Origin of the sequence: Nonomuraea sp. NPDC049625, from assembly GCF_040675285.1 — a bacterium.
Classification (GTDB): Bacteria; Actinomycetota; Actinomycetes; order Streptosporangiales; family Streptosporangiaceae; genus Nonomuraea; species Nonomuraea angiospora_A.
In genome coordinates, this window is sequence record NZ_JBFAOQ010000005.1 from 284,250 (window position 1) to 511,981 (window position 227,732).

Annotated in this window: 201 protein-coding genes (1 of these 201 only partly in view); 108 read left to right on the forward strand and 93 right to left on the reverse strand. The window is 71.5% G+C overall.

Features of this window, described 5'->3' with window-relative positions; translation table 11 throughout:
* Positions 1-1,192, forward strand: the 3' portion of a protein-coding gene (locus tag AB0J87_RS23885) for an FdhF/YdeP family oxidoreductase (RefSeq protein ID WP_363968389.1). 1,022 nt of this gene lie to the left of the window's left edge; only the last 1,192 of its 2,214 coding nucleotides appear in the window; the start codon falls outside the window, past its left edge; the stop codon is at positions 1,190-1,192.
* Here AB0J87_RS23885 and AB0J87_RS23890 read toward each other — a convergent pair.
* Positions 1,164-1,937: an IclR family transcriptional regulator gene (locus AB0J87_RS23890; protein ID WP_363968391.1), complete on the reverse strand. Its 774-nt coding sequence runs from the start codon at positions 1,935-1,937 to the stop codon at positions 1,164-1,166. The genes AB0J87_RS23885 and AB0J87_RS23890 overlap by 29 nt on opposite strands.
* A 127-nt stretch (positions 1,938-2,064) precedes the next feature.
* On the opposite strand from AB0J87_RS23890, the gene betA reads away from it, so the two are divergent.
* Positions 2,065-3,702: a choline dehydrogenase gene (gene betA / locus AB0J87_RS23895; protein ID WP_363968393.1), complete on the forward strand. Its 1,638-nt coding sequence runs from the start codon at positions 2,065-2,067 to the stop codon at positions 3,700-3,702.
* Positions 3,703-3,747: 45 nt separating this feature from the next.
* Here the strand turns inward: betA and purU are convergent, their stop codons facing one another.
* A complete protein-coding gene (purU, locus tag AB0J87_RS23900; protein WP_363968395.1) occupies positions 3,748-4,611 on the reverse strand; it encodes a formyltetrahydrofolate deformylase in 864 nt (287 codons plus the stop codon).
* A gap of 221 nt (positions 4,612-4,832) precedes the next feature.
* Here purU and AB0J87_RS23905 point away from each other — a divergent pair, with 221 nt between their 5' ends.
* The 11 genes from AB0J87_RS23905 to AB0J87_RS23955 all read left to right on the forward strand — a co-directional run bounded on the left by AB0J87_RS23905 (position 4,833) and on the right by AB0J87_RS23955 (position 20,304).
* Complete coding sequence (locus AB0J87_RS23905) at positions 4,833-6,293, forward strand: aldehyde dehydrogenase family protein (protein ID WP_363968397.1); 1,461 nt, start codon at positions 4,833-4,835, stop codon at positions 6,291-6,293.
* A 24-nt stretch (positions 6,294-6,317) separates the two neighbouring features.
* On the forward strand, positions 6,318-7,376 hold the full coding sequence (locus AB0J87_RS23910) for a glycine betaine/L-proline ABC transporter ATP-binding protein (RefSeq protein WP_363968399.1): 1,059 nt from the start codon (positions 6,318-6,320) through the stop codon (positions 7,374-7,376).
* Positions 7,376-9,373, forward strand: coding sequence for an ABC transporter permease subunit (locus AB0J87_RS23915; RefSeq protein WP_350734508.1), 1,998 nt, complete (start codon positions 7,376-7,378; stop codon positions 9,371-9,373). The genes AB0J87_RS23910 and AB0J87_RS23915 overlap by 1 nt, the downstream gene beginning before the upstream one ends.
* 30 nt (positions 9,374-9,403) lie before the next feature.
* Positions 9,404-10,375 carry an ABC transporter substrate-binding protein gene (locus AB0J87_RS23920; protein ID WP_350734560.1) on the forward strand — a complete coding sequence of 324 codons (972 nt, stop codon included), beginning with the start codon at positions 9,404-9,406 and terminating at the stop codon, positions 10,373-10,375.
* A gap of 139 nt (positions 10,376-10,514) precedes the next feature.
* On the forward strand, positions 10,515-12,917 hold the full coding sequence (locus AB0J87_RS23925; RefSeq protein WP_363968401.1) for an FAD-dependent oxidoreductase: 2,403 nt from the start codon (positions 10,515-10,517) through the stop codon (positions 12,915-12,917).
* Between the two features lie 14 nt (positions 12,918-12,931).
* Positions 12,932-14,188 carry a serine hydroxymethyltransferase gene (glyA, locus tag AB0J87_RS23930; protein ID WP_363968403.1) on the forward strand — a complete coding sequence of 419 codons (1,257 nt, stop codon included), beginning with the start codon at positions 12,932-12,934 and terminating at the stop codon, positions 14,186-14,188.
* A complete protein-coding gene (locus AB0J87_RS23935; RefSeq protein ID WP_355198633.1) occupies positions 14,185-15,396 on the forward strand; it encodes a sarcosine oxidase subunit beta family protein in 1,212 nt (403 codons plus the stop codon). Before glyA ends, AB0J87_RS23935 begins: the two co-directional genes overlap by 4 nt.
* Positions 15,397-15,406: 10 nt before the next feature.
* Positions 15,407-15,655 (forward strand): sarcosine oxidase subunit delta, encoded by a 249-nt coding sequence (locus tag AB0J87_RS23940; protein WP_319708365.1) that lies wholly within the window; start codon positions 15,407-15,409, stop codon positions 15,653-15,655.
* Positions 15,652-18,399, forward strand: coding sequence for a 2Fe-2S iron-sulfur cluster-binding protein (locus tag AB0J87_RS23945; protein WP_363968405.1), 2,748 nt, complete (start codon positions 15,652-15,654; stop codon positions 18,397-18,399). Before AB0J87_RS23940 ends, AB0J87_RS23945 begins: the two co-directional genes overlap by 4 nt.
* Entirely contained in the window at positions 18,392-18,931 is a 540-nt protein-coding gene (locus tag AB0J87_RS23950; RefSeq protein ID WP_363968407.1) for a sarcosine oxidase subunit gamma family protein, read from the forward strand. The genes AB0J87_RS23945 and AB0J87_RS23950 overlap by 8 nt, the downstream gene beginning before the upstream one ends.
* Complete coding sequence (locus AB0J87_RS23955) at positions 18,928-20,304, forward strand: L-serine ammonia-lyase (protein WP_363968409.1); 1,377 nt, start codon at positions 18,928-18,930, stop codon at positions 20,302-20,304. Before AB0J87_RS23950 ends, AB0J87_RS23955 begins: the two co-directional genes overlap by 4 nt.
* Here AB0J87_RS23955 and AB0J87_RS23960 read toward each other — a convergent pair.
* Positions 20,291-21,121 carry a helix-turn-helix transcriptional regulator gene (locus AB0J87_RS23960; RefSeq protein WP_363968411.1) on the reverse strand — a complete coding sequence of 277 codons (831 nt, stop codon included), beginning with the start codon at positions 21,119-21,121 and terminating at the stop codon, positions 20,291-20,293. The genes AB0J87_RS23955 and AB0J87_RS23960 overlap by 14 nt on opposite strands.
* Before the next feature lie 149 nt (positions 21,122-21,270).
* Here AB0J87_RS23960 and AB0J87_RS23965 point away from each other — a divergent pair, with 149 nt between their 5' ends.
* From AB0J87_RS23965 to AB0J87_RS23995, 7 genes are all read left to right on the forward strand, one after another.
* Entirely contained in the window at positions 21,271-22,062 is a 792-nt protein-coding gene (locus AB0J87_RS23965; RefSeq protein WP_363968412.1) for an aminotransferase class IV family protein, read from the forward strand.
* A 101-nt stretch (positions 22,063-22,163) separates the two neighbouring features.
* Positions 22,164-23,063: an ABC transporter ATP-binding protein gene (locus tag AB0J87_RS23970; protein WP_363968413.1), complete on the forward strand. Its 900-nt coding sequence runs from the start codon at positions 22,164-22,166 to the stop codon at positions 23,061-23,063.
* Positions 23,060-23,782, forward strand: coding sequence for an ABC transporter permease (locus tag AB0J87_RS23975; RefSeq protein WP_363968415.1), 723 nt, complete (start codon positions 23,060-23,062; stop codon positions 23,780-23,782). Before AB0J87_RS23970 ends, AB0J87_RS23975 begins: the two co-directional genes overlap by 4 nt.
* An 8-nt stretch (positions 23,783-23,790) precedes the next feature.
* Positions 23,791-24,981: a sensor histidine kinase gene (locus AB0J87_RS23980; protein WP_363968417.1), complete on the forward strand. Its 1,191-nt coding sequence runs from the start codon at positions 23,791-23,793 to the stop codon at positions 24,979-24,981.
* Entirely contained in the window at positions 24,978-25,571 is a 594-nt protein-coding gene (locus AB0J87_RS23985) for a response regulator transcription factor (RefSeq protein WP_363968419.1), read from the forward strand. Before AB0J87_RS23980 ends, AB0J87_RS23985 begins: the two co-directional genes overlap by 4 nt.
* A 320-nt stretch (positions 25,572-25,891) precedes the next feature.
* A complete protein-coding gene (locus tag AB0J87_RS23990; protein WP_363968421.1) occupies positions 25,892-26,674 on the forward strand; it encodes a hypothetical protein in 783 nt (260 codons plus the stop codon).
* Positions 26,675-26,919: 245 nt separating this feature from the next.
* A complete protein-coding gene (locus tag AB0J87_RS23995; RefSeq protein WP_363968423.1) occupies positions 26,920-28,407 on the forward strand; it encodes a UDP-N-acetylmuramoyl-L-alanyl-D-glutamate--2,6-diaminopimelate ligase in 1,488 nt (495 codons plus the stop codon).
* Between the two features lie 99 nt (positions 28,408-28,506).
* On the opposite strand, the gene AB0J87_RS24000 is transcribed toward AB0J87_RS23995, so the two are convergent.
* The gene (locus AB0J87_RS24000) at positions 28,507-29,439 is read right to left on the reverse strand and encodes a LysR family transcriptional regulator (RefSeq protein WP_363968425.1); all 933 of its coding nucleotides are present in this window, start codon (positions 29,437-29,439) and stop codon (positions 28,507-28,509) included.
* Positions 29,440-29,528: 89 nt separating this feature from the next.
* The gene (locus tag AB0J87_RS24005; protein WP_363968427.1) at positions 29,529-30,212 is read right to left on the reverse strand and encodes an SDR family NAD(P)-dependent oxidoreductase; all 684 of its coding nucleotides are present in this window, start codon (positions 30,210-30,212) and stop codon (positions 29,529-29,531) included.
* A 227-nt stretch (positions 30,213-30,439) separates the two neighbouring features.
* Here AB0J87_RS24005 and AB0J87_RS24010 point away from each other — a divergent pair, with 227 nt between their 5' ends.
* Together AB0J87_RS24010 and AB0J87_RS24015 are read left to right on the forward strand one after the other, a co-directional pair.
* Positions 30,440-31,453: an alcohol dehydrogenase catalytic domain-containing protein gene (locus tag AB0J87_RS24010; protein ID WP_363968429.1), complete on the forward strand. Its 1,014-nt coding sequence runs from the start codon at positions 30,440-30,442 to the stop codon at positions 31,451-31,453.
* A 277-nt stretch (positions 31,454-31,730) separates the two neighbouring features.
* A complete protein-coding gene (locus AB0J87_RS24015; protein WP_363968431.1) occupies positions 31,731-34,901 on the forward strand; it encodes a CARDB domain-containing protein in 3,171 nt (1,056 codons plus the stop codon).
* Positions 34,902-34,942: 41 nt separating this feature from the next.
* Here the strand turns inward: AB0J87_RS24015 and AB0J87_RS24020 are convergent, their stop codons facing one another.
* Positions 34,943-36,226 carry an MFS transporter gene (locus tag AB0J87_RS24020; protein ID WP_363968433.1) on the reverse strand — a complete coding sequence of 428 codons (1,284 nt, stop codon included), beginning with the start codon at positions 36,224-36,226 and terminating at the stop codon, positions 34,943-34,945.
* A 169-nt stretch (positions 36,227-36,395) separates the two neighbouring features.
* On the opposite strand from AB0J87_RS24020, the gene AB0J87_RS24025 reads away from it, so the two are divergent.
* Together AB0J87_RS24025 and AB0J87_RS24030 are read left to right on the forward strand one after the other, a co-directional pair.
* Positions 36,396-37,301, forward strand: a complete 906-nt coding sequence (locus AB0J87_RS24025) for a LysR family transcriptional regulator (protein WP_363968435.1) — start codon at positions 36,396-36,398, stop codon at positions 37,299-37,301.
* A gap of 165 nt (positions 37,302-37,466) precedes the next feature.
* Positions 37,467-37,652, forward strand: coding sequence for a hypothetical protein (locus AB0J87_RS24030; protein ID WP_363968437.1), 186 nt, complete (start codon positions 37,467-37,469; stop codon positions 37,650-37,652).
* 12 nt (positions 37,653-37,664) lie between these two features.
* Here the strand turns inward: AB0J87_RS24030 and AB0J87_RS24035 are convergent, their stop codons facing one another.
* On the reverse strand, positions 37,665-38,762 hold the full coding sequence (locus tag AB0J87_RS24035) for a LacI family DNA-binding transcriptional regulator (protein WP_363968439.1): 1,098 nt from the start codon (positions 38,760-38,762) through the stop codon (positions 37,665-37,667).
* A gap of 199 nt (positions 38,763-38,961) precedes the next feature.
* Here AB0J87_RS24035 and AB0J87_RS24040 point away from each other — a divergent pair, with 199 nt between their 5' ends.
* From AB0J87_RS24040 to AB0J87_RS24070, 7 genes are read left to right on the forward strand one after another with little or no spacing between them, the layout of a single operon-like run.
* Positions 38,962-42,024 (forward strand): glycoside hydrolase family 38 C-terminal domain-containing protein, encoded by a 3,063-nt coding sequence (locus tag AB0J87_RS24040; protein WP_363968441.1) that lies wholly within the window; start codon positions 38,962-38,964, stop codon positions 42,022-42,024.
* Complete coding sequence (locus AB0J87_RS24045) at positions 42,021-43,301, forward strand: extracellular solute-binding protein (RefSeq protein ID WP_363968443.1); 1,281 nt, start codon at positions 42,021-42,023, stop codon at positions 43,299-43,301. Before AB0J87_RS24040 ends, AB0J87_RS24045 begins: the two co-directional genes overlap by 4 nt.
* Positions 43,298-44,215: a sugar ABC transporter permease gene (locus AB0J87_RS24050; protein WP_363968445.1), complete on the forward strand. Its 918-nt coding sequence runs from the start codon at positions 43,298-43,300 to the stop codon at positions 44,213-44,215. Before AB0J87_RS24045 ends, AB0J87_RS24050 begins: the two co-directional genes overlap by 4 nt.
* A complete protein-coding gene (locus tag AB0J87_RS24055; protein WP_355198690.1) occupies positions 44,215-45,060 on the forward strand; it encodes a carbohydrate ABC transporter permease in 846 nt (281 codons plus the stop codon). The genes AB0J87_RS24050 and AB0J87_RS24055 overlap by 1 nt, the downstream gene beginning before the upstream one ends.
* Before the next feature lies 1 nt (position 45,061).
* Positions 45,062-46,363, forward strand: coding sequence for a glycosyl hydrolase (locus AB0J87_RS24060; protein WP_363968447.1), 1,302 nt, complete (start codon positions 45,062-45,064; stop codon positions 46,361-46,363).
* Positions 46,350-48,674: a glycoside hydrolase family 3 N-terminal domain-containing protein gene (locus AB0J87_RS24065; RefSeq protein WP_363968449.1), complete on the forward strand. Its 2,325-nt coding sequence runs from the start codon at positions 46,350-46,352 to the stop codon at positions 48,672-48,674. Before AB0J87_RS24060 ends, AB0J87_RS24065 begins: the two co-directional genes overlap by 14 nt.
* Positions 48,674-51,343, forward strand: coding sequence for a hypothetical protein (locus AB0J87_RS24070; RefSeq protein ID WP_363968451.1), 2,670 nt, complete (start codon positions 48,674-48,676; stop codon positions 51,341-51,343). Before AB0J87_RS24065 ends, AB0J87_RS24070 begins: the two co-directional genes overlap by 1 nt.
* 33 nt (positions 51,344-51,376) lie before the next feature.
* Here the strand turns inward: AB0J87_RS24070 and AB0J87_RS24075 are convergent, their stop codons facing one another.
* Positions 51,377-51,592 (reverse strand): hypothetical protein, encoded by a 216-nt coding sequence (locus AB0J87_RS24075; RefSeq protein ID WP_363968453.1) that lies wholly within the window; start codon positions 51,590-51,592, stop codon positions 51,377-51,379.
* 455 nt (positions 51,593-52,047) lie between these two features.
* Between AB0J87_RS24075 and AB0J87_RS24080 the strand changes: the two genes are divergently transcribed.
* The 4 genes from AB0J87_RS24080 (at position 52,048) to AB0J87_RS24095 (ending at position 56,086) form a co-directional block, all read left to right on the forward strand.
* Entirely contained in the window at positions 52,048-53,295 is a 1,248-nt protein-coding gene (locus AB0J87_RS24080) for an MFS transporter (protein ID WP_363968455.1), read from the forward strand.
* A 33-nt stretch (positions 53,296-53,328) separates the two neighbouring features.
* On the forward strand, positions 53,329-54,291 hold the full coding sequence (locus AB0J87_RS24085; protein ID WP_363968457.1) for a hypothetical protein: 963 nt from the start codon (positions 53,329-53,331) through the stop codon (positions 54,289-54,291).
* 141 nt (positions 54,292-54,432) lie between these two features.
* A complete protein-coding gene (locus AB0J87_RS24090; RefSeq protein ID WP_363968459.1) occupies positions 54,433-55,188 on the forward strand; it encodes a maleylpyruvate isomerase family mycothiol-dependent enzyme in 756 nt (251 codons plus the stop codon).
* A 10-nt stretch (positions 55,189-55,198) separates the two neighbouring features.
* A complete protein-coding gene (locus AB0J87_RS24095; RefSeq protein WP_363968461.1) occupies positions 55,199-56,086 on the forward strand; it encodes a phosphotransferase in 888 nt (295 codons plus the stop codon).
* A gap of 2 nt (positions 56,087-56,088) precedes the next feature.
* Here the strand turns inward: AB0J87_RS24095 and AB0J87_RS24100 are convergent, their stop codons facing one another.
* From AB0J87_RS24100 to AB0J87_RS24115, 4 genes are read right to left on the reverse strand one after another with little or no spacing between them, the layout of a single operon-like run.
* Positions 56,089-58,110 carry a sugar-binding domain-containing protein gene (locus AB0J87_RS24100; protein ID WP_363968463.1) on the reverse strand — a complete coding sequence of 674 codons (2,022 nt, stop codon included), beginning with the start codon at positions 58,108-58,110 and terminating at the stop codon, positions 56,089-56,091.
* 26 nt (positions 58,111-58,136) lie between these two features.
* The gene (locus AB0J87_RS24105; protein ID WP_355198709.1) at positions 58,137-58,979 is read right to left on the reverse strand and encodes a carbohydrate ABC transporter permease; all 843 of its coding nucleotides are present in this window, start codon (positions 58,977-58,979) and stop codon (positions 58,137-58,139) included.
* On the reverse strand, positions 58,976-59,842 hold the full coding sequence (locus AB0J87_RS24110; protein ID WP_355198711.1) for a sugar ABC transporter permease: 867 nt from the start codon (positions 59,840-59,842) through the stop codon (positions 58,976-58,978). The genes AB0J87_RS24105 and AB0J87_RS24110 overlap by 4 nt, the downstream gene beginning before the upstream one ends.
* Complete coding sequence (locus AB0J87_RS24115; protein WP_363968466.1) at positions 59,839-61,194, reverse strand: extracellular solute-binding protein; 1,356 nt, start codon at positions 61,192-61,194, stop codon at positions 59,839-59,841. The genes AB0J87_RS24110 and AB0J87_RS24115 overlap by 4 nt, the downstream gene beginning before the upstream one ends.
* Before the next feature lie 168 nt (positions 61,195-61,362).
* Here AB0J87_RS24115 and AB0J87_RS24120 point away from each other — a divergent pair, with 168 nt between their 5' ends.
* Positions 61,363-62,373, forward strand: coding sequence for a LacI family DNA-binding transcriptional regulator (locus AB0J87_RS24120; protein ID WP_363968468.1), 1,011 nt, complete (start codon positions 61,363-61,365; stop codon positions 62,371-62,373).
* Positions 62,374-62,385: 12 nt separating this feature from the next.
* On the opposite strand, the gene AB0J87_RS24125 is transcribed toward AB0J87_RS24120, so the two are convergent.
* The 6 genes from AB0J87_RS24125 to AB0J87_RS24150 all read right to left on the reverse strand — a co-directional run bounded on the left by AB0J87_RS24125 (position 62,386) and on the right by AB0J87_RS24150 (position 68,678).
* Positions 62,386-63,192 carry an ATP-binding cassette domain-containing protein gene (locus AB0J87_RS24125; RefSeq protein ID WP_355198717.1) on the reverse strand — a complete coding sequence of 269 codons (807 nt, stop codon included), beginning with the start codon at positions 63,190-63,192 and terminating at the stop codon, positions 62,386-62,388.
* Complete coding sequence (locus AB0J87_RS24130; protein ID WP_363968470.1) at positions 63,189-64,199, reverse strand: ABC transporter ATP-binding protein; 1,011 nt, start codon at positions 64,197-64,199, stop codon at positions 63,189-63,191. The genes AB0J87_RS24125 and AB0J87_RS24130 overlap by 4 nt, the downstream gene beginning before the upstream one ends.
* Positions 64,196-65,737 carry an ABC transporter substrate-binding protein gene (locus tag AB0J87_RS24135; protein ID WP_363968472.1) on the reverse strand — a complete coding sequence of 514 codons (1,542 nt, stop codon included), beginning with the start codon at positions 65,735-65,737 and terminating at the stop codon, positions 64,196-64,198. The genes AB0J87_RS24130 and AB0J87_RS24135 overlap by 4 nt, the downstream gene beginning before the upstream one ends.
* 88 nt (positions 65,738-65,825) lie before the next feature.
* Positions 65,826-66,683, reverse strand: a complete 858-nt coding sequence (locus tag AB0J87_RS24140) for an ABC transporter permease (RefSeq protein WP_363968474.1) — start codon at positions 66,681-66,683, stop codon at positions 65,826-65,828.
* On the reverse strand, positions 66,680-67,609 hold the full coding sequence (locus AB0J87_RS24145; RefSeq protein WP_363968476.1) for an ABC transporter permease: 930 nt from the start codon (positions 67,607-67,609) through the stop codon (positions 66,680-66,682). The genes AB0J87_RS24140 and AB0J87_RS24145 overlap by 4 nt, the downstream gene beginning before the upstream one ends.
* Before the next feature lie 19 nt (positions 67,610-67,628).
* Positions 67,629-68,678, reverse strand: a complete 1,050-nt coding sequence (locus AB0J87_RS24150) for a LacI family DNA-binding transcriptional regulator (RefSeq protein ID WP_363968478.1) — start codon at positions 68,676-68,678, stop codon at positions 67,629-67,631.
* 184 nt (positions 68,679-68,862) lie between these two features.
* Between AB0J87_RS24150 and AB0J87_RS24155 the strand changes: the two genes are divergently transcribed.
* The 6 genes from AB0J87_RS24155 to AB0J87_RS24180 all read left to right on the forward strand — a co-directional run bounded on the left by AB0J87_RS24155 (position 68,863) and on the right by AB0J87_RS24180 (position 80,327).
* A complete protein-coding gene (locus tag AB0J87_RS24155) occupies positions 68,863-69,798 on the forward strand; it encodes a dihydrodipicolinate synthase family protein (RefSeq protein ID WP_363968480.1) in 936 nt (311 codons plus the stop codon).
* A 38-nt stretch (positions 69,799-69,836) separates the two neighbouring features.
* On the forward strand, positions 69,837-71,921 hold the full coding sequence (locus AB0J87_RS24160; protein WP_363968482.1) for an exo-alpha-sialidase: 2,085 nt from the start codon (positions 69,837-69,839) through the stop codon (positions 71,919-71,921).
* Entirely contained in the window at positions 71,918-73,792 is a 1,875-nt protein-coding gene (locus AB0J87_RS24165; RefSeq protein ID WP_363968484.1) for a beta-L-arabinofuranosidase domain-containing protein, read from the forward strand. The genes AB0J87_RS24160 and AB0J87_RS24165 overlap by 4 nt, the downstream gene beginning before the upstream one ends.
* An 8-nt stretch (positions 73,793-73,800) precedes the next feature.
* Positions 73,801-75,639, forward strand: coding sequence for a trehalase family glycosidase (locus AB0J87_RS24170; RefSeq protein ID WP_363968486.1), 1,839 nt, complete (start codon positions 73,801-73,803; stop codon positions 75,637-75,639).
* Positions 75,636-77,240 carry an FAD-dependent oxidoreductase gene (locus tag AB0J87_RS24175; RefSeq protein ID WP_363968488.1) on the forward strand — a complete coding sequence of 535 codons (1,605 nt, stop codon included), beginning with the start codon at positions 75,636-75,638 and terminating at the stop codon, positions 77,238-77,240. Before AB0J87_RS24170 ends, AB0J87_RS24175 begins: the two co-directional genes overlap by 4 nt.
* A 69-nt stretch (positions 77,241-77,309) precedes the next feature.
* Complete coding sequence (locus AB0J87_RS24180) at positions 77,310-80,327, forward strand: GH92 family glycosyl hydrolase (protein ID WP_363968490.1); 3,018 nt, start codon at positions 77,310-77,312, stop codon at positions 80,325-80,327.
* A gap of 21 nt (positions 80,328-80,348) precedes the next feature.
* Here AB0J87_RS24180 and AB0J87_RS24185 read toward each other — a convergent pair whose 3' ends face one another.
* Entirely contained in the window at positions 80,349-81,296 is a 948-nt protein-coding gene (locus AB0J87_RS24185) for a LysR family transcriptional regulator (RefSeq protein WP_363968492.1), read from the reverse strand.
* 121 nt (positions 81,297-81,417) lie between these two features.
* Between AB0J87_RS24185 and dnaE the strand changes: the two genes are divergently transcribed.
* On the forward strand, positions 81,418-84,945 hold the full coding sequence (dnaE, locus tag AB0J87_RS24190; RefSeq protein WP_363968494.1) for a DNA polymerase III subunit alpha: 3,528 nt from the start codon (positions 81,418-81,420) through the stop codon (positions 84,943-84,945).
* Positions 84,942-85,262, forward strand: a complete 321-nt coding sequence (locus AB0J87_RS24195; protein WP_363968496.1) for a DUF6300 family protein — start codon at positions 84,942-84,944, stop codon at positions 85,260-85,262. Before dnaE ends, AB0J87_RS24195 begins: the two co-directional genes overlap by 4 nt.
* A gap of 71 nt (positions 85,263-85,333) precedes the next feature.
* Here AB0J87_RS24195 and AB0J87_RS24200 read toward each other — a convergent pair whose 3' ends face one another.
* The 4 genes from AB0J87_RS24200 to AB0J87_RS24215 are packed head-to-tail and all read right to left on the reverse strand — an operon-like array spanning position 85,334 to position 87,722.
* A complete protein-coding gene (locus AB0J87_RS24200) occupies positions 85,334-85,729 on the reverse strand; it encodes a tautomerase family protein (RefSeq protein ID WP_363968498.1) in 396 nt (131 codons plus the stop codon).
* Between the two features lie 12 nt (positions 85,730-85,741).
* A complete protein-coding gene (locus AB0J87_RS24205; protein ID WP_363968500.1) occupies positions 85,742-86,077 on the reverse strand; it encodes a cupin domain-containing protein in 336 nt (111 codons plus the stop codon).
* Positions 86,078-86,129: 52 nt separating this feature from the next.
* Positions 86,130-86,687, reverse strand: a complete 558-nt coding sequence (locus tag AB0J87_RS24210) for a TetR/AcrR family transcriptional regulator (RefSeq protein WP_363969034.1) — start codon at positions 86,685-86,687, stop codon at positions 86,130-86,132.
* Positions 86,688-86,729: 42 nt separating this feature from the next.
* The gene (locus AB0J87_RS24215; protein ID WP_363968502.1) at positions 86,730-87,722 is read right to left on the reverse strand and encodes a zinc-dependent alcohol dehydrogenase family protein; all 993 of its coding nucleotides are present in this window, start codon (positions 87,720-87,722) and stop codon (positions 86,730-86,732) included.
* 92 nt (positions 87,723-87,814) lie between these two features.
* Between AB0J87_RS24215 and AB0J87_RS24220 the strand changes: the two genes are divergently transcribed.
* On the forward strand, positions 87,815-88,147 hold the full coding sequence (locus AB0J87_RS24220) for a helix-turn-helix transcriptional regulator (RefSeq protein ID WP_363968504.1): 333 nt from the start codon (positions 87,815-87,817) through the stop codon (positions 88,145-88,147).
* Positions 88,148-88,155: 8 nt separating this feature from the next.
* Here the strand turns inward: AB0J87_RS24220 and AB0J87_RS24225 are convergent, their stop codons facing one another.
* Both AB0J87_RS24225 and AB0J87_RS24230 read right to left on the reverse strand, forming a co-directional pair.
* Complete coding sequence (locus tag AB0J87_RS24225; protein ID WP_363968506.1) at positions 88,156-89,070, reverse strand: hypothetical protein; 915 nt, start codon at positions 89,068-89,070, stop codon at positions 88,156-88,158.
* A 2-nt stretch (positions 89,071-89,072) separates the two neighbouring features.
* On the reverse strand, positions 89,073-91,631 hold the full coding sequence (locus tag AB0J87_RS24230; protein WP_363968507.1) for a DUF6493 family protein: 2,559 nt from the start codon (positions 91,629-91,631) through the stop codon (positions 89,073-89,075).
* Positions 91,632-91,820: 189 nt separating this feature from the next.
* Here AB0J87_RS24230 and AB0J87_RS24235 point away from each other — a divergent pair, with 189 nt between their 5' ends.
* A complete protein-coding gene (locus tag AB0J87_RS24235) occupies positions 91,821-92,507 on the forward strand; it encodes a TetR family transcriptional regulator (protein WP_363969036.1) in 687 nt (228 codons plus the stop codon).
* A complete protein-coding gene (locus AB0J87_RS24240) occupies positions 92,504-93,700 on the forward strand; it encodes a cytochrome P450 (protein ID WP_363968508.1) in 1,197 nt (398 codons plus the stop codon). Before AB0J87_RS24235 ends, AB0J87_RS24240 begins: the two co-directional genes overlap by 4 nt.
* A gap of 15 nt (positions 93,701-93,715) precedes the next feature.
* Here the strand turns inward: AB0J87_RS24240 and AB0J87_RS24245 are convergent, their stop codons facing one another.
* Complete coding sequence (locus AB0J87_RS24245; RefSeq protein WP_363968510.1) at positions 93,716-94,657, reverse strand: ThuA domain-containing protein; 942 nt, start codon at positions 94,655-94,657, stop codon at positions 93,716-93,718.
* Between the two features lie 177 nt (positions 94,658-94,834).
* Here AB0J87_RS24245 and AB0J87_RS24250 point away from each other — a divergent pair, with 177 nt between their 5' ends.
* Positions 94,835-96,955, forward strand: a complete 2,121-nt coding sequence (locus AB0J87_RS24250) for a PQQ-binding-like beta-propeller repeat protein (protein ID WP_363968512.1) — start codon at positions 94,835-94,837, stop codon at positions 96,953-96,955.
* 6 nt (positions 96,956-96,961) lie between these two features.
* Here AB0J87_RS24250 and AB0J87_RS24255 read toward each other — a convergent pair whose 3' ends face one another.
* On the reverse strand, positions 96,962-97,735 hold the full coding sequence (locus AB0J87_RS24255) for an IclR family transcriptional regulator (protein WP_363968514.1): 774 nt from the start codon (positions 97,733-97,735) through the stop codon (positions 96,962-96,964).
* A gap of 198 nt (positions 97,736-97,933) precedes the next feature.
* On the opposite strand from AB0J87_RS24255, the gene AB0J87_RS24260 reads away from it, so the two are divergent.
* From AB0J87_RS24260 to AB0J87_RS24285, 6 genes are all read left to right on the forward strand, one after another.
* Complete coding sequence (locus AB0J87_RS24260) at positions 97,934-99,382, forward strand: aldehyde dehydrogenase family protein (protein ID WP_363968516.1); 1,449 nt, start codon at positions 97,934-97,936, stop codon at positions 99,380-99,382.
* Complete coding sequence (locus tag AB0J87_RS24265) at positions 99,379-101,094, forward strand: thiamine pyrophosphate-binding protein (protein ID WP_363968518.1); 1,716 nt, start codon at positions 99,379-99,381, stop codon at positions 101,092-101,094. The genes AB0J87_RS24260 and AB0J87_RS24265 overlap by 4 nt, the downstream gene beginning before the upstream one ends.
* Before the next feature lie 99 nt (positions 101,095-101,193).
* Positions 101,194-102,327, forward strand: a complete 1,134-nt coding sequence (locus AB0J87_RS24270; RefSeq protein WP_363968520.1) for an ABC transporter substrate-binding protein — start codon at positions 101,194-101,196, stop codon at positions 102,325-102,327.
* Position 102,328: 1 nt separating this feature from the next.
* Complete coding sequence (locus AB0J87_RS24275; RefSeq protein ID WP_350734399.1) at positions 102,329-103,198, forward strand: branched-chain amino acid ABC transporter permease; 870 nt, start codon at positions 102,329-102,331, stop codon at positions 103,196-103,198.
* Positions 103,195-104,973, forward strand: coding sequence for a branched-chain amino acid ABC transporter ATP-binding protein/permease (locus AB0J87_RS24280; protein WP_363968522.1), 1,779 nt, complete (start codon positions 103,195-103,197; stop codon positions 104,971-104,973). Before AB0J87_RS24275 ends, AB0J87_RS24280 begins: the two co-directional genes overlap by 4 nt.
* On the forward strand, positions 104,970-105,671 hold the full coding sequence (locus AB0J87_RS24285) for an ABC transporter ATP-binding protein (protein WP_363968524.1): 702 nt from the start codon (positions 104,970-104,972) through the stop codon (positions 105,669-105,671). The genes AB0J87_RS24280 and AB0J87_RS24285 overlap by 4 nt, the downstream gene beginning before the upstream one ends.
* A 33-nt stretch (positions 105,672-105,704) precedes the next feature.
* On the opposite strand, the gene AB0J87_RS24290 is transcribed toward AB0J87_RS24285, so the two are convergent.
* From AB0J87_RS24290 to AB0J87_RS24300, 3 genes are all read right to left on the reverse strand, one after another.
* Positions 105,705-106,481: an N-acyl homoserine lactonase family protein gene (locus AB0J87_RS24290; protein WP_363968526.1), complete on the reverse strand. Its 777-nt coding sequence runs from the start codon at positions 106,479-106,481 to the stop codon at positions 105,705-105,707.
* Positions 106,478-107,722 (reverse strand): MFS transporter, encoded by a 1,245-nt coding sequence (locus AB0J87_RS24295; protein WP_363968528.1) that lies wholly within the window; start codon positions 107,720-107,722, stop codon positions 106,478-106,480. Before AB0J87_RS24295 ends, AB0J87_RS24290 begins: the two co-directional genes overlap by 4 nt.
* Positions 107,723-107,951: 229 nt before the next feature.
* The gene (locus AB0J87_RS24300; protein ID WP_363968530.1) at positions 107,952-108,599 is read right to left on the reverse strand and encodes a TetR/AcrR family transcriptional regulator; all 648 of its coding nucleotides are present in this window, start codon (positions 108,597-108,599) and stop codon (positions 107,952-107,954) included.
* Between the two features lie 153 nt (positions 108,600-108,752).
* On the opposite strand from AB0J87_RS24300, the gene AB0J87_RS24305 reads away from it, so the two are divergent.
* Entirely contained in the window at positions 108,753-109,859 is a 1,107-nt protein-coding gene (locus tag AB0J87_RS24305) for an RNA-guided endonuclease TnpB family protein (RefSeq protein WP_363968531.1), read from the forward strand.
* Positions 109,860-109,983: 124 nt separating this feature from the next.
* Here AB0J87_RS24305 and AB0J87_RS24310 read toward each other — a convergent pair whose 3' ends face one another.
* The 3 genes from AB0J87_RS24310 to AB0J87_RS24320 form a co-directional block, all read right to left on the reverse strand.
* Positions 109,984-111,723, reverse strand: a complete 1,740-nt coding sequence (locus tag AB0J87_RS24310) for a TIM barrel protein (RefSeq protein ID WP_363968533.1) — start codon at positions 111,721-111,723, stop codon at positions 109,984-109,986.
* Positions 111,724-111,732: 9 nt separating this feature from the next.
* Positions 111,733-112,578: a shikimate dehydrogenase gene (locus AB0J87_RS24315; RefSeq protein ID WP_350734385.1), complete on the reverse strand. Its 846-nt coding sequence runs from the start codon at positions 112,576-112,578 to the stop codon at positions 111,733-111,735.
* Between the two features lie 108 nt (positions 112,579-112,686).
* On the reverse strand, positions 112,687-113,268 hold the full coding sequence (locus tag AB0J87_RS24320; protein WP_350734384.1) for a TetR family transcriptional regulator: 582 nt from the start codon (positions 113,266-113,268) through the stop codon (positions 112,687-112,689).
* A gap of 146 nt (positions 113,269-113,414) precedes the next feature.
* Here AB0J87_RS24320 and AB0J87_RS24325 point away from each other — a divergent pair, with 146 nt between their 5' ends.
* Both AB0J87_RS24325 and AB0J87_RS24330 read left to right on the forward strand, forming a co-directional pair.
* Complete coding sequence (locus tag AB0J87_RS24325) at positions 113,415-114,947, forward strand: MDR family MFS transporter (RefSeq protein WP_363969037.1); 1,533 nt, start codon at positions 113,415-113,417, stop codon at positions 114,945-114,947.
* 109 nt (positions 114,948-115,056) lie between these two features.
* Positions 115,057-115,968 (forward strand): hypothetical protein, encoded by a 912-nt coding sequence (locus AB0J87_RS24330; RefSeq protein ID WP_363968536.1) that lies wholly within the window; start codon positions 115,057-115,059, stop codon positions 115,966-115,968.
* Positions 115,969-115,976: 8 nt separating this feature from the next.
* Here the strand turns inward: AB0J87_RS24330 and AB0J87_RS24335 are convergent, their stop codons facing one another.
* From AB0J87_RS24335 to kstD, 3 genes are all read right to left on the reverse strand, one after another.
* Complete coding sequence (locus AB0J87_RS24335) at positions 115,977-117,815, reverse strand: serine hydrolase domain-containing protein (RefSeq protein ID WP_363968538.1); 1,839 nt, start codon at positions 117,813-117,815, stop codon at positions 115,977-115,979.
* Between the two features lie 71 nt (positions 117,816-117,886).
* Entirely contained in the window at positions 117,887-118,747 is an 861-nt protein-coding gene (locus AB0J87_RS24340; protein WP_350734380.1) for an LLM class flavin-dependent oxidoreductase, read from the reverse strand.
* 41 nt (positions 118,748-118,788) lie between these two features.
* Positions 118,789-120,546, reverse strand: coding sequence for a 3-oxosteroid 1-dehydrogenase (gene kstD, locus AB0J87_RS24345; protein ID WP_363968540.1), 1,758 nt, complete (start codon positions 120,544-120,546; stop codon positions 118,789-118,791).
* 105 nt (positions 120,547-120,651) lie between these two features.
* On the opposite strand from kstD, the gene AB0J87_RS24350 reads away from it, so the two are divergent.
* Positions 120,652-121,902, forward strand: a complete 1,251-nt coding sequence (locus AB0J87_RS24350) for an alpha/beta hydrolase-fold protein (RefSeq protein ID WP_363968542.1) — start codon at positions 120,652-120,654, stop codon at positions 121,900-121,902.
* On the opposite strand, the gene AB0J87_RS24355 is transcribed toward AB0J87_RS24350, so the two are convergent.
* The 4 genes from AB0J87_RS24355 to AB0J87_RS24370 all read right to left on the reverse strand — a co-directional run bounded on the left by AB0J87_RS24355 (position 121,866) and on the right by AB0J87_RS24370 (position 126,177).
* A complete protein-coding gene (locus AB0J87_RS24355; RefSeq protein WP_363968544.1) occupies positions 121,866-123,287 on the reverse strand; it encodes a serine/threonine-protein kinase in 1,422 nt (473 codons plus the stop codon). The two genes, AB0J87_RS24350 and AB0J87_RS24355, sit on opposite strands and share 37 nt — an antisense overlap.
* A 51-nt stretch (positions 123,288-123,338) precedes the next feature.
* Positions 123,339-123,947, reverse strand: a complete 609-nt coding sequence (locus tag AB0J87_RS24360; protein ID WP_363968546.1) for a helix-turn-helix domain-containing protein — start codon at positions 123,945-123,947, stop codon at positions 123,339-123,341.
* Between the two features lie 22 nt (positions 123,948-123,969).
* The gene (locus tag AB0J87_RS24365) at positions 123,970-125,166 is read right to left on the reverse strand and encodes a cytochrome P450 (protein WP_363968547.1); all 1,197 of its coding nucleotides are present in this window, start codon (positions 125,164-125,166) and stop codon (positions 123,970-123,972) included.
* Between the two features lie 138 nt (positions 125,167-125,304).
* Positions 125,305-126,177 carry an alpha/beta hydrolase gene (locus tag AB0J87_RS24370; protein ID WP_363968549.1) on the reverse strand — a complete coding sequence of 291 codons (873 nt, stop codon included), beginning with the start codon at positions 126,175-126,177 and terminating at the stop codon, positions 125,305-125,307.
* 348 nt (positions 126,178-126,525) lie between these two features.
* On the opposite strand from AB0J87_RS24370, the gene AB0J87_RS24375 reads away from it, so the two are divergent.
* The gene (locus AB0J87_RS24375; protein ID WP_363969038.1) at positions 126,526-128,655 is read left to right on the forward strand and encodes a BTAD domain-containing putative transcriptional regulator; all 2,130 of its coding nucleotides are present in this window, start codon (positions 126,526-126,528) and stop codon (positions 128,653-128,655) included.
* 15 nt (positions 128,656-128,670) lie between these two features.
* Here the strand turns inward: AB0J87_RS24375 and AB0J87_RS24380 are convergent, their stop codons facing one another.
* On the reverse strand, positions 128,671-129,324 hold the full coding sequence (locus tag AB0J87_RS24380; protein ID WP_363968551.1) for a class I SAM-dependent methyltransferase: 654 nt from the start codon (positions 129,322-129,324) through the stop codon (positions 128,671-128,673).
* An 843-nt stretch (positions 129,325-130,167) separates the two neighbouring features.
* Here AB0J87_RS24380 and AB0J87_RS24385 point away from each other — a divergent pair.
* Positions 130,168-131,148: a helix-turn-helix domain-containing protein gene (locus AB0J87_RS24385; protein ID WP_363968553.1), complete on the forward strand. Its 981-nt coding sequence runs from the start codon at positions 130,168-130,170 to the stop codon at positions 131,146-131,148.
* A 129-nt stretch (positions 131,149-131,277) separates the two neighbouring features.
* Here AB0J87_RS24385 and AB0J87_RS24390 read toward each other — a convergent pair whose 3' ends face one another.
* Entirely contained in the window at positions 131,278-134,514 is a 3,237-nt protein-coding gene (locus AB0J87_RS24390) for an efflux RND transporter permease subunit (RefSeq protein ID WP_363968555.1), read from the reverse strand.
* Between the two features lie 159 nt (positions 134,515-134,673).
* Between AB0J87_RS24390 and AB0J87_RS24395 the strand changes: the two genes are divergently transcribed.
* A complete protein-coding gene (locus AB0J87_RS24395; RefSeq protein WP_363968557.1) occupies positions 134,674-135,069 on the forward strand; it encodes a MarR family transcriptional regulator in 396 nt (131 codons plus the stop codon).
* Between the two features lie 22 nt (positions 135,070-135,091).
* On the opposite strand, the gene AB0J87_RS24400 is transcribed toward AB0J87_RS24395, so the two are convergent.
* The 3 genes from AB0J87_RS24400 to AB0J87_RS24410 all read right to left on the reverse strand — a co-directional run bounded on the left by AB0J87_RS24400 (position 135,092) and on the right by AB0J87_RS24410 (position 139,148).
* The gene (locus tag AB0J87_RS24400; protein WP_363968559.1) at positions 135,092-137,377 is read right to left on the reverse strand and encodes a UvrD-helicase domain-containing protein; all 2,286 of its coding nucleotides are present in this window, start codon (positions 137,375-137,377) and stop codon (positions 135,092-135,094) included.
* 99 nt (positions 137,378-137,476) lie between these two features.
* Complete coding sequence (locus AB0J87_RS24405; protein WP_363968561.1) at positions 137,477-138,787, reverse strand: lanthionine synthetase LanC family protein; 1,311 nt, start codon at positions 138,785-138,787, stop codon at positions 137,477-137,479.
* Positions 138,788-138,824: 37 nt separating this feature from the next.
* Positions 138,825-139,148: an arginine deiminase family protein gene (locus AB0J87_RS24410; RefSeq protein WP_363968563.1), complete on the reverse strand. Its 324-nt coding sequence runs from the start codon at positions 139,146-139,148 to the stop codon at positions 138,825-138,827.
* 64 nt (positions 139,149-139,212) lie between these two features.
* On the opposite strand from AB0J87_RS24410, the gene AB0J87_RS24415 reads away from it, so the two are divergent.
* On the forward strand, positions 139,213-139,809 hold the full coding sequence (locus AB0J87_RS24415) for an NAD(P)H-binding protein (protein ID WP_363968565.1): 597 nt from the start codon (positions 139,213-139,215) through the stop codon (positions 139,807-139,809).
* Between the two features lie 15 nt (positions 139,810-139,824).
* Positions 139,825-140,760 (forward strand): hypothetical protein, encoded by a 936-nt coding sequence (locus AB0J87_RS24420; protein ID WP_363968567.1) that lies wholly within the window; start codon positions 139,825-139,827, stop codon positions 140,758-140,760.
* A 21-nt stretch (positions 140,761-140,781) separates the two neighbouring features.
* Here the strand turns inward: AB0J87_RS24420 and AB0J87_RS24425 are convergent, their stop codons facing one another.
* On the reverse strand, positions 140,782-141,411 hold the full coding sequence (locus tag AB0J87_RS24425; protein ID WP_363968569.1) for a TetR family transcriptional regulator: 630 nt from the start codon (positions 141,409-141,411) through the stop codon (positions 140,782-140,784).
* Between the two features lie 111 nt (positions 141,412-141,522).
* Here AB0J87_RS24425 and AB0J87_RS24430 point away from each other — a divergent pair, with 111 nt between their 5' ends.
* A complete protein-coding gene (locus tag AB0J87_RS24430; RefSeq protein WP_363969041.1) occupies positions 141,523-142,935 on the forward strand; it encodes an MDR family MFS transporter in 1,413 nt (470 codons plus the stop codon).
* Positions 142,936-142,940: 5 nt separating this feature from the next.
* Here the strand turns inward: AB0J87_RS24430 and AB0J87_RS24435 are convergent, their stop codons facing one another.
* The gene (locus AB0J87_RS24435; protein ID WP_363968571.1) at positions 142,941-143,849 is read right to left on the reverse strand and encodes a LysR substrate-binding domain-containing protein; all 909 of its coding nucleotides are present in this window, start codon (positions 143,847-143,849) and stop codon (positions 142,941-142,943) included.
* A 74-nt stretch (positions 143,850-143,923) separates the two neighbouring features.
* Between AB0J87_RS24435 and AB0J87_RS24440 the strand changes: the two genes are divergently transcribed.
* On the forward strand, positions 143,924-144,787 hold the full coding sequence (locus AB0J87_RS24440) for an aldo/keto reductase (RefSeq protein ID WP_363968573.1): 864 nt from the start codon (positions 143,924-143,926) through the stop codon (positions 144,785-144,787).
* A 67-nt stretch (positions 144,788-144,854) separates the two neighbouring features.
* Here the strand turns inward: AB0J87_RS24440 and AB0J87_RS24445 are convergent, their stop codons facing one another.
* Positions 144,855-145,292, reverse strand: a complete 438-nt coding sequence (locus tag AB0J87_RS24445; RefSeq protein ID WP_363968575.1) for an ester cyclase — start codon at positions 145,290-145,292, stop codon at positions 144,855-144,857.
* 272 nt (positions 145,293-145,564) lie between these two features.
* On the opposite strand from AB0J87_RS24445, the gene AB0J87_RS24450 reads away from it, so the two are divergent.
* A complete protein-coding gene (locus AB0J87_RS24450; RefSeq protein WP_363968577.1) occupies positions 145,565-145,693 on the forward strand; it encodes a hypothetical protein in 129 nt (42 codons plus the stop codon).
* A gap of 280 nt (positions 145,694-145,973) precedes the next feature.
* Complete coding sequence (locus AB0J87_RS24455) at positions 145,974-146,840, forward strand: PhzF family phenazine biosynthesis protein (RefSeq protein ID WP_363968581.1); 867 nt, start codon at positions 145,974-145,976, stop codon at positions 146,838-146,840.
* 110 nt (positions 146,841-146,950) lie between these two features.
* Here the strand turns inward: AB0J87_RS24455 and AB0J87_RS24460 are convergent, their stop codons facing one another.
* Positions 146,951-147,799 (reverse strand): oxidoreductase, encoded by an 849-nt coding sequence (locus AB0J87_RS24460; protein WP_363968583.1) that lies wholly within the window; start codon positions 147,797-147,799, stop codon positions 146,951-146,953.
* 115 nt (positions 147,800-147,914) lie between these two features.
* Here AB0J87_RS24460 and AB0J87_RS24465 point away from each other — a divergent pair, with 115 nt between their 5' ends.
* The gene (locus AB0J87_RS24465; RefSeq protein WP_363968585.1) at positions 147,915-148,460 is read left to right on the forward strand and encodes a MarR family winged helix-turn-helix transcriptional regulator; all 546 of its coding nucleotides are present in this window, start codon (positions 147,915-147,917) and stop codon (positions 148,458-148,460) included.
* A gap of 349 nt (positions 148,461-148,809) precedes the next feature.
* On the opposite strand, the gene AB0J87_RS24470 is transcribed toward AB0J87_RS24465, so the two are convergent.
* Together AB0J87_RS24470 and AB0J87_RS24475 are read right to left on the reverse strand one after the other, a co-directional pair.
* Positions 148,810-149,562, reverse strand: coding sequence for a hypothetical protein (locus tag AB0J87_RS24470; RefSeq protein WP_363968587.1), 753 nt, complete (start codon positions 149,560-149,562; stop codon positions 148,810-148,812).
* 54 nt (positions 149,563-149,616) lie between these two features.
* Positions 149,617-149,862: a hypothetical protein gene (locus AB0J87_RS24475; RefSeq protein ID WP_363968589.1), complete on the reverse strand. Its 246-nt coding sequence runs from the start codon at positions 149,860-149,862 to the stop codon at positions 149,617-149,619.
* Between the two features lie 148 nt (positions 149,863-150,010).
* Here AB0J87_RS24475 and AB0J87_RS24480 point away from each other — a divergent pair, with 148 nt between their 5' ends.
* A complete protein-coding gene (locus AB0J87_RS24480) occupies positions 150,011-150,754 on the forward strand; it encodes a hypothetical protein (protein WP_363968591.1) in 744 nt (247 codons plus the stop codon).
* Between the two features lie 866 nt (positions 150,755-151,620).
* Entirely contained in the window at positions 151,621-151,998 is a 378-nt protein-coding gene (locus AB0J87_RS24485; protein ID WP_363968593.1) for a cellulose binding domain-containing protein, read from the forward strand.
* Between the two features lie 162 nt (positions 151,999-152,160).
* Here AB0J87_RS24485 and AB0J87_RS24490 read toward each other — a convergent pair whose 3' ends face one another.
* The gene (locus AB0J87_RS24490; protein ID WP_363968595.1) at positions 152,161-152,298 is read right to left on the reverse strand and encodes a hypothetical protein; all 138 of its coding nucleotides are present in this window, start codon (positions 152,296-152,298) and stop codon (positions 152,161-152,163) included.
* Positions 152,299-152,533: 235 nt separating this feature from the next.
* On the opposite strand from AB0J87_RS24490, the gene pafA reads away from it, so the two are divergent.
* A complete protein-coding gene (pafA, locus tag AB0J87_RS24495; RefSeq protein ID WP_363968597.1) occupies positions 152,534-153,892 on the forward strand; it encodes a Pup--protein ligase in 1,359 nt (452 codons plus the stop codon).
* A 188-nt stretch (positions 153,893-154,080) separates the two neighbouring features.
* On the forward strand, positions 154,081-154,428 hold the full coding sequence (locus tag AB0J87_RS24500; RefSeq protein WP_363968599.1) for a hypothetical protein: 348 nt from the start codon (positions 154,081-154,083) through the stop codon (positions 154,426-154,428).
* A 174-nt stretch (positions 154,429-154,602) separates the two neighbouring features.
* Here the strand turns inward: AB0J87_RS24500 and AB0J87_RS24505 are convergent, their stop codons facing one another.
* Entirely contained in the window at positions 154,603-154,812 is a 210-nt protein-coding gene (locus AB0J87_RS24505) for a TOBE domain-containing protein (RefSeq protein WP_350734333.1), read from the reverse strand.
* 137 nt (positions 154,813-154,949) lie between these two features.
* A complete protein-coding gene (locus AB0J87_RS24510) occupies positions 154,950-155,894 on the reverse strand; it encodes an acyltransferase domain-containing protein (RefSeq protein WP_363968601.1) in 945 nt (314 codons plus the stop codon).
* 107 nt (positions 155,895-156,001) lie between these two features.
* On the opposite strand from AB0J87_RS24510, the gene AB0J87_RS24515 reads away from it, so the two are divergent.
* The 3 genes from AB0J87_RS24515 to AB0J87_RS24525 all read left to right on the forward strand — a co-directional run bounded on the left by AB0J87_RS24515 (position 156,002) and on the right by AB0J87_RS24525 (position 158,223).
* Positions 156,002-156,355 (forward strand): hypothetical protein, encoded by a 354-nt coding sequence (locus tag AB0J87_RS24515; RefSeq protein WP_363968603.1) that lies wholly within the window; start codon positions 156,002-156,004, stop codon positions 156,353-156,355.
* A 249-nt stretch (positions 156,356-156,604) separates the two neighbouring features.
* A complete protein-coding gene (locus AB0J87_RS24520) occupies positions 156,605-157,045 on the forward strand; it encodes a hypothetical protein (protein ID WP_363968605.1) in 441 nt (146 codons plus the stop codon).
* 68 nt (positions 157,046-157,113) lie between these two features.
* On the forward strand, positions 157,114-158,223 hold the full coding sequence (locus AB0J87_RS24525; protein ID WP_363968607.1) for an acyltransferase: 1,110 nt from the start codon (positions 157,114-157,116) through the stop codon (positions 158,221-158,223).
* A 17-nt stretch (positions 158,224-158,240) separates the two neighbouring features.
* Here the strand turns inward: AB0J87_RS24525 and AB0J87_RS24530 are convergent, their stop codons facing one another.
* Positions 158,241-158,747 (reverse strand): amino acid permease, encoded by a 507-nt coding sequence (locus AB0J87_RS24530; RefSeq protein ID WP_363968609.1) that lies wholly within the window; start codon positions 158,745-158,747, stop codon positions 158,241-158,243.
* Between the two features lie 134 nt (positions 158,748-158,881).
* Here AB0J87_RS24530 and AB0J87_RS24535 point away from each other — a divergent pair, with 134 nt between their 5' ends.
* Positions 158,882-159,643 carry an SDR family oxidoreductase gene (locus AB0J87_RS24535; RefSeq protein WP_363968611.1) on the forward strand — a complete coding sequence of 254 codons (762 nt, stop codon included), beginning with the start codon at positions 158,882-158,884 and terminating at the stop codon, positions 159,641-159,643.
* A 139-nt stretch (positions 159,644-159,782) separates the two neighbouring features.
* Here AB0J87_RS24535 and AB0J87_RS24540 read toward each other — a convergent pair whose 3' ends face one another.
* Both AB0J87_RS24540 and AB0J87_RS24545 read right to left on the reverse strand, forming a co-directional pair.
* Positions 159,783-160,253: a pyridoxamine 5'-phosphate oxidase family protein gene (locus AB0J87_RS24540; RefSeq protein WP_363968613.1), complete on the reverse strand. Its 471-nt coding sequence runs from the start codon at positions 160,251-160,253 to the stop codon at positions 159,783-159,785.
* Positions 160,254-160,320: 67 nt separating this feature from the next.
* Positions 160,321-160,890 carry a CGNR zinc finger domain-containing protein gene (locus AB0J87_RS24545; RefSeq protein ID WP_363968615.1) on the reverse strand — a complete coding sequence of 190 codons (570 nt, stop codon included), beginning with the start codon at positions 160,888-160,890 and terminating at the stop codon, positions 160,321-160,323.
* Positions 160,891-160,923: 33 nt separating this feature from the next.
* Here AB0J87_RS24545 and AB0J87_RS24550 point away from each other — a divergent pair, with 33 nt between their 5' ends.
* Positions 160,924-161,802 carry a hypothetical protein gene (locus AB0J87_RS24550; RefSeq protein ID WP_363968617.1) on the forward strand — a complete coding sequence of 293 codons (879 nt, stop codon included), beginning with the start codon at positions 160,924-160,926 and terminating at the stop codon, positions 161,800-161,802.
* On the opposite strand, the gene AB0J87_RS24555 is transcribed toward AB0J87_RS24550, so the two are convergent.
* Complete coding sequence (locus AB0J87_RS24555) at positions 161,799-162,140, reverse strand: VOC family protein (RefSeq protein ID WP_363968619.1); 342 nt, start codon at positions 162,138-162,140, stop codon at positions 161,799-161,801. The genes AB0J87_RS24550 and AB0J87_RS24555 overlap by 4 nt on opposite strands.
* Positions 162,141-162,238: 98 nt before the next feature.
* Here AB0J87_RS24555 and AB0J87_RS24560 point away from each other — a divergent pair, with 98 nt between their 5' ends.
* Both AB0J87_RS24560 and AB0J87_RS24565 read left to right on the forward strand, forming a co-directional pair.
* Positions 162,239-162,541, forward strand: a complete 303-nt coding sequence (locus tag AB0J87_RS24560) for a metalloregulator ArsR/SmtB family transcription factor (protein WP_355199317.1) — start codon at positions 162,239-162,241, stop codon at positions 162,539-162,541.
* Entirely contained in the window at positions 162,538-162,960 is a 423-nt protein-coding gene (locus AB0J87_RS24565; RefSeq protein ID WP_363968621.1) for an SRPBCC domain-containing protein, read from the forward strand. The genes AB0J87_RS24560 and AB0J87_RS24565 overlap by 4 nt, the downstream gene beginning before the upstream one ends.
* Here the strand turns inward: AB0J87_RS24565 and AB0J87_RS24570 are convergent.
* The 5 genes from AB0J87_RS24570 to AB0J87_RS24590 are packed head-to-tail and all read right to left on the reverse strand — an operon-like array spanning position 162,957 to position 165,954.
* Positions 162,957-163,169: a hypothetical protein gene (locus AB0J87_RS24570; RefSeq protein ID WP_185074419.1), complete on the reverse strand. Its 213-nt coding sequence runs from the start codon at positions 163,167-163,169 to the stop codon at positions 162,957-162,959. The two genes, AB0J87_RS24565 and AB0J87_RS24570, sit on opposite strands and share 4 nt — an antisense overlap.
* A gap of 3 nt (positions 163,170-163,172) precedes the next feature.
* Positions 163,173-163,907, reverse strand: a complete 735-nt coding sequence (locus AB0J87_RS24575) for an alpha/beta hydrolase (RefSeq protein ID WP_363968623.1) — start codon at positions 163,905-163,907, stop codon at positions 163,173-163,175.
* Positions 163,904-164,521 (reverse strand): LysE family translocator, encoded by a 618-nt coding sequence (locus AB0J87_RS24580; protein ID WP_363968625.1) that lies wholly within the window; start codon positions 164,519-164,521, stop codon positions 163,904-163,906. Before AB0J87_RS24580 ends, AB0J87_RS24575 begins: the two co-directional genes overlap by 4 nt.
* Before the next feature lie 49 nt (positions 164,522-164,570).
* Positions 164,571-165,542 carry a YafY family protein gene (locus AB0J87_RS24585; RefSeq protein ID WP_363968627.1) on the reverse strand — a complete coding sequence of 324 codons (972 nt, stop codon included), beginning with the start codon at positions 165,540-165,542 and terminating at the stop codon, positions 164,571-164,573.
* Positions 165,543-165,582: 40 nt separating this feature from the next.
* Positions 165,583-165,954, reverse strand: a complete 372-nt coding sequence (locus AB0J87_RS24590) for a helix-turn-helix domain-containing protein (RefSeq protein WP_363968629.1) — start codon at positions 165,952-165,954, stop codon at positions 165,583-165,585.
* 78 nt (positions 165,955-166,032) lie between these two features.
* On the opposite strand from AB0J87_RS24590, the gene AB0J87_RS24595 reads away from it, so the two are divergent.
* Entirely contained in the window at positions 166,033-166,869 is an 837-nt protein-coding gene (locus AB0J87_RS24595; RefSeq protein WP_363968631.1) for an SDR family oxidoreductase, read from the forward strand.
* A 15-nt stretch (positions 166,870-166,884) separates the two neighbouring features.
* Here AB0J87_RS24595 and AB0J87_RS24600 read toward each other — a convergent pair whose 3' ends face one another.
* The 4 genes from AB0J87_RS24600 to AB0J87_RS24615 all read right to left on the reverse strand — a co-directional run bounded on the left by AB0J87_RS24600 (position 166,885) and on the right by AB0J87_RS24615 (position 170,613).
* Complete coding sequence (locus AB0J87_RS24600; RefSeq protein WP_363968633.1) at positions 166,885-167,649, reverse strand: TSUP family transporter; 765 nt, start codon at positions 167,647-167,649, stop codon at positions 166,885-166,887.
* Positions 167,650-167,727: 78 nt separating this feature from the next.
* Positions 167,728-168,675: a VWA domain-containing protein gene (locus tag AB0J87_RS24605; protein WP_350734295.1), complete on the reverse strand. Its 948-nt coding sequence runs from the start codon at positions 168,673-168,675 to the stop codon at positions 167,728-167,730.
* A complete protein-coding gene (locus AB0J87_RS24610) occupies positions 168,672-169,604 on the reverse strand; it encodes a DUF58 domain-containing protein (protein ID WP_350734294.1) in 933 nt (310 codons plus the stop codon). Before AB0J87_RS24610 ends, AB0J87_RS24605 begins: the two co-directional genes overlap by 4 nt.
* Before the next feature lie 7 nt (positions 169,605-169,611).
* Entirely contained in the window at positions 169,612-170,613 is a 1,002-nt protein-coding gene (locus tag AB0J87_RS24615; RefSeq protein ID WP_355198869.1) for an AAA family ATPase, read from the reverse strand.
* A gap of 55 nt (positions 170,614-170,668) precedes the next feature.
* On the opposite strand from AB0J87_RS24615, the gene AB0J87_RS24620 reads away from it, so the two are divergent.
* Both AB0J87_RS24620 and AB0J87_RS24625 read left to right on the forward strand, forming a co-directional pair.
* The gene (locus AB0J87_RS24620) at positions 170,669-171,445 is read left to right on the forward strand and encodes a hypothetical protein (protein WP_363968636.1); all 777 of its coding nucleotides are present in this window, start codon (positions 170,669-170,671) and stop codon (positions 171,443-171,445) included.
* A 39-nt stretch (positions 171,446-171,484) separates the two neighbouring features.
* A complete protein-coding gene (locus tag AB0J87_RS24625; RefSeq protein ID WP_363968638.1) occupies positions 171,485-172,348 on the forward strand; it encodes a DUF2268 domain-containing putative Zn-dependent protease in 864 nt (287 codons plus the stop codon).
* Positions 172,349-172,401: 53 nt separating this feature from the next.
* Here the strand turns inward: AB0J87_RS24625 and AB0J87_RS24630 are convergent, their stop codons facing one another.
* A complete protein-coding gene (locus AB0J87_RS24630) occupies positions 172,402-173,046 on the reverse strand; it encodes a response regulator transcription factor (RefSeq protein WP_363968640.1) in 645 nt (214 codons plus the stop codon).
* Complete coding sequence (locus tag AB0J87_RS24635; protein WP_363968642.1) at positions 173,043-174,263, reverse strand: histidine kinase; 1,221 nt, start codon at positions 174,261-174,263, stop codon at positions 173,043-173,045. The genes AB0J87_RS24630 and AB0J87_RS24635 overlap by 4 nt, the downstream gene beginning before the upstream one ends.
* A gap of 145 nt (positions 174,264-174,408) precedes the next feature.
* On the opposite strand from AB0J87_RS24635, the gene AB0J87_RS24640 reads away from it, so the two are divergent.
* The gene (locus tag AB0J87_RS24640) at positions 174,409-174,972 is read left to right on the forward strand and encodes an ATP-dependent Clp protease proteolytic subunit (RefSeq protein WP_192783338.1); all 564 of its coding nucleotides are present in this window, start codon (positions 174,409-174,411) and stop codon (positions 174,970-174,972) included.
* 1 nt (position 174,973) lies between these two features.
* The gene (locus tag AB0J87_RS24645) at positions 174,974-175,591 is read left to right on the forward strand and encodes an ATP-dependent Clp protease proteolytic subunit (protein WP_363968644.1); all 618 of its coding nucleotides are present in this window, start codon (positions 174,974-174,976) and stop codon (positions 175,589-175,591) included.
* A 199-nt stretch (positions 175,592-175,790) separates the two neighbouring features.
* On the opposite strand, the gene AB0J87_RS24650 is transcribed toward AB0J87_RS24645, so the two are convergent.
* Genes AB0J87_RS24650 through AB0J87_RS24660 form a run of 3 tightly spaced genes read right to left on the reverse strand, consistent with a single transcriptional unit; the run spans position 175,791 to position 178,661 of the window.
* Positions 175,791-176,171: a DUF2255 family protein gene (locus AB0J87_RS24650; RefSeq protein ID WP_363968646.1), complete on the reverse strand. Its 381-nt coding sequence runs from the start codon at positions 176,169-176,171 to the stop codon at positions 175,791-175,793.
* A gap of 31 nt (positions 176,172-176,202) precedes the next feature.
* Positions 176,203-177,192: an aldo/keto reductase gene (locus AB0J87_RS24655; RefSeq protein ID WP_363968648.1), complete on the reverse strand. Its 990-nt coding sequence runs from the start codon at positions 177,190-177,192 to the stop codon at positions 176,203-176,205.
* 23 nt (positions 177,193-177,215) lie between these two features.
* The gene (locus AB0J87_RS24660; RefSeq protein WP_363968650.1) at positions 177,216-178,661 is read right to left on the reverse strand and encodes an MFS transporter; all 1,446 of its coding nucleotides are present in this window, start codon (positions 178,659-178,661) and stop codon (positions 177,216-177,218) included.
* Positions 178,662-178,900: 239 nt separating this feature from the next.
* On the opposite strand from AB0J87_RS24660, the gene AB0J87_RS24665 reads away from it, so the two are divergent.
* The 6 genes from AB0J87_RS24665 to AB0J87_RS24690 all read left to right on the forward strand — a co-directional run bounded on the left by AB0J87_RS24665 (position 178,901) and on the right by AB0J87_RS24690 (position 183,777).
* On the forward strand, positions 178,901-179,083 hold the full coding sequence (locus tag AB0J87_RS24665; RefSeq protein WP_363968652.1) for a hypothetical protein: 183 nt from the start codon (positions 178,901-178,903) through the stop codon (positions 179,081-179,083).
* An 81-nt stretch (positions 179,084-179,164) separates the two neighbouring features.
* The gene (locus AB0J87_RS24670) at positions 179,165-180,061 is read left to right on the forward strand and encodes a helix-turn-helix transcriptional regulator (RefSeq protein ID WP_363968654.1); all 897 of its coding nucleotides are present in this window, start codon (positions 179,165-179,167) and stop codon (positions 180,059-180,061) included.
* 188 nt (positions 180,062-180,249) lie between these two features.
* Positions 180,250-180,840, forward strand: coding sequence for a methyltransferase (locus tag AB0J87_RS24675; RefSeq protein ID WP_363968656.1), 591 nt, complete (start codon positions 180,250-180,252; stop codon positions 180,838-180,840).
* Positions 180,837-181,376, forward strand: a complete 540-nt coding sequence (locus AB0J87_RS24680) for a TrmH family RNA methyltransferase (RefSeq protein ID WP_350734572.1) — start codon at positions 180,837-180,839, stop codon at positions 181,374-181,376. The genes AB0J87_RS24675 and AB0J87_RS24680 overlap by 4 nt, the downstream gene beginning before the upstream one ends.
* A 35-nt stretch (positions 181,377-181,411) precedes the next feature.
* Positions 181,412-182,212: a glycerophosphodiester phosphodiesterase family protein gene (locus AB0J87_RS24685; protein WP_363968658.1), complete on the forward strand. Its 801-nt coding sequence runs from the start codon at positions 181,412-181,414 to the stop codon at positions 182,210-182,212.
* Between the two features lie 131 nt (positions 182,213-182,343).
* Positions 182,344-183,777, forward strand: coding sequence for an MFS transporter (locus AB0J87_RS24690; protein WP_363968660.1), 1,434 nt, complete (start codon positions 182,344-182,346; stop codon positions 183,775-183,777).
* A gap of 2,544 nt (positions 183,778-186,321) precedes the next feature.
* On the opposite strand, the gene AB0J87_RS24695 is transcribed toward AB0J87_RS24690, so the two are convergent.
* Positions 186,322-186,801, reverse strand: a complete 480-nt coding sequence (locus AB0J87_RS24695) for a helix-turn-helix domain-containing protein (RefSeq protein ID WP_363968662.1) — start codon at positions 186,799-186,801, stop codon at positions 186,322-186,324.
* A 33-nt stretch (positions 186,802-186,834) separates the two neighbouring features.
* Here AB0J87_RS24695 and AB0J87_RS24700 point away from each other — a divergent pair, with 33 nt between their 5' ends.
* The 3 genes from AB0J87_RS24700 to AB0J87_RS24710 all read left to right on the forward strand — a co-directional run bounded on the left by AB0J87_RS24700 (position 186,835) and on the right by AB0J87_RS24710 (position 188,716).
* Positions 186,835-187,344 carry a nuclear transport factor 2 family protein gene (locus tag AB0J87_RS24700; protein ID WP_363968664.1) on the forward strand — a complete coding sequence of 170 codons (510 nt, stop codon included), beginning with the start codon at positions 186,835-186,837 and terminating at the stop codon, positions 187,342-187,344.
* Positions 187,345-187,628: 284 nt separating this feature from the next.
* Complete coding sequence (locus AB0J87_RS24705) at positions 187,629-188,246, forward strand: hypothetical protein (RefSeq protein WP_363968666.1); 618 nt, start codon at positions 187,629-187,631, stop codon at positions 188,244-188,246.
* Between the two features lie 125 nt (positions 188,247-188,371).
* Complete coding sequence (locus tag AB0J87_RS24710) at positions 188,372-188,716, forward strand: RNA polymerase-binding protein RbpA (protein ID WP_185074387.1); 345 nt, start codon at positions 188,372-188,374, stop codon at positions 188,714-188,716.
* A gap of 589 nt (positions 188,717-189,305) precedes the next feature.
* Here the strand turns inward: AB0J87_RS24710 and AB0J87_RS24715 are convergent.
* The 8 genes from AB0J87_RS24715 to AB0J87_RS24750 form a co-directional block, all read right to left on the reverse strand.
* Positions 189,306-189,440, reverse strand: coding sequence for a hypothetical protein (locus AB0J87_RS24715; RefSeq protein WP_363968668.1), 135 nt, complete (start codon positions 189,438-189,440; stop codon positions 189,306-189,308).
* Positions 189,441-189,606: 166 nt separating this feature from the next.
* A complete protein-coding gene (locus AB0J87_RS24720; RefSeq protein WP_363968670.1) occupies positions 189,607-190,083 on the reverse strand; it encodes an FxsA family protein in 477 nt (158 codons plus the stop codon).
* Positions 190,084-190,154: 71 nt separating this feature from the next.
* A complete protein-coding gene (locus tag AB0J87_RS24725; RefSeq protein WP_350734585.1) occupies positions 190,155-190,892 on the reverse strand; it encodes an ATP-binding cassette domain-containing protein in 738 nt (245 codons plus the stop codon).
* A complete protein-coding gene (locus AB0J87_RS24730) occupies positions 190,892-191,833 on the reverse strand; it encodes an ABC transporter ATP-binding protein (protein WP_363968672.1) in 942 nt (313 codons plus the stop codon). The genes AB0J87_RS24725 and AB0J87_RS24730 overlap by 1 nt, the downstream gene beginning before the upstream one ends.
* Complete coding sequence (locus AB0J87_RS24735) at positions 191,833-192,675, reverse strand: ABC transporter permease (protein ID WP_363968674.1); 843 nt, start codon at positions 192,673-192,675, stop codon at positions 191,833-191,835. Before AB0J87_RS24735 ends, AB0J87_RS24730 begins: the two co-directional genes overlap by 1 nt.
* Positions 192,672-193,586, reverse strand: a complete 915-nt coding sequence (locus tag AB0J87_RS24740) for an ABC transporter permease (RefSeq protein ID WP_350734590.1) — start codon at positions 193,584-193,586, stop codon at positions 192,672-192,674. Before AB0J87_RS24740 ends, AB0J87_RS24735 begins: the two co-directional genes overlap by 4 nt.
* A 4-nt stretch (positions 193,587-193,590) precedes the next feature.
* Entirely contained in the window at positions 193,591-195,198 is a 1,608-nt protein-coding gene (locus tag AB0J87_RS24745) for an ABC transporter substrate-binding protein (RefSeq protein ID WP_363968676.1), read from the reverse strand.
* Positions 195,195-196,328, reverse strand: a complete 1,134-nt coding sequence (locus AB0J87_RS24750) for a C45 family peptidase (RefSeq protein WP_363968678.1) — start codon at positions 196,326-196,328, stop codon at positions 195,195-195,197. Before AB0J87_RS24750 ends, AB0J87_RS24745 begins: the two co-directional genes overlap by 4 nt.
* A 154-nt stretch (positions 196,329-196,482) precedes the next feature.
* Here AB0J87_RS24750 and AB0J87_RS24755 point away from each other — a divergent pair, with 154 nt between their 5' ends.
* Entirely contained in the window at positions 196,483-197,325 is an 843-nt protein-coding gene (locus tag AB0J87_RS24755) for a MurR/RpiR family transcriptional regulator (RefSeq protein WP_350734596.1), read from the forward strand.
* A gap of 9 nt (positions 197,326-197,334) precedes the next feature.
* Here the strand turns inward: AB0J87_RS24755 and AB0J87_RS24760 are convergent, their stop codons facing one another.
* The 3 genes from AB0J87_RS24760 to AB0J87_RS24770 form a co-directional block, all read right to left on the reverse strand.
* A complete protein-coding gene (locus tag AB0J87_RS24760) occupies positions 197,335-198,081 on the reverse strand; it encodes a polyprenol monophosphomannose synthase (RefSeq protein WP_363968680.1) in 747 nt (248 codons plus the stop codon).
* A complete protein-coding gene (gene lnt / locus AB0J87_RS24765) occupies positions 198,081-199,685 on the reverse strand; it encodes an apolipoprotein N-acyltransferase (protein WP_363968682.1) in 1,605 nt (534 codons plus the stop codon). The genes AB0J87_RS24760 and lnt overlap by 1 nt, the downstream gene beginning before the upstream one ends.
* 902 nt (positions 199,686-200,587) lie before the next feature.
* Positions 200,588-202,867, reverse strand: a complete 2,280-nt coding sequence (locus tag AB0J87_RS24770) for an ATP-binding domain-containing protein (protein ID WP_363968684.1) — start codon at positions 202,865-202,867, stop codon at positions 200,588-200,590.
* 327 nt (positions 202,868-203,194) lie between these two features.
* On the opposite strand from AB0J87_RS24770, the gene AB0J87_RS24775 reads away from it, so the two are divergent.
* The 6 genes from AB0J87_RS24775 to AB0J87_RS24800 are packed head-to-tail and all read left to right on the forward strand — an operon-like array spanning position 203,195 to position 209,835.
* On the forward strand, positions 203,195-204,391 hold the full coding sequence (locus tag AB0J87_RS24775; RefSeq protein ID WP_363968686.1) for an ROK family transcriptional regulator: 1,197 nt from the start codon (positions 203,195-203,197) through the stop codon (positions 204,389-204,391).
* A gap of 25 nt (positions 204,392-204,416) precedes the next feature.
* Complete coding sequence (locus tag AB0J87_RS24780) at positions 204,417-205,763, forward strand: ABC transporter substrate-binding protein (protein ID WP_350734605.1); 1,347 nt, start codon at positions 204,417-204,419, stop codon at positions 205,761-205,763.
* Between the two features lies 1 nt (position 205,764).
* The gene (locus tag AB0J87_RS24785; protein WP_350734607.1) at positions 205,765-206,694 is read left to right on the forward strand and encodes a sugar ABC transporter permease; all 930 of its coding nucleotides are present in this window, start codon (positions 205,765-205,767) and stop codon (positions 206,692-206,694) included.
* Positions 206,691-207,593 (forward strand): carbohydrate ABC transporter permease, encoded by a 903-nt coding sequence (locus AB0J87_RS24790; protein WP_355198914.1) that lies wholly within the window; start codon positions 206,691-206,693, stop codon positions 207,591-207,593. Before AB0J87_RS24785 ends, AB0J87_RS24790 begins: the two co-directional genes overlap by 4 nt.
* A complete protein-coding gene (locus AB0J87_RS24795; RefSeq protein ID WP_363968688.1) occupies positions 207,590-208,849 on the forward strand; it encodes a 6-phospho-beta-glucosidase in 1,260 nt (419 codons plus the stop codon). The genes AB0J87_RS24790 and AB0J87_RS24795 overlap by 4 nt, the downstream gene beginning before the upstream one ends.
* On the forward strand, positions 208,849-209,835 hold the full coding sequence (locus AB0J87_RS24800) for a BadF/BadG/BcrA/BcrD ATPase family protein (RefSeq protein ID WP_363968689.1): 987 nt from the start codon (positions 208,849-208,851) through the stop codon (positions 209,833-209,835). The genes AB0J87_RS24795 and AB0J87_RS24800 overlap by 1 nt, the downstream gene beginning before the upstream one ends.
* 48 nt (positions 209,836-209,883) lie before the next feature.
* Here the strand turns inward: AB0J87_RS24800 and AB0J87_RS24805 are convergent, their stop codons facing one another.
* The 4 genes from AB0J87_RS24805 to AB0J87_RS24820 form a co-directional block, all read right to left on the reverse strand.
* A complete protein-coding gene (locus tag AB0J87_RS24805) occupies positions 209,884-210,354 on the reverse strand; it encodes an Lrp/AsnC family transcriptional regulator (RefSeq protein ID WP_350734614.1) in 471 nt (156 codons plus the stop codon).
* A 24-nt stretch (positions 210,355-210,378) separates the two neighbouring features.
* Positions 210,379-210,972: an ATP/GTP-binding protein gene (locus AB0J87_RS24810; protein ID WP_350734616.1), complete on the reverse strand. Its 594-nt coding sequence runs from the start codon at positions 210,970-210,972 to the stop codon at positions 210,379-210,381.
* A gap of 273 nt (positions 210,973-211,245) precedes the next feature.
* Entirely contained in the window at positions 211,246-212,097 is an 852-nt protein-coding gene (locus tag AB0J87_RS24815; RefSeq protein WP_363968691.1) for a terpene synthase family protein, read from the reverse strand.
* 110 nt (positions 212,098-212,207) lie between these two features.
* On the reverse strand, positions 212,208-214,829 hold the full coding sequence (locus tag AB0J87_RS24820) for a CHAT domain-containing protein (protein ID WP_363968693.1): 2,622 nt from the start codon (positions 214,827-214,829) through the stop codon (positions 212,208-212,210).
* Between the two features lie 81 nt (positions 214,830-214,910).
* Here AB0J87_RS24820 and AB0J87_RS24825 point away from each other — a divergent pair, with 81 nt between their 5' ends.
* The 3 genes from AB0J87_RS24825 (at position 214,911) to AB0J87_RS24835 (ending at position 217,385) form a co-directional block, all read left to right on the forward strand.
* Positions 214,911-216,248: a S8/S53 family peptidase gene (locus tag AB0J87_RS24825; protein WP_363968695.1), complete on the forward strand. Its 1,338-nt coding sequence runs from the start codon at positions 214,911-214,913 to the stop codon at positions 216,246-216,248.
* Between the two features lie 73 nt (positions 216,249-216,321).
* Complete coding sequence (locus tag AB0J87_RS24830; RefSeq protein ID WP_363968697.1) at positions 216,322-216,903, forward strand: sigma-70 family RNA polymerase sigma factor; 582 nt, start codon at positions 216,322-216,324, stop codon at positions 216,901-216,903.
* A 5-nt stretch (positions 216,904-216,908) separates the two neighbouring features.
* Positions 216,909-217,385 (forward strand): hypothetical protein, encoded by a 477-nt coding sequence (locus AB0J87_RS24835; protein ID WP_363968699.1) that lies wholly within the window; start codon positions 216,909-216,911, stop codon positions 217,383-217,385.
* On the opposite strand, the gene AB0J87_RS24840 is transcribed toward AB0J87_RS24835, so the two are convergent.
* From AB0J87_RS24840 to AB0J87_RS24850, 3 genes are read right to left on the reverse strand one after another with little or no spacing between them, the layout of a single operon-like run.
* Positions 217,378-217,776, reverse strand: coding sequence for an ATP-binding protein (locus AB0J87_RS24840; protein ID WP_363968701.1), 399 nt, complete (start codon positions 217,774-217,776; stop codon positions 217,378-217,380). The genes AB0J87_RS24835 and AB0J87_RS24840 overlap by 8 nt on opposite strands.
* 59 nt (positions 217,777-217,835) lie before the next feature.
* The gene (locus AB0J87_RS24845; protein WP_363968703.1) at positions 217,836-218,597 is read right to left on the reverse strand and encodes a protein phosphatase 2C domain-containing protein; all 762 of its coding nucleotides are present in this window, start codon (positions 218,595-218,597) and stop codon (positions 217,836-217,838) included.
* 6 nt (positions 218,598-218,603) lie between these two features.
* On the reverse strand, positions 218,604-219,713 hold the full coding sequence (locus AB0J87_RS24850) for a Xaa-Pro peptidase family protein (RefSeq protein ID WP_363968705.1): 1,110 nt from the start codon (positions 219,711-219,713) through the stop codon (positions 218,604-218,606).
* Positions 219,714-219,846: 133 nt separating this feature from the next.
* Here AB0J87_RS24850 and AB0J87_RS24855 point away from each other — a divergent pair, with 133 nt between their 5' ends.
* Together AB0J87_RS24855 and AB0J87_RS24860 are read left to right on the forward strand one after the other, a co-directional pair.
* Entirely contained in the window at positions 219,847-221,118 is a 1,272-nt protein-coding gene (locus AB0J87_RS24855; RefSeq protein WP_363968707.1) for a SpoIIE family protein phosphatase, read from the forward strand.
* Positions 221,118-222,011 carry a 5'-3' exonuclease gene (locus AB0J87_RS24860; protein ID WP_363969043.1) on the forward strand — a complete coding sequence of 298 codons (894 nt, stop codon included), beginning with the start codon at positions 221,118-221,120 and terminating at the stop codon, positions 222,009-222,011. Before AB0J87_RS24855 ends, AB0J87_RS24860 begins: the two co-directional genes overlap by 1 nt.
* Here AB0J87_RS24860 and menD read toward each other — a convergent pair.
* Positions 222,008-223,669 carry a 2-succinyl-5-enolpyruvyl-6-hydroxy-3-cyclohexene-1-carboxylic-acid synthase gene (gene menD / locus AB0J87_RS24865; protein WP_363968709.1) on the reverse strand — a complete coding sequence of 554 codons (1,662 nt, stop codon included), beginning with the start codon at positions 223,667-223,669 and terminating at the stop codon, positions 222,008-222,010. The two genes, AB0J87_RS24860 and menD, sit on opposite strands and share 4 nt — an antisense overlap.
* On the reverse strand, positions 223,666-224,592 hold the full coding sequence (locus AB0J87_RS24870) for an o-succinylbenzoate synthase (RefSeq protein WP_363968710.1): 927 nt from the start codon (positions 224,590-224,592) through the stop codon (positions 223,666-223,668). The genes menD and AB0J87_RS24870 overlap by 4 nt, the downstream gene beginning before the upstream one ends.
* Positions 224,593-224,640: 48 nt before the next feature.
* Here AB0J87_RS24870 and AB0J87_RS24875 point away from each other — a divergent pair, with 48 nt between their 5' ends.
* The 3 genes from AB0J87_RS24875 to AB0J87_RS24885 all read left to right on the forward strand — a co-directional run bounded on the left by AB0J87_RS24875 (position 224,641) and on the right by AB0J87_RS24885 (position 227,686).
* Positions 224,641-225,786 carry an AMP-binding protein gene (locus AB0J87_RS24875; RefSeq protein WP_363968712.1) on the forward strand — a complete coding sequence of 382 codons (1,146 nt, stop codon included), beginning with the start codon at positions 224,641-224,643 and terminating at the stop codon, positions 225,784-225,786.
* Between the two features lie 44 nt (positions 225,787-225,830).
* Entirely contained in the window at positions 225,831-226,145 is a 315-nt protein-coding gene (locus AB0J87_RS24880; RefSeq protein WP_363968714.1) for a hypothetical protein, read from the forward strand.
* 167 nt (positions 226,146-226,312) lie between these two features.
* Positions 226,313-227,686 carry an RNA polymerase sigma factor gene (locus tag AB0J87_RS24885; RefSeq protein WP_363968716.1) on the forward strand — a complete coding sequence of 458 codons (1,374 nt, stop codon included), beginning with the start codon at positions 226,313-226,315 and terminating at the stop codon, positions 227,684-227,686.
* Positions 227,687-227,732 lie beyond the last annotated feature (46 nt).

Below are 227,732 nucleotides of genomic sequence, written 5' to 3' on the forward strand. Positions count from 1 at the left end.
GGAGACGGCCCATGACGTCAGGAACGCCGGGTCCGTCGTCGTCTGCTGGGCCATGGGGCTCACCCAGCACCGCAACTCGGTGGCCACCATCCGCGAGGTGGTCAACTTCCAGCTGCTGCGCGGCAACGTGGGCCTGTGCCCGGTGCGCGGCCACTCCAACGTGCAGGGCGACCGGACCATGGGCATCTACGAGAAGCCCTCGAAGGACTTCCTGGACGCGCTGGCCGGGGAGTTCGGCTTCGAGCCGCCCCGGCACCACGGGCTGGACACGGTCGAGGCCATCCGGGCCATGCGCGACGGCGAGGCGAAGGTCTTCGTCGGCATGGGCGGCAACTTCGTGCGCGCCACTCCCGACAGCCGCGTCACCGAGGCGGCGCTGCGCCGTACCAGTCTGACGGTGCAGGTCTCCACGAAGCTCAACCGCTCGCACGCGGTGTGCGGCGAGCGGGCGCTCATCCTGCCCACGCTGGGCCGCACCGAGCGCGACCCGGCCGGGTTCGTCACCGTCGAGGACTCGATGGGGCTGGTGCACGCCTCGCGTGGCCGGCTCGCGCCCGCCTCCCCGGACCTGCTGTCGGAGGTGGCGATCGTGGCCCGGCTGGGCCGCGAGCTCTTCGGCGAGGAGCCGTGGGCGGGCTTCGAGCGGGACTACGCCACGATCCGCGACCGCATCGCGCGGGTGATCCCCGGCTTCGAGGACTTCAACGACCGCGCGGAGGCCGGCTTCGCGCTGCCCAACGCGCCCAGGGACGAGCGCCGCTTCCCCACCGCCACCGGCAGGGCGGGCTTCACCGTCAACCGGCTGGAGGTCCTGCGGGTGCCGCCGGGGCGGCTGCTGCTGCAGACCGTACGCAGCCACGACCAGTACAACACCACCGTCTACGGCCTCGACGACCGCTACCGCGGCGTCAAGAACGGCCGCAGGGTGGTCTTCGTCCACCCCGGCGACCTCGCGGAGCGCGACCTGGCCGACGGCGACGTGGTCGACCTGGTCAGCGAGTGGCCCGACGGCGAGCGCACCGCCGAGGGCTTCAGAGTCATCGCCTACCCGACCGCCCGCGGCTGCTGCGCCGCCTACTTCCCGGAGACCAATGTGCTGGTGCCGCTCGACTCGGTGGCCGAGACCTCCAACACCCCGACCTCCAAGAGCATCGTGGTCCGGCTCAGCCGGCGTACCCGAGGCGGCGGCTGATCTCGTCGGCCCCGCCGATCAGGACGGGAGCGAGCTCGTGCATGCGCTCGGCGGTGAAGCGGTAGGCGGGGCCGGAGGCGCTCACCGCGGCGACGACGTCGCCGTGGTAGGAGCGGATGGGCGCCGCCATGGCGTTCAGCCCCTCCTCCAGCTCCTCCAGGCAGTAGCCGTAGCCGGCCTGCTTGATCTCGGTCAGCTGCTCCCTGAGCCGGTCGAGGTCGGTGACGGTGCGGGGGGTGAAGGACTCCAGGGCCCCGTCGGACAGCACCCGCTCGCGCTGGCGCTCGTCCAGGTGGGCCATCAGCACCTTTCCGCTGGAGGTGGCGTGCAACGGCGTGATCTGGCCGACCCAGTTGTAGGCGGTGACCGCCGAGGCGCCGCGCACCTGGTCGAGGTTGACCGCGTAGCTGGAGCGGAGCACGGCGATGTTGACCGTCTCGCCGATCTCCTCCGCCAGGCGCTGGCAGACCGGGCGCCCCCGCTGGGTGACGTCGAGCTGGGTGTTGACGCCGCCGGCCAGGCGGATGATGCCGAAGCCGAGCCGGTATTTGCCGCGTTCCTCGGCCTGCTCGACCAGGCCGCGCGCCTCGAGCGCGCCGAGCAGCCGGAACGCGGTCGACTTGTGCACGTCGATCTCCGCGGCGACCTCGCTGACCCCTGCCTCGCCCCGCCGGGAGAGGATCTCCAGCACGCTGATGGCCCGATCGACCGACTGCACGCCCCCGCTGCCCGAATCGTTGCCCATAGCGAAACTCTAAGTGCTAGAGGGAACTCCGTCTAACGTACGACCAAAAGATCTCCTGTTGCGAGTAGTGAAACGCAATGCGTATAGCGCTACGATTTGGCGAAACGCGCGAGCGAGACGAGGCACCATGACGTCACATCAATACGACTTCGTCATCGTCGGAGGCGGCTCGGCCGGCAGCGCGCTGGCGAACCGGCTCTCCGCGGACCCTGCCACGCGGGTGCTCGTCCTGGAGGCGGGCCGATCGGATTACCCGTGGGACGTGTTCATCCACATGCCCGCGGCCCTGCCCTTCCCCATCGGCAACCGCTTCTACGACTGGCGCTACGAGTCGGAGCCCGAGCCCCACATGCACGGCCGGCGGATCTATCACGCTCGCGGCAAGGTGCTCGGCGGCTCCAGCAGCATCAACGGCATGATCTTCCAGCGCGGCAACCCGCTGGACTACGAGCGGTGGGGCGCCGATCCCGGGATGAAGAGCTGGGACTACGCCCACTGCCTGCCGTACTTCAAGCGGATGGAGAACTGCCTGGCCGACCCCGACACGCCGTGGCGCGGCCACGGCGGGCCGCTGGTGCTGGAGCGCGGGGCGGCGAGCACGCCGCTGTACGACGCGTTCTTCGAGGCGGTGCAGCAGGCCGGCTATCCCCTGACCGACGACGTGAACGGCTACCGGCAGGAGGGCTTCGCCCGCTTCGACCGCAACATCCGGCGCGGCCGCCGCCTGAGCGCCGCCAGGGCGTACCTGCACCCGGTCATGAAGCGGCCCAACCTGACCGTCAAGACGCGCGTGCTGGTGACGAAGGTCGTCTTCGACGGGAACAGGGCCGTCGGCGTCGAGTTCGACGGCGGCCGCGTCCGCGCGGGCGAGGTCATCCTGTGCGGCGGCGCGATCAACTCGCCGCAGCTGCTGCAGCTGTCCGGGATCGGCAACGCCGACGAGCTGCGCGACCTCGGCATCGACGTCGTGCACGACCTGCCGGGCGTGGGCGAGAACCTGCAGGACCACCTGGAGGTCTACATCCAGCACGGCTGCCGCGAGCCGGTCTCGATGCAGCCGAACCTGCAGAAGTGGCGCCATCCCTGGATCGGCGCGCAGTGGCTGTTCCTGCGCGGCGGGCCGGGGGCGACCAACCACTTCGAGGCGGGCGGCTTCGTCCGCGGCAACGACGAGGTCGACTACCCCAACCTGATGTTCCACTTCCTGCCGCTGGCCGTGCGCTACGACGGCTCGGCGCCGGCGGGCGGCCACGGCTACCAGGTGCACGTCGGGCCCATGTACTCCGACGCCCGCGGCTCGGTGAAGATCAAGAGCACGGATCCGCGGCAGCATCCCGCGCTGCGCTTCAACTACCTGTCCACCGAGCAGGATCGGCGCGAGTGGGTGGAGGCCGTCCGGGTCGCCCGCAAGATCCTCGGGGCGCCGGCGCTGGCCGGGCTCAGCACGGGCGAGGTGTCGCCCGGCCCGTCCGTGGAGACCGACGAGGAGATCCTGGACTGGGTGGCCAAGGACGGTGAGACCGCCCTGCATCCCTCGTGCACGGCCAGGATGGGCGTGGACGCGATGTCGGTGCTCGACCCGGACACGATGCGGGTGCACGGCGTCGACGGGCTGCGCGTGGTGGACGCCTCGGCCATGCCGTACGTGACGAACGGCAACATCTACGCGCCGGTCATGATGCTGGCGGAGAAGGCGGCCGACCTCATCCTGGGCAACACGCCGCTGCCGCCGCAGACGACCGGGTTCTACCGTCACCGGGCATGACACGAGGGCGGTGGGGCACTCCCCCACCGCCCTCGTGCGTGAACGTCAGCGGAAGACGACGGTGCGATTGCCGTTGAGCAGGACGCGCTGCTCGCTGTGCCACTTCACGGCCCTGGCCAGCACCTGCGCCTCCACGTCCCGGCCGGCAGCGACCAGGTCCTCGGGGTCGAGCTCGTGGTCCACCCTGGCCACGTCCTGCTCGATGATGGGCCCCTCGTCCAGGTCGGCCGTGACGTAGTGCGCGGTCGCCCCGATGAGCTTCACGCCGCGCTCGTGCGCCTGGTGGTACGGCTTGGCGCCCTTGAAGCCCGGCAGGAAGGAGTGGTGGATGTTGATGGCCCGCCCCTCCAGCCGCTTGCACAGGTCGTCGGAGAGGATCTGCATGTAGCGCGCCAGGACCACCAGCTCCGCGTCGCACTCCTCGACCAGCTCCAGGATCCGCGCCTCGGCCTCGTCCTTGGTGGCGGCCGTGACGGGCACGTGGTGGTACGGCACGCCGTACGAGGCGGCGAGCGGCTCCAGGTCGGGGTGGTTGGAGACGATCGCGGGGATGTCGATGTTGAGCGCGCCCACCTGGCGGCGATAGAGCAGGTCGTTCACGCAGTGGCCGAACTTCGAGGCCATGACCAGCGTGCGGGTGGGCGTGGCCGCGTCCTTCAGCTGCCAGTTCATCTGGAAGGACTCGGCGACGTAGGTGAACCCCTCGCGCAACCGCTCGATCTCGTCATGCGCGGCGAAGTGCACGCGCATGAAGAAGCCGCCACCCTTGCGGTCGTTGAACTGCTTGCTCTGCAGCATGTTCCCGCCGTGCTGGACGAGGAAGCTGCTGACCGCGTACACGATGCCCGGCTTGTCGGAGCAGGACACCGTGAGGATGAACTCGCGGCCAGGGTCGGGACGTGGAGACATCACACCCTCCCGGTGTTGCGTATGACGCAAAGAAGAGATTTATACGCAACAGACTGAGGGCAGGGGCCAACCACGTCAAGGGGCAAGAAGGTCAAACCTCAGCACAACGTATTTATTTGGCCAGTGATTCCGGCAAACCCTTGACGAACACTCCGAGACGAGTCAATCCTGTTCCTCATTAAGCAGCGCCTTGCGCGATACGCAACTATCGAGGTGTGCCGATGACCGAGCTCTACATCGCGGGCGAGTGGACCAGGCCACTCGCCGGTGGTCAGCGGCGCATCCACTCGCCCGCCGACGGCAGCCTCGTGGCCACCGTGGCCGAGGGCACCGCCGCGGACACCGAGGCGGCGATCGCCGCGGCCAGGCGCGCCTTCGACAGCGGCCCCTGGCCCGCGACGCCGGCCCGCGAGCGCGGCGCGCTGCTGTACAAGGTAGCCGACCTGCTGGAACGCGACCGCCAGACCTTCGCCCGCGCCGAGTCGGGAGACACCGGCAAGCGCCTGGTGGAGAGCGAGTACGACATCGACGACTGCGTGGCCAGCCTGCGCTACTTCGCCGGCGTCGCGGGCACCGACGCGGGCCGGGTCGTCGACACCGGCCGCGACGACGCGATCAGCCGCATCGTGCACGAGCCGATCGGCGTCTGCGGCCTCATCACGCCGTGGAACTACCCCCTGCTCCAGACCACGTGGAAGGTCGCCCCGGCGCTCGCCGCGGGCAACACGTTCGTGCTCAAGCCGAGCGAGCTGACCCCCAGCACGGCCATCCTGCTGATGCGCGCGCTGGCCGAGGCCGGGCTGCCGGACGGGGTGGCCAACCTCGTGCTCGGCACCGGCCCGGAGGTCGGCGCGCCACTGGCCGAGCACCCGGACGTGGACATGGTCTCCTTCACCGGCGGCCTCGCCACCGGGCGGCGCGTCATGGCAGCCGCCGCGGCCACCGTGAAGCGGGTGGCGCTGGAGCTGGGCGGCAAGAACCCCAACATCGTCTTCGCCGACGCCGACTTCGACACGGCCGTCGACTTCGCGCTCACCGCGGTGTTCCTGCACTCCGGCCAGGTCTGCTCGGCCGGCGCGCGCCTGCTGGTGGAGGACTCCCTGCACGACGCGTTCGTGGACGAGGTCGTACGGCGGGCCGAGCTGATCCGCCTGGGCGGCCCCTTCGACCCGCACGCCGACACCGGCCCGCTCATCTCCGCCGCGCACCTGGCCAAGGTCGAGGAGTACGTGACGGCGGGCCTGGCCGAGGGGGCCGTGCTGCGCTGCGGCGGCCGCCGCCTCGACGGGCCCGGACACTTCTACCGGCCCACCGTCCTGGACGAGTGCAAGCAGGACATGCGCGTCGTGCGCGAGGAGTCCTTCGGCCCCGTCCTGACCGTCGAGCGCTTCACGACCGAGGACGAGGCGGTCCGCCTCGCCAACGACACCGAGTACGGCCTGGCCGGCGCGGTCTGGACCCAGGACGCCGGCAGGGCGCAGCGGGTCGCGGGCCGGCTGCGGCACGGCACGGTGTGGATCAACGACTATCACCCCTACGTGCCGCAGGCCGAGTGGGGTGGCTTCAAGCAGTCCGGCAACGGCCGCGAGCTGGGCCCGACCGGCCTGGACGAGTACCGCGAGATCAAGCACGTCTGGCAGAACATCCGACCGCGCCCACAGCGGTGGTTCCCAGAGAACTGACGCTCCGACGACGAAGAGGTGGTCATGACCGTCCCGTCACTGACCGAAAACACACCGCTCAACACCGAGGCACCCCCCATTCTCGACGTCCGAGGCCTGTGGAAGGTGTTCGGCCCCAAGGCCGGCCGCGTGGTCGGCAGCACCCTGAGCCGCACGGAGCTCAAGGAGCAGACCGGCTGCGTCGCCGCGGTCCGCGACGTCTCCTTCTCGGTCCGGCGGGGCGAGGTGTTCGTCGTCATGGGCCTGTCGGGCTCGGGCAAGTCCACCCTGGTGCGCTGCCTGACCCGGCTGATCGAGCCCACGGCGGGCGAGATCGTGCTGGACGGCGAGGACATCCGCACCGCCGACGCCCGCAAGCTGCGCGAGCTGCGCAGGCACCGGATGGCGATGGTCTTCCAGCACTTCGGGCTGCTGCCGCACCGGTGCGTGCTGGAGAACGTGGCCTTCGGGCTGGAGATCCGGGGCACCCCCAAGAAGGAGCGCTACGAGCGGGCCCGCGAGGTGCTCGGGCTGGTCGGGCTGACCGGCTTCGAGAACTCCTACCCCGACCAGCTCTCCGGCGGCATGCAGCAGCGCGTCGGCCTGGCCCGCGCGCTCGCGGCCGACCCCGAGGTGCTGCTGTTCGACGAGCCGTTCTCCGCGCTGGACCCGCTGATCAGGCGCGAGATGCAGAACGAGGTCATCCGCCTGCACCACGAGGTGGGCAAGACGATGATCTTCATCACCCACGACCTGAGCGAGGCGCTCAAGCTCGGCGACCGGATCCTCATCATGCGCGACGGCGAGCTGGTCCAGGTCGGCACGCCCGACGAGGTGGTGGGCGCGCCCGCCGACGAGTACGTGGCCAACTTCGTCAGCGACGTCCCGCGCTCGCACGTGCTGACCCTGTCGTGGATCATGCGCCCGCCGCTGGAGGGCGAGCCGCTCGACGGCCCGGAGCTCGGCCCCGACGTGGTCATCCGCGACGCCGTGCACACCGTGCTGTCGGCCGACCGCCCGGTGCGCGTGGCCGGGGACGACGGCCTGCTCGGCGTGGTCACCAGCGCGGAGATCCTCGAAGTGATCGCCGGAGGGCAGCACTGATGGCGGCCGTCACGGCGGTCGCCGCCAGGCTGCACAAGCTGCCCGACCGCAGGCTGCTGCTGGCCCTGGTCGTCGCGGCCTGGGTGGTGGGCTGGGCGGTGCTCGGCGGGCGCGACACCCAGCAGCTGGGCGGCGCCGAGCTGACCCCGCTGCACCGCGACCTCAGCCAGGCCATGGACGTCATCGACGACAGCCGCAACAGCAACCCGTTCTTCCTCTACTTCATCAACTACATCCGGCTCTTCCTGGACGACGCGGTGACCTTCGTCCAGGCGCTGATCAGCCAGCCGTCCTTCGGCCGCCCCCTGCCCGTGCTGGGCTGGCTCGGCGTGGTGGCGATCGCCACGGCCGTCGCCCTGCTGTACGGCAACAGGAAGGTGGCCGCTCTGACGGCCGCGGGCTTCCTGTCCTTCGGCCTGCTCGGCCTGTGGCAGGAGAGCATGGACACGCTCGCCCTCACGCTGACGGCGGTCGCGCTGTCGCTGGCCGTGGGCATCCCGCTCGGGATCTGGGCGGGGCTGAGCGACCGGTTCCTGCGGCTGGTCACGCCGGTGCTCGACTTCATGCAGACGATGCCGACGTTCGTCTACCTGGCGCCGCTGACGCTGTTCTTCCTCATCGGCCCGGCCAGCGCGACCGTGGCCACGATGATCTACGCGGTCCCGCCGGCCATCCGCATCACCGCGCACGGCATCCGGCAGGTCTCGCCGGAGACGATGGAGGCGGGCACGTCGCTCGGCGCCACGCCCCTGCAGGCGCTCAGGCACGTGCGGCTGCCGATGGCCAGGCAGACGATCATCGTGGGGGTCAACCAGACCATCATGGCCGCGCTGTCCATGGCCACCATCGCGGCCCTGATCGACGCGCCCGGCCTGGGCAAGACCGTGCTCAAGGCGCTGCAGACGCTGGACGTCGGGACCGCCTTCAACGCGGGCCTGGCGATCGTGATCATGGCCGTGGTGCTCGACCGGGTGACCTCGGCCGCCAGCCGGCGGGTGGAGGAGCAGCGCCGCGCGGGCCGGCTGCGTTCCGCGCGCCGGCGCCGCATCGAGGTGGCGGGCGTGCTCGGGATCGCGGCCGTGCTGGCGTACCAGTCCTACACCTACCTCTGGGCCGCGGACTTCCCCATCGAGGCCAACATCGGCTCGTACGTGCGCAACGCCGCGGACACCGCCAGCGCCTGGGTGCAGGACAGCCTGGTGACCTACACCAACGCGCTGAAGAACGCGCTCACCAACGGGCTGCTCAACCCGTTCGAGGCTCTGCTGACCGGCTCGCCCTGGTGGCTGGTCTGCCTGGTGGCGGTCGCCGTGGCCCTGCTGGTGGGCAGCGCGCGGGCCGCGCTGGTCACCGCCATCGGGCTGCTGATGGTGCTGGCGCTCGGGCTCTGGCAGGACAGCATGGTGACGCTGGCCTCCACGCTGGTCGCGACCATCCTGGTGATGGCGCTCGGGGTGGTCGCCGGCGTGTGGATGGGCCGCAGCGACCGGGCCGACACCCTGTTGCGTCCCGTGCTCGACGCGGGGCAGACCATGCCCGCCTTCGTCTACCTGGTGCCCATCCTCGGCCTGTTCGGCCCGACGCGGTTCACCGCGATCATCGCGGCCGTGGTCTTCGCCGCGCCGGTGGCGATCAAGCTGGTGGCCGAGGGAATCAGGCGGGTCTCCCCCACCACGGTGGAGGCGGCGACCTCGGCGGGGGCGGGCACCTGGCAGCTGATCTCCAAGGTGCAGCTGCCGATGGCGCGCAGCGGCGTGACGCTGGCCGCGAGCCAGGGACTCATCTACGTGCTCTCGATGGTCGTCGTGGGCGGCCTGGTGGGCGCCGGGGCGCTCGGCTACGACGTGGTGGCCGGCTTCTCCCAGCACGAACTCCGCGGGAAGGGGCTGGCCGCCGGGATCGCGATCGTCGTGCTCGGCATCGTGCTCGACCGCGTCATGCGCGCCGCCACGCAACGGGCCGACGCCGCCGCCCACGGAGGGCTTGCGAACAAATAAGGAACAGGAACACAGGAGGACCAAGTGGCGATGTCGAGAAGCGGCAGGATCAGGGCGCTCGCGCTCGTGACCGGCGGCGGCCTCCTGCTCAGCGCGTGCAGCGGAGCGAAGGTCGGCGAAACCCAGCAGGCCGCCGCGGGAGGCGGCAAGACGTGTGGCACCTTCAACCTCGCGGTCAACCCATGGGTGGGCTACGAGGCCAACGCCGCGGTGATCGCGCTCGTCGCGGAGAAGAACCTCGGCTGCAAGGTGGTGAAGAAGGACCTGAAGGAGGAGGTGTCCTGGCAGGGCTTCGCCACCGGTGAGGTCGACGCGGTCGTGGAGAACTGGGCCCACGACGACCTGAAGAAGAAGTACATCGACGAGCAGAAGGTCGCCGTCTCGGCGGGGCCGACCGGCAACAAGGGCGTCATCGGCTGGTTCGTGCCGCCGTGGATGGCCAAGAAATATCCCGACATCACCGACTCGAAGAACCTCAACAAGTACGCCTCGCTGTTCAAGACCTCCGAGTCCGGGGGCAAGGGCCAGCTGCTCGACGGCGACCCGTCCTTCGTCACCAACGACGCGGCGCTGGTCAAGAACCTCGACCTGGACTACAAGGTCGTCTACGCGGGCAGCGAGACCGCGCTCATCCAGGCCTTCCGGCAGGCGGAGAAGCAGCAGACGCCGCTCATCGGCTACTTCTACGACCCGCAGTGGTTCCTGTCCGAGGTGAAGCTGGTCAAGGTCGACCTGCCCGCGTACACCAAGGGGTGTGACGCCGACGCGGCCAAGGTGGCCTGCGACTACCCGCCGTACGAGCTGGACAAGATCGTGAGCAAGAAGTTCGCGGACTCGGGCAGCCCCGCCTACACCCTGGTCAAGAACTTCACCTGGACCAACGACGACCAGAACCTCGTGGCCAAGTACATCGCCGAGGACAAGATGACGCCCGAGGAGGCGGCCGCCAAGTGGGTCGCCGCCAACCCCGACAAGGTCAAGGCCTGGCTCCCCGCGACCTGACCGCTCCTCCGCCGTGCGCCCACCGGCCGAAAGGCTGTACTGAATAAGACAGAACACCCCTTGACACCCGGAATGCGGCGAGCGACGCTTGTTGCGGAAAGCGCGTTTGGTTGCATATACCGCAACAACGGAGGTGGCTATGACGGGCCCGAGCGTGGTCATCATCGGCGCGGGCGTGGTCGGCGCGGCCTTGGCCGACGAGCTGTCCGCCCGAGGCTGGACCGACGTCACCGTCGTCGACCAGGGGGACGTGCCCGCCACCGGCGGCTCCTCCTCGCACGCCCCCGGCCTGGTCTTCCAGGTCAACGGGTCGAAGACGATGACCGAGATGGCCCGCTACACCGCGGAGAAGTTCGTCGAGCTCGACAGCTTCCTGCAGGTCGGCGGGCTCGAGGTGGCCACCAGCCCGCAGCGGCTGGTCGAACTGCACCGCAGGCACGGCTGGGCGGTCGCGTGGGGGCTCGAGGCCCACCTGCTCACGCCGCAGGAGTGCGCCGCCAAGCACTCGCTGCTGGACGAGGCCAAGGTGCTCGGCGGGCTCTACGTCCCGACGGACGGGCTGGCCAAGGCGGTCAAGGCGGTGGACGCCCAGCTGGCCAGGGCCCGGGAGCGCGGCGTGCGGGTGCTGCCCAGGCACGAGGTGCTCGACATCAGGACCCAGGACGGCAAGGTGTGCGCTGTGGTGACCGACCACGGCGACCTGCCCGCCCAGGTGGTCGTCTGCTGCGCCGGGATCTGGGGCCCGAAGGTGGCCCGCATGGCCGGCATGGAGCTGCCGCTCACCCCGCTGGCCCACCAGCTCGCCTGGACCGGGCAGGTGCCGGGGCTGGCCGGCCAGACCGAGGAGGCCACCCGGCCGATCCTCCGCCACCAGGACGCCGACCTGTACTACCGCGAGCGCTTCGACACGCTCGGCGTCGGCTACTACGGCCACCGGCCGATGCCGATCACCGCCGACGAGATCCTCGCGGTGGACGAGGCGGAGGTGATGCCGTCGGTGCTCACCTTCACTCCCGACGACTTCGCCAAGGCCTGGGAGGAGACCCAGGCGCTGCTGCCCGACACGCAGAAGGCGGAGGTCGAGTCCGGCATCAACGGGCTGTTCTCCTTCACCACCGACCACCTGCCGCTGATGGGGCAGTCCCAGGACGTCGAGGGCTTCTGGGTGGCCGAGGCGGTCTGGGTCACCCACTCCGCGGGCGTCGGCCGGGCGATGGCCGAGTGGCTGGTCGACGGCCACTGCTCCTCGTTCGACCTGCACGAGTGCGACGTCAACCGGTTCGAGCCGCACCAGCTGGCGCCCGACTACGTGCGCGATCGCGGCTGCCAGAACTACGTCGAGGTCTACGACATCATCCACCCGCTGCAGCCGATGGAGCACCCGCGCCCGCTGCGGCTGAGCCCCTTCCACCCGCGCCAGCAGGACCTGGGCGCCGTCTTCCTGGAGGCCTCGGGCTGGGAGCGCCCGCAGTGGTACGGCGCCAACGCGCCGCTGCTCGACGGGCGCGACCTCCCCACGCCCGGCCCGTGGGCCGCGCAGTACTGGTCGCCGATCGTCGGCGCCGAGGCGCAGGCCACCCGCGAGGCGGTCGCGCTGTACGACATGAGCGCGCTCAAGCGGCTGGAGGTGAGCGGTCCCGGCGCGCTGGCGTTCCTGCAGCGGATCACCACCGGCGACGTCTACAAGTCGGTCGACTCGGTGACGTACTGCCTGCTGCTCGACACCGACGGCGGCATCCGCAGCGACGTCACCGTGGCCCGGCTCGGCCCCGACCGCTTCCAGATGGGCGCCAACGGCAACCTGGACCTGGACTGGCTGGAGCGGCGCCGCCCGGCCGACGTGTTCATCCGCGACGTCACCGCCGGCACCTGCTGCCTGGGCGTGTGGGGCCCGAGGGCCCGCGACCTGGTCCAGCCGCTGACCGGCATCGACCTGACCGCGCTGAAGTACTTCCGCGGCGCCCGCGGCTTCATCGGCAACGTGCCCGTCACCATGCTGCGCCTGTCCTACGTCGGCGAGCTCGGCTGGGAGATCTACACCACCGCCGACATGGGGCTCAAGCTCTGGGACACGCTCTGGTCCGCGGGGCAGGAGCACGGCGTGCTGGCCGGCGGCCGCGGCGCCTTCACCAGCCTGCGCCTGGAGAAGGGCTACCGCTCCTTCGGCACCGACATGACCTTCGAGCACGACCCGTACGAGGCCGGCCTCGGCTTCGCCGTCAAGCTGGACAAGGGCGACTTCGTCGGCCGCCGGGCGCTGCTGGAGCGCAAGGAGTCGGTCCGCAGGAAGCTCACCTGCCTGCTGACCGACGAGGTGGTCATGGGCAAGGAGCCGGTCTACGACGGCGACCGGGCCGTCGGCTACGTCACCAGCGCCGCCTACGGCTACACCGTCGGCCGCGGCATCGCCTACGCCTGGCTGCCCGCCTCGCTCGCGAGCCCCGGCCAGGCCCTGCACATCGGCTACTTCGACCAGCGCGTCCCGGCCGTCGTGGCCGAGGAGCCGCTCTTCGACCCGGCGATGACCCGGCTGCGCGGTTAGGGAAAGGACCTCATATGATCGACACCCCGCTGGACGTGGTGGACCCCGAGGTCCACGCCCTGATCGGCGCCGAGCTCGCCAGGCAGCGCTCGACGCTGGAGATGATCGCCTCGGAGAACTTCGCGCCCGCCGCCGTGATGGCGGCCCAGGGCTCGGTGCTCACCAACAAGTACGCCGAGGGCTACCCCGGCAGGCGCTACTACGGCGGCTGCGAGCACGTGGACGTGATCGAGCAGCTCGCCATCGACCGGATCAAGGCGCTGTTCGGCGCCGAGGCGGCCAACGTGCAGCCGCACTCGGGAGCCCAGGCCAACGCCGCGGCGATGGCGGCGCTGCTGGAGCCCGGCGACACCATCCTCGGCCTCGACCTGGCCCACGGCGGCCACCTGACGCACGGGATGCGCATCAACTTCTCCGGCCGCCTGTACCACGTGGTCGCCTACCACGTGCGCGAGAGCGACCACCTGGTGGACATGGACGAGGTCGAGCGCCTGGCCCGTGAGCACCGTCCCCGGCTCATCATCGCCGGCTGGTCGGCCTATCCGCGGCAGCTGGACTTCGCGGCCTTCCGCCGGATCGCCGACGAGGTGGGCGCGTACCTGATGGTGGACATGGCGCACTTCGCCGGGCTGGTGGCCGCCGGGCTGCACCCCTCCCCCGTGCCGCACGCGCACATCACGACCACGACCACGCACAAGACGCTCGGCGGCCCGCGCGGCGGGGTGATCCTGTCCACGGAGGAGCTCGCCAAGAAGATCAACTCCTCGGTCTTCCCCGGCCAGCAGGGCGGCCCGCTGGAGCACGTGATCGCGGCCAAGGCGGTCTCCTTCAAGATCGCCGCTGGGGAGGCGTTCAGGGAGCGGCAGCGCCGCACGCTGGAGGGCGCCCGCATCCTGGCCGACCGGCTGCTGGCGCCCGACGCGGCGGCCGCGGGCGTGAAGGTGCTGACCGGCGGCACCGACGTGCACCTGGTCCTGGTCGACCTGCGCGAGTCCGAGCTGGACGGCAAGCAGGCCGAGGACCGGCTGCACGCGGCCGGGATCACGGTCAACCGCAACGCCGTGCCGTTCGACCCGCGACCGCCCATGGTCACCTCGGGCCTGCGGATCGGCACCCCGGCGCTGGCCACGCGCGGCTTCGAGGCGGCCGACTTCGCGGAGGTCTCCGACGTCATCGCCACCGCGCTGACGCCGGAGGCCGACCTGTCGTACCTGCGCGACCGGGTCGAGGTCCTGGCCGGCAAGCACCCGCTGTACGGAGAGGCGCGATGAACCTGCCCGAGCACCCCGAGTGGCTGTGGGGCGCCGCCGAGCCCAGGCGCTCCTACGACGTCGTCATCGTCGGAGCCGGCGGGCACGGCCTGGCCACCGCCTACTACCTGGCCAAGAACCACGGCATCACCGACATCGCGGTCCTGGAGCGGGGGTGGCTGGCCGGCGGGAACATGGCGCGCAACACCACGATCATCCGCTCCAACTACCTGTGGGACGAGAGCGCGGGCATCTACGAGCACGCGCTCAAGCTGTGGGAGGGCCTGGAGGAGGAGCTCGGCTACGACCTGCTGTTCAGCCAGCGCGGCGTGCTCAACCTCGCGCACAGCCTGCAGGACGTGCGCGACAGCGTGCGCCGCGTCGAGGCCAACCGGCTCAACGGCGTCGACGCCGAATGGCTGGACCCCGAGCAGGTCCGCGAGGTGTGCCCGATCGTGGACATCTCGCCCGGCGTGCGCTACCCGGTGCTCGGCGGCACTTTCCAGCCCCGCGCCGGCATCGCCAAGCACGACCACGTGGCCTGGGGGTACGCCCGCGCCGCGGCGGCCCTCGGCGTGGACTTCATCGAGCACTGCGAGGTCACCGGGCTGCAGGTGAGCGACGGCCGGGTCACCGGCGTGGAGACCACCCGGGGCCCGATCTCGGCCGGCCGGGTCGCGCTGTGCGCGGCGGGCCACACCTCGGTCGTGGCCAAGACCGCGGGGATCGACCTGCCGCTGCAGAGCCACCCGCTCCAGGCGCTGGTGTCCGAGCTGCTCGAACCCGTGCACCCGACGGTCGTCATGTCCAACGCCGTGCACGTCTACGTCAGCCAGGCCCACAAGGGCGAGCTGGTCATGGGCGCCGGCATCGACGCGGCCAACTCCTACCGGCAGCGCGGCGCCTTCCACATCATCGAGCGGCAGATGGCCGCCGCGCTGGAGCTGTTCCCGATCTTCGCCCGCGCGCACGTGCTGCGTACCTGGGGCGGCGTGGTGGACGTCTCGCCCGACGCCTCGCCGATCGTCGGCCTGACCCCGGTCCGGAACCTCTACCTCAACTGCGGCTGGGGCACCGGCGGCTTCAAGGCGACGCCCGGCGTGGGCTGGTGCTTCGCGCACACCGTGGCCAACGACGAGCCGCACCCGCTCAACGCCCCCTTCTCCCTTGACCGATTCACCACCGGGGCGCTCGTGGACGAGCACGGCGCCGCCGCGGTCGCGCACTGAGGAACGGCCGATGCTGCAGATCCCATGCCCCTGGTGCGGCCCTCGCGACGAGGCCGAGTTCCACTACGGCGGGCAGGCCCACGTCGCCTACCCCGCCGACCCGGCCGCGCTGTCGGACGAGGAGTGGGCGCGCTACCTGTTCTTCCGCGACAACCCCAAGGGCCCCTTCGCCGAGCGGTGGAGCCATGCGGCCGGCTGCCGCCGCTGGTTCAACCTGGTCCGCGACACCGCCACCAACGAGATCCTGGAGGCCCGATGAGGCTGTCCACCGGCGGGCTGATCGACCGCGGCGGCACGTTGCGCTTCCGCTTCGACGGCCGCGAGCTGACCGGCCATCCCGGCGACACCCTGGCCTCCGCGCTGCTGGCCAACGGCGTGCGCCAGGCCGCGACCAGCGTCAAGCTGGGCCGCCCGCGCGGCATCTTCGCCGCGGGCAGCGAGGAGCCCAACGCGGTCGTCCAGATCGAGCGGCCCTTCCCCGAGCCGATGCGGCCGGCCACCACGATCGAGCTGTACGACGGGCTCGTGGCGAGCAGCCTGCCCGGCCGGGGCCGCCTGGCGGCCGAGCCCGACCCGGCCCGTTACGACGCCGTGCACGCCCACTGCGACGTGCTGGTGGTCGGCGCCGGCCCGGCGGGGCTGGCCGCCGCCCGGGCCGCCGCCGTGGACGGCGCCCGGGTGATCCTGGCCGACGAGCAGCCCCGTCCGGGCGGCAGCCTGCTGGGCACCACCGAGCGGTTGCCCACCGGAGAGGGCTCGGTCGGCCACGAGTGGGCGGCGGCGGTGACGGCCGGCCTGGAGCGCCTGCCGGACGTCACGGTGCTGCGCCGCACCACGGTCTTCGGCTACTACGACGACAACTACCTCATGGCCGTCGAGCGCCGCACGGAGCACCTCGGCGCGGCCGCCCCCGCCCACGTGGCCAGGGAGCGGATCTGGCGCATCCGGGCGGGCCGGGTGGTGCTGGCCACCGGCGCGCACGAGCGGCCCATCGCCTTCGCGGGCAACGACCTGCCCGGCGTGATGCTGGCCGGGGCCGCGCGCACGTACGCCGTCAGGTACGGCGCGCTGCCCGGGCGCCGGGCCGTGGTCTTCACCACGAACGACAGCGCCTACGAGGCCGCCTTCGACCTGGCGGACGCCGGCCTGGAGGTGGCCGCGATCGTGGACGTGCGCCCCTCCCCCGGGCCGCTGCCCGAGGCCCGGCGGCGCGGCATCGAGGTGCTGGCCGGGCAGGCGGTCGAGGCCGCCAGGGGCGCGGGCGAGGTCTCCTCCGTCCTGGCCGGCGGGACCGAGATCGAGGCCGACCTGGTGCTGGTGTCCGGCGGGTGGAACCCGGTGGTGCACCTGTTCAGCCAGGCGGGCGGGACGCTGCGCTACGACGAGGACCTGGCCGCGCTGGTGCCCGGCGTCTCGCGGCAGAAGGTCCGCGTGGCGGGGGCCGCCAGGGGCGTTTTCACGCTGGAGGGCTGCCTTGCCGACGGTGCCGGGGACGGCGGGCCAGTGCCCGTGGGGCCCGGGGGGACGCCGTACTGGCTGGTGCCGGCGGACGACCTCGGCGGGCACTTCGTGGACCTGCAGCGGGATGTCACCGCGGCCGACGTGCTGCGCGCCACCGGCGCGGGGCTGCGCTCGGTCGAGCACGTCAAGCGCTACACCACCGCCGGGACCGCGCACGACCAGGGCAAGACGTCGGGGCTGCTGACCTCGGCCGTGGTGGCCCACGCGCTGGGCGTGCCGGTGGGCGAGGTCGGGATCACCTCCTACCGGGCGCCGTACACGCCGGTGAGCTTCGCGGCCCTGGCCGGGCGCGACCGCGGGGCGCTGCACGACCCCGTCAGGGTGACGGCGCTGCACGAGTGGCACGCCGAGCACGGGGCGCTGTTCGAGAACGTCGGGCAGTGGCAGCGGCCCTGGTACTACCCGCGCGCGGGCGAAACCATGGAGGCGGCCGTGCTGCGCGAGTGCCGGGCCGCGCGCGGGAGCGTGGCGGCGATGGACGCCTCCACGCTCGGCAAGATCGACGTGATCGGCCCGGACGCGGGAGAGTTCCTCGACAGGCTCTACACCAACCTGATGAGCTCGCTGGCCGTCGGCTCGATCCGGTACGGCGTGATGTGCCGGGCCGACGGCATGGTCTTCGACGACGGCACCGTCATCCGCCTGGCCGCCGACCACTTCCTGGTCACCACCACGACCGGCAACGCCGCCGCGGTGCTGGACTGGATGGAGGAGTGGCTGCAGACCGAGTGGCCGTCGTTGCGGGTGCACCTCACCTCGGTGACCGAGCAGTGGGCGACGGTCGCGCTGGTCGGGCCGCACTCGCGCGAGGTGCTCGCGGCGCTGGCGCCCGAGCTGGCGGTCTCGGCGGCCGACTTCCCGTTCATGACCTGGCGCGAGGCCGAGGTGGCCGGGATCCCCGCCCGGGTGTGCCGCATCAGCTTCTCCGGCGAGCTGGCCTACGAGATCAACGTGACCTCCTGGGACGGGCTCCGCCTGTGGACCGCGATCATGTCCGATGGCCGCGTGACCCCGTACGGCACGGAGACCATGCACGTGCTGCGGGCCGAGAAGGGCTACCCGATCGTCGGCCAGGACACCGACGGCACCGTCACGCCGCAGGATCTGGGCATGTCGTGGGTGGTGTCGAAGAAGAAGCCCGACTTCGTGGGCAAACGCTCCCACGCCAGGGCCGACAGCTCGCGTCCCGACCGCAAGCAGCTCGTCGGGCTGCTGCCGGACGACCACGGCTTCCTGCTGCCGGAGGGCGCCCACCTGGTGGCCTCCGCCGAGCTGCCCGAGCCGCCGGTGCCCATGCTGGGCCACGTCACCTCCAGCTACCGCAGCGCGGCGCTCGGCCGTACGTTCGCGCTGGCCCTGCTCAAGGGCGGGCAGTCGCGCCACGGCGAGCGGCTCTACGCGCCCGTGGGCGACGCCATGGTGCCGGTGACCGTCACGTCTCACGTCCTGTACGACCCCGAAGGAGCGCGTCGCGATGGTTGAGCGCAGGAGTCCGGCCGGGGCGTTCGCCGGCCGTTTCGAGGCTGCCTCGCGCGGCGGGGCGCTGACGCTGCGGGAGATCCCCTTCCTCACCCACGTCAACGTGCGGGTGGCCCCCGGGACCGACCTCGGCGTCCTGCTGCCGGTCGAGCCGAACACCGCGGTGACCTCCGGCGAGATCACCGCGGCCTGGCTGGGGCCGGACGAGTGGCTGGTGATCGCGCCGCCCGGATACCGGCCCGAGCTGCTGCGCAAGGAGCTCGGCGAGCGGCACGGCTCGATCGTGGACGTCTCGGCGCAGCGCACCACGCTGTTCGTCGGCGGGCCCAGGGCCCGCGACCTGCTCGCCCACGGCTGCGCGCTCGACCTGCATCCGCGCGCGTTCGGGCCGGGGCGGTGCGCGCAGACCATGCTGGCGCGGGCGCAGGTCGTGCTCGTGCCCCGGGAGGACGGGTTCCTGGTGCTGGTGCGCTCGTCCTTCGCCGCCTACCTGGCGGAGTGGCTGCTGGACGCGGCGGCGGAGTACGTGACGTGAGCATCGGGGTCTTCGACCTGTTCAAGATCGGCATCGGGCCGTCCAGTTCGCACACGGGCGGGCCGATGGCGGCCGCGCACAGGTTCGTCCGGGGGCTGCGCCAGGACGGGCTGCTGGAGTCCGTCGCCCGGGTCCAGGTGATCCTGTACGGCTCGCTCGGGCTGACCGGCAAGGGCCACGGCAGCGACAAGGCCGTGCTGCTCGGCCTGTCCGGCGAGAAGCCGGAGCTGGTCGACGTGGACTCCGTCGACGCCCGGCTGCTCGCCATGCGGGAGTCGGGCACCGTGCCGCTCGCCGGCACGCACCCGGTGCCGTTCGTGGTCGGCGAGGACCTGGTCTTCGAACGCAGGATCTCGCTGCCCGGGCACCCCAACGGGATGCGCTTCACCGCCTTCGGCGCCGACGGCGGGGTCCTGCGGGAGAAGGTGTACTTCTCGGTCGGCGGCGGCTTCGTCGTCGACGAGACGGCCGCCGGGGCGGACCGCATCAAGGCGGACGACACGGTCCTGCCGTACCCGTTCACGACCGCGGAGGAGCTGCTCAAGCACTGCGCCAACACCGGGCTGTCGATCTCCGGGCTGATGCTGGAGAACGAGAAGGCCTTCGGCCGCACCGAGGCGGAGATCCGCGCGGGCATCCTGGAGCTGTGGCGGGTGATGACCGAGTGCGTCCGACGCGGGATCGCCTCCGAGGGCGTGCTGCCCGGCGGGCTCCGTGTGCGCCGCCGCGCCCATGGGCTGCACCGGCGCCTGCTGGCGGAGGCGCCGGAGAAGGACCCGCTGCACGCGATGGACTGGGTGTCGCTGTTCGCGCTGGCGGTCAACGAGGAGAACGCCGCCGGGGGCCGCATCGTCACCGCGCCCACCAACGGCGCCGCGGGCATCATCCCGGCGGTGCTCACCTACTACACGCGGTTCGTGCCCGGCGCCGGCGACGACGGGGTGGTGCGCTTCCTGCTGACGGCGGCGGCGATCGGCGTGCTGTTCAAGGAGAACGCCTCGATCTCCGGAGCGGAGGTGGGCTGCCAGGGCGAGGTGGGTTCGGCCTGCTCGATGGCCTCGGCCGGGCTGACCGAGGTGCTGGGCGGCACGCCGGAGCAGGTGGAGAACTCCGCCGAGATCGGCATCGAGCACAATCTGGGCCTGACCTGCGACCCGATCGGCGGCCTGGTCCAGATCCCGTGCATCGAACGCAACGCGGTGGCCTCCATCAAGGCCATCGCCGCCGCCCGCATCGCCCTGCGCGGCGACGGCCGCCACTTCGTCTCGCTGGACAAGGCCATCAAGACCATGCGTGACACCGGCCGCGACATGCTCGACAAGTACAAGGAGACCTCGCGCGGCGGCCTGGCCGTCAACGTCATCGAGTGCTGACGGAACCGGCCAGCAGCCGCAGGTTCTCCGCCTGGGCGGAGCCGGGCGGGGCGTGGTAGACGGTCAGGGACTGCTCGGGGTCGTCGGGCAGCCGCAGCGACTCGAAGGAGAGCGTGAGCTCGCCCAGCAGCGGATGGCGCAGGCGCCGGGTGCCGTGGTTGCTCTCCTTCACGTCGTGCCCGGCCCACAGCCGGCGGAACGTCTCGCTCTTCACCGACAGCTCGCCCACGAGCGTCAGCAGCCGCGGATCGTCGGGGTAGCAGCCGGCGTACAGGCGCAGAGCGCCGACCACGTCGGCGGCCTTCGCCTCCCAGTCCGCGAACAGCCGCCGATGGCCGGGGTCCAGGAACACCAGCCGGGCCCAGTTGCGCTCCTGGGGCGGCAGCCGGTCCCAGTCGCCGAACAGGGCCGCCGCCATCGGGTTCCAGCCCAGGATGTCCGAACGCGGCCCGGTCACGTACGCCGGGACCCCCTCCAGGGAGGCCAGCATCTGCCCAAGCGCGGTGCGCACCTGCTGCAACGGCGGCGGCCCGTACTTCCTGCGGTCCCGGCACTTGACCAGGCGGGTGAGGTGCTCGTGCTCGGTGTCGCTCAGCCGCAGCGCGCGCGTGATCGCCCCGATCACCTCGCCCGACACGTTGTTGCCCTTGCCCTGCTCCAGCCGCGTGAGGTAGGCGACGGACACGCCGGCAAGCTGGGCCAGCTCCTCGCGGCGCAGCCCCGGCACGCGCCGGTGCCGGCTGAAGACCGGCAGCCCGACGTCCTCCGGCCGCAGCCGCGCCCGCCGGCTGCGCAGGAATTCGCCGATCTCGCTCATAACCCCCGATAGTACGCACACGACGACGAACGAGGCTGACCCTGCCAGTAGTAGGAACAGCGGTCGTACGCGGAGCAGGGCTCTGGGCGATCCGCCCGGGCTGCGGCAGGCTCGATTCCCCTGATCACCACCTAAAGGGGGATATTTCAATGTTTGTCGCTCAGCGCAACGGCCGTCCTGCGACCGCCGAGGAGTTGGCGCCGCTCGCCTTCGCGGGCTACGCGCATTTCACCGCCATGCAGGTGCGCGGAGGCCGGGTCCGCGGCCTCGACCTTCACCTGGAACGGCTGCGGCACGCCTCGGTGGAGTTGTTCGGCCGGGCGGTGCCCGACGATCGGGTGCGCTCCTACCTGCGGGCGGTGCTGCGGGCCGGCCCGGCCGACGTCTCGCTGACGGCCACGGTGCATTCACCGGCGGGCGAGTTCACCGTGGCCGAGGGGGAGCCCGAGGTGCTGGTCCGTACGGGGCCGGCCGCCTCCGGTCCGGCGGGCCCGCTGGCGCTGGCGGCGGTCGAGCACGAACGCTTCCTGCCCGCCGTCAAGCACGTCGGCGAGGTGGCCAAGACGTACGTCCTCCGCCAGGCCGCCGGCCAGGGCTTCGACGACGCCGCCTTCGTCGACCGCCGCGGCCGGCTCAGCGAGGGCTCGATCTGGAACCTGGCCTTCTGGGACGGCACCGCCGTGGTGTGGCCCGTGGCCGAGATGCTGACCGGGACCACGATGGCCGTCGTCCGCCGGCGACTCGATCGCCTCGGCGTGCCCCAGCGCGCCCAGGAGATCACCCTCGCCGACCTGCCCGCCCTGGCCGGGGCCGTGGTCATGAACTCGTGGACGCCGGGCGTGCCCGTCCACCGGATCGGCTCCGCGCCCCTGCCGGAGGCCGAGCCCTTCGTACGGTTGCTGCACCGCGCCTATCAGGCCGAACCGCCGGCCGCCCCCTGACGGCCTTCAGGACGGAAGACAGGACACCTGACATACGTCACATGCGGTCGGCTGACGCACGGCACTACAGCCGCTTCCCCTCCCCCGCTCATGCTGAACGCATGGGAATCGCGCTCGAACTCAAGGCTGTGAGCAGGCGTTACGGCACCACCGTCGCGCTCGACGGTGTGGATCTGGACGTGGAACAAGGGCAGACGGTCGCGGTGCTGGGACCCAACGGGGCGGGCAAAACGACCATGCTGTCCATCGCGCTGGGTCTCCTCTCCCCTGACGAGGGGTCGGCCAGAGTGTTCGGCCGCCCGCCCACCGAGGCGCTCCAGCGAGGCGACGTCGGGGCGTTGCTACAGGATGCCGGGCTGCTGGACGACGTGCGGGTGGCGGAGCTGGTGGCCGCGGTGGCCGGGATGTACCCGCACCCGATGCCGGTCGAGCGGGTGATGCACGCTGCGGGCGTACAGGAGCTCGCCGGCCGGCGGGTCGGACGGCTGTCCGGTGGACAGCGGCAACGGGTACGGTTCGCTCTGGCGCTGGCCGGGGATCCGAAGTTGCTCGTCCTCGACGAACCCACCGTGGGCCTGGACGTGGAGAGCCGCCGCGCTCTCTGGCAGGAGGTACGCGCCCGGACAGCGGAGGGCCGCACGGTGGTGTTCGCCACCCATTACCTCACCGAGGCCAACGACTACGCCGACCGGATCGTGCTGCTGGCAGACGGCAAGATCGTGGCGGACGGGCCGGTCGAAGCCATCAAATCCCTGGTCGGCGGTACGGAGATCCGCTTCAGTACCGCCGGCGCCGAGGTGAGTCGGTTCGAAGGGCTGCCCGGCGTTCGCCAGGTGCGCGTCGAGGGACGCACGGTCGCCCTGCGTACAGGCGACTCCGACGCCACCTTGCGCGCCCTGCTCGCGACGTCCGACGAGTTCGACGACGTCAGGGACGTACGCACGGCGAGCACTGATCTGGAGAGCGCCTTCGTGAGCCTGACGGGAGGGCAGGAGCGATGAGGTCGTACCTGAGCCTGGAACTGCGGCGCGGTTTCCGGAACCCCGCCGGGCTGGTGCTGCTGACCGGCTTCCCGGTGGCTCTCTACCTGCTGTGGACCAAGGTGCTGAACGTGGTGCCGCAGGAGCAGCAGGGTGACTTCGCCGCCGCCACCATGGTGTCGATGGCCACGTACGGTTCGATGGGCGGCGCGCTGTTCATCGGCGGGGCCATCGCGCTGGAGCGAGGCAAGGGCTGGGCGCGGCAGCTCGCGGTCACGCCGCTGCCGGCGCACGGCTATGTGGTGGCCAAGCTGGTCAGCGGGGCGACCGGAGTGCTGCCGAGCATCGTCGTCGTGCTGGCCGCGGGCGCGCTGTTCGCCGGGGTACGGCTGCCGTTGTGGACCTGGCCGGCCCTGGTGGTGTTGATCTGGCTGGGTGTCATGCCCTTCGCCGCCCTGGGCATCGCCTTCGGCTACACGCTCAAGGGACAGGCCGCGAACCTGGCCATGATGGCGGTCTACTTCGGCCTGTCCGTCCTGGGCGGGCTGTGGCTGCCCATACAGCTGATGCCTGAGGGCATGCGGGTGCTGGCCGAATACAGCCCGGCCTATCAGGCGGGTTCGCTCGGCTGGCGGGCGCTGGAGGGCGAGTGGCCCACCGGGACAGCGGTCGGCGTGCTGGCCGCCTGGACCCTGCTGTTCGCCGCGCTGGCCGTCTGGCGTTACCGTCGGGCTCTGTGATGGTGGGCATGGCGCCGAGGGAATTCGACCGGGGCCGCCGGGCGGTCCGGGCCGGGGCCCTGGCGTGGCTGCTGGTGCTGGGCTGGCCGCTCTGGTCGCTGCTGGAGTCGGAGCCGAGGGCCGGGCGGGTGGTGTGGGCGTTCGGGGCGGTGGCGGTGTTCGCGGCCTGCTGGGTGACCGTCATGTGGCGGATGTTCAGCGGCAGGAGGTCGCTGCTGCCTGCCGTGGCCGGGCTGATCGTCGCGACGCTGGCCCTGCTACCGGTGCTCGGACCGCCCTGGGCGTACGTCTCGTTCGTGTTCGTCGTCAGCGCGCTGGCCACCTCGCTGGAGGGAGTCGCGTTCGCCGTCGCGACGGCGGTGACCGCGGGCGTGGAGGTGGTCGCGCTGATGGTGCAGGGGGTTTCGTTCGGAGGGATCTGGTGGGTGCCGGTCGCCGTCGCGGCGCAGGCGGCCGCGGTGGACAGCATCAAGCGGATGGGGGTGCTGCTCGCACGACTGGATGCGGCCCACGCCCAGGTGGCGCAACTGGCGGTGGAGAACGAGCGGCTGCGCTTCGCCAGGGACCTGCACGACATCCTGGGGCACACGCTGACCTCGATCATCATCAGGAGCCAGCTCGCCGCCCGGCTGACCCGTACCGATCCTGATCGAGCGGCACGCGAGATGACCGACATGGAACAGGTCGCCCGCCAGGCACTGGACGAGGTGCGGCTCGCGGTCGCCGGCTATCGCGCGCCGGCGCTGTCGGAGGAACTGGACAAGGCGGCGCGCGAGCTGCGGCTGGCCGGGATCGAGCTCAAGGTCTCCCCCGCCGACGGGCCCATTCCCGCCGCTACCGAAACCCTGCTCGCGTGGGCCGTACGGGAGGCCGCGACCAACGTGCTGCGCCACAGCCGGGCCCGGCATTGCTGGATCGGCCTGCGGGTGGACGCGGGAACGGCCAGCGTCGAGGTCTACGACGACGGACCACCGGTCGGCGGCGTCCGCGCAGGCATCGCAACCGGCGAGCAGGCGATCGACACAGTGGTCACCGGCCCGGGCGCGGACCGGGCGGAGCCCTGCGGGCGGCGCGCGGGCAGCGGGCTCACCGGGCTGGCCGAGCGGGTCGCGGAGGCCGGCGGACTGTTGGAGGTCGGCAGGCCGGCGAGCGGCGGCTACCGTCTCTACGCCCGAGTCCCGCTGGCTGACGCCTCATGATCCGGGTGCTGATCGCGGATGACCAGGATCTGGTCCGGGGAGGCCTGGCCGCGCTGCTCGCGCTGGAGGACGATATCGAGGTGGTCGCCGAGGTCGGGCGCGGCGACGAGGTCGTCGCCGCGGTGGACGAGCACGACCCTGACGTCATCCTGCTCGACATCGAGATGCCGGGCATGTCGGGTCTGGAGGTCGCCGCACGCCTGCGGGACCGAAAGGTGATCATCGTGACCACCTTCGGCAGGCCCGGCTACCTGAACAGGGCACTGGACGCCGGCGTGGCCGGATTCGTGGTCAAGGACGCTCCGGTCACGGAGCTGACGGCGGCAGTGCGGCGGGTGCTGGCAGGTGAACGCGTGATCGACCCCAAACTGGCCGTCACGGCCCTGACCGTCGGCCCGAGCCCGCTGACCCAGCGGGAGGCCGAAGTCCTGCGCGCCGCCTCCGACGGCTCCACCGTGGCCGACATCGCCCGCCGGCTGTTCCTCACCGACGGCACCGTGCGCAACTACCTGTCCTCGGCCATCGGCAAGACCGGAGCCCGCAACCGCGCCGAGGCCGTCCACGTGGCCGAGTCTCGCGGGTGGCTGTGACCGGCGAGTTCGCCGGTGTCCAGGAGGCGCATGTCGCTACCGGTATGCGCCTGCCACGGCGTCCGACCCGCAGGGAAGACCGACCCAGCCGGTGGCTGCCTTCCGCATGAAGAGAGGAGCCGCCTGACGGGCCGCAAGTGAACCGATGGTCCGCGAGCCACGTCTCAAGCGTTGTGAAGCCCGTCCATTGGGTCGGCATCGCTGTTGCCGCTGCCGTGATGTGCGCGGTGATCGCCTCGGTCCCAGGCGTGGTGGGCGGGGCACCACCGGTGCCGAGTTCCTGCCCTGAGCGATGGGGTGGAAGCGATGCCGGTGGCTGGGTGCCGGCTGCCGCCGATGTTGAAGGTGCCGCCGAATCGTTGGTGCCCGGGAAGCCAGTCACTGCGCTGATCTGCGCGTATCCGGGAATCAACGCGCGCGTGGGCGGTGAACGGCTGGCCGGGTCACGGACGTTGACCGATCAGGCCACGTCGATGGCCCACGACCTGGCCTTCCTTCCGGTGGGTACCGACGACGTTGAGCGCTTTTGCACGATGGTCGGCGGGGCGATGACGAACTACCTCATCCGGTTCGGCTATTCCGACGGCCAGGCCCTGTGGGTGGGCAGCGCCGAGGAGGTCAACTCCTGCGTGACGACCACCAACGGCACGGCCGCCAGCCGTTCATACGTCGGGCGGAGTATCACCCGCGCCTATCGTGCGGGAGTCTGGCGCCTCGAGCAGCCGAACGATCCCTGCCAGACGTCGGTCGGGCGGCGAGGACAAGGCGAACAGATGGTGCCCGATGGGCCTATCAAGGTCGTTGTATGCAGGGTTGATCGGAACGAGCGACTGCCTGCCCGGGTGGAGCACGGCAGGGAGCAGGCCCGCGACCTGGCCGGGAAGCTCAACGCGGTGAACACCGAGCCGGGCGGGAACACCTGCCATGAGATCGACACCGGTGACAGGAGCCGGTTTCGCCTCATCTTCAGCTATGAGGACGGACCGCCGGCATGGGTGCAGATCATGTCGAATTGCCGACCGTCAATGAGCAACGGGCTGCTCCAGGGCGACGCCGGTGACGTCGTGCGCAATCGGGTGGTTCGGCTCGCCCCAACGCCCTGACTGTCGAAAACGTTACGACCTTGGCGGGACGTCCACGATGGGTTGGCGCGTCCCGTGGCTCCGATCTGGCAAGGAGGGAGTGGGGCCGACCGCGACCTCAATCACACGCGAGTGGCGCGACAGCCGGCCGGCCCATGAGTGACCGATGAAGCCCTGCCTCGGCCGGCGACGTCGCTTCTACGGCGTATCTCCCGCGATTCCCCCTGCCGTCACGGCAAGCTCGCCTCAACAGGAGAGGCGGCAACATGAATCTGCGTGACCTACTGGCGGGATGCGACTACCTGATCCTTCACGGCGACCCGGACCGGGCCGACGTCCACGCCGGCATCGCCTGCCATTCGCAACGCCTCGCCATGGGCAGCCTCTACATCGCCATGCCCGGCAACCGTACGGACGGGCACCGCTTCATCGCCGACGCCGTGGCACGCGGAGCTGTCGCGCTCCTGGTCGAGCGCCCGCCGGCCGCGCCCATGCCGTCGCACGTGTGCGTGGTGCAGGTGGCGGACACCCGCGTGACTGCGCCGCTGGTGGCCGCCCGCTACTTCGGCAACCCGTCGGCGGAGCTGCGGGTGGTGGCAGTCACCGGCACCAACGGCAAGACGTCGGTGTCCTACATGCTGGAGACCGCGTTGCGGACGGGCACCCGAGCGGCAGTCGGCGTGATCGGCACTGACGGATGCCGCGTCGGCGACGAACCGATCGGGATCGAAACGACCACGCCCACCACTCCAGAGGCGGCGGAGCTCCAACACATCCTGCGCGCAATGCGTGATCGAGGAGCGGACACGGTTGTCATGGAAGCGTCCTCGATGGCGCTGAAGCTGCGCCGGGTCGACCACACCGACATCGACGTCGGCATATTCACCAATCTGACCCCCGAGCACCTGGATGATCACGGCACCATGGAGGCGTACAAGCAGGCCAAGCTGGTGCTGTTCGGCGGCATGTGCCGACGAGCGGTGGCCAACGCCGACGACCCGGTCAGCGCCGACATCATCGCGCTGATGCCGGGCGCGGTCACAACGTACGGTCTGGACACCGCCGCCGAGTTCCGCGCGACCGACCTGCGCGTCGACGCGACCGGCACCTCATTCATCCTGCACCACGCCGGTCACCGGCAACCGGCTCGTGTGCCCGTCCCGGGCCGGTTCGCCGTCTCCAACACGCTGGCCACGCTCGCCGGCGGCCACCTGCTGGGCCACGACCTGGACACCCTCATCGACACGCTGCGGGAACTGCCCGCGATCCCGGGCCGGTTCCAGACCTACCAGACCCCGGCCGGGGTGTCGGTGGTGGTGGACTATGCCCACTCCTCCGACTCGCTGCAGCAGGCCCTCACCACGATCCGGGAATTCGCCGACCGCCGGGTGGTCACGGTCTTCGGCTGCGGCGGCGATCGTGACCCCGGCAAACGCGCCCCCATGGGCAAGATCGCCGGCACCCACTCCGATGTCGTGGTGGTCACCAGCGACAACCCCCGCACCGAGGACCCGGACGTGATCATCGACGCGATCATGAACGGCCTGAAGACCACACCCGCCGTCGCAGAACGGATCACCGACCGGCGCCACGCCATCACGCGGGCGCTGGAGACGGCTGAGCCAGGCGACATCGTGCTCATCGCCGGGAAAGGCGCTGAGCCGTACCAGATCATCGGCGAGCGCCAGGTGCCGTTCGACGACATGAGCACCGTCCGCGAGATCGCCGCCTCGCTCGCGCAGGAACGGGACTGAGGGCCGAGCCTCGGCAACCGACGCCCGTTAGGTGGGAGCGGGCGACTTGGTCCAGGCGACATCGACGTGCGTCGTACAACGATTCGCGCCTGTGGTCCGCTATTCGGAGAGCGGCGTGCTCGGGTGATCCGGAGCGGCGTCATCCACGATGGCCCGGATGTCCAGGACGTCCAGGAACGCGGCGGCGGCCGGTGACGGGCGTCCCCTGCTCCAGATCAGGTGCTCCACCCGGGTGGGCGGATCGCGGAGCTCGACGACGTGCACGCCGGGGAGTTCGGGCGCGAAGGCGGCGGGCATCATGGCGACGCCCAGGCCAAGCCGGACCAGCCGGGCCATGAGGTCGGCGTTCGTGATCTCGAAGGCGACCTCGCGGCTGACGCCGGCGGCGGCGAACGCCTCGTCCGACTGGGCGCGCGCGGCCGTGCCGGCGGGGAAGTCGACGAACACCTCCTCCGACAGCCGGCGCAGATCCACGCCGGCAGCCTCGGCCGGCGGGTCGGCCAATGGGTGGCCGGGCGCCACCACCGCGACCAGTTCGCCCCGCGCCAGGGCGAGCCCCCGGACGCCTTTCGGCCGCACGCTCGGCGGCAGCCCGAGGAAGGCGATGTCCAGGGCGCCCTGACGGACCTGCTCGGCCAGCTCGTCGCTCGCCCCCACGCGCAGCGTGATCCGTACCTGCGGATGGCGCACGTGAAAGGTCTTCAGCGCGCTCGGCAGGTCGACCGCCGTGACGGTGGGGATGGCGCCGATGGCGAGCCGGCCGCGGAGCTCCCCGGAGGCCGCCGCCACCTCGGCCCGCGCCCGTTCGGCGGCGTCGAGGGCCTGCCGGGCGGCGGGCAGGAACGCCTCGCCGGCGGGGGTCAGCGTGACCCGGCGGCTGGTGCGGTCGAAGAGCCGGGCGCCCAGCTCCCGTTCCAGCCGGGCGATCTGGTGGCTCAGCGCGGACTGGACGACCCGGCAGCGCTCGGCGGCACGGGTGAAGTTCGCCGTCTCCGCCACCGCGACCACATAGCGCATCTGTTGCAGCTCCACGGATCAATCGTGGATCACGATCGCCTGGCGTGACAAATATGCGTCGGACTCATTGATCGTCCAGGTCTCGCAGGAGACCGGCCTGGGCGTCAGTAGGTGGCGCGGCCGCCGCTGATGTCGTAGACGGCGCCGGTGGAGAAGCTGACCTTGTCAGAGGCCAGCCAGGCGATCAGTTCGGCGACCTCCTCGGGCCGGCCGACGCGGCCCATCGGGATGAGGCTGGTGATGTGGGCCAGGGCCTCGGGGCCGGTGGTGGCGTTCATCGGGGTGGCGATGACGGCCGGCGCGATGACGTTGGCCAGCACGCCGCTGGTGGCCAGCTCCTTGCCGAGCGACTTGGTCAGCGCGATGACGGCGGCCTTGGAGGCGGAGTACGGCGCCATGTTCGGGTTGCCGTCCTTGCCGGACATGCTGGCGATGTTGATGATGCGTCCCCACCCGCGCTCGCGCATGCCCGGGACGAAGGCGCGGCAGGCGTTGAAGGTGCCGTGCACGTTCACCTCGAAAGTGCGCCGCCAGCCGTCCAGCGGGATCTCCCACAGGGGCGCGTTGGGGCCGACGATCCCGGCGGAGTTGACCAGGATGTCGACCGGCCCCACCTCGTCGGCCGCGGCCTGCACGGCGGCGGCGTCGGTGACGTCGAGGGCGAGGTCGGCGCCGTCGGCGATGTCGGCGGTGATGATCGAGACGCCTTCCTTCTCCAGCCGGAGGGCGGCGGCCTTGCCCAGGCCGCTGACGCCTCCGGTGATGAGGGCGGTGCGGGAGGAGGTCATGAGGTCCTTTCATTCCAATAGTTGGAACGAAGATTTATTTTATGGAAGTTGCTTGCGAGATTAGCCGATACTCACTTCCCGCAGGAAGCTCTCATTGAGCAGAACTTCCACTTTTCGGAACAGTGGTCTAGCGTTCGGAACATGTTGGTATCTGCGCCCCGCCCCGGGAACCCCGTCCACCACGCCGACGTCAGCGACCGGCGCCCGCAGGTCGTGGAGGCCCGGTAGTGCGCGCGCTGGTGCTGACCGGCCCGGGCAAGGCCGAGGTCCAGGAGGTCGAGCCGCCGGTCGCCGCGCCCGGGCAGGTGGTCGTGGACGTCGAGCGGGCCGGGGTGTGCGGCACCGACATGGAGCTGTTCACCGGCGAGATGAGCTACCTGCACACCGGGCGGTCGTGGTACCCGCTACGCCCCGGCCACGAGTGGTGCGGTCGCGTGACCGACGTGGGCGAAGGCGTGGACGCCGGCTGGCTGGGCCGCCGCGTCACCGGTGACACCATGCTCGGCTGCGGGCACTGCGAGCGCTGCCGCGCCGGCCGCCACCACGTCTGCGCCGAGCTGTCGGAGATCGGCATCAGCCTCGGCCGCTCCGGAGCGCTGGCCGAGCGGCTCGCCGTACCGGCGACGGCGCTGCACGCGCTGCCGGACAGCATGGACCTCACGCTGGGCGCGCTGGTCGAGCCCGGTGGCAACGCGTTGCGCGCCGTCCACGGCGCGGGCCTGCGGCCCGGCGAGCGGCTGCTGATCCTGGGCACGGGCACGATCGGCCTGCTGGCGGCGCTGTTCGCGCGTTCCCAGGGGATCGAGGTCCACCTGCTGGGCCGCGACCTCGACGGGCTGCGCCTGGCACAGTCCCTGGGCTTCACGGGCGCGTGGACCCGGCCGTCGCTGCCGGAGCTGCGGTGGGACGCCGTCATCGACGCCTCCAACGCGCCCGAGCTGCCCGCACTCGCGGTCGACCTCGTCGAACCGGCCGGGCGCGTGGTCTACATCGGCCTGGCCGGCACCCCGAGCACCCTCGACACCCGCGCGCTGCTCCTCAAGGACGTCACCGCCGTCGGCATCCTGGGCGGCTCGGCCGGGCTGGCGGGGACCATCGCCGCCTACGCCGACGGCTCGGTCGACGCCCGCCCGCTCGTGGCCGCCACGGTCGGCCTGGCCGAGACCGCCGACATCCTGGCCGGCCACCGCCCGGCCGACGCCGGACCGGGCCCGAAGATCCACATCGATCCCCGACGATGAGCCCGGCGATGCCGCACCTGTCGGTCGCTGATCTCAGGACAGCCCGGCGGCTCCACGATCGAGAAGCGCCTCTTTACGCAACTCCTCCTCGACCAACCAATCCAACGGGGCGGCCGTGCCGGGCGCCGGCACCGCCGTCGGGCACGGATCCGGCACGCATCGAGATCCCGCAGATGTAGGGCGCGGCGGCCCGACATGAGTAGGGGTTACTCATGCGCGGCCGGGACCAGAAGCCGGACGATCCTCCGCAAGGCGAACTCTCCTGGAGGAAACGACCGTGAGCTTCAAACATGGAGCGAGAACGTGGCGCCGGCGGCTCGCTTTCGGAGCGATCGGCGCGCTGCTCGCCGCGTCGATCCCGGCCCTGACCACGCCCGCCGCGGCGGCGCCGGCCCCGAACGTCTCGCTGACCTTCTCCATCGACTATCTCTTCCAGATCGAGAACCCGGACGGCGGAGGCCTGAAAGACGGGGACTACTACCCGAAAGTGCAGATCGCCGACGGGCCCATCGAGGTGGGCCCGCGGATCGAGGACGACGAGTTCTCGCCCAAGGGCCTGCCCGAGGCGCCCGACGGCTGGGTCTTCACCAAGTCGGACCTGCCCGGTGACAAGCCGACCGTGGACATCACCGTCAGCTTGTGGGACTGGGACAGCGCCCTCAACACCAATGACGACAGGATGGACATCAGCCCTCAGCCCCAGGACATCGAGCTGAACCTCGTCTACGACTTCCGCTCCAGGTCCCTGTCGGGGGACGGCATCGTCTTCGGCACGCCGTGCATCGATTCCACCGGCGACTTCAAGGGCCAGAGCTGCGTCGAGGGCAACGGCGACCACGGCTTCCCCAAGGACAACGACGGCAGGAGGACCAGGCTCGGCATCACGGTCAGCACCGATCTTCCCGACACCGACCAGGACGGCATCCCGGACATCGTCGAACTCTCGGGGATCCGCGACCGCAACGGCACGGTTCTCGCCGACCTGCCGGCGCTGGGCGCCGACCCGTGCCGTAAGACGATCATCCTGCAGGTCGACTACATGGCCGACGGCAGGCACTCCCACCAGCCCAAGGGCGACGCGATCACCCTGGTCAGGAACGCCTTCAAGAACGCTCCGGTCCGAGCGGCGAATCCGTGCCCGTACGGCGCACGCCCCGACGGCGTCGACTTCGTCTACATCCCGGGCGCGCGACTCAACGAACAACCGGCCATCGGACTGGTCAACGACACCGAGTTCGTCTCCGCTCGCAACGACCACCTCCCCCATGAGCTGTCCCTGTACGCGCACTATGCGATCTTCGGGCACGACCTCATCGTCAGCCGCGAGGACGGGGACAAGACCCTTCCGGGGACCTCAGGCGAGTGCTGCGAGTTCCAAAGGGACAACAACAAGGACTTTCTCGTCACCCTCGGCTCGTGGCGGACCACATGCGTGGCGGACTTCGGCGTCGACTACGGCGGCGACGGCGTCCTGCAGACGAAGCCGGCGGGCGACGACAAGATGGTCGGCACAGCGATCCGGGTGGGCGGCGACGGCACCTGCGACACCACCAGCGCGCATCGCACCGACGTGCAGGTGCTCGACACCGGAACGGGCAAGGCCGACGCCGAGGTCGGCACCGTTCAGGACCAGGCCGGCACCCTCATGCACGAACTCGGGCACGCGCTCGGCCTGGCCCACGGCGGTGCCCTGCCCCAGGGCGACGACACCGACGACAACTTCAAGCCCAACTACCCCAGCGTCATGAACTACTTCTTCCAGTCGGGCATCCCCAACAGCCCGCCGCCCCTGCTCGTCAACGACATCGGGATCTGGAAGACCGGGGCGACCCGCATCGGGTATTCGACCGGGAAGCTTCCCGACCTGGTCGAGAGCTCGCTCCTGGAGAGCAACGGGATAGGCGACGGCACCGACTACACGTTCTGGATGACCGACAACCTCGCCCACCCCGACAGCTCGGTCAGGCCCTGGCGAGCGGGGATCGGCAACGGGCCGCTCAACTGGAACGACAACACCACCACGGGCACCGGCGTCCCGATCATCGACTCGACCCGGGTGAGCGTGGACATCAACGGCAGCGGTGACAGGACCACCCTCACCGATCACAACGACTGGGCGGCCGTCAGGTTCCGGGCCGGCAACTCGCCCGACAGCAAGGGGCGAGCCTGCAGCAGCTACCCGGTGAGTGCGCCGACCTGCAAGGGGACCGGCGGAAGCCCGGAGAGCGAGCTCGACTTCGCCACCGTGCTGCGGCAGGAGGTCTCCTTCTTCAACCAGTACGACCCCGACATCGCCACGACCAAGAGCGTCGACAAGCGCGACGCCGAACCCGGTGACACCCTCACGTACCAGGTGAAACTCGACAACGTCGGCACCGGCGCGGCGACGGCGATCGGGCTGACCGACACCCCGCCCGGCGGCGCGGCCCAGACACGCCAGGTGCCCTACCTCGGCCCGGGAGCGTCCAGGACCGAGACGTTCACCTACGCGATCCCCTGCGACACCGCCAACGGGACCGTCCTGACCAACACGGCCACGGCGACCGCCAAGGACACCGGCGGCGGAGCCGAGGCGAACACGGCGAACAACACCGCCAAGGCCGAGACCACCGCGCACGCCCCGAAGCTGACCCTGGCCAAGACCGCGCCACGGACGGTCAACGCGGGCGAGGCCATGACGATCGACCTGAAGGTCACCAATGCGGGCAGCGGCACCGCCACCGATGTGACCCTCACCGACACCCTCCCGGCCGAGGTCGCCTACAGCCGGGCCCTCGACCAGGGCACCGGGCCCAAGCCCTCGTCGGTGACCGCCAACCCGGACGGCACGACCACGCTCACCTGGTCGCTCGGCTCGATCGACGGCGGTGCGACCTCCGGTGTGCGGTTCACGGCCCGGCCCAGCCTGCTGTTCGCCGCCGGGGATGAGCTGCCCGACGCCGCCTCGGTCTCGTACCGGAACGGGAACGGGTGCGTCTACGAACCGGTGACCGCGACGGCCTCGACCACCGTCACCGAGGTGCCGCCCACCCGTAACCCGTGGCCGCAGCTGTCCTGGCAGCTGCACTCCGACCGGCAGAGCGCCGAGCTGCTGGCCCGGATCCAGGCGACCGACTCCCGCTTCGACGGGGCCGACGGCTCGGCCCCGGACGGCGCGCTCACCCGGGCCGAGGTGAACGCGGTCTTCGGCCTCTCGATCAGGCAGCCGGACCTCCTGCGGGCCCAGCTGCTGACGACCTACCTCAACCTCGCCGACCGGCGGATCAACGCGGCGACGAAGATCTCCTCGCTGGTCGCCGCCGCGCTGGAGCTGAAGTCGGTGGCCCAGGCCGCCCGCCACGCGCAGGCCACGCTCCTGCTGCCGGACGACCTCGCGCACCTGCTCACGTACACCAAGGCGACGACCGTACTGACCGAGATCAACCTCAACCTGAGCGAACGCTACTGAGCCGGACGGCCCGCCGCGGCGACCCCGCGGCGGGCCGGGTCTCAGTCCTGGCCGCGCCACCAGGTGACGAGCAGGCCGCCGGCCAGGACCACGGCCGCCACGACGCGGTAGCCAGCACTCATCCCGTACGTGGCCATCACCGTGCCCATGACGGCGACCCCGACCGCGCTGCCGAGCTCGCGGGTGGCGCTGTTGAGCCCGGAGCCGAGCCCGGCCCGCTCGCGCGGCAGCGCCGCCATGATCTCGTGCGAGAGCACCGGCAGGCACACCCCCATGGCCGCCCCCATGACGACCAGGCCGACCGCGTACACCGGGTACGGCATGGCCGCGTCCGCGAAGGACAGCAGCACCAGCCCCGCCACGATCCCCGCCAGCCCGGCCGGTACGGCGGGCCGAGCGGGCAGGCGGCCCGACAGCCGCGACAGGACGATCATGGGGATGACGAGCGGCACGATGGCCACGCCGGTGACCAGCGGCGAGAAGCCCTTGACCTCCTGCAGGAAGCGGGCGTTGACGAAGAACATCGCGAACAGCCCGAAGAACGTCACCGCCACGCCCAACGTCCCCGCCCGCAGCCGCGGCAGCGCGAACAGCCGGGGGTCGAGCAGCGGCCGCGGCGCGCGGAGCTGGTGCCCGACGAAGACGCAGAACAGCACGGCCGCCACGCCGAACGCCGACAGCACGAGCCCGCTCCCCCACCCGGCCTCGGGCCCCTCGATGACCCCCGCCAGCAGCGCCACGGACGCGGCCGTGAGCAGCACCGTCCCCGGCAGATCCAGCGGGGTCGACGCCTCGCGGGGCGCGCGCGGCACCAGCACGGCGACCAGCACCGCCAGCACCCCGGCCAGCAGTACCGGCACGCCGAACAGGGCCCGCCACGGCAGGTACTCCATGACCGCGCCGCCGCCCACGTTGCCGACCACCCCGGCCGCGCCGGTGGCGGCGGTCCACGCGGCCACGGCGTGCCCGCGTTCGGCGGCCGGGTAGACGCCGACCGTCAGGGCCAGGGAGGCGGGCATCACCAGGGCCGCGCCCGCGCCGCTGAGCGCCCTGGCGGCGATCAGCGTGCCGACGTCCGGTGCGAGCGCCGCCAGCAGGCAGCCCGCCGCGAACACGCCCAGGCCCGCCAGCAGCACCCCCTTTCGGCCGAACCGGTCGCCGGCCGCTCCGGCGGGGATGAGCAGGCAGGCGAAGACGATGACGTACGCGTCCACGATCCAGAGGATCTGGGACGGTGACGGGCGCAGCTCGCTCGCGGCGAGCGTGGGGATGGCGAGGTTGACGGCGGCGACCAGGGCGACCGCGAGGACCACGGAGGAGGCCATCAGGCCCATGATCCGCGTCCGGGCGGGATGACCGGTTTCTAACGTCGGTGCGGGCATGCGAAACCCCCGGGTTGTGGAGATGGGTGATGAGTCGAGCGGAGGCCTCCCGCGGAATTCACCGTAAACTCGGTCCTGACTTGACCTCAAATGCATCTTTTTCAGGTGATATATGCGTCAGACGCAACCCAGTCTGGACCTGCTGATCGCGCTGGACGTCCTGCTGGAGGAGGGCAGCGTCTCGGCCGCCGCGCAGCGGCTGCACCTGTCGGAGCCGGCCATGAGCCGCACGCTCGGCCGCATCCGCAAGGCGATGGGCGATCCCGTGCTGGTGCGCTCGGGACGGCACATGGTGCCCACGCCGCGGGCGCTGGCCGTCCGCGACGAGGTGCGGGCGCTGGTCGAGGCGGCCAGGAAGGTGTTCACGCCGCCGGGCCGGCTGGACCCGGCCACGCTGGTACGGCGCTTCACGATCCTGGCCTCGGACGCGGTGATCACGGCCATGAGCGTGGCGCTGCTGACGGAGGCCGCCGCGTCGGCTCCCGGCGTGCGCTTCCACTTCATCCCCGAGGGGTACGGCGACGCGCGGGCGCTGCGTGACGGGAGCGCGGACCTGGAGGTGACCGTGATCTCGGACCCGGCGCCGGAGACGCGGGTCGAACCGATCATGGCAGACCGGGCGGTGGGCGTCGTCCGTCCCGGGCACCCGCTGCTCGACGGGCCGGTCACGGCGGAGCGGCTGGCGGCGGCCGAGCACGTGATCGCCACCCGGCGGGGCCGCGACGAGGGCCCGGTGGACGAGATCCTGGCCGGCATGGGGCTGATGCGCCGGATCGCGGGCTCGGTGCCGACGTTCGAGGCGTCACTGCTGGTGGTGCGGCAGTCCGACCTGGTGGGGATGACGCCGGAACGGCTGACCCGGCCGCTGGTGGAGGCTCTGGGGTTGGCGACGTTCCCGATCCCGTTCGCGTTGCCGGAGATGACGCTGTCGCAGGCGTGGCATCCCCGCTACGACGTGGACCCCGCGCACGTGTGGCTGCGCGACCTCGTACGCGAGACCCTCGGCCGGCACCGCTGATAAGTGCTCAATCGATGAACACTTTCACCGGGAGGATGGGACGCATGATGATCCTCGCGACGCCGCCGCATGGCGGAGCCGGCTGAACGGCCACCACGACTCCATGACCGAGGCCTGGCTCGTCCCGGGCCGTGGGGCAGACCGGGCCGGTTCAAGGCCGCGGTGATGGGCGCCGGCATCAGCGACTGGGGCATGCTCGTCGTGTACTTCCACCGGGCCCTGCGGCGGTTCGGCGTCGAGCACCAGTTCGTCGTCCATCCCGGGGAAGGACGCTCCATCCAGGACCGCGACCATCAGCTCGACCTGCTCCGGCGCACCCGTGCCTGGTTCGGCCGATGGCTCGCCGGCTGAGCCACGCGGCGATCACGCGCCGGGCGGTGGGGCGGTGCTGCCGCGGACGACGAGCTCCGGCGTCGGGGCCTGGACCGCGCGGGGCTCCGGGCGCTCGGCCATCGTGTGGAGCAACTCGGTCGCCGTCAGCGTGCCCAGCGCGTACGTGTCGCGGGTCAGGGCGGTGATCGGAGGATGCGGCAGATGGGTGAGGATGGAGTCGTCGAAGGACACGATGGACACCTCGCCGGGCACCGGCACTGCCATCTCGGTGGCCACCCCGAGCCCCGCGGCGGCCATGACGTCGCTGTCGTAGATGATCGCCGTGCACCGCGGGCTCGCCTCCAGGAGGCGGCGGGTGGCCGAGGCGCCCTGGGTGTCGGAGTAGTCGGTGGCCACGCTGGCGATGTCGATGCCGAGGCTCTCGCGGGCGTCGCCGATGGCCCGCAGGCGGCGGCGCGTGTGCTGGTAGGACGGTACGCCGCTGACGTGGCCGATGGACCGGTGCCCGAGCGCGGCGAGATATTCGAGGATGCGGGTCATCGCCGCGTGGTCGTCGACCCAGACGCTGGTCAGCGGTAGCGGGGCCCCGTGGCCGCCCAGGATGACGGCGGGGGCGCGCAGGTCGGCGACGAGCCGGGGCCGGACGTCGTCGACTGTGAGGTCCAGCAGCACGAGCCCGTCGACCCGGTTCTCGGCGGCCCAGCGGCGGTAGACGGCAACCTCCGCCTCGGTGTCCTCGACGATGAGGAGCTGGGTGGCGATCCCCTCGTTGGACAGGCGGGACTGCAGGCCGGACAGGAAATGGGCGAAGAACGGCTCGACGCCGAGCGTGCGGGCCGGACGGGCGATGACGATGCCGGCCACGTCGTTGTTGGCCCCCTTGAGGGCGCGGGCGGCGCGGTGCGGGCGCCAGTTGAGCTCCTCTGCGACCTCGAGGATGCGCTTGCGCGTGGCGTCGCTGATGCCGGGGCGGGCGTTGAACGCCAGCGACACCGCCGACACCGAGACCCCCGCCAGCCGCGCGATGTCGGTGCTCCTCAGCCGGGCCGGCGCAGTGCCCGCCAGGGACGCGGGAGGCTCGGACGAACCGTCTGAGTCCTGAGGCGGAACCTGGTCGTTCGGCGGCATCGATCCTCCATGGCGGACAACCGTCGTTATGCAAACTTGATGAGCCCCCCGGGTGACCGCAGCACCTAAAACGTATTAGTCTGCGGTCGCTTGCTGATCATAACGTACTAAAACGTATTAGGCCGATTGTGATACCTCCGCTACGGAGAGGTACGGAATGCACAACCACCTCAGCCGCACGCTAGAGAGGCTCGCCCGCGTGCGGCGGGAACGGATTCAGCCCCGGCTCCACACCCGGCTGGGCGGTGTCGAGGTCGAGGCCTGGACGGTCCCGGACGACGGCGAGCCGGTGCGCGCCCGCCATGCCCTCGGGCTCGAACCCGACGCCGGCCGGGCCGCCCCCGCCTACCGCCCCTTCCCCCTGGGCGCCGCCTGGGGCGAGGCCTGGTCCACGACCTGGTTCCGGATCCGGGGCACGGTCGACCCGGGGCAGGACGGCCCGATCGACCTGGTGCTGGACCTGGGCTGGTTCGACCACTCCGTGGGCGGTCACTGCGAGGGCCTGGTCTTCACCCCGGACGCGACGATCGTCAAGGGCCTGCACCCCCGCCAGTCCGACATCCGGTTACGAGGTCACGGGGCCGATCTGGTCGACGCCGACGGCTCGTTCGTGCTGTATGTCGAGGCGGCGGCCAATCCCCTGCTGCTCGGCCTGCCGCCCTTCGTCGTCACCGAGCACGGCGAGAAGGGCGCGCAGGAGCCGTTCGAGCAGTTCAGGCTGCGCCGCGCGGAGATCGCCGCGTTCTCGCCGGAGATCCACGCGCTGTGCTGCGACCTGGACGTGGCCGGCGGCCTGGCCGCCGAGCTGAGCGCGGACGAGCCGCGTCACTGGCGGCTGCTGCGCGCGATCGAGGAGGCCCTGGACGTCTACGACGAGGCGGACGCCGAGGCGAGTGCCGGGCGGGCGCGGGCGATCCTCGCTCCCGTCCTGGCCACGCCCGCGCACGCCAGCGCCCACCGGATCACGGCCGTCGGGCACGCGCACATGGACACGGCGTGGCTGTGGCCGCTGCGCGAGACGGTCCGCAAGCTCGCCCGTACGGTCTCCAACGCGCTCGCCCTCCTCGACGCCGACCCCGGCCTGGTGTACACGATGTCGGCGGCCCAGCACTTCAGCTGGCTCGAAGAGCACTATCCGGAGCTGTTCGAGCGGCTGCGGCACTATGTCGAGCAGGGCCGGTTCGTGCCCGTCGGCGGCATGTGGGTGGAGGCGGACGGCGTCATCCCCACCGGCGAGTCGATGGTGCGCCAGCTGACCTACGGCAAGCGCTACTTCCTCAGCCGATTCGGCCGCGAGCCCCGCGAGATGTGGCTGCCCGACTCCTTCGGCTACTCGGGCGCCCTGCCGCAGCTGGCCCGCAGGGCCGGGTCCCGCTGGTTCCTGACGCAGAAGATCTCCTGGAACGACACCACGGTCTTCCCGCACCACTCCTTCTGGTGGGAGGGCATCGACGGCACCCGCGTCTTCACCCACTTCCCGCCCGCGGAGACGTACGCCGCCGAGGTGACCGCCCGCGAGCTCCATCACGCGGTCGCCACGTTCAAGGACAAGGCGATCGCCTCCCATTCGCTGCTCCCGTACGGCTACGGCGACGGAGGCGGCGGCCCCACCCGGGAGATGGCCGAGCGGCTGCGCCGCTTCGCCGACCTGGAGGGGGCGCCACGCGTGATCTCCAGGACCCCGGCGGAGTTCTTCGAGGAGGCCGAGTCCGAGCTGCGGGAGGCCGGGGCGCTGGAGCCGGTCTACCGTGGCGAGCTCTATCTGGAGCTGCATCGAGGCACCCTGACCTCGCAGGCGGCCATGAAGCGGCACAACCGGCGCTGCGAGTCGCTGCTCCGAGCCGCCGAATATCTCAGCGCGGCGGCGAGCGCGCTGCGCGGGGCGCCGTACCCGCGCGAGGACCTCGACGAGATCTGGCGCACCGTGCTGCTGCACCAGTTCCACGACATCCTCCCGGGCACGTCGATCAGCTGGGTGCACCGCGAGGCCCGCGACACCTACCTGGCGATCGAGGAGCGCCTGCACGATCTGATCAAGCGAGCAGGCGCGGCGCTCGGCGACGAGCGGGCCGAGGGCGGGCTGCCCCCGTTCACCACGCCGGCGCGGCCCGGAACGGCCCCCGTCGTGGTCGGGGTCGAGGTCGGGGTCGAGGTCTCCGACGGCGAGGCCGGCGCCACCGTGCTGGACGACGGCCTGCTGCGGGTCGTGGTGGACGGCGGCGGCCACGTCGTCTCGCTCCTCGACCTGCGCAGTGGCCGGGAGGTCGTCCCGCCCGGCCGCCGCCTCAACGAGCTGCAGCTCTTCCGCGACGAGCCGGTGCGCTGGGACGCCTGGGACGTGGACCGCCACGTGCTGCGCCACCCCCGGGCGTTCGACGACGTCACCAGCCGCAGGGTGGTCCGGAGTGGGCCCGACGCCGGCGTGGAGGTGGTCCGGCGGACCGGCGCGTCCACGGTCACGCTGACCATGTGGCTGCGGGCCGGCACCGGGCGGTTCGAGACCGAGTGCGCCGTGGACTGGCAGGAGCGCGAACGCCTGCTCAAGGTCGCCGTCCCGGTGCGGGTCCTGGCGCGGACCGCGCGCTTCGAGACCCAGTACGGCTACGTCGAACGCCCGCTGCTGACCAACACCGCGACCGAGGAGGCGATGTTCGAGGCCGCGATGCACCGCTACGTGCACGTGGACGACGGCGACTTCGGCCTCGCGATCGTGAACGACACGATGTACGGGGCCGACGCCCGCGCCGACGGCGACTCCACCGTCGTCCGGCTCTCCCTGCTGCGGGGCGCGCGCTTCCCCGACCCCCGCGCCGACCTCGGCACGCACACCTTCCGCTGGGCGGTGCTGCCCGGCGCGGACGTGCCGGCCGCGGTCGAGGCCGCGTACGCGTTCAACGCGCCCGACCTCACCGGCCTGCCCGCGCCGCTGGTCCGGTTGGAGCTCCTCACCGGCCACGCGCTCGTCGACTGGGTGAAGCAGGCCGACGACGGCTCCGGCGACCTGGTCGTACGCGTGTACGAGACGCGGGGCGGACGGGCGAGCGCCCGGCTGAGCTGCCACGAGGAGCTCGGCGCGGGAGCCGTCGTGTGGGAGACCGACCTGCTCGAACGGGAGCTCGGCGCGGACGAGGACCTGCCCGTGGCCCTGGGCCCGGCGGGCGCGCGCCGTCCCGTGGGCGAGGCGCGGCTGGACCTCGGCCCCTTCCAGGTGGCGACCCTGCGGATCGCCACTCATGCATCACTCAAGGAGGATGTCCAATGAGAACACGGACCTGCGTCGCGGCGCTGGCCCTGGGATCGCTGCTGCTGTCCGGGTGCGGTGACGGCGGAGCGACGCCGCAGGCCTCGGGCGGGGCGCTGACGGGATCGATCAAGTTCCAGACGTGGAACCTGAAGAACGAGAAGTTCACGCCGTACTTCACCGAGCTGATCGCGGCCTTCGAGAAGGAGCACCCGGGCACGAAGATCGCCTGGGTGGACCAGCCCGCCGAGGGCTACCAGGACAAGCTGTCGGCCGACGCCGCGGCGGGGGCGCTGCCCGACGTCGTGGACATGGGCCCCGAGGCCGCCTACACGCTGGCCCAGGCCGGGGTCCTGCTCGACCTGAACAAGGCCGACCCCCAGGCCAAGGGCCAGTATCTGGACAAGGCGTGGCAGGCGATGACGTTCAGCGGGCTCGGCGGCGGGACCTACGGCTACCCGTGGTACCTGAACACCGGGCCGGCGTTCTTCAACACCGCGCTGTTCAAGAAGTGCGGTCTCGACCCGGCCAAGCTGCCCGCCACCTACGACGAGCTGTTCGACCAGGCCGAGACCATGGCCAAGAACTGCTCGGACGTGTCGATGATCGCCCGGATGCCCGTCATCGAGATGTTCGGCGAGTACGGCGTGCCCCTCATGGACGCCGCGGGCAAGCAGTTCACCTACAACGACGCCAAGGGCGCGGAGTTCGTCGAGCGCTTCCGCAAGCTGTTCGCCAGCAAGGGCCTGACCCAGGAGGCGCTGAACAACCTGCAGACCAAGGAGGTCGAGGAGTTCAAGGCCGGCCGGCTGGCGTACCTGTCGGGCAGCTCGTACACCCTCAACGACCTGAAGGACACCGCGCCCGAGATCTACAAGACGCTCGGGATCGGGCCGCGGATCAGCAACGCCGCCCCCAACATGTACATCGAGTCGCTCGTCGTGAACGCCGCCGGCAAGAACCAGCCGCTGGCCACGGCCTTCGCCAAGTACGTCACCAACACCGCCAACCAGCTCGCCTTCGCCAAGAAGGCCTCGGTGTTCCCCTCGTCGGCCGGGTCGATGGACGACGAGTACTTCACCAAGGACGACGGCGACCCCGCCACGAAGGTGCGCCTGGAGAGCGCCGCCCAGGTGAAGAAGGCGGTCGTGTGGTGGCCTCCGGCGTTCTCCGGCTCGGCCGACGCCGACACGCTGCGCGAGCAGATCGCCCAGGCGCTGCTCGGCAAGAAGACGGTGCAGCAGGCGCTGGACGAGTCGGTCAAGTACTCCAACGAGCGGCTGGCCGCGCACGGATGACCGGCTCCGCCACGCACGACGAGGGCAGCGCGCCGGCGACCCATCGCTGGCGCCTGACCCCGTGGCTGTTCCTGCTGCCGGCGCTGGCCGTCATCGTGGTCCTGGTCCTCGTGCCGTTCCTGAACACGCTGCGCCTGGCGTTCACGGACTCCACCCTGCTCAGGGCCGGGGAGTTCACCGGGTGGGACAACTTCCGGCGGATGTTCACCGACGAGCGCTTCGGCACCGCGCTGCTGAACTCCACGCTCTACACGGTGTGCGTGGTGCCGCTCATGGTGGCGCTGCCGCTCGTGCTCGCCTCGCTGCTGAGCGGCGCCGGCCGGCTGATGGGCTTCTTCCGCACCACGATGTACCTGCCGGTGATCATGTCGCCGGTCATCGTCGGGCTGATCTGGACGAACATGCTCGACAAGCGCGGCCTGGTGAACGAGCTGCTCGGCACGCTCAAGGCGGTCGCCGCGCCGGTGCCCTTCCTGACCGACCGGTGGCTGCTGCTGTTCAGCGCGATGTTCGTCACCGTGTGGATGGGCCTGGGCTACTACATGGTCATCTACCTGGCCGCGCTGGCGAACATCGATCAGAGCCTGTACGACGCGGCGGCGATGGACGGCGCGGGCCCGATACGCAGCTTCCTCAGCGTCACCGTCCCGGGGGTGCGCTCCACGATGGGGCTCATCGGCGTGCTGTCCTCGGTGGCGGCCTTCCGGGTGTTCGGCGAGATCTACGTGCTCACCGACGGCACCGGCGGGGTCGGCGGCGGCGATCTCACGATGACCATGCTCATCCAGCGCGAGGGCACCGGCCTGCAGGCGCGCACCGGCTACGCGGGCGCGATCAGCCTGGTCATGTTCGTCATCCTCGGCGGGCTGCTGGTCGCGCAGCTCGTCCTGCAACGCAAGCAGAGGTCCTCCTGATGTCCGGTCCGTCCGCGCGACGCCGCATCGCGGCAGGCATGGTCGTGCGCTACCTCATCCTCCTGCTGATGGCCGTGCTGCTGGCGGGCCCGCTGCTGTGGCAGGTCTCGCTGTCGCTCAAGGGAGCCGGCGACGCGCTCTACACGCGGCCGCCCGAGCTGCTTCCCGGCCATCCCACGCTGGGGAACTTCGCGACGGTGCTCGACCGCGTCCCGGTGCCGCACTACCTGCTCAACTCTCTGCTCGTGGCCGCCATGGCCGTCACCGGCAACGTGGTGGGCGCCACGTGCGCCGGGTACGCGCTGGGCAAGCTGCGCTTCCGAGGCCGCGGGGTGGCGGCGGCCATCTGCGTCGCGGCCCTGCTCGTCCCGGCCGAAACCGTGCTGATCTCCCAGTTCCTGCTGGTCAGGGCGGCCGGGCTGGCCAACACCCTGCTGGGGGTCGTCCTGCCGACGATCGTGGCCGCGCTGAACGTCCTGCTCATGCGCAACGCGTTCCGCAACCTGCCGGCCGAGTTCGAGGAGGCTGCCATCGTCGACGGCGCCAACGCCTGGCAGCGGTTCATCCGCGTCTCCGTCCCCCAGGTCAAGGGCGTCATCACGGTCGTGGCGATCTTCGCTTTCGTCGGCTCGTGGAACGACTTCCTGTGGCCGCTCATCGTGCTGTCCGACGAGGACAACTACACCCTCACCGTCGGGCTGAACCGCCTGCGCGGCACCTTCTACGACGATCCGCGCCTCATCGCGGCCGGCACGATCATCGCCCTGGTTCCCATCGTCACGTTCTTCGCCATCTTGCAGCGCTACTTCTTCCGCGGGCTCGAAGCGGGAGGCTTGAAAGGTTGAAATGCTGAGATTCGGGGTCAACTACACGCCTTCCCAGGACTGGTTCTACTCCTGGCTGGATCCGGACTGGGCGGCCACCCGGCGGGACATGGAGGCCCTGGCCGGGCTGGGCCTGGACCACGTACGCGTGATGCCGTTGTGGCCCGTCCTGCAGCCGAACCGGACGCTGATCCGCCGCCGCGCGCTCGACGACGTCCGCCGCGTCGTGGAGATCGCCGGCGAGGCCGGCCTCGATGCGAGCGTGGACGTCCTGCAGGGGCACCTGTCCGGCTTCGACTTCGTGCCGAGCTGGCTGACGGACTGGCATCGGCGCAGCATGTTCACCGACCCCGACGCGATCGCCGCGCAGGCCGAGCTGGTGGAGGCGCTCGACGGGCACCTGTACGACCTGCCCAACTTCCTCGGCCTGACCCTGGGCAACGAGGTCAACCAGTTCACCTCCGCGCTGCATCCGAGCCCGATGCCGGCCACCGCCCGGCAGGTGACGGCCTGGCTGCGGGCGCTGCACGGCGATGGGCCGCGCGACCGCCGCCACTTCCGGCTCAACGCCGAGTACGACGCCGTCTGGTACGCCGACGACCACCCCTTCACCCCGGCGCACTCCAGCCGGCACGGCCAGATGAGCGTGATCCACTCGTGGATCTTCAACGGCACCGCCCAGGGCTATGGGGCGATGTCACACGAAAGCATCACCCATGCCGCGTACCTCATCGAGCTGTCACGCGCCTTCGCCCTCGACCCGGCGCGTCCGGTCTGGCTGCAGGAGGTCGGCGCGCCGCTCAACCACCTGACCGAGGACCAGGCGCCCGGCTTCTGCGAGGGGACCGTGCGGGCGGCGGCCGACAGCGACGCCCTGTGGGGCGTCACGTGGTGGTGCTCGCACGACGTGGAGCGCCGGCTGGCCGACTTCCCCGACCTGGAGCACAGCCTCGGCCTGATCGGGGCGGACGGCGCGGTCAAGCCGATCGGCCGGCGCTTCGCCGACCTGGCCGCGGAGCTGCGGCACCGGTCGCGCCCCTCCCCGCGGACCGAGGCCGTCGTCGTCCCCGTCGGCGCCGACGACGTCCCCGTGTCACGGGCGGAGCTCTCCCCCGGCGGCGGCGTCTTCGAGACCTGGATGGGCCGCGCCCGCGCCGGGGCCCGCCCCGCCCTGGTGACCTCCGCGACCGCGGGCGAGCCGGCCGCGCTGCGCGCCCGCGGCATCGAACGGCTCGTCCACGCCGAGCCCACGGGCCGCACCTTCTACAGTTCGGTCGCCGACGACGAGGTCCTCGACCGGATGGCCGCCCATGCCGACCGCTGAGCCGGTCGAGCGCCTGCTCGCCAAGCTGTCCCCGCGCGAGAAGGTCGGCCAGCTCAACCAGCGCCTCTACGGCTGGCAGGCCGTCGAGCGGGCTCCTCGGGGCGGATTCCGGCTCACCGATCTCGCCCGCGCCGAGCTCGACCGGTGGGGCGGGCTCGGCGCGCTGTACGGGGTCTTCCGCGCCGACGCCTGGTCGGGCCGCACCTGGGCCGACGGGATCCGGCCGGAGGAGCGCGCCGAGGTCGCCGCCCTCGTCCAGGACGAGGTGACGCGGGCCGGCGGCCACGGGATCGGGGTGCTGCTGTCGGAGGAGGCCCCGCACGGGCACCAGGCGCTCGGCGGGACGCTGCTGCCCACCAACCTCGCGGTGGCCGCCGGATGGGATCCGGACCTGCTGGCCGAGGCCGCGGCCGCCGTCGCCGCCGAACTCGCTGCGAGCGGCGTGCACCTGGCCCTGGTGTCCGCGCTCGACCTGCTGCGGGACCCGCGCTGGGGCCGGGCGGAGGAGTGCTTCGGGGAGGATCCGCTGCTGGCCGCCGAGCTCACCCGGGCGCTGGTGATCGGCATGCAGGGCGCCGATCGCGGCGCGGTGGGCCGCGGCGGGGTCGCGGTCGTGCTCAAGCACCTGGCCGCCCAGGGCGAGGCGGTCGGCGGGCGCAACGGCCAGTCCGCCGTCATCGGCCCCCGCGACCTGCGCGAGCTGCATCTCCCGGCGGCGCGGGCCGCGGTGGAGGCCGGGGCGCTGGGGTTCATGGCGGCCTACAACGACATCGACGGGGTGCCGTGCTGCGCCAACCGCGACCTCCTGACCGGCTTCCTGCGGGACGAATGCGGATTCGACGGGGTCGTCATGGCCGACGGGCTGGCCGTGGACCGGCTGACGGCGATGACGGGCGACCCGGCGTCCGCCGCCGTGGCCGCGCTGGAGGCCGGGGTGGACCTGTCGCTCTGGGACGAGTCCTTCGCCCTGCTGGAGGAGGCGGCCCTGGCGGACCCGCGGGTGGCCGAGCTGGTCGACGCCGCCTGCCGCCGGGTGCTCACCCTCAAGCACCGCGCCGGCCTGCTCGGGGACACCGCGGGTGAGGCCGCCCCAGGCGCCGAACGCGAGGCGCTCACGCCGGCCGGGCACCGCGAGGCGCTCACCCTGGCCGGCCGCCACGAGGCGCTCACTCTGGCCAAGCGCCGCGAGGCGCTCGCGCTGGCCGGGCGGGCCGCCGACAGCCTGTCCCGCCGCCTGGCCCGGCAGTCCCTGGTGCTGTTGCACAACGCCGGCGGCCTCCTGCCCCTCGAACCTCGGTCGCTGACCAAGGTCGTCCTCGCCGGCCCGAACGCCCGCGACGTCACCGCCCTGCTGGGCGACTACGTGCCGCCCCTGCCGCCGGGGTCGGCCGCCGGCCTGGACCTCGCCCTGCGGCAGGCCCTGCCGGACGCCGAGGTGCTGTGCCCGCCGGGTGTCCCCACGGTGGCCGACCTGAGCGGCGCCGACCTGGTGATCCTGGCGCTCGGCGGGACGAGCCACCGCACGTACGCCGAGGAGTTCGCGGCCAACGGGGCGATCGCGGGCCAGGCGGCCGCGGCGACCGCCGGGGAAGGCGTCGACCTGGCCGATCTCACCCTGCCTGGCGGCCAGGACGACCTGGTCGCCGCCGTCCGGGCGCGGGCCGGCTGCCCCGTGGTGGCCGTCGTCGTCGCCGGCCGGCCGCATGTGCTCACCGGCGTCCTGGCGCGCACCGACGCGCTGCTGTGGGCCGGCTACCCCGGCCCGCACGGAGGCCACGCGATCGCCGACGCGCTGTTCGGCGGCTACGAGCCGGTCGGCCGCCTGCCGTTCACCGCGCCCGCCCATCCGGGCGCGGTACCGGTCCGCCACAACGACCGGCACCCCGCCGGCGACGTCTACCAGGACGCGCCGGACCCGGTGCTCTTCCCGTTCGGCCACGGCCTGCGCTACCGGCCCGTGCTCCTCGACCGCCTCACCGCCGAGGCCGGCGCGGACACGGTCCGGGTGAGCGTCGAGGTCGCCAACCCGGGCGGCGCCGCGGCCGAGGTCGTCGTGCCGCTGTTCGGGCGCCGTACCGGAGGCCGGGTGCTGCCGCGCCTGCGCGAACTGCTCGCCTTCCGCAGGGTCACCGTCCCGGCGGGCGGCCGTACCGCCGTCGTCTGGGACCTGCCCGCCGCGCGCTGCTTCGCCGAGGACGCGGCGGACCGGGCCCGTACCGACCTGTACGTCGCGGACCTGCACGAAACCGTCCGCCCGGCCGTCCACTCCCCCGGACCGGCCGACCCCCTTCCCGACAGTGAGGAGTCGTGATGGCCCGATCACATCGCACCCGCAGAAGGGCGGTGACGCGCGCCGGCACCGCCGCCCTGGCCGCGATGCTCGCCGTCGCGCTGACCGCCACCGGCGCCGCGGCCAGCGACACGCTGCCCTGGACCGGCGAGAGCACGGTCGGCGCCAGCCAGCCCTACCAGCACGGCTACTCCGTCACCGACCTGCTGCGCTGGAACCCCGCCGACGACGCCGGCGCCGAATTACTGCGCGCCAAGGTGCCGCTCCAGCAGCGCAACGCCGCCAACGCCGCCACGCAGCGCAACCCGGCGCTGCCCGCCGGCACCCAGCTGCTGACCCTGGCCGGCGACTACGGCAACGCCTTCTTCGAGAGCCACCCCTACACCAACGAGTTCAGCCAGTACCTGTTCAACTACTGGCAGTACGCCGACTTCTACGGCTCCTGGCACGGCATGCCCACCCAGGGAGTCCCGGTGAACTACTACGACCCGGCCGCCGACTGGCGGGAGAAGTGGTTCGAGTTCGGGATGCTCAACCTGCCCAACCCCGGCTACACCAACGCCGCCCACGCCAACGGGGTGCGCTCGCTGGGCTGCATCTTCTTCTCCGACAACGACCGCGGCGACCAGACCTACTCCGAGCTGCTGGTCCGCGACGCCGCCGGCGGCTTCCCCGTGGCCGCCAAGCTGATCCAGGTCGCCAAGTTCTACGGCTTCGACGGCTACTTCATCAACCAGGAGGCGCGGGTCGCGCCGGCGGACATCCCGGTGTACAAGCAGTTCCTGAAGCAGCTGCGCGACGGCGGCATCTACGTGCAGTGGTACGACTCCATCGACAACTCCACGGGCGCCATCTCGTACCAGAACGAGTTCAACGCGGTGAACGGCCCGTTCGTGCGCGACGCGCGGCTCGGCGACGTGTCCGACTCCATCTTCCTCAACTACTGGTGGAACCGGACCAAGCTCACCAACTCCAAGAGCTACGCCGCCGGTCTCGGGCTGGACTCCCGCAAGAGCGTCTTCGCCGGGGTCGAGGCCGGGCAGTACCAGTTCAACCAGCCGTACAACCTCGAGGACAACCTCGACGCCGCCGGCGCGCCGATGAACGCCATCGCCACGCTCGGCGCCGACTTCGTCTCCTCCGACTACGCGAGCAAGACCGACGACGCCGCGCAGCGGGACGTCTTCGACCGGGAGCGCCGCTGGTGGACCGGCTCCTCGGCCGGCGCCACCACCCCCGAGGGCACCTGGAAGGGGATCTCCAAGTACGTCGCCGAGCGCTCCGTCATCGGCGGCACCACGTTCGCCACCTCCTTCAACACCGGCCACGGCCTGTCCACCTGGACCAAGGGCCGGCTGTCGAACTTGAAGGAGTGGGGCAACATCAACCTCCAGGACATCCCGGTGACCTGGCAGTGGTGGATCGACGCGGCCGGGACGCCGCTCAGCGCCGACTTCGACTACGGCCCCGCGTACACGCCGGCGAGCCGGTTCTCGTACCAGAAGATCGGCGCCTACAACGGCGGCAGCTCGCTCGTGCTCAGCGGCACGCTCGACGGTGACAACACCGTACGGCTCTACAAGACGGACCTGCAGGTCGCCAAGGGCTCGACCCTCGACCTGACCTACACCAAGCCCTCGGCGAGCGACGACTCCGAGCTGCGGCTCGGCCTCGTGCTCGCCTCCGACCCCACCAAGGTGGTCCAGCTGCCGCTGGCCGGCTCGGGCCAGCGCACCACGGGCTGGAGCACGCGGTCGGTGGACCTGTCGGCGTACGCCGGCCGGCGCGTCGCCGCGCTCGGCCTGGTCGTCGCCGCCGGCGCCCGCCCGATCCAGGGATACCAGGTCAACCTCGGCGCGCTGGCCCTGCGCGACGGCAAGGACCGCACCCCCGCGGCGCCGCAGGACCTGCGCATCACCCAGCTGCTGCCCGAGACCGGCGAGCTGTTCCTGTCCTGGAAGAGCGCCGGGTACGACAAGGTGCGCCGCTACGACGTCTACCTCGACGACACCTACCTCGGCGGGATCTACGACGACGTCTACTACGTCAAGCGCTTCACGGCCACGTCGGGGACGATCAGGCTGGTGGCGGTCGGCCCGGACGGGTCCGAGAGCCCGGCCGCGACCACCTCGTTCGACCTGGCCACGGCGCCGGCCAAGGTGAAGGCTTCGGCCAGGCCGGACGGCACGCTGACCGCCTCCTGGACTCCGCCCGCGAACGGCCGGCCCGTCACGCTGAAGGTCCAGAGCCTCGACACGTCCCGCCCGTACAGCAAGGAGGTCGAGCTGCCCGGGAGCGGCACGGGCACGACGCTGACCGGGGTGCCCGTCAACGGCGACGGCTACCTGCTCACCCTGCGGGCGGGGCCTGGCACGGCCACCGCGGTGCGCGGGAAGTTCGCCGACACCGAGATCGCGCCCTACCCGGCGTCGGCGGTGAAGATCAGCGGGAACACGTTCACCTTCTCCCGGCCGACGCTTCCGGACTGGCACACCCTGACCGTCCTTGAGAACGGCCAGGCGAAGTCGTTCGCGACTACGTACGGGTCGGGCGCCAAGCCGTACATCATCCGCGGCCGCACCACCCGGGCCGCCGAGACGGTGACCATGTCCAGCGCCGGTAGCGAGGTGGTCGCGGTGCTGGAGGACTACGCCGGCAACAAGGCCACGACGGTGCTACGCGGCAACTGATCACCGGGGCGCCGCGGACCTTCGCGGCGCCCCTCACCGCAGCGCGTCCAGCAACGCTTGGTGCCGCCGGACGAACGCGCGGTCGGCCGTGGCCCAGGCCACGGCCGCTTCCGCGTGGCGGCGGCGCGCGGGCGGGAGCGCGGGGTCGCCGAGGTTGGCCGTCTCGACGTCGCGCACGCGGCGGACCGTGTCGCCGGCCCGGACGACCTCCAGGGCGTTGTTCCCGCCGGTGAGAGGTTCCTCGGTCATGACGACCATGGTGCCTCCCGCCGGAAATCCGCGTGCTCGGCGGGGCGGCGATCCGGCACGATGGCCGCCATGACCTTGGGGACGACGACTGAGCCGCCGCCCGGCGTGCTGGCGGCCTTCGGGCTGACCGCGCCCGTCCGCCCGCTCGCCGGCGGCCGGGGACGGACTTTCCGGGCCGGCGACGCGGTCGTGAAACCCGTGGACGGCGCGGAAGAGGCCGATTGGTCCGCACGGGTGTTCGCGGACCTGTCCCCCACGGCCGATTTCCGGGTCCCTGGCCGGCCTCACCGGGACCGAGCAGGCCGCCCTGGCTTCCCCCGCCACCCGGATGCTGCGAACCCTGTAGCGGCGCCGGAAATTGAGCGGCGTGCCCCGGATCGGGAGGGATAGGGTTGCCCGCGTGATTTCCTCCCGGCTCGGCGCATACCGATCATCCCAGGCAGGCCCCGTGGGCGATGCGCGCTGACGCGCCGCCGGTGAGCCGGTCGCTGTGGCGCGACCGTGACTTCCTGATCTTCTGGTGTGCCCAGACGCTGTCCGTGGCGGGCGACTCGTTCGCGCTCATCGCGGTGCCCCTCCTCATCCTCGACGTCACCGGCTCCGTCGCCCAGATGGGGCTGCTCACCGGCGTGTCGGGGGCGGCGTCGGTGGCGGCCGGGGTGTTCGCGGGGGTGCTCGCCGACCGGTTCGACCGGCGCCGGCTGCTCATCGCCTGCGACGTCATCCGGCTCGTGCTGTACGTGACGATCCCGGTGGCCTGGGCGTTCGGCCAGCATGTCTGGCTCCTGTACGCGGTGCTGCCGCTGGCCGCCGCCGTGGGCATGGTCTTCCAGGTCACGTACGTGGCCGCGGTCCGCGGCCTGGCCGGCGAGAAGCGCGTCACCGAGGCCAACAGCATGCTGTACGCCACGGCCGCCGCAGCGGGCATCCTCGGCCCCACCCTGGCCGGGGTGGTGAGCGGTCACCTGGGCCCGACCGCCGCGATCGCCATCAACGCCGCCAGCTTCGGGCTGTCCGCGCTCGGCGTCCTGCTGACCCACTCCTCCCGCTACGCCGTCGAGACCGTCGAGCCGGTGGAGCCCGCGCCCGGCCGGCGGCCGTGGCGGGAGCTGCTGGCCGGGGCGGAGTTCCTGCTCCGGCACCCGGTGCTGCGCACCCTGACCATCCTGCTGTCGTTCTTCATCTTCATGACGCTCGGACTGACGGACATCGTCATCTACCGGCTCAAGCACGACCTCGGCCAGCCGGATTCCGTGGTGGGCGTCGTGCTGGGCGTCGGGGCGGTCGGCACGATGGCCGGTTCGGCGCTGGTGGCCCGGATGCGGCGGATGCTCGGGTTCGGACCGTTGTGGATCGGGGCGCAGATCGTGTCGGGCCTGGCCATCCTCAGCCTCGGACTCGCCGGCTCCGTGTGGGGCGTGGCCGCCATCATGGCCCTCTATCTGGCGTGCGTGAGCCTGGCCGGGATCAACTCCATGTCGCTGCGGCAGCAGGTGACGCCCGCTCACCTGCTGGGCCGGGTGACGTCGGCGTTCTGGACGATCCACTTCTCGCTCGGGCCGGTGGGCGCGGCCGCGCTCGGCTGGGGCGCCGCGCACTACGGCGCGACGACGGTGTTCGTCGTCGCGGGGGCGTCCTGCCTGCTGCTGGCTCTGATCGCGCTGGCCACCCCGGTACGCCAGCGCCACCCCGAGAAAGCCTGAGGCCGCACGCGGGGACGGCCTAAGATCACGCCCATGACGAAGGACGACACCGCCGGCATCGCGACATGGCTGTGGCGCGAGGTGGATCCCGGCGACTGGTCCGGCGAGGCGCTGCGACCGGCGGCCGAGGGGCACGGCCGGCTGGTGCAGGTGGCGGAGGAGCGCGGCCCGCTGGTCCCGGTGCCGGTGCCGGTGGCGGAGCACGAGCGGCGGTACGCGGGCGATCGTGAATATCGCGGCCTGACCGTCCCCCTCTCCCTGGAGGGCGCACCGACCACAGCGTTCCGGCGGCACGCCGAGGCGGTGGAGGCCGCGATCGGCCCGGCCGACAGCGTCGGCAGCCACGGCCCGACCGGCCCCTGGTACGACCCGTCGCCGGAATGGGGAGCCCCTTTCCTGCGCTGGCGGCGGCCCGGCGCCGAATCGCTGGAACTACGTGCCACCGCGACCGGCGCGGAGCTCTCCCTGCAGCCGACAGAGCCTTATGAGGAGTGGCGGCGGGCCACGTTCGAGTGGAGCGAGCCGTCGCAGTCGCCGGGTGGATTCGTCATCGAATATCTGACCCCCGCCAACGAGGGGCTCAGCACGCCGGGCGGCCGGCGGGTGCCCCGGTGGGCGGCGCTGCCGCCCCCGCTGGGGGCGTTCCTGCGCACGCTGCCCGCCGAGACCGGCGCGATCGGCAGGAAGGTGAGCGTCACCCTGTTCGCGGGAACCCGCTCCGTGCTCGCCATCCGCTCCGCCGAACGGCTCACCGTCGAGGGCTGGTTCAAGCACTTCTCGTCGGGCGCGGAGCAGGGCTGGTCGCAGCGGGTCGAGCGGACCGTACGCTCCTGGACGCTCGACGCGGGCGGCCCCGGCGAGGTCGACGGCGAACGGCTGGCGCGGCACCTCGCCGACGTCCTCAAGGCGGAGAAGGTGTCCTCCCCGGCGAGGCTGAGCAAGCACGTGCACGGCCCGGAGGGCGCGCACACGGTGCTGCTCGGCCTCGGCTTCTGACTCGCGGGCGGCGTGCAAGTGCGCGGCCGTATCGAGCGCGAACGCGGCGCTGCGTCCGGCCCATGTCGGGCCGATCCGCGAGGCGGGCGACGCCCCGGAAGGCGATTGCTGAGGCCGCCTGATCACCCTAGGGTGGTGGGCATGTCCCTGTTGACCTACGACCGGATGCGGGCCGAGATCGCCGGGCAGACCGAGCTGCTGCGATCGCTGATCAAGAACGCGGACATGAAGACGCCCGTGCCCACCTGCCCTGGATGGTCTCTGGGGCAGTTGCTGCGGCACGTCGGCGAAGCCCATCGCTGGATGGGGACGGTCGTGGCGTCGCGGTCCGTGGAGCCGGTCTCCGACGAGCGGATCAACGACCTCGACGCGTACACGGACGAGGTGGCGGCCGAGCTCGATCCCTGGCTCGGGGCGGGCGCGGAGCGGCTGGTGGAGGCGTTGCGCGGGGCCGAGGGGCCCGTGTGGACGCCGCAGGGGCTGGACACACCGGTGTTCTGGGCGCGGCGGGCGCTGTTCGAGACCGTGCTGCACCGGGCCGACGCCGCGCTCGCCCTGGGCGCCGGCTTCGAGGTCGACGACGAGGTGGCCGTCGAGGGGCTGGAGGAGTGGCTGGGGTTCAGCTGCGTGCCGGAGGCGTACGAGGGGCACGGGCTGCTCGGCCCGGGACGGGCGCTGAGCTTCAACGGCGAGTGGCTGGTCGACCTCGGTGGGGACGCGCCCGTCTGGAGGCGCGGGCAGGGGGACGCCTCGGTGACGGTTCGCGGGCCGGTGAGTGAGCTGCTCCTGTTCGTCTACCGGCGTCCCGCGCCGAAGGTCGAGGTCTCCGGGGATGCGGCGCTGCTCGGGCGGTGGCTGGAGCGGTCCGGGTTCTGGCTGGAGGAGGAGGACGGCTGAGTCCGGCCCCATGAGCAGTCCCAGCCTGGACGAGCGCCTGGCCGCCCTCGGGATCACCGGCCTCGAACCGCTGGGGCGGGGCCTGGAGTTCTCCGTCTTCCGCGGCCGGCCGGGCGACGGCGGGCCGCCGGTCGCCGTCCGCGTCGGCGAGCGCCGCTTCGACTCCAACGCCAACGACCCTCGGGTCGACACCCGCGCCCTGCTGCGCCAGGAGTACCGGCTCACCCGCCTGCTGGGCGACCACGGCCTGCCCGTGCCCGAGCCGGTCGCCCTCGTCCTCGCCGAGACCCCGGACGAGCCGGACCTCCTGATCAGCCGCTACGTGGAGGACGACGGATCGGAGCTGGACTGCTTCCGGCTCGGCGAGCTCCTGGCGCGCCTCCACGCGGTCCCGCTGCCCGGACCGCGACCCGTCGCCGCCGAACACCTGACGGCGTCCCGGCTCGTGGTCGGCAGGATCCTGCGCCGCTGGCGGGAGATCGCCCGCCTCAAGGACGGCTGGCCGCCGCCGCCCGCCCCCGGACGGCTGCTCCCGATCGCCGCGCCGCTCAGCCGTGGCTCCCTGCTCCATCTGGACGTCCGCAGAGCGAACGTCCGCTGTCACCAGGGCCGGGTACGCGCCCTCCTCGACTGGTCGAACGCCCTGCACGCCCACCCCGCCCTGGAGTTCGGGCGCCTGGGAGAGTTCGCCAGGCTCCCGGAGAACCAGCTCGACCTCGAGGCGTTGCGCGCCGGCTACGCGCGCCACGCCGAGCCCCCGCCCAACGCCGGGCCGCTCGCGCTGCTGTGCCGGCTGGACGCGGCGGTGATGCTCGCCCTCGTCTTCCTCTCCGAGTCACCCGACCCCGCCCGCGCGGACACCGCCGTGGAACGGGTTCTAGAGCTGGCCGTGCCGTGAGGTCAGGCGGCCGGGTCGTCCCCGATGACCGGGGCAGTATGGGTGTCCACGTCCACGGCCGAGCGGGCGACGATCTCGCCGTCGCTGACCAGGGCGATGTGCAGCCGGCCGCTCGTCCAGCCGGCCGGCAGCGCGGCGCCGACCTCGGCGGGGCCGCTGAGCAGGAACGGCTTGGCCTCGATCCAGGAGCCCGCCGCGCCGAAGGCATCGGGGGCGGGGCCGAACACCGGGGTCCAGGCGGTGTGCAGGTGGCCGTTGACCGGCTCGCTCCCGTGGTGCGAGACGCGGACGGGCACGGTGACCTCGCGCGACTCGCTCAGCAGGTCGCGGCCGGGCGCGACGGGGACGACGTCCAGCACGAGCGTGGTGGTGGCGTTCACGTCGGCGGGGTGCACGCCGGCCAGGTCCTTGGCGCGGCGTTCGAAGTCCAGCAGGCCCGCGGACTCGTGCTCGACGTCGTACAGCTCGGTGTAGACGTAGCCGGCCAGGCGGTCGTGGCGGCGCAGCTCCTGGGTCTGCCAGCGCAGGTGCCAGGCCCGCTCGACGCAGGTGAAGCCGCCGCCGTACTCGCTGTTGAGGTTGGGCAGCCCGCGCAGCGGCTGTGACGGGGATCCGGCCAGCTTCTTGCGCACGACGTAGTCGGGGCCGAGCCGGACGGGGAAGTCGTCCTGCTCGCCGTCCATCAGCGCGGCCACCGTCCGGCCCCAGGAGGCGGCGGACTCGTCGTAGTAGTGCCAGTCGAGCAGGTCCGTCTTCACGTGGGTCCAGCCGGAGTTGTCCACGGCCGGCCTGCTCGGGTCGAGGGCCTTCAGCAGCTCGTACGCCCGCGCCGCCGCCTGCTGCTTGGCCGCATCGCCCGGGATGTCCCAGTCCAGGCCCCATTCCTCGTTGTACAGGCCCCAGATGACGATCGCGGGCGAGTCGCCGTCGCGCTCCACCATCGGCGCGATCTGCTCCTCGAACGCGCTCACCGACTCCGCCGAGAAGCGGCCGGTCGAGGCGGGCTCGGCCCACACCAGCATGCCGAGCACGTCGGCGTGGTGGACGAAGCGGGGGTCCTCCAGCTTGAGGTGCTTGCGTACCAGGTTGTAGCCCGCCGCGGCGGCCAGCTCGATGTCGCGGCGGAGCGCGGCGTCGTCGGGGGCGGTGATGCCGGTGCGGGGCCAGTAGCCCTGGTCGAGCACGCCGCGCACGAACAGGCGGCGGCCGTTGAGATACAGGTCCTCGCCGATCACCTCGACGCGGCGCAGCCCCGTGTAGGCGGCGACCTCGTCGGTGCCGTCGGCCGAGGTCAGGCGGGCGTCCACGTGGTAGAGGTGCGGGTCGTCCGGGGACCAGAGCCGGGGCCCGGCGACGGGGAGCACCGCCCGTGCCGCGCCCTCCGCGACCGGGACCTCCACCGTCGTGTCCGTCCCGCGCAGGGTCAGGTGCAGCACGGACTCCGACGGCCCCGCCACCCGGGCCTCCACCTCGATGGCGTCCAGCTTTGCCGAGGGGCGCAGCTTCAGCCCGGCCAGGTGCGTGGCGGGCCGGGCCTCCAGCCAGACGCTCTGCCAGATCCCGGACGACGGGGTGAAGCAGACGCCGTCGTAGTCGTCGCGCGGGATGCTGCGCTGCTTGCCGTGCGCGAGCTCCCGCTTGTCCAGCGGCGCGCAGACCCGTACCACGACCTCCTGCGGGCCGTCGCCGCGCAGCGCGTCGGTGATGTCGGCCTCGAACGGCGTGTAGCCGCCCCGGTGCGTGACCACCTCGACGTCGTTGACCCAGACCGTGGCCTCGTGGTGCACGGCCCCGAAGTGCAGCACGACCCGCTGACCCGCCCACCCGGCGGGGACGGTGACCGGGCGGCGGTACCAGGCCACAGGCAGCCAGTGGGCCTCGATGCCCGACGCGGGGGTCTCCCAGGCGAAGGGCACGGTGATAGTCCTGTTCCAGCCGGGCTCGGTGTCGGCCCGGAAGTCCCACTCGCCGTTCAGGCTCGACCAGGAGTGCGACCGGTCGAAGTGGGGGCGGGGGTATTCCATGATGCTCTCTTCCATAAGGGTGCGGGTCAGCCCTTGACGCTGCCCGCGAGGATGCCGTTGATGAAGTGGCGCTGCAGCAGGACGAAGATCACCAGCAGCGGCAGCATGGCGATGCTGCCCGCGGCGAGCAGCTCACCCCACACGGTGGCGAAGTCGGCGCCGATCCGGTTGCCGGTGACGTTCTGCGCGAGGGTGGACAGGACCACCTGGAGGGTCTGGTGCGAGGTGTCGTTGACGGCGACGACCGGCCAGACGAAGTCGTTGTAGACGTTCATGGTGGTCAGGACCGCGAGCGCGGCCAGCCCGGGACGGATCACGGGCAGCACGACCTTGGCGAAGATGCCGAACTCCCCCGCGCCGTCCACCCGGCCCGCGTCGATGAGCTCGTCCGGGATGGCGGCGATGGTCTGCCGCATCCAGAAGATGCTGAACGCGTCGATGCTGCCCGGCAGGATGAGCGCCTGGTACGTGTTCACCCAGCCGAGCGCGCTCATCTCCAGCAGCAGCGGGATGATCAGCACGAGCGTCGGCAGCATCAGCGTCAGCAGCACGACGCCGAACAGCAGGTTCTTGCCCGGGAAGGCGTACTTGGCGAAGGCGTATCCGGCCAGCGGGCAGAAGAACATCGTCATGGCGCCCCTGACCACCAGCACCAGCGCCGTGTTCGCGAACCCGGTGCCGATCGGCACGTCGGCGAACATGGCCCGGTAGTTGTCGAGGGTCAGCGCGCCGATCGAGAGGGGGTCGGCGATGATGTCGGCCGCCGGCTTGAGCGAGGAGCTGACCGCCCACCAGATCGGGTACAGGAACACGATCGCGAGCAGCGCCAGGACCGCGTACTGCAGGGGTCCGGGGCGGGTCTGGTTCATGACACCTCGTCTTTCGGCCGCAGCAGCCTGACCGACACCAGCGACAGGCCGAAGACCAGCAGGACCAGCAGGAACGAGTTCGCGGCGCCGGTGCCCAGGTCGGAGGCGGTGATGTGGTCGTACAGGTACAGGCCCGCGGTGGTGGTGGAGCCGTACGGGCCGCCCTCGGTGACCACGAACGGCTCGGCGAACATCTGGAAGACGGCCAGGGTCTGCACGACCACCAGGAACGCCATGCTCCGCCGCACCAGCGGGACGGTGATCGACCAGAACTGGCGCCAGCGGGAGGCGCCGTCGAGGGCGGCGGCCTCGTACACGCCGCCGGGGACGGCCTGGAGGCCGGCGAGCAGGATGATGATCGCGAAGCCGGTGGTCTTCCACAGGAACAGCAGCGCCAGCGTCGGCTTTGACCACGTCGTGGACGTCAGCCAGCCCACGTCGGGCAGGCCCACCAGGTTGAGCAGGTGGTTGACCAGGCCGTAGTCCTGGTCGAACACCACGATCCAGACCTGCGCCATGGCGACCAGCGGGGTCACGAACGGCGCGATGAACGCCACCCGGAACAGCCCGCGCAGCCGCAGCTTGGCGTTGGCCAGCAGCACCGCGCCGCCCAGCCCGGCCACGACCTGGATCGGCACGATCAGCAGCCACATGACGGCGCTGTTGCCGAGCGAGGCCCAGAAATCGGGGCTGGTCAGCAGGTAGAGGTAGTTGTCCGCGCCGACCCAGTGGGCCGCACCCGCGCCGCGCCAGCGCATGAAGCTGAGCTGGAGCGCGTAGATCAGCGGATAGATCCCGAACGCGGCGAAGACGAGGAAGAACGGGGCGATGAACAGGTACGGCGACAGCCGCGTCGCCCTCATGAGCGGTCGATCAGGTTGCGCTGGATCTTCTCGGCCGACTCCGTGATCACCTGGTCGGGCGACATCTTGCCCTCGATCAGGCGCTGCACGTTGTTGCCGAGGTAGTCCACCGACTGGGCCCACCACCAGGGGATGGGCGCGGCGGCCGGGATGGTGCCCGCGGCCTCGACGGCGACCTTCCACAGGTCCTGGCCGCCGAGCGCCTCGATGGGCTTGAACAGCGGCTTGGCCGGGTCGAGCGCGGGGGTGAAGCTGGGGATCGAGGTGGACAGGCCGCCCGGGTAGACGGCGTTGGGGCCGTACACGGCGGTGTAGCCGGGCTCCTTGAAGCACAGGAACTCGTACAGCAGCCAGGCCAGCTCGGGGTTCTTGGCCTTGGCGGGGATGACGAAGCTGCTGCCGCCCATGGCGCCGCTGCGCGCGCCGCCGGGCGTCCAGGCCGGCAGCGGCGCGGCCCGCCACTTGCCCTTGGTGGCCTTGAGCAGCTGCTGCGGCGCGAACGACCACCAGATGGCCCACGGCACGAACACCTGCTGCCCGCTGTCGAGCGTGTTGACGTCGGCGGGCTCCAGGTAGGGAGCGTGGGTGACCAGGCCGTCCTTGACCGCGCTGTCGATCCAGCCGAAGATCCGCCGGTATTCGGCGGAGTCCAGCCGCAGCTTGCCCCGGGCGTCGGTGAGGCTGGTGCCCTGCTGGTTGGCCAGCATCTCCAGCCAGAGCTGGCTGAGGAACGGGGTCTTCTCCAGGTGGATCGGCCTGGTCCTGGGGTCCTTCTCCTTGACCGTCCGGGCGGCGGCGAGCAGGTCGTCGTACGTGGCCAGGCCCGCCGGATCCACTCCGGCGCTCTCCAGCACGTCCTCGCGGTACCAGAGCAGGCCGGGGTCCAGGTCCCACGGGACGCCGTAGATCTTGCCGTCCACGGTGTTCACGGACAGCTTGTACGGCGAGGTCCGGTCCCGGTACGGCGCGATGAGGTCGGTCAGGTCGTACAGGTGCTCGGCCTGCCCGCCGATCTTGGCGTCGTCCCAGAAGCTGCCGTCGGGCACGTCGGTGCCGCTGATGAGGGTGTTGGCCAGCTTCGCGTCGATGTCCACGGCCTGGTGGTTCACCTTGACGTTCGGGTACGCCTCGCGGAACTTGCCGATGGCCGCGTCGAACACCTTGAACAGGTCGCCCGACCTGTTCCAGACGGTGATCTCACCCTTGACCGACGACGCCGACGCGGCGGGCGCGGCCAGCTTGCTCGGCTGCGCGCTCGGGCCGCCCGGCGCGCACGCCGCCAGCGAACCGGCGGCGGCGATGCCCAGGGCGCCCTTGAGGAAACCGCGCCGGTCTATGAGGGGTGTGGACATTCTCTGACTCCTCGGCCTGGGCTCATGTTGGGGCTCTGCAACGATGCAGACATAATGCATACTTGTCTGCAACGATGCAAGAGCGGGTTTAGGATCTTCTGTGACAAGGCGATCTCATGCCGACTTCTGAGATCGCCACGCGGGAGCCTTCGGGTGTATAGGAGACGCATGGCCGGTCCAACGCTTCGCGATGTCGCCAAACGGGCGAATGTATCGATTCGCACCGTGTCCAACGTGGTCAACGGGTACGCGCCGGTGTCAGACGAGCTGCGTGCCCGGGTGCAGGCCGTGCTGGACGAGCTCGACTACCGTCCCAACCTCATCGCGCGCAATCTCAAGCAGGGGCGCACCGGGATGATCGCCCTGGTGGTGCCCGAGCTGGACGTGCCGTACTTCGCCGAGCTGGCGCGCGAGGTGATCACGGCGGCCCGCGCCCGCGGCTACGTGGTGATGGTCGACCAGACCGACGGCGACGGCGACCGGGAGCGCGAGCTGCTCGGGCGGGACTCGCGGGCCACGATGTTCGACGGGCTGCTGCTCAGCCCGCTGACGATCTCCGCCGAGGAGCTGCGCGGGCGCGCCAACCGGATCCCGATCGTGCTGCTCGGCGAGCACATCTTCAACGGCAGCTTCCACCACGTGGCCATCGACAACGTCGCCGCCGCCCGCGAGGCCACCACCCATCTGCTGGACCTGGGCCGCCGCCGGGTGGCCGCCATCGGCGACCAGCCGTACGCGACCGGCGAGACCGCCCAGCTCCGCACCGCCGGCTACCGCCAGGCGCACGCCCGCGCGGGCCTGGAGGTGGATGAGCGGCTCGTCGTCTCCACCCCGCACTTCCACCGGCGGCTGGGCGCCGAGGCCATGGAGCACCTGCTCGCCCTGCCCGAGCCGCCCGACGCGGTGTTCTGCTACAACGACCTGCTCGCCCTGGGTGCGATCAGAGCGCTCACCAGGGCCGGTCGCCGCGTCCCCGACGACGTCGCCGTGGTCGGCCTGGACGACATCGAGGAGGGCCAGTACAGCACGCCCAGCCTGACCACGATCGCCCCGGACAAGGGGGAGATCGCGCGCCGGGCGGTGAACACGCTGATGGACACGATCAACGGCTCGGCCGCCGCGCCCGCCGAGATCATCGTGCCGCACCGGCTGATCGTCAGGGAGAGCACCGCCGGCTGACCCCGGGGCGCTCTAGCCGGACAGCTCGAGAGCGGCATCGAGCAGGCTGCGGGTGTACTCGTGCCGGGGCGCCCCCAGCACCTCCGTCGCCTGCCCTTCCTCCACCACCACACCCTGGCGCATGACGGCGATCCGGTCGGCGATCTGGTGCACCACGCCGAGGTCGTGGGAGATGAAGAGCATGGCCAGATGGTGGCGCTCGCGCAGGTCGACCAGCAGCCGGAGGATCTGCGCCTGGACCGACACGTCCAGGGCGGACACCGCCTCGTCGCACACCAGCAGCCGGGGCCGGACCGCGAGCGCGCGGGCGATGCTGACCCGCTGGCACTGCCCGCCGGACAGCTCGGCCGCCCGCTGCCCGGCGACGCTCGCGTCGAGTCCGACGTCGTCGAGCAGGCGGTGCAGCGCGGCGGTGCGATCGCCGGACGGGGCCGAACTCGGATGGGTGCGCCACGCCTCGTCGATGATCGCGGCGACGGTCATGCGCGGGCTGAGCGACGACCGCGGGTCCTGGAAGACCATCTGCGCGGCACGCTGCTGCGCCGTCGTCCGCCGCCCGACCGGCCCCAGGGGCACGCCGTCGAGCAGGACGGCGCCGGAGTCGGGCCGGACGAGGCCGACGATCGCGCGGGCCACCGTGGTCTTGCCCGACCCCGACTCCCCGACCACCCCCACGATCTCGTCGGGGGCCACCGTGAGGCTCACGCCGTCGACCGCGACGAAATCCCCGGACCGGCGGGCGGCGCGCGACCGGAACCACGCGGTACGCCGGCCGAAGCTGACCCGCAGGTCCCGCACCTCGAGCAGATCGACGCTCATCGCTGCAGCAGCTCCTCGGCGAAGTGGCACGCGGCCCACCGGCCGGGCGCGACGGTTCTGGTCTCCGGCTCCTCGGTGCGGCACCGCTCGCGCGCCAGCGGGCACCGGGGGTGGAAGGCGCACCCCGGCGGCCGGTTCGCCGGGGTGGCCGGCGTGCCCGGCAGCGGGTGGGCCAGCGCGGTACGGGTCCGCACCGCGGGCACGCTGTCGACCAGTGCGCGGGTGTACGGGTGAGCCGGGCCGGCCAGCACCGCCTCGGTCGGGCCGCGCTCGGCGACCCGGCCCGCGTACATGACGACGACCTGGTGCGCGACGTGCGCCACCACCCGCAGGTCGTGGCTGACGAGGAGCATCGCCAGTCCCTCGTCCTGCTGGATGGAGCGCAGCAGGCGCAGGATGCGCGCCTGGACGGTCACGTCCAGCGCCGTGGTGGGCTCGTCGGCGAGCAGCAGCGCCGGGCTGCCCGCCAGCGCGAGGGCGATCATGGCCCGTTGCCGCATCCCGCCGGAGAACTCGTGCGGGTAGCTGCGCATCCTGCTGTCCGGCTCGGGGATCCCCGCCCGCTCGAGCAGTTCGAGCACCCGCCGGCGCACCTCGTCGCGGGGGCGGCCGGCGCGGCGGAGTATCTCGCCCACCTGGCGGGCGATCGTCTGGGTCGGGTTGAGCGCGGCCAGCGGGTCCTGGAAGATCATCGCGATCTCGTGGCCCCGCAGCCGGCGCCGGTGGGCGGGGCTCGCCTTCAGGAGGTCCTCGCCCCGCCAGCGCAGCTCCCCGCCGGTCGCCGCCCCCTCCGGGAGCAGGCCGATGACGGCGTTCGCGGTCATCGTCTTGCCGCTGCCCGACTCGCCGATGAGCCCGACCGTCGTCGCCGGCGGGATGTCGAACGTCACCCGGTCGACGACTCGGACCGGGCCGCGGGCGCCGGGCAGGTCGACGACCAGCCCGGCCACCTCGAGCAGGCCGTCCACCTCGACCGGCGTCTCGACCGGGGTCCGCACGCCGCTCACGAGCTGCTGACCCGCACGCCGGCGAAGTCCGGCAGCCCGTTCGGGTCCGGGGTGACGCCGGTGACGCGGTGGTTCCAGGCGTAGGCGTACTTGACCGCCATCGGGAACATGCCGACCGCGTCCTGCCAGATGATCTTGCTGGCCTCGCCGTACAGCTTGACCCGCTCGTCGCTGTCCGAGCTCGCCCCGGCGGCGGCGAGCAGCTTGTCGAGCTCGGGGTTGCAGTAGCCGTTGCGCTTGGCCGCGCAGGGGTAGAGCCGGCCGAGCGTGTTGGCCGCGTCGAACGTGGGGTTCGACAGCTGCTGGAAGTTGACGTCCCAGTTCAGGGCGAGCAGGTCCTTGGTGAACACCGCCTGCTCCTTCTCCAGCAGGTCCACCTGGACGCCGATCTTCTGCAGGTCGGAGACGATCGCCTGGTTGAACGGCCGGAACTCGGCGTTGGCGAACTGCAGCCGCAGCTTCGTGGAGAAGTCGAATTTCGCGTCGGTCAGCGCGGCCTTCGCCGCGGCCGGGTCGTAGCGGACGGGCTCCTGGGGGGCGTAGCCGAGCGTGACGGGCGAGACCGGGGCGTCGGCCAGGGTGCCCGTCTGCGGATAGAGCCGCTTGATGATGGTGGCGAAGTCGACCGCCTGCCACAGCGCCCGCCGCACCTTGGCGTCCTTCAGCGCGGGAGCGGAGGAGTTGAACCACATGGTGAACACGGCGGTGCTCGGCACCGTCTCGACCTTGAGGGTGGAGTCGCGCTGCAGCTCCGCGAGCTGGTCGTCGGGGATGCCCCAGGCGAGGTCCACCTCGCCGGTCCGCAGCGCGGTCAGCCGGGCCGCGAGCTCGGGCATCTTGCGGATGGTCACCCGCTTGACCTGGGGCGCACCGCCGTAGTGGTCAGGGTTCGGCACCAGCACGAGCGTGCCGGACGGGTCGAACTTCTCCACCTTGAACGGCCCCGATCCGACCGGGTGCTGGAAGAACGCCGGGTTCTCGCCGGTCAGGCTGCCGGGCAGCACGTAGAAGATGGCGAGCTTGTACGGGACCGCCGCGTCCGGCTTCGGCGCCTTCAGCACGACCTCGGTGGGCGACGAGGCGGTCATCGTGTAACCGGCGAAGTTGGCCGCGTTGGTGCTCTTGAGATCCATCATCCGCTTGAACGAGGCGACGACGTCGTCCGCGGTGACGGCCTTGCCGTCGCTGAACTTCACGCCCTGGCGCAGCGTGAACGTCCACTGCGAGGCGGAGCCGTCGGGCTTCCACGCTGTGGCGAGGTCGCCCTCCAGGGTGCCGTCCGGGCGGGGCCGTACCAGCCGGCTGAAGATCGCCTTGGAGGCCAGCTGCGTGCCCGTGGCGCTGCCGCCCGTGGGGCTGGCCGGGTCGAGGCTCTCGATCGCGTAGGTGCCGGCGACGGTGATCTCGCCGCCGGTGCCACCGCCGCCGCCCGTGCCGCCGCCGGTGGCGGCGCTGCAGCCGCCGAGCACGAGGGTCGCGGCGGCGATGAGGGCCAGTGCCGCGAGCCGCGGCCTACCTGAGGCAAGGGGTCTGGTCATGGACGTCTTCCCGCCTTCCGGGGATGGTTCTTCGGGGGGTGCTCGTGATGGAAGGGGTTATGTGCCTGCCGGACGACGGTCGCCGCAATCACCTGAGGTGTCCGCGTCCGTATCTGGCGGTGAGCTGGTCGCCGAGGATCCCGATGTTGATGATCAGCAGCGACAGCGCGACGCCGGGCAGAGTGGAGATCCACCAGGCGGTTTCGAGATACTGCTTTCCGTTCGCGATGGTCTGGCCCCAGGACACCGACGAGCCGGGCAGGCCGATGCCGAGGAAGCTGAGCCCGGCCTCGGCCAGCACGACGAGGGCGAACTCCAGCGTCGCCAGGGCCACGACCGGGCCGACCGTGAGCGGCAGGATGTGCCGGACCAGGATGGACGCCGGCCGTACGCCGAGCACGCGGGCCGCGTCGATCCAGGCCCGCTCCCGCATCGACAGCGCGACGCCGCGGGTGACCCGCGCGAAGGAGATCCAGGCCGTCGCGGAGAGCGCGATCACCACCACCAGCACGCTGCGCTCGAAGGCGCCCGCGATCACGATGGTCAGCAGGATCGCCGGGAAGGCGAGCAGGATGTCGATGCCGCGGGCGAGCACCGTGTCGAGCCGGCCGCGGAAGTAGCCGGCGACGATGCCGACGGTCACGCCGATCACGCAGCAGACGACGACCGTCGAGACACCGATGATCATCGACGTGCGGGCGCCGTAGACGACCTGCGCGAGGACGTCACGGCCGAGGCCGTCGGTGCCGAGCCAGGCGACGCCGCCCGACGCGAGCCGCGACCCCGGGCCGAGCAGCCGGTCGTCGAGGGAGACGCGCACGGGGTTGTAGTCGAGGACCAGCGGTCCCACCCCGGCGACCACGACGTACAGGGTGAGGACGGCGTACGGGATCCGGCTGAGCCACCGGCCGCGCACCAGCGGCCGGCGGACGGCGACGGCGGTCATGCCGCACCGTCCAGCTTGATGCGCGGGTCGAGCTGGGAGTACAGCAGATCGGCGACGAGGTTGAACAGCATCACGATGCCCGCGATCAGAAACGTGGCCGCCTGCACGACGGCGTAGTCACGGTTGGAGACCGCGTCCACCACCAGCGTGCCGAGCCCCGGCCAGGCGAAGACGTTCTCGACCACGACCGCGCCGCCCATCAGGCCGCCCATGTGCAGCCCGACGATGGTCACCACGGGGATGAGAGAGTTGCGCAGCGCGTGGCCGAGCAGCACCTGCTGCTCGGTGAGCCCTTTGGAGCGGGCCGTCTGGATGTACGGCTCGCGCATCGTCTCCGCGACGCTGGTCCTGGTCAGACGGGCCACGATGGCGGTGAACGGCAGAGCCAGCGTGACCGCCGGCAGGACCAGGTGAGCCGGCGAGCCCGCCCCGGCGCTGGGCAGCAGGCGGAAGGCCAGCGCGAAGACGAGGATCAGCATGATGCCCACCCAGAAGGTGGGGAACGACTGCAGGGCGATGGTGCCCGCGGTGACCAGCCGATCGACCGCGCCGCCCGGGCGCGCGCCGGCCAGCAGTCCGAGCACGAGGCCGAGGGACACGGCGATGACGGTGGAGGCGAGCATCAGGTCGGCGGTCGCGGGCAGGCGCTCGAACACCTCCGACATCGCCGGCCGGTCGAACCGGTAGGAGTCGCCGAACTGTAACCGGGCCACCTCGCCGAGGTAGCCGAGGTACTGGCTGACCACCGGCCGGTCGAGCCCGAGTTTCCCGGTGAGCTCGGCCACCTGCTCCCGGCTCGCGTCCGGGCCCAGCAGGATCGTGGCCGGATCGCCCGGGGCGACCCGGACGATGAGGAAGATGAGCGAGGCGGCGCCCCACATCACCAGCACACCAACGAGCAGTCGTTTGGCGATGACCCGGATCATGTGGGCTTACCTGGTTCGGTCACTGCTGTCTCCTTGGTGGGGCCACGGTCGCGCCCGGCATGAGGGGGCACTCGACGTTCTCTCTGCGGGCGTCCGGCTCGGGTGCCTCCAGCAGCCGCACCAGCAGGTGGGTGGCCTGCCGGCCCATCTGCTCGCGTGGGACCACCAGGCCGGTCCAGGGGGTGTCGGTGCGGTGCGCGCCGGTGGAGTCGCCCAGCACGACGACGCTCAGGTCGTCCGGGACCGACATCCCGTGCCGTCGCGCGCACTCCAGGAGCTCCTCGGCCAGAAGGACCTGCTCGGCGACCACGGCGGTGATGCCGCCGTGCCGGATCTCGGCCAGGAGGCCCGCCACGTCGTCGGCGGATTCCAGCGTCCACACCGGGCCCGTGAGCCGCCTGGCCTCACCGGCGGGCATCGCCCGCCGGAATCCCTTCTCCCGGTCCCGGCTGGGCTGGGCGTCGCCGTCACCGATGCGGGCGTACGCGACGCGCCTGTGCCCGAGCTCGAAGAGCCGTTCGGTGAGCTGCTGGGTCGCCGTGGCGTAGTCGGCCGCCACGTAGGAGACCGGCTCTCCCGACACCTCCCGGTGTCCCACGTAGACGAAGGGGAAGCCGGTGTCGCGCAGCCGCTGGATCTCCTCGACGTTCGGGTCACGCCCGAGCAGCAGCGCGCCGTCCGCGAGCGACAGCCGGGTGGACCCGTCGCGGAAGACCTGCCGCTCGCCGCCGAGGCTGGTGAACAGCAGGAGGTCGTAGCCGAGCTCCGCCGCCGCCTGCTCCATGCCGAGCAGGAACGGGAAGTAGAAGTCGACGCTGGTCGTCGGGAAGACCGCCTCGAAGGTGAACACGCCGATGATCTTGTTCTGGCCGCCGGCGAGGGATCTCGCCGAGGCGTTGGCGACGTACCCCCACTCGCGGATCGCCGCCAGCACCCGCTCCCGGGTCGCCTGGCTGATCCGGACGCCGGAGTCCCGCTCGTTCAGCACGAGCGAGACGGTGGCCTGGCTGACCCCCGCGAGGCGCGCGATGTCGGCCTGGGTCGGCCTCCGCACCGGTCCGCGACTCATTCGGGCCTCCTGCTAATGCGCCTGACCCAACGAACGCAAAGTTTGACCCTCGCTTCTGTGAGGCGTCAATGGACCTGGGCGAAAAAGAACGCGGGAAACAAGAGCGAATTACTAATACCCATTAGCATCTAGCGTCCCGCGTAGATCGCGGATACCGTCCGGAGCGTTTGCCGAGGGAGGTGCCATGGATACCGACCATCCGGTCACCGGCATGATCATCCCGCTCGTCACCGCGCTCGACCGGGGCGGGCGGCCCGACCCGTCGGCCGTCCGGCCGCTGCTGGCCCACCTCGCGTCCGCCGGCGTCACCACGCTGATGCTGGCCGGCACCAACGGCGAGGGCCCGCTGCTGCCGGCCGACGATGTCCGGGCGTACGCGGTGGAGGTGTCCGCCATGTGGCGCGACCTGGCCGGGGCGCCCGCCCGGGTCATGGTGGCCGCCGCCGGCACGGGCACGCGGGAGGCCCTGCGGCGCATGGACCGCCTCGCGGAGCTCGACCTGGACGCCGTGGTCGTCCTCGCTCCGTCCTACTTCCGGCACACCGAGAGCGAACTGCACGCGCACTTCCGCGACCTCGCCCGCCACGGCCACCCCGTCGTCGTCTACAACAGCCCCGGGTACACCGGCAACCCCGTCCCCGTGTCCGTGATGCGCCGCCTGCTCGACGAGCCGGCCGTCATCGGGTTGAAGGACAGCTCGGGGGACGCCGCCCTGTTCGCCGAGTTCTGTGCCCTGGCCGGAGAGCGCCCCGGCTTCCAGGTGGCCCAGGGTGCCGAACGGCAGCTCGCCGACGGGCTCCGAACGGGGGCCGCCGGGCTGGTGCCGGGGGTGGGCATGCTCGCGCCCGCGCTCTGCGTCGACCTGCTCAAGGCCGGCCGTGGCGGCGACCACGCCACCGCGGCGGCGCTGCAGCACGACGTCGACCGGCTGGCCGCGCTCTTCGGAGTCCGCCCCGGGGTCAGCGGCGTGGTCGTGATCAAGACCGCGCTGCACCTGCTGGGGCTCTGCCCGCCGCACGCCGCGGCGCCGTTCCTGCCTCTCACCGAAACCGAGCTCGCCGAGCTGCGCGCGGCGCTGGGCCGGATCCATGACCTCGTAGGACCACTCGACCCGCAATAGACCCGAGCACCCCCCAAGCTCCTGCCGAGGAGAGTCGCATGACCATGCCCATCAGCCGGCGGGCCTTCGCCCTCGGGCTCGCCGCGGGCGCCGCAGCGGCCGCCCTGCCCTCCCCCGCCGCGGCCGCGCCGGCCGCGGCCCAGCCGTTCTTCGCGGAGGCCACCCTGTGGGACTCCGCCGTGGATCCGCTGGCCAGCTACCACGTGTACGGCCTGGCCGTCCTGCCCGACGACACGATCCTGGCCTGCACGGAAGGCCGGCACAAAGTGTGCGACGCCGGACCGCACGACCTGCTCGTCCGCCGCAGCACCGACGGGGGGAAGACCTGGCACCCGTCGCAGACGGTGGCGGCGTCCGTCGACGGCGAGTCCTGGTCCAACCCCACCTTCGTGGTGGACCGGGTGACCGGCGAGGTGTTCCTCTTCCACGGGCTCTGCGTGCAGTTACCCGAGAACACGAGCTGCTCCGCCGACTCCAGCACGGTGTACGTCATCTCCAGCAAGGACGGCGGCGTCACCTGGAGCGAACCGCGCAGCCTGGCCGGGCTCTTCGACCACTTCCCGTACAACTGGGCGATGCACGGTCCGGGGCCCGGCCACGGCATCCAGCTCGACTCCGGCCGGCTGCTGCTCACCGTGTCCCACCGCACCATCATCACCGGCGTCCCCACCGCCGATCGCCACTACGGCGCCTCCACCGTCTACAGCGACGACCACGGCGCCACGTGGCAGTCCGGCGGCGAGGTGCCGATGGGCGACGGCTACCCCGTCGTGGGCGAGGCCAGGCTGGTGCAGCGTGCGGACGGCACGGTGGTGATGAACAGCCGGCCCGGTTCGGGCAACGACTGGCCACGGGACATCGCGGTCAGCACGGACGGCGGCCTGACCTGGTCGCCGCCCAGGATGGACTTCAGCCCCGCGCTCTTCAACGGCGTCGACACCGGCCTCATCCGCTACACCGGCGGGCCGGGCAGCGAGGACGTCAACCGCGTGCTGTTCAGCCGGCCCGACTCGCCGATGCGCTGGAACATGACGGTCGCGGTGAGCTACGACGAGGGCCACTCCTTCAGGTACAGCCGCTCGGTCAACCCGGGCCGGGGATATTACTCGGACCTGGCGTCCCTGTCCGACGGCACGATCATCCTCCTCTACGGCTGCGACGGCGACCTCGACGGCTCTCCGCGGCGCGTGGCCGCCGCCCGGTTCAACCTGGAGTGGCTGACGCAGGGCCGGGACAGCCTGGTCACCGTTCCGAAGCTGGCCGAGAGGACGTACGACCTGGGCCGTCCGGCGGCGCGGGCCAAGCTTTCGGGCGGGACGGTGACCGTGGTGGAGGAGGCCACCGCGCGCGGCGGCGCCCGCGCCGTCTTCACTCCCGGCGCGATCGGGGACCACATCGAGTACCCCTTGATCGTCGCCCCGGGCGGGCGGCCGGAACTGTGGCTGCGCTACTTCCGCTCCGGCGACGGGGGCCTCGTGACGGTGACCGTGGACGGGAAGGCGCCGCGCACCTCCACGCTGGATCTGACGTCGTTCCGCGGCGACGGCTACGACGTCGCCTACCTGGGCCGGATGGCGTTGCTGCCCGGCCCGCACACCATCCGCTTCACGCTGGCCGGCGCCGGCCGGGGTGGCGGCACGGCCATCTCGCTCGACCAGCTGAGCCTCGTCCGGGGCTCCGCCGCGCCGGACGTCCGCGAGGAGGTCACCGTCGACAACGGCGGGCTCGGATTCGAGACCACCGGCACCTGGCCGAGCAGCAGGGGCGTCAGCGGATACTACGGCTTCAACTACCTGACGCACGCCCGCGGCACCGGCGCCAACACCGCGCGGTGGCGACCGGCGCTCCCGGGCGAGGATCGCTACGAGGTGCTCGTCTCCTACGCGGCCGACCCCAACCGGGCGACCAACGCCCCCTACGTCGTCCACCATGCCGGTGGCACCACTGCGGTGGCCGTCAACCAGCAGGTGCGCGGCGTGCCCGACCCGCGCATGGGCGAATGGACGTCTTTGGGCACCTTCTCCTTCCGGGCCGGCCTCGAGGGATATGTCGAGCTCAGCGACGCGGCCAACGGCGTGGTCATCGCCGACGCCGTCCGGTTCCGCCGGCAGGCGCCCGCATGACGGCTGTACCGAGCCCCGCCGCCGCGGTGGCGCTGCGCCCGCTGCCGCTCTCGGGCAGCCGCGTGGCCGGCGGGTTCTGGGCCCGGCGGCTGGACGCCAACCGGACCGCGATCCCGCTCGGGCACGAACGGCTGGCCGACGCGGGCAGCATCGGCAATCTCCGGATCGCCGCCGGCGAGGCGGCCGGTGAGGCCCAGGGCGCGAGCTTCCGCGACTCCGACGTCTACAAATGGCTGGAGGCGGTCGCCTGGGAGCACGCCCGCAGCCCCGACGACGCGCTGCTGGACCACCTGCGCACGCTCGGCCGTACGATCGCGACGGCGCAACGCGAGGACGGCTACCTCAACTCCGCGATCCAGGTCCGCGGCGAGGAGCGGTACGCGCGGCTGTGGATGAGCCACGAGCACTACTGCGCCGGCCACCTGATGCAGGCGGCCGTGGCCGCGGCCCGGGCGACCGGCGAGACGGAGCTGCTGCGGGTCGCCACCCGGCTGGCCGACCATCTGGCCGGCACGTTCGGCCCCGGCCTGCGCGAGGAGCTGGACGGCCACCCCGTGGTGGAGATGTCGCTCGTCGAGCTGTACCGGCAGACGGGCGAACGACGGTACCTGGACCTGGCCCGCCACTTCGTCGAGGCCCGCGGGCACGGTCGTGCCGTCAAACCGGGCTTCGACCCCTCGCACTACGGCGACCCCGCCCACTACTCCGACCGGCTGCCCGTGCGCGAGGCGGAGACGGTGGAGGGGCACGCCGTGCGCGCCGTCTACTTCGCGGCGGGCGCCACCGACGTCGCCATCGAGACCGGCGACACCGAGCTGCTGGCCGTGATGCGCCGGCAGTACGACGCGATGCGCCGCCGCAAGCAGCACGTCACCGGCGCCGTCGGCGCGCGCTGGGACGGGGAGGCGTTCGGCGAGGCGTACGAGCTGCCGCCCGACCGGGCGTACGCGGAGACCTGCGCCGGGATCGGGGCGATGCAGTGGGCGTGGCGGCTGCTGCTGGCCACCGGCGAGTCCGCCTACGCCGACCAGATCGAGCTGCTGCTGTACAACGCCCTGCTGCCTGCGGTGTCGCTGACCGAGGCGGACTACTTCTACGTCAACACGCTGCACCGGCGGACCGGCGCCCGGGGCGACGTGCAGCGGTCACCGGCGCACGGCCGCCGTCCCTGGTTCAACTGCGCCTGCTGCCCGCCCAACGTGATGCGTACGCTGGCCGCCTTGCCGACGTACCTGGCGACCGGCACGGAGGACGGCCTCCAGGTGCACCTGTACGCCCGGAGCTCGCTGGCCTCTGGTGGGCTCGCCGTGGACGTCGGCACCGAGTATCCGTGGGACGGCCTGGTCACGGTGACCGTGCGCGAGGCGCCGCCGCGCGAGATGGAGCTGGCGCTGCGCGTACCGGACTGGGCCGAGGGCTCCACCGTGGACGGCAAGCCGGTGGAGCCCGGCGGCTACGCCCGCGTCCGCCGGGTGTTCCGGCCAGGCGATCGGGTGGTGCTGCGGATGCCCATGCCCGCCCGGTTCATGGTGTCCGACGATCGCATGGACGCCACGCGGGGGTGCGTCGCCGTCACCCGCGGGCCGCTGGTCTACGCGATCGAGCAGCCCGACCAGCCGGCCGGCGTCGTCCTGGAGGATCTCCGCATCGACGCCGCCACGCCGCCGCGGCCCGAACACCGGCCGGACCTCCTCGGCGGCGTGACCGTGCTCCGAGCCGGCGGCGCGCTGGCAGGCGGGCCCGCCGAGTCCCCGTACCGGCCCCATGGGCAGCCGGCCCCTGAGGCGCGGCCCACGGAGCTCACGCTGATCCCCTATTACGCCTGGGCCAACCGCGGCCCGCACGCCATGCGGGTGTGGATCCCCCTATGAAGGAAAACATGACGCATTACGGCCATGTCCAGGCCTCGCTCGCCCGGGGCTGGAACACCTGGGACACGCGCAGCGTGCTCACCCACGTCCTCCTTCCCGACGCCCTGGGCCTGTCCCTCGGCCTGAAGGAGTACTACCGGGGCACGTCGCTGCGCGCCGCCCAGATCGGCCGCCGCACCGAGGGCGCGGAGACGGTCACCCTGGGCCGGCACGCCTACGACGGCGGCTACACCGAGACGACCGTGACATGGGCGGGCGTCACGATCCGGGTGCAGACCGCACACGCCGGCGACGACCTGGTCGTGCTGGTGACACCCACCGCCAACCAGCACAAGAGCGCGCTGCTGACCATAGGCGTCGCCTACCTGTGGAACCGGCCCGGCTCCGTCACCCGCGGGGGCGACCGGATCACCGCCCAAGGGCCCGGCGGGACGGTCGCGGTCTTCTGCACGGCCCCGCACGTCGACGACCCCTACACCGACGTCGACGGGCCGTACCTGGCGATGGAGCTGACCGGCGCCGTCGGGATCAGCACCGGCCGCGCCCGCGACCTGCCGGAGATCGCGCGGATCGTCGCCCGCGCCTCGGCCGCGATCGGGGCGGCCGGCACCGACCCCCTGGCGCAGCACCGCGAGATCGTCAGGGACGCCATCTCCTGGAACACCATCTACGAGCCCGCACGCTCCCGCGTGATCACGACCGTCAGCCGGCTCTGGAACGTCGGCAAGCGCGGCGGCTACGCCCTGTTCTGCTGGGACGCGTTCTTCAACGCGCTGCTGGCGGCCGTGTCCAGCAAGGAGCTCGCCTACGTCAACACCGTCGAGATGCTGCGGGCCCTGACGCCGGAGGGTTTCGTGCCCAACGTCGAGCAGGGCACCGGCCGCACGACCCACGACGGGTCCCAGCCGCCGGTGGGCTCACTGGTGGTCCGGGAGCTCTATCGCAGGTTCCGCGACCGCTGGTTCCTGGAGGAGTGCTTCGAGCCGCTGCTGTCCTGGAACCGCTGGTGGTGGCGGGTGCGCCGGGACGGTGACCTGCTGTGCGCCGGCTCGACGTACTTCGACCCCGAATTCCCCTCGCCGCAGGACATCCCCCGCATCCACCAGCATTTCGGCGCGACCTGCGAGACCGGCTGGGACAACCACCCGGTCTTCGAGGACGTGCCCTTCGACCAGGCCAAGAGCCTGCTCGCCGCCCACGACGTGGGCCTGAACAGCCTGTACGCGGCCGACTGCGAGGCGCTGGCCGACATCGCCGACGTCCTCGGCGACCAGGAAGCCGCGGCGGAGCTGCGCGAGCGGCACGCGGCCGTCGTGGCGGCGATGGAGTCCCTGTGGGACGAGCCGAGCGGCGTCTACCGCAGCAGGCGCACCGACACCGGGCTGCCGACCGAGCGGCTGTCCACGATGAGCTTCTACCCCCTGCTGGCCGGCGTCAGCGCGGGGGAACGGACCCGGCGCATGGTGTCCGGGCGCCTGATGACCGACGACGGCTTCGGCGGCGAATGGCTGCTGCCCACCTCACCCCGCGACGAGCCGGTCGACGTCGGCGAGGGCAGCTACTGGGCGGGACGGGCGTGGCCGCCGGTGAACTTCCTCGTCTACCTGGGACTGCTGCGCGCCGGGGAACGGCCTGCGGCCGCGTGGCTGGCCGAAGGCAGCTCCCGGCTCGTGCTGAAGGAATGGAACGAGCATCGCCACGTGCACGAGAACTACTCCAGCGTGCACGGCGGCGCGTGCGACAAGCCCAACAGCGAGCCGTTCCAGACCTGGGGCGCGCTGCTGAGCCTCATCGTCCTCATGGAACGCGGCGAGGTCGACTTCTTCGAGAAAGGTGATGTGATTTGAGCGGCGCCGAGGCGGACGTCCTGGTGGTCGGGGGCGGGATGGGCGGGGTCGCCGCGGCGCTGGCGGCGCTGCGGCGCGGCCGGACCGTCGTGCTCACCGAGGAGACCGACTGGCTGGGCGGGCAGCTCACCAGCCAGGGCGTGCCGCCGGACGAGCATCCGTGGATCGAGCAGTTCGGCGCGACCCGCTCCTACCGCAGGTTACGCACGGCCATCCGCGACCACTACCGCACCTGGTACCCGCTGACCCGCGAGTCCCGGGAGGCGCCCGACCTCAACCCGGGGCGCGGCACGGTCAGCAGGCTCTGCTGCGAGCCCCGGGTGGCCGCCGCGGTGCTGGCCGACATGGTCGGCCCGTACCTCGCCGCCGGGCGGCTGACGATCCGCTACCTGCACCGGCCGGTGGCCGCCGACGTGGAGGGCGACCGGGTGACCGGGGTGACCTTCGCGGGCCCGGACGGCGAGCCGTTCCACGTGCGCGCGGCGTACGTGCTCGACGCCACCGAGCTGGGCGACCTGCTGCCCCTGGCGGGGATCGAGCACGTCACCGGCTTCGAGTCGGCCGCGGAGACCGGCGAGCCCAGCGCGCCCGCGCAGGCCCAGCCGGCCAACATGCAGGCGTTCTCCTGGGTCTTCGCCGTCGAGCACCGCGCCGGCGAGGACCACACCGTCGACCGGCCCAAGGACTACTCCTTCTGGCGCGACTACCGGCCGCCGTTCTGGCCGGACCGGCTGCTCAGCCTCGTCGCGCCCGACCCGCGCACGCTGGAGCCGAAGCCGCGCAGGTTCGTGCCGCACGCCTCGTCGGGCCCGGTCGTCGCCGACCAGAGCCGCGACCCGGGAGACACGGATCTGTGGGTGTTCCGGCGCATCCTGTGCCGCGAGGTGTTCGAGCCCGGCTTCGCGGTCAGCGACGTCGTCGTGGTCAACTGGCCGCAGATCGACTACCTCCCCGGGCCGCTGATCGGCGTCACCGAGGACGAGCGGGCCCGGCATCTCCAGGGCGCCAGGGACCAGGCGCTCAGCATGCTCCACTGGCTGCAGACCGAGGCGCCCCGGCCCGACGGCGGCACCGGCTGGCCGGGGCTGCGGCTGCGCCCCGACGTCATGGGCACCGCCGACGGCCTGGCCAAGAGCCCCTACATCCGCGAGTCGCGGCGCATCCGCGCCCGCCGCACGGTCGTGGAGCACGACCTGTCGCTGGCGGTGCGCGGCGAGCACGGCGCGGTCGCCTACCACGACACCGTGGGCGTCGGGATGTACCGCATCGACCTGCACCCCTCCACCGGCGGCGACAACTACATCGACGTGGCGAGCTGCCCGTTCCAGATCCCCCTGGGCGCGCTGCTGCCCGTCCGCGTGCGCAACGTGCTGGCCGCCGGGAAGAACCTCGGCACCACCCACATCACCAACGGCTGCTACCGCCTGCATCCGGTGGAGTGGAACGCCGGCGAGGCGGCCGGCGCGCTGGCGGCGCACTGCCTGGGCAACCGGCTCGAACCGGCGCAGGTCCACGAGGATCCCGCGGCGCTCGAACGGTTCCAGGCCGAGCTGGTCGCCGACGGTTTCGAGCTGGCCTGGCCGCAGGTGCGGGGATACTGACCACTTCCGGACTTTTGGCCTTACGTAGGCGTTCATGGCTCAGTTAGTGTGAGCCGGTGTGATCATGAGGTGTTCACTTCCCGCTCGTGGCTCGCCGCCGCGATCATCGGCGCGGTGCTCAGCACGGCCGTCGCCGTCCCGGCAGCCGCAGCCCACTCCCCCGCCAAGGTCACCGATCCCGCCAAGGTCACCGATCCGGTACGCCACGTCGATCCGCTGATCGGATCGGCCAACGGCGGCAACACCTATCCCGGCGCCGTCCTGCCGTTCGGGATGATCTCGTGGAGCCCGACCAACACGGCGGGCGACCAGACCAACGCCGCGGGCGCCAACGGCTACTCCTACAACACGCCCCGCGTGCGGGGCTTCGCGCTCACTCATGTCAACGGCGCGGGCTGCCATCCGGGGGCCGCCGGGGACGTCCCGATCATGCCGTTCGCCGGCCAGATCACCTCGTCGCCGACCGCGGACACGACCGACGCGATCTACGCGAGCACGTTCAGCCACGACAAGGAGAGCGCGCGGCCCGGCCGGTACACGGTCACGCTGGACTCCGGCGTCAGGACCGACCTCGCGGTCACGACCCGCGCGGGCGTGGGCGAGTTCAGCTTCCCGGAGGGCTCGCCGGCCAGCCTGCTGTTCCGGGTGTCCAACTCGCTCAACGGCAGCGAGGACGCCGAGATCACGATCGACCCCGCCACCCGTACGGTCACCGGCTCGGTGCTGACCGGCGCGTTCTGCGGCCGCCGGGCCAACGGCGGCGTCAACAACCGTAAGAGCTACTACCGGCTGCACTTCGCCGCCTCGTTCGACCGCGCCTTCGCCGCCACCGGCACCTGGGTGAACGGCGACCTGCGCCCCGGCACCACGACGGCGAGCGGCGGCGAGGGCTACGCCACGGGCGCCGACCGCGCGGGCCGCGGCTCCGGCGGGTACGTCACCTTCGACGGCGCCGACGTCCGCATGAAGGTCGGCATCTCCTACACCAGCCTGGCGGCGGCCAGGCAGAACCTGGCCGAGGAGATCTCCGGGCGGGACGACGTCGCGTCCGTGGCCGCCCGGGCCACCCGCGCCTGGAACGAGCGGCTGCGCTCGGTCGAGGTGGCCGGCGGCCCGGCGGACCTGCTGACCACGTTCTACACGGCGATGTACCACGCCTACCTGCAGCCCAACGTGACCAGCGACGTCGCGGGCACCTACCTCGGCGGCGACCGGCAGGTGCACCGGCTGGCCCGGGGCCAGGGCGTCCAGTACGGCAACTTCTCCGGCTGGGACCAGTACCGCGCGCACACCCAGCTCCTGGCCCTGCTCGAACCCCGGGTCGCCGGCGACTACGCCCAGTCCCTGTACAACCTGGCGCGGCAGAACGGCGGCGTCTGGGACCGCTGGGTGCACGTCAACGGCCCCACCCACGTGATGACCGGCGACCCGTCGGCCCCCGCGCTCGCCGGCTTCTACGCGCTCGGCGTGCGCAACTTCGACGTGCGCGGGGCCTTCGACTCCCTGCTCGCGCAGGCGACCGTGCCGCACCCGTCCGGCCTGTCGGACAAGGGGTGCCCGGGGCAGTGCGAGGGCCAGCGCCCGAACCTGGCCGAATACCTGCGGCTCGGCTACGCGCCCCAGGACACCTGCCACTGCTGGGGCGGCGCGGCGGAGACGCTGGAGGACGCGACCGCCGACTTCGCGCTCGCGGACTGGGCGGGCCGGCTCGGCCGGACCGCCGAGCGCGACCTGCTGATGCCGCGGGCGAGCTGGTGGCGCAACACGTTCAACCCGTCGGCCGGGCCGGAGGGCGGCTACCAGCAGGCGCGCAAGGCCGACGGGAGCTGGCTGTGGCCGTTCTCGGCGACCTCCGACGCCGGTTTCGCGCAGGGCACCAGCGCCACCTACACCTGGATGGTCCAGCACGACGTCTCGGGGCTGGCCGCCGCCATGGGCGGCCGGGAGCAGGCGGCCAAGCGGCTCGACACGTTCTTCCACCGCGCCGACGGCTCGTGGGCGACCGGCGGCGACGGCTTCCGCTACGACCCGACGAACGAGCCCGGCATCCACGTCCCGTGGCTCTACAACGCGCTGGGGCAGCCGTGGAAGACCCAGGACACGGTACGCGCGATGGCGTCCCTCGTCTACAAGACCGGCCCCGGCGGCCTGCCCGGCAACGACGACCTCGGCACCATGTCCGCCTGGTACGTCTTCGCCGCGCTCGGCATGTACCCCCAGACGCCGAGCCGGGCCGAGATGCTGCTGTCCAGCCCCATGTTCCCGAAGGCGTGGATCAAGCGCGGCAACGGCCGGACGATCACCGTGAGCGCCCCGCAGGCCGCCCCCGAGGCCGTCTACGTCCAGGACGTGAAGGTCGACGGCAAGGCGTACACCCGCTCCTGGCTGCCCGAGTCCCTGCTCGACAAGGGTGGCGACGTCGTGGTGAACGTCGGCGCCACTCCCGACACCTCGTGGGCGACCGCACCCGGGGACCTCCCCGTGGACCGCGTCCCCGCCGCCGAGGCCCCGATCCCGAACCTGCCCGCCGCGTGCGAGCCGTCCGGCTCCTCCTGCGCCCAGAGACTCCAGTACGACGTGGACGGCGTGGCCACCACGGACGCCAAGCCCCAGGGCAACCTGGACGGCAAGGGCTGGAGCTTCCCGGCCGAGCAACTGCCCGAACCGGGCCTGCGTACCGTGTCGGGCGGCGCCTACCTGATCCCGGAGACCAAGGGAACGGCGGGCAACTTCCACGGCCTGCGCGGCCAGCGCACCTACCTCACGCCGGGTCGCTACCAGGCCCTCGACCTGCTGGTCACGGCCGTGAACGGCGACCAGCAGACCGAGCTCACGATCACCTACGCGGACGGCACGACCTCCACGGCCCCGCTGAAGGTGACCGACTGGGCGAGCGCGTCACCGCGCTTCGGCGAGGAGGCGGCGATCACGGCCGACACCCGTTACAACGTCAACAACACTGCCGACGGCCGCAAGGTGAGCATCTGGCGGGTGTCGGTGCCGGTGGACGCGGCCCGCGAGGCGGTCTCGTTCACCAGCCCGGCGATGCCCAACGTCAAGATCTTCGCCCTCACGACCCGCGACTGACCGGCCGGGCACCCACCTCGGTCATGCGCTGAAGGCGGCGCGGTCGGGGTCCGGCAGCCACTGGCGGCGCGGGTCGAACGGCCGGTAGTTGTCCGTGACGTACCGGACGAGCCGGGCCAGCACCGGATGGTGGCTGTGCCGGTGGAAGAGCAGCGAGCACGGGTACATGGGGGCGGGGGCGACGACCGGGATCTGGACGGTACGCGGGTGCCAGGGCATCCGGAGCCTCTCCCCCACGAACCCGATGCGTTGGCCGGAGCCGATCTGCTCCACGAAGTACTCCCAGCCGAAGTCCGGCCCCGCGGTGTCGATCGGGATGTCGAACGCGGCGCTCAGGAGGCGGTAGAACTCGGCCCATTCACTGTCCGGGACGTTGCCGGGCATCCACACGGTCGTCCCGGACAGGCGTTCCACCTCCACCTCCCGCAGGCCGGCGAGTGGATGGTCGCGGCCGACCAGCAGATGTACGGGCTCGATGTAGGCCGGCACGTGCCGCAGGTCCTCCTCCAGCGTCCCGCTGACACGGACGAAGGCGGCGTCGAGGGACCCGCGGACGAGCGCGCCGCGGGCCGATCTGAGCCCGTTCGAGGTGATGACCTCGACGTCCACGTCCTCGACGGTCTCGTGGAACTCCCGGATCAGGTCGCTGGAGCGCAGCCGGGTGTCCAGGACGTCGACCCGGAGCGAGCGGCGCCGGCCTTGCAGCACTTCGCGTGCCTGGTCGGCGATGCCGACGAGGGCGCGGGCGTGGTGCAGGAACGTCTTGCCGTCCTCGGTGAGGTCGGCCCCCGTGCGGGTGCGGGAGAACAGCCGTACGCCGAGGTCGGACTCGAGCTTGGCGATCCGCTTGGAGACGGCCTGCTGGCTGATGCCCAGTCTGGCGGCGGCCTCGCTGAAGTAGCGGTCCTCGGTGATGACGACGAAGGCGCGGACGGCGGCGAGGTCCAGGTCGGCCGCCACCTCTTCCACCACTGGTGGTTGTGGCTCTTCGGTGTGTCGATTGTTGGACAACCGGGCCTGCTCTCGGGTCGAATGCTCGGGTTCGCGGGTGAGCCTACAACCAGGAGGCGTGGTCTCGGTGGGATCTTTCGTGCATCTCCACGTGCATACGGAATACAGCATGCTCGACGGCGCGGCCAAGGTCGGGCTGTTGATGGACGAGGTCTCCCGGCAGGGGATGCCCGCGGTGGCGATGAGCGACCACGGGAACGTGCACGGGGCGTACGAGTTCTACCAGGCGGCGCGCAAGACGGGGACCAAACCGATCATCGGCATCGAGAGCTACGTCGCCCCGCTCTCGCGGCACCACCGGCAGCCGGTGTACTACAGCGACAACCTCGCACTGCGCCGCTCCAACGACGAGACCGGCGAGGGTGGCGACGTCTCCGGGCGCGGCCTGTACACGCACATGACGATGTGGGCGACCGGGGCGCAGGGCCTGCGGAATCTGTTCCGGCTGCAGTCGCGGGCCTGGCTGGAAGGCCACGTCCAGAAATATCCGCGTATGGATGATGAATTGCTCGCCGAGTACGGCCAGGGCATCGTCGCCACGACCGGCTGCCCGTCCGGCGAGGTGCAGACCAGGCTGCGGCTCGGCCAGTACGCCCAGGCCGTCGAGGCGGCGGCCCGCTATCGTGACATCTTCGGCAGGGACAACTATTTCCTGGAGCTGATGGATCACGGCCTGGCCATCGAGCGCCGGGTCCGCGAGGAGCTGCTCAAGCTCGGCAAGGAGCTCGGCCTGCCGCCCCTGGCCACCAACGACTCGCACTACGTCACCGAGAACCAGGCCCCGGCGCACGACGCGCTGCTGTGCGTGGGCACCGGCAAGCGGCTGGCCGACGCCGACCGGTTCCGGTTCGGCGGCAGCGGCTACTACGTCAAGTCCGCCGCCGAGATGCGCGCGCTGTGGGACGCCGAGGTGCCGGGGGCCTGCGACAACACGCTGCTGATCGCCGAGCGGGTCGGCGACTACGGCGAGGTGTTCGCCCACCGCGACCTGACGCCGCGCTTCCCCGTGCCCGAGGACGAGAGCGAGGCGAGCTGGCTGCGCAAGGAGACCCTCGAAGGCGCCCGCCACCGCTACGGCCGGCCGTCGCAGGAGGTGCTCGACCGCATCGACTACGAGCTGTCGGTCATCGAGGCCATGGGCTTCCCCGGCTACTTCCTGGTGGTGGCCGACATCTGCCGCCATGCCCGGGAGCGCGGCATCGGCCTGGGCCCCGGCCGCGGCTCGGCCACGGGCTCGATCGTCGCGTACTGCACGGGAATCACCCAGCTCGACCCGATCGAGCACAAATTGATCTTCGAACGCTTCCTCAACCCCGAGCGCATCTCCATGCCGGACGTCGACCTCGACTTCGACGACCGGCGGCGCGACGAGATGATCGACTACGTCACCCGCAAATACGGCGACGACCGCGTCTGCCAGATCGTCACCTTCGGCACCATCAAGGCCAAGGCCGCCGTCAAGGACTCCTGCCGCGTGCTGGGCCTGCCGTACGCCTTGGGCGACCGCATCACCAAGGCGTTCCCCGCGGCGGTCGGCGGCAAGGAGATCCCGCTGGCCGCCGTCCACGACAAGGGCCACCCCCGGCACGGCGAGGCGGCCGAGCTGCGCCAGATGTACGAGCAGGACCCCGACGTCAAACGGGTGCTCGACACCGCGGCCGGCATCGAGGGCCTCACCCGCGGCACCGGCATCCACGCCGCGGGCGTGATCCTGTCCAGCGAGCCCCTGATCGACGTGATCCCGCTGGTCAAGCCCAAGGCCGGCGGCCCGATCGTGACCGGTTTCCCCTTCACCCAGGCCGAGGACATGGGCCTGCTGAAGATGGACTTCCTCGGCCTGCGCAACCTCACCGTGATCGGCGACGCGATCGCCAACGTCCGGGCCAACAAGGGCGTCGACATCGACATCCTCGACATCCCCATCGACGACGCCACCACGTACCGGCTGCTGGCGCGCGGCGACACGCTCGGCGTCTTCCAGCTGGACGGCGGCGGCATGCGGGTCCTGCTGAAACTCATGCAGCCCACCACGTTCACCGACATCGCCGCGGTGAACGCGCTGTACCGGCCCGGGCCGATGGAGATGAACGCCCACACCAACTACGCCCTGCGCAAGACCGGCAAGCAGCCGGTCGAGCCGATCCACCCCGAGCTGGAGGAGGCCCTGGAGCCCATCCTGGGCGACACCTACCACCTGGTCGTCTTCCAGGAGCAGGTCATGGCCATCGCCCAGCAGCTGGCGGGCTACTCGCTCGGCGCCGCCGACATGCTGCGCCGGGCCATGGGCAAGAAGAAGAAAGAGGTCCTGGACGCCGAATGGGACCGCTTCTCCGCCGGCATGAGCGGCCGCGGCTTCTCCGCCGAGGCGATCAAGGCGGTCTGGGACGTCCTCGTCCCCTTCAGCGGCTACGGCTTCAACAAGTCGCACACCGCCGGGTACGGCCTGGTCTCCTACTGGACCGCCTACCTCAAGGCCAACCACCCCCAGGAGTACCTCGCCGCGCTGCTCACCTCCGTCGGCGACGACAAGGACAAGATGGCCGTCTACCTGTCGGACTGCCGCCGCCTGGGCATCAAGGTGCTGCCCCCGGACGTCAACGCCAGCCGGCTGGACTTCGCCGCCGTCGGGTCCGACATCCGCTTCGGCCTGGGCGCCGTACGCAACGTCGGGGCCGGCGTCGTGGACGCCATCGTCGCCGCCCGGGAAGCCCAGGGGCCCTACATCGACTTCAACGACTTCCTCGGCAAGGTCCCGACGGCCGTCTGCAACAAGCGCGTCATCGAGTCGCTGGCCAAGGCCGGCGCGTTCGACAGTCTCGGGCATCACCGCAAGGCCCTGGTCGCCGTCCACGAACAGGCCGTCGACTCGATCATCGACGTCAAGCGGAACGAGGCCCGCGGCCAGGACTCGCTGTTCGGGGAGCCGAGCCGGAGCGGCGCCTTCTCCATCGCGATCCCCGAGGGCGAGTGGGACGGCGTCACCCTGCTGGCCTTCGAGCGCGAGATGCTCGGCCTGTACGTCTCCAGCCACCCGCTCGACGGCGCCGAACGCGTCCTGGACGCCAACCGCGACACCACCCTCGCCGACCTGCTGGCCTCCGGTCGGCAGGACGGGGCGACCCGGATCAGCGGCATCGTCTCCGGCCTGCAGCGCAAGGTCACCAAGCAGGGCAGCCCGTGGGCGATCGTCACCCTCGAGGACCACGACGCCGCCATGGAGGTGCTCGTCTTCCCCAAGACCTACATCCTGTACGGCGAGGCGCTGGCCCAGGACCGCGTGATCTCCGTGCGGGGCCGGATCAACGTCCGCGACGAGACGATGAGCGTGTACGGCGAGGAGATCACCCTCCTCGACGTCTCCCGGACGGACACCGAGCCTCCCGTGGTGATCTCGATCCAGGAGACCCAGCTGAGCCCGCGGCTCGTCCAGGAGTTCAAGCACATCCTGACCACCCATCCCGGCCGCGCCCCCGTACACGTGCGCCTGCACCGCCCCGGCGCCAGAAGCGTGCTGCTGGACCTCCAGCCGTTCCGGGTCACCGCCGAACCGGCGCTCTACGGCGACGTCAAGGCCCTGCTCGGCGCGGACGCGATCGGCGGGGCATGACCGGCGACCCGCCCTGCCCCCGGTGCCGCACCGACAGCGTCCTCGCCGTGCTGCGCCTGCCGCACACCTGGACGAACGCGTCGGGGAACGAGGTCCGGGGCGTCAGCGAGGTCCTGCTGTGCGCCCGCTGCGACGCCGGCGATCCCGTCGCCGGGCCGATCGTCGCGTACTTCGCGATGCACGGATCCGTGCGGCCGGAGCACACCGCCGAGCTGGCGCGGGCACTGCGCCACTGGGCCGACCGGGCCCGGCCCCCGCGCCCGGACGAGAACGCGCCGGCGGCCGGGACCGAAGCCTCCTACCGCGGCGACCTGTGAGCGGCCTTATCGGGCGGCCTCACTGGGCAGCGTCACTGGGCAGCGTCACTGGGCAGCGTCACTGGGCAGCGTCACTGGGCAGCGTCGGCGTACTGTGCCACGCCCTCGCCGAACGACCAGTCGAGCAGCGAGTTCTCGCTGACCGTGACGAACACGTTGCGCGGCTCGGTCCCCGCATACTCCTCGGCGAGCTCGGCGATCCGGCGGTAGAGGGCCTGCTTCTGGTCGGCGGTGCGTCCCGCGCGCATGGTGACGGCCACGAACACGAGGTCGTCGTCCCGGTGGATGCCGAGGTAGCCGTCGTCGTAGCGGAACGTCCCCCGCGTGCCGTCATGGCTGGTGAGCACCTGGAACAGGTCGTCCTGCGGGATGCCGATGGCCTCCACCAGGGCGTCGTGCACGGCCCGGCCCAGGGCCTCCAGCCGCTTCCGGTCCGCACGGAGCGCGTCGATCCGAACAAAGGGCATGGGTTCCTTCTTTCACAGCGATTCGATGAGTGGCTGGTCGCCGGTGAGCAGGTAACTGGCCACGAACGTGGCCGGCTCGGTGGCGGAGAGGTTGTCGAAGCGGCGGACGGTGGCGCCGGCGGGCTCGAAGAAGGCGCTCCCGGCGCGGAGCTCCTGCGCGGGGTGCCCGTCGAGCTCGTACACGATCCGGCCTGCGGTGACGTAACCGGCGACGCCGCCGGGGTGGGTGTGCGGGCCGCTCGCCGCCCCCGGCGGCAGGGTGACCCGGTGCGTCTCCACCCGGTCGATCCGCCCGGGCCGGCCGGCCAGGTCGCCGGTCACCAGGTGCTCGCGGCTGATGGCGCTCATGGGGGTGCTCCCTTCACGTGTTCAATTCACGTGCTCACTTCACGTGCTCACTTCACTGGGCATGTCCGGCGAGCAGGCCGAGCGCGCCGTCGATGGCCTGCGCGTACACCTCGGCGTCGGCGGCGGCGCGGGCCAGCACGTATCCGCCCTGCAGCACCGCGACCAGCGCGGTGGCGGTGGCCGCCGGGTCGGGCCCGGCGGCGAGCTCGCCGCCGGCCTGCGCTTCCGCGAGGACGGCGGCGAGCCGGGTCCGCAGCCAGGAGAAGGTCTCCTCGACCGGACGGCGCAGCTCGGGATCGGCCATCACGTCCGGGTCCTGGGTCAGCCGGCCGACCGGGCAGCCCCGCAGCGCGTCGCGCTCCCGGCTCAGGTAGGCGATGATCCGCTGGAGCGGGGTGCCGGGGCCGGACAGCTCCGCCTCCGCGCGTCCACGCATGTCGTCGGCGCTCCGGGCGATCGCGGCCAGCGCCAGGTCGGGCTTGCCGCGGAAGTGGTGGTACATGCTGCCCTGGCCCGCCCCGGACCGCTGCTGGATCGCCTTCGGCGAGGTGCCCACGTAGCCGCGCTCCCACAGCAGCTCGCGGGTGCTCTCGATCAACCGCTCCCTCATGTCCACGCCACGAGCGTACATACTAGTAGGTACAGAAGGCAACTAAGTCGTGACGACGATCTTGCCGAACTGGGTGTTGGACTCCATGTGCCGGTGCGCCCCCACGATCTCCTCCAGCGGGAACAGGCGGTCCACCACCGCGCGGAAGGCCCCGGTACGCAGCCCCGAGGCGACGAACGCCGCGGCGCGGCGCATCCGCCGCGGATCCCTGGTGATCTCATGCACCGTGTACGTGCGCATGTTCAGCGCCGGCATGCCCAGGTCGAACCCCGGATAGGGCGTCGGCTGCCCGCTCTGCGCACCCCACAGGAACAGCGTCCCGCCGGCCGCCACGGCTCTGGCCAGCTCCGTCACGCCCGGCCCGGCGACGGCGTCGAAGACGTACTCGGCGCCCCGCCCGCCGGTCAGCGCCAGGATGCGGCCCGCCACGTCCTCCTCGTCCGAGACGATCACCTCGGCCGCGCCCTCCTCGATCAGCCGCCGCCTCTTGGCATCGGTGCGGGTGACGGCGATCGGCGTGGCGCCCAGGCGGTCGGCCGTGCGGATCGCGGCCAGGCCGACGCTGCTGGAGGCCGCGTTCACCACCGCCACGTCGCCCGCCCGCATCCCGCCGACCTCCGCCATCGCGCCGTAGGCCGTCAGGTAGGGCATCCACACCGCCGCGCCGGAGACCGCGTCCACCCCGTCGGGGCGCGGCACGAGCGAGGTCGCCGGCGCGATCGCCCGTTCGGCGTACATGCCGTAGTCGTTGTAGGAGAAGTTCGGCACGACGCTGACCGCCTGGCCCTCCTCGAACCCGGCCACCTCCGGGCCGACCGCCTCGATCACACCCGCGGCCTCGGAGCCGAGCCCGGCCGGGAACCGCTTGACCGGCTCGATGTACCGGCCGCTCCGGAACAGCGCCTCCGCCCGGTTGACCCCGATCGCGTCCACCCGGATCCGGACCTCGCCCGGCCCCGGCTCGCCTGGCTCCAGGTCCTCCAGCCGCATCACCTCGGGCCCGCCGACCTCGTGGAACCGCACAGTCCTCGCCATGACAACGCCCTTCTCTCTCAGCTCGAACGCGGCTCACTGTAGAGAGAAGTACGATCGTCGTCAAACTTCGATGTCTGTCGTACTATTGGCCCATGGGACGTACACCACCGCACCCCGAGGTGTCACAGTTCGGCCTCCAGCAGGTGCTGGAGGCCCTCGTCGATCCGGTACGCCGGAGCATCGTCACGCAGCTCGACGCCTCCGGCGAGGACATCAAGTGCGGCGACTTCGACATACCGGTCAGCAAGTCCACCGCCACCCACCACTTCAACGTGCTGCGCGAGGCGGGCCTGATCCGGCAGTACTACGTCGGGACAGCCCGGATGAACACCCTGCGCCGGGAGGAGATGGACGAAGCGTTCCCCGGCCTCCTCGCCGCCCTCACCACGTCCGAGGCCCGCGCGGCCCAGCCTCTCGCCGGCTGACCCCGGCCTCAGAAGCCGATGCGCTCCGGGGCCTGGGCGACAGGGCCGAGCACGAAGCCCAGGGCGGTGCGCAGTTCGCCGATCGTCTCGGGCGGCAGTTCGAGACGGGCCTCGAACGTGGTCTCGGTCCCCAGGGCGTCGGCGGCCTCGGGCGTCAGCTCCAACCGGAGCGCCGACTCATCCAGGGTGATGGAGCGCACGCCCTCGCTGGTGCCGTGGGTGCCGTGCCGGGCCACCAGGTAGACCTCCTCGTAGCCCATCACGTAGAGGTGCTCGGACTCGTCGTCGGCGGACTCGGCCAGGAAGAGCACGCGCTGGCGACGCTCGTCGCGCCGGCCGAAGTCGCGGCAGGTCATGGCCGCGGCCGGGACGTAGGCGACGTCCCCGTGGATCGGGGGCGGAGGCGGCGGGCGGCGATCGGAGCGGTCGTCGCCCCATGAGTTGTAGCGGCGGTCGTAGTGTTCGCCGTACGTCGTGGGCATGCCGATCGGCGCGGCGGTCGGCAGCGCGGCCAGCAGCCAGCCGGGCGACTCCGTGCGGGGGAACGCGGTCAGCTCCGCCAGCGCCGCCGGCGCGGGCACGTCCTCGAACGGCGGCGCGGAGGAGTCGACGCGCCCGGTGTAGCCCCGGCTGCCGACCGGGAACGCCAGCTCGCAGGTGAACCAGGTGCCGGAATCGGCCTGGTAGGAGAGCTCGCGCAGGCGCTGGAACGGCTCGTCCAGCCCCTCGGCGGCGATCTCTCGGCCGTCGCGGGTGAGCGTGGTCCGCGCGTACGAGCCGACCTGGGTGCGGCGGACCTCCAGCCGCGTCCAGCCCGGCTCGGCGGCGTCGCGGGCGAGGTCGCCGATCTCCAACCGCAGGGCGTGGCCCTCGTCGTGCCGGGTCCGCCAGTGCTTGTTCTTTCGGGATCGTCTGGCCGCCATGGTCATCCTTCCTGGCCGTTGTCGCCGGTGAGCAGGTCGCGCAGCCGGCGGATCTCGCGCAGCAGGCCGCTGCCGCCCCTGCGGGCGGCCATGGCGCGTATCTCGGGGATCTCGCCGCGCGCCCCGGACCACTCGGCCGCCGCCGCGGCGAGGGTGACGAAGCCGGCCAGGCCGTTGCGGGGGCGCTCGCCCGGCGCGGGCAGCAGGGCGGGCAGGGCGGTGGCGGCGATCCGCCACACGTACGCGTGGGCGCCGCGCCGGGCCGCGGCGTCCAGCGCGGCGACCATGTCGATCATCCGCACCTCGCCGCTCGCCACGAGGAGCCCGGCCTGGCGGCCGACCTCCTCCGCCGGCAGTTCGCCACGCGCGGCGGTCTCCAGCAGGACGTCGACCGACTCGGGCACCCGCGGGTCGCCCAGGACCCGGGCGAGGACGACCGCGAACGCCGCCCCGACCGGCCCCTCCGCGCGGGCGAGCTCGCGGGCCTGCTCCGGCCCGACGGTGTCGTGCACCCAGTAGCGCCTGAGCGCGTGCGGCATGAGGTACGCGGCGGCGACCTCGCGGTGGGAGGGCAGCGTCGAGGTCCACCATTCGCGGTGCTCGCCGCCGCCGGAGTCCTCGGGGACGCTGAGCATCAGGTCGACCAGCGGCAGCCCGGTGGGCGCGACGGTGGCCGACGGCACCAGGCGTATGTCGTGGCTGTGGCTCCGATCGTGCCAGTCGTGACCTTCGCCTTCGCCGTTGCACCGCCACTCGACCTCGATCGCGACCTCCGGGCAGGTCCACCCGGCGACGATCCGGCCCGCGCCGGACGTCAGGCGTGCGGCCCGCCGCATGGCCTCGGGATCCGGGGTGCGCGGCAGGCGCAGCAGCGCCTGCTGGAGGTCCGCTGCCAGCGGCTTGGCCCCGGCCGCCTCGATCACCTCCAGCCGCCTGACGAGCTCGGCCGCCGCCACGTGCCCGGTGCTGTGCGTGGGCGTGGCCAGCAGCAGCGGCGGGAGGGTGTCCTCCTCGACGGCCCGCAGGATCTCGGCGGCGCGATGCAGCAGGAGCCGGAGCGGGGCGGCCAGCCGGGTCTTCGGCATGTAGCGCGTCCAGGCCTGCCGGACGGCCGCGGTCCCGGTCAGGGAATGCGTGGCGCCGTCGAACCACAGGCTGACCCACTCCCAAGCCTCCTCGCGGTACGTCCAGCCGGGCCCGCCGATCAGCCGGGGGCGCAGCTCCGCCACCATGCCCGCCCGGTCGCGGCCGACGAGCGTGACGAACCCGGCGAGCCGCCGTTCCCAGGCCTGCCAGGAGCGGGCCTCCTCCGTCATCAGCTCCTCGATGGACTCGATCGGGGCCGGGAAGGCGTGGACGCGTTCGGGCGCCGCGGGCAGCGGCGGCGGCACGAACGCGGGCTCGGCCTCGGCGACGCTGCCGCCCGCGAAGGCGGCGGAGGCCCGCAGGCCGAGGTGGGGCGGGAGCAGCTCGATCGCCTCGCGTACGGTGGCGCGACCCTCCTCGGTCATGCGGCCGGCATGGGCGACGGCCAGCTCGACGGCCTTCTCCTGCAACTCGGCCGAGTCGGCGGCGAACGCGCTGGCCAGCGACCCTGCGACCAGGCCGGCCAGCTCGGGCGCGCGCCGCACGGAACGGTCGAGCCACGACATCCCGGCGCGCACCAGCTTGCGCTCGGGGCGGAACAGCAGCGACTCCCACGCCTCGACCAGGTCGTCGGCGGCGAGCTCGCCGCAGGCGCGCAGGCGCTTCAGGGCCAGCTCGGCGACCGGGCCCGGGGAGGCGGGCAGCAGGCGCAGGTAATCGCGGGCGCGGGCGGCGGCCTCGGCGGGCGAGGGATCCAGCGCCTCGTGCAGGCGTACGAAGAACCGCAGGTCGATGGGCGTGCCGCCGAGCAGGAAGCGGCGCACGCAGCCGTCGATCAGCGCCTCGCGCCGCACCCGGCCCGACTCGGCCGCCTCCAGCAGCGCCCGCAGCCAGCCCTTCTCCGATGCTTTGTCCCACTGGAGCGCCCGGCCCACGCCCTGGGCCTCGAACAGGCGCGGCAGCAGGTGGTCGAGCAGCGGGTCGTCGGACAGCGACGGCTCACGGCTCACCCAGCCGGCCACCAGCGGCTCGTGCGGCGGCGGCTCGATGCCGGTCTCGCGGAGCAGGGCCAGGGCGAGCCCCATGCCGCGGTCGTCGGGCACGCGCAGGCGCAGCACCAGCCGCTCGGCCAGATCGGCGCGCCAGGCGGCGGGCCGGTCGGCGAGCACCGCGAGGACGAGGCCGACGTCGGCGTCGGGGCCGTCCCACTGCGGCGCGAAGTCGCGCCGGTAGAGCCAGGACGCCACGGCCGCCGCCCCGCCGAAGGTGGCCGCCCCCGCCACCCGCAAGGCGCTCCCGTAGGCGACCAGCCCGTCGTCCCACCGGTCGAACCGGGCCCGCAGCTCCTTCAGCAGCTCCGGCAGCCGGGCGGCGACCTCCTTGCGCCCCTGCTCGTCCAGCGCCTTGACCTGCTCGGCGAGCCGGTCGGCCTGGCGTGCGACGATCAGCTTCTCGATCTCTCCGCAGTGATCCACAGCGGGGACATTAACCACCGCCGCCGACACTTTTGGCCACACTGATTAAATCAGTCGCTTGACTTACGTATCCCCACCTGGTTGGCTGGCGGGAAGGGGTCCACTCGGGGAGGTCATGGTGGGTCAAGGATGCGGTGAGAGCCGCGTCTTCGAGCCGCGGGGGCCGTACGGGCCGGCTCGGTGGCGACCATGACGGTGCGGGCCGAGCGGGCCTGCGCGACCCGCGAGCAGATCCTTACGGCGGCCGAGCGGCTGTTCGCCGAGCACGGGGTGTTCGCCGTCTCCAACCGGCAGGTCAGCGAGGCCGCCGGGCAGGGCAACAACGCCGCCGTCGGCTACCACTTCGGCACGAAGACCGACCTGGTACGCGCGATCGTGCGCAAGCACATCGAGCGGATCGAGCGCGTCCGCCGCCGCATGCTGGCCGAGACGGCCGGGTCCGGCGAGGTACGCGACTGGGTGGCGTGCCTGGTGCGCCCGGTCACCGAGTATCTGGCCGAGATGGGCAACCCCACGTGGTTCGCCCGGTTCGGCGCGCAGGTGATGACCGACCCCGTCCTGCGCGACATCATGATCGACGACGCGCTGAGCTCCCCCACGCTCGTCGAGATCCTCGGCGAGCTGAAGCGGTGCCTGCCCGAGCTGCCGCCCGACGTACGGGCCGAGCGCAGGGACATGACGAGCCACCTCATGGCGCACGTGTGCGCCGAGCGCGAACGCGCGCTGGCCGAGGACACGCCCACGCCCCGTGCCGACTGGCACGACACGGCGACCGGGCTGATCGACGCGACCGTCGGGCTGTGGACAGCACCTGTCACAGCACCCATCATGGGGCCCGGCGGCCGGACCACCTCACGCAAAGGAAGCCGGCGATGACCGAGATCCACGAGTTTCCCATGGCCAGAGCGGCGGGCTGCCCGTTCGACCCGCCGCCGCCCCTGCGCGACCTGCAGAAGGAGGGGCCGCTGGCCAAGGTCAGGTTGTGGGACGGCAGCACCCCGTGGCTGGTGACCACGTACGCCGAGCAGCGGGCGCTGCTGGCCGACCCCAGGGTCAGCGCTGACGTCACCCGCCCCGGCTACCCGATCCAGGCGCCCCGCATCGGCGCCGGCGGCACGATCAGCTTCATCATGATGGACGACCCCGAGCACTCCCGGTTGCGGCGGATGGTGCAGGCCCAGTTCACCGTCAGGCGGACGGAGTCCCTGCGCCCGGCCGTGCAGAAGATCGTGGACGACCTGATCGACGATCTGCTGGCCGGCCCCAATCCGGTGGACCTGGTGGAGGCGTTCGCGCTGCCGGTGCCCTCGCTGGTGATCTGCGCGCTGCTCGGCGTGCCGTACGCCGACCACGACTTCTTCCAGGAGAACAGCAAGACCGTCATCAGGCGCAGCACGCCGCCCGAGGAGCGGGCCGCCGCCGGCGCGAGGCTGTTCGAGTACCTGGACTCCCTGATGGGCGAGAAGCTCGCCGACCCGGCGGACGACCTGCTGTCGAAGCTGGCCGAGCGGGTCAAGGCCGGCGAGATGACCCGGCAGGAGGCCGCCCAGATGGGCGTGCTGCTGCTGATCGCCGGGCACGAGACCACCGCCAACATGATCGCCCTGGGCACGCTCGCCCTCCTGCGGCACCCGGGCCAGCTCGCCCTCCTGCGCCACAACGACGACCCCCGGCTGGTCGCCAGCGCGGTGGAGGAGCTGCTGCGCTACCTCAACATCACCCACAGCGGGCGCCGCCGGGTCGCGCTGGCGGACATCGAGATCGGCGGCCAGGTCATCCGCGCGGGCGAGGGGATGATCATGGCCAACGACATCGCCAACCGCGACCCCGCGATCTTCCCCGACCCCGACGAGCTGGACATCCGCCGCGACGCCCGCCGCCACGTGGCCTTCGGCTTCGGCGTCCACCAGTGCCTGGGCCAGCCGCTGGCGCGGATGGAGCTGCAGGTCGCCTACAGCACGCTCTACCGGCGCATCCCGTCCCTGCGCCTGGCGGCGGACCTGGACCAGATCCCCTTCAAGCACGACGGCCAGGTCTACGGCGTCTACGAGCTCCCCGTCACCTGGTGACCCGCCGGCACCTGCTCAGCGGCAGAAGGGCGCCATGCCCATGACGGACTTCACCCCGCCGAGCAGGTGCTGGACGAAGTACTGGTCGCCGTCGAGCGGCTCGTCGGTCCACGCCTTGACGTCGTGGCCGAGGGTGGTGAGCCAGGCCCTGCCGCCGTCGTAGTACTGGCACCAGCTGACCGGGTGGTCGCCGCCGTGGCCGGGGTGTCCGAGGTTGCCGCGCACGCCGCGGGCCAGCGTGCTCTCGTCCACCTTGGCCAGGACGCGGACGCGCGTGGGGAACGGGACGAGGTTGTACCACTCGTCGGTGAAGGCCCAGCGCTGGGGCAGCCCCTGGGTGGAGGCGTCGCGCCGGTCGGCGGTGACGACGGTGCCCGGCTGGTTGGCGGCGTGGTCGTAGAAGTTGGCGTTGCCGAGCAGCCCTTCGTACCAGGGCCAGTTGTACTCGGTGCCGAAGGCGTTGTGCACGCCGACGAACCCGCCCCCGGCCCGGATGTACTGCCGCAGCGCGGTCTGCGCGGCGTCGTCGAGGGTGTCCCGGGTGGTGCTGAGGAACATCACCGCGTTGTACGGCAGCAGCCGCCCCGCCGAGGACAGCTGAGCGACGTCCTCGGTGTAGTCGACGGCGAAGCCGTCGTCCCGGCCCAGCTTGAGCACGGCCTTGATCGCGACGTTGTCGTCGTTGAGCGGCGGGTTGAGCCCGGGGCCGAGCGGGGTGCCGAGGTGCGCGTGGCGGGGACCGGCGGTGCGGCTGTAGACGAGCAGCCGGTAGCCCTTGGCGGGGTCGAAGTTGCCCCAGTCGTGGTAGCAGCGCGGGTCGGTGCCGCGGCAGACACCGTAGTCGGGGTCGCCGAGGTTCTGTGCCTCCTCGCGCGAGGCGGCGGAGCCGGGAGCGGTGGCGGTGAGCAGGAGTGCCGCCGCGCCGGTGAGGGCGGCGATCGACAGTCTGGTACGCATGGGCACCTCGCGCCTCGATCCACTAGATGGATCGGATGGTCCACTAAGAGGTTCGAGCGTAACCACGGCCCGGCACGAGAACAAGCTCTTGCCTTCACGTTCGGCCGAGGCTTATGGTGCGTCCGTCATATGGATCAATAGGTCCATGTAGCGGACCGCTGAAGGTGTGTGGTACCAGTGGAACGACGTAACTTCCTCATCGGCGCGGCCGCGACGCTGACCACCGCCGCCACGGTCGCGGAACCCGCCACGGCCGCCACGGAACGCCAGCCCGCCTCCCTCGGCGTCGCCGGCAAGGACTTCCCCAAGGTCTGCGGCAACCTGGGCAACCACAACCACTCCCCGCTCAAGCAGATCACCGCCAGGAACCTGAGCCGCCTGGGCGGCGCCTGGCACGTCAACCTCGAGGGCGGCAGCACCGCGGCGCACCAGCAGAGCACCTGCGTCGTCGAGAACGGCGTCCTGTACGTGCAGACCACGCAGCAGAACGTCTTCGCCGTGGACGGCCGGACCGGCGCGATCAAGTGGAAGACCAGCCTCGGCACCAGGCAGACCAACATGCGCGGCGTCGCCCTCGGCGAGGGCCTGGTCTTCTCCACCTCGGGCGCCAACATCGTCTATGCCTTGAAGAAGGACACCGGCCAGGTCGTCTGGCAGCGCCGGCTCATCACCGACGACGAGGGCGGCGGCGACACCGGCGGCTGCGACCCGCAGAACGGCCAGTGCGGCGGCCTGACCGGCACCCTGGCCGGCGCCGTCGTCTACCACGACGGCCTGATCTACGTCGGCATGCAGGGCAGCACCGGCGGCGCGCGCGGCCGGGCCTACGCGCTCACGGCCGCCACCGGCGAGGTCGCCTGGACCTTCTGGGCGTGCCCCGGCGAGGGCCAGTTCGGCAACGACACCTGGGAGGGCGAGTCCTGGAAGACCGGCGGCGCGGTGCCGTGGATCCACCCGGCCGTCGACCCGGAGCTGGGCCTGGTCTACTGGACGTTCGGCGGCTCCTACCCGCGCCTGGACGGCTCCGGCCGGGGCGGCGACAACCTGTTCGCCAACTCGATCGTGGCCATCGAGGCCAAGACCGGCAAGCGCAGGTGGCACTTCCAGTCGGTGCACCACGACATCTGGGACCTGGACAACGTCATGGCGCCCGTGCTCGTGGACATCAAGGTCAAGGGCAGACTGCGCAGGGCCGTCGTCTACGGCAGCAAGGCCGGCATGTTCTACATCCTCGACCGGGAGAGCGGCGAGCCGCTGCACGGCGTGGAGGAACGCCCCGTGCCGCAGGACCCCCGGCAGAAGACCGCGCCGACGCAGCCCTTCCCCGGCGGCGAGCCGTTCATCACGCAGGCGCCCGAGTTCGGCAAGGCGACCAGGCCGGTGCCGTTCTACGCCTGGGGCGGCCTCTACACGCCGCACTGGGACCGGGCCACGATCATCTTCCCGGGCGCGGGCGGCGGCGCGGACTGGGCGCACCTGTCGTACAACCCGCACACGGGCTGGATCTACGTCGGGTACGGGCTGATCAACTCCGGCTTCTCCAACACCCACGACGGCCGGGTCAACACCTCGCGCCCGCTGGGCGAGTACTTCGCGGGCGGCATCGCGGCCGTGGACCCGCGCACCAACGAGCCGGTGTGGACCCTCGAGCGCGAGTGGTCCCTGGCGCACGGCAACGGCATCCTGACCACCGGCGGCCGGGTGATGTTCCAGGGCGGGCCGGACGGGCTGCTGCACGCCATGGACGACACCGACGGCCGGATCCTGTGGAGCTTCCAGTGCGGCGCCGGCGTGCACACCAGCCCGATCAGCTACGAGATCGACGGCGAGCAGTATCTCGCGGTCCTGGCCGGCGGCAACGGGCTGCCTTATCCGGACATCCCCCGCGGGGACCACCTTTGGGCGTTCAAGCTGGGCGGCAAGGTGGCCCCGGCGGTCACGCCCACGCCGCCCAGGAAACGCAACGACATCAGGGCGGCGGCCGTCGCCGACATCACCGTCACGCTCGGCCGGATCTGGGACGCCGCGAACCAGCGGCCCGGCGCGACCGAGAACACCGTCGCCCAGAACGCCATGTCACCCCAGCACCTGCGGGTGCCGAAGGGCACGACGGTCACCTTCGCCAACCCGGCCGACAACAAGTCCGCGCACGCCGCCGTGTCGTTCTTCGAGTACGAGTTCGACAGCGGCGTGCTGATGCCCGGCCAGTCCTTCACCCACACGTTCGACACGGCGGGCGAGTACTTCTACAACGACGCGATCTTCCCGCAGAACACCGGCAAGATCGTCGTCTACTGACGGCGCTCAGGCGAGGGGGTGGTCGAAGCCGCGTTCGGACATGCGCTTGGCCACCTCCCGCAGGTCCGCGGCGAACTCCGCGACGCGGTCGTCGCCGAAGCGCACCGTCGGGCCGCTGAGCGTCAGCGCCGCCACGGTCGCCCCCGAGCCGCTCGTCACGGGCACGGCGACCGCCGACAGGCCGGGCTCGCGCTCGCCGTGGCTGACCGCGTAGCCGTCGCGCGCCGCCTGGTCGATCCACTCCCGCAGGGTGGCCGTGTGGGACTCGCCGTACGGGGAGGAGCGGGCGACTCGGGACAGCAGCCGCTCGGGGGCGTCCTTGAGCAGGATCTTCGAGGAGGCCCCCGCCCACAGCGGCAGCTCGTCGCCGACCCGTACGACGTGGCGCAGCGGCTGCGGGCTCTCCTGCTGGGCGATGCAGACGCGGTGGACGTCGCGCAGCACGTACAGGTTGACGGTCTCCCGCTGCCGCGCGCCGAGCTCGCGCATGAGCTGGACGGTCTCCGGCGGCAGCTCCCACGCCGTGCGGGCCAGGTGCGCCCACCGCCACAGGGCGGGGCCGGCCGCGTAGCCCTTCGGCGTGCTCCACAGCAGCCCCATGTGCTCCAGGGTCTGCAGCAGCCGCAGCGCCGTCGTCTTGGCCAGCCCCGTCTCCTCGACGACCTCGCGGATGGTCAGCGTCCGCCGCTCCTCGGTGAGCAGCGACAGGATGTCGAACGCCCGCTGGACGCTGCGCACGCCGCCGCTCTCACCGGACTCTGCGGGAAGGTTCGAAGGCACGGGTCCTCACTTGTGGGTAGAAGGTGAACCTGCTGCCCACCTTCTCATGCGGTCCGCAGGCTAACATCCGGTCCGCTTGATGGTCCATATGATCCGCTATGTGGTTCAGGGTCTTGCCAGAACCCGTACCGTCCTCATACCGTGAGGCCATCCACAGTGCGGTTCATGAGAACCGCTTAGCGGATCCATGGAGCCGCCATGAACGCAATCCACGACACCGGCTGCCTGGTCGCCGGCCAGTGGCTCACCGAAGGACCGCGGGCCGAGCGCGTCGGCCCCTACGCCCGCCAGGTCGTCAGCCGGGCCAGAACGGCGCAGGCCGACGACGTCACCACAGCTCTCGGCTACGCCCAGCGGTCGGCCAGGACGATCGCGCGGCTGGCCCCGGCCACCCGCGCGGACATCCTGGAGCGCGCCGCCGCCGCGATCAGCGAGCGCGGCGAGGAGTTCGCTCGCCTCCTGGCGCTCGAACTGGGCAAACCGCTCAAGGACGGGCGCGGCGAGGTGCTGCGGGTGGCCGACACGCTGTCCGTCGCGGCGGCCGAGGCCAGGCGGATCGGCGGCGAGGTGCTGCCGGTGGCGGGCTGGGCGCGCGGGGTCGGCAACACCGCCCTCACCCAGCGCGCCCCGGCGGGCCCGGTGCTGGCGATCACGCCGTTCAACGCGCCCGCGAACCTGCTGGCCCACAAGCTCGCCGCCTCCTTCGCCGCCGGCAACACCACCATCGTCAAGCCGCCGCCGCAGGCCCCGGCCGTCTCCACGGCGCTGGTCGAGTTGCTGCTCGACGCCGGCATGCCGGTCGAGGCCGTACAGGTCCTGCACGGCGGCGGCGAGGTGGGCGCGCGGCTGTGCGCGGCGCCGGAGATCGCCGTGGTGAGCTTCACCGGCGGCGTCGCGGCCGGGCACGCCGTCGCCCACGCCGCCGGGCCGAAGCGGGTGCTGCTCGAACTCGGCGGCAACGCCGCGACCATCGTGTGCGAGGACGCCGACGTCGCCGAGGCGGCCCGGGTCTGCGCCCGCACCGGCTACAGCAACTCCGGCCAGAGCTGCATCTCGGTGCAGCGCGTCTACGTCCAGCGCTCCCGCTTCGAGGCCTTCGCCGACGCCCTGACCGGCGAGGTGAAGGCCCTGGCCGTGGGCGACCCCCTCGACCCGGCGACCGACGTGGGCTCGATGGTGGACGACGCCGCGGCCGAGCGCGTGGTCCGCTGGAGCGCCGAGGCCGCCGGGGCGGGCGCCCGCATCACCGCGGGCGGCAGCCGCGACGGGGCGGTGATGGCGCCCACCGTCGTGGTCGCGCCGCCCCGCGACGCGCGGGTGGTCAGGGAGGAGGTGTTCGGCGCGCTGGTGGCCGTGCTCCCGTACGACGGCTTCGACGAGGTGATCGAGGAGTGCAACCGCAGCTCGTACGGCCTTCAGGCCGGGATCTTCACCCACGACGTGCGCCGCATCCTCACCGCCTGGCGGGAGCTGGAGGTCGGCGGCCTGATCGTCAACGGCTCCTCCAACTTCCGCCTCGACCACGTCCCGTTCGGCGGCGTGAAGGACTCCGGCATCGGCCGCGAGTCGCCCCGCTGGATGATCGAGGACTTCACCGTGACCAAGACCCTCATGCTCAAGGGGCTGACGATCTGGGGAGATCAATGACCACCGCCGCCCACGCGCTCGTCGCGCAACTGGAGGAGCTGGGCGTCGAGTACGTCTTCGGCACCTGCGGGCACACCAACATCGCGGTGCTCGACGCGCTGGCCGACAGTCCCATCCGCTTCGTCATCGCCCGCCACGAGCAGGCCGCCGCGCACGCCGCCGACGGCTACGCCCGCGCCGGCGGCAAGCCCGGCGTGCTGCTCGTGCACGTGGGGCCCGGCCTGACCAACGCCGCCACCGGCGTCATGACCGCCGCGCTCGACTCCGTGCCCCTCATCGTGATCTCCGGCGACATCCCCTCCTACTACCGGGGCCGCCACCCGCACCAGGAGATCAACCTGCACGCCGACGGCGACCAGGCGTCGGTCTTCCGCCCCTTCGTCAAGCGGGCCTGGAACGTGCACCGCGCCCAGGACCTGGGCCGGGCCGTGGAGCGGGCCTTCTGGACGGCGTTGTCGGGACGGCCGGGCGCCACGCTCGTCAACGTGCCGATGGACGTCTTCTCCCGGCCCGCGACGCCGTACCCGCCGATCAGCCACGCGGCGCCGCCCGACCTGCCCGAGGCCGGCGCCGAGCTGATCGCCGCGACCCTGGCGGCGGCCGAGCGACCGCTCGTCTACGTCGGCGGCGGCCTGCGTGAGGATGCCGACGCGCTGATCGCGCTGGCCGAGCATCTGGACCTCCCCATCGCGCACTCGCTCATGGCCAAGGGCACCGTGCCCGACGCCCACCCGCTCGTGCTGGGCATGCCCGGATTCTGGGGGCTGGAGCTGACGAACGCGTACGCCAGGGAGGCCGACGTCGTGCTCGCCCTGGCCACCCGCTTCGCCGAGACCGACGCCAGCTCCTGGGACCCCCGCTTCACCTGGGACTTCTCCGCCGGCAGCACGCTGATCCAGATCGACATCGACCCGGCCGAGCTCGGCCGCAACTACCCGGTGGCGATCGGCGCGGTCGCCGACGTGGGGCTCGCGGTCAGGGCGCTGGCCGAGGCCGCCAAGGCCCATCCCCCGGCCGACAGGCCGGAGCTGAGGGAGCAGATCCGCGAGGCCAGGTCCGGGCTGTTCACCGCGAGCAGGGAGCGCGGCCGGAGCGAGGACTTCCCGCTGCGGCCCGAGCGCATCCTGGCGGACCTGCGCGAGGCGATCCCCGCCGACGCCGTGCTGGTCACCGACGTGGGCTGGAACAAGAACGGCGTCGCCCAGTGCTACGAGCTGCCGCCGCAGGGGCGGTTCATCACCCCCGGCGGCGCCTCCACCATGGGGTTCGGCCCGGCCGCGGCCGTGGGCGTGCAGCTGGCCCGGCCGGAGCGGACGGTGGTCGCGCTCATCGGCGACGGCGGCATGAGCGCGCAGCTGCCCGCCGTGCCGCTCGCGGTCGAGCAGGGCGCCCCCGTGATCTTCGTGGTGATGAACAACAGGTCGCACGGGACCATCTCGGACCTGCAGGCGGCCCACTTCGGCCGCAGCCACGGCTGCGACTTCACCGACCCGGCCGGGCGGCCCTACAGCCCGGACTTCGCCGCGCTCGCCGTCGCGTGCGGCGCCGACGGCCACACCGTCACCACGCCCGCCGAGCTCGGCGCGGCCCTGCGCGCGGCCGTCGCGAACCGGCGTCCCGCGGTCATCGACGTCCCGATGGTGAACGAACCGGTGCCGACACCCGGCCACTGGAACATCAAGGACATCTATCAGGGGATGTTCTCCGACTGAAACCGTTGCGCGTTCGATATTTCCTCCGCTTCCGTGCGGCGCTATAACGAACGTACTAGTCCGTGAATTAACTCTCTCACCTACCCCCAGAGGTGAATCGTGAGATTTCCGATCGTCGCGGCCGCGTTCATCCTGCTCGCCGCCTGTGCCCCGCCCGGACAGTCGAACCAGTCAGGCGCCGGCGCCACCGGACCCATCAAGATCGCGAACGTCGACGCCCAGAGCGGGCAGCTCAGCTCGCTCGGCCAGTGGGAGCACAAAGGCGTGAAGCTGGCCATCGACGAGGCCAACAAGGCCGGCGGCGTCGACGGGCGGCAGATCCAGCTCGACCTGTTCGACAGCCAGGGCGACCCGACCGTGGGCACCAACCTGGCCAGGAAGATCGCCGGCGAGGGCTACGTCGCCATGCTCGGCACCGCCGAGAGCGCGGTCACCCTGGCCATGGCGCCCATCCTCAAAGACGCCAAGATCCCGAACATCACCTCGGGCCAGTCGCCCAAGCTCGCCGAGCTGAAGAGCCCGTTCCTCTTTCTCAACGCGCCGACCAGCGTCACCTTCGACGAGACGCTCGCCAAATACCTGGTCGACGAGAAGGGGCAGAAGAAGATCGCGCTGATCAGCAACAACGGCGCCTACGGCAGCGGCGAGCACGACGCCTTCCTCAACGCCCTCAAGACCAGGAGCGTCACCCCGCTGGCCGACGAGGTCGTCACCCCCGACCAGAAGGACTTCAACGCCAACCTCGCCAAGATCCGCGAGAAGGACCCGGAGGTGCTGTTCATCGGCGCCGAGGAGGTCCAGTCGGGGCTGATCGCCAAGCAGGCCCGCGAGCTGGGGCTCAAGGCCGTCTTCGCCGGCGGCGCCCCGATGGGCACCGACGTGTACGCCACCACGGCCGGGCTGAAGAACGCCGAGGGCTCGATCGTCAGCTCGCCCTACCTGAGCAACGACGCCAGCGACGCCATCAAGGCGTTCGCCGCCAAGTACAAGGCCGCCTATAACGAGGAGGCCCGGATGCACGTCGCCAAGGCGTACGACGGCGCGTCGATCCTCATCGAGGCGCTCAAGCAGACCAAGGGCGAGGGCGGGCAGAAGCTGGCCGACGCCATCCGCGGCGTCAAGCGCGCCGGGCTGCTGGGCGACTACGACTACGACGCCAACGGCGTCGGCATCCACACCACCAAGATCGGCCTGGTCAAGGACGGCAAGGTCGTGCCCGAGGCCGCGAGCTGACGTGCAGGTATTCCTCCAGACCCTGATCGGCGGGGTCACGTTCGGAGCGGTGTACGCGCTGGTGGCGATGGGGTTCTCGATCGTCTACCGCACCATGGGGCTGGTCAACTTCGCCCACGGCAGCGTCGTCATGATCGGCGCGTACGCCGCCTCCACGTTCTACCTGGCCAGCCGGCTCCCCTTCGCCGTCGCGATCGTCGTGGCCATCGCGGTCACCGGACTCATCGGCCTGGTGATCGAGCGCTTCCTGCGCCCCCTGGAGAACAAGGACTTCACGCTGATGCTGATCGGCACGATCGGCTTCGGCGCCGTCCTGGAGGCGGGGGCGGTCCTCGTCTGGGGGGCCACCGGCCACGCGGTGCCCTCCCCCGTCGCCACCGAGCCGATCGACCTGGCCGGCGTCCGCATCCCCACGTACAACGTGCTCGTGATCGCGGTCGCGGCGGCGGCGACCGGGCTGCTGGCGCTGTTCCTGCAGCGCACCAAGCGCGGCGCGGCCATGCAGGCGGTCGCCATGGACCACCAGGCCGCCACCGCGGTCGGCATCCACGTCGGGCGCAGCAACGCCATGGCCTTCGCCATCGGCGCGGGCCTGGCGGCGCTGGCGGGCAGCCTGGTCGGGCCCATGCTGTACGTCAACCCGACCATGGGCGGCACCCTGGGCATCAAGGGCTTCGCGGCCGCCATGCTGGGCGGCTTCGGCAGCATGCCGGGGGCGATCGTCGGCGGGCTGGCCTTCGGGCTGCTCGACGCGTTCGCCGCGGGCAACTTCCAGGAGTACTCGGAGCTGGTGACGTTCCTGGTGTTCGCCGCCGTGGTCATGATCCGCCCGACCGGCATCTTCGGAGAGGCCACGGTGAACCGCGCATGAGACGTCTGGCCTGGCTCGTCCCCGTCGCCGTGGCCGCCTGGCTGCTCCCCTACGGCCTCGGCGGCTACTCGATGCACGTCGCCGACGTGGCGATCATCTTCGCGATCCTGGCCGTCGGCCTCGGCCTGACCATGGGCGTGGCCGGGCAGATCAACCTGGCCCAGGTCGCCTTCTTCGGCGTCGGCGCCTACACCGTGGCCATCCTCACCACGCAGGCCGGCTTCGGCTTCTGGACCGCCGCGGTCCTGGCGGTGGTGGCCGCCGCGGTCTTCGGCGCGCTCGTGGGGGTGCCCGCGCTGCGCATGCAGTCGCACTACCTGGGCATCGTGACGCTCGGCCTGGCCCTGGCCTTCACCAACTGGGTCACCAATGCCACCGTCGCGGGCCGCGCCGAGGGCATCAGCGATGTGCCGGTACCGCCGATGTTCGGCCTCGACCTGTCCAGCGGCTACCTCTTCTACTACGTCGAGCTGATCGTCTTCGCGCTCGTCCTGGCCTTCGCCCTGCTGGTCGCCCACTCCCCGCTGGGCCGCAGACTCCGCGCCATGCGCGACGACGACCTCGCGGCGGGCGCGCTGGGCGCGGAGATCCCGCTGCTGCGCATGACCGCCTTCGTGCTGTCCGGCCTGTACGGCGGCGTCGCGGGCGTCCTGTACGCCGGGCTCATCCGTTTCGTCGCTCCCGAGTCGTTCAACATCGCCAACATGTTCCTCCTGCTCGCCATGGTGATCATCGGCGGCCGGAGCAGCGTCCTGGGCTGCGTCGTCGGCGCCGTCGCGCTCTCCCTGGTCAGGGAGGCGCTGCTGGACGCCTCCGCCTACGCCCAGCTCGGTTACGGCCTCGTGGTCGTGCTCGTGGTGGTGTTCGCGCCCAAGGGCCTGGCCGGGCTGCCCCGCCAGCTCCTACGGCGCCGCCGCGACGGCTCGCGTGCCCAGCTCGGCCCCTTCCGGCCGTACGAGGCCGCCGCGCCCGCCCCTTCGGACGGCGACGTGCTGGAGGTCCGGGACGTGACCAAGCGGTTCAAGGGCCTGGTCGCGCTCGACGGGGTGTCGCTCACCGTGCCCGCCGGGCAGATCCGCGGCATCGTGGGGCCCAACGGCTCGGGCAAGACCACGCTGTTCAACGTCATCAGCGGCTTCTACACGCCCACCCAGGGGTCGGTGCGGCTGCGCGGGCGCGACGTGACGGGGGCGGCGCCGTACCGGCTGTCGCACCGCGGCGTGGCCAGGACCTTCCAGAACCTGCGCCTGTTCGAGGACCTCAGCGTGCGCGAGAACCTGCTCGTCGGCCTGGACCGCACTCCCACCACGTGGATCTGGCGCTACCCGAGCCTGCCCTGGAAGGTGCTGGGCTACGAGCGGGAGCTGCGCGAGCGGGCCGGGGACCTCATCGAGCGGTTCGGGCTGGGCGAGGTCGCCGACGCCGAGCCGCGCTCGCTGCCGTACGGGATCCAGCGGCGCATCGAGCTGGCCCGCGCCATGGCCATGCGGCCCGGCCTGCTCCTGCTGGACGAGCCCGCCGCCGGGATGAATGGTGAGGAGGTGCGCCGGCTCGGCGAGATCGTCCGCTCCATCAGGGACTCCGGCGTGACCGTCGTGATCATCGAGCACAACATGGGCCTGGTCATGTCGCTGTGCGAGCAGGTCACCGTGCTGTCGGGCGGCCGCGTCATCGCGGACGGCCCGCCGGCCGAGGTGGCCGTGCACCCCGACGTCGTGGCCGCCTACCTCGGCGACTCGATGACCGCCCCCACCGCCGAGGAGGCCACCCGTTGAGCACGCTCACCGTCGAGAACCTCTCCGTCCACTACGGCGGCGTACGGGCCGCCCACGACGTCTCCTTCACCGTCGAACCCGGCCAGTCGCTGGGGATCATCGGCGCCAACGGCGCGGGCAAGACCTCCACGCTCAAGGCCGTCATGGGCCTGGCGCCCCGGCAGGCCGGCGCGATCCGCTTCGGCGGGCACGACCTGCTGCGCACGCCCGCGCACACCCTGGTGCGGCACGGCATCGGCTACGTCCCCGAGGGCCGGCACGTATTCCCCGGCCTGAGCGTCGAGAAGAACCTCCTGCTCGGGGCCTACACGCAGAGCTGGAAGCGCACGCCCATCGACGAGGTGTACGAGGTCTTCCCGGTGCTGCGCGAGATGCGCCACCGCCTGGCGGGGGCCCTGTCCGGGGGCCAGCAGCAGATGCTGGCCGTCGGACGGGCGCTGATGTGCCGCCCCAAGGTGATGCTGCTGGACGAGCCCTCGATGGGGCTGTCGCCGATCCTCGTCGCCGAGATCGCCGCCGTGCTCAAGCGGCTCAACGCCGACGGCCTGGCCATCCTGCTCGTCGAGCAGAACGCCAAGCTCACCTTCGACGTCACCACGACCTGCCTGGTGATGGAGAACGGCGAGATCGCCGCCACCGGCACCTCGGCCGAGCTCCGCGACGACCCCCAGGTCCGGCGCATCTACCTCGGCCTGTGACCCCCCGGCGGCACCCTGCGGCCGGGGGGCGGGTCAGCCTGCGATCTCCGCGATGTCCGGCTCCAGCAGGGGGAAGCGCTTGAGCACCTCCGGGTCGTGGCCGGCGACCACCAGGTGGGGCCCGTCGGCCAGCTCGTTGATCCGGTCGAAGGCGCCGTACATGCCGGTCATGCTGTGCAGGATCGGGAACGGCCGGTCGCCCTCGATGTTCTCGTAGAAGTGGCTCGCGTCGGAGGCCAGCACGACGTGCCCGCGGGCGGTGCGCACGCGCACCACCTGCATGCCCGCCGTGTGGCCGCCGACCAGGTGCGCGCTCAGCCCGGGCACCACGGTCGCGTCGCCGTCGAGCAGGGACACGCGGCCGTCCCGGCGGGCGGCCTGGAGGTGGGCGAGGTCGTCGTCGTTCAGCAGCCAGCGCTCCCCCGTGACGCGCTCGGCCCAGGGTCCCGTCCAGTAGTCCAGTTCGGCTTGCTGCAGGACGTAGCGGGCGGAGGTGAACTCGGCTGCGGTGCCGGTGTGGTCGTAGTGCAGGTGGGTCAGCACCACGTGATCGACGGCGTCCGCCGCCACGCCCAGCCGGGCCAGCGCCTCCACCGGCGAGGCCAGGTAGCGCAGCCCCGCGGCCCGTTCGGCGCGCGCCCGGCCGATGCCGGTGTCGATGACGACGGTGTGCTCGTCGTTGACGGCCAGCCAGACGTAGTACGCGGTGGGGTGCGGCTCGGCTCCCCGGGTGTCGTAGCCGTGGAAGTGCTCGCCACGCCGGGCGTCGCGCTCGGCGTAGCGCAGGGCGTACACGCGGAAACCGGTCACACCCGCACCGGTTCCTTGAGCCCGAGCTGCTCGGTGGGGACGCGGTAGGTCTCCCGGGCGGTGGCCACGGCGGCCACGTTGACCAGGCACACGACGGCGGTGATGACCGACACGCCCAGCCAGCTGCCCTGGCCGGTGCCTGCCAGCGCCGTGGCCACGGTCGGCGCGAAGCCGGCGATCGCGAAGCCGATCTGGGTGCCGATCGCCATGCCCGACAGGCGGACCCGGGTGGTGAACATCTCACCGTAGAACGACGGCCAGACGCCGCTGGTGGCGCTGTGCACGATGCCGAACATCAGGATGCCCACGACGAAGATCAGGGGGTAGCTGCCGATGGAGATCGACCACAGGTAGGCGAACATCAGCGCCGCGCAGCCCAGCGAGCCGCCGATGAAGACCGGCTTGCGGCCGATCCGGTCCGACAGCCGTCCCCACAGCGGGATCGTGATCACCGCGGCGACGTTGGCCAGCACGCCGACCCACAGCATGGGGCCGCGTTCCAGGTGCATGGTGTTGACGGCGTACGACAGCGCGTGGACGGTGAAGATCGTGCTCACCGAGGCGATGACCGCGGCCACGACCACGCGCAGCACGTCCCCCCGCTGCTCGCGGAAGAGCACGGCCAGCGGCATCCTGGCCACGTTGTTGGTGGCGACCTCCTGCTCGAAGGCGGGCGTCTCCTCCAGCGTGCGGCGGATGACCAGCCCGACGGCGGCCACCCCGATGCTCAGCCAGAACGGCACCCGCCAGCCCCAGCTCAGCAGCTGGTCCTCGGGCAGCGCGGCGATCGGCAGGAAGATCGCGGTGGCGATGATCTGCCCGGCCTGGGTGCCGTTGAGCGTGAAGCTGGTGTAGTAGGCCCGGCGGTTGTCGGGGGCGTGTTCGAGCGTCATCGAGTTGGCGCCGGCCTGCTCGCCGGAGACGGAGAAGCCCTGCAGCAGGCGCAGGACCACGAGCAGGACCGGGGCGAGCACGCCGACCTGGTCGTAGGTGGGCAGGCAGCCCACCAGGAACGTCGAGGCGCCCATCATGACCAGCGTGGTGACCAGGACCTTCTTGCGGCCGAACTTGTCGCCCACGTGCCCGAGCACGAACGCGCCGACCGGCCTGGCCAGATAGCCGACGCCGAAGGTGGCCAGAGCCAGGAGCGTACCCGTGGCGGGCGAGCTGGACGGAAAGAAGATCTTGCTGAAGACGAGCGCGGCCGCGGTGCCGTAGATGAAGAAGTCGTAGTACTCCAAGGCACTACCGATCCATGCAGCTATAGCCGCTTTGCGAGGTTTGCCCTGCACCGTCACGATTATGCTCCTCACGGGGGAATGGCATAGCGCAGTGGCAGGAAACTAACTCACCGGTTCGTACATTACAAGGATGTTGCCAATCGGTTACCTGACAGGCCCTGTAATCAGGCCCTGTAATCAGGCCCTGTAATCAGGCCCTGTAATCAGGCCCAGTGATCAGGCCCAGTGATCAGGCAGGGCCGCGGAGGTAGGCGACGACCATCTCGCCCACCATCCGGCGCAGCCGGTCGCGGTGCTCCGGCGCCGTCATGTCGCGCCCGAACAGCGCGCCGAACGTGTGCTGGTTGGCCACCCGGAAGAAGCAGAACGAGCTGATCATCATGTGCACGTCGATCGCGTCGGCGTCGGTCACGAACTCGCCCGAAGCCTGCCCCGCGTCCAGGATGCGCGAGATGACGTCGAGCACGGGCGTGCCGAGGTTGGCCAGCACCTCGGACTTGCGGATGTGCTCGGCCTGGTGGACGTTCTCGATGGCGACGAGCTTGATGAAGTCGCGGTGCAGGTCGTGGTGGTCGAAGGTCAGCTCCGCCAGGGTGCGGATCGCCTCCACCGGGGCCAGGTGCTCGACGTCGATCGTCCGCTCCATCGCCCGGACCTCGGTGTAGGCCTTCTCCAGGACCGCGATGTAGAGGCGCTCCTTGCTGCCGAAGTAGTAGTAGATCATGCGCTTGGTCGTGCGCATGCGCTCGGCGATCTCGTCCACGCGCGCGCCCGCGTACCCGTGCCGGGCGAACTCCTGCTGGGCGACCTTGAGGATCTCCGCCTTGGTGCGCTCGGCGTCCCGCTGGCGTTCGGAGGCGACGGGTTGCGTGGTCATCTGGTACCTCCGAGGAGACCCCCGCCTTCAGGCGGGGAATGAATCGGACTCCTGCGGAGCAGGGCAGGAGCAGGCGATTCGCCGCCGGGCGGACCGCCGTCATCTACTGCAACCGAGCAGCAGTCAACTGATCATTCTGTCAGAATATGAGGTGTGGCGCAGTTGGTGAAGCGGGCCTACAAGTACCGCTTCTACCCGACCCCTGAGCAGGCCGGCGAGCTTGCCCGGACGTTCGGCTGTGTGCGTCTGGTCTACAACAAGGCTCTGGAAGAGCGGACCCGTGCCTATATCCTGGAAGGCAGGCGGGTCTCCTATGTGGAGTCCTCCGCGGCGCTGACGGCGTGGAAGAAGACGCCCGAGCTGGCGTTCCTGGGTGAGGTGTCGTCGGTGCCGTTGCAGCAGGCGCTGCGCCACCTCCAAGCCGGGTTCGCGAACTTCTTCGCGCGCAGGGCCAAGTACCCGACGTTCAAGAGCAGGAAGAAGGCACGCGCGAGCGCGGAGTACACCCGCTCGGCCTTCCGCTGGCGGGATGGCCGGCTCACTCTGGCGAAGATGGACGGGCCGTTGGACATCGTGTGGTCGCGTCCGCTGCCCGAGGGGGCCGAGCCGTCCACGGTCACGGTCTCCCGGGATGCGGCCGGGCGATGGTTCGTGTCCATCCTGGTCGAGGAGAAGATCTCGCCGCTGGCGCCGGTCGAGGCGTCGGTGGGCGTGGACGCGGGCATCACGGCGCTGGCCACGCTGTCGACCGGCGAGAAGATCGTCAACCCGCGTCACGAGCGTGCCGACCGGCGCAGGCTGGCCCGGGCTCAGCGATCGCTGGCCCGTAAGGAGAAGGGATCGAACAACCGGGCCAAGGCCCGGCTGCGCGTGGGCAAGGTGTACGCCCGGATCGCCGACCGGCGCCGGGATCATCTGCACAAGGTCACCACACGGCTTGTTCGCGAGAATCAAGTGATCGCCGTGGAGGACCTGACGGTTCGCAACATGGTCAAGAACCGCTCGCTGGCCCGCGCCATCTCGGATGCGGCCTGGCGCGACCTGCGGATGATGCTGGAGTACAAGGCCGCCTGGTACGGGCGCACGCTGGTGGCGGTGGACCGCTGGTTCCCCTCCTCCAAGCTGTGCTCAGCCTGCGGGGCCCTGCAAGAGGCGCTGCCGTTGAACGTCCGGGAATGGACCTGCGGTTGCGGCGCGGTCCACGACCGGGACGTCAACGGTGCGAAGAATGTGCTCGCCGCCGGGCTGGCGGAGAGCTGAAACGCCTGTGGAGCTGGTGTAAGACCTCAACGAGAGTCCTCTCGGGCGGGCGACCGGCGGTGAAGCAGGAAGACCGACCGGCGACGGTTGGACCACCCTCGTTTACAAGGGGGAGGAGGTCAACTTAGTGAGGTCCGGCGTGCTGCACGGAGAGCCGGATCGGGGCGTTCCCGGCGCCGTACCCCTCGTAGCCGCCCGTGCGCTGGACGAGCTCGAAGAAGACGCGGCCCACGGTGACGGTGTACAGGTGCAGGAACTCGCCGTGGGCGTCCCGGTCGTACAGCACGCCCAGCTCCCTGAGCTCGGGGTCGACGTTGTCGTGGCGGGCCTCCAGGTCGTCGTAGTAGTTGGCGGGGATGGGCAGCAGCAGCTCCGGATGCTCGGCCCGCAGGCGGCGGGCGACGGCCACGACGTCGTCGCAGGCGAGCGCGACGTGCTGCCACGCCAGGTCCCGTGCGCCGACCTGAGTGAGGTTGATGACCATCCGGACCGCGCCCTCGGCGGCCGACATCGCCTTGCTGCGCAGCAGCCCGTACGGGTCGGGCAGCTCCAGGCTCTCCTGGGGCCGCAGGCCGAGCACGGTGCGGTAGAACAGCTCAGCCTCGTCGAAATAGTGGAACGGCTGGGTGAGGGCCACGTGGTCGATGCGGGTGATCTCCCCGGCGACCGGCCCAGAGAGCGGCCTCGCGGGGTCGAAGTCGTCGAGCCAGGCCGTGTCGCAGAAGAAGATCTCGGTGCCGTCGGGGGCGGCGACGGCGTCCAGGCGCGCCTCCCTGGGCGCGCGCTCGCGCGGCAGGACCGGCGACAGCAGCGACTCGGCGTGCTTGACCGCCGCGCCGGGGTCGGGGCTGTCCAGCCCGATGGCGACCAGCGCAGGGTCCCCGCCTGCGGCGTTCAGCAGCAGCCGCGCGCCGCCCTGCTCCCACAGCTCGACGGGTTTGGTGGGATGCGTCCCGGTACGTTGGAAGCCGAGCGCGCTCAGCACTCCGCCGAGCGCTTCAGGGGCGGCCAGCTCCGCGAAGGCGAACCCGGTGGGGACGGCCGGATGCGCGGCCCCGTACAGGGTGTCCTCCAGGGCGATGAGCGAGCGCATGCCGTCGCGGGCCGTGCGGGCGGTGCCGGCCTGGCGGAAGTGGTCGTTGAAGACCTCCAGCGAGAGCGGGCCGGTATATCCGGCGTCGAGGACGTGCCGCACCAGCCCCGCCACGTCGAAGTTGCCCTGGCCGGGGAAGCAACGGTGGTGGCGGCTCCACTGCAGCACGTCCATGGCCAGCAGCGGCGCGTCGGCGAGCTGGAGGAAGAAGATCTTCTCGCCGGGGATCGCCTCGATGCCGATCGGGTCGGAGCCGCGCGACAGGATGTGGAAGCTGTCCAGGCAGGTGCCCAGATTCGGGTGGTCGGCCATGCGCACCAGGCGCCAGGCGTGGAGATACTCGTTGACGTGCCGGCCCCAGGCCAGCGCCTCGTAGGCGATGCGGATCCCGTGCTCGGCCGCCCGTTCGGCGAGCAGCCGCAGCTGGGAGGCGGCCAGCTCGTCGTCGCCGATCGCCTCGGGCGAGACGTTGGAGCAGACCAGCAGCAGGTCGGCGCCCAGCCGCTCCATGGTCCGGAACTTGTGCTCGGCGCGGCGCAGGTTGCGGGCCAGCAGGTCGGCGGGCACGGCCTCGAAGTCGCGGAAGGGCTGGTAGAGGTCGATGGAGAGCCCCAGGTCCGCGGCGCGGGCCCGGATCTCCTCGGGCGGCAGCGGGCAGACCAGCAGGTCGTTCTCGAAGATCTCCACGCCGTCGAACCCGGCGGCGGCGATGGCGTCCAGCTTCTCGGTCAGCGTGCCGCTCACCGACACGGTGGCGATGGACTTGCGCATGACTTCTCCTCAGACGGTCACCAGGTCGGTCAGGTGGGCGAGCATGCGCTCGGTGTCGGGTTCGCGGCCGGTGAACAGGCGGAAGGCGTGCGCGGCCTGGAAGACGACCATGCCGCCGCCGTCCAGCGTCCGGCAGCCCGCCGCGCGGGCCTGCTTGAGCAGCTCCGTCTCCAGCGGCCGGTACACGATGTCGGCCACCCACAGGCCGGGGCGCAGCAGCGCCGCGGGCAGCGGCAGCCCCGGGTGGTGGGCCATGCCGGTGGGTGTGGCGTGCGCCAGCCCGTCCGCCTCGGCGAGCAGTCCGGGCAGCTCGTCCTGGGTGGCGGCGCCGGCCCGGCCGGCGCCGAACCGGGAGCTCAGCTCCGCCGCCAGCCGCACCGCCCGGCCGGGGTCGGCGTCGACGATCGTGACCCGGTCGGCGCCCAGGGTGAGCAGCGCGTGCCCGACCGCCGCCCCCGCGCCGCCCGCGCCGAGCTGCACGATCCGGCGGGTGGGCGCGTCGGGCAGGCCGCGGGCGAACGATTCGGCGAACCCCGTCCAGTCCGTGTTGTGCCCGATGGCGCGCTCGCCGTCGAACACGACGGTGTTGACGGCGCCGAGCATGCGGGCGTCCGGCGACAGGTCGTCCAGGTGCGGGATGACGCTCTGCTTGCACGGGTGGGTGATGTTGAGCCCGTCGTAGCCGAAGCGGCGCGCGGTGCGTACCAGCTCTCCCACGTCGAGCCCGAGCACGTCGGTGTCGAGCAGGCGGTAGACGTAGTGCAGCCCGTGGTGGACGGCCTCCCGCTCGTGCAGCGGCGGGCTGAGCGAGGGGCCGATGCCCGAGCCGACCAGCCCGGTCAGGAACGAGGCCATCAGTTCTTCCTCTCCGGCGGATGGGACAGGTGCGTTGGACGCCTCCTAATGTACGTACTAGTGAGTTAGCTGGCTAGACGAGGGCCGGCCCCTTCCCCGGCCCCATGATCAGGCGAACGGCTGAGCCATCTGGTCCAGCACCTCTTCCGTGATCTCCCGCATCGTCCGGGTCTCGTCGTCGAGCCACTTCTGCGTCGCGATGCGCATCGCGACCAGGAAGGCGGCGGCGATCACCTCGGGACCGACGCCCCCGGCCTGCTCGCGCCCGGCCACCGCCGCGTCCAGCTCCCGCTCCAGGCGCATCCGGCTGGCCAGCTGCCTGGCCAGCAGCGAGGGGTGGCGCATGACCAGCCTCGTGCGCACCTGCCACTCCCGGTCGGGGGCGACGGTCTCGACCTCGAAGATGTCGAGCGCGCTGCGCAGCGCCCGCCACGCCGACAGCTCGGGCGGCTGCTCGCGCACCCGCCGCACCAGTTCGAGCAGGCGCTGCTCGTCGCCGTAGAGCAGCGCCTCCTCCTTGCCGTCGAAGTAGTTGGAGAACGTCCGGCGCGAGATGTTGGCGGCGTCGGCGATGGCCTCGACCGTGACGTTGTCCAGGCCGTGCTCGATCGCCAGCCGCAGCGTGGCCTCGTGCACCGCTCTGCGGGTCTCGGCCTTCTTGCGCTCGCGCAACCCCATTGTGCTGTCCATGACGCAGGCAAGCTTACCCGGCGGGAATAGATGCCCAGTGGGCAAAGTTTCCCATTGAGCATGTATGGTGTCCCGGTCCCACGTACTCATTTGGAGGTTCGCGCATGAGCGCACAGACGGCGGCGCCGTCGCCGGCGGCGGAGCCGATGGCCCACCGCCAGGTTCTGGAGGCCCTCAGCGGCCTGTTGCTCGTCCTCTTCGTCGCGATGATCAGCGGCACGGTCGTCTCGGTCGCGCTCCCCCAGATCATCGGCGCGCTCGACGGCAGCCAGTCGCAGTACACGTGGGTGGTCACGGCCTCCCTGCTGGCCTCGACCGCCTCCACCCCCATCTGGGGCAAGCTGGCCGACCTGTTCAACAAGAAGCTGCTCCTGCAGATCTCCATCGTGATCTTCATGGTCAGCTCGCTGGCCTGCGGCTTCGCCCAGAACACCGGGCAGCTCATCGCCTTCCGCGCGATCCAGGGCCTGGGCATGGGCGCCCTGCAGATCCTCACGCAGGTGATCATCGCCGCGATGATCACTCCCAAGGAGCGCGGCCGCTACAACGGCTACCTCGGCGCGGTCATGGCCGTGGCCACCGTCGGCGGCCCGCTGCTCGGCGGCCTCATCTCCGACACCTCCTGGCTGGGCTGGCGCTGGTGCTTCTTCATCGCCGTGCCGTTCACCGTCGTCGCCTTCGCGCTGCTGACCAAGACCCTGCGTGTGGCGACCGTGCGGCGCTCGGACGTGAGCATCGACTACTGGGGAGCCACCCTCATCGCCGCCGGCGTCAGCGTCCTGCTCATCTGGGTCACCTTCGTCGGCAACGAGTTCGACTGGCTGTCCTGGCAGACCGCGGCCATGGCGGGCGGCGGCGTGCTCCTGCTCGCCCTGGCCACCTGGGTCGAGTCCCGGGTCACGGAGCCGGTCGTGCCGCTGCACGTCATCAGCAGGCGCACCCCCGCGCTGGCCATCCTGGCCAGCCTGGCGGTCGGCATGGCGATGTTCGGCGGCTCGGTCTTCCTGGGCCAGTACTTCCAGATCGGGCGCGGGTACGGCCCGACCGCCGCGGGTCTGCTGACCATCCCGATGATGGCCGGCGTGCTGCTCTCCTCGACGATCAGCGGCCGGATGGTCTCCAGGAGCGGCCGGACCAAGCCGTACATCCTGGCCGGCCTGGTCGTCCTGACGCTGGGCTTCGCCGGGCTGGCCACGATCGACCACCAGACCTCGATGGTGCTGATCTCCGCGTACATGCTGGCCGTGGGCGTCGGCGTGGGCATGTCGATGCAGAACCTCGTCCTCGTCATCCAGAACACCGTCCCGCTGCGCGAGATCGGCGCGGCCAGCGGCGCGATCACCTTCTTCCGCTCGCTCGGCGGCACCGTCGGCGTGTCGGTGCTCGGCGCCGTCCTGGCCAACCGGGTGGCGTCCAACATCGCCGAGGGCCTGGCCAAGGCCGGCATCCCGGCGGGCGGGCAGGCGGCGGGCGGCAGCCTCAACCTCGCCGCGCTGCCCGAGCCGATCAAGGTGATCGTCAGGTCCGCGTACGGCGACGCCACCGGCCACATCTTCCTCATCTCGGCCGCGATCGCCGTCGTCGGCCTCGTCGCCGCGGCCTTCCTCAAGCCGGCCAAGCTCCGCGACAGCCTGGACCTGCCCGAGCCCGCCAAGGAGGAGGCCCCGGCCAACGCCTGACCTGCGACGGCAAGGATTCGCCAGTTCATGGTCAGCGGCGGGTCCCTCCGGAGTGGGGCGGGGTCCGGCGCGGTAAGAGGAGGTCGGCGAGGGATCGGGGGAGGGTCCAGTGGCGGATGTGGGCGATGGCGACGGGCCCGGTCAGGACATCGTCCGTGTGGGTCGCATCCTCGCCCAGATCGTCGCGCCGACCACCGTCATCACGTCGCTCCTGATCTACATCGGGACGCTCCGCCTCAACGCCATGTACTCGGCACTCGGGGTAAACCCCAGCATGCTGAGCTTCTCCTTCCAGGAGTACGTGATGCGTAGCATCATGGTGGCCGTCGAGCCACTGACGGTAGTCCTCCTGCTGCTCGTGGTGGCGCCCGTTGTGCACGGGGCGCTGATCCGATTCACCGTCTGGCATCGCGCCGCTCTGGGGTGGACCATCCTGGCACTTCTCACGCTCGGAGTCGTCAGCGGCGCGGTGGCCGTGGCAGCTGTAGCTGATTGGCCCAAACGCTGGGATCAGCCACTCTTCTTCAAGCCCCTCTTCGCGGGCCTTGGCGCGATCTTGGTGTTTTACGGCATTTACCTGTTCACCACGCTCCGCTCTGGCCCGGGGATTTCCTCCACCGCTCGGATCGTCCAGCGCACAGCCCTCGTGGCGCTGGCGCTGCTCCCGATGCTGTGGTACGTGAACGACCGCGCGAAGGAAAAGGGGAAGGAGGATGCCAACCAGATCTTGGAACACCCGGAAGAAATACTGATGGCCGTGGTGGTCTACGCGCCGCAGCGGTTGAATCTGGAGGAGCGTTGGGGAATCACGGAGAACGAGCTCGAGCACCCGAATGCGGAGTTCCTCTACCAGTACACCGGCCTGCGCCTCCTGCTCGAGTCCAACGGGCACTACTTCTTGGTGCCCGACTGCTGGGGGACCACCCCCGGCGCCCGGGCCATCGCCCTGCCGGCCGACGGTTCGATCCGGCTCGAGACCTTGAACGTCAAGACGAAGCCGTCTTGCCCCAAGGGTCGCTGAAGGCCGCGTCAGGCCCAGCCGTAGACCGAGCGGACCGCGGCGGCGATCTCGTTGACCAGGCCCATGTTGTTGCCGTTGGCCAGGATCGCGTATCCGGCGCCGAGCTCCGGATAGCCCTTGAACACGGACTTGAAGCCGTAGTTGGAGCCGTCGTGGGTGTAGGAGAAGTTCTTCGTTCCGGAGCCGGCGATGAAGAAGCCCCGCCCCATGGTGGGCTCGGGCCCCGCGGTGAGCAGCGTGCGGACCGAGGCCCTGGTGAGCGGCCCGGCGATGTCGCCGGAGGCGGTCCACGCCTTGTTGAGGTAGGACACCAGGCGGCACAGGTCGAGGACGTTCGTGTAGAGGCCGGCGGCGGCCGACTCCGGGTAGCGGTTGCGCTTGCCGGAGATCACCGTGCCGGTGGCGGTGTGGCCGGCGGCCAGCTCGAAGCCCGGTGACAGCGCGTAGGAGCTGTTCTTCATGCCGAGCGGCCCGAACACCTCCTTGTCCATGTACGACGCCAGCGACAGCCCGCTCTTCTGCTCCACCATCCGCTGCAGCAGCACGAACCCGGCGCCGGAGTAGTGGAACTCGGCCCCCGGGGCGGTGGTGAGCTCGATCTTCGGCGAGTTGCCCTCGCCGTTCATGACCTGCAGCAGCGAGGGCACGGTCGCGCCGGGGCCGTAGCCGGCGAAGCCGCCGCCGCCGGTGTCGAAGCCGGTGCAGGCGTCGGCCGGGGAGGTGGAGCCGCGGCCGACGAGGCCGGCCCGGTGCGTGAGCACGCGGTCGATGGTCGGCACCGCCGTCGAGGTGACGCAGTCGCGGCGCGGCAGGGTCCAGCCCAGGTGGGGCCGGATGTCGCCGGTCAGGGGCAGCTTGAGCGTCTGCGCCAGGCGCATGACGCCGACCGCGGACACGGCCTTGCTGATGGAGGCGGCCTGGAAGGCGGTCTCGGGATGCGCGGCGGCGCCGCTGCCGGCCTCCAGCCAGCCGTACCCGGTGGACCAGGCGATCTTGTTGCCGACCACCACCGCGACGGCCACCCCGGGCGTCTTCCACGCGTTCATCCGCTGCCAGATGGTCGCGCCGCCCACCGCGTTCTCGACCTGCCGCACCCGGTCGGCGGGCAGCGCGGGCACCTTGCCGCGCGTGCTCGCCACCCAGCCGCCGGCCGCGGAGAAGGCGACGTTGTGCAGCTGCCAGCCGCCGGCGGCCAGCTCGTTCAGCTTCTTGAAGCAGGCGTCGTCGATGGCGCGCGCGTGGAACTCGTCCTGCGCCACGACCACCCATCCGCCGCTCTTGGGGAAGGCGACGCCGGTCAGCCGGCGCCCGCCCTGCGTCAGGTTGCGCATCATCTGGTAGCACTCGTCGTCGACGCCCCGGGCGTAGAAGCCCGTGGTGTCGGCCACCGCCCAGCGGTCGCCGCCGGCCGGCGGGAACGAGACGTGCACGACCTGCCGACCGGCGGTGTAGGAGTCGCTTACACGCTGGTGGCACGCCTCGGGCAGGCCGCGCGCCGCCATCCCCTTGTCACTCGTGATCACCCAGCGGTCGCCGCCCTCCGGCGGGAAGGCCACGCAGTGGATCTTCGCCCCGGCCTTGACCATCTTTCCGAGCTCGGCGAAACACGCGTCGGGCACGCCGCGGGCGAAATAACGGCCGTCCTGGGTGACGATCACCCAGCCGCCGGACGGCGTGAACGCAACCGTGGTGACGCCGTACGGCGCCAGCTCCCCCATCTTGGCATGCAGCTCATCGGGAACTCCCGCGTCGGCGAACGGGTAGCCCGCCGCCAGCGCCGGCCGGGCGAAGTCCACGGCGGCCAGGCCCGCGGCGCCGGTCAGGGTGAGGAAATGTCTGCGGTCCAAGGGGGAACTCCTCAGGGGGCAATGGTCACCAACTGCGTTTGAATCATGGCAGACCGCAGACACTCCTCGATTCACCCCACGGTGGGCGGGCCCTGCTCGATGCGGCGCAGCACGGGCGCGAGCCGGTCCAGGTCGGCGCCGTCGATCGGCTGGCGCTCGTCCCACCAGGTGGCGCCCGCGTCCATGAGCGGGCCGAGCAGGTCGCGGGACTGGGCGGCGCCGGTGGGGCTGACGCCGCCGACGACGAGCTCGAAGGGGCCGTCGTCCTCGCGCTGCTCACGTACGTACGCGGCCAGCTCCCGCACCTGGTCGACGGGCGGCCCGTATCCGTGCGAGCCCGGCCCGAACAGCGGGACGGCGCCGTCCCAGCGGGCGGCCCGGCGCATCGGCCTGCGGTTGGGCCAGAACCCGGCGACCCATACCGGCGGGCGGGGGCGTTGCACGGTCGGCGGCAGCAGGGTCACGTCCTCGGCCCGGAAGTGCCGCCCGTGATGGGTGACCGGCTCGCCGCTCCAGTAGCGGGCGAGCAGGTCCAGGCCCTCGTCGAGGAGCTCGGCGAGCACGACCGGGTCGGTGGGCTCGCCGAAGCTGCCGTACTCGTCCTCGATCGGCCCGCCCAGGCCCGCGCCGAAGATCACCCGGCCGCCGCTGAGCGCGTCGAGCGTGGCGACCTGGCGGGCCAGCTGCTGCGGCCGGCGCCGGGCGACCGGGGTGACCAGGGTGCCGAGCCTGATCCGGGTGGTCGCCAGCGCCGCCGCCGTCAGCAGCATCCAGGGGTCGCCGAACGCCCGCCGCCTGCTCTTGACGTGGACGACGTGATCCCAGACGAACAGCGCGTCCCAGCCCGCCTGTTCCGCGGCGACGGCCACCGAGGCGACGGTCCTGGGGTCGGCGAAGTCGCCGAAGTTCGGAATGTTGATCGAGAAGTGCATCCCGCCATGCTGCTGGCCCGCGGCGGGGGACGGCAATCGTTTTAAGGCGTGTCGGCGATGTCGTTGGCGGCCACGTACCCGAAGGTCATGGCGGGGCCGATGGTCGAGCCGGAGCCGGCGTAGCTGTGGCCCATGACGGCTCCGCTGGCGTTGCCGGCGGCGTACAGGCCGGGGATGACCGACCCGTCGGCCCGCAGCACCCGCGACCGGGCGTCGGTGCGCATCCCGCCCTTGGTGCCGAGGTCCCCTGGGACGATCTTGAACGCGTAGAAGGGCGGCAGCCACAGCGGCGCGAGGCACGGGTTCGGCTTGACCAGCGGGTCGGCGTAGTAGCGGTCGTAGGCGCTGTCGCCGCGGTGGAAGTCGAGGTCCTTGCCTGTCGCGGCGAACCCGTTGAAGCGGTCGATGGTGCCGCGCAGCGCCGCCTGCGGGACGCCGATCTTCTGGGCCAGCTGCTCGATCGTCCACGCCTTGAACGCGGCGCCGCCGGCGAACCATTCGTCGGGCAGCGGCAGCAGCGGCGCGACGTCCCGGAACAGGTACTTGTTGCGGTAGTTCTGGTCGACGACGAGCCAGGCGGGGATGTGCGGCGCGGACGCGCTGTTGCGGTCGTACATGACGTGGACGACGTCGCTGTAGGGGGCGCCCTCGTTGACGAAGCGCACGCCGTTGCCGTTGACCAGCAGGCAGCCCGGCAGGGTGCGTTCGGCCAGGCAGAAGTACGGCTGGCCGGGCAGCGGGATGGCGGGGCCCCACCAGGCGTCGTCCATCAGGTCCAGGGCGGCGCCGACCCGCTCGCCGGCCTCGATGCCGTCGCCGGTGTTCTCCTTGGCGCCGACGGTCCAGCTCGTGCCGATGGGCTGGCGCTGGAACTCCGTGCGCATGGCCGCGCTGTGCTCGAACCCGCCCGAGCCGACGATCACGCCGCGCTTGGCCTTGACCAGGCCGCCGGGCGTGACGACGCCGGTGACGCGGCCGGACTCGACCTTGAGGTCGAGCAGCGGGGTGTTCAGCAGCACCGGCACGCCGGCCGAGAGCAGCCCCGCGCGCAGGCCGGCGGCCAGGGACTGGCCCATGGTCAGCGGCTTCTCGCCGCGCAGCGCGGCCTCGGTGCCGCGCAGCAGGCACGCGGCGCTCACCTCGAGGCCCTTGGCGTTGACGGCGGCGAGCGTCAGCCACTTGTAGTCGGCGCTGTAGACCACCAGGCCCGCGGGGGTCTGGATGTACGGGCCGTTCAGGTGGGCCAGCTCGGCGCCGAGGATGTTGCCGTCGAGCTGGGCGGGCTCGATGGAGCGCCCGTTCGGCATGCCGCCGGTGAACTCCGGATAGTAGTCGGAGTAGCCCTCCATGAACCGGAAGCGCAGCGGGCTGTTGCGCATCACGAACGAGATCATCGCCGGCCCGGCCGACAGGAAGGCCCGCTGCCGCTCGATCGGCACGGTGTCGCCGACGACGCGGGCCAGGTAGGCAGCGGCCTTGGCCGGGGTGTCCTGGACTCCGGCGGCGAGGATGACCTCGTTGCACGGGATCCAGATGCCCGCGCCCGATCGGGCGGCCGAGCCGCCGAACGTCGGGGCCTTCTCCACCACGACGGTGCGCAGCCCGCGTTTGGCCGCCGTCAGCGCCGCGGTCATCCCGGCGGCTCCGGCGCCGACCACCACGACGTCGTACTCGACCTCGGCACGGGCCGGCGCGCTGCCGAGCGCGGCGCCCGCGACCATTGCGCCGCCCGCCACGGCGGCCCCGCGTAACAGGGCGCGCCGGCTCTGGCCCTGGGGGGTGAGGCTGGATTCGACCATGACGGCAAGCATGCGCTTGGTTGTTTTCACTGTCAATGCGGCCGGGTGTTGACGCCGCCGCCGAAGCCTGGTGCCATGATCGGGACGGTCCGTAGAGGAGATGCGATGCGACGATTGGCCGCCGTGCTCCTGTTCGCCGCGGCGCTCGTGGCGCCCGCGACGACGGCGTACGCCGAGACGTGCTCGACCACGCTCCCCCAGCCGGACGGCCACGGCATCACCTGCGTGCGGGTCGAGCGACATCTCCAGAACGACGGCTCCGAGCTGCGCGACGTCGTCATGACGTCGACGGCGATCTTCCAGGCGGCCGGCGGCACCCCCGCGATCGACCCGCTCGCCCACGAGATCAGCGTGCGCGTCTACCTGCCCCCGGGGTACGACCCCGCCAGGAGCACCCGCTACCGCTCCCTCTACCTCATCAACGGCGGCGGCGACGACTACGACGAGTGGACGACCAAGACCGACCTCGTGTCCCTGATCCGCACCACGCCCGGCCACCCGTACGACGGGATCGTGGTGATGCCGACCGGTGGCATGACCGGCTGGTACAGCGACTGGGCCGGGCGTACAGACGGATATTTCGCGCCGAAGTGGGAGACGTACCACATCTCGCAGCTCATCCCCTGGATCGACGCCAACTTCAACACGATCGCCAACCGGTCGGGGCGGGGCCTGGCGGGGCTGTCGATGGGCGGGTTCGGCACGCTGAAGTACGCCGCCGCGCACCCCGACGTGTTCTCCGTCATCGGCGCCTTCTCGCCGGGCATCGACCTGCGCGGCAAGCCCGCCCAGCGGACGGTCTCCGACTCCATGTGGCAGTCCGGGGCCGCGATCACCGTGCTGGACCCGGGGCCGTACCGGGTCAACAAGTACGACGGGTGGCTGCCCGTGCTCGACCAGCAGCAACAGCTCGTCTACCGGCTGGACACCCTGTTCGGGCCGCACACCACCAGCGCCTCCGGAGACCTCGACTGGCCCGCCGCCAACCCGGCGGTGCTCGTGACGCAGGGCAGGTACGCGCCCTTCAGCGGCAGGCTCGGCCTGTACGCGGGCGGCTGCCAGTCGCTGCCACGCGACCCGTCTGGCCAGTACATCCTCGGCGACGGCAGCGGCCCCGCGCCTGCGGAGTGCGCCTACAGCACCACGTCCCCGGCGAACACCAACGCCCTCGCGGTGAACGAGGCCATCCTCGGCTCGTACGCGAGCGTCTTCGACCAGACCCTGACCGGCCTGGGCGTCGGCCACCGCTACTGCTACGGCACGGGCGGCCACGACTGGAACTCCTGGCCCGCGATGCTGACCGACTTCCTCCAGTACGCCTACGGCACGGCCCCGCCCCGCTGCCCCAACGCCTGACGCGCCGGACCCTCCGCCCGGTTTGAGCGCAGGCACCAGCGGCCGGTGGACGGGAGCAGGGCCATGAGCATGGCGCCGGCCGCCGCCAAGGCGGTCAGCGGGGCGATGACGAAGATGAGCACGGAGACAGGTGTCTCCAGCGTCAGCCGTCCACCTGTCAGCAGGTACTGCGCGCTGGCGCTCATGCCGTGCAGAGCCACCGCGCCGCCGGTCACCGCGATCATCCAGCGCCCGGCCTCGTGGCGCCGGAACAGCAGCAGCGCTCCCGTCGCGAGCACGGCCGCCTCCGCCACGCCCACCATCAGGTTCGCCAGCATCAACCAGACCGGCGGACCGGGGTCGATGAGGAGTGCGGCGGCCTGGAAGACCATGGCCAGCAGCCCCGGAAGGCACAGCAGAGCCAGCGTCGCCGCGGCGGTCGCGGTGCCGCCACCGGGCTCGGTCGCCGCCGCCGGGCGTTCCGCCTCGCCGGCGTCCCGCGCAGGGGGCTCCGGCGGTTCGGGGTCGCCGGGCGGGGTCAGGGTGCGGATCGCCGTGCCCCGTTCGGTGATCATGGCGGTGACGTCCGGTGGGAGCCAGCGGGTGACGGCGTCGGGCCCCTCCAGCCGGTCGAGGAGGTCATCCAGCCGGGGCCGGTCGGCCGGGGTCTTGGCCAGGCAGGCACGCAGCAGCGGCACGAGGTCGGCGGGGACGCCGCCGAGGTCGGGCTCTTCGTGGACGACCCGGTAGACGACCAGGTCGGCCCTGCCGCCGCCGAACGGTCCGGTGCCGGTGGCGGCGTAGGCGAGGACGCAGCCGAGGGAGAACACATCGCTCTCCGGGCCGATCTGGCCGGCCCGGGCCTGCTCGGGGGACATGAATCCGGGCGTGCCGATGACGCGCGTCGAGAAGTGCACGGTGTCGAGGGCCTTGGCGATGCCGAAGTCGATGACGCGCGGCCCGTCGTCGGCGAGGATCACGTTGCGGTGGGTGAGATCGCGGTGGACCAGGCCCGTCGAGTGGATCGCGGCCAGCCCCTCGGCCAGGCCCGCCCCCAGCACCCGGACCGCCGCGGGCGGCAGCGGCCCGTGCCTCGTGACGGCCTCGGCCAGGGAGGGGCCGGGGATGTAGGCGGTGGCCAGCCAGGGCGGGTCGGCATCGGCATCGGCGTCGACCACCTCGGCGGTGTAGAAGCCGCCGACCCGGCGGGCGGCCTCGACCTCGGCGGCGAACCGGCGCCGGAACTCCGCGTCGCCGGCCAGTTCGGCGTGCACGACCTTCACCGCGACCGCCCGGCCGCCGCGGGAGCGGCCCAGGAAGACCCGGCCCATCCCGCCGCTGCCCAACTGCCCGATCAGCCGGTACGGCCCTATCCGCCGAGGGTCGCCATCCCGTACAGGATCCATCGCCCCATACTCCCGCACGAGAACATCCTCGTTCGACCTATCCCCCTGCCCTCAGCGAGGCTTTCGGAGGCGTGCGGACGGGCAGCCGGGGACGGGCAGCTCGTCGGGCGAGGGCCGCACGCCGGACAGCAGCAGGGCCAGGTAGCGGCGCGGATCGGCGTGCTCGGGGTCGCGCGGATGCACGGTCGCCAGGGCCATCACGACGATCGCCGCCAGGTCGCGCACCATCAGGTCCGCCCGCACCCGCCCCTCCCGCTGCGCCCTGGCCAGCACGGCGCCCAGCGGCCCCATGAACCGCTCGGCGATGTCGACCGTGAACGCGCCCGACTCCCGGGCCGCCCGCAGCAGCCCGTGGTGGGCGGCCAGGGTGTCCACGGTGGCCGCCAGCGCCTCGGTCAGCGCGCTCCCGGCGTCGTCGGCGTCGCGCGCGGCCAGGGCGAGCGGTTCGATCTCCTCGGCGAAGTACGTCTGGAACGCGGCCCTGATCACCCCGTCCCGGTCGCCGAACCTCCGGTAGACGGTCGCGATCCCGATCCCGGCGCGCCGGGCGATCTCGTCCAGGGACAGCGCCGGACCGCTCTCACGCAGACTCGCGATCGCGGCCCGGACGATCTTGTCCGAGTTACGCAGCGCGTCGGCTCGCTGTCCCTGCTCGTGCACGATCCGTCACGTTAGCAGCCCATCACCAGGCCACCGGGAACGAGCGCAGCCCGTACACCACGTTGAAGGCGCGGAACTCGGCCGGCTCCCCGGCCTCGCGCAGGCCTGGGAAGCGCTCGAAGAGGGCGGGGAAGGCGATCTGCATCTCCATCCTGGCCAGCGGCGCGCCCAGGCAGTGGTGCACGCCGTGGCCGAAGGCCACGTGCCCCATGTCGCCGCGGCCGATGTCGAGCCGGTCGGGGTCGGCGATGTAGGCCGGGTCGCGGTTGGCCGCGGGCAGGGCGCACACCACCAGGTCACCCGCCGCGATCGGCTGCCCGGCCAGCTCGGTGTCGGCGGTGGCGACCTTGAACGTGCCCGTGTGGACGATGCTGAGCCAGCGCAGCAGCTCCTCCACGGCGGCGTTGATCCGCTCGGGCTCCCGTCTGAGGAGCTCCAGCTGTCCGGGGTGGCGCAGCAGGGCCAGGGTGCCGATGCCGAGCATGTTGGAGGTGGTCTCGTGGCCGGCCAGCAGGAGCAGCGAGGCGATGCCGGCCAGCTCGTCGGTGCTCAGATCGTCGCCGTGCTCGCGTACGAGCATGCCGAGCAGGTCCTCGCCCGGCTCGGTCCGGGTGCGGGCGACCAGCTCGGCCATGTAGGCGCGCGACTCGAGCTGGGCGGCGCCCCGCTCCTGGATGGGCAGCGAGACGTCGAGCATCTTCCCCGTACGCTGCTGGAAGTCGCCCCGGTCGGCGTACGGGACGCCGAGCAGCTCGCAGATCACCAGGGACGGGACCGGCAGGGCGAAGGCCGAGACCAGGTCGGCGGGCGGCCCGGCGGCCTCCATGGCGTCCAGGTGCTCGGTGACGATGTCCCGGATGCGCGGCTCCAGGCGGCGCATCCGGCGCATGGTGAACTCGGGCGTCAGCATCCGGCGCAGCCGGGTGTGCTCGGGAGGGTCGAAGGCGAGCAGGTTGCCCGCCCGGAACCGCTCGATCTCCTCGGGGCTCGCCTTCGGCATGCCGGGGGCCCTGAAGACGTTGCGCTGGGCGTTGCTGAAGCGCCCGGAGTCCCCGAGCACCTCCCTGACGTCGGCGAAGCGGCTGACCATCCAGACGTCGAGGCCGAACGGGGACTTCTCCCGCCGGACGCCGTCCTTGTCGCGTGCCACCGCGACCTCGGGATCCGGGTCGAACGCGTTCCGGCGCATGTACAGGGGCAGGGTTACAGGCTCGCTCATGCCAGCTCCTCGGGGGATCGACCGTGGCCTGAAAACGATAGAAGTCTATTGCTTTCGGGCCCGGAGCGAGCGGAGCCGGTCAGCGGGTCGAGCCGGTCCGGGTGTTGTGGTCGCGTCCAGCTCACCCAGGGCCTCGTATCAGCGGGTGAGCAGCTCCCGCAGGGCCTTGGCGATCTCGGCAGGCGCCTCCTCGGCCATGAAGTGGCCGTGGCCGACGGTGTCGTGCCGCAGCCGCGGCGCCCACGCCCGCCACAGCGCCGCCGCGTCGTAGCCGAGGGCGGCGCCCCAGTCCTGCTGCAGCACCGTCACCGGCATCTCCAGGCGCCTGCCCGCCTCCCGGTCGGCCCGGTCGTGCTCGGCGTCGATGCCGGCCGAGGCGCGGTAGTCGGCCACGATCGAGGGGATCGCCTCGCGGCAGGCCTCCAGGTACGCGGCACGTACCTCGGCGGGGATCGCCTGCGCGTCGCCCGTCCAGGCGTCGAGGAAGTGGCCGAAGAACACGTCCGGGCAGGCCGCGATCATCGCCTCCGGCAGCCCGGGCGGCTGCGCCATCAGGTAGAGGTGGAAGCCGACCGCCGCCGACGCCCCGCGCATCACGTCCCACATGTCCACGGTCGGCAGCACGTCCAGGCAGGCCAGATGGGTGATCGCCGCCGGGTGGTCGAGCCCGGCGCGGAAGGCCACCAGGGCTCCGCGATCGTGCCCGGCCAGGGCGAACCGCTCGTGCCCGAACGCCCGGGCCAGCGCCACGACGTCGGCCGCCATGGTCCGCTTGGCGTAGGTGCCGGGTCCGGTCTCGGCGGGTTTGTCGCTGGCGCCGTAACCACGCAGGTCGGGGCAGATGACCGTGTGGTCGGCAGCCAGGTCGGCGGCGACGTGCCGCCACATGAGGTGCGTCTGCGGGAAGCCGTGCAGCAGCACGATCGGGCTGCCCTCCCCCGCGACGGCCGCGCTGAGCGACACGCCGTCGGCGACGGGGACGCGGTGATAGGTGAAGCCTTCGATGACCACGATGGCCCTCTCTTTCGGTCAGTTTGTTCCGGTGGGGGAGGGATCCAGCGTGCCGGGCGCGAATGAGCATCCGATCAGCGCGCTACCGTGACCTGAGGCCGGCTGACCCTGCGTGGAGTGGGGCTACCGGTGTGCCAGGCTTGCCATCGGGCTGCGGCGCCTGAGGCCGGCGGCACCCGAGACCGGCGGCGGGCACGGCCAGTGGCAGGCACGGCCGGGCCCCGCTCAGGCGCCTGCCCGCCCGCTCGGCACCGAGGCGCAAAAGGACGCCCGCCACCAGCGGGGGCACTGGTGGCGGCCGACGGATCGGTCGGCCGGCATGACCGGTAGAAGGGGGTGACGGGGGCAGTGCAGGTGACGTTCGGCGTGCTGGGGCCGGTGGCCGCCTGGGACGGGGCAGGGGACCCGATCGCCTTGAAGGGGCCGCGCCATCGCGCGGTGCTGGCCCGGCTCATCGTCGCCCGGCGGCGCGTCGTACCGGTCGCCCACCTGGTGACGGACCTGTGGGAGGACCCGCCGCCGGACGCGGTCGGCGCGCTGCGTACATTCGTGGCGGCGCTGCGCCGGGCGCTGGAGCCGCAGCGCCCGCCCAGGTCCCCGGCCCGGCTGCTGGTCACCGAAGGGCCGGGGTACGCGTTGCGCGCGGAACCGGACGCGGTAGACGCCTGGCGCTTCGAACGGGCGGTGACCGCCTCCGGGTCGCCCGCGGACGTGCTCCCCCGCGTCGAGGAGGCGCTGGGATGGTGGCGCGGGCCCGCCTACGCCGACTTCTCCGACGAGCCCTGGGCCCGTGCCGAACGCTCCCGCCTGACGGAGCTGCGGCTGCACGCCGTCGAACGCCAGGCCGAGGCCCGCCTGGACCTCGGACTGGCCGGGGAGGCGGTCCCCGACCTGGACGCCCACGTCGCCGAACACCCCTGGCGGGAGGAGGGCTGGCGGCTGCTCGCTCTGGCGCTGTACCGTACCGGCCGCCAGGGCGACGCGCTCGCGGTGCTGCGCCGGGCGCGGGAGCTGCTGGTCGAGCACCTGGGCGTGGACCCCGGTCCCGGGTTGAGCCGCCTGGAGGCGGACATCCTCCACCACGCCCCTCACCTCGCCCCCGGCCGTCAGGGCCCGGCGGACACGGTGTGGGCACGGGCTGCCGCCGCCTACGACCGCAGCGTGCCGTCGGGTGCGCGCGCCCGGCTGGAGTCGACGGTGGGGCTGATGCGCGACCTCGCGGTGACGGGTGGCGGCGGCCTGCGAGCGGCCCGCGAACACCGGGTGGCGGCCATCGCGGCGGCCGAGGAACTGGGGGACGTGGAGCTGACGGCCCGCGTCATCGGCGCCTACGACGTACCCGCGATCTGGACCCGCCTCGACGACCCCGACCAGGCAAGCCACGTGATCGCAGCCGCCGAACGCACCCTCGCCACCCTCCCACCGAGCACCCCGACGACCCTCCCACCGAGCACCCCGAGCCCGGCCACCACCCTCCCACCGGACACGACCGCTACCCCAGCGGAGATGACCGCTGTCCCAGCGGGCACGGCGCCGCTCCCGGAGCATGCGACCGCGGCCTCAGAGAGCAGCGGCGCTGCCGCCCCCGCTGACGGGACGCGTTCCCCGCTGGGGGCCCGTGACGCGGTGCGAGCCCGCCTGCTGGCCACCATCGCCCTGGAGTCCCGCGGCACGAACGCGGCACGAGGCCCCATCGCCGCCCGTGAGGCGGAGGTGCTCGCCCGCCGCCTGGACGACCCGGGCCTGCTGGCGTTCGCGCTCAACGGCGTCTTCATGCAGACGTTCCACCGTACGGGCCTGGCGCCCGACCGGGACGCCATCGGCGCCGAGCTGATCGCGCTGTCGGCCCGGCACGGCCTGGTCACCTACGAGGTCCTGGGCCACCTCATCCGCCTCCAAGCCCGCAGCGCGCTCGCGGACTTCGAAGGAGCCGACACCCACGCGACCGCCGCCGATCACCTGGCCGCGCAGCACGAGCTGCCGCTGGTGGGCGTGTTCACCCAGTGGTATCGAGCGCTGCGCCTCGACGCGACCGGCCAGGCCCCGCCGCAGGAGGTCGAGGCGGCCTACCGATCCGCCGCCGCCCGCCTGGACGGCGCCGGCATGCCCGGCCTGGAACACGGTCTCCTGCCGCTCGCCCTTCTGTGCCTGCGCCTGCGGCACACCTCACCCACCTCGGCCGACGACGGCGCCGACTTCGGCCCCTACGATCCGTGGACGCGCCCGCTGGTCCTCCTCAGGCTCGGACACCGCCACGAGGCTGCGGCGAAGCTGCGTGACGTACCCGACCCACCGCGCGACCTGCTCTTGGAGGCCATGTGGTGCCTGGTCGCACGGGCCGCCGCGGCCGTCGGCGACAGGGAGACCATGGCGCGCGCCCGCACCGCACTCGCACCCGCGGCGGCGGAGCTGGCCGGAGCGGGCAGCGGCCTCCTCACCCTGGGCCCGGTCTCCCACCACCTCGATCTCCTCCGCTGAGTGCTCCCCAAGCCCTCAGGCCTCGGCGGGAGCGTCGTAGACCAGGGTGTACCGCCAGAACAGGCGACGCCGGACCCGGGCGCCGGGCAACTCCTGCGCGGCCGCGGCCCTGATGTCGGCCAGGGTCTCCTGCGCCTCGGCGGTGGTCGCCGTCATGTGCGGGGGCGGCGCGTCGGCGCGGGCAGGATGCTTGACCAGCCCCATGATCGGGTTGGCGACCATGGCAGGCAGGGCCGCGAGCAGATCGGCGGGCCCCGCCTCGCGGTAACAGCCGACGACCACGAGGCGACCGCCCGGGGCGAGACAGCCGCGCAGTTCCCGCAGCGTGGGCACCAGCGGGAGATGGTGCAGGACGGCGACGAGGGTGACGGCGTCCCAGCGCCGCTGCGGGTCACGCCCGGCGAAGTCGCTCTGGACGATGGTGACCGCGGGGTCGTCGGCGAAGCGCTCCGCCGCGGCCCCGGCGGTCGCGGGGTCGGGTTCGAGCCCGGTGACGGTGGCGGCGCGGCTGCGGAGCAGGGCGACGAGGTTGCCCGTGCCGCACCCGACGTCAAGGACGTGGCCGGCCCCGGACGCGGCCACCTGGCCGACGACCCAGCCGCCGTAGTGGTCGTTGTGGCTCCACGGGTGCCGCTTGTTGAAACGGTCGAGGTGAGACAGCAGCGCCATGACGACCAACCCTAGCGATCGTCATTCACGGTCGCGGCCCCGTTGCACCGCCACCCGGCGAAGCCATGAGGGTGTGCTGCCGTTACGCCGCGCTCTCCGACGGGTGATCACGATCGCACGAAAATCGATCGAGACCCGCCGGCGAGTGCGCTAGCGTCTTACCTCGCTGGTCCCTCACATCCGTTGGGCCTGGTGCGAGTACGGGTCGAACTGCATCGGTTATCTCTTTCTGCAAAAAAGATCACATCCGGTGCGCTTCTCATATCCGTACTCGTTCTCAGCTCGGCGGCCACCGGTGTGGTTCGGTGAGGGCACGGGTCGAATCTGGTCGGTTACCTGAGGTTCGACTCCTTCCGGCCGCTCTCTCGTGCGGCCGGCGCCCAGATCGGTTGGGCACCCGGCCGGAGCCCCATATCCGTGCCTCCGGTAAAGCTGACGATCAGGGGAGGGCGGGTCGAAGTCGTTCGGTTATCTCCGGCACCGGCGGTCGCAGGGTTCAAGTCCCCGCTGCGCGCCTTTTGGCGCGCAAAGCTCAGCGGTAGAGCTCCGGTCATGATCCGGTCGGCACCCCCATATCCGCCCTCCTCTCCGATCGCGTTCTCGAGCCTCCCGGAGAGCGGCCTGCACCCCGTACAGGACCATTGACAGCCGGCCGCCCCGGGCAGGCAGTGGGAGCGAGCGCCGTCCCCGGCGAGACGACACCGCGGGCGGCGGCGACCACGACGGCCGTGCCCATCCGCACGACCGAGGCGGTGACCTGGTCGGGCGGGTAACAGGTTGCGTCGGCGACCTCGCCCGAGCAATGCTGATCCGGCCCGTGCCCCCGATCCTGTGGTGGGGAATATGGACGTGATCAGCACCGCCGAGATCCCGGCGGAAGAGCGGTTCGCCTACTGGCGGGAGATGAACTCAAAGCTCCACGTGCCCTACGACTTACGCTGCGACCCGCGGATGGAGAGCGGATTCCGGGCGCACGTCGGTTTCAGCGAGTTCGGCCCGGTGCAGGCGACGCTGGCGACCGTAGTGCCGCATTCGGCCCACCGCACACCCAGGCTCATCCGGCGGGCCGACCCTGAATTGTTCGAGCTGGCCTGCACCGTCAGCGGCGGCAGCACGGTGACGCAGAACGGCCGGCGCACGGATCTCGGCCCGGGGGATCTGGTCCTGGTCGACACCTCGCGTCCCTACCAGGTCGAGCATGCGGCGCATATTCCGGTGAGCCGGGTGATGATCCTGCACTTCCACCGCTCGCTGCTGCCGTTGCCTTCCCAGGACCTGCGGCGCCTCAGTGCCATGCGCATCCCCGGCACCCAGGCCATCGGTGCGCTGTCGTCACAGTTCCTGCTGCAACTCGCCCGGCACATGCCCGACCTCAGTCCGGTGGAGACCTCCCGGCTGTCCACCCTCACCCTCGATGTGCTGACCCTGGTGCTGGCGAACGTGCTCGACGCCGAGAACGGGGTGCCACCCCACAACCGGCGGCGCGCGATGATGGCCCAGATCCACGCCTTCATCCGGGACCACCTTGGCGACCCCCATCTGAACCCGGACGCGATCGCCGCCGCCCACCACATTTCCCTGCGCTACCTGCACAAACTGTTCCAGCAGGAGGGACACACGGTCGCCGGCTGGATCCGTGAACGCCGCCTGGAACAATGCCGGCGCGATCTCGCCGACCCCCAGCTGGCCACCCGCCCGATCAACGCGATCGCAGCCCGATGGGGATTCACCAACGCCGCGCATTTCAGCCAGGCCTTCCGCAACGCCTACGGCCTGCCGCCGCGCCAATTCCGCGAGCAGTCCGCGACAGTGCAGTCAGGCTGAAGGCGTGTGCGCTCACCCGTAGCGACAGGCCCGGCCACCGCCCGCACCCTTGAGGCTTCGACAGATGATTGGAAAGCCGTTTGCCCGGCGGGGTGCGGTGACCCCACCGGGCAAACGGCGCCGCCTCTGTCAGGAGGTCGGGGTGAGGACCTTCGCCTCGTGCTTGGGCTCGGCCGGCTTGCGCCGCATCCGCTCCTTCGCCCGCTCCACCATCGTGTACAGCGTCGGGACCAGCACCAGGGTCAGCAGCGTCGAGCTGATCAGACCACCGATCACCACGATCGCCAGCGGCTGCGAGATGAACCCGCCGGAGCCGGTCACCCCCAGCGCCATCGGCGTCAGCGCGCAGATCGTGGCCACCGCCGTCATCAGGATCGGCCGCAGCCTGCGCCGCCCGCCCTCGATGACCGCTTCCACCACGCCCATGCCCTGCTCGCGATACTGGTTGATCAGGTCGATGAGCACGATGGCGTTGGTCACCACGATGCCGATCAGCATCAGCATGCCGATCAGCGCCGGCACACCCAGGGCGGTGTCGGTGGCGACCAGCAGCCCGATCGCGCCCGTGGCCGCGAACGGGATCGACACCAGCAGGATCAGCGGCTGGACGAAGCTGCGGAACGTCGCCACCATGATCAGGAAGACGATCGCGATCGCCGCCAGCATCGCCAGCCCCAGGTCGGAGAACGCGTCCGACTGCTGGGCCGACGCGCCGCCGATCTCATAGGTGGCGCCCGCGGACAGCGACAGGCCGTTCAGCTTGGTCGTCAGCGTCTGCGTCACGGCGCCCAGGTTCCCGGAGTCGGCCGCCTTGGCCGACACCGTGGCCGAACGCTCGCCGTCGATCCGCGTCACCTGCGTCGGCCCGGCCACCTCCTTGACGTCCGCGACCGTCGACAGCTTGATCATGCCCACCGCCGTCGGCAGCTTCAGGTCCTTGATCGCCTTGATGTCGTCCGGCGCGTCCGCGCCGCGCAGCACCAGGTCGCTGGAGCGGCCGTCCAGGGTGATCTGGCCCAGCGGCGCGCCGCGGAAGGCCTGCGCCACCGCCTGCCCCACCTGTGCCTCCGACAGGCCCCGCTCCGCGGCCTCCTGCCGGTCCACCGCGACCTCGACCCGCGGCGCGCTGGTCTCCATGTTGGAGGACACCTCGGTGAGGCCCGACACCTCGCCCATCGCGGTCTTGACCGTGTCGGTCGCCGTACGCAGCGTCTCGGCGTCGGGCGCCTGCACGATCACGTCGATCGTGTCGGAGGAGAACCCGCCCCCGCCGGCGCCGCCCACCGTGACCTCGCCGACGCCCGACAGGCCGTCGATCCGCTCGCGCAGCGCCTGCTGCACCTTGTCGGGGTCGGCGCCCTCCTTGACCGTCACCGAGTACGACGCCCGGTCCGCGCCACCGCCGACCGCGCCGCCCTGCATGGCGTTGCCGCCACCCACGTTCACCTGGTACGTCTCCACGCCGTCCAGGTCCTTCAGCACGCCCTCGACCTGCTGGGCGGCCTTGTCCGTGGTCGCCAGGTCCGTACCGACCGGCATCTTCTGCGACAGGGAGATCGTGTTCTGGCCCGAGGAGTCCAGGAAGTTCGTCTGCAGCCCGCCGGCCAGGCCCATCGTGCCGATGAACACCGCCACGCCGATGAGGATCGTCACCAGCTTGAACCGGGTCGCGAACCGCAGCACCGGCAGGTAGGCCCGCTGCAGCGGCGAGCGCAGCTCCTTGGCCTCGGCCTCCTCGCGCTGCTTGCGCGCCTGCTCCGGCGTCAGGTCCGGCGCCTTCAGGAACCAGTACGCCAGCACCGGCACCACCGTCAGCGACACGACCAGCGAGGCCAGCAGCGCCACCGCCACCGTGATCGCGAACGGGCTGAACAGCTCGCCCACCATGCCGCCCACGATCGCGATCGGCGCGAACACCGCCACCGTCGTCAGCGTCGAGGCCGTCACCGCGCCTGACACCTCGCGCACCGCCGTCAGGATCGCCTGCAGCTTGGCCTCGCCGTACGCGAGATGTCGCTTGATGTTCTCCAGCACCACGATGGAGTCGTCGACCACCCGGCCCACCGCGATCGTCAGCGCGCCCAGGGTCAGCATGTTCAGCGAATAGTCGCCCGCCCACAACACGATCAGCGCGATCACCACCGACAGCGGGATCGACACCGCCGTCACCAGCGTCGAACGCACCGACAGCAGGAACACCAGGATGACCAGCACCGCGAACGCCAGGCCCAGCAGGCCCTCCGTGGTCAGGCTCCGGATCGACTCCTCCACGTACGGCGCCTGGTCGAACACCACCGACACCGCCGTGTCCGAGCTGTCGCCCAGCGACCTGGTCAGCTCGGGCAGCTTCTCCCGGATGTCGTGCGAGATCGACACCGCGTTGCCGTCGGGCACCATCGTCACCGACACGCCCAGGCTCGTCTTGCCGTCCGTACGGGTGATCGTCGTCGCGTCCGCCAGCCCCTGCTTGATCTCGGCGACATCGCCCAGCTTGACCGGCTTGAGCGGCTTGGGCTTGGGCGCCTGCTGCTGCGCGAGGGCCGCCGGGGACTGGCCGGGCCGGCCGGGCTGCCCGGTCTGCGGGCGGGCCTGGGCCTGGCTCGGCTGCTGCTGCTGGGTGGCCGCCGGCTGCGCCGGGGTCAGGTACAGGTCCTTCAGCTTGGCCACCGAGTCGACCCGCGCACCCACCTGCACCGTGAGGGACTTGCCGTCAGCGGTCAGGGTGCCCGCCGGGATCGGCGTGCCGTTCGCCTTCAGCACATCGGGGATCTGCGAGGCCGACACGCCGGCCTTCGCCATCTTCTTGGTGTCCGGCTCGATCGTGACGACCTCGTCACGGGTGCCCGTGACCGACGCCTCCCGTACGCCCTCCACGCTCTGCAGCTCCGGCACCATGATCCGGCGCAGCTTGTCGGCCATCGCCCGCTCGTCGCCGCCATCGCCCACCGCGAGCACCACCACCGGGATGTCGTCGGTGTTGCCCGCCACGACCTGCGGATCCACCCCATCCGGGAGGGAGACGCGGGTGATGGCCTGCTGCATCTTGTTCAGCGAGGACTCGACGTCCGTGCCGTACTCGAAGGCCACCTGGATCTGCGCCAGGCCCTCCTTCGACGTCGAGGTCATCTGCTCCATGCCGTCCAGACCCTGGAACGAGTCCTCGATCGGCTTCGTCACCTGGTCCTCGACGATCTCGGGCGAGGCACCCGGATACGCCGCGACCACGAACGCGCCAGGGAAGCTCAAAGACGGCAGCAACTGCTGCTTCAACTGCGGAATCGTGAACGCGCCGAACGCGCTGAGCACGAGCGCGAGCAATATCACGAGGCTGCGGTTGACCAGGCTCAACCGGGCGAATGCGGTCATAGGCGTCCCCTCCAAGAGTTCGCCCCAGACTAACACTTCGCCTTGAACGAATATTTAGACAGATTGAGCTTTCCTGATAACCTTCTCAGGAAGCGAGAGGTGAGTGTGAGCGACGAACGCGAAGACCTGATCCGTCGAATCAGCGAAACACAGCGTGGCATGGGGCGGCTGTTCGCCCAGCAGCATCAGTCCCCGCTGTTCACCTCCAACCTGACCATGCGACAACTCCACGTCATCATGCTCCTGGCCCTCAACGGCTCCGCCTCCGGCCAGGAGCTCGCGCACCACCTCGGCGTCAGTCTCGGCACCGTCACCGGGCTCGTCGATCGGCTCGTCGCCCACGGCCTCGTCACCCGCCACGAGGACCCCCACGACCGCCGCGTCCGCCGCGCCGAGCTCTCCCCCGCAGGCACCGCCCTGATCGAGGAGATCCAGGACTCCGGGTTCGAACACTATCGGCGCATCCTGGACCACCTCGACACCGAGACCCTGCGCTCCCTCGACCACATCACGCGCACCATCCGCGCGGTGGCCGACAAGCTCTACAACGAATGACCTGTACGTCAGGCCGGCGCCTTTACGTTGTAGATTCGGAAGCCAGCCCGGACAGGACCTCCGGCAGCTCCCCCTCGTACACGACGGTCAGCCGCCGGGTGGCCCGCGTCACCGCCACGTACAGGTCCTGACCTCCCATCGGCGACTGCCCCATGATCCCCGCCGGATCCACCACCACGACCGCGTCGAACTCCAGCCCCTTGGCCTGCCCCACCGTCAGCACCACCACCGGCGCGTCCAGGTCACCCTCCGGGAACAGGCCGGCCACCTCCGCGTGCCGCGCGTCCGAGGTCACCACGCCCACCCGGCCCTCGCCGATCAAGGCCAGCTCCCCGTCCACCAGCCCCGGCAGCCCGGCCACCGGCAGGCGCACCGCGAGCGGCCGTGAGCCGCCCTCGCGCACCGACTCGGGCGGCTCCTGCTCGGGCGCGAAGGCCCGCAGCACGTCCGCCGCCACCGTCATGATCTCCACCGGCGTGCGGTAGTTGACCAGCAGCCGCTCCTCGCGCCAGCGCCCCTCGAGGTACGGGTCCAGCACCTCCCCCCACGACCGCGCCCCGGCCGCCGACCCCGTCTGGGCCAGGTCGCCGACGACGGTCAGCGACTTCGCCGGCACCCGCCGCATGATCATCCGCCAGGCCATCGCCGACAGCTCCTGCGCCTCGTCCACGATCACGTGGCCGTACGCCCACGTCCGGTCCGCCGCCGCCCGGTCGGCCGTCGTCAGCCCGAGCCCGTCGTCCGCGTGCCGCTCGGCCAGTACGTCGGCCCGGTCGAAGATGCCCTCCTCCAGCACCCCCGTGCTCTGCAGCACCTCCAGCGCGTACAGCTCCTCCGACGCCTGCTCCTCGGACTCCCGCCTGGTCGCCACCCGGCGCTCCGAGTCGTCCTCGCCCAGCAGCTCGGCCGCCTCGTCCAGCAGCGGCACGTCCCCGGCCGTCCACGGCGCGTCCACCGGGCGGACCAGCTCCTGCCAGTCCAGCCCCGACGGCGCCACCGACCACAGCGTCTCCGGCGAGGCCAGCACCTCCGAGATCAGCCGCTGAGGCGTCAGCTCCGGCCACAGGTCGTCCACCGCCCGCCGGATCCCCGGCTCGCCCCACAGCCGCCGCGAGGCCAGCTCCAGATCCAGCTCGTCCAGGTCGCCTTCCAGGTCGAGCGGCTGCGCGAGCTCCGGTTCGTCCTCGATGACCAGTTCCTCGATGTGCAGCGACTCCTCCAGCGCCCGCGCCTCGGCCTTGGCCAGCTCCTTGAGCAGCTCGGTGACGTACAGCTTGCGCGCCATGTTGTGCGGCAGCCGCACCGCCCGCGCCCGGTCGCGCAGCCGCACGCACGTCGCGTGCGGCACCCGCAGGTTGAGCCCGTCCAGCTCGACCACCAGATCGCCCTCGGGCGCGCGCTGGCGCAGCTCCAGCGCGCGGGCGACCACGTCGGCCATCCGCGCGTCGCCCTTGACCACCGCCGTCGCCGGCCCGTCGGCCGCGCTCGCCCGCACCCCCGGGAACATCTCCCCGACCGTGGTCATCACCACCTGCGTCTCCCCCAGCGCCGGCAGCACCTGGCTGATGTAGCGCAGGAACATCGAGTTGGGGCCCACCACCAGCACGCCGCGCCGCTCAAGGGTGTCGCGGTGGGTGTAGAGCAGGTACGCCGCCCGGTGCAGCGCCGCCACGGTCTTGCCGGTGCCCGGGCCGCCCTGCACCACCAGCGCCCCCTGCAGCGAGGCGCGGATCACCCGGTCCTGCTCGGTCTGGATGGTGGCCACCACGTCGCCCATCCGGCCCGTCCTGCCCCGGCGCAGCGCCGCCAGCAGCGCCGCCTCGCCGACGAGCGCGCGCCGGTCGCCGTCGCTCATCCCCTCCAGGTCGAACACCTCGTCGTCGATGCCGACCACCGTGCGGTCCTTCAGGTGCAGGTGCCTACGGCGTACCAGCCCGCCCGGGTCGGTGGCCGTGGCCACGTAGAACGGCCGCGCGGCAGGGGCCCGCCAGTCGATGAGGACCGACTCGTGCTCCTCGTCGCGCAGCCCGATCCTGCCGACGTACGTGCTCTGCCCCGTGCCGTCGTCGATGCGGCCGAAGCACAGGCCCCGCTCGACCGCGTTCAGCTGGGCCAGCCTCCTGGCCTGCTCCGAGGCCATCGCCTCGCGTTCGACCATCGCCTGGCGGGTGCCGCCGGCCCTGGCGTACACGTCTCGCAGCGCCGCCTGCGCCCGCCCTCTGGCGACGTCGAGCCGGCCGTACAGCCACGACACAGTACGCTGTTCGCTGTCAAGGGCTTCCGCAAGACCATCTTGACGATTAGCCATTCGCTGGTATACTCCTAACCGGAGGATTGTGAAGCCTTTGCCTAAATTGGGCAATCGAGCTTAACGCCGCACGCGCGTGCGCGCAATCTCCTTGTTGCGTTATTCGGGCAGCATTTCGGAAGGCGCCGGGATCGCCGGGAACGGGTTGTCCGGCAGCAGGATCACCCGCCGTCCCCGCCCCACCGCCTCCAGGTGCAGCAGCGCCGTGCCGATGCCCGCCGCGCCCGCCATGTACCCGGTGTCCGCGCTCACCACGCCGGGGCGTACCCGCTCGAAGGCCTGGTACCACCGCAGGCCCCCGCCGTCGCCGCTCGCCCTGCCCGCCAGGTGCTCGCCCAGCGTCCGGGCGAAGCCCAGGTACGCCTCCCGCCCCGTCACCGCCCACAATCCGACGAACAGCTCCACCAGCCCCGCCAGCCCGCAGCACTGGCAGGCCGTGTCCCACAGCCCGGGCACCCGCCGTCCCGGCACGCCGCTCGTCACGATCCCCGTGGCCAGCCGCTCGGCCCACTCCAGGTCGGCCGGGTCGCCCCCGGCCCGGTACAACTCCACGAACATCCGCGCCACTCCGGCGGAGCCCGAGCAGAACCCCAGGTAGTGCAGCCCTCGCCCCTGCGGCAGATGGTGCGGCACCAGCGCGCGCCGGCCGCTCAGCACGCTGACCGAGCGCACGAAATCCGCGCCCCTGCGCGCCGCCTCCAGGAACCGGGCATCCCCGCTCACCCCGTAAAGGCGGGCCAGCAGGAACGCCGTCCCCGCCGTACCGGCCAGGAAGCCCGGCGTGACCGCGTCCGCCGGCAGGCCCTCGCAGTCGCCGAAGCGGTGCCCCGGCACCGCCAGCCGCGCCGCCCGCAGCCCCGCCTCGGCCGCGAGCTCCGCGTACGACGGCACCCCCAGCATCGAGGCGCCGTGCAGCAGCGCCAGCACGACACCGCCGTCGCCCCGCTGCGCCGGATCCCCCGACCAGCCGGGACCGCCGTCCATCGGCCGCGCCACCCGCGCCACCCGGTCCAGCGCCGCCACGGCCGCCTCCTCGGCCACGCCGTCGCCCAGCACCCACCCGGCCTCGCACAAGGCGACCGCGATCCCGCCCAGCCCGTGGTGGAACGTCACGTCTCCGACCCGGGGCCCGGCTTCGACCAGGTAGCGCACGCCCGACCGGGCGTCCTCCAGGTACTCCTCCCGCCCGGTCGCGGCGGCCAGCTCCAGGAAGAACAGCACGATGCCGGCCGCGCCGCCGTACAGGGAGGCGGGCTCAGGCGTCAGCGCGGAGCGGCCCCGCGGGTCAGGGTTGCCCACCCAGTGCCGCGCCCGCGCGTCGCCCGCGGCCGCCGTCCTGATCCACCGCGCGGCCCCGATCGCGGCACGCAGCGGGGCTCCGGCGGACGCGCGGGTCGGATCCAGGCTCATGACGCACCCGAGGGCTCTTCCCGATCAGTGAACGACCTCAATTCTCCCCCATCCCACCCCGCCGGCCAATCGGCGCTCGAACCCCTCGATTGGCGTACTGGTTCTTGTGGTACCCCACCACGACGCCGGGCTCGAGGGCGAGGAAGTTGCCGCCCGAGTCCCACCGCTCGCGCCGTGGACCCTGCGGTAGGCGTCCTTGATCCGGATCCGGTCTCCGCCGAACTCGTCCAGGTCGCAGCCGTCCACCCGGTGCACCCGCCCGCCCTCGTCCGTACGCGTGTAGAACCACTGCCCGGCCCCGCGATCGCCCGCGACGAACGCGATGCCGTCGTGGGATTCGAAGCGCACTGCCTATCCCCATCGAACCGACCGCCTCTACGGCTCTCTGCTATAGTGCAAACTGCAATATAGAAAGGAGCAATAAGATGAAGCTCTTAGTGATCGGCGCGGCCGGTCGCACCGGCAAGCACGTCCTGGCGCAGGGCATCGAGCGCGGGCACGAGATCACGGCCTTCGCCCGCCGTCCGGACTCGTTGCCCGACCTTCCGGGGCTGACCGGCGTACACCAGGGCGACGCCCACGACCTCGACACCGTGCGCACGGCCGTACAGGGCCAGGACGCGGTGATCGCCGCCGTCGGCGGGAGTCGCATCGCGAGCAACCTCATCACGGCCATGCGGGAGCGCGGCGTGTCGCGGCTGGTGATGACCAGCAGCCGCTCGGTGCCCGCCACCCGTCCGCGTCTCGCGGTCGCCCTGGCCTGGCTGTTCTTCCGCGAGGCGTACGTGGACCTCGCGCGGGCCGAGGGCATGCTGCAGGTCAGCGGCCTGGGCTGGAGCATCGCACGCGCCACCATGCTCAATGACAAGCCGCCGTCCGGGCGGGTGCACGTCGACTTCGAGGCCAACGCGACCGGTGGCGCGATGCAGCTGTCCCGCGCCGACTATGCGATGGCGCTGCTCGACACCGTCGAAAACGCCGATCTCATCGGCAAGGCGCTGGGGATCTGCGGACCTCGATAAGCAGAAAGGTCATCCATGAAACACGGCATCAACTACGACACCGGATTCCTGCCTGGAGAGCAGCTGTCGCGTAAGACGTTCGACGTGGAGGCCGTCAGGCGCGACATGCGCACGATGGCCGATGACTTACATTGCTCCGTGGTCCGCGTCTCAGGCAGGGATCCTGAGCGGCTGAGCGTGGCCGCCGAGGAAGCGGCCGCGGCCGGTCTGGAGGTGTGGTTCTCGCCGTTCCCGGTTGACCTCACGCCCGAAGAGACCATGGACTGTCTGATCGAGTGCGCGGAGCGGGCCGAGGCACTGCGCGGGAACGGCGCCGAGGTGATCTTCGTGGCCGGGTGCGAGATGAGCGCGTACTGCGGCGGTTACCTGCCCGGTGACACCTTCCTCGATCGATTCGAAGCCATGCGGGGCGGGCCGGAATTCTGGGCGTCTCTCGGTCCGATCATGCAGCGGCTCAACGGCCGGCTGGGCGAGGTGGCCGAGGCCGTGCGGAAACGGTTCGGGGGCCGCGTCACCTACGCGTCCGGGCAATGGGAGCTCGTCGACTGGTCCCCGTTCGACCTGGTCAGTGTCGGGGGCTACCGGGCGGCGTACAACGCCGGTCGATTCCGTGAGGACCTGCGCCGGCATTTCGCGCACGGCAAGCCGGTCGTCGTCACCGAATTCGGGACCTGCGCCTACACCGGCGCGAGCGAGCTCGGCGCGATGGCGTGGCAGCCGCCGAACGCGGCCGTGCGAGACGAGGGCGAGCAGGTGCGTTACTTCACCGAACTGCTCGACCTCTTCCACGACGAGGGCATCGACACGGCGCTCTGGTTCACGTTCGCGGCATTCACTCTGCAAGGCGAGCAGGACCTCAGCTCTTACGGCGTGGTGAAAATGCTCGACGAGACCCGGTGGACGCCCAAGGAAATCTTCCATGCCATGGCCGCCAGATACGCGCGCGCGTAACGTCGCGGCGCTTCAGCGCCGTCAACGGCGGGCGTAGCCGCCCAAGGCAGGTTCCAGCAGGCCGAATGCGCGGTCGGCGGTGACGGCGAGTATCGCGAAGATCTCGTCGGAGGTCCTGCCTTCGAGGACCAGTCGCTGCCCCTCGAAGAACAGCAGCCGGTCCACGGCGGCGAGCTGGGCGGCGGCGAGTTTCGTCGTGATTCCCGCATCGCCGGTCTCGTCGGCCAGCACGGCCGCCAGAGCGTGCTCGGCCTGCTCGTGGATCTGCCGGAGGCGGGCGCGGAGCGCCGGGGTGTCGCGCACCAGGCGCTGCCAGGCGATGTCGTCGTCGGGGATGAGCGGGTCACGTCGGCGCACCCGTTCGAGATAGTCGCGGCGCAGGGCGGCCAGGGCGGACTCGCCCGGCTCGCGCTGTCCGACCGCCCGGGTGAGCGTGGTGACGTGTTCCTCGCCCATGTCGAGGACGAGGTCCTCCTTGAGGGGGAAGTAGTTGGTGACCGTCATCTTGGCCACGCCCGCGGCGCTCGCGATGTCGGCGATCGTCACCTTGTCGAAGCCGCGCTCCTTGAACAGCTGGGTGGCGACGTCGGAGATCATCTGACGCGTCCGGCGCTTCTTGGCCTCCCGCAACCCCTCGGCTCGCACACTCACGGCCTCATGTTACCCGCGGTCACAAGGACGAACCCAAAATTAGGTTTGACCTAATAAAGTGTCCGACCTAGATTTGGGTTCGACCTAACCGATGACCGTGAGAGGGTGACCATGGCCGCGGACACGCTCGCGTCGGCGCGCGAAAGGCTCGATCCCCGGTTGACGCGCATGGGGCTCGTCCTGATCGCCGCCCCCATCCTGGCCACCGTGGACGCGACGGCCGTCGGGGTCGCGACGCAGGCGATGGCCGCCCACTTCCGCACCTCGCTGGCCGACGTCCAGTGGGTGGCGACCGGATACCTGCTGGCGATCGCGATGGTGATGCCGTTGTCGGGCTGGCTGAGCGAGCGTTACGGCGCCAAGCGCATGTGGATCATCGCCGTGGCGCTGTTCACGGCGGGCTCGGCCCTGTGCGGCCTCGCCTGGTCGCTGCCCGCGCTCATCGGCTTCCGGCTGCTCCAGGCGCTGGGCGGCGGTCTGATGAACCCCATCTCCCAGGCGATCGTGGCCCGAGCGGCCGGGCCGTCCCAAGCCGGCCGGGTCCTCGGGCTGCTGTCGATCCCGGCGATGTTCGCGCCGGTCCTCGGGCCGGTCGTCGGCGGGCTGGTCGTACAGAGCCTGGACTGGCGTTGGATCTTCTACGTCAACCTGCCCATCTGCCTGACCGTCCTCCCGCTCGCCGCGCGCCTGCTGCCCGCCGACGGCGCCGAACGGGACACCGGCCGTCCGCTCGACGTTCTCGGCCTGCTCCTGCTGTGCCCGGGGGCGACGGCCCTGATCTACGGCTTGTCCCTGGCGGGCGAACGCGGCGGACCAGGATCGTCCGTCGCCACCGCCGTCCTCGGAGCCGGGCTGTTGCTGGTCGGCGGTTACGTCATCCACGCGCTGCGGGCCGGCGACGCGGCGATGATCGACGTGCGGCTGTTCGCCCGCCGTGGCTTCGCGGCGGCGACCGCGACCTCGTTCCTGCTCGGCGCCGCGCTCTACAGCTCCATGGTCCTGCTGCCGCTCTTCTACCAGCAGATTCATCACACGGACGCGTTCCGTACCGGCCTGCTCCTCATCCCGCAGGCGCTCGGCGCCGCCGTCGGCGCGTTCGCCGCGGGGCGGCTCGCCCACCGTTACGGCGCGCGCGCCGTCGTACTCACCGGCCTCCTGCTCATGGCCGCCGGAACGGCCGTGTTCACCCAGGCGGGCGCGGGACCGGCGGCGTGGTCACTGAGCGTGTCGCTGGTGGTCCAGGGGCTCGGTCTCGGAAGCGTGATGGGCCCGACGATGGGAGCCGCCTACGCGTCTGTCGACGAGCGGGAAACGCCGCGCGCCGCGAGCGCCTTGAACGTCCTCAACCGGATCGGCGGATCACTGGGCACCGCGATCTTCCTGATCGTGCTGGAGAATCAGCTCGCCGGCGCCCACGCCGGTCCCGAGCCCGCGTTCGGCGTCACGTTCGGCTGGGCGCTGGCCCTGGCGGTGCTCGCCCTCGTCCCCGCGGCGCTGTTCCCCCGGAGAACGTCGCCATCCTGAGCCGGCTACTTCGGCCCTGCGCTTCCGCGATCCTGTCGCAGGGATCGGAGCACCGCATGGATGGACGGCCGCCGGTCGGCATCGGTGCGCCACACCGCGTAGATGTGGCGGGTCAGGCGTGGCCGCACCTCGACGAAACGGACCCCGTCCGGGACGGGGTCACGGCCGAGTCTGGGAATGATCGCCACGCCCAGGCCGGCGGCGACGAGGGCCAGTTGGGTGTGGTGTTCGCCGGCGGTGTAGGCGATATCCGGTTCGGCCCCGCGAGAACGCAGCGTTTCCACCAGCCAGGAGTTGCAGATCCAGCCGTCACTCCAGGTGATCCATGGCTCGCCGGCGAATTGCTCGATCTCCACGGTGGTCCGCGAGGCCAAGGGGTGCCCCTCCGGCACCGCGATGTCGGCGACGTCGTCGAGCAGCCTGGCCCTGCTCAAGTTGCCGGGCAGGGACAAGGGAGAGTCCCACCAATCCTGGACGATGGCCATGTCCAGATCGCCGCGGCTCACCCCCGGCACCGCTTCGTGCGGCTCGCACTCCTGCAACATGATCCGCAGCCGCGGGTGATCACGACGGAGATCCCGCAGCGCGGGCGGGACCAACCCGCGCGCGGCCGTCGCAAAGGCGGCAATCGTCAGCTGCCCGGCGACGACGCCACGGCAGGCCTCCAGATCCGCCTCGGCCCGTTCGGCCAGCGCCAATATCTGCCCCGCGTGGACGGCGAGCAACTCGGCGGCCTCGGTGAGACGCACGCCGCGGCCCTTGCGCTCCAGCAGGCGCTGCCCGACCTCTTGCTCCAGTTTCGCCATCTGCTGGGAGATCGCCGAGGTGGTGACATGCAGGATGTCCGCGGCTGCGGTGACCGACCCGTGGGTGGCGATCGCGTACAGAGTACGAAGCCGATCCAGATTCAACATCTTAGAAATGCTACGCAATATGTCGCAGAAAGAGTCGCTTGTCCTTTGTAATTGCGTACGGCAAGGTGCTGGCTATGGCTGACGAGACCATTGACATCGGTGGAGACCTGTCTGTGCGCCGGCTGGGGTTCGGCGCGATGCGGCTGACGGACTGGGGGCCGCCCAGGGACAGGCCCGCCGCGATCGCGGTGGCGCGGCGAGCCGTCGAGCTCGGCGTCACCCTTGTCGACACCGCCGACGCGTACGCCCTGGGCGCCAATGAGGAGCTGCTCGCCGAGGCATTGCACCCGTACCCATCCGGCCTGGTCATCGCTACCAAGGCGGGGCAAAGTCGCCCGGGGCGCGACCGTTGGAAGCCGCTGGGCCGCCCGGAGTACCTCATCCAGCAGGCCGAGCTGAGCCTTCGCCGCCTCCGGCTGGAGCGGATCGAGCTCTTCCAGCTTCATCGTGTGGACCCCCAGGTCCCCTTCGCCGAACAGCTGGGGGCGCTCAAGCAACTGCGGGACGACGGCAAGATCCGCCACATCGGACTGTCGGAGGTCGGCGTCGCCCAGCTTGAGGAGGCCCGCCAGATGGTGCCCATCGCCAGCGTGCAGAACCTCTACAACCTCGCCGACAGGCGGCACGAGGACGTGCTCGACTACTGCGAGGCCGCGGGCATCGCCTTCATCCCCTGGTTTCCGGTGGCCGGCGGAGCGCACGCCCTCGCGGGAGGACCGCTTGCCCAGGTCGCACAGCAGATCGGTGGCACCCCCGCGCAGGTGGCACTCGCCTGGCTGCTGGCCCGCTCACCCGTCACCTTGCCGATCCCCGGCACCAGCTCCGTCGCGCACCTGGAGGAGAACATGGCGGCCTTGGACATCAGGCTGACCGGTGAACAGTTCGGCTGCCTGGATGCGGTGTGGCGCGAGGCCCAGAGCCTGGAGCCGGCCGGTTGATCGGTCCGTTCGCCTGGCGGGGCCACGGGCGGACTGTTCACGGGCGGGCCGGCTGCTCCAGGCCTGTCTACGTGGGGTGGAGCTCCGCCAGGCCGAAGCCGAGGTGGCTGTACAGCTCCAGCTGGTCGTAGTACTCGCGGTGCGAGATGATCTTCCCGTTCTCGACGAACGTGGCGCAGGTGGCCCGGACGGTGATGCGGCGGCCCGTTCCCGCGATCTCTCGCCCGTCGGGCAGCAGCAGGGGGCCCTTGTGGGTGCCGGTGTACGTCCATTCCGTGATGGCGGGGTTATCGCAGTCGCCGAGTTCGTACCAGGCCGTCATGTGGAAGTCGGGGAACGCCTCGAGAATCTGCTCGTGGAGCCACGCGATCTGGTCATGTCCTTCCGCGACGCCCGCAGGCGAGACGTACACGGCGTCCGGACTGTAGCAGGCGAGCACCTTCGGCAGGTCGTGCGCATTGACCGCGTCGGCCAGCTGGTGTTTGAGATCCCAGAAGGTGGACATGGGGCCTCTGAAGTGGGTCGGGTCGTAGTTTGACCCCTCACGTTACCGAGAGGCAGGTCAGCCGCCGGTCATGGCCGCGTGAGATAGGGGCCAAGGCGGCATGTGCCTGATCCATCCGCGGTCGGGCGAAGGCGTCGTGTCCGTTCCGTGCACGAGGCCCGACGTACGCGCGACCCCCGGGCTCTACCGCGAGAGCTTTCCCGCCGCGACGTTCGGAACCGATCAGTGGGAGGTGGGCAAGCTGCCGGCCGACCGTGGTCGATGAGGAGATCATGGCCGACATCGTCGAGGTCCTCCCCGAAGGCTCGGACGGTGTTCTCCCGCGGGGCGTGGGCCACTTCCCCTTCCTGGAGGCGCCCGTAGAGGTCAACGATCGGGTTCTTCGATTTCTGGCGAGGTAGCGCCGACCAAGTGCGGCGGTCAGAGCCGGGATTCTGACCGCCGCACGAGTCCCGGTCCTGCCGGATTCCGATCCTGATCGGAACGATATGCGCCACTCGGAAGGACGGCGATCAGGTCATCGGCCTGGGCCTGGTCACCGTCCGTGGTCGTCCGCATTGGTGGCGCTGGACTCATGTGGCAGCACGTCGCGAGCCGCATGCTCGGCGTCGGCGGTGATAGCCTCCGGTCCCGACTCCCCCGTTCAGAATGAGCCGCAGACGCTGACGATCGGACAGGAATATGGCCGAATTCGCCTTCAGCTTGGTAGAGGTCTTCAGCCGCACGCCGATGAGCGGAAACCTGCTGCCGGTGATACACGGAGCGGACGCTGTCGACACATCGACGATGGCCCTGATCGCCCGCCGATTCCTGCAGCCCGAGACGTCGTTTCTCGTGGCCTCCGATGACCCCTGGTGCGACTACACGCATCGAATCTTCACGATCGCGCGCGAGGTTCCCTTCGCCGGGCATCCGTCGCTCGGCGCCGCGGCCGCTCATGTCTGGCATTCCGGCCTCGGTTCGACCGAGCTGACACAGCAGACCATGAGCGGCCGCCAGCGACTCATCGTCGAGTCGGCAGGCGATGAAGCCATGGTGGCCATTGCCCAGAATTCACCGGTCCTCGGGGCGACCGTATCGCCTTCACACGTTCTCGCGGCGCTCGGAGTCGCACCGGAGGACGCCCACCCCGAACTGCCGGCGCAAATAGTGTCGACCGGGCTGCCCGCATTGATTCTGCCGCTGCGCGAAGTCTCCGCACTGGCTCACGCGACTTTGGATCGCGATTCCCTGTACAAGGCGCTTGAGGAATTCGCCGAGCCGGACAGCCTGAACTGCTATCTGGTGGCGGAAGAAGGTCCCGGCCGGTGGCGCTCCCGCTGCTTCGCCTTGGACTTCACGACCGGCGAGGATCCGGCCACGGGATCAGCCGCGGGGGCGTTCGGCGCGTATCTTCGCGAGCACACCGGCCAGGCTCGGATGACGATTGATCAAGGCATGGAGATGGGATTCCCCAGTCAGATCATCGTGGACGTCTCCGGTGAGATCATGGTGAGCGGGCTGGTGCGATTCTTCGGAAAGGGCATGATCGATCTGCCCTCGCATTGAGCCGGCCGGGCGCGCGCTGGTCGCACGCCGGTTCCACGTCCGCCCGGAGGCGGGCCCTTCGACCGTGGTGACGTCGCCGTCCTCGACGGTGAGCGCCAAGTGGTGAGTGGTCACGTGGGGAAATCGGTGTCGCGGCCGAGGGGCTCCAGGCGGTCGAGTTCGTCGAGGCGGGCGCGGAGCTTGGCGCGGATGCGGTCGAAGGAACGGGCACCGAGGGGAAGCCGCAGCGGCGGGGTGTCCAGGTTGACGGCGGCGACGATCGCACGGGCGGCGCGAACCGGGTCGCCCGGCTGAGCGCCGTGCTGGGCGACGAAGGTCGCCTTGGCCGGTTCGATGACGGGCCGGTAGTCGTCGATGGGAGTGGCCCAGCGGAACGAGCGGCCGGCGAAGTCGGTGCGGAACGGGCCGGGTTCGACGATGGTGACGCCGATCCCCAGATGCTCCAGCTCGGCGGCGAGCCCCTCGGAAAGTCCCTCCAGCGCGAACTTGGTCCCGCCGTAGGCGGTACCGCCCAGCATGGTGGTCACCCCGCCGACCGAGGACATCTGCACGATGTGCCCGGATCGCTGGGAGCGCATGGCCGGCAGCACCGCGCGGGTCACGTCGATGGCGCCGAAGACGTTGGTGTCGAACTGGCGCCGCAGCTCCTGATCGGTGATCTCTTCCAGGGCGCCGCGCATGGCGTATCCGGCGTTGTTGACGAGCACGTCGATCCGGCCGAACGCCTCCAGCGCGGCATCGACGGCACGGCGGACGGCGACCGGATCGGTGACGTCCAGGTCCAGGGCGAGGACCCGGTCGCCCGCCTGCGCGGTCAGGCCGGTGAGGGTGGCGCGGTCACGCGCGGTGGCCACCAGCCGGTCACCGTGCTCCAGCACGACGTGGGCGAGCGCTCGGCCCAGCCCGGTGCTGGTGCCGGTGATGAACCACACCTTGCCGGAAGAGGCTGAGGTGGTCATGTGAGGGTCCTTTCCAGGTCGTGATGGGCGGAGTGAGCATCCCGGTAGACTTTGCTTTGGGACTCAAAGTTTGAGACTCAAAGCAAAGTAGCTTGATACTCAAAGGACGTCAAACGTGAGACCTGACCCCGCACCCGCAGGCGACTCGGTCGCCGCCGAGATCGACGCCTGGATCTCCCAGATGGCCGACGCCGACCCCGTCACCGAGGCCGCCCGGCAGCGCATCGGCCGCATCTCCCGCCTGTTCGAACACCTCCTGGCCGACGTCGCCACCGCCAACGACCTCACCCCCGGAGACTGGACCGCCCTGTCGGCCCTGCAACGCTCCGGCCCGCCCTACGAGCGCACCCCCAAGCAACTCGCCGACGAACTCGGCGTCACCGCCGGGACCATGAGCGTGCGCATCGACCGCCTCAGCAAGGCCGGGCTGGTCGAGCCCGTCCCCGCCGTCGACGGCCGCAGCCGCCCGGTCCGCCTCACCGAGCTGGGCCGGCGGCGCTGGAGCCAGGCCACCCGTGACCGCACCACTCGCGAACGGCGCCTGCTCACCGACGCATTGGCGTCCGACGACCTCGATCAGCTCAATCGACTGCTCGCCCAACTGCTGGCCCGCCTGGAGGACGAGTTCGGCCCGGCGCCTCGCCATCAACAAGCTCGGTAGATGTCCGGTCGGTGACCTGTGCGGTGCTCATCCAAGAGGCTTCAACCGCTTCTTCCCGCACCACCGGCGGCTGGATTCCCGAAAGTGAACGCCCCCTCTGGGATCGGGCGACGGCGCGGTTCGCCGACGATGGCCTGCCGGAGCCCTGAGGCGGCATGCTCAGGACGGCCCGTACGTGCAACCCCGCGCCCATCAGCCTATTGAGCCCGGCGATCGCGGATGGGCGCGGGCCGGTTGGCCAGGTCGAGGTCGTGGACGTTGAGGCGAGGACCATCGCGGCGAGTGAACCTCACCCAAGCAGAGCGTCCTCCCTGTTCGGCGTGCGTCTCCTCAAGCGGTGGGTGACCCTTCACTCGAGCGGCAGGGAGTGCAGTTCGGCAACCTGGCGGATCTCCTCCAGCGGGTACGGCGTCTTCCTGCTCTCACTCTGCAGATCGTGGTAGAAGCCGTTCAGCACGGTGGCCAGCGGGCTGTGCCGCGACAGCAGGGTCGCGACCCCGCCGGGCACGCCGGCCGGCCGCTCTCCTGCCGCCCATTCCCGCACCAGTTCGCGACGCCCCGGCCAGTCGGCGCCGTGGAAGGCGCCGGCCAGCCAGTTCACCAGGTACGTCAGCGTGTAGGTGCGGTCGAAGGTGAGGTGCCGGCGATAGAAGGCCTGTTCCTCCTCTGACAGGTCGAACCGGGTCGACACGGCCAGCCCGAAGTCGGTCAGGTAGAAGTGGTGCCCGTCGGTGAGGATGTTGTCGAAATGCGCGTCGAAGTGCAGGAGGCCGCCCGCGTTCATGAAGGACACGGCCTCACGCAGCCCGTGGTCCGCCAGGGCGCAGGCGCGGTCGGCGTCGCCCGCGCGTACCCGCTCGTCCAGCCACTGGTGCAGGTTGTAGGGGAAGTACTCCAGGAAGAGCGTCAGGCTCGCCGGAGCCTCTGCCAGCGCTTCGAGGCGGCGGCGCACGCCGGGCGCGCTCTCCCAGAAGGTGACTGCCCGATCGATGTCGGCCAGCTCTCCGTACAGCGGGGCGGGCTCGGCGTTGGGCAGCACCCGCCAGTGATACAGCAGCGGGAAGCCGGGGAACCGGCCGGTCAGCACCCACTCGGTGGTCATCGTGTGCGCGGCCAGCTCGCGCCAGGCGCCGAAGCCGGGCGAGCCGATGCCGTACTAGCAGAAGGGCGGCAGCCCGAACAGGTTGGCCGTCGAGTGCGGGTGGCGCAGTTCGGGCTCGGTGAGGGGCACGCGTTTGACGAAGACCGAGGTGCCGCCGACCGCGAGCCGAGCGGACGCCCCGCCGATGCCGGTGCCGAGGCGTACGGCCTCGCGCTCCAGCAGCTCGGCCAGTTCCCGGTCGTCGTAACGAGCCATGGCCGTGGAAACGTCACGGTGGGTGATCAGCCGCGTGTCCGTCATCGTGATCACTTTACTGGCCGATGACGGCCGCCCTTGCCTGGCGGCCACCGTGCCGCACTGCTTGCCGAGCTGGTCGTTGACCTCTTGCCAACCGTGTACCGCGGGACCGTGGCCCATTCGTTACCCGCTCCCGGAATGATCACATTCCATGAAGAAGACGATCACCGTTCTGGTTACCGGCTGTGCTTTTCTGGTGACCGCCGCTCCCGCGCAGGCTGCGCCCAAGGATCCCGTCCGAGCTCTGAAGAGCAAGCTGGTTTCCGGGCACGGCGTACGGTTCACCGAGACCACCACTCTCATCGGAGACGGCAAGGTCAAGCTGCAGAGCCGCAAGGGAACGTTCCAGTTCAACGCCAAGGGCATCGCCGCCTCAGACATCACCTGCAAGACGGGCCCCGCCGAGCCTGAGCGGACCATCAGCGTCGGCAAGGTCAGCTATACCTCGGGCGGCATCTGGAAAGAGCGCCTTCCAGATGGCAAGACGTGGCTCAAGACCGGCGGCATGCCCGGCGGTGCCGGCGGTTTCTACGGGCAGGTCATCAACCCCGCGGAGTCGGGAACGTTAGCCGCGCTGATCAAGAAAGGCAAGCTGAGCGGAAGCACCATCACAGGAAAGATCACGTTCAAGGAACTGGAGAAGGTGTCGCGCTGGTTCGACGCGTCGATCCCGCTGCGCATGCACGACGACACGAAAGTCACCTACACCCTCAGCCTCACCTCGGCCGGGCTCGTGAGCAGGGTGAGGAGCTCGTACGCGGCAACAGGAGTGTTGGACAACAGCGGCTTCGACGGCAAGACGATCACGATCGACAGCCGCTTCACCGGGTGGGGAGGCAAGGTGTCGATCAAGGCGCCGGACCCGGAGACGGTGACCACTAACGCGGGTTCCTAGTTGTTCCGCTGATCGGGCCGGGGCCTTCCGTAGATGAGCGATGTGTCGCAGCGGGCCCACCTCTTGCGCACTCAAGAGGGCCATCTCACCCGCTTCCGCGACTGGTGCGCCCGCTGCACCGACTGCTCCCTGCGCGGCACGGACGCCGGTAAGGCGCGGGACGAGCTCGTTGCCAGGGTGCGCCGCGCCACTGCCGGCGGCTACAACCCTCTCGGCCGCCCATTGTGGTCCATCGGCAGCCATGCCAGACCATTCGAGGAACGCGAGGAGTTTGACGCCATCACCGGTGGTCGCGTTGGAGCCGATGCTCAGCCCGCTTGCGACGATTGTGGCCGCACCGCTCGCCTCCGCCGCCGCGGTGCTTGAGCTCGCGGGGCCAGCGACCACGAGGTCGGGGCACGACTGAAAGACGTCACGTCCGGTATGACCGGGAACGAGCTGATTGCGCTATACCGCAAACCTGTTCTCATACCGGGCGCGGCGGCGCAGATTCTGGGCATGAGAGCTCGAGGTTTGATGCGAGGCATCACGGCAGCCGGCTTGCTGGTCCGCATTCTCGCCGTCCCGCCCGAGGCCCGCGCCGCCGGGCCCGGATGACCCGGACCGTTCGCACTTGGCGGCAAGCGCTCCGGCGGGATGACACGTGAAAGTTTCAGTTCGAAAATCCCAGGATGAGCCCCTGATCCGGAATGGCGGCAGGTGAAGCCGTGGTCGGTGCGCAGGCTCTGGCGCAGGCCGGTTCCCGCATTGACCCCGGTCTTCCAAGAGAGGTACCTCCGAGGGGAAGCGTTCCTCGGTGCCGGGCCGTGCCCGCTCCTGCCGAAGGGTTGGTCATGACGAGACGACGTACATCGCGGTTGGCTCGGGTGACGGCGGCTCTCGCCGGAGCGATGGTATTGATCGCCACGTACGCCTCCCCCGCGCAAGCGACGATCATCGCCTGCGAGTGGGAGAAAGTCAGCTCGTGGACCAACGGTTTTCAGATCAAGGTCACCCTCATCAACGACCCGATACCGGTCGACGGCTGGACGGCCACCTGGACGTGGGACGACGGCACCAAGGTCACCAACGCGTGGGATGCGATCGTGACCCAACCAGGCCAGAGCGTGTCGGCCGGCAACCAGTCGTACAACGGCTATATCCCGCCTTACGGCCGGGTGAGCTTCGGCTTTCTGGCCACCGGCGTCAGCGACGGCCACGGCGGCGGCCTGAGGGTCAACGGCGGACCCTTGTTGCCGTGCTGAGCTGCCCGCACCGGCAGCTCGTCGCGAGCCTGCACGACCGGTTCCATTGCGGCGCACCGCAGCATTGGCGAACAGTAGCGTCCCTCGCTTGGCCAACACGAAGGACCACGGGTTGGCCAAGCGATGTACGCACTCGACCGCCAACACTCCTCGAACGCGTTCTCAGACCGCTCGAACTTCGGCGAGCCGCTTGACCGCGAACTCGTCGTCCCAGCGGATGGCGGCTTCCCTTGCGGCCGACGCTTGCGCGGCGATGTCGTACGCGCCGTCGTCCAGCCCGGCGGCGTTGTCGGGCAGCACGAGGCGGGGACGTCGACGTGCGACTCGTCCCAGTCGATCAGCGCGGCTTGATTCGCGGTCATGGTCCTTGATCGTCCGGCAAGGGCCGCGGTGTGCTCCAGCCAGACTCCGTTGCAAGCCGGCCTCGTGGCGCATGTGTCGTCGGCTTTCCGGGTACCCACACATCAATCCCCGGCCGGGGCCGGCGAAAGACGATCTCCCCCGTCGCGCGGGCGGGGAGAATAGTTGTGAGGTAATGGATCGACGCATCTTCGGTCTGGAGAACGAGTACGGCGTCACGTGCACCTTCCGGGGTCAGCGCAGGCTGTCTCCGGACGAGGTGGCGCGCTACCTGTTCCGGCGGGTCGTGTCCTGGGGCCGGTCGAGCAACGTGTTCCTGCCCAACGGCGCCCGGCTGTATCTGGACGTGGGCAGCCATCCCGAGTACGCCACCCCCGAGTGCGACAACGTCGTGGAGCTGGTCACCCATGACAAGGCCGGTGAGCGGATCCTGGAGGGGCTGCTCGTCGACGCCGAGAAGCGGTTGCGCGAGGAGGGCATCGCCGGCGACATCTACCTGTTCAAGAACAACACCGACTCGGCCGGCAACTCCTACGGCTGCCATGAGAACTACTGTGTGGGCCGGCACGGGGAGTTCGGGCGGCTGGCCGATGTGCTGATCCCGTTCCTGGTCACCCGGCAGATCATCTGCGGCGCGGGGAAGGTGCTGCAGACCCCGCGGGGGGCGGTGTACTGCGTGTCGCAGCGCGCCGAGCACATCTGGGAGGGCGTGTCGTCGGCGACGACCCGGTCCCGCCCGATCATCAACACCCGCGACGAGCCGCACGGCGACGCCGAGCGGTTCCGCCGCCTGCACGTCATCGTCGGCGACTCGAACATGAGCGAGACCACGATGTTGCTCAAGGTCGGCGCGACCGATCTGGTGCTGCGCATGGTGGAGGCCGGGATCGTGATGCGCGACATGAGCCTGGAGAACCCGATTCGGGCGATCCGCGAGGTCTCGCACGACATGACCGGGCGGCGGCGGATCCGGCTGGCCAACGGGCGTGAGGCGTCGTCGCTGGAGATCCAGCAGGAGTACCTGGGCAAGGCCAAGGACTTCGTGGACCAGCGGGGCGGCGACGTGATCGCGCGGAGGGTGCTGGAGCTGTGGGAGCGCACCCTGCGGGCGGTGGAGACCGGCAACCTCGACCTGGTCTCCCGGGAGATCGACTGGGTCACCAAGTACCAGCTCATCGAGCGGTACCGGAAGAAGTACGACCTGCCGCTGTCCTCGCCCCGGGTGGCCCAGCTCGACCTTGCCTACCACGACGTGCACCGTAAGCGCGGGCTGTTCTACCTGCTGCAGCGGCGCGGCGCGGTGGAGCGGGTGACCTCCGACATCAAGATCTTCGAGGCCAAGTCGGTGCCGCCGCAGACCACCCGGGCGCGGCTGCGTGGCGAGTTCATCCGCAAGGCGCAGGAGAAGCGGCGCGACTTCACCGTCGACTGGGTACACCTGAAGCTCAACGACCAGGCGCAGCGCACCGTGCTGTGCAAGGACCCGTTCCGCAGCGTCGACGAGAGGGTGGACAAACTCATCGCCAGCATGTGACCGGCCGGACCGATGTCCGGGCCGGCATGTCCCATTGGCAGGGCGATGGCCTCGTCCGGCAGCAGTTTCGGACCGGACGGACATCTCGGACCTGTCCGAGCGCGAAACTCCAGCCAGCGCCTTCCCCACCTCGCCGTGCGGCGGCCGGCCCCTCCTCCGCCCAGCAGAACGCCGTCGGTGCGGTCAAGGTGCGCGGCCAGGTCGACCATCCGCGCTCGTTCAGCATGGCGCGACTGCGCGGCCTGCCGCAGCACACCGTACGTGTGCGCTACCAGACCTCCCACGGCGCGGAGAAGCACACCGTCACTGGTCCTCTGCTCGCCGACGTCCTCAAACTGGCCGGGCCGCGCATCGACCCAGACGTCAAGAACGCCCAGCTGCGCCTGTTCGTCACGACCACCGGATCCAAGGAAGGTCCGCGCCTGGTCGCACCCGGCGACGTCAAGGGCGGCCGCTACGTCAGCGGCGTCCTACGCCTCCACCCTCGACCCCGCCTGACGCGACCTCTGTCCGCACCGGCATCCTGCTCACCCTGAGCGGGCAGGATGCCACGCCGGCTGCGCGCATCAGCGCGTTGGGCGTACTTGTGGGCCTGGCCGGCCTTGCGCTCGCCAGCCAGGGTGGTCACGGAACCGATCGGGGACCACCGCATTTGCCAGGTTCGAGGCGCTCGCCTCTCAATCGACCCGGAGCCCCGAGATGACGCCGCGCTAGCTCTCAAGCCCCAGCATCACGTCGGACGCCTTGATCACGGCGATAACCTCACTGCCCTCCACCAGTCCCAACTCATTGGCGGCCTCTACGGTGACGGAGGCGACCAACCGCATCCCACCGGCGTCCAGTTCCACATTCGCTGTCGCTTCGCCTTTGGTGAGCCCAGTCACCCGGGCCGGGATCTTGTTACGTGCGCTCAATCGCATAGCGTCCACTCCTGACTCGGCACTCGCCTCGTAATGCCGCCTTCCCCCAGGTGGAGCATTTACGTCCTCCCCAGCCTGACGGCTTCGCACCCGAACCGTATTGATCGTGAGGCAGATCTGTGGATGTCTCGGCCCGGCTAGATCGGGAAGCGGCCGCGGCGGATCTGCCAGTGGCGTCCGGCCTTGAGGTGGTCGACGATCGCGCGCTGGAGCACGGTGCGGCATGGTAGCTGGTGGAGCGGCGTGGTCAGGGTGCGGAACACGAACCGCAGCACCTCGACGTCGGCGTCCTGCCCTTCCGGCTCCTCGTAGGGCTCCAGCTCGAACCTCTGCTGGAACCGGACGATGTTGGAGTCCTCGGGCAGGTACTCCAGTAGTTGCGGGTCGAGCAGCCACGAGCCGCAGGAGAACGCCGTGTAGCGCTCGTCGGGAAAGTGGCGGGGGAAGAACGCGCGGGCCTCGTCGAGCGACGCCGCGACCGCCTCGGGGGTCATCGGCCCCGACTCGGGGATGTGCAGGTCGATGGTGGTGCCGCCGCGTTGGTGCTGCAGCCGGCCCAGCTCGTAGATGCCGCCGCGCGCGTGCAGCGTCAGCCAGCTCTGCATGACCGGCCAGCCCTCGCGGTGCATCCGCCGGTCGATCGCGAGGTTGCGGCCGAGATCCGCCAGGGTCACCCACGACACGGCATCGGCGATGCCGTGGTCGCGATGGTACCTCATGACGACGTCGACCAGGGCCAGGTACGCGTACACGTAGAGATGCCGCCAGGCGGGGCCCCGTTCGCGCGGTAGCTCCGGGCCGGGCGGCAGCCAGCCGTGGCCCCCGAGATCGGCGCGGACCAGGGCGATCGAGCGGTCGAGCAGCCAGCGCAGCTCCGGAGTCCACAGGGGAGAGTCGGGGTCGGGCCAGCCCGCCATGATCTCGTCGGCGTCGTCCGGCCGCACCGCGAGCCGGTCGAGGATCGCGCGCGCGTCGGCCTTGGCGGGCAGCGGAGCCGACGGCCGGTCGCCGGCGAGCCGGTGCACGCGGTCGACGTCCTCAACGGGTACCCCGAGCCGGGCGGCGGTGTCATCCAGATCCACGCGGACGATCCTACGATCACTGGCAACCTGCAGGGCTGCCCGCTCGGGTGCGCGTACTGCATCCGGCACACCTACGGGCTCCGGACGCACGCCGGCCGCGCGCCTTGATGAGCGACAGTGCGGCGGTCGAGCAGCTCGCCGGCCACCGGTACTTCCGGCCGCACGACACCCCGTTGCAGGTCTTCAACCGGGCCACCGACCCGTTCCTGCCGGGCGTACGGGACCACCTGTTCGCGGTGCTGGACGACCTCGACCAACGCGGGCTCACGAACCCTGTGCTGGTGATCACCCGCTCTCATGTGGACGTCCGCGACTGCGAGCGGCTCAACGCCTTGAAGAACGTGAAGGTGACACTGCTGTTCACGTACTCGGGGATCTACGACAAGCGGATCGAGTCGCACCCTTGCCGCTCGTCTTCCCGCTGGGGACGACACCCGAGAGACTCTTGTCCACCCCGTTGATGGTGGCCTGCGCCGTCGTGCAGCCTTCGCCTGTCAGGTGTGTGCCTGGTGACCTGGGGAATCAGGCTAATTGGCTGCTTCTCACCGCCGTACATGCGGCGCCCGGTGCCGCAGTCTGCCGACGCCGCCTGGTTGGCCTTTTCCGTACAGGGAGATGGACAATGCGTGTCTACGCGGTCCCGGCCCCGAGAACCGTTGCCCCCGATGCCCAGCTCGCCGACGTGGGGTTCGCCGACGACCGGGTGAACGGTGACATGGTCCTGGTCCAGCACCGGTCGGCCGGCGGCTGGCGTCCGGTGCGGCAAGAACCTCGCCCCGGAGGCACTCGAGGACCGCCTGCGCACCCACCCGCTCATCAGCCAGGCGGTAGTCGTCGGCGACCGGCGGCCGTACATCGCCGCGCTGATCACCCTGGACGCCGCGGCGCTGTCGTCATGGAAGCGGGCCGTCGGCAGGCCCGAGCAGGCCGGCCCGGCCGAGCTTCGCGACGATCCGGATCTGCTGGCCAGGCTGCAGACGGCCGTGGACGAGGCCAACACGGCGGTGAGCCGGGCCGAGTCGATCCGCAGGTTCCGGATCCTTCCGGTCGACCTGACCGAGCAGAACGGATATCTGACCCCGACCCTGAAGGTCAAGCGTGCCTTGGTCCACAAGGACTTCGCGGCCGACATCGAGGAGCTGTACCGCTGAGCACCAGACGCCAAGACCGGCAGACCCGCCGCGTCGCGGGCGAGCGATCGACACTGGACCGGCTGGTGGTGGCCACGCCGACGTCCCGCGACCGGGTGGTCGACGCCGCCCGCGCGCTGTGCATCCTGGTCGTCACCCTCTGGCACTGGACATTGTCGGTCAACCACCGCACCGCCGACGGCAGCCTGGCCATGCCCAACCCGATCCATGCCGTGCCCGGTGGCTGGCTGGCCACCTGGGTGCTGCAGATCATGCCGGTGTTCTTTCTGGTCGGTGGGTACGCCAACCTGGTCGGCTGGCAGCGGGCTCAGGCGGGCGGGACGACCGCCGGCCAGTTCGTCCGAGGCCGGCTGCGCCGGCTGCTCTGGCCGACTGCCGTCTGGGCCCTGGTCTGGCTCGCCGGCGAGCTGATCGCGGCCGCCCTGCCCGGCCCGCACCGATGGATGTGGGAGTGGTTCCCCGGCTATCTGACGCCGCTGTGGTTCCTGGGCGTGTACGGCCTGGTGATCGCCGCAGTGCCGATCACCGCGAGCCTGAACGCCCGCTACGGAGCAAGGGTCCTGGTAGCGCTCGTGCTGCTGATCGCCCTCGGCAGCGTGGCCCACCGCGGCGCCGGCCTGGCCTGGGCTGCCTGGGTGACCGCCCCCCTGGTGTGGCTGTTCTGCCACCAGCTCGGCTACGCCTGGCGCACTTGGGAGCTGGGGCGGCGCCCGCTGGCGCAGCGTCTGGCGGTTGTCGGGGCCGGGATGGCCGGGCTTATCGGGCTGACGGCAGGAGCGGGCTACCCCCTCTCGATGGTGTCCACCACCGGCGCCGAATCCAACATCTTCCCGACCAACGCCGCCATCGCCGCCCTGGCCGTCTTTCAACTCGGGCTGCTGGCCCTGGTCACGCCGGCCGCCGAGCGCCTGCTGCGCCGACCGACCGCCTGGAAGCCGGTGGTGGCCCTCAACGTGGTCGCGTTGACCGTCTTTCTCTGGCACATGACCGCGTACCTGGTGGTGCTGTGGGCCTTTGAAGGGCTGGGTGGCACCCTGCTTGCGGAGCCAACCGTCGGCTGGTGGGCCCAGCGCTGGCTATGGCTCCTGGCCCCATCGGCCGTCCTGGCCGTGCTGGCCGTCCTGTTCGCCCGAGTCGAGCTGGCCGCCCGCCGACCCCGGAGAGGGGCAGGTCGCTGAGCTGACAGTGGGATGACTCAGCGGCGGCGGGAGACGGTGCCCTGCGAAGCCGAGGACGACCCGGTCTCCGAGTCGGCCTGTGCCGACGTCGGGCGGGCTTGCGGGCGATCGGCGCGGTGTCCTCGCGATCGGATGGGAAGAGGTTGACGAAGAATCGCCGGGTGCGCTTCGGCGGACATCGCTTCTGTGGAAGGGCGGCGCATGGCCTGGCTCCTGGGTTGATCAGGTTGCTGGATCACAGGCCGGCCGAAGCTGGAGAGGAAGCCGGGGAACTCCCCAAACCCGGCCTTGGCATAGACGTATACGCCGGCGTTGAGATCCGGTTTGCCTACCGTCAGGGACTGGAACACGAACGCCGGCATGAGCATCCCCGTGCCGGCCACCGCCCACGCGACCACCACCCCGGCCTGCCCGAAGTTGCCCGGTAACGAGAAGACCCCGGCGCCGACCGTCGAGCCGGCGACCATGGCCGTCAGCATCGTCAACGGGAGCCGGCTGATCGCGGGCGCGTCGGTGGTGGTCATGGCCGCACGGCCATTCCGCCTGAGAGCCGCCCCCGCGCAATCCTTTGCCGGACGATGTGCCGGCGGGGGCCAGGTGGTGGTCTCCATGGCCCGCTCGACGCGGTCGTACCCCTCGGGTGCTAGCTTGGCCGATCATGTCTGACTATCTGCGGGAGCTGTTCTCCCTCGACGGCCGGCGCGCTCTGGTGACCGGCGGCAGCTCCGGCATCGGGTACGCCATCGCCGAGGCGATCGGCCGGGCCGGAGCCGAGGTCGTGCTGGTGGCCCGCAGGGAGGGCGAGCTCGACAAGGCCGCCGCCCGCCTGCGCGAGCACGGCGTCACCGCCTCGTGGATCAGCGCCGACCTCGCCGACCGCGACGACGTCCGGCGCGTGTGCGCCACGGCGGGCGATGCCGACATCCTCGTCAACGACGCCGGCAACAACATCCGCAAGCCCATGGCCGACCTCACCGTCGAGGACTACGAGCGCACCATCGCCGTCAACCTCACCGCCCCCTACCTCCTCGGCCAGCACTTCGGCCCGAGGATGGCCGCCCGTGGCTGGGGCCGCATCATCAACCTCGGCTCCCAGCAGTCCATCAGCGCCTTCGGCGACAGCGGCGCGTACGGCACGGCCAAGGCCGCCATCGCCGGCCTGACCCGCTCCCAGGCCGAGGCGTGGTCGGGTCGCGGGGTATGCGTCAACACGATCATCCCCGGCTTCGTGCTGACTCCGCTGACCGAGCCTGCCCAGGCCATCCCGGGCCGCGTCGAAACGCTCGCCGCCCGCCACATGGTCGGCCGCAACGGCGTGCCCGGAGACTTCGCGGGCGCGGCCGTCTTCCTGGCCGGGGACGCCTCCGCGTTCGTCACCGGGCAGATGCTCTTCGTGGACGGCGGCTTCTCCGTCCACTAGCCCCATCCGGCAACCGCTGCCGCGGTGGCGGCGGTGGTGGCGGTGGCGGTGGCGGTGGCGAAGTCCGGCGGACTTCGGAAGGCCGGTGGGCTCCGGAGGTGCGGCTGGGGGCGAGGGCTTGGTGGTCGGCCGTGGGTCTTTACTTGCGGCGGATCTGGCGCAGCCCCACCCCTTCGCGCCAGGAGTCCATGACGATCTCGTCGCCCTCCACCCGCGTCCACACCACCTCCGTCAGCTCGATCCGGAACAGGTGCGACTCCTCGCTCGGCAGCCCGAACGACGCCAGCACCTCCCGATCGGTGATCTCCACGGCCCGCCCGGCCAGCTTCACATCGCCCTCCCACGACGACGGATCGTCCCCCTCAGGCGCGCTGGAGGTGACGTGGATCGCCATCCGCGGGTCACGGCGCAGGTCGGACGCCTTGACCGCCCCCGGCATCGACCCCGTCCACAGCTCGCCGTCCCGGAAGCTGGTCTCGATGCCGCTGACCCGGGGCGAGCCGTCCTTGCGCAGCGTGGCCAGCACCTTGTGCCGGTACGCCTCCAGCAACCGCCGCGCCACCCCGGCCAGCTCCGCCGCCTGCTGCTCGAACTCCTGCCATGAAGCCATGGCCACCATCATGCCCGCCGCCACCGACAGAACGGGCGACGCCGAGCGCGTGCCCAGGATCCCGCGCTCAGGCGCGGCGGCGGGCGCGGTAGGCGCTGGCCTTGGCGCGGTTCTGGCAGGACAGGCCGCAGAACCGGCGCGAGGCGTTCCTGGTGACGTCGAAGAAGACCAGCTCGCACCCGCCCGCCTCGCAGGTCCGCAGCCGCCGGCCCTGGCCGACGCCGATCACCATGGCCAGGGCCGTGCCGGCGTCGGCGGCCCAGGCGTCGACCAGGTCCGCACCGGGGCCGTGGAAGGCCAGGACGGGCGGGTCGCCGTGCAGGTTGGGCACGGCCGCGTGGCGCACCAGGGCCGCGTTGAGGGCGGCGACGTCGCCACTGAAGGCCGGGTGGAGCTCGGCGGCCACGTCCGCGAGCCGGTCGGCGTCCGCGCCGGTCAGCGCGCGGCCGGCCGGCCGGCCCTGCCGGTCGAACGCCGCCTCCAGCGCGGCCCGGCGGTCGGCGGGCGGGTCCACGGGGCGGCCGCGGGCCTGGGTGACGGCCAGCTCGTTCACCAGCAGGACGGCCAGCTCAGCCCACCTCCCGACATAACTGTCTATTTGCGATTGACCAGTGATGCGCCAAGCCTCTATCGTCACTGGCATAGCTTACCTAGACAGTGAGGGATTGCGATGAGCGCATCGTCCAGACTTGCCCGCCGCATGTGGCACCAGCTTGAGCCGATCCACGCGGTGCTGTACTTCTCGCCCCAGGCGTTCGAGGAGGCGGGCGCGCTCGGTTATGACGTGGAGTCGCGCTGGCCGAGCTATTTCGCCTACCGCACGGCCCCGCTCGGGCGGGCCGGCAGCCGGCTGGCCACCGCCGCGTACTACAGCTTCAGCCCGCGGATGATCGCCGAGCACGTGCCCGCCGCGTGGGAGGTCGCCTCGCCCGAGCGGGTGCTGGAGGCCCGGATGACCGCCGTCGACCGCACGTACCGCGCTCTGCTGGGTGACAAGGTGACGGCGGACGCGGCGGCGGAGGCGGCGGAGCTGGCCAGGCGGGCCGCCGAGAGCGTGAGCGTGGCCGGGCGGCCGTTGGCCGCGGCCAACCTGGACCTGCCCTGGGCCGACGAGCCGCACCTGGTGCTGTGGCAGGCCGCCACCGTGCTGCGCGAGCACCGCGGTGACGGCCACCTGGCGGCGCTGCAGGCCGCGGAGCTGGACGGTTGCGAGTCGCTGGTGTCGTTCGCCGCGATCGGCGCCGCCCCCGCGGCGAACTTCGCCGGGCGCGGCTGGAGCGAGCAGGAGTGGGACGCGGCCCAGGAGCGGCTGGCCGCCCGCGGGCTGGCCGGCCCCGACGGGCAGGCCACCGAGCGGGGGCGGGCGCTGCGCGACCAGGTCGAGCGGATGACCGACCAGCTGGCCGCGGAGCCGTGGCGGCTGCTCGGGGAGGAGCGCGCCGAGCGGCTGGCCCGGCTGGCCTCGCCGTTCCTCGGCGCGGTCTTCGAGGCCGGGCTGCTGCCGATGACCAGCACCCTCGGCATCGCCACCGTCAAAGCCCCCGACTAGTCGAAGCCGGGGGCGGGCTGCCAGAGGCTGATCTCCGTGCCCTGGTCGTCGGTGCAGGTGCAGCCGCGCCCCGACTTGCTGTCGTACAGCTCGCCGGTGTCGCCGCCCAGCTCCCGCACCCGCTTGACGGCCGCGTCGATGTCGGTGACGTGGTAGTAGATGTTCGGCTGCGAGGAGGGCCCGCGCGCGACGAAGCCCATCGGCACGGCCGTGTTCGTGACGTGCAGGTACGTCTCGTGCTCGCGCCTGAACTCCCAGCCGAACAGCGCCCCGTAGAAGGCGGCCGCCCGATCCAGGTCCGCCACGGACAGCGTGTAGTAACCCAGCTCGACACTCATGTACGAACCTCCGCAATAATTGCCGCTAGCGTTAAGGGTTAACAGCCTAACGGAAGCAGGCAACAATTAACACCAACGTTAACGAAATCGACGCGACACTGGCCGCGCTCGCCGATCCCACCCGGCGCAAGGTCATCGACCTGCTGCGCGAAGGCCCGCGACCGGCCGGCGAGCTCGCGCAGGCCGTCCAGATGAGCGCCCCCGCCCTCAGCAGGCATCTGCGCGTGCTGCGGGCGGGCGGTCTCGTCCAGGCGGAGGCCGGCGGCGCCGACGCCCGCCTGCGCCTCTACACGCTGCGCCAGGAGCCGTTCACGGCGCTGCAGGCCTGGCTGGACCAGGTGCAGGCGTTCTGGGCCGAGCAGCTCGGCTCGTTCAAGGATCACGTGGAGCGCAGCCGGTGAACTCCGTCCAGGCCAGCGTCACCGTGCCCGTCGACCCGGCGACCGCGTTCCGGATCTTCACCGACGAGATCGACAGCTGGTACGTGCGCGGCCGCCACAGCTGGGTCGACCCGGCCCGCGCGGTCGCCATCCGCTTCCAGGACGGCTTCCTGCGCGAGCTGTGGTCCGACGGCGGCCACGTCGACACCGGCAGGATCCTCGCCTGGGAGCCGCCGCGCCGCCTCGTCTGGGCCGACCTGCTCAACGAGGGCGGCCGGATGGAGATCGAGGTGGCCTTCAGCCCGGTCGAGGGCGGCACCGAGGTGCTGCTGGAGCACCGCGGCCTGGACACGCTGCCCTCGGACGTGGCCGGACGCATCCGGCGCGGCTACTCCTGGAACATCGCGCTGCGCTGGTTCGCCGGCACGTGGGCGGGCTAGCGGCGGCCGTACTTCTTGTGCACGGCCTGCTTGCTCACCCCGATCGCGTCGGCGATCTGCGCCCAGGCCAGCCCCGCCACCCTGGCCCGGCGCACCTGGACCGCCTCCAGACGCTCGATCTCGCGGCGCAGGGCGGTCGTGGCGTGCAGTGCCAGCAGCGGGTCGTCGTCCTGCGCCTGCCGAAGGAGGGTCGCCAGGTCGTTCGTCATGTCCTAAAGGTAGTCCAGGAGCAGCCGGTTGATCTCCTCGGGACGTTCGAGGGCGGGCAGGTGCCCGGCCCAGTCCAGCTCGACCAGCCGCGCCCGGGGCAGCTCGCCGGCCAGGTGGCGGGCGCTCTCCTGGAAGTACGGCAGGTCGTGCGCGCCGGCCACGACCAGCGCCGGCACGTCGATCTCCGCCGGCGCGAACTCCTTCTCGACCTGCGACGGCTCCGGATCGGCGGCCAGCTGCACCTCGAACGCGTGCCGCTGCATCTCCACCACGCGCCCGAACGTCTCTCTCGACGCCTCGGGCCCGAGCAGGGTGCGCGCGTTCAGCTCCGCCGCGCCCTCGACGTCGCCCGCCTCCAGCAGGCGCCCCTCCTCGTCCCAGTACGCCCGCAGGTCCGGCGTGGGCGCCAGGTCGGAAAGAGGGTTGAGCAGCACCAGCCGGCCGGCGAGCCCGGCCGCCGCCAGCTCCAGCGCGACCCGGCCCCCGCCCGACGCGCCGACCAGCGCCGCCCGGCTCACCTCCAGCGCGGCCAGCAGCCGCGCCACGTCGTCGCAGTCGCTGTACGGGCCGTCCGACCGGTAGGGGCTGCGCCCGTACCCCCGGAAGTCCACCGTGATCACCCGGAAGCGCTCGGACAGGGCCTCCACCTGCGCGTCCCACATGCCCGAGTCGACCGCCGGCGAATGCAGCAGCACGACGGGCTCGCCCGTGCCCCGCTCGGAATGCCAGATCGTCATCGTGACTCCACCGCCAGCCGCACGCCCAGCCCGATCAGCACCACGCCGGAGATCTGCTCCAGCCGCCGGCGCACCGCGGGCCGTCCCAGCACCGCCTTGGCCTTGGCAACCGTCCAGATGAGCAGCCCGTACCAGGCCAGGTCGACCAGCACCCACACGACGGCCAGCGTCGCGAGCGTGACCGGCACGTTCTGCCCCGGCGCGACGAACTGCGGCAGGAACGACATCGCGAACACCGCCGCCTTCGGGTTGGCCAGGCACGTCCCGAGGCCCGCCAGGTACGGCCCCCGCAGACCCGGCACCACCTGCCCCTCGACCTCGGTCGCCGGGGCGCCCTTACGGGCCTGCCACAGCGCCTGCGCGCCCATCACGACCAACACCACGGCGCCGACCACGCGCATCACGTCATAGGCCAGCTGCGAGGCCACCAGCAACGCCGACAGGCCGAAGGCGGCCGCCAGCCCCCACAGCAGGATGCCGGTCTCGTTGCCCAGCGTGGCGGCCATGCCGGAGCCGCGGCCCGCGCGCAGCGTCTGGCGCAGGATGATGGCCGTGCTGACCCCTGGCGCCATGGCCACCAGAACGCACGCGCCTACGAAAGCGAGTAGATACATGCGTGGCATGCTCCCAGAAACCGCGCCGGGAAGTCGCCTGATTATCGGCCTACTCGTACAGTTTGCGCAGTTCGGCGACCGCCTCTCCCATCAGCGCCCGCAGCTCCGGCGGCCCCAGCACCTCCACGTCGGCCCCCATCCGCAGCAGCAGCCAGCGCGCGTGCGTGATCGACTCGATCGGCACCGTCAGCGTCAGCCAGCCCTCCGGATCGGGCTCGCCGGCCGCGGCCAGCGCGGCGCCGACCACGTCGGAGCCCATCGTGTACGCCAGCAGCTCACCCCGGCCGGGGGCGAGCCTGATGACGGCCTCGGCGGTGTACATCCGCTCGCGGAACTCCTTGGCGTAGCCCTGCCAGAACTCGCCCAGGTCGAACCCCTCGGGCCGGGGGAAGCGGCCGGGCAGCGTCTCCACGGTCAGGATCCGCGCCACCCGGTAGGTGCGGGCGCTGCCGCCCGGCGGCGCGGCCACCATGTACCAGGACCCGCCCTTGAGCACCAGCCCGTACGGGTGGATCACCCGGTCGACCTCCTGCTGCCCCCAGCGCCGATAGGTCATGTGCAGCGGCCGCCGGTCCCACACCGCCTCGGCCACCTCGCTCAGATGCGGCACGTCGTCGGCCGAGCGATACCAGCTCGGCACGTCGAGCAGGAACCGCTCGCGCATCCGCGAGGCCTGCGAGCGCGGCTCGGGCGGCAGCGCGGCCAGCAGCTTCAGCTCCGCGGTGGCGGCCACCTCGGCCAGCCCCAGCTCGGCCGCCGGGCCGGGCAGCCCCGCCAGGAACAGCGAGGAGGCCTCCTCGGCGGTCAGCCCGTTGAGCCTGGTGCGGTAGCCGTCGAGCAGCTGGTAGCCGCCCACGGGCCCCCGGTCGGCGTAGACCGGCACGCCGGCCGCCGACAGCGCCTCCACGTCGCGGTAGACCGTGCGGACCGACACCTCCAGCTCCTCGGCCAGCTCCGGCGCGGTCATGCGGCCGCGCGACTGCAGGAGCAGGAGCAGCGAGAGCAGGCGGCTGGCACGCATGGCCCCATTGTAGGAAAGCCGCCCGCGGGAAAGCGGCCGTTCAGCGGGCGGCGTACTCCTCTCTGGAGGACATCACCTGGGGCATGCGCCCCTCCACCCACTCCAGGAGCGGGACGAGCCGCTCGGCGGCCTCCCGGCCCAGCTCGGTGAGGCTGTACTCGACCTTGGGCGGGATCGAGGACTCGGCCACGCGCAGCACCATGCCGTCGCGTTCGAGCGCGTGGAGGGTCTGGGACAACATCTTCTCGCTCACCCCGTCGACCCGGCGGCGCAGCGCGTTGAAGCGGTAGGGGCCCTCGTACAGGGCCACCAGCGCCAGGATCGCCCAGCGACCGGTGATCGTCTCCAGCACCGAGCGCGAGGTGCACCGGCGCGAGAAGACATCGGCCACCAGCTCTTCGAACTCGTCCATGGAAACCAGCGTACGCGTTCGTGGGTACTTTCTGATAGAAAGTACTAACCAAAGCGCTGGTACTGAATGGGAGAAATCATGATCGTGGTGACCGGAGCCACCGGACAGCTGGGCCGGCTGGTGATCGAGGAGCTCAAGAAGCGCGTCCCCGCCGAGCAGGTCGTCGCCGCCGCGCGTACCCCGGAGAAGGGCGCCGACCTCGGCGTCGAGGTGCGCCAGGCCGACTACGACCGGCCCGAGACGGTCAGGAGCGCGCTGCGGGGCGCCACCAAGGTGCTGCTCGTCTCCGGTCTGGACCCCAACCGCCTGCAGCAGCACTCGACCGTCGTGGACGCCGCCAAGGAGGCCGGGGCCACGCTCGTCTACACCAGCGCGCCCGGCGCCGACACCACCGAGGCCCTCCTGGCCGCCGACCACCGGGCGACCGAGGAGTACATCAAGGCGTCCGGGGTGACGTACACGATCCTGCGCAACAACTGGTACAACGAGGTCTACGCGCCGGCGATCACGGCCGCCCCGCAGCTCGGCGCCGTGCACGGCGCCGCCGGCGACGGCCGGGTGGCCTCCGCCTCCCGAGCCGACTACGCCGCCGCCGCGGCCGCCGTGCTGACCGGCGAGGGCCACGACGGCCAGGTGTACGAGCTGTCCGGCGACACGACCTGGACCCGGGCCGACCTGGCCGCCGAGATCGCCGCGGCCACCGGCAAGGAGGTCGTCTACCAGGACCTGCCGAAGGACGAGTACGCGGGCGTGCTGGCCGGCGCCGGCCTGCCGGTGCCGTTCGCCGAGATGATGGCGGACGTGGACGTCAACATCGCCCGCGGCTGGCTCTCGCACACCCCCGGCACGCTGCGCGACCTCATCGGCCGCCCCACCCAGCCGATCGGCGAGTACGTCCGCTCCCTCCTGGCCTGACCCCGCGGCGCGCCGTCAGCCGCCGAACTGCTGCCACGCCAGCCTGGCCACCAGGGCCACCACGACGCACAGCAGCACGATCCGCACGAAGCCGGTGCCCCGCTTGAGCGCCATCCGCGCGCCGAGCTGGGCGCCGGCCACGTTGCACACGGCCATGCCCAGCCCGAGCCCCCAGTTCAGGTGTCCCTGGAGCCCGAAGACCATCAGCGCTCCGAGGTTCGTCCCCACGTTGATGATCTTGGCGGACGCGGAGGCCGAGACGAAGTCCAGGCCGAGGATGGTGGTGAAGGCGATGATGAGGAACGTTCCCGTGCCCGGCCCCATGATGCCGTCGTAGAAGGCGATCCCGACCCCGGCCACCGCCACCGCGGCCAGCACCCGGCCGCGGGTCCGCAGGTGCGGCACCGGCACGGCCCCGAGCGCGGGCCGCAGCGTCACGAACGCGGCCACCCCGAGCAGGACCACCATGACGACGGGCCGCAGCACCTCGGCCGAGATCGCCGCCGCCGCCGACGCCCCGAGCCCGGCGCTCAGCACGGCCAGCCCGGCGCCGGGGAGCGCCACCTGCCGGTCGATCTTGGTGGAGCGGGCGTACGCGACGGCCGCCGAGGTGGTGCCGAAGATCGACGACAGCTTGTTGGTGGCCATCGCCTCGACCGTGGGCAGCCCCGTCATCAAGATCGCGGGGAGCTGCACCAGCCCGCCCCCGCCCACGACGGCGTCGACCCACCCCGCCCCTGCCGCCGCGACCAGCAACACCAGGACCTGCTCCAGCGGCACGCCACTCCCCCGATTTCCCCCAAGAAACCCCAAGAGTGTACAAGTCACACAGCAAGCGGCCTTGAGGGAGGGGTGACGTCAGGGGATCCGGGAGCCGAACAGCACCGCCGCGCCCGCCACCAGCAGCCCGGCCAGGATCGCGGCCACGATGAACCACTGGGTGATCTCCTGGTTGACCAGCTTGTAGCCGAGCGAGGTGCCGATCTGCTCGTAGACCTCGCGCAGCTCGCTGCCGGACTCGGCGGTGTAGGCCCGCCCGCTGGTCCCGTCGGACAACGACTGCAGGGTCTGCTTGTTGACCGGCACGTTCACCGGGCGGCCGTCGATGTTGACGGTGCCCTCCTGGGTGCCGTACGCGATCGTGGAGACCGGCACGCGGGCCTGCTGGGCGGCGTCGATGGCCTCGTTCACGGACCTGCCCGAGGTGTTGTCGCCGTCGGACAGCAGCACGATCGCGGCCGGCGGCGGGTCGGTGGCGGCCTGCTGGTCGAACGAGCGCAGCGAGTCGAGCGAGTTGAAGACGGCCTCGCCGATCGCGGTGCCCGGGCGGGTGGTGAGGGTGCCGATGGAGGTGACCACGGCCTGGTGGTCGGTGGTGGGCGAGATGACGACGTTGGCGGAGCGGGCGAAGGACACCACGCCGACGTTGAAGCGGTCCGGCAGCTCCCTGACGAACGCCTGGGCCGCGGCCTTGGCGGCGTTGATCCGGTCGGGCTGGACGTCGTCGGCGTCCATGGACAGCGACACGTCCAGCGCGATCATGATGGTGGCGCGGTCGCGCGGCACGCGTACCTGGTCGGCGGGCTTGGCGGCGCCGACGACCAGGAGCGCCATCATGAGGAGGAACAGCGCGGGGCCGACGTGGCGGCGCCAGCCGGGGCCGGCGGGGGCGACGAGATCGAGCAGAGCCAGGTTCGTGAAGCGCACGGTGTAGCGGCGCCGGGCGAACATCGACACGATGTACCCGGCCACCAGCAGCCCCACCAGCAGGAACAGCCAAAGCCAGCCGGGGGCCAAGAAAGTCACGTAGGTCTCCTGTGGGCGAGATGGCTCATGCGGCGCTGGCGGAGGACGAACTGCGCGATATCGAACACCCAGTCCCGGTCGGTACGCAGCACGAGGTGCGCGATGCCGGCGCGGCGCAGCGCCACGCGCGTGCCCTCGCGCTGCAGGGCGGCCGCCTCCGCGTACGCTTGCCGAACCTTGGGCGAAAGATGCACTTCGCGTACCTTCCCGCTCTCGGGGTCGGTGAACGCGACCCGCCCCACGTCGGGCAGCTCCAGCTCGCGCGGGTCGATCACCTCGACCGCCAGCACCTGGTGACGGGCGGCCAGCCGCCTGATGGGGCGCTCCCAGGGGCGTTCGGCGTCGGGGTCGAGGCTGGGGCGGGCGTCGAGGAAGTCGGAGACGATCAGCCGCACGCCGCGCCGCCTGCGGCTGGCCGACAGCACCTCGATGCCCTCGGCCAGATCGGGGGCGTCGGGCACGATCCGGCCGCGCGGGGCGTCCATGAGCGAGTGCAGCAGCCCGTAGAGGGCCGGGCGGCCGGTGCGGGCGGGCATGCGGTGCACGTACTCGTCGTGCAGCACCAGCGCGCCGAACCTGTCGCCCAGCCTGCTCGACAGGAACCCGATCGCGCCGACCGCCGCGACCACCAGGTCGCGTTTGTCGGTGTCGGCGGTGCCGAAGTCCATGCTGGGCGACAGGTCGGCCAGCGCCCAGGTCTCCAGCTCGCGGTCGGCGATCAGGTCGCGTACGTGCGGGACGGTCGTGCGCGCGGTGACCGCCCAGTCCATGCGGCGCACGTCGTCCTCGCCGGGCACGTACACGCGGCTGTCGCCGGCCTCGCTGCCCGGCCCCGGCAGCAGCCCCTGGTGGGCGCCGTGCAGCAGCCCGTCCAGCCGCCGGGTGACCGTCAGCTCCAGCCGCCTGAGCGCCTGTTCGGCCGTGTTCACAGGCCGCTCACCGGTTCTGGTTCCAGACGACGAGGGGCGGGGGCACGGCCTGCAGGATCTGTTTGACGACCTGCTCCGGGTCGACGCCGTCGGCCAGGGCGTCGAAGGTGAGCATGAGCCGGTGCGACATCACGTCCACCGCCACGTCGCGTACGTCGTCGGGCAGCATGTAGTCGCGGCCGCGCAGCAGGGCCAGCGCCCGCCCGGCCGAGACCAGGCCCAGCGTGGCGCGGGGGCTGACGCCGATCTCGATGGTGTCGATGAGGTCGGGCAGGCCGTAGTCGGCCGGGCTGCGGGTGGACATGACCAGCCGCACCACGTAGTCGGCGACGAGCTGGTGCACCGAGACCTGCTCGGCCGCCTCCTGCAGGGCCAGCAGCTTGTCGGGGTCGAGCACCCGCTCGGGGACCGGCGGCTTGACGCTCATCCGGTGGAGGATCTCCAGCTCCTCGTGCGCGCTGGGGTGCGGCACCCGTACCCGGAACAGGAACCGGTCGCGCTGCACCTCCGGCAGCGGATAGACGCCCTCGGACTCGATCGGGTTCTGGGTGGCGAGCACGATGAACGGCCTGGGCAGCGGGTGGGTGACGCCGGCGAGGGTGACCTGCCGCTCGGCCATCACCTCCAGCAGCGCGGACTGGACCTTGGCCGGGGCGCGGTTGATCTCGTCGGCCAGCAGGAAGTTGACGAACACGGGGCCGAGCTCGACATCGAACTTCTCGTTGGAGGGGTGGAAGACCCGGGTGCCGATGATGTCGCTCGGCACGAGGTCGGGGGTGAACTGGATCCGGGCGAACGTGCCGCCCACGACAGTGGCCAGGGTGGAGGCGGCGAGGGTCTTGGCGACGCCTGGGACTCCTTCGAGCAGGCAGTGCCCGCGGGCCAGCAGGGCCACGATGAGTCTTTCGACCATGTGGTCCTGGCCGACGATGACACGCCGGACCTCGTCGAGACTTTGACGCAGCAGTGCCGCGTCGTTTCCGCCTGGCAACTCTTCGGCGACGCTCATGACGCCATTCCACCAAACGCGCCGCAAACGTGCACGACGCCACGTCTGTGCTTTCATGGCAAACGTGGCAAGTCCCCTGCAGTACGGCGATCCACCCCGGCTGGGACCTTACGTGGTCCAGGCCCGCCTGCACACTGCCCCGGCCGGCTTCGTGTACCTCGGCCAGGCACCCGACGGGCGCGCGGTGTCCGTCGCCGTGCTCACCCGAGGGGCCGCGCTCGACGCCGCCGCCCGTGACCGGTTCGTGACCGCGATCAGGGAGGCCAGGGGCGAACGGTCCGGATTCCGCGGCTGGCTCGGACGTTCCGGGCGGTCGCGGAGCGCGGTGCTGGACGACACGCCCGACGTGCTCGCCTTCGACGGCGGGCACGCGCCCTGGGTGGCGGTCCCGTACGTGCCCGGCCGGCCCGGGGCCGAGCGTTTCCTCGATCCCGTCATGGTGGGCGGGACGTTCATCGGCGAGGCGCACGGGCCCGACTTCGTGCCGTACTGGCTGACCGACCGCGCGCCGGCGCTGCCCGGCCCGACGCGGCAGCGCAGGCCGCTCACCGAGACCCGCAAGCGGGTCCTGATGGCCGCGCTGGCGCTGGTGTTGCTGCTGATGCTGGTGACGGCGATCCTGCTGCTGCTGTTGCTGGGCCGGCGCGACAGCGAGCCGCAGCCCCGGCAGCTGCCGCCGACGGTGTTCGTGCCGACGCCGCCGCCGACGCCGGCCAGCCCCGAGCCGCGGCCATCGCCGTCGACGTCGCCCTCCCCGTCGGAGAGCGGGCAGGTCACGCCCGGTCAGACACCGGGCGACGAGCTGGGTGAGGAGTCCCCGCTGTTCCATTAGTTTGAGCCTGACGTAACAGGAGGCTTTAGCTTCCGCGGCATGGAATTCATCGTTCACGACACCCTCACGCCGATGGCCGCCCTGCTGCGCGAGCCGCTCGAACGGCGGCCCGGCGCGCTGCGGGACATCCTGGAGCCGACGCGCTCGGAGATCCCGATGCCCGGCGACATCGTCGACATCCACCACCAGGGCGGCGGCTTCCGGGTCGACGCCGACGATCCGCGCTACCTGCCCGCCGTCCAGCGCATGATCGACGCCGACGTGCTCGGGCAGGTGCGGCGGGAGCTGGAGCGCGCCTCCGACCGGCTGCGTGACGCCAAGCAGCGGGAGTCGGTGCAGGTCATGCTCATGTTGGGCAATCCGGATAACGAGCATTTGATGAAGGTGGGCGGCGGCTACTACGGCATGGGCGGCTCGCCCGGCTGGCTCTACCTGCTGGCCTGGCCGTCGGACGAGGTGATCGGCCGGATCGGGCACCTGGCGGTGCACGAGTTCCACCACAACGTCCGCTACACCAACGTCGAGTGGAACCCGGTGACCGTGACCGTGGGCGAGCACGTGGTGGCCGAAGGGCTGGCCGAGGCGTTCGTACGGGAGCTGTCGGGGGCCGAGGCCATGGGGCCGTGGTCGTCGATGGTGAGCGGGGAGGCGTACGAGCGGGCGTACGAGCTGATCATGGCGGACTTCTCGCTGGCCGGGATGCAGCACACGTCGAAGTACGTGGTGGGGGACAGCGTGGCGCGCATGTTCGGGCAGGAACCGCGCGGCATCGCCGACATGGCGGGGTACGCGGTGGGACTGCACCTGGTCGACCGGGCCCTGGCCGCCACCGGCCTCACGGCCACGGAGGCGACCGTGCTGCCCGCGGCCGAGCTCCTGCGCCGCGCCGCCATCCACCCCTGACCTCCTCGCCCGCCCCCGAAGGACCCCACGGGGCCCCTCGGGGGGACGCCGTCTCAGCTCGGCGAGACGAAGCCCGACTCGTACGCGGCGATCACGGCCTGGGTCCGGTCCCGGGCACCCAGCTTGGCCAGCACGTTCCCCACGTGCGTCTTGACCGTCTCCTGGCTGACGACCAGCTCGGCGGCGATCTCGTTGTTGGACAGCCCCTTGGTCATCAGCCGCAGCACATCGCCCTCACGGCCGGTCAGCCGGTCGATCCCGGCCACCCGTCCCGGGCCCTGGGACCGGCGTCCGGCCAGCGCCCGGATCGCGGCCGGGAACAGCAGCGACTCCCCCGCCGCGACCAGCTTGACCGCCTTGATCAGATCGTCCGGCCTGGTGCGCTTGAGCAGGAACCCGCTGGCCCCGGCCCGCAGCGCGTCGTAGACATGGTCGTCGTTCTCGAACGTGGTCACCACCAGCACCTTCGGCGGCGCGTCCAGGGCCAGCAGGCGCTCGGTGGCCTGGATGCCGTCGAGCGCGGGCATCCGGACGTCCATGAGGACGACGTCGGGCCGCTCACGGCGAACCAGGGGCAGGACGGCGGCGCCGTCCGCGGCCTCGCCGACCACGGTCAGGTCCGGCTCGGCGTCGATGATGATCCGCAGTCCGGCGCGGATGAGGTCCTCGTCGTCGGCGATCACGACTCTGAGCGTCATGGGCTCGACCGTAGCGGCAGACGCACCGTGACGCTCCATCCGGCCTCCGTGGGGCCCGCGTCCAGCTCGCCGCGCAGCAGCCGGACACGCTCGCGCATCCCCGTCACGCCCCTGCCTCCGGGACCGCCGCCGGTCCCCCGTCCCGGGTTGGTGACCTCGAGCCTCAGGTCGTCGTCCTGTACGGCGGCGGCCAGGCGTACGGGGCCGTGGCCGTGCTTGATGGCGTTGGTGAGCGCCTCCTGGAGGATGCGGTACGCCTCCCGGGAGACCACGGCGGGCACGGCGGACAGGTCACCCACCTCCTGCCGCACCTGAGCGCCCGAGGCGGCGACGAGCTCGTCGAGGTCGGCCAGCGTGGCCTGCGGCGCCCTGCCCCGCCCCGGATCGCCATCACTGCGAGAGCCGCCGGCCCGGTCGTCGTCGCGGAGCACTCCCAGGACGTGGTCGAGGTCCTCCAGGGCGGTGCGGGCCGACTGCTCGATCGCGGCCAGGGCCTTTCTGGCGATCTCCGGGTCACGGTCGAGGACCCGGCCCGCGGCGGCGGCCTGCAGGGTGACGACGCTCAGCGCGTGTCCGACCGAGTCGTGCAGCTCGCGGGCGAGACGGTTGCGTTCGGCGAGCGTACGGGCGTGCTCTTCGGCGGCGGCCAGGCGTTCGGCCGGGGTGGGGCCGAGCAGGACGGGAGCCAGCCTGGCCAGCAGCTCGCCCGCGCCCGCCACCGTCGCCACCAGCGCCCCCAGCAGCGCCAGCCCGCCCAGCGGCCACAGCCCCGCGGGCCATCCCGGCTCCACGACGACGCCGATGACCGGGGTCGCCCGCCCGGCGAACGGCAGCGCGAGCGTGACCAGCGTGAACGGCACGATGGCCAGCGTGGAGCCGCTGAGCAGCCCGCCGATCGCCAGGTGCAGGGTGAACCAGGCGGCGGTCCTGCGTCGCTCCTGCCAGGTGCGGCCCGCCTGCCTGGGCGGGGTCTCGACGTGCGCCCCGAGCAGCCCCTGCGCCGCGTTCACCTCCAGGGCCCGGATCGGCAGGAACAGCCCGGTGACGGCCACCACCGGCAGCACCGCCACGAACACGCCGATCTGGATGGGCAGCAGCAGGTTGGCGTTCTGGCCCTGCCACTGGGCCGCGATCAGGACGCCGGTCATCATGTACGGCATCAGCAGCGCGCCGCCCAGGATGAGGCACGCCCATCGGCGGGGCAGGTTCCTTCTCACATCCGCGATTGTATGTCGATGGATATTCGCTCTCGGTGGAATGCGCCCTTAGAGAAATGCGCCCCCAGCGAAATAATTCCAGAATTCACACCTGCCGGGTCTAGCGTTTTTCTCGGAAATACCCAGCACAGAAAGGCGACCGGTCATGACGGAGACCCAGCGTGCGGCCTGGCCAGACCAGCTCAGCCAGCGCCTGCTGAAAGAGCGGATCGTCGTCCTCGGCCAGGAGGTCGACGACGAGATTTGCAACCGGCTCTGCGGGGAGCTCCTATTGCTGGCGGCCGAAGACCCACACCGCGACATAACGCTTTACATCAATTCGCCGGGCGGGTCCGTGACCGCCGGGATGGCACTCTACGACATGATGCAGTTCATTCCGTGTGATGTGGCGACGGTGGCGATGGGGTTCGCCGCCTCCATGGGGCAGGTGCTGCTGACGGCGGGCGCCAAGGGCAAGCGCTACGCCCTGCCCAACTCCCGCGTCGTCATGCACCAGCCGCTCGGCGGCATCGGCGGCTCGGCCAGCGACATCCAGATCCAGGCCGACAACATGCTCTACACCAAGCGCCGGATGGCCGAGATCATCGCCCACCACACGGGCCAGCCGCTGGAGCGCATCCAGGCCGACTCCGACCGCGACCGCTGGTTCACCGCCCAGGAGGCGCTGGACTACGGCATCGTCGACCACATCGCAGAAGGGATGAACTGATATGAGCGGCCGCTATGTGCTGCCCTCGTTCACGGAGCGCACGTCGTACGGCATGAGGGAGATGAACCCGTACAACAAGCTCTTCGAGGACCGGATCGTCTTCATCGGCGCCCCCATCGACGACACCGTGGCCAACGACGTGATGGCGCAGCTGCTCACGCTCGAATCGCTCGATCCGGACCAGGACGTGAGCCTCTACATCAACTCCCCCGGCGGCTCGTTCACCGCCATGATGGCCATTTACGACACCATGCAGTACATGCGGCCGGAGATCCACACCGTCTGCATCGGCGAGGCGTCCTCGGCCGCGGCGGTCCTGCTGGCGGCGGGCTCGCCCGGTAAACGCGCCGCCCTGCCGCACGCCCGCGTCCTGCTGCACGAGCCCCACACGGAGGGCGGTCGCGGGCAGGGCAGCGACCTGGAGATCCACGCCAGGGAGATCCTGCGCATGCGCGACCAGCAGGAGGAGATCCTTTCCCGGCACACGGGGCGGGGGATCCTGGAGATCAGGAAGGACATCGAGCGGGATCGGATCTTCACGGCGGAGCAGGCGCGCACGTACAGGCTGGTGGACGACATCTACGCCTCCAGAAAGCGCACCCTGACCCCCACCCGCTGACCGCCACCCCTCCCCCGGCCCGGCCACAGGCGCACAACCAACCAAGGCTGGAGCCGGGGGCAGGGGTCCGGGCCGGAGGTAGGGCCCGAGACCGGGAGCGGGGTGATGGTGGGCGGCGGGGTCGCCTCCGAGGGCCCGGCGTCCAAACACCCCACACCTCCGGCCGGCGCGCCGTGAGGCGGGTGCCCCACGGCGGCGGTCATGGTCGCGGCAGGAGCTTCAGGGTCGTGGCTCGGGCCTGGGCGGCGACCATGGGGACGACGTAGGTGCTGCCGTAACGGCGGTACTTGGTGCGGTACGCCGCATCGATCCGGTCGTTGACGCCGGGATCGTTCTCCTCGGCCAGGGCGACGTCCTTGTCGATGCCGCCGGCGGTGATGTGGGCGTGGTGGCCGGCCCGGGCGGTCCGGTACCAGGCCCCGTCGCTGCCTCGGTAGGAGCGGATGTAAAGATCGTCACCGTCACGGACGACCCAGATGGGCACCGGTGTGCGCGGCGTGCCGTCGTCGCGGACGGGCGCGATCCGCAGCTCCTCCGCGGTGCCGATACGGGCGAGCTCGTCGCTGGTCCATGAAGTCATGGCGGATGTCCTTTCCTGTGGTGCCGGCCGGTCACAGGCCGGTCATGCGTTCCAGGTGTTCGGGATAGCGGGCGCCCTGGATGTCGATCTTCGCGGCGGCGGCGTCGATGTGTTCGGGGTCGTCGGCGGCGAGCTCGACGTGGGCGGCGGCGATGTTCTCCGCCAGTCGCTCCGGCCTGCGGGTGCCGGGGATCGGGACGATCCAGGGCTGCTGGGCCAGCAGCCAGGCCAGCGCGATCTGTGCGGGTGTGGCGCCCTTGCGCCGGGCGATGGCGCCCAGGAGATCGACGAGCGCCTGGTTCGCCTTCCTCGCCTCGGCGGTGAAGCGCGGGATGCTCGCGCGGATGTCGGCGCGGTCGAAGGTGGTGGCCGCATCGACGGTGCCGGTGAGGAATCCTTTGCCGAGCGGGCTGTAGGGGACGAAGCCGATGCCGAGTTCTGCCAGGACCGGCAGGACCTCCTGTTCGGGCCTGCGCCACCACAGGGAGTACTCGCTCTGCACGGCGGTCACGGGCTGGACGGCGTGGGCGCGGCGGATGGTGCCGGCGGCTGCCTCGGACATGCCGAAGTGCCGGACCTTGCCGTCCTGGATGAGCGTTTTGACCGCTCCGGCGACGTCCTCGATCGGCACCTGCGGGTCGACGCGGTGCTGGTAGTACAGGTCGATCACGTCGATGCCGAGCCGCTGGAGCGAGCCGTCGACGGCCTGCCGGATGTGCTCGGGCCGGCTGGACAACCCGGCCTGGCGGCCCTCGGCGTCGAACGCGAATCCGAACTTGGTGGCGATCACGACCTGATCGCGGACGGGGGCGAGGGCCTCGCCGACCAGTCGCTCGTTGCGGAACGGCCCGTAGACCTCGGCGGTGTCGAAGAACGTGACGCCGCGCTCCACCGCTGCCCGGATGAGCGCGATCATCTCCTGCCGGCTGCCGGGGTTGGGGCCGTAGCTCTGGCTCATGCCCATGCAGCCGAGGCCGATCGCCGAGACCTCGAGATCACGGCCGAGAGTTCGCTTGTCCATGGTCGGCTCCTTCGTCGATCGTTTCACCGCTGATCATGATCGTCTGTCGCATCGCCGTCCGGGCGCGTACGTCCCGTCGTCGCTGTGAGGGCGGGTCCGAGCAGCCGGCTTGCGGCTGCGGCGGCCAGCGTGGCCGCGGCGGCGATGAGCAGGCTGGTACGCAGGCCATGCAGGAAGCCGGCCGGTTGGGCGAGCAGCGCGCCGAAGACCGCGACGGCCAGGGCACCGCCGACCTGCCGGCTGGTGTTGAACACGCCGCCGGCGACCCCGGCACGGTGGGGCGGGACGGCGTCCAGCAGGGCGGCGGTCATCGGCGGCATCACGAGCGGACCGCTCAGTCCGATCGGGACCATCAGGACGGCCAGGGCCCAGACCGGGGTCGAGGCGGGCGCGAGGGCGAGGATCGTCAGGCCCGCCGTCATGAGGGCCAGGCCGGTGGTGATGAGTGCCCGCGTGCCGATCCTTTCGGTGATGCGCGCGCTGAAGGGGGTCAGGACGGCGCCGACGAGCATCATCGGAGCGAACGCCGCTCCGGCGGCCAGGGCGGACAGGCCGCGCAACTGCTGGAGGTACAGGCTCATCACGAACGGCAGCCCGTAGTAGCCGACGACGAACGCGAAACCGACGACGACGCTGACCGTCGCGGTCCGGGAGGCGAACAGGTCCAGCGGCACCATCGGGTGGGTGCGGAGCGCCTGGGCCGCGAGGAAGGCGGCGAGCGCCACGCCCGCGACCGCGAGCGCGGCGATCACCCGGGGCTCGGCGAACCCGGCGGCACCGGCCTCGATCGCGCCGTAGGTCAGCCCGCCCATCGCCAGGACCGCGCTGACCTGGCCCGGCCAGTCGAAGGGGACGCGCCGGTGGGGCGAGCGCTGGGTGCGGACGAGCAGGATCAGGGCCGCCGCGGCGACGGGCAGGTTGATGAAGAAGATCAGCCGCCAGCTGAGCATGGTCAGCAGTCCGCCCAGGACGGGGCCGCACGAGGAGGCGACGGCGCCGCCCATCGCCCACACCGCGACCGCCCGTCCTCGCCGGACCGGGTCCGGGTAGGCGTGGCCGATCAGCGCCATCGAGGAGGGCATCATCACGGCGGCCGCCGCGCCCTGGACGAGGCGGGCGGCCACCAGCGCGCCCAGGTTCGGCGCCAGACCGCAGGCCGCCGAGGCCAGGGCGAAGATCGTCACCCCGATGCCGAAGGCGCGGCGCGCTCCGACGCGGTCGGTCAGAGAACCCGAGGACAGCAGCAGCGCGGCGAACATCAGCGTGTAGCCGTCGACGACCCACTGCAGCCCGGTGATGCCACCGCCGACGTCGTACCGGATCGACGGCAGAGCGACGTTGACGATGACCGCGTCGAGGGTGATGACGAAGAAGCCGAGCACGGCGGCGGCCAGCGCGCGGCCGGCAACGGCACGCGGCCGGTCGGAGCCGGCGGCGATGGCCGGGCAGGCGGTGCGCGTGGTGGACATCAGCGGTGATCTCTTCGCAATGCGGAGTGGGCAAACGGACGGGCTGCTCAGGGCTGCGGCCACACCGTGGCGGGCGAGCCGTACATTGATGGCGCGGCCTGGCGGAAAGGTGGGGCCAAGCGGGCACCCGCTCCTCAGGACCTGGGCATCAACCACGAAACCGCAGGTGGGCGTGGTGAGGGAGTCCCTGTCGTTGCCTGTACTGGCAGAACACCCCATGCCGGGTTTGAACCGGCCGGATGCATCCCGTACGACGGCAAGCCCTGCACCGCTCCCACGACGAACACCCGGCCTCGGGACGGCCGCCGCGCTTCTGGGTGCCAGCGTTGTCGAACGCCGCGTCCAGCAAGGTCTTCACCGTCGTGTCCACCGTGGCGGCGGGCAGCACGTACGACCGGCACCAGCCGGGAAAGCGCTGGTGAGATGGCCGCAAAGAGTTCCTGCTGTTCCCTGTACTGGCAGAACACCCCACAGCGTCGAGATCCGGCCTACCCTGCGAAGACATGGACAACCGCAGTGAGGTCCGCGAGTTCCTGATCTCGCGGCGAGCCAAGATCACCCCGCGGCAGGCCGGGCTGCCCGCCTACGGCGGCCATCGGCGCGTCCCCGGGCTGCGCCGCGAGGAGGTCGCCATGCTCGCCGGCGTCAGCGCCGAATACTACGCCCGCCTGGAGCGGGGCAATCTCAGCGGCGTCTCCGAAAGCGTCCTGGAATCCCTCTCCCGTGCCCTGAAGCTGGACGAAGCCGAACGCGCCCACCTGTTCGACCTGGCCCGAACAGCCAACGCCGGCCCCCGCACCCGCCGTCGCCCCACCCAGCAGCAGATCCGGCCCGGCATCCAGCGCCTCCTGGACTCCATGACCGACGCGGCCGCCTATGTCCGCAACGGACGCCTGGACATCGTGGCCGCCAACCGGCTCGGGCGGGCCCTCTACGCACCCGTCTTCGACGATCCGGTCCGGCCCGTCAACCTCGCCCGGTTCCGCTTCCTCAACCCCCGCGCCCACGACTTCTACCCCGACTGGGACGAATCCGCCCACACGACCGTGGCCCTGCTGCGTACCGAAGCAGGCCGCGACCCCTACGACCGGGCGCTGACCGACCTCGTCGGCGAGCTCGCCACCCGCAGCGAGGAATTCCGCGCCCTGTGGGCCGCCCACAACGTCCGCCTGCACCACACCGGCGTCAAGAACTTCCACCACCCCGTCGTCGGCGACCTCAGCCTCCCCTTCGAAGCCATGCCCCTGCCCGCCGACCCCGGCCTGACCCTCACCGCCTTCAGCGCCGAACCCGGCACCCCGGCCCACGACGCGCTCACCCTCCTCGCCAGCTGGGCCTCCACGCTCGAACAGACCGAACCAGCCCGCGAAAGCGACCAGCCCCGCACCACAGACGCCTGACCCACGCCGGCCACGAACCAGCCCCGCACCACGGACGCCTGACCCACGCCGGCCACGAACCAGCCCCGCACCACGGACGCCTGACCCACGCCGGCCACGAACCAGCCCCACCCGTGGCAGCCGCGACGGCCGGGCCCGGTCGGCCGCGTGCGTCGGGGATCCGGGCCGGTCCGGTAACGTTTTGCGACGTGGCCCACTACTTCTCCGAACAGCCGAAGGCAGCGAGCAAGCCGGGCTCCGTCGACCTGGTCCTGCCCGATCTGCACCTGCGGCTGGAGACCGACAGCGGCGTGTTCTCGCCGGAACGGGTCGACGTGGGCACGCGCATCCTGCTGGAGACCGTCCCGCCGCCACCGCAGGAGGGCGATCTGCTCGACCTGGGCTGCGGGTACGGGCCGATCGCGCTGACCCTGGCCTCCCGGGCGCCCGAGGCGACCGTATGGGCCGTCGACGTGAACCGGCGCAGCCTGGAGCTGACCGCCAGGAACGCCCAAGCCGCGGGCCTTTACAAAGTACGGTCAGCACATATCGACGAAGTACCAGATGAAGTGAAATTTCGGGCAATCTGGTCTAATCCTGCGATCCGTATTGGGAAGCAGGCCCTGCACGACATGCTCACCAGGTGGCTGACGCGGCTCACTCCCGACGGCGTCGCCTACCTGGTCGTCCAGAAACACCTCGGCTCGGACTCCCTGCAGCGCTGGCTCGGCGAGCAGGGCTGGCACGCCTCCCGCGAGGCCAGCCGGGCCGCCTACCGCATCCTGAAGGTGACCCGATGAGAAGGCAACTGCGCCCCACCGACGTCAAGCGGCTCAACCGCACCTGGCGCAGGAACACCCAGAACCGCCTCGCCATGATCATCGAGTCGGTCACCGGCCCGTTCAACATCGGCTCGATCTTCCGCAGCGCCGCCGCGTTCGGCGTGGACGAGATCTGGCTCGCCGGCAACGCCACCCCGCCGACCAACCCCAAAGCGGGCAAGACCGCGCTCGGCACCGAACGCCTGGTCACCTGGCACGAGCCGATCCTGGCCACCGAGGCGGTCAAGGCCGCCAAGGCGGGGGGCTACACCGTGCACGCCATCGAGCTGACCGCCGAGGCCGTGCCATTGCACCGCGCCGACCTGGGCCGCGACGTGTGCCTGGTGGTCGGCAGCGAGGATCACGGCTGCTCCCCCGCACTGCTCGAGGCCGTGGACGGCGTCTGCTACATCCCGCAGGTCGGGCGGGTCGGGTCGTTCAACGTGGCGGTGGCCGCCGCCATCGCGCTGTCCGAGGCTCGCCGCCAAGAGTGGGAGAATCTCCTCGAACCGTAACCGACCCGTTCACCCACGGAAGGCATACTCAGGACGTGCTGAGCCGTCGATTCGCCTTTCTCGACCATCCGGGCCCGCTGGCGTTCGCGCATCGCGGAGGCGCCGCCGAGGGCGCGGAGAACTCCATCGCGGCCTTCGAACGGGCGGTCGGGCTCGGCTACACCTATCTGGAGACCGACGCGCACGCCACCTCCGACGGCGTGCTGCTCGCCTTCCACGACCACACGCTCGACCGGGTGACCGACCAGCGGGGCCGCATCTCGGAGCTGCCCTACCGGGCGGTCAGGCAGGCCCGCATCGGCGGGCTTCACGAGATCCCGCTGCTGGAGGACCTGCTGGGCACCTGGCCCGAGGTCCGCTTCAACATCGACGTCAAGGAGGCCGCCGCCATCGCGCCGCTGGCCGAGGCGATCCGGCGTACCAACTCCTATGACCGCATCTGCCTGACCTCCTTCTCCGACGAGCGGTTGACGCTGGCCAGGGCGGCGATGGGCAGGGAGGTGTGCTCGGCGCTCGGCCCGCGCGGCGTCGCCGCGCTGCGCGCCGCCGCGTCCACCTCCGGCTACGGCCGCCTGCTGGCCCGCCTGTCGCGCGCCGGCGTCCCGTGCGCGCAGGTGCCGGTGGGCTTCCGCGGGCTGCGGGTGACCACCCGGAGTCTGGTACGTACGGCGCACGCCATCGGCATGCAGGTGCACGTATGGACCGTCAACGACCCCGTACGCATGGAACACCTGCTCGACCTGGGCGTGGACGGCCTCATGACCGACAACGTCACAGGCCTGCGTACCGTCCTGGAGCGCCGCGGCCAATGGCATCCCGGCAGCCTGGCCGCGTGATCCGGCCGGACGGCCCGGGCTCTGCGGCACGAGCGAGCATCCAGAGCACGGCGTACCAGCCCCAAGAAGCCAAGAAAGCCCCATAAGCCTGCAGGCCGGGCCGCCCGGCCGCATAGGAGCGACTCGACACCATGCCCGTACCCGCACCCCCCGCGGCCCTCGACGACTCCCCCGCAGCCCGCAGGCGCGAGCAGCGCGGCTGGTACTTCTACGACTGGGCCAACTCCGCCTTCTACACCACGATCATCTCGGTCTTCCTCGGCCCGTACCTCATCCCGGTCGCCAAGACCGCGGCCTGCGCCAAGGACTTCCCGAACATCGTCTCCGGCACGTGCGTAGCCGACTTCGACAAGCTGGTCAAGAGCAACCCGGGCCTGGGGTACGTCGACGTGCTCGGCGCCGACATCAGGCCGGCCGCGTTCTTCGCGCTGACGCTGACGATCGCGGTGTTCCTGCAGATCGTGGTGCTGCCCGTGGTGGGCGCGCTGGCCGACCACACCGGGCGCAAGCGGGAGCTGCTCGGCGGCTTCGCCTACGTCGGGGCGCTGGCCACGATGGCCCTGTACTTCGTCGAGGGCGACCGCTACATGCTGGGCGGGGTGCTGTTCATCCTGGCCAACCTCGCCTACGGCTCCTCGGTCGTGGTCTACGACTCCTTCCTGCCGCAGATCTCCACCCCGGCCGAGCGCGACAGGGTGTCCTCGCGCGGCTGGGCCATCGGCTATCTGGGCGGCGGCCTGCTGCTGGCCCTCAACCTCGTCCTCTACACCCAGCATGAGGCCCTGGGAGTTGCCGAGGGCATGGCGGTGCGCATCAGCATGATGTCGGCCGGCCTGTGGTGGGCGATCTTCACGATCATCCCGCTGCTGCGGCTGCGCAACCGTCCCGTGCCCGCCCACGAGACCACGGCGCTGCGCTCGGTCGGCGGCAGCTTCCGCCAGCTCGGCCGCACCCTGGCCGAGCTGCGCCGCTATCCGCTGACGCTGCTGTTCCTGGTGGCGTACCTGATCTACAACGACGGCGTGCAGACGGTGATCGGCAACAGCGCGGCCTTCGCCTCCGAGGCTCTCAAGCTCGACAAGACGGTGCAGATCACGGCCATCCTGATGGTGCAGTTCGTGGCGTTCTTCGGCGCGCTGCTGCTGGGCCGGCTGGCCCGCAGCATCGGCACCAAGCGCGCGGTGCTGGCCAGCCTGGTGCTGTGGACGGCGATCGTGGTGGCGGCGCTGTTCGTCCAGGAGGGGCAGGAGCTGCAGTTCTACCTGATGGCGTTCGCGATCGCGATCGTGCTGGGGGGCACGCAGGCGCTGTCGCGCTCGCTGTTCTCGCAGGTGATCCCGAAGGGGCGGGAGGCCGAGTATTTCAGCCTGCTGCAGATCAGCGACAAGGGCTCGGCGTTCATCGGCTCCTTGACGGTCACGATCGCGCTCAATCTGAGCAACAGCTACCGGATCGCCATCGTCTCCATGATCATCTTCTTCATCATCGGCTTCGTCCTCCTGGCCCTGACCAACCTCCCCAGGGCGATCCGCCAAGCCGGCAACGAGGTCCCCGACCGCATCTGACCCCATCCCCCGGGCAAACCCCTCGCGCCCGTTCACCGGGAGAGCAGCCGCATAAGGCGCCATCCCACGTGGACACGCGGCGCCATCCCACGTGGACACGCGCTGGTGGTCCGGTCCGCAGCCTCCCGCCGCCGTGGGCGACCGGCCTCCGGGGTTGTCCCCGGCGTTCGGCAGCTTAACTCCCGGCGCGTTCCTGGCGCGTTCCTGGCGTTCGGCGGCTGCCCTCCCAGCGGTTTCCTGGACGAGCACACAGGCGGCTCGCCCAGGTGCCCGCACCGAGACGAGCAACCAGACGCCACATCCAAGCGCTCACACCGAGACGCACCACCTGACGGCACATGAAGCGCGCGTGCCGGGACGGACCGCCAGACGGCATATCCAGGCGCTCGTGCCGAGGCGAGCAGCCGCGCGGATCGTCCAGGCACTCACACCAGGACAGACCGCCAGACAGCACATCCAAGCGCTCGTGCCGAAGTGAGCAGCCGCGCGGATCGTGAGGCGCTCGCACCCGGAACGGACCACCAGACGGCACAACCAAGCGCTCGCGACGAAACGAGCCGGGCGGATCGTCCACGTGCTCGCGACGAAACGAGCAGCTAGGCGGCTCATTCAAGCGCTCGCGCCGATCACGACAACTCGCCGCAGGCTTCCAGCGGGCGGCCAGGCAGGAGGGTTCAGTCGTTTGGGCTGTGTGGTGGATCGGGGCTGGAGTCAGGCAGGGGTTCAGAGCTCGAGTCGGCCGGAGCGTCAGGGCACGGGCCGAGCTTGTGGGCGATCCAGAACGCCGTCCCTGCGAGGGCAGCCGTGCCCACGATGGCGAACAGCACCCACCACCCCCGATGACCGTTGCCGTACGAATCGCCGGTGGTGCGCCCGGCATCGGATCCCGGCACGCCTGCACCATCCGGCGTGCCAGTACCGCCTGGCGCGCCCGTACCGCGCGGCGGGGATCCGCCCGGGAGCGACGAGGCGCCGTCGCCAGGTGAGGTTGATGGGCCGCCGGTATCGGGCAGAACGGACGAGCCGCCGTCGCCGGGTCGAGTCGCCGCGTCGTCAACGTCGTGCGAGGGCGGCCACCCCTCGGCTCCATCGAGGGACGACCAGCTTCCATGGCCCTCAAGCGACCCCCAAGCCCCAGCGTCCGACGACCAGCCCCCGCCGCCAGGCGACCGGCCCCCGCTGACAGGCAGCGAGCCTCCCCCACCAGGCGACCAGCCTGCGGCACCAGACTGCGAACCTGACCCGTCAGCCGACAGGCCCACCGCGCCAGGCGGCGAACCGACACCACCCGGCGACCGACCAGCGGCACCTGCCTCCGAACCGGCACCACCCGACGGCTGGCCCACACCGCCAGACGGCGAACCGACACCACCCGGAGACCGACCAGCGGCACCTGCCTCCGAGCCGACACCACCCGGAGACTGGCCCACGCCGCCAGACGGCGAACCGGCACCACCAGGCGACCAGCCTGCGGCGGCAGGCGGCGAGCCTGTGCCGGGCTGCGCGGTCGAACTGTCGGAGTGGCCGGATCCTCGGGGAAGCATGGTGGCGTCTCGAGACGGCGAGTTAACGCCGGAGGGCGGAACCCCGTTTGGCGGCGTCTCTGAGCTGCCGGCGCCGCGTTGCACGGGTCCGCTCCCCCCTTTCCAGGTCGGTGAAGTGGCGCCGCCCGACGCCTGTGAATCCGGTCCGCCTCGGGGGTGTAAATCCGGCCCGCCTCGCGCCGGTGAGCGTCCGTCGCGCTTCTGCGGCCCTCCGCCGGCACGCGGTGCTGACGGACCTGCGACGCCCCGGAAGGTGCGTGTCCCGTCACCGGTGCCGGCGGGCCCGGGGCCGTGCGAGGCACCCTGCCCCTCGCCGCCCCCCAAACCGCTGGAGGGGGACGGTTGCGCCTCCGCCCCACCCTGTGATCGTCCGTCGTCCGAGCGAGGCTGCGAGCCCTTGCCCGGTCTTGAGCTCCCGCCCGATCCGGCGCCTGGGTGGTCCCTCGCCGGACCCGTACGCACCGCTTTGCCGTCCCCACCATCGCCCTCCCCGTCATCGTCATCGCCCCCGTCGCCATCCGCGGAGGCGGCGGCGACCTGGACCGCGCCGAGCGGCGACGCCGCCCGGGCCTCCCGCCGCCCTGGTAGCGCCGCCGTGGCGCCCAGGACGAGCGCGACGGTGACGGCCAGCAGGAGCCATCGTGGTCCCCGTCTCATCGGCGTCTCCCGTCGGTAGGTCCCGTACGCTGCCGGTTCTCAGCCTGCGGGCCTACGATGGCGCCTGCGTTAGCGGCGGATGAGAGGTCTCTCATCGACAGGCGGACGCCCGATCCCGGAAGCCGTCCAAGGCGGCACGCCAGTCACGGCAGTCCGGGCGGCTCTGATCGCTACAGCCAGGGACTGACTGCAGGCACGGCGGTGCGATCGGTGGGCTGGTCACGGCAGAGGGCGGAGTGCCCGGTCGGCAGTGCGGTGGGGGGCCGGCCGCAGCGGACGGCGGTTTGCCCGATCACCACAGTACGGCCGGTGGGATGGTCGCGGCGGACGGCTGCGTGCCTGGTCATGACTGTGCTGCGAGGAGCATGGTGCCGGGGCCCTGGGCCGCGCCCGGGCCGCGTACGGCTGAGACCGTGTCCGCGGTGGCCTCGTCGCCGCAGTGTGGGCAGGTGACGACGGGGGTGAAGCGCTCGCCGCAGGAGTGCACCAGGAGAGCGGGCGGGCCGCCCGGCGGCGTGGACCAGCGATCGCCCCAAGCCATCAACGTCAGCAGGGCCGGCACGATGTCGCGGCCTGCCTCGGTGAGGACGTACTCGTGGCGCACAGGACGCTCCTGGTACGGCCGCTTCTCCACCACGCCGGCCGCCACCAGATGCTCCAGGCGGCGGGTCAGGAGGTTGCGCGAGATGCCCAGGTCCTCCGCCAGGTCGTCGAACCTGCACAGGCCCAGGAACAGGTCACGCAGGATCAGCGGTGTCCACGGCTCGGCGACCACGCCGACGGCCTGGGCGATGGAGCAGTGCATCTCACCGAACCTGTTCATGGACCCAGGATAGTGGGTTGATAAAGTGAACCTATGACAGTTCACATTCAGGACTCACCTGCCGCCGCCTACCGCCGGGCCGGTGAGGCACACGACGTCGACGCCCTCGTCGCCACGCTGGCCGACGACGTGGTCTTCCGCTCGCCGCTCAGCGCCAATGCCGCCTTTCAGGGCAAGGAGCAGGTACGGGAGCTGTTCTCGGTCGTGTTCGGCGTGCTGTCGGACCTGCGCTATCAGAGGGACATCGGCGACGAACGTACGCGAGCCCTGACCGCGACCGCCCGGCTGGGGCGCCAGGAGATTCACGAGGCGGCGCTGGTCGAGGTGGGCGAGGACGGGCTGATCAAGGAGATCACCATGTGGATCCGGCCCCTGCCGGGGCTGACGGCGATGATGGCCGCACTCGGCCCCGGCATGGCGCGCACCACCGGCACACCGGGCCTCCCTTGGCTCGTTGCCGCCGCCGTCAAGCCGCTGGCGGTAATGACCCGTTTCGGTGACAGGACCCTGGTCCCGCTCCTGACCCGCAGGCGTCCCCGCTAGAGCCCAACAAGGGCGCCCGTCTCATGCCACTCCGCCCCGGTTCGCCATCATGCCCAGTTCCGCCCCGCCCGCCCTGCCCTGCCCTGCCCTGCTCGCCCGGAGGATGGTCGCGCTCGCCGGGTTCAAGACACCCGGCCAGGCCGTTTGAGAGCCCACGCCCCGCCGGTCTCACACCAACCAAGGAGGTTCACTGATCCAAAGGGAGAGCGGTGCTCTTGACAGCGCCTCCCCGAAGCGAGAGCATTGCTCTCACTAAAGAGCAACGCCCTCTTCAAGGAGCATTGATGGCCCCCAGGCTCACCTCCCTGGCCTTCGCCGCCGCCGGCATCCTCTTCCTCGCTTATCCCGCCATCCGCCCCTCCGGCGACGACGCCACGGCCATGGCCTCCACGGCGTGGGTCGCCGGGCACGCGGCCGCCATGCTCGGTTTCGTGCTGCTCGGCCTGGCCGTGCTCGGGCTGCACCAGGTGCTCGGCGACCGCCTCTCCCTGCGCGCCGCCGCCGTGACCTGGGTGGGCGCGGGCCTGACGCTCCCGTACTACGGTGCCGAGGACTTCGGCCTGAACGTGATCGCCCGGCGTTCCCTCCACGACCAGGCGCCCGCGCTGATGGAACTGGCCGAGGAGTTCAGGTACGGGCCCGTCGCGATCACCATGTTCGCCGTGGGGCTCCTTGTTCTGGCCGTCGGCGCGGTGATGGCGGCGATCGCCGTCTGGCGGTCCGGAATGCTGCCCAAGTGGAGCGGGACGGCTCTGGCGCTGGGGTTCGTGCTGTTCATTCCGCAGTTCTTCGGCCCGTATCCGCTGCGGATCACGCACGGCGCGCTGATCATGATTGGCGGGGTCTGGCTGGCGGCGGCCCTGGTCAGGGCCGGAACGCGGGCCCGATCGGCGACTGTGTGAAGAACCGACGCCCCAAGCGCGATTGGATCACCCCGCGGGTGGGAATCCCATCACGGTACCAAGCGTTAGACACCGTGGGAGACAGATCCCCCCACGCAAGGGGGCCCTGTAGGAGGCATTTAGACATGGGCGAGCGCGCGCTTCGTGGCACCCGGCTCGGGGCAACCAGCTACGAGAACGACCGTAACACGGATCTGGCCCCGCGCCAGGAGGTGTCCTACACCTGTCCTAAGGGCCATCGCTTCGAGGTTCCGCTTGCAGCCGAGGCTGAGATCCCCGCTACCTGGGAGTGCCGCATGTGCGGCGCGACCGCGGTGCGGGTGGACGGCGAGCAGCCGGAGTCCAAGAAGGTCAAGCCCCCGCGGACACACTGGGACATGCTCCTGGAGCGGCGGTCGATCGAAGATCTTGAGGAGGTGCTCAACGAGCGGCTCGCGGTTCTGCGGGCCCAGCGTCGTAAGAGCGCCTGACCTCCTCTCACGGTGAAACCCCCGGGCTACCCGCCCGGGGGTTTCTTCATGCCCACACCACGAAGATGCCCACACCACGAAGATGGTGCCAGGGTCAGGTCAGGACACGCTGGCATTTGCCCACGCAGTTGCCGGAGTGTCTGCGGGTGGAGGAGTTGCGTCAGTTTTCTCTGTTTCGCCGCCTGGGCGGCGGCCTGCGCCAGGAGCTCCCCGTCCAGGGACACCTTCCACTCCGCCAGGTACAGGTGAACGCAAGTCGGCCAGCAGGAGCAGGCCGGCTCGGAGTGGCGGACGGGCCGCTCCGGGGCCTTCTCGCGCAGGCGTTCCGCCGCGGAGATCTCATGGGAGGGGTTGCCCGCCTCGGCGTGTTCGCGGACGTGGTCCAGGTGGTTGGTGCCGATACCCCCGTGCGCGATCAGAGCGAGCGTGTAGGGCTCCCCCAGGAACAGCCGGCCCGTGGTGCAGAAGCCGATCGCGCTGGGGCCGTGCTCGTCGAGGAGCCGCCGGGCGCGGCCCGCCCATCGCGGTGGCCCAGTCGGTCTCGACCAGCCGCCCGTTCTCGTGGATGAGGGGGCGCGTTGGCGGCCTGTCAGCCGTACAGGCCCTCGGCCCGAGGCGGCCGTGGTTGACGCGATCCGGCGCGCCCGCGCATCCCGACGACGCGTCCGTCCTTGACCGCGAGGTCCAGGCCGTCATTGCCGTGCAGGAGCGTCGCGCTCTGCACTCCCCGTCCTGCGCGCAGACCGCTCTCGGGCAAGGAGCCGACGCGGACCCGCCAGGGCTCTACCTCCGGGCCCGGACTGCGTCCGCGTCCCCCACGGCTCGGCGAGCCTGCGGCATGCGTCCTCCCGGGGGCCGATAGACCTCGAACGCAGGCCCCACCGGGACGATCAGTCGCGGTCCTCGCGGATGACCTCGCCGTGCACCACCCGGCCGCTGTCCGGCACTCTCACGTCCTGGTGGGGCGGGAAGAGGTTCGCGTACGGGGAGCTCGCGGCCAGCCGCTTGACCCGGCGGTCGAAGAACCAGGCGCCCAGGCGGCGCATCAGAGGCCGCGTGAACGGCAGGATGCACAGGAACCCGAAGACGTCGGTGAAGAAGCCCGGCGTCAGCAGCAGCGCGCCGCCCACCAGGACCAGGCCGCCGTCGGCGAGCTCGCGCTCGGGCATCCGGCCGGACCCGATCGCCTCCTGGAGCGCCCGCCAGGCCCTGCGGCCCTCGCGGCGTACCAGCCAGGCGCCGAGCAGGCTGTCGGCGATGAGCAGGGCCACGGTGGCGGGCCCGCCGATCACCGAACCCACCTGGATGAGCAGCCAGATCTCCAGGACGGGGACGACCAGGAAGGCCAGGAAGAGCAGCAGCCGCATCGTTTCCTCGATTCCGCACCAGCGCGTTACACCAGGAACAACGGCCGAGGGCCCCAAAGCGTTCCTGGCTGCTAGCGCGCCCTGGGCACCGAGTCGAGCAGCAGCCTGGTGTAGGGATGCTCGGGCTCCGCCAGCACCCTCGCGACGGGCCCACGCTCGACGACCACCCCTCTGTGCAGCACCAGCGTGTCCTCGCACAGGTGGCGTACCACGGCCAGGTCGTGGCTGACGAACAGCAGCGCGACGCCGGATTCGGCGCGCACCCGGTTGAGCAGTTCGAGGATCTGCGCCTGGATGGAGACGTCCAGCGCGGCCACGGCCTCGTCGAGCACGAGCACCGACGGTTCCACGGCCAGCGCCCTGGCGATGGCCAGGCGCTGCCGCTGCCCGCCGCTGAGCTGGTGGGGCCGGGCCCCGGCCTCGCGGGTGCCCAGCCCGACCTGGTCGAGCAGTTCGGGGACGCGCGAGCGGTCCCCGCCGTGCAGCCGGAGCGCCACCTGAAGGCACTCGGCGGCGGTGAGCCGCGGGTCGAGCGACAGGTAGGGGTCCTGGAACACCATCTGGATCTCGCGGGCCCGCCGGAGCCGCGCCGCCCGGCCGCGTTCCCTGGCCGAGCGCGCCCGCCCGTCCACGGTGATCGTGCCGGAGTCGGGGGTGACGAGGCCGACGAGCATGCGCGCGATCGTCGTCTTCCCCGACCCGGACTCCCCGACCAGGCCCAGCGAGCCGCCCGGCGGCAGCTCGAAGGACACCTGGTCGGCGGCCACCGAGCCGTGGAAGGACTTGCACAGATCGTGTACGCCGAGCATCACGCCTCCACCAGACGGCAGGCGGCGGAGCCGCCGGACACGGTCACGGGCCGCGGCGACCACTCCTCGCAGGCGTCCGCGGCCCGCGGGCACCGCGGCGCGAACGGGCAGCCGGCGAACGCGTCGTCCAGCGAGGGCGGGCGGCCGGGGATGGGCCGGAGGGGACGGGGATCGTCCAGCTCCGGCGTGCAGGCCAGCAACCCGGCCGTGTACGGGTGCCGGGGGTCCTCGAACAGCTCCTTGGCCGGTCGCGACTCGACCACCGTGCCCGCGTACAGCACGTGCACCCGGTCGCAGAAGGACGCCGCGAGGTGCAGGTCGTGGGTGATGAACAGCATGCCGAGCTCCCGCTCCGCCTGGACCTCGCGCAGCAGGGCGAGGGTCTCGGCCTGGGTGGTGACGTCGAGCGCGCTCGTCGCCTCGTCGGCCAGCAGCAGCGCGGGGTGGGCGGCCAGCGCGGCGGCGACGACCACCCGTTGCAGCATGCCGCCGGACAACTCGTGCGGGTATTGCCGCATGCGCAGCTCGGGATCGCGCAGGCCGACGGCGGCCAGCAGCTCCACCGCCCGGGCGCGTGCCTCGGCCTTGGGGCGGCCCAGCGTGTGCACCATGCGCTCGGTCAGGAAGTCGCCGACCCGGCGGACCGGGTTGAGCGAGGAGCGCGGGTCCTGGTAGATCATCGACACTTGCGAGGCCCGCAGGTCCCTGAGCCGGCCCGGGTCCATCGCGAGCACGTCCTCGCCCGAGACCAGCACCCTGCCGGAGGCCGCCGCCCCGGCGGGCAGCAGCCGCAGCACCGCCCGGGCCAGCGTGGACTTGCCCGATCCCGACTCGCCGACCAGGCCCACGATCTCGCCCTTGCCGACGGCCAGCGACACCTCGCGCAGGATCGGCCGCCGGCCGCCCGCCGTGATCGTCAACTCCTCCACGGAGAGCAGCATCAGGTCCCCCTCACGCCCATGCGGTCGGCCAGGCGTACGCCGATCACGTTGAACGACACGACCACCAGCGCGATGGCCGCGCCCGGCACCAGCACCGGCAGGAACGCGCCCTGCACGATCGCCGGTTGCCCTTCCTTGACCATGAGCCCCCAGTCGGACGACGGCGGCTGAGCCCCGAACCCGAGGAAGCTCAGCGTGGCCAGGCTCATCAGCCCCTCACCGAACAGCACGACCAGGTAGCCCACGATCGAGCGCGCCATGTTGGGCACCAGGTGCCGCACGCAGATCGCGAACCCGCCCATGCCCTGGACCCGGTAGGCGTCGATGTACGGCTTGCCGCACTCGCCCAGCGCCACGCTCCTGGTGTAGCGGGCGATCGTCGGCGTGTACGCCAGCCCGAGCGCGACCACGGCCGTGGTCATCCCGTTGCCGAACACCGCGACGACCAGCACCACGAACAGCAGCCCCGGGAAGGCGTACATGACGTCGGTCAGCCTGGACACGACGGCGTCCACCCAGCCGCGGTGCCAGGCAGCCAGCGTGCCGAGCGCGACGCCGAGCACGGAGGCGATGGCCAGCAGCGCCAGGGGGCCGATCAGGGAGGTGCGGGCGCCGTACAGGACCCTGGTGAACAGGTCGCGGCCCGACTGGTCGGCGCCGAGCGGGTGCTCGGGCGACATCGGCGCGAGCGTGGCGGCGAAGTCGACCCCGTCCGGCTCGTACGGGGCCACCAGCGGCGCGAACACCGCCGCCACCACGACCAGCACCAGGAAGGCGCCGGCCAGCCGGTAACCGAGCGGCCGGGCGGCCTTCGGAGAGAGTGTGGCGACCATCGTGGTCATGCGGGCCTCCGCACCCTGGGGTCGATCAGCGGCTGGGCGAGATCGACGAGCGTGGTCACGAGGATGTACGCGCTCACCATGAGCAACATCACCGCCTGCGTCACCGGGAAGTCGTGCGTGTTGATCGCGTTGACCAGCAGCGAGCCGACGCCGTTGAGCCCGAACGCGGTCTCCACGGTCACCGTGCCCGCCAGCATGCCCGCCGTGACCAGCCCGCACATGGTCACGATCGGCCCCAGCGCGCCCCTGAGCACGTGTCTGACCACGATCAGCCGCTCGGACAGCCCGGATGCGCGGGCCACGGTCACGTGGTCGAGCTCGCGCTGCTCCACCATGGACTGCCGGGTGACCCGGCTGATGATGGCCAGCGCGCCGAGCGCCAGCGTCACGGCGGGCAGTGTCAGGTGCCACAGCGACTGGCCGCCCATGACGGGGAACCAGCCGAGCTGCACGCCGAACAGCGAGATCAGCGCCGTGGCCACCACGAAGGGCGGCACCGAGGTGGCGAACGTCGTGCCCGCCACCACCGCCGAGTCGGTGCGCCCGCCGCGCACCGCGGCCAGCACCCCGAGCGCGACCCCGAACACCACGAACAGCACCGCGGCGTACGCCACCAGCCCGAGCGTGCTCGGCAGCCGCGCCATCAGCAGGTCGAAGACCTGGTCGTTGTACTGGGTCGAACGCCCGAGGTCACCGGTCGCCGCGTCACCGAGCCATCGTGCGTACTGCACCAGGAACGGGTCGTCCAGGTGGTATTCGGCCCGGACGGCGGCCAGGTATTCGGGCGTGAGGTTCTCCTTGCCGCCCGCCAGGAACGTGACCGGGTCGCCGGGCGCCGCGTAGGACGCCCCGAAGATCACGAACGAGGTGGCGAGCAGCGTGACGAGCAGCCCGGCCAGCTTGCGCACCATGGACTCAGCCCTTGGCCCCGAGGTCGGCCGCCCACGGGTAGCCCATGTTCACCTGCGAGGCCGGGGGCCCGGTCACCTTGCTGCCGAGCACGACCGCGTTGGGCACCTCGACCAGCGAGATCCACACCATGTCGGCGGTGAAGCGGCGCTGCAGCTCGATGACGTCCTTGGCGCGGGCCGCGTCGTCGGTGGCGCTCAGCGCCTTGGCGACGAGCTCGTCGTACTCGGGCGAGCTGAACTTGACCCAGTTGTTCGACGAGCCGGTCAGGCCGTTGTCGTAGAAGCCGATCGGGTCGGACTTGGTGATGTACCAGTCGTCGGGCACCAGGTCCACCTGCGCGCGCAGCGACTTGTCGGTGTAGAAGCTGCCGAACTCCGAGGCGGGGACGGTCTTGATCTGCGCGGTCAGCCCGATCTTCTTCGCCGCGTCGACCACCGCGTTGGCGATCACCGTACGGGCCTGCTCGCCGTTGGTCGCCACGATGATCGGCTCCTTCGGCGACCCGGCCTCCTGCACGAGCTTCTTGGCCTCCTCCAGCCGCGGCGTCTCCGGCGACCCCTGCAGCTCGTCGTAGGCCGCCTGGAACGCCTCCTTCTCGTAGGACCACGCCCCCGCCCCGACCGGCACCTTCCACGGCCTGGCCAGCCCCGCGAACCCGGACTTGGCGATGCCCGCCCGGTCGACCGCCAGCGACAGCGCCCGCCGGATCCGCGCGTCCTTCATCACGCCGCGGTCGGTCGGCAGCAGCACGAACACGCGGGTGGTCGCGCCGTAGGCCACGCTCACCGCCTGGTTGCTCTGCAGCGCCACCGCGGGCCCGGTGTCCGACAGGTAGGCCCCCTGCGCCGCCCCCGTGACCAGGCTGTTGACCAGCGCCGTGTCGTCGGCCCACTGGAAGGTGACGCTCTTGGTGAGCGGCTTGACGTCCTTGTTCCAGTACGCGTCATAGCGCTCGATCGTCAGCTGGCTGCCGGACTTCCACTCCTTGAGCCGGTAGGGCCCACTGCAGGCGTCTTCGTGCCCGGGTGTGCCGAAGTCCTTGCCGAGCTCGTCCACGACCTTCTGGTTCAGCACGATGCCCGCGCCGCCCGCGAGGGCCTGCACGAACAGCGCGTTGGGCCGCTTGAACGCGATCGTGACCTCGTGATCGCCGGTCTTGGTGACCGACTGCACGTCCTCGAACTCGTCGGACTCGTCCTTGCCCTCACCCGAGTGCCGCTTGAGGCTCCACACGACGTCGTCGGCGGTGACCGGCGAGCCGTCGTGGAACGTGGCGTCCTGGCGCAGCGTGAGGACCATGGTCTTGGGGTCGGGTTGCTCGGCCTTCTCGGCCAGCCACGGCTTGACCGTCATGTCGGGCTGGGTCTGCATGAGGCGCTCGCAGACGTTGGCCATGACCGTGCGGTTGTCGGTGCCGCCGTCGAGGTCGAGGTCGAGGGTGCCGGGCTCCTGGCCGAGCAGCCAGACGGCGTTGTCGAGCGGGCCTGCCGCCTTCGGCGTGCGGTCGACCAGCGTGAGCGTGGCCGGGTCGGGCGCCTTGGTGGTGGCCGCCGGTCCGCCGCAGGCCGCGGTGAGAGCGGCGAGCCCGAGCAGGGCGAGGGTCTTCTTCACGGGGTCACTTCTCCATGCGGTCCGTCGTAGAGGTTCCAGGGCACGCGCTCGTACTCGTGGTCACAGGGCGTGCCGGCCGCGATCAGGTAGTCGCCCGTGGTGAGGTCGACGCAGCTCGACAGCAGGGTCGCCCACCGTTTGACGGCGGGCTGGGTCTCGTCGGGGTGGGTGCAGAGGGACTCGGGGTAGCCCAGGTGGTCGGACATGGCGAGCCTGATGCGCTTGCGGGCCTCGTCGGTGCCGGACGCCTCGGCCACGGTACGCAGCCCGCCCTCGGCCCTGGGCACCCGGAACAGCGAGTCGGCCGAGCCGGGCCGGTAGGTCGCGGCCAGCTGCGGCGGCACGAACGCCTGGTAGTGGTTGCCGTGCACGAGCAGCCCGCCGGTCGGGTACATCCAGCCGATCGCGCCGGGGGTGGTCTCCAGATCGATGGCGAACCCGTCGCGATGGGTGACCAGCGCGTTGCTGGCGATGTGGGCCCGCGACTTGGTCAGCGCCTCCAGCGCGGAGTTGAGGTTGCCGCTGTCGAGCACCTTGCGCCTGATCAGCGTCTGCGGCACGCCCACCGAGTCGTCGAAGCGCCCGCCGAGCCCGTTGGCGTTGAGCGCGATGCCCGCCGAGTTGGCCCCCTGCCGCCCGACCTGCCCCGCCTCCACGTGCATGATGACCGTCGGCCGGCCGGGCTGCACCACCCTCAGCACCATCACCGTGTCGGAGACGCCGTCGCGCCAGTCCCAGTTCTGGCCCGCGTAGACGTGGCCGTCGCCGGAGGCCTCCGGCATCAGCGCGAACGACGTGCACCCGTCGGGCTCCATGGAGCCGAACGTGGTGTCGTAGATGATCTCGCCGCGGGCGTTGAGCGCCAGGATGTCGAGGAAGCCGACGCCGGCGCCCTCGGCGATGCCCTCCATCTCCTCGACCAGCTCCGGCGCGAACTCCTTGCTGGGCTCGACCCAGCGCGCCGCACGCGCGCCGACCTGCTCCCACGACAGGCCGCTGGAGTGCGCGAACGCCTCGGCGTAGTAGGCCAGCGCGCGGTGCACGCGGTCGCGGGCCTGCTCTCCGTACTGGCGCCCGCGCTCACGCGGAGCGCCGGAGATCTCGACGAGGGGCAGGGATGTGAGGCTCAATGGTGCTCCTTGGACCGGCCGGCGTCCTGTAACGTTCATTTCAAGGGACGGCAAGTCTGTAGCGGTCGTTTCCAAAGACAGAGTAATGAGCGCTACACGGGAGTCAAGAGTCGTAATGGAAAATACACACAGCCCAATCGAGCAGCTCAGGGCCATGGTCAGGCAGCTGTGGGACGAGCTGTCACCGGCCGAGCGGGCCGTGTGCCACTATTTGATCTCGGCCTCGCCCGAGCAGATCCTCTTCGCCAGCGCCCAGGAGCTGGGCAGCGCGACCGGCACCAGCAACGCCACCGTGGTGCGCACCATGCAGCGGCTGGGCTTCGGCGGCCTGCCCGGGCTCAAGCGGGCGCTGGCGGCCGAGTTCACCTCGTCCGTGGCGCCCGACGTCCGGCTCAAGCGGCGCATCGGCCACGTGGGCCAGGACCTGTCGGCCATCTGGGAGCGGGTCTTCGACGAGGCCCGCGAACGGATCGACCACTGCCGCCGCCTGCTCGACCCCGAGGCGTACAAGAAGGCCGTGGAGCTGCTGGTCAACGCGCCAGGAGTGCTCGTCTACGGCGCCGGCGCATCCGACCCGGCGGCCCGCCACCTGGCGCTCAAGCTGGGCCGCCGGGGCCACCGCGCCCGCGCCACCTCGGCCACCGGCTTCGCGCTCGCCGACGACCTGCTCTCGCTGGCCCACGACGAGGTGCTCGTCATCTTCCAGCCCGGCCGACGGCTCAAGGAGATCACCGTGCTGATCGAGCGGGCCCACGCGGTGGGCGCGGGCATCGTGCTGATCTCCGATGAGCTCGGCGGCGAGTTCGCCGAACGCGTGGACGCGGTGCTGGCCGCGCCGCACACCCCCACCGGCATCACCGGCGAGCCGCTGGCCGGCATCCTCGTGGCCGACGCGCTGCTGCTGGCGCTCGACTCGCTAGACGAGCCGCGATCCGTCGAGCACTCCCACCAGCTCAACGCGCTGCGCGAGCAGCTGCTCGGCCCGCGTTTCCGCTAGAAGGGGCCGCTAGTGGGGGCCGCCGCGCAGCCGCTTGGGCAGGCCCGTGACGCCCCACAGGCCGATGCGCCACAGCGCCTCGGACATGACCTTGCCGCTCATCTTGCTCTTGCCCACCGTACGCTCCACGAACGTGATGGGCACCTCCACCACCCGTAGCCCGTTCCTGGACGTGCGCAGCGTGAGGTCGACCTGGAAGCAGTAGCCCTGCGACTCCACGCCGGACAGGCCCACCTTCTCCAGGGTGGCGGCGCGGTAGGCGCGGAACCCGGCGGTCGCGTCACGCACGGGCAGGCCGAGCATCACCCGGGTGTAGAGGTTGGCGCCCTTGGACAGCAGCTCGCGCCGGTGCGGCCAGTTGACGACCTTGCCGCCGGGCACGTAACGCGACCCGATCGCCAGGTCGGCGCCGTCGGCCAGCGCCTCGAGCAGCTTGGGCAGCTCCTCGGGCTGGTGGGAGCCGTCGGCGTCCATCTCGACCAGGACGTCGTAGCCCTCCCGCAGCCCCCAGCGGAACCCGGCGATGTACGCCGCGCCGAGGCCCTGCTTGGTCTCCCGGTGCAGGACGTGGACGTGGTCGTCGCCGTCGGCCAGCCCGTCGGCCACCTCGCCGGTGCCGTCGGGGCTGTTGTCGTCGGCCACGAGCACGTGGACCTCCGGCAGCGCCGCCCGGATCCGCTCCACGATCATGGGCAAGTTGTCGCGCTCGTTGTAGGTCGGTACGACGACGAGCACCCGGCCGAGAGTCTCCATCATCAGTCGTTCCTCATCCGATCGCCTCGCCGCCTGCCCCGCCACGCGGCGACTCCTGCCGCCGCCGCTCCCATCACCATCAATGCCCACTCAGGAACCGCGCCCACCGTGGTGGCGATCGTTTCCTGGGTGCGTACGGGCACCTTGACCACGTTCATGTCCGCGACCAGTTCGCGGGCCTGCCAGGAGACCTTACCGTCAGGCCGGATGTAGGCGGAGATCCCCGTGGTGGCGGCGGCCACGACCGCCCGGTTGTGCTCGACGGCGCGCAGCTTGTACATGGCCAGCTGCTGCGTCGGCAGATTCGACAGCGCGTACGTGGCGTTGTTGGCCTGCATCGCCAGGACCGTGCCTCCGGCGCGCACGGTGCCGCGCACGGTGTCGTCGTAGGCCACCTCGTAGCAGTTGACCGCGCCGATCGTGATCGGGCCCAGCTTCAGGTCGCCCGGCTTGTCCCCCGGGACCGACTGCCGTCCGACCAGGCTCGCCCGCTCCCACAGGGCCAGGACGAGGTCCTTGAACGGCGTGTACTCCCCGAACGGGACCAGATGCTGCTTGTCGTAATAGGCGCCGGGGCCGGTCACCGGGTCCCAGACGAGGCTGCGGGTGGCGCGGGAATCCTCGCCGATCGCGACCACCGCTCCGATCAGCGTCGGGACGCCGACGTCGCGGACGGAGTCCTGGATGATCTCGCGGGCGTACGGGTCCTGGTAGGGGTCGATGTCGGTGGAGTTCTCGGGGAGGACGACCGCGTCGGGTTTGGGGAGTTTTCCTTCGCGTACGGCCTGGGCCAGGCGTTTCGTCTCGTTGGCATGATTTTTCAGGACAACGGCGGGTTCGTCCCCCAGGAAGCCCATGCCCCTTCCCGGGACGTTCCCCTGGACGATGCCGACGTTGACCGTCCGCCCCTCGTCGCCCGGCCTGAGGAGCGCCAGCGTCAGCACCGGCACGGCCAGCGCCAGGATCGCCGGCACGGCCCTGCGCCACCCACCCTCGACCTTGGGCCGGGCCAGGGCCGCGTAGGCCAGCAGGGCGCCGCACAAGGCCACGGCGAACGACACCAGGGGCGCGCCGCCCAGCGCGGCGTACTGCGTGAACAGGGACTCGCTCTGGCTGAACGCCAGCCGCGCCCACGGGAACCCGCCGATGGGCACCTGGCTGCGGGCCCACTCCATGGCCACCCACAGCCCGCCGAACCACAGCGGCCACGCGCGCAGCCTGAACACCAGCGCGGCCAGGGCGGCCATGACGGCGTAGAACACGCTCTCCGTGGCGACCAGCATCAGCCAGACGTCGTCGCCGATGGGCCGCACCCAGGCGAGGGTGGGCAGCAGGAACACCAGGGCGATCACGTAGCCGAGCCAGGCGGCCCTCCTGGGCCGGGTGCCGTAGAGGGACGCGACGATCAGCCCGACGCCGATCGGGGCGGCCGCCCACCAGTTGAGCGACGGGAACGCGGTGTACAACGCCACCCCGCCGACCACACCCGCCACGACGCGGGCCCACAGCACCCGCCCCCCGCCACCCGGACTCACCGTCTCGGACGCAGCCGGCCCCTTGGACGCGGATGCGGCGTCGGGCGCGGCGGCGGGCACGGATTGCGGCACAGGGCCACCGGCGGCGGGCGACGCCCCCTCAGGCGCGTGCTCGGACGCAGGCGTCGCGTCGGACCCGGACGCCCCTTCCGACGCGGGTGCGGCGTCGAGCGCAGGCGCGGCGTCGGCGTCGGATGGCGTAGCGGGGTCGGGAGCGGAGGCGGTGGGTGATGCGGTGTCAGGCGAAGGTGCCTCTTCGGGCGAGCCCTCGCGGGCAGGAGCGGCGGTGGGCGGTGGCGTGGGCTCGGGTCCGGCCGCAGGCGCCGCGTCCGTGAGAGCTGCGTCGGCGAGCGTCGCGTCCGCGAGGGCTGCGTCCGTGAGGGCCGCGTCCGGGGCGTCGGCGCGAGCCGGCTCACGCCCGGGGGTGGGCGGTAGGCTCGTTCTCTCCTGAACCACTCCGGGGTCTCCTCCGCCGAATCGCACGCCTGCTTGCGAAAACGCTACCGCCCCACAGGGGCGGTCGAAGCCAGCGCAGCACCGGAAGATCGAAAGAATCGGCGTTTCACGCCGGGAGGCGGCAGGGTGATCCCGCGACCTACGGGACCACCCGGCGCACATGTCGGTCCTGCGCACGAGAGCGGGAAGAGGGCCCGGAAACCCTTCGGACCGGACCCGTCTCGTCGGCGGCGAGCTCGGAATTCCGTTGTCTACTGGGCTCCCGGACCCGTCCCGGGTCCAACCCCCCGCCCGGTTGGGGTGCCCCGACTCGACGGACCGACGGCCCTGCACCTGGCTGTGTGGACGGAGTCACACTCCGTCACGGACGCAGGATCCGACGATGTCAGAGACGGCCAACCGGCCAAGTCCCGTGCTGGACTGCGCAGCAAACTACCGACTCCACCTCAGATGTCAACCGTGTCCCGATCAGCAGAAACATCAAGTTTTCGCAGGTAGGACATGGGGGCGTAAGCCGGTCAAAGGTCATTAGCGGACGCCTGGGAGCGGCTCGGCAAGCCCCTCAGAGCCTGCGACAGCGGCCGCTCGTGCACCACTCCGAGCCTTTGCGTGGCGCGGGTGAGAGCAACATACAGGTCGCTCGGACCCCGTGGCGACTGGGCGGCGATGAGGTCGGGCTCGGCCACGATCACCGAGTCGAACTCCAGCCCCTTCGCGTCCGCCACCCCCATCACGGCCACCGGCGCGTCGAGGGCCGCCGCCGCCCCGGCCCGCCCCACGCCCGTCGCCACCGCCCCGGCCGGGTCCGTGCCGGACCGCGCCGCCGCGCGTCCCGCCCCGGATCCTGGGTTCCCGGCGCGGCCCGGGCCGGGCGTCACCACCACCGCGCCCGTCACCGTGGCGGCCACCTCCGCCCCCAGCGACTCCAGCAGCGCGTCCGGCACCACCACGGCGACCTTGCCACCCTCCCCCACCTCGGCCTTGACCAGCTCCGCCAGCGCCGGCAGCGGCGCCGACCACGGCTCCACGCCGAGCTCGCGCACGGACGTGGGCGCTTGAAGGGCGGGGTCGATGGTGGCCAGCACCCGGGCGGCCACCGCCATCAGCTCCACCGGCGTGCGGTAGTTGACGGTGAGCCTCTCCTGGCGCCACCGCCCGGCCACGTACGGGTCGAGGACCTCCTCCCACGACCGCGCCCCGGCCGCCGACCCGGTCTGCGCGATGTCCCCGACGATCGTCATCGACCGCGTCGGGCACCGCCGCATGACCGCCCGCCACGCCATGTGCGACAGCTCCTGCGCCTCGTCCACGATCACGTGCCCGTAGGCCCAGGTGCGGTCGGCCGCCGCGCGCTCGGCGGTGGTGAGGTAGGGGCCCTGACCGCGCTGGCGCTCGGCCAGGCGCTCGGCCTCCATGACGTCGGACAGCCCGGTCAGCTCCAGGACCTCGCGCGCGTAGGCGAGCTCGGCCTCGCGCTCGCTCTCCTCGGCCTGCCTGGCGGCGGCCAGCTCCTCCTCGGCCTGCATCGCGCTGGCCCGCAGCACCTGCTCGTCGATCTCGCCGAGCAGCTCGGCGGCCTCGTCCAGCAGCGGGACGTCCGACTCGGTCCACTCCCCGCCGTCGCGCCGCAGCAGTGCGCGTTCCTGCGGGCTCAGCTCGGAGGCGGCGTAGCCGAGGCGCTCCGGGGAGCCGTACAGGCCGAGCAGCAGCCGCTGCGGCGTCAGGTACGGCCACAGCCTGTTGAGCGCGGACTTGACCACCGGCTCGGTACGCAGCTCCTCACGCAGGTCGGCCAGCTCGTCGTCGTCGATGAGCCCCTTGCCGATCTTGCGGGCCTGCTGCCTGGCCAGGGCGTTCAGCAGCGACCGGACGAACACGGCGCGCGCCTGGTTGTGCGGCCGGCGGGAGCGGGTGGCCTTGTTGCGCGCGCCGTCGAGCATGGAACGGTCGATGGTGAGCGTGATGCGCCCGATGGTGAGCTCGACGGGCTTGCGCGGCACCCGCTGCCGGTCGCGTACGGCCTTGGCGATCACCTCGGCCATGCGCGCGTCGCCCTTGAGCGCGGCCACCTCGGGCCGCTCCCTGGCGGTGGCGGTCACGCCCGGGTACAGCTCCCCGACCGTGGACAGCAGCACGTCGGTCTCGCCGAGCGAGGGCAGCACCTGCTCGATGTAGCGCAGGAAGGTGAGGTTGGGCCCGAGGATGAGCACGCCGCGCCGCTCGAGCCGTTCGCGGTGGGTGTAGAGCAGGTACGCGGCGCGGTGCAGCGCGACGACCGTCTTGCCGGTGCCGGGCCCGCCCTGGACGACCAGCACGCCGTTCAGGTCGCTGCGGATGACGCGGTCCTGCTCGCCCTGGATGGTCGCCACGATGTCGCGCATGCGGCCGGTGCGCCGCTCGTCGAGCGCGGCCAGCAGGGCCGCCTCGCCGTTGAGCGTGGCGCGGTCGTCGTCGGTGAGCGAGTCGAGGTCGAGCAGGTCGTCGTCGACGCCGATCACGGCGCGGCCCTTGGTCTGCAGGTGGCGGCGCCTGGTCAGGCCCATGGGAGCGGCCGGGGTGGCACGGTAGAACGGCTGCGCGACCGGCGCGCGCCAGTCGATGAGCAGGCGTACCTGCTCGTCGTCGGTCATGCCGAGCTTGCCGATGTACAGCCGGCCCTCGTCGACATGATCGAGGCGACCGAAAATCAGGCCGCGCTCGACCGCCCAGAGCCGGGCGAGCCTGGAGGCGTACATCTCGGCGAACGTGTCGCGCTCCGACCTGTTCTGCATCGTGCCGACGGCGCCCGTGGCCAGCACCTCCTTGAGCTGCCGCTGGGTACGCTCGCGCAGCTCGTCGAGGCGGTCGTAGAGTCGGGTGACGTATGCCTGCTCCCTGGCGAGCTCTGTTTGACGAGTTGCCGCCTGACCGTTATTGTGGTTAATGAGACACTCCGGGCCATTCTGCTTGTTGTTACGACAAACGACGACATTAGCACGCCTGTTGAGGCACTCCCACTTGCTTTCTCTCTCCGATCTCTTTCCTTGTTACGGCTTGGTTTCACCTGCATCCGGCTCTTGACCCACGGGGCCGGACTCCCTATGTTCCGAGTTAGGAAAGTTTCCTAACTCGCAAGGAGTCCATCCGTGAGCGGTCCGGTACCGGGGACCCCCAGTCTGCTACGTGCCATCAATGATCGCGCCGCCCTGCAGGCACTCCTCGAACGCGGTCCGCTGACCCGCCCCGAGATCGGCACCCTCACCGGGCTGTCCAAGCCGACGGCGTCCCAGCTCCTCGCCCGGCTGCAGGAGGCCGGGCTGGTGGTGCTCGACGGCATCAGGGAGGGCCTGCCGGGGCGTACGGCGGAGGTCTACCGGATCAACCCGGCGGCGGCGTACGTGGCCGCGCTGGACGTCACGCCCGACCGGATCGAGGCCAAGGTGGCCGACATCACCGGCACGATCGTCGGCGAGCACACGCTCCCGACCCCGCGCCGGCCCCCCGGCGAGCTGGTGGACCGCCTGAACGCGGCCCTGGGGGGCGCGAGCCCGCCGGACAAGCTGCGCCGGGTCGTGATCGGCGTGCAGGCCGCGATCGACCCGTCCACGGGCAGGCTGGGGTACGCGGCCGCCAAGGACGTGCCCGGCTGGCAGCTCCCCGACCTGGTGCCGACCCTCAGTGCGGGCCTGGGCGTGCCGGTGGACGTGGAGAACAACGTCAACCTGGTCGCGGTGGCCGAGCAGGCGCACGGGGCGGCCCAGGGCCATCAGGACTTCGTGCTGCTGTGGGCCGACGAGGGCATCGGCTCGGCCATCGTGCTGGGCGGCCGGATACACCGGGGCGCCACGGGCGGCGCGGGCGAGGTGGGCTACATGCCGACCCCGGGCGCGCCGACGGCCCGCGAGGCGGGGCGCTACGCCAACCACGGCTACCAGGCGCTCACCGGCGGCCCGGCGGTGCTGAAGCTGCTGCGCTCGTACGGCGTGCGCGGCGGCGACTTCCCGCACGCGGTCGCCAACGCCGTGCGGGCGGCCGAGGGGAAGGGCCAGAAGGCCGACGACGCCAGGGCGGGGCTGCGCGACATCGCCGCCCGGCTGGCCGTGGGCCTGGCCGCGATCACGTCCGTCGTGGACCCCGGGCTGATCGTGCTGACCGGCGGCGTCGTGCTGTCGGGCGGCGAGACCCTGCGCGAGCTGGTCGAACACGAGCTGCACGCGCTCACCATCCCGCAGCCCCGGGTCCGGCTGTCGAGCGTCGAGGGCAACCCCGTCCTCGCCGGCGCCCTCGATCTGGCTCTTGCCACCGTACGCGAAGAGGTTTTCAGCTCAACCGTTCCGACATGATCCACCATGGCAGGAGGCACCCCCCGTGCGCTTCGTCCCTCTGTCGGTCGCCGCGGCTCTCGCGCTGACCGCCTGCACTCTGAGCGGGTGCACCGCGAACAAACAGGCAGGGCCGTCGCTCGGCGCCCAGCCCAAACCTTCGGGCTCGGCCTCGCAGGCGCTCCCGGCGGCCACGCTGGAGCTGTGGCACGGGTTCAACACGGACGCCGAGGTCAAGGCGTTCGAGGAGGCCATCGCGGGCTTCAACAAGAAATTCCCGCAGATCACCGTCAAGGCCGTCAAGAACGTGCAGGACGACCAGATCACCCAGGCCATCCGGGGCGGGAACGCGCCCGACGTGGCGGCCTCGTTCACCACCGACACCGTGGCCCAATGGTGCAAGTCGGGAGCGTTCCAGGATCTCACCCCGGTGATCAAGCAGGACGGGATCGACCTGTCGGTGCTGCCCGAGGTGGCGCGCTCGTACTCGGGCTTCGAGGGCAAGCAGTGCACGCTGCCGCTGCTGGCGGACGCGTACGGGCTCTACTACAACAAGGCGCTGATGAAGGGCAGCCAGCCGCCCAAGACGCTGAGCGAGCTGACCGCGCTGGCCAAGAAGCTCACCGTGCGCGACGCCGACGGCACGATCAAGGTGGCCGGGTTCATCCCGAGTGTCCAGTACTACGAGAACAGCCCCACCCACCTGGCCCCCATGGTGGGCGCCAAGTGGTACAACGACGACGGCACCTCGGCCATCGGCTCCGACCCGGCCTGGAAGCGGCTGCTGACCTGGCAGAAGGAGCTCGTCGACTGGTACGGCTACGCCAACCTGGAGAAGTTCCGCAAGAGCCTGGGCGACGAGTGGAGCGCCAAGCACCCGTTCTACCAGGGCAAGGTGGCCATGGTCCTGGACGGCGAGTGGCGTAACGCCATGATCGCCAACGAGGCGAAGGACCTCGACTACGGCACCGCTCCCCTGCCCGTCGCCGACGACCGGCCCGACCTGTACGGCAGCGGGTTCACCGCGGGCACCGTGATCGGCGTGCCGAAGGGCGCCAAGCATCCGCAGCAGGCGTGGGAGCTGGTCAAGCACCTCACCACGGACACCGCCTCGCTGGTGACGCTGTCGAACGCGCTGCGCAACGTGCCGACGACGAAGGCATCGATGGAGTCACCCGAGCTGGCCAAGGACGCCAATTTCACGACGTTCCTGAACATCTTCGCCCACCCGAAGACCTCGACCATCCCCGCCAGCGTGAACAGCGTCTTCAACCAGGAGGTCATGGGCACGTTCGTGACCAAGTGGGAGAAGGGCGGCGTACCCGATCTGGACGCCGGGCTGAAAGGCGTGGACAAGCAGATCGACGACAAGCTGAAGCTGTCCGGGGGCTGAGGTGGCCGCGCTCGCTGACGTGTGGCGGCGCCGCGAGGGCCTGCGGGCCCTCGTGTGGCTGTCGCCGTGGATCGCCGGGGTGTCGATCTTCTTCGTCTACCCGTTGCTGTCCACGGTGTACTTCTCCTTCCACCGCTACGACATGTACACCCTCGAGTTCGCCGGCCTGGACAACTACCGCTACCTGTTCGAGGACCCCAGGGTGCTGACCTCGGCGAAGAACACGCTGTGGCTGGTGCTCATCATGGTGCCGGCGACCGTGCTGTGCTCGCTGGCGCTGGCGCAGCTCGTGGTGCGGCTCAAGGCCGGCGTCGGGCTGTTCCGCACGATCTTCTACCTGCCGTCGCTGGTGCCGCTGGCGGCCGGCACGATCACGTTCGTCTTCCTGATGAACCCGGCGACCGGGCCGTGGAACCAGTTCCTGGCGCTGTTCGGCGTGCGGGGGCCCGACTGGTTCGGCGATCCGGCCTGGTCGAAGCCGAGCCTGACGCTGCTGTCGCTGTGGAGCTGCGGCCAGCTCGTCGTGATCTTCATGGCGGCGCTGCTGGACGTGCCCCGGCACCTGTACGAGGCCGCGGCCATCGACGGGGCGGGAGCGTGGCGGCAGTTCCGCAGCGTGACGCTGCCCGCGATCGCGCCCGTGCTGATGTTCTCCCTGGTCACGAACGTCATCTACGCCCTGCAGTACTTCACGCAGGCGATGATCGCCTCGCGGGTGGCCTCGGGCGAGACGGACTCGCCGGGCAGCTCGTTCTCGCCCGGCTATCCGGACGAATCGCTGCTGACGCTGCCGCAGTGGCTGTTCCAGGTCGGCTTCCGCGACTACTCCATGGGGTACGCGTGCGTGCTCGCGCTGCTCCTGTTCGCCACCTCGATGATCTTCACGCTGATCCTGCTGCGGCAGTTCCGCAAGGCCGAGGAGGCGTCATGAGTGCCACGATCGCCGACCCGGGCACCGCGCCCCGTCCGGTGGCCGCGCACGCCCGGCGGGACGGCGTCCGGGCCCGCAGGCGGCGGGTGCTGGTGTGGATCGCCACGCACGCGCTGGCCGTCGCGCTGGCGCTGATGTTCCTGGCGCCGGTGGTGTTCATCGCGCTGACCGCGCTGATGACCGACCAGCAGGCGCTGACCAGCGACCTGTGGCCGCACAGCTGGAACTGGGACAACTTCGCCGTGGTGTTCGAGAAGTCGATGCTGCTGCGGTGGGCGGCCAACACGCTCATGTACGCGGTGCTCGGGACGGTGTTCACGGTGGTGTCGTCGGTGCCGGTGGCGTACGCGCTGGCCAAGTTCCGCTTTCGCGGGCGGCGGCTGGCGTTCCTGCTGGTGATCACCGCGATGATGCTGCCGCCGCAGGTCATCGCGGTGCCGATCTACCTGGTGTGGGCGCGGCTGGGGCTGACGGACAGCCTGTGGCCGCTGATCCTGCCGATGCTGCTCGGGGACGCGTTCTCGATCTTCCTGCTGCGGCAGTTCCTGGTCACGATCCCGCGCGACTACACCGACGCGGCCAAGGTGGACGGCTGCTCCGACTTCACGACCCTCGTCAGGGTGGTCCTGCCGATGGCCCGCCCGGCCATCGCGGCGGTCGCCCTGTTCCAGTTCTTCTACTGCTGGAACGACTACTACGGGCCGCTGCTGTACGCCGGCGTCGAACAGGACCACCTGACGCTGTCGCTCGGCCTGGCCACGTTCAAGGCGTTCCACAGCGTGCAGTGGAACCTCACCATGGCCGCCACGCTGCTGGTGACCGCACCGGTGATCATCGTGTTCTTCTTCGCCCAGCGAGTGTTCATCGAGGGCGTGACTTTGACGGGAGTGAAGGGTTGAAACTGGCCGTGGTCGGGGGCGGCTCGACATATACGCCTGAGCTGGTCGACGGCTTCGCGCGGTTGCGCGACGAGCTGCCGGTGACGGAGATCGCACTGATAGACCCCGACGCCGCGCGCCTGGAGCTGGTGGCGGGCGTGTCGCGGCGGATGCTGGCGCACGCGGGGCACCCGGCGCGCGTGCTGGCCACCTCCTCGGTGGAGGAGGGGGTCGCGGGGGCGCAGGTGGTGCTGTTCCAGCTCAGGGTGGGCGGGCAGGCGGCTCGGGAGGTGGACGAGACGCTGCCGCTGCGCTGCGGGTGCGTGGGGCAGGAGACGACGGGCGCGGGCGGGCTGGCCAAGGCGCTGCGCACGGTGCCGGTCGTGCTGGAGATCGCCTCGGTGGTACGCGCGCTGGCGCCGCAGGCGTGGATCGTGGACTTCACGAACCCCGTCGGCATCGTCACCCGGGCCCTCCTGGACGCCGGGCACCGGGCGATCGGGCTGTGCAACGTGGCGATCGGCTTCCAGCGCGGCTTCGCCGGGTGGCTGGGGGTGGAGCCCTCGCGGGTCTCGCTCGGCCACGTGGGGCTGAACCACCTGACCTGGGAGCGGTCCGTCCACCTGGACGGCGAGGACGTCCTGCCGGCCATCCTGCGCTCGCACGGGCAGGAGATCGCCGACAGCCTCGGGCTGCGGCCGGAGCTGCTGGAGCGGCTGCGCTCGGTCCCCTCCTACTACCTGCGCTACTTCTACGCGCACGACGCCGTGGTGCGCGAGCAGCGCGCCAAGCCGTCGCGGGCGGCCGAGGTGGCGGCGCTGGAGCGGCGGCTGCTGGAGATGTACGCCGACCCGGCCGTGGTGACCAAGCCGGAGCTGCTGTCGGAGCGCGGCGGGGCGTTCTACTCGGAGGCGGCGGTGGCGCTGATCGCCTCGCTGCTCGGGGACCGGGGGGACACTCAGGTGGTGAACGTCCGGAACGGCGGCACGCTGCCGTTCCTCGACGACGCGGCGGTGATCGAGGTGCCCGCGGCCGTCGGGGCCCGGGGCGCGGTGCCGCTGCCGGTGCCGCCGGTCGAGCCGCTGTACGCCGGGCTGATCGCGCACGTCTCCGCGTACGAGCGCCTGGCCCTGGACGCGGCGCTGCACGGCGGCGCGGACCGGGTGCGGGACGCCCTGCTCGCCCATCCGCTGGTCGGGCAGGACGAGATCGCCGAGGAGCTGACGGGCCTGCTCCTCGAGGCGAACCGCGCGCATCTGCCGTGGGCGGTGGGCTAGTGGGGCGCCCGCGGCTCGTGCTGGCGGTGGACGGCGGCAACAGCAAGACCGACGTGGCGGTGATCTCCGAGCACGGCGAGGTGCTCGCCACGGGCCGCTCGGGGCCGTTCGCGCCGCAGCGCGACGGGGTGGCGGCGGCGGTGGGCGTGGTCCGGGACGCGCTCGCCGCCCTGGGGCCTGAGGGCGGGCCTGAGGGCGGGTTCGACCACGTGTCGGCCTGCCTGGCGGGGGCGGACCTGCCGGTCGAGGAGGAGGCGCTGGCGCGGGAGTTCGCGGCCAGGGGGTTCGGCCGGGACGTGGCGGTGCGCAACGACACGTTCGCGCTCCTGCGGGCCGGGGCGTCGGCCGCGTGGGGGGTGGCGGTGGTGTGCGGGGCCGGCATCAACGCGGTCGGCGTCTCCCCCGCGGGCGCGGTGGCCCGCTTCCCCGCTCTCGGGCGGATCAGCGGCGACTGGGGCGGCGGCCAGGGCCTGGCGGAGGAGGCGCTGTGGCACGCGGTCCGCGCCGAGGACGGGCGCGGCCTGCCGACCGCGCTGACCGGGCTGATCACGTCCTACTTCGGCACGGCGACGGTCGAGGAGCTCGTGCTGGAGGTGCACTTCGGCCGGCTGAGCGAGGAACGCCTGCACGAGCTGTCGCCGGGCGTGCTCGCGGCGGCCGGGGACGGGGACGCGGTGGCCAGGTCGCTGGTGGAGCGGCAGGCGGAGGAGGTGACGGTGATGGCGGAGGTGTGCCTGCGCCGCCTCGGCCTGCTGGAGACGCCGACCGAGGTGGTGCTGGGCGGGGGCCTGCTGACGGCCCGGGATCCGCTGCTGACGTCGCTGCTGGACTCCTCCTTCGCGGTACGGACGCCGCGGGCGAAGCCGGTGCTGGCCGACGTGCCCCCGATCGTGGGCGCGGGGCTGCTCGGCCTTGAGCACCTCGGGGCGGCGGAGAGCGCCAAGGCCCGCCTGCGCGCCCGCTACGAGCCGCCTGGCCGGGGCTGAGCGCTCAAGGGTGGTTGAGCACCCTGGCGGCCGCTCCGGGGCGGGTGGTCAGGCGTCCGGGCCGGCGGGGAGCTCGCCGGCCACCTCGGGGGCCCGATGCTCGTACGGGGTGCTCAGCACGACCGTGGTGCGGGTCGAGACGTTGGCCGAGGCGCGGATCTGCTGCAGCAGGTCCTCCAGCGCCGTCGGCGAGCCCACCCGGACCTTGAGGATGTAGCTCTCGTCGCCCGCCACGCTGTGGCACGCCTCGATGGCCGTCAGGTGGGCCAGCCGCTCGGGGGCGTCGTCGGGCGCGGCCGGGTCGATCGGCTTGATCGACACGAACGCGGTCAGCGGCAGCCCGACCGCCTCATGGTCGATGATCGCGGCGTATCCGCGCACGACCCCGCGCTTTTCCAGGCGGCGTACGCGCTGGTGCACCGCCGAGACCGAGAGCCCGGTCTCCCTGGCCAGGTCGGTGAAGCTCATGCGGCCGTCGCGGGCGAGCAGCGTGACGATCCGGCGGTCGATCTCCTCCATCGCCAAAAGGTTAGCCGGTCATGGTCACGACATGGTCCCGACGGGCGAGGCCCCCATGCGCATCGCGTGCTCGACGAGCGTGATGAGCACTTCCCGGCCCGAGTCCTTCTTGCGGGCGTCGCAGCGCACGATGGGGATGTCCGGCTCCAGGCCGATCGCCGAGCGCACCTCGCCGACCGTGAACGGCCTCGAGCCCTCGAAGCAGTTGAGCGCCACGATGAACGGCTGCTCGCGCTTCTCGAAGTAGTCGACGGCCGGGAAGCAGTCGTCGAGGCGGCGGGTGTCGGCCAGCACGACGGCGCCGAGGGCGCCCATGGCCAGCTCGTCCCACACGAACCAGAACCGCTCCTGGCCGGGCGTCCCGAACAGGTAGAGCATGTAGTCGTTGGCGATGGTGATGCGGCCGAAATCCATGGCCACGGTGGTGGTGAGCTTCCTCTCGACGCCCGACAGGTCGTCGACGTGGGTCCCTACCTGGGTGAGCGCCTCTTCCGTACGCAATGGCCGGGTTTCGGACACGGCGCCGACCATGGTGGTCTTGCCCGCACCGAAACCACCCGCGATCAGGATCTTGATCGCTGTCGGCAGCCGCCAACGGTCAGAGCGACCGAATTCCATCCAGCACCGCCTGTACCTCTCCCGCGCATGCACAACCCCGCCCCTGAGGTGCCGTGGTCAGTGGTACCTGTCAAGGTGCATTGAGAAGGTCGCTCCACATGCCTGGCATCCAGACACCCTAGCAACGCCACATTTTCCACTCAAGCCGCAATCTTTTACAAGAATCAAAATGTCACGGTTTGTCGCGCGACGCGCCCTTATTCGCGGATCTGACGGTCAAAGTGTCAAGCCAATGTGTCAGGTAATCCGACAAGCACTTTAACGGACCGGTCCTCAGCCCGAAATACCGACGAAACCTGCGTTGAACCCGATCTGTCTGCGCAGGTAGGCGGCGGTGCGGGGGCTGCCGGCCCGTACCGGCTCGATGAGCCCGGCGGCCTCGCGGGCCAGGGCGGCCATCGCCCCGGTGACCTCGGCGCGGCTGACGCCGAGGGCCAGGACGTTCAGGTCGCCCCAGCTCATGTCCCTGCGGTAGGAGGCCAGGTCGCCGAGCAGGTGCAGGTAGCGCTGGACCTGCCTGCTGACCGCCCGCAGGTCGTCCAGATGGGTCCTGGCCCAGTCGTCGGCGGTGTAGATCCAGTGCGAGACGTCCACGAAGCACGAGCCGCGGCTGTCGGCGTTGTCGAGGAAGCGCTCCAGCGTCAGGACGGCCCGCGTGTCCCGCCACACCCACGCCCTGCCCATGCCGGTCAGCGTCTCGGCGAGCTGGTCGCGCCAGATCCACCGCAGGTCGTCGAACTCCTTGACGGTGCCCAGCTCGTCCCGCAGGTCGGCCAGGAACCGGGTCGCCGCCGAGCGGGGCACGGCGCCGTCGGCGACCGACAGGCATTCGCGGATCAGCCGGTCGACCTGCTCGCGGGTGGTGGCGGTGTGGTCCACGAGACGGTCCACGGCCAGGACCCACAGGGCGGCCCGGTTGGCCACCTTCAGGTGCTCGGCGCTGGCCCAGGGGGCGCTGAAGGCCGTGGACAGGGTCAGGGCGGCGTAGAACTCCGCGCCGAAGGCCGCCACGGGGAACAGCCCGCTGTACATCTGGGCGCAGCGCCGCAGGTCCCTGCCGCATTCGGCGGCCAGCGCGCACGTCCTGCCGAGCTCGAACGCCTCGTCCAGCTCGTCGTCCGGCATCCTAGGGCCGCTCGATCAGCTCGCGGATCATGGGCGACCGTCCCCCAAACCCCGATATCCATCTGTTAGGGAATTGTTTCATGATCGCGCGCTTCCCATCAATGGCCCGATCAGCCTGCCCCGATGGCGATGAACGACACGTCGTCGCCCCTGGCCCGGCAGAGCGCCTCGGCCAGGCCGAGGCCACGGCGCAGGCCGTCGTGCAGGCCGAGCATGACGGGCACGGCGGTCTCGTCGTTCACGGGGACGACGCTGGCGACGATCCCGGCGGTGCCGAGGCGGAGCAGGGCGGTGGCCAGGCCCAGCAGCTCGTCGGCGCCGACGGCCGCCATCTGGCCGGAGTCGCAGCTCGACAGGACCAGGTGGTGGGGGGCGCGGCGCAGGCGTTCGAGGTCGTAGCCGGTCAGGGGGCCGTCGTCGAGGTGGAGCGAGGAGAACAGCGGGCTGTCGGCCCTGAACGTGCCGTGCGCGGCCAGGTGGGCGAGCAGGCTGCCGTCGATGGCCGCCAGCACCGCGGGCGCGGTGGACCGCCCCGCCTCGAGGAGGGACACGTCCCAGGGCACGTCCCAGCGCACGTCACGGTCGGCCTGGGCGTACAGGCCGGCGATCTCGCGTACCTCGCGGTCGGCGTGGGCGACACCCGGGCCGCGGACGAGGACGATGCGGCCGCCGTCGGGGCGCGGCGCCGACCTGGCGCGCAGCCACGCCCCGGCGGAGGGGGCGACGGTGAAGGGCCGGCGGCGCAGGGACGGCAGCAGGCCCCAGGGGGTGGTGTGCAGGGTGCTGGGGGGCACCACGACCAGCGGCCCCTCCTCGCCGAGCAGGCCCGCCACCGGGCCGAGCACCGCACGCTCCAGCCGGGCGCCCAGGTCGTGGAGCTCACCCTGGTCGGGGTCGCGTTCGTAGGCCAGGCGGCGCAGCCTGGAGCGGGCGAACTCGACCTCCGCGACGGCCCGCTCCATGGGCCCGGCGGTGTGGCGGCGCACGGTCCCGCCGCCGCAGAGCAGGACGTGCAGCGTGCCGTCCACGGCGACCAGCTCCGCCAGCCGGCCCCCGCCGAGGGCGTCCAGGAGCCGCCCGGTCCGATCGTCGTCGCGGCGCTCGCGCCCGCCGCTCGATTGCCCCTTGGCATGGAGCGTGGCGGAGCGTACGCGGGATTCCAGGCGGCTGCGGTCGCGCTCCAGGGCCGCGGCCGAGGCGGCGCCGTCCTGGCGGGCCTGGGCCAGCAGGTGCTCGGCCTGCCGCAGGGCGGCGAGCCTGGCCAGGAGCTCGCCGTCCTCGGGCGGGCTCACGGCGGGCACGGCGAGCGAGGTGGCCCGCCACCGCTCCGTCCAGGCCAGGAGCCGGCGGGGCCGACCTTCGCGCAGCAGGTGCCGCTGGGCGAGCGTGACCAGCTCCGCGCCCTGGGCGGTGGCCAGCGCGTGCAGCTCGGACGAGCCGAACGTGAGCCGGTGCTCCTCGATGAGCGCCAGACCGGCCCGGCAGGCGTGCAGCAGGCGGCGCGGCTCCCCGGCCGCCTCCGCCCGGAGCGCCTCGGCCAGCCAGCCGCCCGCCCGGGACGTGGCGGGCCCCTTGTGCCGGACGTCGGCGGCCCTGGCGAGGTGCCGCTCGGCCACGCCCGGTTCGCCCAGGGCGAGGGCGATCCGTCCCGCCACCAGGTGGGCCTGCCACACCTCCGGTGACCCCAGCGCGGCCAGCCGCGCGGCGAGCCGCCGGGCCTCGCCCAGCGCGGTCCGCCGCGCCGGGACGTCCGGGGTGGCGTGTTCGGCCTGGAGGACGATCAGGCGGGCGTGCTCGGACCACCACGCGCGGTGCTGGCGGGCGAACAGCCGCCGGGCCTCCCCCGCCCGTTCGCCGGCGGTGGCCGGGTCGCCGCTCTGGAGGGCGGCGCGGGCGGCGATGAGCAGCAGCTCGGCACGCCGGGTCGCCTGGCCGCGCAGCCGGGCCAGCAGCCGCAGCCCTCCGTCCGCATGCTCCAGCGCGTCCCGGGCCAGCCCGGCGGCCAGCAGGACCGCGCACCGGTCGCCGACCAGGTCGAACATCGGCGTGCCGAGTGAGTGGAAGCTCCGCTCCGCCTCGTCCAGCAGGGCGAGCGCCGCGGGCAGATCGCCCGTGCGGAACGCCGCCACCCCCCGGTTCTGCACGGCCACCGCCGAGTCGTGCTCCTGCCGGGTGGGGCCCAGCATGTCCTGCGCCGTGCGGAAGTCCGCGTCTGCGGCCTGGACGGCGCCCAGGGCGAGCTGGACGTGCCCGCGCAGGGTCAGCGCCCGCGCCGCCCACACCGTGTCGCGCGCCGCCAGCAGGGCGGGCACCGCGTCGCGCAGGTCGTCGAGGGCCGGCCCGTGCCGGCCCAGGATCCACCGGGCGCCCGCGCGGCGGAACAGCACCCGCGCCCGCGTCGTGCCGTCCGCACGGGTGGCGGCCTGGTCGAGCGCCGACAGGCCCGCCCGCGTACGTCCTGACTGCAGCAGCGCGATGCCCAGCGTGGCCAGCACGTCGGTCTCGCGGTCGGGCGAGCCGGAGCGCCGCGCCAGGCGCACGGCATGGCGCAGCTCCCCGATGGCCGCCTCGAGGTCGCCGAACTCACGGTGCAGGATCCCGAGCGCCTGCCTGGCGATCGAGGACTCGTACGGGCCCCTCCCGTCGGCCAGCAGCGCCCTGGCTGCCGCCAGGGCCTCCCGGGGTCTCGCGAAGACCATGGCCAGCAGGTCATGCGGATCTTCCCGGGACACGGAACGATCGTAGACCCCTGCTGTATCAGCGGCTCCGGTGATGGCTCCTACATACGTACATCGCAGGGAGGGACACAAAGAATGACCCCATCGGACAGCCGGTTCTGGGAGCAGTTGGAGATACTCAACGCGGCGCTGCCGGACGGCATGCGCGCGGTCGCGGGCCCCGAAGGGGCCGCGCCGGGATCCGCGGTGCAGCCGCGGTTCGCCCACCTCGCCGGGCACGTCCTGGTGCGCGACGCCGACGCGGGCCGGGCCGCCGCGACCGTCCAGCGCCTGCAGCCGGGCCCCGACACGGTCCGCGTGGCCGGGGCCAGGACCGTCGGCCGGACCTCCATGCGCCGGCTCTCCGTCGGCTCCAGGAACCTGCACCGGACCGTCGAGCACCTGGCCCGCGAGGACATCGCGTCGAGCCTGGTCCACTTCGTCACCGTCGCGGGCGTCAACCTGTGCCCCGGCGACGAGCCCGTCCCGAGCGCCGGGCCGCTCAACCCGCCCCTGTCCGGCCGCGACCGGGGCGCGGGGGTGAGCGTCGCCGTCCTCGACACCGGCCTCGTCCACGACTACCTCGACCACCAGTGGCTGGCCGAGAGCTCGGGCATCCCGAACATCCCCAAGGTGGACGGCGACGTCACCGCCCCGGGCGACGAACTCGACCCCGACGGCCTGATCAAGCCGTACGTGGGCCACGGCACGTTCATCGCCGGCGTGCTGCGCTGCGTGGCGCCCGCCGCCGACGTGCGCGTCTACAACGCCTTCCCGTACGCGGGCGCCGCCCTGGAGGACGAGCTGGGCCAGACCCTGCTGCACATCCTGGACGAGCACGGCTGGCCGGACATCGTCTCCCTGTCGGCCGGCACCAGGACCGCCGACGCGAGCGCACTGCTCGGCCTGGCCGACTTCGTGGACGAGCTGGCCGCCCACCCCGGCACGCTCCTGGTGGCCGCGGCCGGCAACGACGGCGAGACGCTGCCGTTCTGGCCGGCCGCGTTCGCCACGGAGCCGGTCAACGCCTCCGGCGACGTGGTGCTGTCGGTGGGCGCGCTGCGCGAGGACGGGCTCGGCCGGGCCTGCTTCAGCAACCACGGCGACTGGGTGACGGTGTACGCGCCGGGCGAGCGCCTGATCAACGCCTTCACCTCCGGCCCCTACCAGTACGGCTACCCGCACCGCACCACCTGCCGCTTCGCCGACCCGGCCCACTACCCCGGCTGCACCTGCATGGCCACGCTGCAGGAGGGCGACAAGGCCACTTTCACCGGCCTGGCGGCCTGGAGCGGCACGTCGTTCGCCACGCCGATCGTGGCCGGGATGATCGCGGCCCGCATGGCGCAGGAGCAGGTGTCGGCGCGGGTGGCCGCGGCGCAGCTTCTCGCGGGGCGGCTGGCCGTACCGGATCTGAGCGGTTTCCTCCGATGATGGCGAGTTACCCGCCCGGCGGCGGTATGCGAAATATATTGGGCTTCCCGCCCAGATATAGGGAGCCGCCGCAGTGGACGACACCGCAACCCTGGTCGCGGCTGCCGCGGACGGCGACGCCGGGGCGTGGAAGGAGCTCTACCAGCGCTACAGCGGGCTGGTGTGGGCCGTGGCGCGAGGCTACCTCGTGAACGACTCCGACGCCCAGGACGTGTGCCAGACGACGTGGTACCGCTTCGCCGAGCACCTGACCAGGCTCCGGGAGCCCGAGCGGGCCGGCTCCTGGCTGGCCAGCACCGCCAGGCACGAGGCGCTGCGGGTCCTGCGCACCAGCGGCCGGGCCCTGCCGGTCGGCGACCTGGAGCTGATGGGCCTCGACGCCGACGATCGCTCGCCCGAGTTCCTGCTGCTGGAGGCGGAGGAGGCGAACGAGCAGGCCGAGCGCGAGCAGGAGCTGTGGAGCGCGTTCGAGGAGCTGCCGGAGCGCTGCAGGCGGCTGCTGCGCGTCCTCATCGCCGAGCCGCGGCCGAGTTACCAGGAGATCGCGGACGGGCTGGACATGCCGGTCGGCAGCATCGGCCCGAACAGGGGGCGCTGCCTCAAACGGCTGGCCGCCCTGATGAACCGGCGAGGCGTGAACGGCATCAGGGGGTGAACGGCGTGGACGACGCCATGGACGACGCGATGGACGACGCCATGGATGATGGGGACCTGGAGCTGGAGGAACGGCTGCGGGCGGCGGCCGAGCGGCTCGACCCGGTCCCGGCGGGGCTGTTCGAGGAGGCGATGCTGGCCTACGCGCTCAGGTCCCTGGACGCGGAGCTGGCCGAGCTGACGTTCGACTCGTGGGAGGAGCTGTCGGCCACCCGGGTGCGCGGCGGGGGGCGGGCGCGGCTGCTGTCGTTCGCCGCCGGGGAGGTCGTCGTGGAGCTGGAGGTGACCGGCCGGCGGCTGGTGGGGCGGGTGTCGGGCGGTACGCCCGCCGAGATCGTGGTGCAGCGGCGGGACGGTGGCACGCCGGTGTGCGCGGACGAGCTGGGCCGGTTCAGCACGGGCGAGCTCGCGCCCGGCCCGCTGCGGCTGCGGGTCAGCCCCGACTGCGGCGGCCCGGTGGTGACCACCTGGATCCTCATCTGACCGTCGAGGACAGGGCCCGTAACGAGGGGCCGTCCGCCCACTGCGCGTCGTCGACCAGCACCACCAGGGGACCCTGCGCCTGGAGCGCGTCGATCGCCTCGCAGAGCGCCTGCCCGGCGGCACACGGGTCCGGCCCCGCCGCCGCGGGCGCCCCCAGATATGCCGCCTCGTCCAGGAGCTGGCGCACGACGCCGAGGTGGAGCTTCCGTTCGCTCTCCTCGCCGCTGGCCGCCAGCACCCGCGCGCCCCCGGACGCGACGAGCCGGTGGATGAGGGCCGTCTTGCCGATCCCCTCGGGTCCCTCGACGACCGCTCTCCGGGCGGATCCCCCGTCCGCCGCGCGCAGTTCCGCGCCCAGCAGGGCGAGCTCCGCTGTCCTGCCGACGAACATGAGCACTCCCTCCGCCGCCCTCGCATTCCCAGAGGGCGGGCGGCGGGCCCTGATACACCTCAGGGCCGGGCGCCGACCCGGGTCCAGGCGGCGGTGGCGTCGTCGTGCCGTTTCCCGTGCACGGGCCCACGGTCCCGCTCCAGCTCCCTGACCGCCGCGATCACCGCTTCGGGCCCCTGCCCGTCCAGCGCCGCCACGAGGTCGCGCCAGCTCCACCCGTACCAGTCGACGAGCCGCGACACCCCGTCGGTGAGCGCGCCCACGCCGCGCGCGTCGGCCACGACGCCGCACAGCCCCTGCCGGGCCGCCTCCGGGCGGCTGCCGGCCACCCAGAACCCGCCGGGCGCGTTGCGCATCCGCCGCACCAGCTCCACCGTGTACGGCCGCCCGCCCGGCAGGCCCTCGACCCGGTCGTCGCTCACCACCCGGACGCCGCCGTCCGCCAGCGAGAAGACGACGGGCGAATCGCCCAGCACGAGATATTCGACCCCGTTCCGGCCGGTCCGCACCATGGCCACCGTCGAGGACGGCGAGTCGGGATCGTCCAGGTCACAGGTGCCGGAGTGGGCGGCCATCGTCGTCCCGATGGCCGCCTCCAGGATCTCCGCCAGCGGCGAGTCATGATCGGCGCTCAGCCCCGCCGCCAGCGCGTCCCCGAGCCGCCGCACCAGCCACGGCACGTCGTGCGCGCACCCGCCGGCGACCCCGGGAAGGGCCGTCGCCCCGTCGAGCACGACGATCCACGACGGCCCCGCGATCACCAGGTCCTCGTTGGGCCGCCCGGACCCGGGCCTGCTGGCGCAGGCGACCTCCGCGAACACGGCCTCCTACACGATGACGAGGTCGCGCGGGGTGTTGTTGAGCCGCTCGGCGCCCGTGTCGGTGCAGACCACGATGTCCTCGATCCGCGCCCCGTGGCTGCCGGGCAGGTAGATCCCGGGCTCCACGGAGAACGCGAAGCCGGCCTCCATCGGCTCGCCGTTGCCGGAGACGATGTACGGCTCCTCGTGCGTCTCGATCCCGATGCCGTGACCGGTGCGGTGGATGAAGTAGTCGCCGTATCCCGCCTCGGCGATGATGTCGCGGGCGGCGGCGTCGATCGACTCGCAGGAGACGCCCGGCCACACCGCCGCGCAGGCCGCGTCCTGGGCCCGCCGCAGCACCTCGTAGTACGCGGCGAAGTCCGCGGGCGGCTCGCCGACGCTGTACGTGCGCGTCGAGTCGGAGCAGTAGCCGTTGTGCAGCTGCCCGCCGATGTCCACCACGACCGGCTCGCCGGCCTGGATCACCCGGTCGGAGACGTCGTGGTGGGGGCTGGCCCCGTTGGGCCCGGAGGCGACGATGACGAAGTCGACGGTCGCGTGGCCCGTCGCCAGGATCGCCTCCGCGATGTCCCGGCCCACCTCGCGCTCGGTGCGCCCGGCGCGCAGGAACTCCGGCACCCGCCGGTGCACCGCGTCGATCGCCTCCCCCGCCTCGCGCAGCGCCGCCACCTCGGCGGCCGACTTGCGCATGCGCAGCTCACGCAGCACGGTCCCGGCCAGCACCTGCTCCGCGCCCGGCAGCACCTCGCGGAAGCGCAGCGACGACATGGCCCACATCCGGTCGGCCAGGCCCACCTTCTCGACGTGGCCCAGCCGCGCCGCCGCGATGGCGTACGGGTCGTCGGTCTCGTCCCACGCCACGAACTCCAGCCCCAGCCGCGAGGCGGGCGACGCCTGCGCCGCGGGCAGCTCCAGCCGGGGCACCATCATGTACGGCTCGCCGGAGGCGGGCACCACGAGACACGTCAGCCGCTCCAGCGGCTTGGCCTCGTATCCGCTCACATAGCGCAAGTCGGGGCCGGGCGTCAGCAAAAGGGCGTCGAGACCGGCCTTGGCGGTGGCCTCCTGGACGGCGGTGAGACGGGACACGGGATACAGATCTGAGGACGTCACAGCCCATAATCTACTCGGACCGCGCCGCCTAAAATCCGCGAAAAGCTCTCACAACACAGCAAGGGCCCACTACACTCCGTTCAAGATTGATCACGTAGTGTAGGGTCAATTGTCCATCTTTGAAAGTGGGACCATGGTCGACGTCGCAGGCGCGGCCGAGCCGCTCGGCCACAAGAGCAACAAAGGCCACACTGACCACCCGGGCTCCGAGAACGACGCCGAGATGCTCGCCGTACGGCTGGCGCACGCCCAGCGGCTCGGCAACATGGGCTGGGCGGAATGGCACATGCACAGCGGCGAGACGATCTGGTCCGACCAGGTCTACCTGATCTTCGGCCGCGACCCGGCCGACGGCCCGATCGCCCTGCCCGACCTGGCCAAGCACGTCGAGCAGGCGGACATGGGCACGCTCGACCGGCTCCTGTGGTCGGCCGTCGAGAGCGTCGAGCCGGTCCAGGCCGAGTTCCGCATCCGCCGCCGCGGCGAGCTGCGCGACCTGCGCGTCGTCCTCGAACCCCTCATGGCCCCCGGCGGCCCCATCGGCCTGCACGGCGTCATCCAGGACATCACCGGCCGCCGCCGCGCCGAGCGCCTGATGTCGGAGTCGCGCCGCCAGCTCCTCGAGGCCCGCGAGCAGGCCGCCGAGGAGCTCCACGTCATGCTCGCCCTGCGCGAGGCCATCCTCCCCGAGCACCCCGGATGCCTCGACCTGCCGTACGCCACCATCGCGGTCCGCTACGTGCCCGCCGAGAAGACCGCGAGCCTGGGCGGCGACTGGTTCGAGGCCGCCCCCGCCCCCGACGGCCGGCTGCTGCTGGCCATCGGCGACGTCTCCGGCCACGGCCTGCCCGCCATCGCCCACATGGCCCAGCTCCGCCACGCCCTCGTCGGCCTGGCCATGACCGGCCAGCCCGCCCACCGGCTGCTCGCCTGGCTGAACGACCTCGCCATGCACCAGCTCAAGGAGACCACCGCCACCGCGATCATCGGCCACCTGGATCCGGAGACCCGGGTGTTCGCCTGGGGCCAGGCGGGCAACCTGGCGCCCATCCTCGTGCGCGACGGCGTCGCCCGCCAGCTCGACCAGCCGCGCGGCGTGCTGCTCGGCGCCGCCTCGGGCCGCCCGTACGAGCTGGCCACCACCCGGCTGCTGCCCGGGGACCTGCTGCTGCTGTTCACCGACGGGCTGGTCGAGAGGCGCACCCGCGACATCGACGTCGGCCTCGACCTGGTCCTGGCCGCCGCCCGCGACGTGCCCGCCCGCGACCTGGACGCCGGGCTCGACCACCTCCTGGCCGACATCGGCGGCCCGAACCCCGAGGACGACGCCTGCCTGCTGGCGGTCTCCATACCGGCACAGAGCACGGAACCGCTCGTCAAGAGTGCGACCATAGACCCGTGCTGATGCTTCTCGACACCCCGTCGCTCTACTTCCGCGCCTTCTTCGGCATACCGGAGTCGATCAAGGGCCCGGACGGCTCTCCGGTCAACGCCGTGCGCGGACTCATCGACATGATCGCCACCCTTGTCCGCCAGCACTCCCCCACCGAGCTCGCGGCCACGATGGACGCCGACTGGCGGCCCGCCTTCCGCGTCCAGGCGATCCCGACGTACAAGGCCCACCGCGTCGCCCACGGCGACACCGAGGAGGTCCCCGAGGCGCTCGTCCCGCAGATCGCCGTCATCCAGGACGTGCTCGACGCGCTCGGCATCGCCCGCCTGGAGTCGGCCGGCTACGAGGCCGACGACGTCATCGGCACCCTCACCCACCGGGCCCCGGGCGCCGTGGACATCGTGACCGGCGACCGCGACCTGTTCCAGCTCGTCGACGACGTCCGCCCCGTACGCGTGCTCTACACCGCCCGTGGCATCCGCAACCTGCAGATCGTGGACGAGGCGTTCGTCACCGCCAAGTACGGCATCCCCGGGCGCGCCTACGCCGACTTCGCCACCCTGCGCGGCGACCCCAGCGACGGCCTGCCCGGCGTGTCCGGCGTCGGCGAGAAGACCGCCGCCGCCCTCATCACCCGCTTCGGCTCGCTCGACGCGCTGCTGCAGGCCCTCGACGCGGGCGTCACCGACGGCTTCCCCGCGGGCGCCCGCACCAAGCTGGGCGCCGCCCGCGACTACCTGAGCGCCGCCCCCGCCGTCGTCAAGGTGGCCCCCGACGCGCCGCTGCCCGACGTGGACCTCACCCTGCCGGCCAAGCCGCGCGACCCCGAGGCCCTCGTGGCCCTCGCCGACCGCCACGGCATCGACGGCCCGCTCAACCGCCTGCTCGACGTGCTGAGCCGCTAGCTCTCCAGGTAGGAACGGACGGCCTCCTGCGCGGCCTCGCGCAGGCGGGCGTGCATGATGACGTTCTGCTCGCGGTCGGTGCGCACCTCGACGATGCGCGGTCCCTCGCCGCGCATCGCCTTGGAAAGGTCGGAGATGTCCTCCACCAGCGTGTACGGCGTCCGCGTGGCCGCCGCCACGTAGGCGAGGTCCACCCCGTGCGGCGTGCCGAACACCCGCTCGAACGGGTCGCGCACCGCCGCCTGGGGCAGCAGCGAGAAGATCCCGCCCCCGTCGTTGTTGACGACCACGAAGCACAGGTCGGGCCGGGGCTCGCGGGGCCCGAGGATCAGCCCGTTCTGGTCGTGCAGGAACGACAGGTCGCCGATCAGCGCGTAGGAGGGGCCGTTGTGCGCCAGCGCCGCCCCCATCGCCGCGGACACCACGCCGTCGATGCCGGAGGCGCCCCTGCTGGCCATCAGCCTGATGCCGCGCCGCGGCCGCATCGCCTGGTCCAGGTCGCGGATCGGCATCGAGGAGCCGCAGAACAGCAGCGCGCCGTTGGGCAGCGCGTCCACCAGGTCCCTGGCCAGGCGCGGCTCGCTCGTGCCCGAGGCGTCCAGCACCGCGTCCGTGGCCGACCTGACCACCGCGTCCGCCTGCCGCCAGGCGTGCAGCCACGAGTCGTCGCCGGCCGCCACCGGGATCTCCACGGCCTGCGCCACCTGCGTGGCCGAGCGGGTGGGGTCGGGCCAGCGGCCCAGGTCGGGCGCCACCACGATGTGCTCGCCGGCCCGCTTCAGCCACGACAGCAGCGGCCTCGACAGCCCCGGCCGCCCCAGCGTCACGATCACGTCGGGCCGGTGGGTGTCCGCGAACTCCGGCATGCCCAGCAGGTAGTGGTAGGTGGAGATCGCGTGGTCGCCGTAGCGGCCGCCGCCGTTGGGCTCCGAGAGCACCGGCCAGCCCGCCATGCCCGCCGCCGCCACGTACCGGCGCACGTTGGCCGCGCCGTCGCCGACCACCAGCACGCCGCGCCTGGTCGGCGCGATGTGCAGGGCGACGGGCGGGGGCGCGACCCTGGCGCGCACCCACGGGCCGTTGCCGCCGCCGTCGAGCGGCTCGGACCAGGCGGTGTCGCCGTCGGGGATCAGCGGCTCCCTGAAGGCCAGGTTGAGGTGCACGGGACCGGGGTCGGACGGGCCCGACGCGCGCTGGTAGGCGCGGCAGGCCAGCGAGCGCCAGTAGGCGACCTGCCCGGGACGGTCCTCCGGCACCCCTACCTCGGCGAACCAGCGGGTCGACGAGCCGAACAGCTTGATCTGGTCGATCGTCTGGTTGGCGCCCGTGCCGCGCAGCTCGGGCGGCCGGTCGGCGGTCAGCAGCAGCAGCGGCACGCCCGACTCGCTCGCCTCGATCACGGCGGGGTGGAAGTTCGCGACGGCGGTGCCGGACGAGCAGATCAGCGCCACCGGCCGCTCGCCGCGCTTGGCCAGCCCCAGCGCCAGGTACGACGCCGACCGCTCGTCGATGCGCACGTGCAGGCGCACCCGCGACTCGGCGTGCAGCGCCAGCGCCAGCGGGGCGGAGCGCGAGCCGGGGGCCAGCACCACGTCGGTGAGGCCGCAGCGCACCAGCTCGTCGACCAGGACTGTGGCCAGTGCGGTAGCGGGGTTCAAAGTGACGCCTCCTGCATCCGGCGAAGCCACTGGGGAGATTCAATCTCAAAAGCCGACAAATGCTGAAAATCCACCGGGGGGCGTCGTACCGTCAGAGATCCCTCCACCGGCACCAGGGAGTCGTCCACGACGTCGCCCGCCAGCAACGCCATCGTGCCCAGCCCGCACGCGTACGGCAACGCCGGCAGCGCCGCCGCCAGCGCCAGCCCCGCGGCCAGCCCGACGGACGTCTCCACGGCGCTGGAGACCACGGCGGGCAGCCCGCACGCCTCCACCACCTTGAGCGCCTCGCGCACCCCGCCGAGCGGCTGCACCTTGACCACCGCGATGTCGGCAGCCTCGGCCGCCCGCACCCGCAGCGGGTCCTCCGCCCTGCGAATGGACTCGTCGGCCGCGATCGGCACGTCGCAGGCCCGCCGCACCGCCGCCAGCTCCTCCAGCGTGGCGCACGGCTGCTCCGCGTATTCCAGGTCGAACCGGTCGAGCCGCTTCAGCCGCCGCACCGCCTCGTCCACGTCCCACGCGCCGTTGGCGTCGATCCGCAGCCGGCCGCCCGGCCCGAGCGCGTCGCGTACGGCCTCCACCCTGGCCACGTCGTCGTCGAAGGTCTGGCCCCGCTCGGCCACCTTGACCTTGGCCGTGCCGCAGCCCGAGCGCCGGACGATGTCATGGGCCTGCTCGGGCCCCACGGCGGGCACGGTCGCGTTGACGGGGACGCTGTCGCGCACCGGCTCCGGCCATCCCTCGAAGGCCGCCTCGCGGGCGCACGCCAGCCAGCGGGCGCACTCGCGCGGGCCGTACTCGGGGAACGGGGAGAACTCCCCCCACCCGGCGGGACCGTGCAGCAGCACGCCTTCCCTGACGGTCTGTCCACGGAACCGGGTGCGCATGGGGATGCGGAAGACCACGGGAGAACGCGTCACGACCCTCCCTGCGCCTCTGTCCGACCTGTCGCCACTAACCTTACGAGCATGTGGAGGAACCCGTCGCATCCGGACCGTCCGCTGCATGCCATTGTGCAGCCTCCCGGACCCGCCCTGTACGCGGCGATCCGCGACGCGCTGAGCGGCGAGGGACCCGCCGTGCTCCCCCTGGCGCCGGGCCAGTCCGAGGCCGCGCTGGCCGCGCTGCGCCCCACGCACGCCGACGGCGCGCTCCAGAGCGACGGCGAGGGCGTCCCCTCCGACGTGGCGGTCGTGATCGCCACCAGCGGCAGCACCGGCGCCCCCAAGGGCGTGATGCTCTCGGCCACCGCCCTGCGCGCCTCGGCCGCCGCCTCCCTGCGCCACGTGGCGGCCTCCAAGGGGGAGCGCTGGCTGTGCTGCCTGCCCGTCTCCCACATCGCCGGCCTCCAGATCCTGGTACGCGCCCTGCTGTCGGAGAGCGAGCCGATCATCCACGCCCGGTTCGACCCGCACGAGGTGCTCGGCTCGGGGGCCGACCACGTCTCCCTCGTCCCCACCCAGCTGCACCGGCTGGTCGAGCTGGGGGCGGACCTGTCGGTGTTCCGCACGATCCTGCTCGGCGGCGCCGCGCCCCGGCCGGGACTGCTGGAGCGGGCCCGGGGCCTCGGCGCCCGGATCGTGACGACGTACGGGATGAGCGAGACGTGCGGCGGCTGCGTCTACGACGGCCGGCCCCTTCACAACGTGGAGGTCAAGATCGGTGAGGACGGGCTGATCAGGATCGCCGGCGCGGTGCTGTTCTCCGGCTACCGCTTCGGCGCCGCCGACCCGTTCGACGGCGACTGGTTCCGCACCTCCGACCTGGGCGAAATGGCCGGCGGCCGGCTGCGCGTGCTGGGCCGGGCCGACGACGTGATCAACACCGGCGGCGAGAAGGTGGTGGCCGCCGCCGTGGCCCAGGTGCTCGGCACCCACCCGGAGGTGGCCGATGTGGCCGTGATCGGCACGCCTGACGCCGAGTGGGGCGAACTGGTCACCGCCATCGTGGTGCCCGCCAATCCCGACACGCCACTCACGCTTCCTCAATTGAGGGCGTTCTGCCGCGATAGGCTTCCCCCTCATGCCGCCCCGCGCAGCCTGCGCCTGGTGCCCCAGCTGCCGCTGTTGCCGAACGGGAAGACCGACTTCGTCCGGCTCCGGGCAGGAACCTGATGAGTTGCGGCTGCGTCTTAGTTGGGGAGAGGGAGGGAGCCTTCATGGATCAGACCCGCAAGATGTGGGCATCCGCGGCCGTCGTCGGCGTCATCGTCGTCGGAGGCGCCTCAGTCGCGGCGGCCGCCTCGGCGGGCAAGCTCGACCAGGTCGCGAAGGAGACCCGAGCCGTGGTGGAGAAGGCACCGCCGACTTCGAGCCCGACGCCCACGACCAGCGACGGCGGCATCGTGGTCTCCCGCGATGTCAACCCGGACCCCGACGCGGTCGTCGACTACTGGACGGACCAGCGTCTGCAGGACGCCCAGCCGATGCCCATGCCCGAGGTGTCGGCCGGGGAGATCAAGATCCGGGAATAGGACTGACGGGAGGGGCGGTTCGTCTATCGGGCGATCCGCCCCTTTTTCGTCCCACCGGGAACAAATGACAGCGATTGGCGTTATTGATACTGGTGCGCCGTGCGGACCGAAGCCGCCCCACCACAACCTGCCTGATCGCTTCGACTCCGTACGGAGGAGGTGTCCTCATGCCCAGAACCGCCGTAGCGACCCCATCTGCGACTCTCGACCAACTCATTGAACGAGGGCGAGCCCAGGGTCACCTTTCTCTCGCGGAGCTGCGTGACGCGTTCGCCGACGCCGGCATCAGCCCCTCTGAAGGCCGCACGATCCTGCGTGAGCTCTCGGAGAGCGGTGTGAGCCTGGCCGCCGAGAACGAGCCGTCTCTCAGCAAGACCGCCCCGAGGAAGACCCCCAGGAAGCCCGCGCGTGCAAAGACTACCGGCCGCAAGGCGGCGGAGGCAAAAACCGCCCCGTCCAGGAACGGCACGGTGAAGAGCGCCCCGGCCAACTCCACCGAGGCGGCCGCCAAGGCCGTGACCCGCCCCGAGCCCAAGCCGGAGCACGAGGAGGACGTGCCGGAGGACCTCGAGCTGAGCCCCGAGGACTCCGAGATCGAGAACGAGCAGATCGACCTGGACGACACACAGTCGGCCATGGGCGACTCCGTGCACACCTACCTCAAGTCCATCGGCCGCCGCACGCTGCTCACCGCGGCGCAGGAGGTCGAGCTGGCCCGGCGGATCGAGGCGGGCCTGTACGCCGAGTACAAGATGGAGACAGAGCCCGACCTGTCCGTCTCCGCCCAGGACGACCTTCTCCTGGTGATCGAGGACGGCAAGCGGGCCAAGGACCACATGCTGGAGGCCAACCTCCGGCTCGTGGTGTCGGTCGCCAAGAAGTACACCGACCGCGGCATGTCGCTGCTGGACGTGGTCCAGGAGGGCAACCTGGGGCTGATCAGGGCCGTGGAGAAGTTCGACTACACCAAGGGCTTCAAGTTCTCCACGTACGCCATGTGGTGGATCAGGCAGGCCATCCAGCGTGGTTTCGCCGACTCCGCCCGTACGATCCGGCTGCCCGTGCACGTGCTGGAGATGCTGTCCAAGCTGTCGCGCGTCGAGCGTGACATGCACCAGCGCCTGGGGCGCGAGCCCACGCCCGAGGAGCTGGCCGTCGAGCTGGACAGGACGCCCGACCAGATCGAGGAGCTGCTGCGTACCAGCCGCCAGCCGATCTCGCTCAACGCCACGATCGGCGAGGACGGGGAGACCACGATCGGCGACCTCATCGAGGACGTGGACTCGCCTGAGGCTTCGGAGATCGTCGACCGTCAGCTGCTGGGTGACCAGCTGCGCGGCGTGCTCGACAACCTCTCGCCCCGGGAGGCGAGGATCATGGCGCTCCGCTTCGGCCTGGTGGACGGCAAGCCCCACACGCTGGACGAGATCGGCAAGCACCTGGGGCTGACCCGGGAGCGGATCCGCCAGCTGGAGAAGGAGTCGCTCTCCAAGCTCCGCCACCCCAGCAACACCCGCCCGCTGCTGGACTGGGCGAGCTGAAAACCGAAGCCCCGGCACAACGAGGGAGGCTGCGCCGGGGCTTCTT

Excerpts from the sequence above, each read along its gene's own strand:
- AB0J87_RS24875 (WP_363968712.1), top strand. The coding sequence starts at position 224,641 with ATGTGGAGGAACCCGTCGCATCCGGACCGTCCGCTGCATGCCATTGTG.
- AB0J87_RS23925 (WP_363968401.1), top strand. The coding sequence starts at position 10,515 with ATGACGGGCCCGAGCGTGGTCATCATCGGCGCGGGCGTGGTCGGCGCG.
- AB0J87_RS24065 (WP_363968449.1), top strand. The coding sequence starts at position 46,350 with ATGCCGACCGCTGAGCCGGTCGAGCGCCTGCTCGCCAAGCTGTCCCCG.
- AB0J87_RS24400 (WP_363968559.1), bottom strand. The coding sequence starts at position 137,377 with ATGGCTAATCGTCAAGATGGTCTTGCGGAAGCCCTTGACAGCGAACAG.
- AB0J87_RS24535 (WP_363968611.1), top strand. The coding sequence starts at position 158,882 with ATGTCTGACTATCTGCGGGAGCTGTTCTCCCTCGACGGCCGGCGCGCT.
- AB0J87_RS23915 (WP_350734508.1), top strand. The coding sequence starts at position 7,376 with ATGGCGGCCGTCACGGCGGTCGCCGCCAGGCTGCACAAGCTGCCCGAC.
- AB0J87_RS23950 (WP_363968407.1), top strand. The coding sequence starts at position 18,392 with ATGGTTGAGCGCAGGAGTCCGGCCGGGGCGTTCGCCGGCCGTTTCGAG.
- AB0J87_RS24395 (WP_363968557.1), top strand. The coding sequence starts at position 134,674 with ATGGGGCGGCTGTTCGCCCAGCAGCATCAGTCCCCGCTGTTCACCTCC.
- AB0J87_RS24380 (WP_363968551.1), bottom strand. The coding sequence starts at position 129,324 with ATGGCGCTGCTGTCTCACCTCGACCGTTTCAACAAGCGGCACCCGTGG.
- AB0J87_RS24260 (WP_363968516.1), top strand. The coding sequence starts at position 97,934 with ATGAACGCAATCCACGACACCGGCTGCCTGGTCGCCGGCCAGTGGCTC.
- AB0J87_RS24630 (WP_363968640.1), bottom strand. The coding sequence starts at position 173,046 with ATGACGCTCAGAGTCGTGATCGCCGACGACGAGGACCTCATCCGCGCC.
- AB0J87_RS24700 (WP_363968664.1), top strand. The coding sequence starts at position 186,835 with ATGACAGTTCACATTCAGGACTCACCTGCCGCCGCCTACCGCCGGGCC.
- AB0J87_RS24575 (WP_363968623.1), bottom strand. The coding sequence starts at position 163,907 with ATGACGATCTGGCATTCCGAGCGGGGCACGGGCGAGCCCGTCGTGCTG.
- AB0J87_RS24655 (WP_363968648.1), bottom strand. The coding sequence starts at position 177,192 with ATGGACAAGCGAACTCTCGGCCGTGATCTCGAGGTCTCGGCGATCGGC.
- AB0J87_RS23995 (WP_363968423.1), top strand. The coding sequence starts at position 26,920 with ATGAATCTGCGTGACCTACTGGCGGGATGCGACTACCTGATCCTTCAC.
- AB0J87_RS24460 (WP_363968583.1), bottom strand. The coding sequence starts at position 147,799 with ATGACCACCTCAGCCTCTTCCGGCAAGGTGTGGTTCATCACCGGCACC.
- AB0J87_RS24470 (WP_363968587.1), bottom strand. The coding sequence starts at position 149,562 with ATGACCACCGAGTGGGTGCTGACCGGCCGGTTCCCCGGCTTCCCGCTG.
- AB0J87_RS24755 (WP_350734596.1), top strand. The coding sequence starts at position 196,483 with ATGGTCAGGCAGCTGTGGGACGAGCTGTCACCGGCCGAGCGGGCCGTG.
- AB0J87_RS24880 (WP_363968714.1), top strand. The coding sequence starts at position 225,831 with ATGGATCAGACCCGCAAGATGTGGGCATCCGCGGCCGTCGTCGGCGTC.
- AB0J87_RS24110 (WP_355198711.1), bottom strand. The coding sequence starts at position 59,842 with ATGAGGGCGACGCGGCTGTCGCCGTACCTGTTCATCGCCCCGTTCTTC.
- AB0J87_RS24120 (WP_363968468.1), top strand. The coding sequence starts at position 61,363 with ATGGCCGGTCCAACGCTTCGCGATGTCGCCAAACGGGCGAATGTATCG.
- AB0J87_RS23905 (WP_363968397.1), top strand. The coding sequence starts at position 4,833 with ATGACCGAGCTCTACATCGCGGGCGAGTGGACCAGGCCACTCGCCGGT.
- AB0J87_RS24265 (WP_363968518.1), top strand. The coding sequence starts at position 99,379 with ATGACCACCGCCGCCCACGCGCTCGTCGCGCAACTGGAGGAGCTGGGC.
- AB0J87_RS24760 (WP_363968680.1), bottom strand. The coding sequence starts at position 198,081 with ATGATGGAGACTCTCGGCCGGGTGCTCGTCGTCGTACCGACCTACAAC.
- AB0J87_RS24155 (WP_363968480.1), top strand. The coding sequence starts at position 68,863 with ATGGATACCGACCATCCGGTCACCGGCATGATCATCCCGCTCGTCACC.
- AB0J87_RS23940 (WP_319708365.1), top strand. The coding sequence starts at position 15,407 with ATGCTGCAGATCCCATGCCCCTGGTGCGGCCCTCGCGACGAGGCCGAG.
- AB0J87_RS24505 (WP_350734333.1), bottom strand. The coding sequence starts at position 154,812 with ATGCGATTGAGCGCACGTAACAAGATCCCGGCCCGGGTGACTGGGCTC.
- pafA (WP_363968597.1), top strand. The coding sequence starts at position 152,534 with ATGGATCGACGCATCTTCGGTCTGGAGAACGAGTACGGCGTCACGTGC.
- AB0J87_RS24585 (WP_363968627.1), bottom strand. The coding sequence starts at position 165,542 with ATGCGTGCCAGCCGCCTGCTCTCGCTGCTCCTGCTCCTGCAGTCGCGC.
- AB0J87_RS24590 (WP_363968629.1), bottom strand. The coding sequence starts at position 165,954 with ATGGACGAGTTCGAAGAGCTGGTGGCCGATGTCTTCTCGCGCCGGTGC.
- AB0J87_RS24840 (WP_363968701.1), bottom strand. The coding sequence starts at position 217,776 with ATGTTCGTCGGCAGGACAGCGGAGCTCGCCCTGCTGGGCGCGGAACTG.
- AB0J87_RS24790 (WP_355198914.1), top strand. The coding sequence starts at position 206,691 with ATGAGTGCCACGATCGCCGACCCGGGCACCGCGCCCCGTCCGGTGGCC.
- AB0J87_RS24515 (WP_363968603.1), top strand. The coding sequence starts at position 156,002 with ATGAGCGACAGTGCGGCGGTCGAGCAGCTCGCCGGCCACCGGTACTTC.
- AB0J87_RS24810 (WP_350734616.1), bottom strand. The coding sequence starts at position 210,972 with ATGGAATTCGGTCGCTCTGACCGTTGGCGGCTGCCGACAGCGATCAAG.
- AB0J87_RS24320 (WP_350734384.1), bottom strand. The coding sequence starts at position 113,268 with ATGGACAGCACAATGGGGTTGCGCGAGCGCAAGAAGGCCGAGACCCGC.
- AB0J87_RS24855 (WP_363968707.1), top strand. The coding sequence starts at position 219,847 with ATGGTCGACGTCGCAGGCGCGGCCGAGCCGCTCGGCCACAAGAGCAAC.
- AB0J87_RS24435 (WP_363968571.1), bottom strand. The coding sequence starts at position 143,849 with ATGTTGAATCTGGATCGGCTTCGTACTCTGTACGCGATCGCCACCCAC.
- AB0J87_RS24645 (WP_363968644.1), top strand. The coding sequence starts at position 174,974 with ATGAGCGGCCGCTATGTGCTGCCCTCGTTCACGGAGCGCACGTCGTAC.
- AB0J87_RS24720 (WP_363968670.1), bottom strand. The coding sequence starts at position 190,083 with ATGCGGCTGCTGCTCTTCCTGGCCTTCCTGGTCGTCCCCGTCCTGGAG.
- AB0J87_RS24340 (WP_350734380.1), bottom strand. The coding sequence starts at position 118,747 with ATGCACTTCTCGATCAACATTCCGAACTTCGGCGACTTCGCCGACCCC.
- AB0J87_RS24450 (WP_363968577.1), top strand. The coding sequence starts at position 145,565 with ATGGCCGACATCGTCGAGGTCCTCCCCGAAGGCTCGGACGGTGTTCTC.
- AB0J87_RS24690 (WP_363968660.1), top strand. The coding sequence starts at position 182,344 with ATGCCCGTACCCGCACCCCCCGCGGCCCTCGACGACTCCCCCGCAGCC.
- AB0J87_RS24670 (WP_363968654.1), top strand. The coding sequence starts at position 179,165 with ATGGACAACCGCAGTGAGGTCCGCGAGTTCCTGATCTCGCGGCGAGCC.
- AB0J87_RS24405 (WP_363968561.1), bottom strand. The coding sequence starts at position 138,787 with ATGAGCCTGGATCCGACCCGCGCGTCCGCCGGAGCCCCGCTGCGTGCC.
- AB0J87_RS24100 (WP_363968463.1), bottom strand. The coding sequence starts at position 58,110 with ATGGAATACCCCCGCCCCCACTTCGACCGGTCGCACTCCTGGTCGAGC.
- AB0J87_RS24695 (WP_363968662.1), bottom strand. The coding sequence starts at position 186,801 with ATGAACAGGTTCGGTGAGATGCACTGCTCCATCGCCCAGGCCGTCGGC.
- AB0J87_RS24665 (WP_363968652.1), top strand. The coding sequence starts at position 178,901 with ATGCATCCCGTACGACGGCAAGCCCTGCACCGCTCCCACGACGAACAC.
- AB0J87_RS23980 (WP_363968417.1), top strand. The coding sequence starts at position 23,791 with ATGGCGCCGAGGGAATTCGACCGGGGCCGCCGGGCGGTCCGGGCCGGG.
- AB0J87_RS24710 (WP_185074387.1), top strand. The coding sequence starts at position 188,372 with ATGGGCGAGCGCGCGCTTCGTGGCACCCGGCTCGGGGCAACCAGCTAC.
- AB0J87_RS24355 (WP_363968544.1), bottom strand. The coding sequence starts at position 123,287 with ATGGATCCTGTACGGGATGGCGACCCTCGGCGGATAGGGCCGTACCGG.
- AB0J87_RS24620 (WP_363968636.1), top strand. The coding sequence starts at position 170,669 with ATGGCAAACGTGGCAAGTCCCCTGCAGTACGGCGATCCACCCCGGCTG.
- AB0J87_RS24310 (WP_363968533.1), bottom strand. The coding sequence starts at position 111,723 with ATGCGCAAGTCCATCGCCACCGTGTCGGTGAGCGGCACGCTGACCGAG.
- AB0J87_RS24025 (WP_363968435.1), top strand. The coding sequence starts at position 36,396 with ATGCGTCAGACGCAACCCAGTCTGGACCTGCTGATCGCGCTGGACGTC.
- AB0J87_RS24095 (WP_363968461.1), top strand. The coding sequence starts at position 55,199 with ATGAGCAGTCCCAGCCTGGACGAGCGCCTGGCCGCCCTCGGGATCACC.
- AB0J87_RS23970 (WP_363968413.1), top strand. The coding sequence starts at position 22,164 with ATGGGAATCGCGCTCGAACTCAAGGCTGTGAGCAGGCGTTACGGCACC.
- AB0J87_RS24150 (WP_363968478.1), bottom strand. The coding sequence starts at position 68,678 with ATGAGTCGCGGACCGGTGCGGAGGCCGACCCAGGCCGACATCGCGCGC.
- AB0J87_RS24410 (WP_363968563.1), bottom strand. The coding sequence starts at position 139,148 with ATGGGGATAGGCAGTGCGCTTCGAATCCCACGACGGCATCGCGTTCGT.
- AB0J87_RS24030 (WP_363968437.1), top strand. The coding sequence starts at position 37,467 with ATGGGCGCCGGCATCAGCGACTGGGGCATGCTCGTCGTGTACTTCCAC.
- AB0J87_RS24105 (WP_355198709.1), bottom strand. The coding sequence starts at position 58,979 with ATGAACCAGACCCGCCCCGGACCCCTGCAGTACGCGGTCCTGGCGCTG.
- AB0J87_RS24735 (WP_363968674.1), bottom strand. The coding sequence starts at position 192,675 with ATGACCACGATGGTCGCCACACTCTCTCCGAAGGCCGCCCGGCCGCTC.
- AB0J87_RS24420 (WP_363968567.1), top strand. The coding sequence starts at position 139,825 with ATGAAACACGGCATCAACTACGACACCGGATTCCTGCCTGGAGAGCAG.
- AB0J87_RS24005 (WP_363968427.1), bottom strand. The coding sequence starts at position 30,212 with ATGACCTCCTCCCGCACCGCCCTCATCACCGGAGGCGTCAGCGGCCTG.
- kstD (WP_363968540.1), bottom strand. The coding sequence starts at position 120,546 with ATGGTCGAATCCAGCCTCACCCCCCAGGGCCAGAGCCGGCGCGCCCTG.
- AB0J87_RS24680 (WP_350734572.1), top strand. The coding sequence starts at position 180,837 with ATGAGAAGGCAACTGCGCCCCACCGACGTCAAGCGGCTCAACCGCACC.
- AB0J87_RS24650 (WP_363968646.1), bottom strand. The coding sequence starts at position 176,171 with ATGACTTCATGGACCAGCGACGAGCTCGCCCGTATCGGCACCGCGGAG.
- AB0J87_RS24085 (WP_363968457.1), top strand. The coding sequence starts at position 53,329 with ATGACGAAGGACGACACCGCCGGCATCGCGACATGGCTGTGGCGCGAG.
- purU (WP_363968395.1), bottom strand. The coding sequence starts at position 4,611 with ATGTCTCCACGTCCCGACCCTGGCCGCGAGTTCATCCTCACGGTGTCC.
- AB0J87_RS24480 (WP_363968591.1), top strand. The coding sequence starts at position 150,011 with ATGAAGAAGACGATCACCGTTCTGGTTACCGGCTGTGCTTTTCTGGTG.
- AB0J87_RS23890 (WP_363968391.1), bottom strand. The coding sequence starts at position 1,937 with ATGGGCAACGATTCGGGCAGCGGGGGCGTGCAGTCGGTCGATCGGGCC.
- AB0J87_RS24730 (WP_363968672.1), bottom strand. The coding sequence starts at position 191,833 with ATGCTGCTCTCCGTGGAGGAGTTGACGATCACGGCGGGCGGCCGGCGG.
- AB0J87_RS24815 (WP_363968691.1), bottom strand. The coding sequence starts at position 212,097 with ATGCCGGACGACGAGCTGGACGAGGCGTTCGAGCTCGGCAGGACGTGC.
- AB0J87_RS24300 (WP_363968530.1), bottom strand. The coding sequence starts at position 108,599 with ATGACCACGCAACCCGTCGCCTCCGAACGCCAGCGGGACGCCGAGCGC.
- AB0J87_RS24220 (WP_363968504.1), top strand. The coding sequence starts at position 87,815 with ATGGGACGTACACCACCGCACCCCGAGGTGTCACAGTTCGGCCTCCAG.
- AB0J87_RS24540 (WP_363968613.1), bottom strand. The coding sequence starts at position 160,253 with ATGGCTTCATGGCAGGAGTTCGAGCAGCAGGCGGCGGAGCTGGCCGGG.
- AB0J87_RS24550 (WP_363968617.1), top strand. The coding sequence starts at position 160,924 with ATGAGCGCATCGTCCAGACTTGCCCGCCGCATGTGGCACCAGCTTGAG.
- AB0J87_RS24140 (WP_363968474.1), bottom strand. The coding sequence starts at position 66,683 with ATGACCGCCGTCGCCGTCCGCCGGCCGCTGGTGCGCGGCCGGTGGCTC.
- AB0J87_RS23920 (WP_350734560.1), top strand. The coding sequence starts at position 9,404 with ATGTCGAGAAGCGGCAGGATCAGGGCGCTCGCGCTCGTGACCGGCGGC.
- AB0J87_RS23910 (WP_363968399.1), top strand. The coding sequence starts at position 6,318 with ATGACCGTCCCGTCACTGACCGAAAACACACCGCTCAACACCGAGGCA.
- AB0J87_RS24570 (WP_185074419.1), bottom strand. The coding sequence starts at position 163,169 with ATGACGAACGACCTGGCGACCCTCCTTCGGCAGGCGCAGGACGACGAC.
- AB0J87_RS24430 (WP_363969041.1), top strand. The coding sequence starts at position 141,523 with ATGGCCGCGGACACGCTCGCGTCGGCGCGCGAAAGGCTCGATCCCCGG.
- AB0J87_RS24115 (WP_363968466.1), bottom strand. The coding sequence starts at position 61,194 with ATGTCCACACCCCTCATAGACCGGCGCGGTTTCCTCAAGGGCGCCCTG.
- AB0J87_RS24440 (WP_363968573.1), top strand. The coding sequence starts at position 143,924 with ATGGCTGACGAGACCATTGACATCGGTGGAGACCTGTCTGTGCGCCGG.
- AB0J87_RS24740 (WP_350734590.1), bottom strand. The coding sequence starts at position 193,586 with ATGGTGCGCAAGCTGGCCGGGCTGCTCGTCACGCTGCTCGCCACCTCG.
- AB0J87_RS23935 (WP_355198633.1), top strand. The coding sequence starts at position 14,185 with ATGAACCTGCCCGAGCACCCCGAGTGGCTGTGGGGCGCCGCCGAGCCC.
- AB0J87_RS23975 (WP_363968415.1), top strand. The coding sequence starts at position 23,060 with ATGAGGTCGTACCTGAGCCTGGAACTGCGGCGCGGTTTCCGGAACCCC.
- AB0J87_RS24615 (WP_355198869.1), bottom strand. The coding sequence starts at position 170,613 with ATGAGCGTCGCCGAAGAGTTGCCAGGCGGAAACGACGCGGCACTGCTG.
- AB0J87_RS24090 (WP_363968459.1), top strand. The coding sequence starts at position 54,433 with ATGTCCCTGTTGACCTACGACCGGATGCGGGCCGAGATCGCCGGGCAG.
- AB0J87_RS24020 (WP_363968433.1), bottom strand. The coding sequence starts at position 36,226 with ATGGCCTCCTCCGTGGTCCTCGCGGTCGCCCTGGTCGCCGCCGTCAAC.
- AB0J87_RS24080 (WP_363968455.1), top strand. The coding sequence starts at position 52,048 with ATGCGCGCTGACGCGCCGCCGGTGAGCCGGTCGCTGTGGCGCGACCGT.
- AB0J87_RS24725 (WP_350734585.1), bottom strand. The coding sequence starts at position 190,892 with ATGCTCGGCGTACACGATCTGTGCAAGTCCTTCCACGGCTCGGTGGCC.
- AB0J87_RS24530 (WP_363968609.1), bottom strand. The coding sequence starts at position 158,747 with ATGACCACCACCGACGCGCCCGCGATCAGCCGGCTCCCGTTGACGATG.
- AB0J87_RS24555 (WP_363968619.1), bottom strand. The coding sequence starts at position 162,140 with ATGAGTGTCGAGCTGGGTTACTACACGCTGTCCGTGGCGGACCTGGAT.
- AB0J87_RS24385 (WP_363968553.1), top strand. The coding sequence starts at position 130,168 with ATGGACGTGATCAGCACCGCCGAGATCCCGGCGGAAGAGCGGTTCGCC.
- betA (WP_363968393.1), top strand. The coding sequence starts at position 2,065 with ATGACGTCACATCAATACGACTTCGTCATCGTCGGAGGCGGCTCGGCC.
- AB0J87_RS24805 (WP_350734614.1), bottom strand. The coding sequence starts at position 210,354 with ATGGAGGAGATCGACCGCCGGATCGTCACGCTGCTCGCCCGCGACGGC.
- AB0J87_RS24415 (WP_363968565.1), top strand. The coding sequence starts at position 139,213 with ATGAAGCTCTTAGTGATCGGCGCGGCCGGTCGCACCGGCAAGCACGTC.
- AB0J87_RS24035 (WP_363968439.1), bottom strand. The coding sequence starts at position 38,762 with ATGCCGCCGAACGACCAGGTTCCGCCTCAGGACTCAGACGGTTCGTCC.
- AB0J87_RS24350 (WP_363968542.1), top strand. The coding sequence starts at position 120,652 with ATGCGACGATTGGCCGCCGTGCTCCTGTTCGCCGCGGCGCTCGTGGCG.
- AB0J87_RS24075 (WP_363968453.1), bottom strand. The coding sequence starts at position 51,592 with ATGACCGAGGAACCTCTCACCGGCGGGAACAACGCCCTGGAGGTCGTC.
- AB0J87_RS24325 (WP_363969037.1), top strand. The coding sequence starts at position 113,415 with ATGGCCCACCGCCAGGTTCTGGAGGCCCTCAGCGGCCTGTTGCTCGTC.
- AB0J87_RS24195 (WP_363968496.1), top strand. The coding sequence starts at position 84,942 with ATGACCGGCGACCCGCCCTGCCCCCGGTGCCGCACCGACAGCGTCCTC.
- glyA (WP_363968403.1), top strand. The coding sequence starts at position 12,932 with ATGATCGACACCCCGCTGGACGTGGTGGACCCCGAGGTCCACGCCCTG.
- AB0J87_RS24365 (WP_363968547.1), bottom strand. The coding sequence starts at position 125,166 with ATGAGCGAGCCTGTAACCCTGCCCCTGTACATGCGCCGGAACGCGTTC.
- AB0J87_RS24885 (WP_363968716.1), top strand. The coding sequence starts at position 226,313 with ATGCCCAGAACCGCCGTAGCGACCCCATCTGCGACTCTCGACCAACTC.
- AB0J87_RS24390 (WP_363968555.1), bottom strand. The coding sequence starts at position 134,514 with ATGACCGCATTCGCCCGGTTGAGCCTGGTCAACCGCAGCCTCGTGATA.
- AB0J87_RS23985 (WP_363968419.1), top strand. The coding sequence starts at position 24,978 with ATGATCCGGGTGCTGATCGCGGATGACCAGGATCTGGTCCGGGGAGGC.
- AB0J87_RS24455 (WP_363968581.1), top strand. The coding sequence starts at position 145,974 with ATGGCCGAATTCGCCTTCAGCTTGGTAGAGGTCTTCAGCCGCACGCCG.
- AB0J87_RS24050 (WP_363968445.1), top strand. The coding sequence starts at position 43,298 with ATGACCGGCTCCGCCACGCACGACGAGGGCAGCGCGCCGGCGACCCAT.
- AB0J87_RS24170 (WP_363968486.1), top strand. The coding sequence starts at position 73,801 with ATGACGCATTACGGCCATGTCCAGGCCTCGCTCGCCCGGGGCTGGAAC.
- AB0J87_RS24595 (WP_363968631.1), top strand. The coding sequence starts at position 166,033 with ATGATCGTGGTGACCGGAGCCACCGGACAGCTGGGCCGGCTGGTGATC.
- AB0J87_RS24160 (WP_363968482.1), top strand. The coding sequence starts at position 69,837 with ATGACCATGCCCATCAGCCGGCGGGCCTTCGCCCTCGGGCTCGCCGCG.
- AB0J87_RS24210 (WP_363969034.1), bottom strand. The coding sequence starts at position 86,687 with ATGAGGGAGCGGTTGATCGAGAGCACCCGCGAGCTGCTGTGGGAGCGC.
- AB0J87_RS24135 (WP_363968472.1), bottom strand. The coding sequence starts at position 65,737 with ATGACCAGACCCCTTGCCTCAGGTAGGCCGCGGCTCGCGGCACTGGCC.
- AB0J87_RS24640 (WP_192783338.1), top strand. The coding sequence starts at position 174,409 with ATGACGGAGACCCAGCGTGCGGCCTGGCCAGACCAGCTCAGCCAGCGC.
- AB0J87_RS24125 (WP_355198717.1), bottom strand. The coding sequence starts at position 63,192 with ATGAGCGTCGATCTGCTCGAGGTGCGGGACCTGCGGGTCAGCTTCGGC.
- AB0J87_RS24165 (WP_363968484.1), top strand. The coding sequence starts at position 71,918 with ATGACGGCTGTACCGAGCCCCGCCGCCGCGGTGGCGCTGCGCCCGCTG.
- AB0J87_RS24580 (WP_363968625.1), bottom strand. The coding sequence starts at position 164,521 with ATGTATCTACTCGCTTTCGTAGGCGCGTGCGTTCTGGTGGCCATGGCG.
- AB0J87_RS24825 (WP_363968695.1), top strand. The coding sequence starts at position 214,911 with ATGACCCCATCGGACAGCCGGTTCTGGGAGCAGTTGGAGATACTCAAC.
- AB0J87_RS24245 (WP_363968510.1), bottom strand. The coding sequence starts at position 94,657 with ATGCGTACCAGACTGTCGATCGCCGCCCTCACCGGCGCGGCGGCACTC.
- AB0J87_RS24225 (WP_363968506.1), bottom strand. The coding sequence starts at position 89,070 with ATGGCGGCCAGACGATCCCGAAAGAACAAGCACTGGCGGACCCGGCAC.
- AB0J87_RS24235 (WP_363969036.1), top strand. The coding sequence starts at position 91,821 with ATGACGGTGCGGGCCGAGCGGGCCTGCGCGACCCGCGAGCAGATCCTT.
- AB0J87_RS24060 (WP_363968447.1), top strand. The coding sequence starts at position 45,062 with ATGCTGAGATTCGGGGTCAACTACACGCCTTCCCAGGACTGGTTCTAC.
- AB0J87_RS24445 (WP_363968575.1), bottom strand. The coding sequence starts at position 145,292 with ATGTCCACCTTCTGGGATCTCAAACACCAGCTGGCCGACGCGGTCAAT.
- AB0J87_RS24625 (WP_363968638.1), top strand. The coding sequence starts at position 171,485 with ATGGAATTCATCGTTCACGACACCCTCACGCCGATGGCCGCCCTGCTG.
- AB0J87_RS24860 (WP_363969043.1), top strand. The coding sequence starts at position 221,118 with ATGCTTCTCGACACCCCGTCGCTCTACTTCCGCGCCTTCTTCGGCATA.
- AB0J87_RS24660 (WP_363968650.1), bottom strand. The coding sequence starts at position 178,661 with ATGTCCACCACGCGCACCGCCTGCCCGGCCATCGCCGCCGGCTCCGAC.
- AB0J87_RS24705 (WP_363968666.1), top strand. The coding sequence starts at position 187,629 with ATGGCCCCCAGGCTCACCTCCCTGGCCTTCGCCGCCGCCGGCATCCTC.
- AB0J87_RS24200 (WP_363968498.1), bottom strand. The coding sequence starts at position 85,729 with ATGCCCTTTGTTCGGATCGACGCGCTCCGTGCGGACCGGAAGCGGCTG.
- AB0J87_RS24145 (WP_363968476.1), bottom strand. The coding sequence starts at position 67,609 with ATGATCCGGGTCATCGCCAAACGACTGCTCGTTGGTGTGCTGGTGATG.
- AB0J87_RS23965 (WP_363968412.1), top strand. The coding sequence starts at position 21,271 with ATGTTTGTCGCTCAGCGCAACGGCCGTCCTGCGACCGCCGAGGAGTTG.
- AB0J87_RS24215 (WP_363968502.1), bottom strand. The coding sequence starts at position 87,722 with ATGGCGAGGACTGTGCGGTTCCACGAGGTCGGCGGGCCCGAGGTGATG.
- AB0J87_RS24045 (WP_363968443.1), top strand. The coding sequence starts at position 42,021 with ATGAGAACACGGACCTGCGTCGCGGCGCTGGCCCTGGGATCGCTGCTG.
- AB0J87_RS24055 (WP_355198690.1), top strand. The coding sequence starts at position 44,215 with ATGTCCGGTCCGTCCGCGCGACGCCGCATCGCGGCAGGCATGGTCGTG.
- AB0J87_RS23945 (WP_363968405.1), top strand. The coding sequence starts at position 15,652 with ATGAGGCTGTCCACCGGCGGGCTGATCGACCGCGGCGGCACGTTGCGC.
- AB0J87_RS24315 (WP_350734385.1), bottom strand. The coding sequence starts at position 112,578 with ATGGCCTCGTTCCTGACCGGGCTGGTCGGCTCGGGCATCGGCCCCTCG.
- AB0J87_RS24280 (WP_363968522.1), top strand. The coding sequence starts at position 103,195 with ATGAGACGTCTGGCCTGGCTCGTCCCCGTCGCCGTGGCCGCCTGGCTG.
- AB0J87_RS24240 (WP_363968508.1), top strand. The coding sequence starts at position 92,504 with ATGACCGAGATCCACGAGTTTCCCATGGCCAGAGCGGCGGGCTGCCCG.
- AB0J87_RS24475 (WP_363968589.1), bottom strand. The coding sequence starts at position 149,862 with ATGACGGACACGCGGCTGATCACCCACCGTGACGTTTCCACGGCCATG.
- AB0J87_RS24205 (WP_363968500.1), bottom strand. The coding sequence starts at position 86,077 with ATGAGCGCCATCAGCCGCGAGCACCTGGTGACCGGCGACCTGGCCGGC.
- AB0J87_RS23960 (WP_363968411.1), bottom strand. The coding sequence starts at position 21,121 with ATGAGCGAGATCGGCGAATTCCTGCGCAGCCGGCGGGCGCGGCTGCGG.
- AB0J87_RS24070 (WP_363968451.1), top strand. The coding sequence starts at position 48,674 with ATGGCCCGATCACATCGCACCCGCAGAAGGGCGGTGACGCGCGCCGGC.